At 70.9% G+C, this 185,119-nt stretch carries 180 protein-coding genes and 4 pseudogenes; 78 read left to right on the top strand and 106 right to left on the bottom strand.

Features of this window, described 5'->3' with window-relative positions:
- Positions 1-736: RNA polymerase subunit sigma-70 (locus AB0M83_RS09800; RefSeq protein WP_364515049.1), on the bottom strand; the 736-nt coding region annotated here is incomplete at its 3' end.
- A gap of 235 nt (positions 737-971) precedes the next feature.
- The gene (locus AB0M83_RS09795) at positions 972-1,583 is read right to left on the bottom strand and encodes an HSP18 transcriptional regulator (protein WP_364515046.1); all 612 of its coding nucleotides are present in this window, start codon (positions 1,581-1,583) and stop codon (positions 972-974) included.
- Positions 1,584-1,684: 101 nt separating this feature from the next.
- On the opposite strand from AB0M83_RS09795, the gene AB0M83_RS09790 reads away from it, so the two are divergent.
- The 7 genes from AB0M83_RS09790 (at position 1,685) to AB0M83_RS09760 (ending at position 5,884) form a co-directional block, all read left to right on the top strand.
- Entirely contained in the window at positions 1,685-2,122 is a 438-nt protein-coding gene (locus AB0M83_RS09790) for an Hsp20/alpha crystallin family protein (protein ID WP_364515043.1), read from the top strand.
- 148 nt (positions 2,123-2,270) lie between these two features.
- Positions 2,271-2,699, top strand: coding sequence for a DUF6292 family protein (locus tag AB0M83_RS09785; protein ID WP_364515040.1), 429 nt, complete (start codon positions 2,271-2,273; stop codon positions 2,697-2,699).
- A complete protein-coding gene (locus AB0M83_RS09780) occupies positions 2,696-3,175 on the top strand; it encodes a DivIVA domain-containing protein (protein ID WP_364515037.1) in 480 nt (159 codons plus the stop codon). Before AB0M83_RS09785 ends, AB0M83_RS09780 begins: the two co-directional genes overlap by 4 nt.
- A 26-nt stretch (positions 3,176-3,201) precedes the next feature.
- Positions 3,202-3,486, top strand: coding sequence for a hypothetical protein (locus tag AB0M83_RS09775; RefSeq protein WP_364515031.1), 285 nt, complete (start codon positions 3,202-3,204; stop codon positions 3,484-3,486).
- Positions 3,487-3,585: 99 nt separating this feature from the next.
- The gene (locus tag AB0M83_RS09770; RefSeq protein WP_364515028.1) at positions 3,586-4,323 is read left to right on the top strand and encodes a dihydrofolate reductase family protein; all 738 of its coding nucleotides are present in this window, start codon (positions 3,586-3,588) and stop codon (positions 4,321-4,323) included.
- 5 nt (positions 4,324-4,328) lie between these two features.
- Positions 4,329-4,682: a YciI family protein gene (locus AB0M83_RS09765; protein WP_364515063.1), complete on the top strand. Its 354-nt coding sequence runs from the start codon at positions 4,329-4,331 to the stop codon at positions 4,680-4,682.
- On the top strand, positions 4,679-5,884 hold the full coding sequence (locus AB0M83_RS09760; protein WP_364515026.1) for a DUF6596 domain-containing protein: 1,206 nt from the start codon (positions 4,679-4,681) through the stop codon (positions 5,882-5,884). The genes AB0M83_RS09765 and AB0M83_RS09760 overlap by 4 nt, the downstream gene beginning before the upstream one ends.
- Positions 5,885-5,891: 7 nt before the next feature.
- Here the strand turns inward: AB0M83_RS09760 and AB0M83_RS09755 are convergent, their stop codons facing one another.
- The 8 genes from AB0M83_RS09755 to AB0M83_RS09720 form a co-directional block, all read right to left on the bottom strand.
- On the bottom strand, positions 5,892-7,403 hold the full coding sequence (locus AB0M83_RS09755) for an AbgT family transporter (RefSeq protein ID WP_364515024.1): 1,512 nt from the start codon (positions 7,401-7,403) through the stop codon (positions 5,892-5,894).
- Positions 7,404-7,471: 68 nt separating this feature from the next.
- Complete coding sequence (locus AB0M83_RS09750; RefSeq protein WP_364515022.1) at positions 7,472-8,632, bottom strand: FAD-dependent oxidoreductase; 1,161 nt, start codon at positions 8,630-8,632, stop codon at positions 7,472-7,474.
- A 40-nt stretch (positions 8,633-8,672) separates the two neighbouring features.
- Positions 8,673-9,386: a GntR family transcriptional regulator gene (locus AB0M83_RS09745; protein WP_364515020.1), complete on the bottom strand. Its 714-nt coding sequence runs from the start codon at positions 9,384-9,386 to the stop codon at positions 8,673-8,675.
- 130 nt (positions 9,387-9,516) lie between these two features.
- Positions 9,517-10,413, bottom strand: a complete 897-nt coding sequence (locus AB0M83_RS09740) for an oxidoreductase (protein WP_364515017.1) — start codon at positions 10,411-10,413, stop codon at positions 9,517-9,519.
- Between the two features lie 59 nt (positions 10,414-10,472).
- Positions 10,473-11,615 carry an FAD-binding oxidoreductase gene (locus AB0M83_RS09735; protein WP_364515014.1) on the bottom strand — a complete coding sequence of 381 codons (1,143 nt, stop codon included), beginning with the start codon at positions 11,613-11,615 and terminating at the stop codon, positions 10,473-10,475.
- A 16-nt stretch (positions 11,616-11,631) separates the two neighbouring features.
- On the bottom strand, positions 11,632-12,396 hold the full coding sequence (locus AB0M83_RS09730) for an amino acid ABC transporter ATP-binding protein (RefSeq protein WP_364515011.1): 765 nt from the start codon (positions 12,394-12,396) through the stop codon (positions 11,632-11,634).
- Positions 12,393-13,244 (bottom strand): amino acid ABC transporter permease, encoded by an 852-nt coding sequence (locus AB0M83_RS09725; RefSeq protein WP_364515009.1) that lies wholly within the window; start codon positions 13,242-13,244, stop codon positions 12,393-12,395. The genes AB0M83_RS09730 and AB0M83_RS09725 overlap by 4 nt, the downstream gene beginning before the upstream one ends.
- Positions 13,241-14,137: a transporter substrate-binding domain-containing protein gene (locus tag AB0M83_RS09720; protein ID WP_364515007.1), complete on the bottom strand. Its 897-nt coding sequence runs from the start codon at positions 14,135-14,137 to the stop codon at positions 13,241-13,243. Before AB0M83_RS09720 ends, AB0M83_RS09725 begins: the two co-directional genes overlap by 4 nt.
- A 71-nt stretch (positions 14,138-14,208) precedes the next feature.
- Here AB0M83_RS09720 and AB0M83_RS09715 point away from each other — a divergent pair, with 71 nt between their 5' ends.
- Positions 14,209-15,126 (top strand): MurR/RpiR family transcriptional regulator, encoded by a 918-nt coding sequence (locus tag AB0M83_RS09715; RefSeq protein ID WP_364515004.1) that lies wholly within the window; start codon positions 14,209-14,211, stop codon positions 15,124-15,126.
- A 62-nt stretch (positions 15,127-15,188) separates the two neighbouring features.
- On the opposite strand, the gene AB0M83_RS09710 is transcribed toward AB0M83_RS09715, so the two are convergent.
- Positions 15,189-15,887, bottom strand: a complete 699-nt coding sequence (locus AB0M83_RS09710) for an SDR family NAD(P)-dependent oxidoreductase (RefSeq protein ID WP_364515002.1) — start codon at positions 15,885-15,887, stop codon at positions 15,189-15,191.
- 103 nt (positions 15,888-15,990) lie between these two features.
- Between AB0M83_RS09710 and AB0M83_RS09705 the strand changes: the two genes are divergently transcribed.
- On the top strand, positions 15,991-16,872 hold the full coding sequence (locus AB0M83_RS09705; protein ID WP_364515000.1) for a helix-turn-helix transcriptional regulator: 882 nt from the start codon (positions 15,991-15,993) through the stop codon (positions 16,870-16,872).
- A 24-nt stretch (positions 16,873-16,896) separates the two neighbouring features.
- Here the strand turns inward: AB0M83_RS09705 and AB0M83_RS09700 are convergent, their stop codons facing one another.
- From AB0M83_RS09700 to AB0M83_RS09685, 4 genes are all read right to left on the bottom strand, one after another.
- Positions 16,897-17,658 (bottom strand): alpha/beta hydrolase, encoded by a 762-nt coding sequence (locus tag AB0M83_RS09700; protein WP_364514998.1) that lies wholly within the window; start codon positions 17,656-17,658, stop codon positions 16,897-16,899.
- 73 nt (positions 17,659-17,731) lie between these two features.
- Positions 17,732-18,340 carry a TetR/AcrR family transcriptional regulator gene (locus AB0M83_RS09695; RefSeq protein ID WP_364514995.1) on the bottom strand — a complete coding sequence of 203 codons (609 nt, stop codon included), beginning with the start codon at positions 18,338-18,340 and terminating at the stop codon, positions 17,732-17,734.
- A gap of 72 nt (positions 18,341-18,412) precedes the next feature.
- On the bottom strand, positions 18,413-19,348 hold the full coding sequence (locus tag AB0M83_RS09690; RefSeq protein ID WP_364514992.1) for an SDR family oxidoreductase: 936 nt from the start codon (positions 19,346-19,348) through the stop codon (positions 18,413-18,415).
- A gap of 30 nt (positions 19,349-19,378) precedes the next feature.
- On the bottom strand, positions 19,379-19,999 hold the full coding sequence (locus AB0M83_RS09685; protein WP_364514990.1) for an NAD(P)-binding domain-containing protein: 621 nt from the start codon (positions 19,997-19,999) through the stop codon (positions 19,379-19,381).
- Between the two features lie 191 nt (positions 20,000-20,190).
- On the opposite strand from AB0M83_RS09685, the gene AB0M83_RS09680 reads away from it, so the two are divergent.
- The 3 genes from AB0M83_RS09680 to AB0M83_RS09670 all read left to right on the top strand — a co-directional run bounded on the left by AB0M83_RS09680 (position 20,191) and on the right by AB0M83_RS09670 (position 22,859).
- Positions 20,191-21,090, top strand: a complete 900-nt coding sequence (locus tag AB0M83_RS09680) for a LysR substrate-binding domain-containing protein (RefSeq protein WP_364514987.1) — start codon at positions 20,191-20,193, stop codon at positions 21,088-21,090.
- Between the two features lie 84 nt (positions 21,091-21,174).
- Entirely contained in the window at positions 21,175-21,711 is a 537-nt protein-coding gene (locus AB0M83_RS09675; protein ID WP_364514985.1) for an EF-hand domain-containing protein, read from the top strand.
- Between the two features lie 272 nt (positions 21,712-21,983).
- Positions 21,984-22,859: a fumarylacetoacetate hydrolase family protein gene (locus AB0M83_RS09670; RefSeq protein ID WP_364514983.1), complete on the top strand. Its 876-nt coding sequence runs from the start codon at positions 21,984-21,986 to the stop codon at positions 22,857-22,859.
- A 14-nt stretch (positions 22,860-22,873) separates the two neighbouring features.
- Here AB0M83_RS09670 and AB0M83_RS09665 read toward each other — a convergent pair whose 3' ends face one another.
- Positions 22,874-23,725: a LysR family transcriptional regulator gene (locus tag AB0M83_RS09665; RefSeq protein WP_364514980.1), complete on the bottom strand. Its 852-nt coding sequence runs from the start codon at positions 23,723-23,725 to the stop codon at positions 22,874-22,876.
- 94 nt (positions 23,726-23,819) lie between these two features.
- Here AB0M83_RS09665 and AB0M83_RS09660 point away from each other — a divergent pair, with 94 nt between their 5' ends.
- Positions 23,820-24,710: an aldo/keto reductase family oxidoreductase gene (locus AB0M83_RS09660; RefSeq protein ID WP_364514977.1), complete on the top strand. Its 891-nt coding sequence runs from the start codon at positions 23,820-23,822 to the stop codon at positions 24,708-24,710.
- Between the two features lie 12 nt (positions 24,711-24,722).
- On the opposite strand, the gene AB0M83_RS09655 is transcribed toward AB0M83_RS09660, so the two are convergent.
- A complete protein-coding gene (locus tag AB0M83_RS09655) occupies positions 24,723-25,313 on the bottom strand; it encodes a helix-turn-helix domain-containing protein (RefSeq protein ID WP_364514974.1) in 591 nt (196 codons plus the stop codon).
- Positions 25,314-25,407: 94 nt separating this feature from the next.
- Here AB0M83_RS09655 and AB0M83_RS09650 point away from each other — a divergent pair, with 94 nt between their 5' ends.
- The gene (locus AB0M83_RS09650) at positions 25,408-26,358 is read left to right on the top strand and encodes an NADP-dependent oxidoreductase (RefSeq protein ID WP_364514971.1); all 951 of its coding nucleotides are present in this window, start codon (positions 25,408-25,410) and stop codon (positions 26,356-26,358) included.
- 37 nt (positions 26,359-26,395) lie between these two features.
- Here AB0M83_RS09650 and AB0M83_RS09645 read toward each other — a convergent pair whose 3' ends face one another.
- On the bottom strand, positions 26,396-26,938 hold the full coding sequence (locus AB0M83_RS09645; protein WP_364514969.1) for a hypothetical protein: 543 nt from the start codon (positions 26,936-26,938) through the stop codon (positions 26,396-26,398).
- Between the two features lie 115 nt (positions 26,939-27,053).
- Here AB0M83_RS09645 and AB0M83_RS09640 point away from each other — a divergent pair, with 115 nt between their 5' ends.
- Positions 27,054-30,191, top strand: a complete 3,138-nt coding sequence (locus tag AB0M83_RS09640) for a LamG-like jellyroll fold domain-containing protein (protein WP_364514966.1) — start codon at positions 27,054-27,056, stop codon at positions 30,189-30,191.
- A gap of 106 nt (positions 30,192-30,297) precedes the next feature.
- Here the strand turns inward: AB0M83_RS09640 and AB0M83_RS09635 are convergent, their stop codons facing one another.
- Positions 30,298-31,152, bottom strand: coding sequence for a DeoR/GlpR family DNA-binding transcription regulator (locus AB0M83_RS09635; RefSeq protein ID WP_364514963.1), 855 nt, complete (start codon positions 31,150-31,152; stop codon positions 30,298-30,300).
- Positions 31,153-31,346: 194 nt separating this feature from the next.
- Here AB0M83_RS09635 and AB0M83_RS09630 point away from each other — a divergent pair, with 194 nt between their 5' ends.
- Genes AB0M83_RS09630 through AB0M83_RS09610 form a run of 5 tightly spaced genes read left to right on the top strand, consistent with a single transcriptional unit; the run spans position 31,347 to position 36,224 of the window.
- Positions 31,347-32,486 (top strand): SIS domain-containing protein, encoded by a 1,140-nt coding sequence (locus tag AB0M83_RS09630; protein ID WP_364514961.1) that lies wholly within the window; start codon positions 31,347-31,349, stop codon positions 32,484-32,486.
- Between the two features lie 3 nt (positions 32,487-32,489).
- Positions 32,490-33,461, top strand: coding sequence for a BadF/BadG/BcrA/BcrD ATPase family protein (locus AB0M83_RS09625; RefSeq protein WP_364514958.1), 972 nt, complete (start codon positions 32,490-32,492; stop codon positions 33,459-33,461).
- The gene (locus AB0M83_RS09620; RefSeq protein ID WP_364514955.1) at positions 33,458-34,405 is read left to right on the top strand and encodes a DMT family transporter; all 948 of its coding nucleotides are present in this window, start codon (positions 33,458-33,460) and stop codon (positions 34,403-34,405) included. The genes AB0M83_RS09625 and AB0M83_RS09620 overlap by 4 nt, the downstream gene beginning before the upstream one ends.
- Positions 34,402-35,394, top strand: a complete 993-nt coding sequence (locus AB0M83_RS09615) for a hexose kinase (RefSeq protein ID WP_364514952.1) — start codon at positions 34,402-34,404, stop codon at positions 35,392-35,394. The genes AB0M83_RS09620 and AB0M83_RS09615 overlap by 4 nt, the downstream gene beginning before the upstream one ends.
- Positions 35,391-36,224: a class II fructose-bisphosphate aldolase gene (locus AB0M83_RS09610; RefSeq protein ID WP_364514949.1), complete on the top strand. Its 834-nt coding sequence runs from the start codon at positions 35,391-35,393 to the stop codon at positions 36,222-36,224. Before AB0M83_RS09615 ends, AB0M83_RS09610 begins: the two co-directional genes overlap by 4 nt.
- Before the next feature lie 49 nt (positions 36,225-36,273).
- Here AB0M83_RS09610 and AB0M83_RS09605 read toward each other — a convergent pair whose 3' ends face one another.
- Together AB0M83_RS09605 and AB0M83_RS09600 are read right to left on the bottom strand one after the other, a co-directional pair.
- A complete protein-coding gene (locus tag AB0M83_RS09605; protein WP_364514947.1) occupies positions 36,274-36,489 on the bottom strand; it encodes a hypothetical protein in 216 nt (71 codons plus the stop codon).
- Positions 36,490-36,502: 13 nt separating this feature from the next.
- Positions 36,503-37,549 carry a ferritin-like protein gene (locus tag AB0M83_RS09600; RefSeq protein WP_364514945.1) on the bottom strand — a complete coding sequence of 349 codons (1,047 nt, stop codon included), beginning with the start codon at positions 37,547-37,549 and terminating at the stop codon, positions 36,503-36,505.
- Positions 37,550-37,705: 156 nt separating this feature from the next.
- On the opposite strand from AB0M83_RS09600, the gene AB0M83_RS09595 reads away from it, so the two are divergent.
- Genes AB0M83_RS09595 through AB0M83_RS09585 form a run of 3 tightly spaced genes read left to right on the top strand, consistent with a single transcriptional unit; the run spans position 37,706 to position 39,730 of the window.
- Positions 37,706-38,464 (top strand): SDR family oxidoreductase, encoded by a 759-nt coding sequence (locus AB0M83_RS09595; protein WP_364514942.1) that lies wholly within the window; start codon positions 37,706-37,708, stop codon positions 38,462-38,464.
- Between the two features lie 23 nt (positions 38,465-38,487).
- Positions 38,488-39,381: an RNA polymerase sigma-70 factor gene (locus tag AB0M83_RS09590; RefSeq protein WP_364514941.1), complete on the top strand. Its 894-nt coding sequence runs from the start codon at positions 38,488-38,490 to the stop codon at positions 39,379-39,381.
- Positions 39,365-39,730 carry a hypothetical protein gene (locus tag AB0M83_RS09585; protein ID WP_364514939.1) on the top strand — a complete coding sequence of 122 codons (366 nt, stop codon included), beginning with the start codon at positions 39,365-39,367 and terminating at the stop codon, positions 39,728-39,730. The genes AB0M83_RS09590 and AB0M83_RS09585 overlap by 17 nt, the downstream gene beginning before the upstream one ends.
- Positions 39,731-39,770: 40 nt before the next feature.
- On the opposite strand, the gene AB0M83_RS09580 is transcribed toward AB0M83_RS09585, so the two are convergent.
- Positions 39,771-40,139, bottom strand: a complete 369-nt coding sequence (locus AB0M83_RS09580) for a cupin domain-containing protein (RefSeq protein ID WP_364514936.1) — start codon at positions 40,137-40,139, stop codon at positions 39,771-39,773.
- A gap of 217 nt (positions 40,140-40,356) precedes the next feature.
- Here AB0M83_RS09580 and AB0M83_RS09575 point away from each other — a divergent pair, with 217 nt between their 5' ends.
- Both AB0M83_RS09575 and AB0M83_RS09570 read left to right on the top strand, forming a co-directional pair.
- Positions 40,357-40,863 (top strand): hypothetical protein, encoded by a 507-nt coding sequence (locus tag AB0M83_RS09575; RefSeq protein WP_364514933.1) that lies wholly within the window; start codon positions 40,357-40,359, stop codon positions 40,861-40,863.
- Between the two features lie 15 nt (positions 40,864-40,878).
- Positions 40,879-41,649 (top strand): hypothetical protein, encoded by a 771-nt coding sequence (locus AB0M83_RS09570; RefSeq protein ID WP_364514930.1) that lies wholly within the window; start codon positions 40,879-40,881, stop codon positions 41,647-41,649.
- Here the strand turns inward: AB0M83_RS09570 and AB0M83_RS09565 are convergent.
- A complete protein-coding gene (locus AB0M83_RS09565) occupies positions 41,615-42,094 on the bottom strand; it encodes a MarR family winged helix-turn-helix transcriptional regulator (protein ID WP_364514927.1) in 480 nt (159 codons plus the stop codon). The genes AB0M83_RS09570 and AB0M83_RS09565 overlap by 35 nt on opposite strands.
- 85 nt (positions 42,095-42,179) lie before the next feature.
- On the opposite strand from AB0M83_RS09565, the gene AB0M83_RS09560 reads away from it, so the two are divergent.
- Positions 42,180-43,304, top strand: coding sequence for an FAD-dependent oxidoreductase (locus tag AB0M83_RS09560; RefSeq protein WP_364514924.1), 1,125 nt, complete (start codon positions 42,180-42,182; stop codon positions 43,302-43,304).
- Here AB0M83_RS09560 and AB0M83_RS09555 read toward each other — a convergent pair whose 3' ends face one another.
- The 4 genes from AB0M83_RS09555 to AB0M83_RS09540 form a co-directional block, all read right to left on the bottom strand.
- Positions 43,305-43,970: a response regulator transcription factor gene (locus tag AB0M83_RS09555; protein WP_364514922.1), complete on the bottom strand. Its 666-nt coding sequence runs from the start codon at positions 43,968-43,970 to the stop codon at positions 43,305-43,307. It lies immediately after the preceding gene.
- Entirely contained in the window at positions 43,963-45,216 is a 1,254-nt protein-coding gene (locus AB0M83_RS09550; RefSeq protein ID WP_364514919.1) for a histidine kinase, read from the bottom strand. Before AB0M83_RS09550 ends, AB0M83_RS09555 begins: the two co-directional genes overlap by 8 nt.
- A 65-nt stretch (positions 45,217-45,281) precedes the next feature.
- A complete protein-coding gene (locus AB0M83_RS09545) occupies positions 45,282-46,583 on the bottom strand; it encodes a serine hydrolase domain-containing protein (RefSeq protein ID WP_364514917.1) in 1,302 nt (433 codons plus the stop codon).
- A gap of 230 nt (positions 46,584-46,813) precedes the next feature.
- Positions 46,814-47,977 carry an acyl-CoA dehydrogenase family protein gene (locus AB0M83_RS09540; protein ID WP_364514914.1) on the bottom strand — a complete coding sequence of 388 codons (1,164 nt, stop codon included), beginning with the start codon at positions 47,975-47,977 and terminating at the stop codon, positions 46,814-46,816.
- Positions 47,978-48,160: 183 nt separating this feature from the next.
- Here AB0M83_RS09540 and AB0M83_RS09535 point away from each other — a divergent pair, with 183 nt between their 5' ends.
- Positions 48,161-49,372, top strand: coding sequence for an oxygenase MpaB family protein (locus AB0M83_RS09535; RefSeq protein ID WP_364514911.1), 1,212 nt, complete (start codon positions 48,161-48,163; stop codon positions 49,370-49,372).
- A 35-nt stretch (positions 49,373-49,407) separates the two neighbouring features.
- Here AB0M83_RS09535 and AB0M83_RS09530 read toward each other — a convergent pair whose 3' ends face one another.
- The 6 genes from AB0M83_RS09530 to AB0M83_RS09505 form a co-directional block, all read right to left on the bottom strand.
- Positions 49,408-50,577: a TetR/AcrR family transcriptional regulator gene (locus AB0M83_RS09530; protein ID WP_364514908.1), complete on the bottom strand. Its 1,170-nt coding sequence runs from the start codon at positions 50,575-50,577 to the stop codon at positions 49,408-49,410.
- Positions 50,578-50,910: 333 nt separating this feature from the next.
- The gene (locus AB0M83_RS09525; RefSeq protein WP_364514905.1) at positions 50,911-51,204 is read right to left on the bottom strand and encodes a DUF1330 domain-containing protein; all 294 of its coding nucleotides are present in this window, start codon (positions 51,202-51,204) and stop codon (positions 50,911-50,913) included.
- A gap of 30 nt (positions 51,205-51,234) precedes the next feature.
- On the bottom strand, positions 51,235-52,644 hold the full coding sequence (locus AB0M83_RS09520; RefSeq protein ID WP_364514902.1) for an MFS transporter: 1,410 nt from the start codon (positions 52,642-52,644) through the stop codon (positions 51,235-51,237).
- Complete coding sequence (locus tag AB0M83_RS09515; protein WP_364514899.1) at positions 52,641-53,003, bottom strand: MarR family transcriptional regulator; 363 nt, start codon at positions 53,001-53,003, stop codon at positions 52,641-52,643. The genes AB0M83_RS09520 and AB0M83_RS09515 overlap by 4 nt, the downstream gene beginning before the upstream one ends.
- Before the next feature lie 335 nt (positions 53,004-53,338).
- Positions 53,339-53,974 carry a response regulator transcription factor gene (locus tag AB0M83_RS09510; protein WP_364514896.1) on the bottom strand — a complete coding sequence of 212 codons (636 nt, stop codon included), beginning with the start codon at positions 53,972-53,974 and terminating at the stop codon, positions 53,339-53,341.
- Positions 53,965-55,170, bottom strand: a complete 1,206-nt coding sequence (locus tag AB0M83_RS09505; RefSeq protein ID WP_364514893.1) for a sensor histidine kinase — start codon at positions 55,168-55,170, stop codon at positions 53,965-53,967. The genes AB0M83_RS09510 and AB0M83_RS09505 overlap by 10 nt, the downstream gene beginning before the upstream one ends.
- Before the next feature lie 496 nt (positions 55,171-55,666).
- Between AB0M83_RS09505 and AB0M83_RS09500 the strand changes: the two genes are divergently transcribed.
- Both AB0M83_RS09500 and AB0M83_RS09495 read left to right on the top strand, forming a co-directional pair.
- The gene (locus tag AB0M83_RS09500) at positions 55,667-56,587 is read left to right on the top strand and encodes a CPBP family intramembrane glutamic endopeptidase (RefSeq protein ID WP_364514891.1); all 921 of its coding nucleotides are present in this window, start codon (positions 55,667-55,669) and stop codon (positions 56,585-56,587) included.
- Positions 56,588-56,933: 346 nt separating this feature from the next.
- On the top strand, positions 56,934-57,113 hold the full coding sequence (locus tag AB0M83_RS09495; protein ID WP_364514888.1) for a hypothetical protein: 180 nt from the start codon (positions 56,934-56,936) through the stop codon (positions 57,111-57,113).
- Between the two features lie 234 nt (positions 57,114-57,347).
- Here the strand turns inward: AB0M83_RS09495 and AB0M83_RS09490 are convergent, their stop codons facing one another.
- The 3 genes from AB0M83_RS09490 to AB0M83_RS09480 all read right to left on the bottom strand — a co-directional run bounded on the left by AB0M83_RS09490 (position 57,348) and on the right by AB0M83_RS09480 (position 60,046).
- Positions 57,348-58,112 (bottom strand): hypothetical protein, encoded by a 765-nt coding sequence (locus AB0M83_RS09490; RefSeq protein ID WP_364514886.1) that lies wholly within the window; start codon positions 58,110-58,112, stop codon positions 57,348-57,350.
- A 155-nt stretch (positions 58,113-58,267) separates the two neighbouring features.
- Entirely contained in the window at positions 58,268-58,714 is a 447-nt protein-coding gene (locus AB0M83_RS09485; RefSeq protein WP_364514883.1) for a peptidase inhibitor family I36 protein, read from the bottom strand.
- A 579-nt stretch (positions 58,715-59,293) separates the two neighbouring features.
- Positions 59,294-60,046 carry an alpha/beta hydrolase gene (locus AB0M83_RS09480; RefSeq protein WP_364514880.1) on the bottom strand — a complete coding sequence of 251 codons (753 nt, stop codon included), beginning with the start codon at positions 60,044-60,046 and terminating at the stop codon, positions 59,294-59,296.
- A 91-nt stretch (positions 60,047-60,137) separates the two neighbouring features.
- On the opposite strand from AB0M83_RS09480, the gene AB0M83_RS09475 reads away from it, so the two are divergent.
- Both AB0M83_RS09475 and AB0M83_RS09470 read left to right on the top strand, forming a co-directional pair.
- Positions 60,138-61,037, top strand: a complete 900-nt coding sequence (locus tag AB0M83_RS09475) for a LysR family transcriptional regulator (protein WP_364514878.1) — start codon at positions 60,138-60,140, stop codon at positions 61,035-61,037.
- A 54-nt stretch (positions 61,038-61,091) separates the two neighbouring features.
- Positions 61,092-61,904, top strand: coding sequence for an SDR family oxidoreductase (locus AB0M83_RS09470; protein ID WP_364514875.1), 813 nt, complete (start codon positions 61,092-61,094; stop codon positions 61,902-61,904).
- A gap of 108 nt (positions 61,905-62,012) precedes the next feature.
- Here the strand turns inward: AB0M83_RS09470 and AB0M83_RS09465 are convergent, their stop codons facing one another.
- The 3 genes from AB0M83_RS09465 to AB0M83_RS09455 form a co-directional block, all read right to left on the bottom strand.
- On the bottom strand, positions 62,013-62,276 hold the full coding sequence (locus tag AB0M83_RS09465) for a hypothetical protein (protein ID WP_364514872.1): 264 nt from the start codon (positions 62,274-62,276) through the stop codon (positions 62,013-62,015).
- The gene (locus AB0M83_RS09460; protein WP_364514870.1) at positions 62,273-63,112 is read right to left on the bottom strand and encodes an alpha/beta fold hydrolase; all 840 of its coding nucleotides are present in this window, start codon (positions 63,110-63,112) and stop codon (positions 62,273-62,275) included. Before AB0M83_RS09460 ends, AB0M83_RS09465 begins: the two co-directional genes overlap by 4 nt.
- Before the next feature lie 194 nt (positions 63,113-63,306).
- The gene (locus AB0M83_RS09455) at positions 63,307-64,176 is read right to left on the bottom strand and encodes an NAD(P)H-binding protein (protein WP_364514868.1); all 870 of its coding nucleotides are present in this window, start codon (positions 64,174-64,176) and stop codon (positions 63,307-63,309) included.
- An 82-nt stretch (positions 64,177-64,258) separates the two neighbouring features.
- Between AB0M83_RS09455 and AB0M83_RS09450 the strand changes: the two genes are divergently transcribed.
- Complete coding sequence (locus AB0M83_RS09450; protein ID WP_364514865.1) at positions 64,259-64,765, top strand: MarR family transcriptional regulator; 507 nt, start codon at positions 64,259-64,261, stop codon at positions 64,763-64,765.
- On the opposite strand, the gene AB0M83_RS09445 is transcribed toward AB0M83_RS09450, so the two are convergent.
- Complete coding sequence (locus tag AB0M83_RS09445; RefSeq protein WP_364514863.1) at positions 64,673-65,164, bottom strand: hypothetical protein; 492 nt, start codon at positions 65,162-65,164, stop codon at positions 64,673-64,675. The genes AB0M83_RS09450 and AB0M83_RS09445 overlap by 93 nt on opposite strands.
- Positions 65,165-65,613: 449 nt before the next feature.
- Here AB0M83_RS09445 and AB0M83_RS09440 point away from each other — a divergent pair, with 449 nt between their 5' ends.
- Positions 65,614-65,904 (top strand): hypothetical protein, encoded by a 291-nt coding sequence (locus AB0M83_RS09440; protein WP_364514860.1) that lies wholly within the window; start codon positions 65,614-65,616, stop codon positions 65,902-65,904.
- 180 nt (positions 65,905-66,084) lie between these two features.
- On the opposite strand, the gene AB0M83_RS09435 is transcribed toward AB0M83_RS09440, so the two are convergent.
- From AB0M83_RS09435 to AB0M83_RS09425, 3 genes are all read right to left on the bottom strand, one after another.
- Positions 66,085-66,876 carry a hypothetical protein gene (locus tag AB0M83_RS09435; protein WP_364514858.1) on the bottom strand — a complete coding sequence of 264 codons (792 nt, stop codon included), beginning with the start codon at positions 66,874-66,876 and terminating at the stop codon, positions 66,085-66,087.
- A gap of 182 nt (positions 66,877-67,058) precedes the next feature.
- Entirely contained in the window at positions 67,059-67,385 is a 327-nt protein-coding gene (locus AB0M83_RS09430; protein WP_364514855.1) for a hypothetical protein, read from the bottom strand.
- Positions 67,373-67,840, bottom strand: a complete 468-nt coding sequence (locus tag AB0M83_RS09425; protein ID WP_364514853.1) for a hypothetical protein — start codon at positions 67,838-67,840, stop codon at positions 67,373-67,375. Before AB0M83_RS09425 ends, AB0M83_RS09430 begins: the two co-directional genes overlap by 13 nt.
- A gap of 305 nt (positions 67,841-68,145) precedes the next feature.
- Between AB0M83_RS09425 and AB0M83_RS09420 the strand changes: the two genes are divergently transcribed.
- The gene (locus AB0M83_RS09420; RefSeq protein WP_364514850.1) at positions 68,146-69,405 is read left to right on the top strand and encodes an MFS transporter; all 1,260 of its coding nucleotides are present in this window, start codon (positions 68,146-68,148) and stop codon (positions 69,403-69,405) included.
- 26 nt (positions 69,406-69,431) lie between these two features.
- On the opposite strand, the gene AB0M83_RS09415 is transcribed toward AB0M83_RS09420, so the two are convergent.
- The 14 genes from AB0M83_RS09415 to AB0M83_RS09350 all read right to left on the bottom strand — a co-directional run bounded on the left by AB0M83_RS09415 (position 69,432) and on the right by AB0M83_RS09350 (position 85,164).
- Complete coding sequence (locus AB0M83_RS09415) at positions 69,432-70,010, bottom strand: helix-turn-helix domain-containing protein (RefSeq protein WP_364514847.1); 579 nt, start codon at positions 70,008-70,010, stop codon at positions 69,432-69,434.
- A 14-nt stretch (positions 70,011-70,024) separates the two neighbouring features.
- Complete coding sequence (locus AB0M83_RS09410) at positions 70,025-71,401, bottom strand: chloride channel protein (protein ID WP_364514845.1); 1,377 nt, start codon at positions 71,399-71,401, stop codon at positions 70,025-70,027.
- A gap of 3 nt (positions 71,402-71,404) precedes the next feature.
- Complete coding sequence (locus AB0M83_RS09405) at positions 71,405-71,830, bottom strand: nuclear transport factor 2 family protein (protein ID WP_364514842.1); 426 nt, start codon at positions 71,828-71,830, stop codon at positions 71,405-71,407.
- Between the two features lie 103 nt (positions 71,831-71,933).
- Positions 71,934-73,094 (bottom strand): acyl-CoA dehydrogenase family protein, encoded by a 1,161-nt coding sequence (locus AB0M83_RS09400; RefSeq protein WP_364514839.1) that lies wholly within the window; start codon positions 73,092-73,094, stop codon positions 71,934-71,936.
- Positions 73,095-73,110: 16 nt separating this feature from the next.
- Positions 73,111-73,839, bottom strand: coding sequence for an SDR family oxidoreductase (locus AB0M83_RS09395; protein WP_364514837.1), 729 nt, complete (start codon positions 73,837-73,839; stop codon positions 73,111-73,113).
- Between the two features lie 45 nt (positions 73,840-73,884).
- The gene (locus AB0M83_RS09390; protein WP_364514834.1) at positions 73,885-75,063 is read right to left on the bottom strand and encodes a thiolase family protein; all 1,179 of its coding nucleotides are present in this window, start codon (positions 75,061-75,063) and stop codon (positions 73,885-73,887) included.
- A gap of 16 nt (positions 75,064-75,079) precedes the next feature.
- Positions 75,080-75,862: an SDR family oxidoreductase gene (locus tag AB0M83_RS09385; RefSeq protein WP_364514831.1), complete on the bottom strand. Its 783-nt coding sequence runs from the start codon at positions 75,860-75,862 to the stop codon at positions 75,080-75,082.
- A gap of 167 nt (positions 75,863-76,029) precedes the next feature.
- Positions 76,030-76,608: a TetR/AcrR family transcriptional regulator gene (locus AB0M83_RS09380; RefSeq protein ID WP_364514829.1), complete on the bottom strand. Its 579-nt coding sequence runs from the start codon at positions 76,606-76,608 to the stop codon at positions 76,030-76,032.
- Positions 76,609-76,677: 69 nt separating this feature from the next.
- Positions 76,678-78,204, bottom strand: a complete 1,527-nt coding sequence (locus AB0M83_RS09375) for an AMP-binding protein (RefSeq protein WP_364514827.1) — start codon at positions 78,202-78,204, stop codon at positions 76,678-76,680.
- 11 nt (positions 78,205-78,215) lie between these two features.
- Positions 78,216-79,754 (bottom strand): sugar ABC transporter ATP-binding protein, encoded by a 1,539-nt coding sequence (locus tag AB0M83_RS09370; protein WP_364514824.1) that lies wholly within the window; start codon positions 79,752-79,754, stop codon positions 78,216-78,218.
- Entirely contained in the window at positions 79,751-80,860 is a 1,110-nt protein-coding gene (locus AB0M83_RS09365) for an SMP-30/gluconolactonase/LRE family protein (protein ID WP_364514823.1), read from the bottom strand. Before AB0M83_RS09365 ends, AB0M83_RS09370 begins: the two co-directional genes overlap by 4 nt.
- A gap of 11 nt (positions 80,861-80,871) precedes the next feature.
- Positions 80,872-83,016, bottom strand: coding sequence for an SMP-30/gluconolactonase/LRE family protein (locus AB0M83_RS09360; RefSeq protein ID WP_364514821.1), 2,145 nt, complete (start codon positions 83,014-83,016; stop codon positions 80,872-80,874).
- Positions 83,017-83,044: 28 nt separating this feature from the next.
- Positions 83,045-84,124, bottom strand: coding sequence for a sugar ABC transporter substrate-binding protein (locus tag AB0M83_RS09355; RefSeq protein WP_364514818.1), 1,080 nt, complete (start codon positions 84,122-84,124; stop codon positions 83,045-83,047).
- Positions 84,125-84,165: 41 nt separating this feature from the next.
- Positions 84,166-85,164, bottom strand: a complete 999-nt coding sequence (locus tag AB0M83_RS09350) for an ABC transporter permease (RefSeq protein WP_364514815.1) — start codon at positions 85,162-85,164, stop codon at positions 84,166-84,168.
- 150 nt (positions 85,165-85,314) lie between these two features.
- Here AB0M83_RS09350 and AB0M83_RS09345 point away from each other — a divergent pair, with 150 nt between their 5' ends.
- Positions 85,315-86,508, top strand: coding sequence for a CaiB/BaiF CoA-transferase family protein (locus AB0M83_RS09345; RefSeq protein ID WP_364514813.1), 1,194 nt, complete (start codon positions 85,315-85,317; stop codon positions 86,506-86,508).
- A gap of 43 nt (positions 86,509-86,551) precedes the next feature.
- Positions 86,552-87,166: a TetR/AcrR family transcriptional regulator gene (locus AB0M83_RS09340; RefSeq protein ID WP_364514811.1), complete on the top strand. Its 615-nt coding sequence runs from the start codon at positions 86,552-86,554 to the stop codon at positions 87,164-87,166.
- 43 nt (positions 87,167-87,209) lie between these two features.
- Here AB0M83_RS09340 and AB0M83_RS09335 read toward each other — a convergent pair whose 3' ends face one another.
- Positions 87,210-87,938, bottom strand: coding sequence for a hypothetical protein (locus AB0M83_RS09335; RefSeq protein WP_364514809.1), 729 nt, complete (start codon positions 87,936-87,938; stop codon positions 87,210-87,212).
- Between the two features lie 111 nt (positions 87,939-88,049).
- Between AB0M83_RS09335 and AB0M83_RS09330 the strand changes: the two genes are divergently transcribed.
- Both AB0M83_RS09330 and AB0M83_RS09325 read left to right on the top strand, forming a co-directional pair.
- Positions 88,050-88,829 carry an enoyl-CoA hydratase-related protein gene (locus AB0M83_RS09330; RefSeq protein ID WP_364514806.1) on the top strand — a complete coding sequence of 260 codons (780 nt, stop codon included), beginning with the start codon at positions 88,050-88,052 and terminating at the stop codon, positions 88,827-88,829.
- A gap of 112 nt (positions 88,830-88,941) precedes the next feature.
- Entirely contained in the window at positions 88,942-90,582 is a 1,641-nt protein-coding gene (locus tag AB0M83_RS09325) for an AMP-binding protein (RefSeq protein WP_364514803.1), read from the top strand.
- Positions 90,583-90,649: 67 nt separating this feature from the next.
- Here AB0M83_RS09325 and AB0M83_RS09320 read toward each other — a convergent pair whose 3' ends face one another.
- From AB0M83_RS09320 to AB0M83_RS09310, 3 genes are read right to left on the bottom strand one after another with little or no spacing between them, the layout of a single operon-like run.
- On the bottom strand, positions 90,650-91,927 hold the full coding sequence (locus tag AB0M83_RS09320) for an amidohydrolase family protein (RefSeq protein WP_364514800.1): 1,278 nt from the start codon (positions 91,925-91,927) through the stop codon (positions 90,650-90,652).
- Positions 91,924-92,814, bottom strand: coding sequence for an isocitrate lyase/PEP mutase family protein (locus AB0M83_RS09315; RefSeq protein WP_364514798.1), 891 nt, complete (start codon positions 92,812-92,814; stop codon positions 91,924-91,926). Before AB0M83_RS09315 ends, AB0M83_RS09320 begins: the two co-directional genes overlap by 4 nt.
- A gap of 20 nt (positions 92,815-92,834) precedes the next feature.
- Positions 92,835-93,476 carry a GntR family transcriptional regulator gene (locus AB0M83_RS09310; RefSeq protein WP_364514795.1) on the bottom strand — a complete coding sequence of 214 codons (642 nt, stop codon included), beginning with the start codon at positions 93,474-93,476 and terminating at the stop codon, positions 92,835-92,837.
- 446 nt (positions 93,477-93,922) lie between these two features.
- Between AB0M83_RS09310 and AB0M83_RS09305 the strand changes: the two genes are divergently transcribed.
- From AB0M83_RS09305 to AB0M83_RS09295, 3 genes are read left to right on the top strand one after another with little or no spacing between them, the layout of a single operon-like run.
- Positions 93,923-94,138, top strand: coding sequence for a hypothetical protein (locus tag AB0M83_RS09305; RefSeq protein ID WP_364514792.1), 216 nt, complete (start codon positions 93,923-93,925; stop codon positions 94,136-94,138).
- Entirely contained in the window at positions 94,138-95,166 is a 1,029-nt protein-coding gene (locus tag AB0M83_RS09300; protein WP_364514789.1) for an aldo/keto reductase, read from the top strand. Before AB0M83_RS09305 ends, AB0M83_RS09300 begins: the two co-directional genes overlap by 1 nt.
- Before the next feature lie 57 nt (positions 95,167-95,223).
- A complete protein-coding gene (locus tag AB0M83_RS09295) occupies positions 95,224-96,123 on the top strand; it encodes an AraC family transcriptional regulator (protein ID WP_364514788.1) in 900 nt (299 codons plus the stop codon).
- Positions 96,124-96,158: 35 nt separating this feature from the next.
- Here AB0M83_RS09295 and AB0M83_RS09290 read toward each other — a convergent pair whose 3' ends face one another.
- The 4 genes and pseudogenes from AB0M83_RS09290 to AB0M83_RS09275 all read right to left on the bottom strand — a co-directional run bounded on the left by AB0M83_RS09290 (position 96,159) and on the right by AB0M83_RS09275 (position 102,690).
- Positions 96,159-98,366: a xanthine dehydrogenase family protein molybdopterin-binding subunit gene (locus AB0M83_RS09290; protein WP_364514786.1), complete on the bottom strand. Its 2,208-nt coding sequence runs from the start codon at positions 98,364-98,366 to the stop codon at positions 96,159-96,161.
- Positions 98,363-99,349, bottom strand: coding sequence for a xanthine dehydrogenase family protein subunit M (locus AB0M83_RS09285; protein WP_364514783.1), 987 nt, complete (start codon positions 99,347-99,349; stop codon positions 98,363-98,365). The genes AB0M83_RS09290 and AB0M83_RS09285 overlap by 4 nt, the downstream gene beginning before the upstream one ends.
- Positions 99,336-99,812: pseudogene (locus tag AB0M83_RS09280) on the bottom strand ((2Fe-2S)-binding protein). The gene AB0M83_RS09285 and the pseudogene AB0M83_RS09280 overlap by 14 nt, the downstream one beginning before the upstream one ends.
- Positions 99,813-99,876: 64 nt before the next feature.
- Positions 99,877-102,690, bottom strand: a complete 2,814-nt coding sequence (locus tag AB0M83_RS09275; protein ID WP_364514781.1) for an AAA family ATPase — start codon at positions 102,688-102,690, stop codon at positions 99,877-99,879.
- A gap of 151 nt (positions 102,691-102,841) precedes the next feature.
- Here AB0M83_RS09275 and AB0M83_RS09270 point away from each other — a divergent pair, with 151 nt between their 5' ends.
- Positions 102,842-103,264: a PPOX class F420-dependent oxidoreductase gene (locus tag AB0M83_RS09270; protein ID WP_364514779.1), complete on the top strand. Its 423-nt coding sequence runs from the start codon at positions 102,842-102,844 to the stop codon at positions 103,262-103,264.
- Between the two features lie 77 nt (positions 103,265-103,341).
- On the opposite strand, the gene AB0M83_RS09265 is transcribed toward AB0M83_RS09270, so the two are convergent.
- The gene (locus AB0M83_RS09265) at positions 103,342-104,244 is read right to left on the bottom strand and encodes a LysR substrate-binding domain-containing protein (RefSeq protein ID WP_364514777.1); all 903 of its coding nucleotides are present in this window, start codon (positions 104,242-104,244) and stop codon (positions 103,342-103,344) included.
- Positions 104,245-104,344: 100 nt separating this feature from the next.
- Here AB0M83_RS09265 and AB0M83_RS09260 point away from each other — a divergent pair, with 100 nt between their 5' ends.
- Positions 104,345-105,184 carry an oxidoreductase gene (locus tag AB0M83_RS09260; RefSeq protein ID WP_364514774.1) on the top strand — a complete coding sequence of 280 codons (840 nt, stop codon included), beginning with the start codon at positions 104,345-104,347 and terminating at the stop codon, positions 105,182-105,184.
- Between the two features lie 76 nt (positions 105,185-105,260).
- Positions 105,261-105,587 carry a hypothetical protein gene (locus AB0M83_RS09255; protein ID WP_364514771.1) on the top strand — a complete coding sequence of 109 codons (327 nt, stop codon included), beginning with the start codon at positions 105,261-105,263 and terminating at the stop codon, positions 105,585-105,587.
- 135 nt (positions 105,588-105,722) lie between these two features.
- Here AB0M83_RS09255 and AB0M83_RS09250 read toward each other — a convergent pair whose 3' ends face one another.
- Positions 105,723-105,848 (bottom strand): hypothetical protein, encoded by a 126-nt coding sequence (locus AB0M83_RS09250; protein ID WP_364514769.1) that lies wholly within the window; start codon positions 105,846-105,848, stop codon positions 105,723-105,725.
- A gap of 415 nt (positions 105,849-106,263) precedes the next feature.
- Complete coding sequence (locus tag AB0M83_RS09245) at positions 106,264-109,506, bottom strand: NACHT domain-containing protein (protein ID WP_364514766.1); 3,243 nt, start codon at positions 109,504-109,506, stop codon at positions 106,264-106,266.
- Positions 109,507-110,356: 850 nt separating this feature from the next.
- Between AB0M83_RS09245 and AB0M83_RS09240 the strand changes: the two genes are divergently transcribed.
- The gene (locus AB0M83_RS09240) at positions 110,357-110,548 is read left to right on the top strand and encodes a hypothetical protein (protein ID WP_364514764.1); all 192 of its coding nucleotides are present in this window, start codon (positions 110,357-110,359) and stop codon (positions 110,546-110,548) included.
- Positions 110,549-110,647: 99 nt separating this feature from the next.
- On the opposite strand, the gene AB0M83_RS09235 is transcribed toward AB0M83_RS09240, so the two are convergent.
- The gene (locus tag AB0M83_RS09235) at positions 110,648-111,271 is read right to left on the bottom strand and encodes a TetR/AcrR family transcriptional regulator (protein ID WP_364515060.1); all 624 of its coding nucleotides are present in this window, start codon (positions 111,269-111,271) and stop codon (positions 110,648-110,650) included.
- A gap of 111 nt (positions 111,272-111,382) precedes the next feature.
- Between AB0M83_RS09235 and AB0M83_RS09230 the strand changes: the two genes are divergently transcribed.
- Positions 111,383-112,669, top strand: coding sequence for an alpha/beta fold hydrolase (locus tag AB0M83_RS09230; protein WP_364514761.1), 1,287 nt, complete (start codon positions 111,383-111,385; stop codon positions 112,667-112,669).
- Positions 112,670-112,681: 12 nt separating this feature from the next.
- On the top strand, positions 112,682-114,085 hold the full coding sequence (locus AB0M83_RS09225; protein ID WP_364514758.1) for an MDR family MFS transporter: 1,404 nt from the start codon (positions 112,682-112,684) through the stop codon (positions 114,083-114,085).
- Positions 114,086-114,099: 14 nt separating this feature from the next.
- Here AB0M83_RS09225 and AB0M83_RS09220 read toward each other — a convergent pair whose 3' ends face one another.
- Complete coding sequence (locus AB0M83_RS09220; protein ID WP_364514755.1) at positions 114,100-114,666, bottom strand: TetR/AcrR family transcriptional regulator; 567 nt, start codon at positions 114,664-114,666, stop codon at positions 114,100-114,102.
- 163 nt (positions 114,667-114,829) lie between these two features.
- Between AB0M83_RS09220 and AB0M83_RS09215 the strand changes: the two genes are divergently transcribed.
- Positions 114,830-116,029 (top strand): cytochrome P450, encoded by a 1,200-nt coding sequence (locus AB0M83_RS09215; protein WP_364514752.1) that lies wholly within the window; start codon positions 114,830-114,832, stop codon positions 116,027-116,029.
- Positions 116,030-116,060: 31 nt separating this feature from the next.
- Here AB0M83_RS09215 and AB0M83_RS09210 read toward each other — a convergent pair whose 3' ends face one another.
- The 5 genes from AB0M83_RS09210 to AB0M83_RS09190 form a co-directional block, all read right to left on the bottom strand.
- Entirely contained in the window at positions 116,061-117,122 is a 1,062-nt protein-coding gene (locus AB0M83_RS09210; RefSeq protein WP_364514749.1) for a DUF2855 family protein, read from the bottom strand.
- Positions 117,123-117,139: 17 nt separating this feature from the next.
- Entirely contained in the window at positions 117,140-117,466 is a 327-nt protein-coding gene (locus tag AB0M83_RS09205; protein WP_364514747.1) for a hypothetical protein, read from the bottom strand.
- Positions 117,467-117,556: 90 nt separating this feature from the next.
- Positions 117,557-118,306, bottom strand: a complete 750-nt coding sequence (locus AB0M83_RS09200) for a PRC and DUF2382 domain-containing protein (protein ID WP_364514744.1) — start codon at positions 118,304-118,306, stop codon at positions 117,557-117,559.
- A gap of 51 nt (positions 118,307-118,357) precedes the next feature.
- Positions 118,358-118,897, bottom strand: a complete 540-nt coding sequence (locus AB0M83_RS09195) for a hypothetical protein (protein ID WP_364514741.1) — start codon at positions 118,895-118,897, stop codon at positions 118,358-118,360.
- Between the two features lie 437 nt (positions 118,898-119,334).
- A complete protein-coding gene (locus tag AB0M83_RS09190) occupies positions 119,335-119,823 on the bottom strand; it encodes a hypothetical protein (RefSeq protein ID WP_364514739.1) in 489 nt (162 codons plus the stop codon).
- Between the two features lie 437 nt (positions 119,824-120,260).
- Between AB0M83_RS09190 and AB0M83_RS09185 the strand changes: the two genes are divergently transcribed.
- The 4 genes from AB0M83_RS09185 (at position 120,261) to AB0M83_RS09170 (ending at position 124,376) form a co-directional block, all read left to right on the top strand.
- Complete coding sequence (locus AB0M83_RS09185; RefSeq protein WP_364514736.1) at positions 120,261-121,148, top strand: MurR/RpiR family transcriptional regulator; 888 nt, start codon at positions 120,261-120,263, stop codon at positions 121,146-121,148.
- Positions 121,145-122,335 (top strand): ornithine--oxo-acid transaminase, encoded by a 1,191-nt coding sequence (gene rocD, locus AB0M83_RS09180; protein WP_364514733.1) that lies wholly within the window; start codon positions 121,145-121,147, stop codon positions 122,333-122,335. Before AB0M83_RS09185 ends, rocD begins: the two co-directional genes overlap by 4 nt.
- Positions 122,332-123,249 carry a GDSL-type esterase/lipase family protein gene (locus tag AB0M83_RS09175; protein WP_364514730.1) on the top strand — a complete coding sequence of 306 codons (918 nt, stop codon included), beginning with the start codon at positions 122,332-122,334 and terminating at the stop codon, positions 123,247-123,249. Before rocD ends, AB0M83_RS09175 begins: the two co-directional genes overlap by 4 nt.
- Positions 123,250-123,488: 239 nt before the next feature.
- Positions 123,489-124,376: a MurR/RpiR family transcriptional regulator gene (locus AB0M83_RS09170; protein ID WP_364514727.1), complete on the top strand. Its 888-nt coding sequence runs from the start codon at positions 123,489-123,491 to the stop codon at positions 124,374-124,376.
- A 6-nt stretch (positions 124,377-124,382) separates the two neighbouring features.
- Here AB0M83_RS09170 and proC read toward each other — a convergent pair whose 3' ends face one another.
- From proC to AB0M83_RS09130, 8 genes are all read right to left on the bottom strand, one after another.
- Positions 124,383-125,156: a pyrroline-5-carboxylate reductase gene (gene proC, locus AB0M83_RS09165; RefSeq protein WP_364514724.1), complete on the bottom strand. Its 774-nt coding sequence runs from the start codon at positions 125,154-125,156 to the stop codon at positions 124,383-124,385.
- Positions 125,153-126,127, bottom strand: coding sequence for a proline racemase family protein (locus tag AB0M83_RS09160; protein WP_364514721.1), 975 nt, complete (start codon positions 126,125-126,127; stop codon positions 125,153-125,155). Before AB0M83_RS09160 ends, proC begins: the two co-directional genes overlap by 4 nt.
- On the bottom strand, positions 126,124-127,050 hold the full coding sequence (locus tag AB0M83_RS09155; protein ID WP_364514718.1) for a pyridoxal-phosphate dependent enzyme: 927 nt from the start codon (positions 127,048-127,050) through the stop codon (positions 126,124-126,126). The genes AB0M83_RS09160 and AB0M83_RS09155 overlap by 4 nt, the downstream gene beginning before the upstream one ends.
- Positions 127,043-128,449 (bottom strand): serine hydrolase, encoded by a 1,407-nt coding sequence (locus AB0M83_RS09150; RefSeq protein ID WP_364514715.1) that lies wholly within the window; start codon positions 128,447-128,449, stop codon positions 127,043-127,045. Before AB0M83_RS09150 ends, AB0M83_RS09155 begins: the two co-directional genes overlap by 8 nt.
- A complete protein-coding gene (locus tag AB0M83_RS09145; protein ID WP_364514712.1) occupies positions 128,446-129,279 on the bottom strand; it encodes a PHB depolymerase family esterase in 834 nt (277 codons plus the stop codon). Before AB0M83_RS09145 ends, AB0M83_RS09150 begins: the two co-directional genes overlap by 4 nt.
- Before the next feature lie 28 nt (positions 129,280-129,307).
- The gene (locus AB0M83_RS09140) at positions 129,308-130,507 is read right to left on the bottom strand and encodes a CopD family protein (RefSeq protein ID WP_364515057.1); all 1,200 of its coding nucleotides are present in this window, start codon (positions 130,505-130,507) and stop codon (positions 129,308-129,310) included.
- A 156-nt stretch (positions 130,508-130,663) separates the two neighbouring features.
- Complete coding sequence (locus AB0M83_RS09135) at positions 130,664-131,578, bottom strand: MurR/RpiR family transcriptional regulator (RefSeq protein ID WP_364514709.1); 915 nt, start codon at positions 131,576-131,578, stop codon at positions 130,664-130,666.
- Positions 131,579-131,603: 25 nt separating this feature from the next.
- Positions 131,604-132,434, bottom strand: a complete 831-nt coding sequence (locus AB0M83_RS09130) for a PHB depolymerase family esterase (RefSeq protein ID WP_364514707.1) — start codon at positions 132,432-132,434, stop codon at positions 131,604-131,606.
- 142 nt (positions 132,435-132,576) lie between these two features.
- Between AB0M83_RS09130 and AB0M83_RS09125 the strand changes: the two genes are divergently transcribed.
- From AB0M83_RS09125 to AB0M83_RS09110, 4 genes are read left to right on the top strand one after another with little or no spacing between them, the layout of a single operon-like run.
- Positions 132,577-133,314, top strand: coding sequence for an amino acid ABC transporter ATP-binding protein (locus tag AB0M83_RS09125; protein WP_364514704.1), 738 nt, complete (start codon positions 132,577-132,579; stop codon positions 133,312-133,314).
- 27 nt (positions 133,315-133,341) lie between these two features.
- Positions 133,342-134,274, top strand: a complete 933-nt coding sequence (locus AB0M83_RS09120; protein ID WP_364514701.1) for a transporter substrate-binding domain-containing protein — start codon at positions 133,342-133,344, stop codon at positions 134,272-134,274.
- A 12-nt stretch (positions 134,275-134,286) separates the two neighbouring features.
- The gene (locus AB0M83_RS09115; RefSeq protein ID WP_284742268.1) at positions 134,287-134,931 is read left to right on the top strand and encodes an amino acid ABC transporter permease; all 645 of its coding nucleotides are present in this window, start codon (positions 134,287-134,289) and stop codon (positions 134,929-134,931) included.
- On the top strand, positions 134,928-135,785 hold the full coding sequence (locus AB0M83_RS09110; protein WP_364514698.1) for an amino acid ABC transporter permease: 858 nt from the start codon (positions 134,928-134,930) through the stop codon (positions 135,783-135,785). The genes AB0M83_RS09115 and AB0M83_RS09110 overlap by 4 nt, the downstream gene beginning before the upstream one ends.
- A gap of 311 nt (positions 135,786-136,096) precedes the next feature.
- Here the strand turns inward: AB0M83_RS09110 and AB0M83_RS09105 are convergent, their stop codons facing one another.
- Positions 136,097-136,891: a MurR/RpiR family transcriptional regulator gene (locus AB0M83_RS09105; RefSeq protein WP_364514695.1), complete on the bottom strand. Its 795-nt coding sequence runs from the start codon at positions 136,889-136,891 to the stop codon at positions 136,097-136,099.
- A gap of 22 nt (positions 136,892-136,913) precedes the next feature.
- On the bottom strand, positions 136,914-137,873 hold the full coding sequence (locus tag AB0M83_RS09100) for a threonine/serine dehydratase (protein ID WP_364514692.1): 960 nt from the start codon (positions 137,871-137,873) through the stop codon (positions 136,914-136,916).
- 40 nt (positions 137,874-137,913) lie between these two features.
- Between AB0M83_RS09100 and acnA the strand changes: the two genes are divergently transcribed.
- Genes acnA through AB0M83_RS09080 form a run of 4 tightly spaced genes read left to right on the top strand, consistent with a single transcriptional unit; the run spans position 137,914 to position 143,997 of the window.
- Positions 137,914-140,472, top strand: coding sequence for an aconitate hydratase AcnA (acnA, locus tag AB0M83_RS09095; RefSeq protein WP_364514689.1), 2,559 nt, complete (start codon positions 137,914-137,916; stop codon positions 140,470-140,472).
- On the top strand, positions 140,465-141,103 hold the full coding sequence (locus AB0M83_RS09090) for an MBL fold metallo-hydrolase (protein WP_364514686.1): 639 nt from the start codon (positions 140,465-140,467) through the stop codon (positions 141,101-141,103). The genes acnA and AB0M83_RS09090 overlap by 8 nt, the downstream gene beginning before the upstream one ends.
- Positions 141,100-143,310, top strand: a complete 2,211-nt coding sequence (locus tag AB0M83_RS09085) for an aminotransferase class III-fold pyridoxal phosphate-dependent enzyme (RefSeq protein WP_364514683.1) — start codon at positions 141,100-141,102, stop codon at positions 143,308-143,310. Before AB0M83_RS09090 ends, AB0M83_RS09085 begins: the two co-directional genes overlap by 4 nt.
- 9 nt (positions 143,311-143,319) lie before the next feature.
- A complete protein-coding gene (locus AB0M83_RS09080; protein ID WP_364514681.1) occupies positions 143,320-143,997 on the top strand; it encodes a GntR family transcriptional regulator in 678 nt (225 codons plus the stop codon).
- Between the two features lie 238 nt (positions 143,998-144,235).
- Here the strand turns inward: AB0M83_RS09080 and AB0M83_RS09075 are convergent, their stop codons facing one another.
- The 4 genes from AB0M83_RS09075 to AB0M83_RS09060 all read right to left on the bottom strand — a co-directional run bounded on the left by AB0M83_RS09075 (position 144,236) and on the right by AB0M83_RS09060 (position 147,822).
- Positions 144,236-145,111: an amidohydrolase family protein gene (locus tag AB0M83_RS09075; RefSeq protein ID WP_364514679.1), complete on the bottom strand. Its 876-nt coding sequence runs from the start codon at positions 145,109-145,111 to the stop codon at positions 144,236-144,238.
- 72 nt (positions 145,112-145,183) lie between these two features.
- Positions 145,184-146,074: a GntR family transcriptional regulator gene (locus AB0M83_RS09070; protein ID WP_364514676.1), complete on the bottom strand. Its 891-nt coding sequence runs from the start codon at positions 146,072-146,074 to the stop codon at positions 145,184-145,186.
- A gap of 68 nt (positions 146,075-146,142) precedes the next feature.
- The gene (locus tag AB0M83_RS09065) at positions 146,143-146,439 is read right to left on the bottom strand and encodes an antibiotic biosynthesis monooxygenase family protein (protein ID WP_364514674.1); all 297 of its coding nucleotides are present in this window, start codon (positions 146,437-146,439) and stop codon (positions 146,143-146,145) included.
- 18 nt (positions 146,440-146,457) lie between these two features.
- On the bottom strand, positions 146,458-147,822 hold the full coding sequence (locus AB0M83_RS09060; RefSeq protein WP_364514671.1) for a 2-hydroxycarboxylate transporter family protein: 1,365 nt from the start codon (positions 147,820-147,822) through the stop codon (positions 146,458-146,460).
- Positions 147,823-148,008: 186 nt separating this feature from the next.
- Here AB0M83_RS09060 and AB0M83_RS09055 point away from each other — a divergent pair, with 186 nt between their 5' ends.
- Genes AB0M83_RS09055 through AB0M83_RS09045 form a run of 3 tightly spaced genes read left to right on the top strand, consistent with a single transcriptional unit; the run spans position 148,009 to position 150,856 of the window.
- Positions 148,009-149,088 carry an isocitrate/isopropylmalate family dehydrogenase gene (locus AB0M83_RS09055; RefSeq protein WP_364514669.1) on the top strand — a complete coding sequence of 360 codons (1,080 nt, stop codon included), beginning with the start codon at positions 148,009-148,011 and terminating at the stop codon, positions 149,086-149,088.
- Entirely contained in the window at positions 149,085-150,440 is a 1,356-nt protein-coding gene (locus AB0M83_RS09050) for an NAD-dependent succinate-semialdehyde dehydrogenase (RefSeq protein WP_364514666.1), read from the top strand. The genes AB0M83_RS09055 and AB0M83_RS09050 overlap by 4 nt, the downstream gene beginning before the upstream one ends.
- 2 nt (positions 150,441-150,442) lie before the next feature.
- Positions 150,443-150,856, top strand: a complete 414-nt coding sequence (locus AB0M83_RS09045) for a cupin domain-containing protein (protein ID WP_364514663.1) — start codon at positions 150,443-150,445, stop codon at positions 150,854-150,856.
- A gap of 496 nt (positions 150,857-151,352) precedes the next feature.
- Here the strand turns inward: AB0M83_RS09045 and AB0M83_RS09040 are convergent, their stop codons facing one another.
- The 4 genes from AB0M83_RS09040 to AB0M83_RS09025 form a co-directional block, all read right to left on the bottom strand.
- Entirely contained in the window at positions 151,353-151,769 is a 417-nt protein-coding gene (locus tag AB0M83_RS09040) for a hypothetical protein (protein ID WP_364514661.1), read from the bottom strand.
- Positions 151,770-151,872: 103 nt separating this feature from the next.
- Entirely contained in the window at positions 151,873-153,285 is a 1,413-nt protein-coding gene (locus AB0M83_RS09035; protein ID WP_364514659.1) for an ice-binding family protein, read from the bottom strand.
- A gap of 686 nt (positions 153,286-153,971) precedes the next feature.
- The gene (locus AB0M83_RS09030) at positions 153,972-154,298 is read right to left on the bottom strand and encodes a hypothetical protein (protein WP_364514657.1); all 327 of its coding nucleotides are present in this window, start codon (positions 154,296-154,298) and stop codon (positions 153,972-153,974) included.
- A 226-nt stretch (positions 154,299-154,524) separates the two neighbouring features.
- The gene (locus tag AB0M83_RS09025; RefSeq protein ID WP_364514654.1) at positions 154,525-155,142 is read right to left on the bottom strand and encodes a hypothetical protein; all 618 of its coding nucleotides are present in this window, start codon (positions 155,140-155,142) and stop codon (positions 154,525-154,527) included.
- A 95-nt stretch (positions 155,143-155,237) separates the two neighbouring features.
- On the opposite strand from AB0M83_RS09025, the gene AB0M83_RS09020 reads away from it, so the two are divergent.
- The 3 genes and pseudogenes from AB0M83_RS09020 to AB0M83_RS09010 all read left to right on the top strand — a co-directional run bounded on the left by AB0M83_RS09020 (position 155,238) and on the right by AB0M83_RS09010 (position 158,108).
- Complete coding sequence (locus AB0M83_RS09020) at positions 155,238-155,369, top strand: hypothetical protein (protein WP_364515066.1); 132 nt, start codon at positions 155,238-155,240, stop codon at positions 155,367-155,369.
- A gap of 361 nt (positions 155,370-155,730) precedes the next feature.
- Complete coding sequence (locus AB0M83_RS09015) at positions 155,731-156,780, top strand: acyl-CoA desaturase (protein WP_364514651.1); 1,050 nt, start codon at positions 155,731-155,733, stop codon at positions 156,778-156,780.
- Positions 156,781-156,831: 51 nt separating this feature from the next.
- Positions 156,832-158,108: pseudogene (locus AB0M83_RS09010) on the top strand (IS701 family transposase).
- Between the two features lie 184 nt (positions 158,109-158,292).
- Here AB0M83_RS09010 and AB0M83_RS09005 read toward each other — a convergent pair.
- Entirely contained in the window at positions 158,293-158,958 is a 666-nt protein-coding gene (locus tag AB0M83_RS09005; RefSeq protein WP_364514648.1) for an SGNH/GDSL hydrolase family protein, read from the bottom strand.
- A 100-nt stretch (positions 158,959-159,058) separates the two neighbouring features.
- Between AB0M83_RS09005 and AB0M83_RS09000 the strand changes: the two genes are divergently transcribed.
- Positions 159,059-159,658, top strand: a complete 600-nt coding sequence (locus AB0M83_RS09000) for an enoyl-CoA hydratase/isomerase family protein (RefSeq protein ID WP_364514646.1) — start codon at positions 159,059-159,061, stop codon at positions 159,656-159,658.
- Positions 159,659-159,662: 4 nt separating this feature from the next.
- Here the strand turns inward: AB0M83_RS09000 and AB0M83_RS08995 are convergent, their stop codons facing one another.
- On the bottom strand, positions 159,663-160,151 hold the full coding sequence (locus AB0M83_RS08995; protein ID WP_364514643.1) for a MaoC family dehydratase: 489 nt from the start codon (positions 160,149-160,151) through the stop codon (positions 159,663-159,665).
- A gap of 54 nt (positions 160,152-160,205) precedes the next feature.
- On the bottom strand, positions 160,206-161,075 hold the full coding sequence (locus AB0M83_RS08990) for a cation:proton antiporter (protein WP_364514640.1): 870 nt from the start codon (positions 161,073-161,075) through the stop codon (positions 160,206-160,208).
- On the opposite strand from AB0M83_RS08990, the pseudogene fabG reads away from it, so the two are divergent.
- The 4 genes and pseudogenes from fabG (at position 161,032) to AB0M83_RS08970 (ending at position 164,823) form a co-directional block, all read left to right on the top strand.
- A pseudogene (fabG, locus tag AB0M83_RS08985) lies at positions 161,032-161,981 on the top strand (3-oxoacyl-ACP reductase FabG). The gene AB0M83_RS08990 and the pseudogene fabG sit on opposite strands and share 44 nt — an antisense overlap.
- Positions 161,982-162,305: 324 nt before the next feature.
- Entirely contained in the window at positions 162,306-163,220 is a 915-nt protein-coding gene (locus tag AB0M83_RS08980; protein ID WP_364514637.1) for an ABC transporter ATP-binding protein, read from the top strand.
- Positions 163,217-164,005 carry an ABC transporter permease gene (locus tag AB0M83_RS08975; RefSeq protein WP_364514634.1) on the top strand — a complete coding sequence of 263 codons (789 nt, stop codon included), beginning with the start codon at positions 163,217-163,219 and terminating at the stop codon, positions 164,003-164,005. Before AB0M83_RS08980 ends, AB0M83_RS08975 begins: the two co-directional genes overlap by 4 nt.
- A gap of 659 nt (positions 164,006-164,664) precedes the next feature.
- Positions 164,665-164,823: a hypothetical protein gene (locus AB0M83_RS08970; protein WP_364514631.1), complete on the top strand. Its 159-nt coding sequence runs from the start codon at positions 164,665-164,667 to the stop codon at positions 164,821-164,823.
- A gap of 347 nt (positions 164,824-165,170) precedes the next feature.
- Here the strand turns inward: AB0M83_RS08970 and AB0M83_RS08965 are convergent, their stop codons facing one another.
- On the bottom strand, positions 165,171-166,166 hold the full coding sequence (locus tag AB0M83_RS08965) for a YncE family protein (RefSeq protein WP_364514629.1): 996 nt from the start codon (positions 166,164-166,166) through the stop codon (positions 165,171-165,173).
- Positions 166,167-167,180: 1,014 nt separating this feature from the next.
- On the opposite strand from AB0M83_RS08965, the gene AB0M83_RS08960 reads away from it, so the two are divergent.
- Complete coding sequence (locus tag AB0M83_RS08960; RefSeq protein WP_364514626.1) at positions 167,181-167,933, top strand: ANTAR domain-containing protein; 753 nt, start codon at positions 167,181-167,183, stop codon at positions 167,931-167,933.
- Positions 167,934-168,191: 258 nt separating this feature from the next.
- Here the strand turns inward: AB0M83_RS08960 and AB0M83_RS08955 are convergent, their stop codons facing one another.
- The 4 genes and pseudogenes from AB0M83_RS08955 to AB0M83_RS08940 all read right to left on the bottom strand — a co-directional run bounded on the left by AB0M83_RS08955 (position 168,192) and on the right by AB0M83_RS08940 (position 172,395).
- A complete protein-coding gene (locus AB0M83_RS08955) occupies positions 168,192-168,419 on the bottom strand; it encodes an STAS domain-containing protein (protein WP_364514623.1) in 228 nt (75 codons plus the stop codon).
- Positions 168,420-168,729: 310 nt separating this feature from the next.
- Positions 168,730-169,248: pseudogene (locus AB0M83_RS08950) on the bottom strand (EF-hand domain-containing protein); the annotation flags it as partial.
- Positions 169,249-169,448: 200 nt separating this feature from the next.
- Positions 169,449-170,000, bottom strand: coding sequence for an EF-hand domain-containing protein (locus tag AB0M83_RS08945; protein ID WP_364514620.1), 552 nt, complete (start codon positions 169,998-170,000; stop codon positions 169,449-169,451).
- Positions 170,001-170,064: 64 nt separating this feature from the next.
- A complete protein-coding gene (locus AB0M83_RS08940; RefSeq protein WP_364515055.1) occupies positions 170,065-172,395 on the bottom strand; it encodes a molybdopterin-dependent oxidoreductase in 2,331 nt (776 codons plus the stop codon).
- A 410-nt stretch (positions 172,396-172,805) separates the two neighbouring features.
- On the opposite strand from AB0M83_RS08940, the gene AB0M83_RS08935 reads away from it, so the two are divergent.
- Positions 172,806-174,761: a family 43 glycosylhydrolase gene (locus AB0M83_RS08935; RefSeq protein WP_364514617.1), complete on the top strand. Its 1,956-nt coding sequence runs from the start codon at positions 172,806-172,808 to the stop codon at positions 174,759-174,761.
- Positions 174,762-175,322: 561 nt separating this feature from the next.
- Here AB0M83_RS08935 and AB0M83_RS08930 read toward each other — a convergent pair.
- Positions 175,323-175,628 (bottom strand): helix-turn-helix transcriptional regulator, encoded by a 306-nt coding sequence (locus tag AB0M83_RS08930; protein WP_364515052.1) that lies wholly within the window; start codon positions 175,626-175,628, stop codon positions 175,323-175,325.
- 259 nt (positions 175,629-175,887) lie between these two features.
- Positions 175,888-177,330, bottom strand: a complete 1,443-nt coding sequence (locus AB0M83_RS08925) for an amidase (protein WP_364514614.1) — start codon at positions 177,328-177,330, stop codon at positions 175,888-175,890.
- A 302-nt stretch (positions 177,331-177,632) separates the two neighbouring features.
- On the opposite strand from AB0M83_RS08925, the gene AB0M83_RS08920 reads away from it, so the two are divergent.
- From AB0M83_RS08920 to AB0M83_RS08910, 3 genes are all read left to right on the top strand, one after another.
- Entirely contained in the window at positions 177,633-178,106 is a 474-nt protein-coding gene (locus AB0M83_RS08920; RefSeq protein ID WP_364514611.1) for a hypothetical protein, read from the top strand.
- Between the two features lie 690 nt (positions 178,107-178,796).
- A complete protein-coding gene (locus tag AB0M83_RS08915; protein ID WP_364514609.1) occupies positions 178,797-179,240 on the top strand; it encodes a nuclear transport factor 2 family protein in 444 nt (147 codons plus the stop codon).
- 230 nt (positions 179,241-179,470) lie between these two features.
- Positions 179,471-180,163, top strand: coding sequence for an ANTAR domain-containing protein (locus AB0M83_RS08910; protein WP_364514606.1), 693 nt, complete (start codon positions 179,471-179,473; stop codon positions 180,161-180,163).
- Between the two features lie 884 nt (positions 180,164-181,047).
- On the opposite strand, the gene AB0M83_RS08905 is transcribed toward AB0M83_RS08910, so the two are convergent.
- Positions 181,048-181,185, bottom strand: a complete 138-nt coding sequence (locus tag AB0M83_RS08905) for a hypothetical protein (protein WP_364514604.1) — start codon at positions 181,183-181,185, stop codon at positions 181,048-181,050.
- A gap of 32 nt (positions 181,186-181,217) precedes the next feature.
- Here AB0M83_RS08905 and AB0M83_RS08900 point away from each other — a divergent pair, with 32 nt between their 5' ends.
- A complete protein-coding gene (locus tag AB0M83_RS08900) occupies positions 181,218-181,748 on the top strand; it encodes a dihydropteroate synthase (RefSeq protein WP_364514601.1) in 531 nt (176 codons plus the stop codon).
- 38 nt (positions 181,749-181,786) lie between these two features.
- Here AB0M83_RS08900 and AB0M83_RS08895 read toward each other — a convergent pair whose 3' ends face one another.
- Positions 181,787-182,626 (bottom strand): dioxygenase, encoded by an 840-nt coding sequence (locus AB0M83_RS08895; protein ID WP_364514598.1) that lies wholly within the window; start codon positions 182,624-182,626, stop codon positions 181,787-181,789.
- Between the two features lie 171 nt (positions 182,627-182,797).
- Between AB0M83_RS08895 and AB0M83_RS08890 the strand changes: the two genes are divergently transcribed.
- The gene (locus AB0M83_RS08890; protein WP_364514595.1) at positions 182,798-184,327 is read left to right on the top strand and encodes a 4-hydroxyphenylacetate 3-hydroxylase N-terminal domain-containing protein; all 1,530 of its coding nucleotides are present in this window, start codon (positions 182,798-182,800) and stop codon (positions 184,325-184,327) included.
- Positions 184,328-184,390: 63 nt separating this feature from the next.
- Here the strand turns inward: AB0M83_RS08890 and AB0M83_RS08885 are convergent.
- On the bottom strand, positions 184,391-185,119 hold a 729-nt coding region (locus tag AB0M83_RS08885; protein WP_364514592.1), incomplete at its 5' end, for a helix-turn-helix transcriptional regulator.

The following is a 185,119-nucleotide window of genomic DNA, read 5'->3' as shown; positions in this document are numbered from 1 at the left end:
GTGGGCTTGGTCTTCGCAAACTCAGTCCTACCAGTGGCCCCACGTCTGATCTGGGGATAACACGCACCCCACTCAGCCCTACTGAGAAAACCTCACTGAGGCGCGAGAACGCCCGGTGACCGGCGTCCTCGCGCACCCAGCGCCTCCTGAGCGTCTCCCGGGCGCGCTGCAACGCGCTGTTGACCGACACCACCGTCATGCCCAACGCCGTGGCCGTTTCCTTCGCCGACCACTCCACGACATCCCGCAAGATGAGCACCGCACGCTGCCGCGGCGGCAGGTGCTGGATCGCGGCCATGAACGCCAGCTCGGTCGCCTCCCGGCGCACCAGCATCGCTTCCGGGTCCACCCCGGCCGCCACGACGTTCTCCACCAGAACGTCCGGATACGGCTCCAGCCACGGCAGGTCCGTCGCCGGCCCCGGCCGGGCCAGCGGATCGGCCGGACCGGTCACTTCCGGCGGTGTCACCCGCCGCGCACGACGGCGAAGCGCGTCGAGGCACGCGTTCGTCGCGATGCCGTACAGCCACGCCCGCAACGTCGACCGGCCCTGGAAACTCCCGCGTTTCGCCCACGCGCGCAGGAACGTCTCCTGGACCAGGTCCTCCGCGTCCTGCGTCGCCGCCATGAACCGGTAACAGTGCAGGTGCAGCTCCGCGCGGTGGCGTTCGACCAGCGCGGCGAACGCGGGTTCGTCGAACTTCTCCGGCCGCGGCGGGCTCGTCACGTCGGTCACCAGGACAACACCTTCTTCCCCGCGAACTTCAGCCTCTGCACGTATGACGCACCCGAGGCCCCGAACTCATCGGTGAGCCGGACCGCGGCGTACCGGATCCCCGACGTGCGCAGCTGGCTTCGATGAACTTCCACCCGGTGGAGAACGCCAAGTTCGCCGGTCGCCCGCAGTCCGGCAACCCGCGGATCGTCGGCGCGGTCACCCAGCTCAACGCTTGACCCCCGGGCCGCCGTGGTCAGACGGCGCGCCCGCGGCGGTGCCCGGCGGCGTCGCGGCGCACCAGGTCGACGTGGTCGCCGATGGCGCGGACCCGGTCGGCCAGGCCCGCGTGGGCGCGCTTCAGGTGGCCGCGGACCGCGGCCAGCGGGGGTAGCAGGCTGGTGACGTCGTCGTCGCCGAGGGCCGCGCCGAGCCGGTCGGCGTTCACGCGCGCCTCGCCGTCCAGGTCTTCGAGCGCACTGACCTGACCGGCCAGCTGCCGCAGCACCGCGGAGTTGCGGCGAGCCCAGTCCGCGACCGCGCGATCACCCGCACGGCGGTCCCGCACGGCGTCGACCCGCGCCTCCCCCGTCGTCTTTCCCGACGCCGACGGCCGCAGCCGGAGGAACCGCCGTTCCGCGGCCTGCCTGCTCGCCACGCCCAGTGCCGGCGCGAGGGCCGCCCAGCTGGTACCGCCGGAGCGCGCCGCGGCGATCAGCTCCGGCTCCCACCCGGCCAGCTGCTCCCGCAGCGAACGCAACGAGGCCAGCGTGGCCAGCAGCCGGTCGGCCGGCACTTCCCCGCGAGCCGCCGCCAGCACCACCTCGTGAACGTCCCGCACGGCGCCGATCGGATCCCCGTCCACCATCTGTCATCCCTTCGACGACCAATTACTTGTCATCGTTTCGATGACATGTTAGAACAGTAGTGCGTGTTGACACCAGATCATCGAGCCAGGAGGTGGACCCCATGTTGATGCGCACCGACCCGTTCCGGGAACTGGACCGCTTCGCCCAGCAGGTCTTCGGTGGCCCCGGGACCTGGTCCAAGCCGGCCGCGATGCCGATGGACGCCTATCGCGCCGGCGACGAGTTCGTCGTCTGCTTCGACCTGCCCGGCGTCACGAAGAACGCCATCGAGCTCGACATCGAGCGCAACGTCCTGACCGTCAAGGCCGAACGACGGCCCGCGGCCGGCGGTGACGACGTCCAGATGCAGGTGTCCGAACGCCCGCTCGGCGTCTTCTCCCGCCAGCTGTTCCTCGGCGACACCCTCGACACCGACCACATCACCGCCGACTACGAAGCCGGCGTGCTGACCCTGCGCATCCCGGTCGCCGAGAAGGCCAAGCCACGCCGCATCGACATCACCGGCGCGGCCGGCGACCGCAAGGAGATCCAGGCCTGACGAGCCCGCCCGGCGCAGGACCGGCACCCCGGCCCGGTCCTGCGCCGGCCACGCCCGTCCCCGAAAGGCCGTCTCCGAAAGGCCGTCTCCGAAAGGCACTGTCCTCGAAAGACCCGGAAGACACTGTCCCCGGAAGGCACCCGCACCCGTGACCGCATCGCTGCACATCCCGGCCGGCCACCCCGCCCTCACCGCGCTGTGGACCTACCTCGCCGACGTCACCACCGCACTCGGCATCGGCCCCGAATCCTGCACCGTCGACCACGACACCCCCGTCTCCGCCTACGTCGCGCTCGACGAGCACCTGCCCGGGTACCCCGGCCGGGACGTCGCCCTGCTGTGGGACGAGGTCCGCGGCTGGGCCGCCGCCGTCGAGACCCACTCCGGCGAAGACCTCATCGTCGTGCGCTACCTCGGCGGGCCCACCATCACCCCGGCCCCCGGGAAGATCGCCCGGTTCGTCACCGCACTGCGCGAAGACGACCACCGCGTCGGCCGGCTCGACCCACCGGCGCTGCGCACCGCCACCGGCCTCGCCGGACTCGACGCCGCCCTGCGCGACCGGAGCACGACGTGACGCCCGGTTCCCTGCCGCTGCCGGTGTCCTTCGCCCTCGCGGTCCGCGGCTACGACCGTGAGCAGGTCGACGAGCACCTGGCCGACCTGAACGAAGAGATCCGGCTGCTGACCCTCGACCGCGACGCCGCCGTCGCCGAGGCCGAAACCCTTCTGCGGCACCTGGAATCGGCCCGCGCGGAGGTCGATGACCTGCGTACCCGGCTGAACCGGCTGGCCCGCACGCCGGCCGACCCGGGCGCGCTCGGCGAGCGCGTCCGGCTCATGCTCGAATGCGCCCGGACCGAAGCGGACGCCATCGTCGCGACGGCACACCGCCGCGCCGCGGCCGTGCGGGAGCGGGCCGCCGAAGCCGAACGGCGCACCGCGGCCCGGCTGCGCGCGATCGACGACTTCCTGGCCCGCGCCGAGGACCTCCTGGCCGAAGAACCGCAGCAGCCCGCTCTTCGTCGGCGAGCCGGGCTCGCCGCCGCGTGACCCGGCCCGTCCCCGGGGGAAAGACGATGAACGACCTCGCCCGCGCTGCGGCGGAGAAGATCTTCGCGGCGGCCGCCGAACTCGGCACGACCCGGCAGGAAGCCGTCCTCGTGACCCGCGCGGTCTACGCGGTCAAGAACGGCCGCACCACGGACGTCGCGCTCACCGACACCGAGCAGCACCGGCGACGCAAGCTCGCCCACGTCGTCGGCACCGTCCTGTGGGATCCCGCGCTCGACGCCACCGCCGTGTACACCGCGGTCACCGACACCCGCTCGCCGGCGCGGTCCGAAAACGCATCCGCGGCGTGATCAAAACTTCTCGTCGGCGCATGTCGAGAACGAGCGCTCGGCTCCGACCAGTGGGCACCGGCGGCCGAGCGGGCCGCCCCCACGGCAGGAGCACGCACGATGACCAAGGTGACCGCCCAGATGTCGGTGTCCCTCGACGGCTTCTACACCGGACCGCGGGACGCGCCGGGCGCCACGGACATGAGTGGCTGGATGAAGGGACCCGAAGCGCCCGGGTTCTTCCGGGTCACCCGCTGGGCCGTCGACGCCGCGGCCTGGCGCGAGCGGCAGGGCGGCACCGGCGGCGAGCAGTCGATCGACTCGGACATCATCGCGGAGACGTTCGCCGCGGCCGGCGCCTACGTCATGGGCCGGCGCATGTTCGACGCCGGCGAGGCCCCCTGGGGTGACGAGCCGCCGTTCCACGCCCCGGTGTTCGTCGTCACCCACCGCCCCCGGGATGTGCTCGAACGCCGGGGTGGTACCTCCTTCACCTTCGTCACCGAAGGACCCGAGCGGGCCGTCGAGCTGGCCCGGGACGCCGCCGGCGGCAAGGACGTGGCCGTGGCCGGCGGCGGGGAGCTCCTGCGCCAGGTCCTGCGCGCCGGGTTGCTCGACCAGTTCGAGCTGCACGTCGCGCCGGTGCTGCTGGGTGACGGCCAGCGCCTGTTCGACACCGGCCTCGGCCTCGGCGCGGACGAGGGCATCGAGCTCGTCCCGGACCGCGTCGTCGAGTCGCCGGGGGTCACCCACCTCCGCTATACCGTCACCGGGCGGTCGAAACTGGTGCTGGACGATCGTGGTGCCAGCGGCGAGCTGGTCGGACCGGCCCAGGCGGAGCGGAGGAGCGCACGGTGAAGTACATGCTGCTGATCTACGGCAACGAAGAAGCCTTCGGCTCGATCGGTGCGGAGGCGCTCGCCGAGCTCATCCGCGAGACCGACGCCCTCAACCAGGAGCTGTTCGAGTCCGGTGAGCTGGTCGGCGCCTACGGGATGGCCGACCAGCTGAACTCCAAGATGGTCCGGGTCGCCGGCGGGACGCCGGTGGTGACCGACGGCCCTTTCGCCGAGGCCAAGGAGTACCTGGGCAGCTTCACGATCCTCGACTGCGAGAACCTGGAGCGGGCCCTGGAGATCGCGGCCCGCAACCCCTCGGCGCGCCACTGGGGGGTCGAGGTCCGGCCACTCATGCACGAGGCCACCCTCGAGCCGTGACCGACTGGCGGGCGGTCCGGCGGCTGGTCCCGGAGGTGCTCGGCGCGCTGGTGCGCCGCTACGGCCGGTTCGACGCCTGCGAGGACGCCGTCCAGGAGGCGCTGGTGGCGGCCGCGGCCCAGTGGCCGGTGGAGGGGTGGCCGGAGAGCCCCCGGGCGTGGCTGGTGACGGTGGCGACGCGCCGCCTCGCCGACCACGTGCGCAGCGACGCCGCCCGCCGCCGGCGGGAGGAGGCCGACGCCCTCCGCACGCCGCCCCCTCCCGCCGGTGGCGAGGAGCACGACGACACCCTCACGCTGCTGTTCCTGTGCTGCCACCCGGCGCTGACGCCCCCGTCGCAGATCGCGCTGACGCTGCGGGCCGTCGGCGGCCTGTCGACCGCCGAGATCGCCCGGGCCTTCCTCGTGCCCGAGGCGACCATGGCGCAGCGCATCAGCCGGGCCAAGCAGCGCATCAAGGCGGCCGGAGCCGGCTTCGCCCTGCCGCCGCCGGCCGAGCAGGCGGCGCGGCTCGCGGTCGTGCTCCAGGTGATCTACCTCGTCTTCAACGAGGGCTACACGGCCACGTCGGGAACGCGGCTGGTGCGGGCCGAGCTGACGGCCGAGGCCATCCGGCTGGCCCGCGACCTGCACCGGCTGGTCCCCGGCGACGGTGAGGTGGCCGGGCTCCTGGGCCTGCTGCTGCTGACCGACGCCCGCCGCCGGGCCCGCACGGCGCCGGACGGCTCGCTGGTGCCGCTGAGCGAACAGGACCGGACGCTCTGGGACACCGAAGCCATCGCCGAAGGCGTGGCGCTGGTGACCGCTGCCCTGGCGAGCGGCCCGATCGGCCCGTACCAGCTGCAGGCCGCCATCGCCGCCGTCCACGACGAGGCACCCACCGCCGACGTCACCGACTGGCCGCAGATCCTGGCCCTCTACACGGTGCTCGAGCGCGTGGCCCCCAACCCGGCGGTGACGCTCAACCGGGCGGTCGCGGTGGCCGAGGTCCACGGCCCCGCGGCGGGGCTGGCCCTGCTCGACACCGTCGCGGCCGACGGGCGCATCGCCGTCTCCCACCACCTCGTGTCGGTGCGGGCCCACCTGCTGGAGCTGGCCGGCGACCGCGACGCGGCCCGCGCCGGCTACCGCGAGGCGGCCCGGCGCACCACCAGCGAGCCCGAGCGGCGCCACCTCCTGACCCGGGCGGCGCGGCTGGGATGAGCGGGCCCTACCGGAGGGAAACCCCCGGGCCCAGCGGCAGGCCGAGGCCGTACCAGAGCGCGAACAGCGCCGACCAGGCGATCAGGAAGACGAACGCGATCGGCACGGTGAAGGACATCAGGGTCCCGATCCCCGCGTTCTTCCGGTACTGCTGCACGAAACCCAGCGCCAGCACGAAGTACGGGCTCATCGGGGTCACCGCGTTGGTGACCGAGTCGCCGATCATGAAGGCGCCCATCGCCGCTTCCGGCCGCACCTGCAGGTACATCATCATCGGCACCAGGATCGGCGCGAGGATCGCCCACATCGCCGAACCGCTGGTGACGAGCATGTTCAGCAGGGCGACGGCCAGCACGATGGCGAGCAGCACGACCAGGTGCGGCGCGTTCAGCGAACGCAGGAGGTCCGCGCCCCCGACCGCCACGACCGACCCGATGCCGGTCCACGTGAAGTAGGCCAGGAACTGCGAGACGGCGAAGAAGAGCACGATCACGGGAGCGATCTTGGCCACTCCCCCGGCCATGATCACCGGGACGTCCGACAGCGACGGGATGGTGCCGGTGATCCGGCCGTAGCCGAAACCCAGGACCGCGAACAGCAGGGCGATGAACACGCTGATGTTCACCACGACCGCCGACTGCACGAAACTGCCGCCGGCCCCCATCAGCGGCGAGCCCGGCAGCACCACGAGCACCGCGACCACCGCCACGAACAGCACGAACACCCCGGCGGTCACCTTCATCGCCCGGCGTTCCACGGCGGTCAGCCGGATGGCCGGGGCGGCCACGGCGGGGTCACCATCCTCTTCGGACGGTGCGAACTCGGGCCGCTTGGCCAGGACGAGCTCGACGACCAGGGTGATCAGCCCGGCCAGGACCACCGACGACACCGCGGAGAAGAAGTACGTCGCGACGGGCGTCACCACGTAGCCGGGGTCGACGGTCTTCGCCGCCGCGGCGGTCAGCGACGACCGGATGGCGTCGGACGGCGTGACGAGCGGGCTGGCGTTGAAGCCCGCCGACACCGCGACGTAGGCGACCATCACCCCGAGCACCGGGCTGCGGCCGGCCGCGCGGAAGGCGAGTGCGCCCAACGGGATCATCACGAGGTACGCCGAGTCGCTCATGATGTGCGCGATCATCCCGCTGAACGCGATCGCGAACGTCACCCAGCGCCCGGGCAGGCGGACCACGGTGATCCGCAGGAGGGCTTCGAGGAGGCCGCTCTTCTCGGCGACGCTCACCCCGAGCAGCATGACGAGGATGACCGCCAGCGGCGGGAACTTCGCGAGGTTGTCCAATGCGGACTTCGCGGCGAAGCCGATCCCGTCCAGCGAAAGCAGGTTCTTGACCTCGACGACCTCGCCGGTCTTCGGCAGGGTGACGTGGACGCCGGCCAGCGCCAGCACGAGGCTGGTGACCGCCAGCACCCCGGCCAGGATCCAGAACAGCCAGAAGGGGTGCGGCAGCTTGTTCCCGGCGCGTTCGATCGCGCCGATGACGCGGAAGAGAACGGTCATCCCGGTCCGGGGAGCAGTGGTGCTTCGGTGCGTTTCCGTCATCCCGATCGGCCTTCCGTGGTGGGGACTTATTGCTCACCCAGCCGGGTGGCGTGCTGGTCTGCTGCGAAGTCCGGGCGCCGCCGGCCGGCGAAGCGGGCGGGGCGGAACGCGTCGAGGAGCTCTTGGCCCCGGCCGGTCACGAGCTCGGTCGCGACCAGGCGGCCCAGCAGCGGCCCGAGGGTGACGCCGCTGTGCGATACGAGGCAGTAGACGCGGGAGGAGCCGTACCCGGCGATCGTGTGGCCGTCCGCGGGCAGGGAACGGAACCCGACGCGCAGGTCGATTTCCGGAGCCGGGGCCGGTTCGGGCAGCACAGCCGTGAGCCGCCGGGCGATCTCGCGCGCGATCGGCCCGTCCGGGGACGGCGGGTCGGCCGGGTCGACGGTGGCGTTCAGGTCGAGGGCCTGCACGACGGTGTGCCCGCCGGCCGCGGGACGCAGGTTGAGCCCCGGCGAATGGACCACGCAGCGCAGGTCGATCCCGGGTGTCCGCACGTAGCCGAGCAGCCCGATCGCCGGTGCTCCCCGCTCGACGTCGGTCAGCATCGGCAGGTCGATCCCGGCTTCCGCGGCGAGCCGCTCGCTCCAGCGGCCGGTCGCCAGGACGACCCGGTCGGCCGTGCGGACCTCGCCGCCGGCCAGCGTGGCGGACACTTCGCCGGGGCCGTCGTCGATCGTGACGACCTCGCCGATCGTGAACGTCGCCCCGTGGCGTTCGGCGTCCGCGAGCAGGTTTCCCAGCAGCCGGTCCGGCAGGACGTACCCCTCGCTCGGGAAGTGCGCGAACGACACCGCGTCCGAGGGAATCCGGAGTGCTCCGGCGATCCGCGTCGCTTCGTCGCGCTCGATCCACCGCACCGGATATCCGAGGGCCCGCAACCGGTCGACGTTGTCCGTGAGCCAGGGCGCGCTCGCGGAGTCGGCCCAGTGCAGGGCGCCGCTGGGGAAGTACGACGGCGGGCCGGGCAGCCGCCGGGCGAGGTCCGCGTGCTCGGCCATGCCCGCGACGTTCAGCCGGTGGTAGGCCGGGTCGAGCTTCCGGTTCGCGTTGGTCCACGCGAACGTCGTCGAGCTGGTCCCGCTGCCCGGCCGCCACCGGTCCAGCAGCAGCACCTCCTCGCCGGCGACGGCGAGCGCCCGGGCGACCGCGGTCCCCAGCACACCGGCCCCGGCCACGATGACCTTCATCCGCGAACCTCCCTTTCGAAGTGGACACAGTGGACAGTGCTCAGACGGCCGAAGCGGGCAGCTCGACGAAGAACTCGGCGGTACCCGGGCGGATGAGCGCGGTGACGACTTCGACGACGCTCCCGTCGGTGACGCGCAGCTCCCGGCGTCGCCGCATGGTCGCCGTGCCCGGCTCGCTGTCGAGCAGGCCCGCGTCGTGTTCGTCGAGGTTCACCGGGTCGAGGTAGAGCCGGATCGTGTCGACCGGCACGCCCCGGCGTCGCAGGTAAGCGAGGCTGACGAGGTGTTCGAGGTCCTCGTCCAGCAGGTCGGGAGCCACCGAGAAGAGCAGGACGTGCCGCTCGATCGACTGCGGTCGTTCGCGCAGGTCCAGCTTGCGGCGGACGAGTTCGACCACGGCGGTGTCCGGCTCCGCGCCGGGCAGGGTGAGAACGGCGTCGGCGGCCGTCGTGATCCGCGCGGACACGATCTCGTGGCGGCCCGGAGCACCCTTCTCGGCGGTGCCGGGCACGACGAAGTTGAGCAGGTTGACCTGCCGCACGCCGTCCGCGACGAAGGTGCCGTGCCGCCGCCGCCGGACGGCCAGGCCCGCTTTCGCCAGGTCGTTGAGCACGCGCTGCGCGGTGGCGCGGCTGACGCCGTACTGGTCGCACAGGTCTTTCTCGGTCGGCAGCCGCGCTCCGGCCGGCAGCGCACCGGAGTGGATCTGCTCTTCGATCGCCCGCTTGATCCGCAGGTGCAACGCCTCTGACATGAATTGACCGTACAATTGAGCAAATGTCCGGTCAAGTGCCAGTTCGCGGTCGTCGGCCGACAGCACGAAGGCCGCCTCCCCCGGACGAACCGGAGAAGACGGCCTTCAGCGCCGTGTCAGGACCGCCGCGTCACCCGGGCCCGTCACTGGCGGCGGCGAGCAGCGGAACGACCAGGTCGCTGATCGGTGTCGGGATGCCGTGCCGCTGTCCACATCGCCGCACGACCCCGTTCCGGACCTCCCATTCGAGGGGCCGCCCGGCCTCCCGGTCGGTCAGGATCGACGTACCCAGATCGGCCGGGTAGGCCCGGAAGCCGGCGACGATCTCCCCGGGCACCGCGTCGTCGAGGTCGGCCCCCTCGGCCCGGGCCACGGCGAGGCACTCCCGCAGGTACGCGAGCCCGAGTTCGGCGACGTCGGCGCGGGCGAACATGCCGGCTCGCCTGCCGGTGAGGACCATGAGCCCGGCGAGCGCGTTCTGCAGGAGCTTGCGCCACGCCGGCGAACGGAAGTCGGTCACCGGCTCGACCGTGCACAGGCTCCCGGACAGCGCTTCGGACACCACGCGGCCCGGCTGGGTGTCCGGCACCGTCAGGCGGGCCTCGGCGCGCAGCCACACCGAGCCGTCGGCCTGGGCCTGCGCCGGAAACCACACGACGCTGGGCAGCACCTGGCAACGGGGAGCGTGGGCCGCGACGGCGGCTTCCTGTTCGACCCCGTTCTGGAGGACGCAGACCACCGTGCCGGGCCGGCACAGCGCGGCCAGCCACGGCGCGGCCGCCTCGACCTGCGTCGCCTTGACGGCCAGGAACACGAGATCGGCCGGGACCACGTCCTCGGTCACCTCGACCCGGACGGGGCCCGGCACCACGATCCGATCCTCCGCGGTGCGCAGGACGAGCTGATCACGAGCCGTGCGGCCGTACAGCCTCGGCGTGCGTCCCGCCTGATGCAGCGCCGCCGCGACGGTCGTACCGATCGCCCCCGGACCGACCACGGCGACGTTCGAGATAGCGGGCATCGTCATCCTCCGATTGTCGCCCGGACCACGGCAGCATGATCACCCCGGACGGCGCTTCGCCTTCCCTACCCCACCCCCAGCCGAGCGAAGGTGAAGGGCCGCAGCACTTCCGGACGTTCTCCGTCGAGGGCCCAGTCCGCCAGCGCTTCGCCGACCGCCGGGGCCAACGCGAAGCCGTGGCCGCTCCACCCGGTGGCGGCGAACACCGACGCGTGGCCGGGCACGGTGTCGATGACCGGGATCAGGTCGATGGTGCTCGTGTCGGCGCGGCTGGTGTCGACGGCGACTGCCTCCGCACCGGCCAATGCCGGAATGGTCGCGGCCGCGTCGGCCAGGCTGGCCCGCAGGACTTCCGGATCGGGCGTGCCGACGCCATTCGCCGCGTCCCAGCCACCCGGCCGCCCGCCGGACAGCATCACCTGGCCCTCGTCGGTCAGCTTCACCGAAAGCGAGCGCCGGGTGTGCCCGACCTGGTGGTTCAGGGCGAAGCCCGGCGGTGGCGCGACGAACGTGACTTGCGTGGCCTTCTCCCACACGGGCAGGCTCAGTCCGAACGAGTCCGCGAGCAGCCGCGGCACCGCCCGGTTGGCCGCGAGGACCACCCCGCGGGTGACGCGCAGTTCGTCGCCCTCGGCCACGCGCAGCGTGACCGAGCCGTCGGGGTGCGGAACCAGGCCGGTCACCGCGGTGTGCTCGAGGACGCGTGCGCCCCGTTCGCCGGCGGCCTTGGCGAAGGCCTTCGTCGTCGCCGGGTGGTCGCCCGTGCCGTCTTCGGGCGTGAAGAGCGCGACCCGGATGTCGCCGGCCAGTCCCGGCTGCCTCTCGTCCAGCTCCTCGCGGTCGACGATCGAACACGGGATTCCGGCCGCCTGCTGCGCTTGTGCCCGGGCGGGCAGGCTCTGCCAACCCGAAACCCCGGCGACCTCGACGTCGTAGACGCTGAGGAGGCCGTTGCGCCGGTAGCCGGTCGGCGCGCCGAGGAGCGAGTCCAGCTCCGGCCAGAGTTCCATCGCGCGCCGCGCGAGCGGCAGTTCCCTCAGGTCCCGGCCTCCGGCACGGACCCCTCGGCGGCCGGGGCCGCCCGAAGCGCCGGACGCGAGCTCGTTCCCTTCCAGCAGGACGGTTTCCGCGCCGCGGCGGGCGAGGTTCCACGCGGTGGCGGTGCCCACGACACCACCCCCGATGACGGCGTACTCGACGGATCGCACGTGCGTTTCCTCCCCTTCAGCCGACCCGCTCGAGGAACCGGCGGGTGCGGTCCTCGCGCGGGGCGTCGAGGACCTGGCTCGCCGGTCCGCGTTCGACGATCCGGCCCTGGTCCATGAAGACGATCGTGTCGGCGACCTGGCGGGCGAACCCCATTTCGTGCGTGACGATGACCATGGTCATGGCTTCCCCGGCCAGGTCGCGCAGGACGTCGAGGACCTCGCCGACCAGTTCGGGGTCCAGTGCGCTGGTGGGTTCGTCGAACAGCATGAGCTTCGGTCGCATGCACAGGGCGCGCGCGATGGCGACGCGCTGCTGCTGCCCGCCGGACAGCTGCGCCGGATAGCTCGCGTGCTTCTCGGACAGCCCGACTTTCGCGAGCAGCTCTTCGGCGCGTTCGACGGCCTCGCGGCGCGGCACGCCGAGGACGCGGACCGGCGCTTCGATCAGGTTCTGCAGCACCGTGAAGTGGGAGAACAGGTTGAACTGCTGGAACACCATGCCGATGTCCCGGCGGGCGCGGCGGGCTTGGCGCGGCGTCGTCTCCTGCAGGTCGTCGCCGGCCCACCGGTAGCCGACCAGGCCGCCGTCCACGAGGATCGAGCCCGCCTGGATCTTCTCCAGGTTGTTGATGCAGCGCAGCAGCGTGCTCTTCCCGGACCCCGAAGGACCGATCAGGCAGACGACCTCGCCGGGCCGGACGACCAGGTCGACCTCGTGCAGGACGTGCAGGGAGCCGTACCGCTTGTGCACGCTCCGGATCTCGATCGCCGATGTGGTCACAGGCCCGCCTCCCCGCGGTTGAAGTGCCGTTCGATGTGTCGCTGAGCGACGGTGAGCAGAGCGGTGATGACGAGGTACCAGAACGTCACGACCAGGAGCAGCGGGATGGTCTCGTAGGTCCGCGCGTAGATGATCTGGGCGCTGTAGAGGAGTTCCGGCATCGCGATGACGCTGACGATCGACGTCGTCTTGACCACGTTGACGAACTGGTTCGTCAACGGCGGGACGATCGCCCGCATCGCCTGCGGCAGCACGATGCGGCGCAGGGCCAGCATTCCCGGCATCCCCAGCGCCTCGGCCGCTTCGCGCTGGCCACGCCCGACGGAGATCAGCCCCGCGCGGAAGATCTCCGCGCAGTACGCCGATTCGTGCAGGGTGAGCCCGATGATCGCGGCTCCCGCCACCGTGATGACGGTGTTCGTGTCCACCGAGACCAGGTTCCCGAGCGAAAGCTTCGGGTACAGCGCGGCCAGGTTGTAGAGCAGGAGCAGCAGCACGAGCAGCGGCGTCGCGCGGAAGACCCAGACGTACGCGCCCGCCGCCGTCGTCAGCAACTTGTTCGCCGACTGGCGCATCATGGCCAGGACGACCCCGAGGACGATCGACAGCGCCATCGAGATCACCGCCAGTTCGACGGTGTGTCCCAGCCCGAGCAGGAGCGACGGGCTGAAGAGGTAGTGCCCGAACGCCGACCAGGAGAAGTTCTCGTTCGTGAAGGCGGACACGAGGACCAGCGCGACGACGACCGCGGCGACCGCGCCGGCGATCCACGTGCCGTACTTCTTCCGGCCGAGGATGCGCGCCGGAAGCCGCGTTTCCGTGCCGCGGTCGAGGGAAACCATGCTCATGACCGTCCTTTCAGGATCTCCGTCGTGTCGAGGTGGTTCTCCTGGAGGCCCCACTTGTCCAGGATCGTGCGGTAGGTGCCGTCGGCCATCAGGCGGCGCACGGCTTCGTGGACGGCGCCGGTCAGCGGCGAGTCCCGCTTGAGCCCCAACGCCACGACGGCCCGCTTGTACCGCCCGGCCAGCCGGAACAGGTCCGGCGACCGGCTCGCGACGTACTGCGTCAGCGAGATGGAGAAGTACAGGACGTCGATGCGGCTGCTGCGCAGGGCGAGCACCGCGGCGGTGCCGTTGGGGAACAGGCTGATCCGCCAGGCGGGCCGCCCGGCCTCGGCGCAGGTGCCGGCCGCCTGGTCCAGCTGTCCTTGCTGGACCGACCCGACCACGACGCCGACCTCACGGCCGCACAGGTCGGCGTAGGTGCGCACCGCGAAGGTGGTGGTGTGGCTCGCGAGGAAGCCTTGCCCGCCGTTGTAGTAGGTGACGAAGTCGGCCTTCTTCCGGCGCTCCGCGGTCGGGCTGAGCGAGGCGAGCACCAGGTCGTAGCGCCCGGAGGCGAGCCCGGGCACGACCGCGTCGATGTTGGTGGGGACCGGGTCGGTGCCGACGCAGAACACGTCGGCGATGGCCTGGCTCAGGTCGCGGTCGAAGCCGACGATCGTCGCGTCGTCCTCGGCGTAGTAGGCCATCGGCGGCGTGTCCGGCACCATCGCGACCTGGAACGCGCCGCGCTGGCGGACGGGCGCGGGCAGGGCCGCGGTCATCGCCGGGTCGCAGCGGCCGTGGGGCCGGGTGACCAGTGCGGGGTCGGCGGCGCCGGCCGAGCCGAGCCCGCAGCCGGTCAAGGTCAGGATCGAGACCAGCACGGCCGCGAGCGACCGGGGTGTCCGTGGCATGTCACTACCTCCGCCCATCAGGGTGATGTAGTGTGTACTTCATGAAATCGCGAATGTCTAGTGGGGACTAGATGGAACTCACGCTCACGAAACGCATCGCCCAGGTCCGCGACCAGCTGAGCGCGGGCGGGCTCCGGGTGGTCGACTTCTTCGCCCACCACCCCGCCGAAGCGTCGGTCTTCTCGGCGCAGGAGATCGCCCGGCGCGCGGAGGTCAGCGACGCGACGGTCATCCGGACGGTCAAGCAGCTGGGCTTCAGCGGCCTCGGCGAACTGCGGCGCGCGGCCGCGGCGGTGCTCAACCCGGTCCGAGACCCGGAGCAGACCCTCGCCGACCACCTGACCCGCTCCGACGACGGCGGCCGGCTGCTGGACCGGATCAGCCTGGACGCGGCCGAGCTCGTCCGGGCCCTCCCCCGCTCGGTCCCCCCGGAGACGTTCGAAGCGGCGGCCACCACGCTCGCCGCGGCGGCGAACACGCTGGTCGTCGGCTACGGTTCGGCCCTGCCGGTGGCCGATTCGCTGGCACTGGGCCTGCGCCGCATCGGCCGGATCGCCACGGTGACCGGCCTGACCGGCTACAACTTCGCCGACGAGCTCGGCCAGCTGCGGCCGGACTCCGCGCTGGTGCTGGTGGCACCGCTGCGCCACGTGCGCGAGCACGACGTGGCGATCAGCGAAGCCCTCCGGATCGGCTGCCCGGTCGTGCTGATCACCGAGATGCTGGCCAGCCACTTCGCCGACCGGGTGGACACGGTGCTCGTGACGCCGTCCACGGAGAACTCGCTGCCCAGCGGCCTGGTGTGCCAGCTCCTCCTCGTGGACGCGCTGCTCCTGGCGGTTTCGGCCGCCGACCCGGACCGCGCCCTGGACGGCTGGCGGGCCACGAACCGGCTGCGGACGGAGCTCGTCGAGGGAAGCCTCGACGTGCCGCTGACCCCGTCGATCGCGGCGAAGATCTCTTTGCCGGGCAAGGGAATCACGAGCTGATGCCGGACTCGCTGTCCGGTACTTGAGCACCGCCAGCGACTGCTCGCCGGCCCCGGCCGGGCTCAGGACCAGGCGAGGTCCCCCTCCCGGTCGACGAAGCGCCCGGAGCCGGCGCCGGGCTTCTCGGTCGCGAGGCCGACGATGGCGTCCGTGCCTTCGGTCACGGTCTGCGGACCGCTGTGGCCGTTGAGGTCGGTCGCCGTGTAGCCGGGGTCGACGGCGTTGACGCGGATGTCGGTCAGCGCCTTGGCGTACTGGGTCGTCAGCATCGTCAGCGCCGCCTTCGAGGCGGTGTAGAGCGGCACGATGACCTTCGACTCGATCCGCGCCGGGTCGTGCGTGATGGCCAGCGAGCCCAGCCCGCTGCTGACGTTGATGATGACCGGGTCCGCCGACCGGCGCAGCAGCGGCAGGAACGCGGTGGTCGTCCGGATCGCGCCGACGACGTTGACGTCGAAGACCCCGAAGGCGTCCGCCGCGGTGAGGGCGCTGGGGTCGCCGACGGGGCCGTTGATGCCGGCGTTGTTGATCAGGACGTCGATCGAGCCCTCGTGCTCGGCGACGTTCGCGGCCGCGGCGGCCACGGAAGCGTCATCGGTCACGTCGATGGGGACGAACCGCGCGCCGACCGCGGCGGCGGCTTCGGCGCCCAGTTCGGGGTTGCGGGCTCCGAGCAGGACGGTGTGGCCGAGTGCGACGAGACGGCGGGCGGTCTCACGGCCCAGCCCCTTGTTCGCCCCGGTGATGAAAGTGATCGTCATGGAGTCCACCTTCGTCCCCTCGCGGCGCCCCGGCCAGGGACGCCTCGACGGTAGGAACAGCAGTACCACCTCCAGCGGTGGCGGCTGCGGGATGATGGACGTCATGACCCCGCACTCCCCCACGCAGCTCGGTGCGATGATCCGCACCTGGCGGGATCGGCTGCCGCCGTCGGCCGCGGGACTGCCGGCGGCCCGGTCGCGTCGGGCGGCCGGCCTGCGCCGCGAGGAGCTCGCCGAGCTCGCCGGCATGTCGGTCGACTACGTCGTGCGCCTGGAGCAGGGGCGGGCCACGACGCCCTCCGCGTCGGTCGTGGCGGCCCTGGCGCGCGCCCTGCAACTGTCCACCGCCGAGCGTGACCACCTGTACCGGCTGGCCCGCCTCGCCCCGCCGGCGGACGGCGCGATCTCCGACCACATCCCGCCCGGTGTCCGCCGGGTCCTCACCCGGCTGGGGGACGTCGCGGTCGCCGTCTTCGCGGCGGACTGGCAGCTGATCTGGTGGAACCCCGGGTGGGCCGCGCTGCTCGGCCATCCCGCGTCCGCGCCCCCGCAGCTGCGCAACTTCGCCCGCGACCGGTTCCCGGTCGACGCCGGGCCCGCTCGCCTCGCGCTGTGGCCGGTGTCCGAACTGGACAGTGCGGCGACCGACGCCGCCGTCGTGTCGGACCTGCGCCGCGCCACCGGACGCTTCCCGCACGACAAGCGCCTGGCCGAACTGATCCGCGTCCTGCACAAGGGAAACCGGCGCTTCGCCGAGCTGTGGGCGGCCGGCACCGTGACCGCCCACCGTGAAGACCACAAGACGATCGAGCACCCCGCGGTGGGACCGGTCACGGTGGACTGCGACGTGCTGACCGACGGCGACTCCGAGCTGAAGATCGTGATCATGACCGCGGCTCCGGGCAGCGAGGACGAGACCAAGCTGCGGCTCGCGGCGATCGTCAGCCCGGCGATCACCACGAGCGGCCCGGCCGACGACCGCTGACCGGCACCTGCGACGACCGCCGGCCTAACCGTCCAAACGGGACCAGAACGCGGTCAGGGCGCGCGCCACCGGGTGCGGGTCCGTCACCGGCCACCAGTGCCCGACACCGGCGAGTTCGGCGATCTCGGCGCCGGCGGCCTCGCCCGCGGACCGGTGCTGCGCGGGCGTTCCACTGGCCTGGTCGGCGTCCGCGAGGGCGATCAGGGCCAGGCCGGGCCGCTGTCGCGCCTTCGCGAGACCGCGGCCCGCGTCGGCCATCGCCGGCTGGGCGGCCGACCGCAGCAGCGAAAGCACCGCCCGCCCCATGCCGTCGTCCATCCCGGCGGCGACGCGTTCCGCGACCGGGCCGGTCATCCCGAGCGCGCCGACGACCTCCAGGCGCTGCGCCAGCGTGCCGCCGAAGATCTCCTTCACCGAGGCCTCGCCCGCCCCTTCCTGCTGCCACACCTGGGCCCGCGCGTGCCAGACGTAGCCCGGGTCGAAAAGGCCGAGCGCGTCCGACGCCCAGCTGCGGATCAGATCCGGGCGGGTCATCGCGATCCCGGCGACGTGTGCGCCGCCCCAGTCGTGGCCGACGAGGTCGACGGGTTCCCGGAACTGCTCCAGCCGCGCGGCGAGCCACTCGCGGTAGCCGTCGACGGTGGCGGAGAAGCCGTCCGGCGCGGGCACCCCGAAGCCGGGCGGGGACAGCGCTATCGCGTCGTCGCGGCCGAGTGCGGCGATCAACGGTCCCCACACGCCGGAGCTCTCGGGATTGCCGTGCACCAGTACCAGCGGAACAGCCATCTTCACTCCAAACTTGCGTGCATGTATGCAAGTAACTATAGCAGCGGACGGCGCGGGAGACCATTGCCGGAAGCTACGGCGTGACCGCGAAGGCCGCGCGTACCGCGCGCATCGCCTCCCGGACGAGGGTGGGGACGTTGCGCACCGGAGGCTGGGCGATGAGCTGCAAACCGGTCCCCCGGACCAGGGCGACGACGAGCACGGCGGCCGCGGCCGGGTTCGCGTCGGGCCGGACGGACCCGTCGGCGACGCCCTGGCGGACCACGTCCGCCAGGAGCTGCCGGAAGTCGGCGTCCCGCCGTGCGAACAGCGGAGCCAGCACGGGGTCGGCCGCGATCGCCTCGCCCCACAGCTGCAGGAACGCGCGCGCCGACGGTGTCTGCCGCACGACGTGGCGCAGGTACGCCTCGATGATCCGCACCAGGTGGTCCAGGCTGTTCCCCTGGTAGGCGGGGACGTCGAACCGCTGCGCCTGGTCGAGCACGGCTTCCAGCAGCCGTTCCCGGCTGCCGAAGTGGTGGTAGACGATGCCTCGGCTGTAGCCGGCGGCTTCCCCGACCTCGGCGAGCGTGACGGCCCGCGACCCGCTGCGGGCGATGAGCGCCATCGCGGCGTCCAGCACGCGCCGCTCGGTCTCGGCGCGCCGTTGCTCCTGCGTTCGCCTGGCCGGGCGATCGGTCATGCGTCGTGCTCCTCTGACCGGGCATCGTGGTCCCCGAAGTCTGCCACGGCGTCCTTGCGCAGGTCCCGCCCGTCAGCCGGCGGGGAAGTAATGACCGTTGTCCAGACCGGCGAGCAGGCCGGGCTGAACGGGTTCCCAGCCGAGAGCCCGGCGGGTGCCGACGTTGGACGCCGGGTAGCTCCGGGTGACGATGTTCGCGAGGAACCCGAAGTAGCCCGGCACCATCAGCTCGTCCACGGGAATGCTCACGACGGGCAGGCCCAGCCGGGCGCCGATGGCCTCGGCGATCTCGCGGAACGGGATGCCTCCGTCCCCCACCGCGTGCCAGTACCGGCCGGCCGGTCCCTTCTCCAGCGCCAAGCGGAACACGGCGGCGACATCGCGGATGTGCACGGCGTTCCACAGGTTCGCGCCTTCTCCGGGATAGCCGACGAAGCCCTTCTCCTTCGCCAGCGCGATCAGCCGCACGAGGAAGCCGGCACGATCGGTCGTGCTGTGCGCGATGTTCGCGATCCGCACGACCGAAGACCGCACCCCCCGCTCGGCGAGGCCGACCACGGCGGTTTCCACGACGTTGCGAGCCCGCAGGGTGCCCTTGTGCTCCTCGCCGACGGGAAGGGCCGGGTCCTCCTCGCCGGCCGGCCGGCCCAGGTTCCCGGGCGAGCCGATGCTCCCCGCCGCGACCAGCGGCTTTCCGGTTCCCGCCAATGCTTCGCCGTACGCGAGCATGATCGGGACCTCCGCCGCGGCCACGGCGTCGAGCCCGCCGGACGGAAGCAGGTCCTGCCGGTGCGCGACGTGGATGACGCCGTCGGCATCCGCGGCCGCCTCCTTGAGCCCGTCGAGATCCTCGAGGTCGCCGCGACGCACCTTCGCGCCGAGCGCGGACACCGCCGCCGCGGCCGTGTCCGACCGGGCCAGGCCGGTGACCTCGTGCCCGGCGGCGACGAGCTCGGGAATGATGTACGAACCGGAATGGCCGGTTCCGCCGGTGACGAAAACGCGCACGTTACTGCTCCTTGGAAATGTGGGGTGCACTCAGCCGAAAACGCTGACGCCGAGGGCGAGGTCGAAGCTCCCCACGCCGTGGCGGGCCAGGCCCATCAGCAGCGGCCCCACCCCTTCCAGCCAGCGGGCCATCTCCAGGCCGCCGACATCGAGGGGACGCAGTCCGAGGCTCTCGATGAACGCCGACACACTCGCCTTGGCCCGCGCGTCGTCCCCGGCGAAGAACACGTCCAACGAGTGCCCCTGGGCCAGAACGTGGCCGAAGACGGTGTTGAACGCCTTCACGACGTGCGCGCTCGCCGGGACGGCCTTGGCGATCTCCTGGGCACCGGAAGTGCCCTCAGGAGTGACCACTTCGGTGGCGTCGGCGTTGAAGGTGTTGGAGATGTCGACGATGACCTTGCCGCCCAACACGTCCCCGTACTCGCGGACCACGGCCACCGCGCCGGCGTAGGGCACGGCGAGCACCACGATGTCCCCCGCCGGGGCGGTGCCGGCCGTCCCGACGGTGGCCCCGTCGAGAGTGGCGGCCAATTCCTTGGCCTTCGCCTGGTCGCGGCCGATGATCTCGACGGCGTTGCCGCCGGCGAGCGCCCGGCGGGCGAGAGCGCCGGCCATGGTCCCCACGCCGACGACGCTGATGCTGCTCATGAAGTGCCTGCTTTCCGAAACTGGATGAAAGAGGGTCGATCCGTGCTCATTCCCCGCCATGAATTCCGTTTCCGAATTCTCTTTCGGAATTCGCTCGGACCCCCTTGACGATGCCCTTGGCCCGAGCCGGTGTCCAAGACCTCTTTCGGTCGCGGTGATAACCTGAAGGCATCACCGGACCGGGAGGCGCTGTGGACCTGGACCTGCGCAAGCTGCGGTACTTCGCCGCCGTGGCCGACCGGTTGCACTTCGGCCGCGCCGCCGAAGAGCTGCACATCGCGCAGCCGGCGCTCAGCCGCCAGATCCGCGCGCTGGAGCAGGATCTCGGCGCTTCGCTGTTCACCAGGGATCGCCACGGCGTGGCGTTGACCGACGCGGGCCGGCAGCTGCTGACCGACGCCGGTCCGCTGCTGGCCTCCGCGGACGCGGTCCGCCGCCGGGTGTCCGCGGCGGCTCACGGCAGCCGGCGGCTCGTGGTCGGCTTCCGGACCGGCATCCCGGTCATCCCGGCGGCGCGGGCGTTCGAGGCCCGCCATCCGGACGTGGCCGTGGACGTGCAGCGGATGGAAGGGGACGACCAGGCCTCGATGCTGCTGGACGGCCGCGTCGACGTCGGCTACGTGCGCCTTCCCCTCGACGAGACCGGCCTGCGGGTGACTCCGCTGTACACCGAGCCGCTCATGGTGGTGCTGCCGGTGGGCCACCGGCTGGCCGGCAAGGAGGAGGTCACCGAGGCCGACCTGGCCGGTGAACCGCTGGTCTGGCACGCCGGCCCGGACACGCACCCCACCCGGCGCCCGCACCCCGACTCCGGGCTCCGGGTGCGCGGGGTCGAGGAAAAGCTCGAGCACGTCGCGGCCGGCCGGGGCATCTCGTTCGTGGCGCGCTCGGAGACCGTGTTCTACTCGCGTCCGGACATCAGCTACGTGCCCGTCCCGGAACTCGCGCCGGGCCAGGTGTGCCTCGCGGTGGCGGCAGCACGCACCTCCCCGCTGGCCGACGACTTCGTCGCCGCGGCGCGGGCCACGGCCGAGATCACGGCGGAGTGCGGGAACCACGAGGCTTACGCTGAGGGCCGCGTAGAGGTGTAGGCCGTCAGGCGAGTGAAGCGGGCCGCGGGGTCCACCTTTCGTGCGACTGTCCGACACCGCTTTCCGCTCCTAGGGTGATGAGCCATGACCACCGCCCTGAGGACCGAGCACGAAATCAAGCGATTCGAGAAATGGGACGCCAATGGGGACGGCGTCATCGATCGCACCGATTACGACGCGGAAGCGCGCCGCATCGTCGAGGCCTTCGGCGAAACCACGACCAGCGACCGCGGCCGGGCCGTGCGGGACGCCCTGCTCGCGATGTACCAGCGCCAAGCCGAAGCCGCGGGCGTCGGCCCCAACGGCGCCATGAACCAGGAGCAGTACCTCGCCGCCAACCGGGAACTGATGTACGACCGCGGCGACAGCGGTTTCGCGGACCTGCTCCGCCCGACCATCGCCGCCATCGCCGACCTGTGCGACACCGACCGCGACGGGTACGTGAGCAAGGTGGAGCTGCGCCGCTGGCTCGGCCCGGCGGTGGGACTCAGCGACGCCGACTCCGACGCGACGTTCGACCGCATCGACCTCGACGGCGACGGCCGCCTCACCGTCGACGAACTCGTCGACGCCGTCCGGGAATTCCACTATGGACGGTTGGACATCCCGCTGCTCGGCTGAGCCGACCGTCGAGCCGTTCAACCCCGCCGACCGTCTCGCACACTTCCGCACGTTGCGCGAAATCCGGCCTGACCCACACCGCGTCCGCGAAAGACGTGGAAAAGCGCTTTCCCGGCCTCCTCGACGCCGTACTCGGCCAAGCGGTCCCACCAGCGCGGTGACCAGCGATCGCCGCCATCGCGCCTACCTCGCCGCACCTGCCGGCCTTTCGACACTCGTTGACCGCCACGCTCCGCACTCCGTAGGTTCGGTACCGACCGAGGAGGTCCGGAATGAGCCACCTGGTGCGATTCGCCGACGACACGGGCACCGTCCGTGTCGGCCTGCTCACCGATGAGCGGCTGCGGCCGCTCGCGGTGGCGTCGATGAGTGAGCTGCTGCGCCACTCCGTGGCGGAGATCCGCGAGCTGGCCGAGGCCGCCGGGGAGCCCGTGTCCGCGGCCGGGGCGCGCCTGCTGCCGCCGCTGGACGGCCGGATGGAGGTGTGGGCCGCCGGGGTGACCTACCTGCGGTCCGAGGAGGCCCGCCGCGAGGAGAGTGCCGACGAGGACGTCTACGCGCGGGTGTACCGCGCGGAGCGGCCGGAGCTGTTCTTCAAGTCGGCCGCGTGGCGCGTGGTCACCGACGGTGAGCCCATCGCCATCCGCACCGATTCCGCCAACGACGTGCCGGAGCCGGAGCTCGGCCTGCTGCTGACCGCCGCCGGGGAGATCGCCGGGTACGTGGTGGTCGACGACGTCAGCTCCCGCAGCATCGAAGGCGAGAACCCGCTGTACCTCCCGCAGGCCAAGATCTACACCGGTTCGTGCGCGGTGTCGGCGCGGGTGCGACCGGCGTGGGAGGTGCCGGACCCGCTGGCGCTCGGCCTCCGCATGCGCGTCCTGCGCGACGGTGACGAGGTCTTCGCCGGCGAGGCCAGTACCGCGCAGCTCAACCGCAAACCGGCCGGACTGGTCGAGTACCTGTGGCGGGACAACGACTTCCCCGACGGCGCCGTCCTTTCGACGGGCACGTCCGTGGTGCCGGGGCTCGATCAGGGGCTACGGCCGGGCGACGTGGTCGAGATCGAGATCGCCGAGGTCGGCTCGCTGCGCTCCCCCGTGGTGCTGGGCGCCGACGAGGTACGCCGGGTGCTCGCCACGCGCTGAGGGAACGCGCCGCGTCAGAGGCGCGAGGCTGTCCGGACCAGCCCGGCCAGGGCGCGCGAGCGGCTGTGCGCGGGCCAGACGATGTGGGTGGTGACCGCCGGGGCGTCGCTCAGGGGGACGGCGGCGTGCTCGTCCCACAGCCAGGTGCGGGCGGACTCGGGGAAGACCGTCATGGTGCGGCCGAGGGCGATCAGCTGGGCCAGCTGCGTCTGGTCGTGGACCTCCGGGCCGGGGCCGGGCGGGTAGACGTCGTGGCGGGGCCAGCGGGCCAGCGGAAGATCCGGGACGTCCGCGATTTCGGCCAGCGACAACACCTTGCGCTCGGCCAGGGGGTGCCGCGCGGGCAGGATCGCCACCTGTCCCTCCGTCATCAGCTCGACGCTGTCGAACCCGGCGAGGGAGTTGAACGGCGTGTGCATGAGGGCCACGTCGGCGCGGCCGTCGCGCAGCATCCCGTCCTGTTCGCACATGCCACTGGGCAGGACCTCGATCTCGGCGGCGCCGGGCTCGGCCGCGTAGGCGTCGAGGAGCTTGTTCAGCAGCTCGTGGAACGCGCCGGCCTTCACCGCCAGCACCAGCCGGTCACGGGGGCCGGCATCCCCGGCACGACGGGTGCGGCGGACGGCGGCGGTGGCCGCGTCGAGCGCCGCCCGCCCTTCCTGCAGCAGGATCTCCCCGGCGCCGGTCAGCGAGACGCCGCGGCGGTCGCGCTCCAGCAGGGCGACGCCGAGCCGGCGCTCGAGCTGCTGGATCGCCCGGGACAACGGGGGCTGGGCGATGCCGAGGCGTTCGGCGGCCCGGCCGAAGTGCAGTTCTTCCGCGACGGCGACGAAGTACCGCAGCTCGCGAGTCTCCACAGTGTCCACACCACACCGTACCTCGCTGTGATACCGCCCGAGTATCACAGCGCACCGGATCGGTGTTGGCCGCCGCCCCCGGCCGCGCGTGAAGATCGAATGCATGAGCACGAACACCGTTTCCCTGCCCGGCGGCACCTGGCCCCTGGGCGAACTGACCGTCACCCGGTTCGGCTACGGCGCCATGCAGCTCGCCGGCCCCGGAGTCATGGGGCCGCCCGCCGACCGCGACGGCGCGCTCGCCGTCCTGCGCGCGGCCGTCGACCTCGGCATCACCCACATCGACACCTCCGGCGCCTACGGCCCCCGCGTCACCAACGAGCTGATCCGCGAGGCACTGCATCCCTATCCCGAAGCGCTCCACGTCGTGACCAAGGTCGGCGCGCGCCGCGACGAGCAGGGTGGCTGGCCACCGGCCCGGCGGCCCGCGGACCTGCGCCGTGCCGTCCACGAGGACCTGGACACCCTCGGCCTCGACCGGCTGGACCTGGTGAACCTCCGCCTCGGCGACGCCACCGGACCGCAGCCCGGCTCGCTCGCCGAGGCGTTCGGCACCCTGGTCGAGCTGCAGCAGGAGGGCTTGATCCGGCACCTCGGCGTGTCCAACGCCACCGCCGAGCAGGTCGCCGAAGCCCGGGCGATCGCGCCGATCGTGTGCGTGCAGAACATGTACAACCTCGCGCACCGGCACGACGACCGGCTGATCGACGAGCTCGCCGGCCAGGGCATCGCCTACGTGCCGTTCTTCCCGCTCGGCGGGTTCAGCCCGCTGCAGTCCACGGCGCTGTCGGCGGTCGCCTCGCGGCTGGGCACCACACCGATGTCGGTCGCCCTGGCCTGGCTGCTGCGGCGATCGCCGAACATCCTGCTCATCCCCGGGACCTCGTCGGTGGCGCACCTGACCGAAAACGCCGAGGGCGCGGCGATCCGGCTCTCCGAACAGGATCTGGCCGAGCTGGACGAGATCGGCTCGACGCGACGCGCTGACGGGTGATCCGCCCTGGGGTCACCCTTCGGCCGGGCCGCGAGCGGAAGGGCGGAGCCCGTCCATCAGCAGGTTCAGCAGGCGAGCCGCCATCGCTTCGTGCTCGGGCGCGCCGGCCACGGTGAAGATGCCGATGAGGGCGGCGGCGATGTCTTCGGCGGGGACGTCGGCGCGCAGCTGCCCGCTCGCGCGGCCGGCTTCGAGGATGTGGTCGATGGCCGCGAGCAGCTCGGCCCGGGTGCGGGCATGGGCGATCTCCCCCGATTCGACCATCGCGAGCAGGGTGTCGACCATCCCGTTCTTGGTCGCGATCCAGTCGCCGAACAGGTCCATCCAGCGGCGCAGCGCCGCGGGCGGGTCGAGCTCGGCGAGGAGTTCACGGGCACCGGTGGTGAGCCGCGAGACCTGGTCCTGGTAGACCGCGTCGACCAGCGCCTCCCGGGTCGGGAAGTGCCGGTAGAGGGTGGCGATGCCGACCCCGGCTTCGTGGGCGATCGCCCGCATCGACGGCTCGGCCTCGGCCGAAGCGAACAGGCGGGTCGCCACGTCGAGCAGCTGCTGGCGGTTGCGGGTCGCGTCCGCCCGCGGTCCGCGGGGCTTGGCGGCAGTCAAAACGGATCACGCTCCACTTGTGCTACCTTGAGGTCACTAACCGAAGCGTAGTCCGTTTATGCGCTTCGCGAGCCGTTACAGGAGACAAGTGAGCATGAAAGACACCACTTCGGCGACCACGAGCCGAGCAGTCCGGTTCGAGTCGTTCGGCGGACCCGAGGCCTTTACCATCCGCGAGGTACCCGTACCGCGGGCCGGCTCGGGACAGATCCGCGTGCGGGTCACCGCGGCCGGCCTGAACCCGATGGACTGGTTCATGACCTCCGACGCGGAGACCGCCGCGCGGTTCGGCTTGAGCCTGCCGTGCGGGTTCGGCACCGACTACGCCGGCGTCGTGGATCAGGTCGGTGCCGGCGTGACCGGGTTCGCGGTCGGTGACCGGGTGTTCGGCGGCGCCCTGTCCCGCGCGGTCGCCGACCACGTCGTCGTGGACGTGGCCGGGACCATCGCGGTCGGCGGCGAGGCGCACCCGACCCCGGACGGCGTCGACGACCGCACCGCCGCCACGCTGGCCATCGCGGGCTGCACGGCGGCCGCGGCGGTGGCCGTGGTCGCCCCCGGCCCGGGCGACACGGTGCTCATCGGCGGCGCGGGTGGCGGGGTGGGCGTGTTCGCCGTCCAGCTCGCCCGCCTCGCGGGCGCGCGGGTGATCGGGACGGGGTCGGCGTCCTCGGCCGATGCCCTGCGCGCTCTGGGAGCCGAGCCGGTCACCTACGGCGACGGGCTGGTCGACCGGGTCCGCGCACTGGCTCCGGACGGCGTCACCGCGGCCATGGACCTGCACGCGACCGACACGGTGGAGGCGGCACGCGAACTCGGCGTGCCCGACGAGCGCATCACCACCATCGCCGGACTGGTCGACGGGATCACACCGGCGAACGGCGCCAACGCCCCCCAGAACGCCATCGAGGAGATCGCCGGCCTAGTGGCGGCGGGCCGGCTCCGGGTGCCGATCGCGGCGACCTTCCCGGTCGAAAAGATCCGCGAGGCGGTCGAGCTCCAGGCGGGCCGCCACGTGCACGGCAAGGTCGTCATCGACCTCTGAAAAGCGGCCACCGAACGGCGGTGAACCCCGGCCGGTGTCAGGCCACGCGGCCGACCGGGCCACCGTCCCCGGCCGGGACGAACCGTGGCAGCCGCGCGGGATTGAGGTTGGCCGGTTCGCCGAAAGTGGCCGGCTCGCAGGACTCGGCCCAGGACAGGTCCACATCGGACAGTTCGCCCCGTCGAGCCCGGCGATCAGCCGGGCGCCGTAGCCGGTGTGGTCGTGCGCGGTGAGGATGAGGAGTTCGGGGAAGGAAGGCGCGGCGGAGCCACTGGATCCGGCGTACCGAGTCGACGTACTGCGCCTCGTCACCGGTCTGGATCGCCCGCACGCTCCCGTCGCCGAACAGGTCGGCCGAGCCGGTGAACCCGCCGATGGCGGGGCCGGTGAACGCGATCGGCCGCCAGTCGGTGATCGCCGCGACAAGCCGCGCCGCACCGCCGCGGCCACGGTGCTCACCCGCGCGATCGTCCGCGGCGAGCTCGCCGCGGACGTCTACCTCGAACGGCCTCGAGGCGATCCGACCACCCCCGGTCCGACGGGCCACATTCACCCGGCTGCCGCAGATCGGGCGATCCATTGGGCCATTCGGCCCTCCAGATACCGACGTTCGGCGGTGGCCAGAGGTCCGAGTTGTCTGATTGGATCCCCTCCAGAAACGTTTTACAACGTTGTAAAAATGAAGGGTCTCGCCGATGAGAAGAGCCGCTTCCGTCCTCCTCGCCTTGCTGGTGGCGGTGGGCGTGGCGTCGGGAACGCCGCCCGCAGGTGCCGCCGAGCCGACCGTCCACGGCTTGAAGGCCGAATACTTCACGATGTCGGCGCCCGGGGCGCGGGACTTCGTGAACTCGGCCGGCACCGCGCTGGATGGGGAGGTCGACCATCCGGACCTGACCTCGATCTTCGGGGTGATCGCCGGGCGCACGGAGCACACCACCGCCCGGTGGACCGGGCAGATCGCCGTGCCGCAGACCGCCGCCTACACGTTCTACGCCATCGGTGACAACGGGTTCCGGCTGTTCATCGACGGCGCGCCGGTGATCGACCACTGGGTCGGGGACTGGGACACCGAGCAGACCAGCGCGCCGGTCACGCTGACCGCCGGCAAGCAGTACGACTTCAGGCTGGAGATGTTCCAGGACGTCGGCGGCGCGAACATGTTCCTGCGCTGGTCGAGCGCGGGCATCGCGAAGCAGATCGTGCCGCTGTCGGCGTTCACGCCGCCGGCCGACTACCAGGTCGTGCCGCGCACGGCGGAGGTGTCCCAGGACGGCCGCACGCTCACGGCGGGCTTCGACGGCCGCGTCTCGGGTGCGAACGATTTGAAGGACCACCTGCGGATCGAGGTCGACGCGACGCCGATACCGGTCTCGCTCGTCACGGCGAGCCGCGACCGGGTCACGATCCGGCTGGCCGAGAGGATCCTGAAGGGCCAGCGCGTCAGCGTCTACTACGACGGCGCGGGTGCGCTCGCGGTGAACGGCACGAAGGTCGGCAAGACCATCCGCAGCGTCGCGAACGCGTCGACCGAACGGCTCCGGACGCCGTGGGGCGAGAACGTCGACACGCGGCACCCGTTGCCGGAGTACCCGCGGCCGCAGCTCGAGCGCGAGAAGTGGGTCAACCTCAACGGCCCGTGGGAGTTCTCCGCCGCCAAGGAAGGCCAGCAGCCGGCGTTCGGCAAGAAGCTGCCCGAGAAGGTCGTCGTGCCCTACCCGATCGAGTCGCAGCTTTCCGGGCTCGAGCGGCACGAAGACCACATGTTCTACCGCCGCACGGTCACCGTCCCGCACGACTGGAAGATCGGCGGCGGACAGCGTCTCAAGCTGAACTTCGGCGCGGTCGACTACCAGGCCAAGGTGTGGGTGAACGGCAAGGTCGTCGCCGAGCACACCGGCGGGTACACGGCGTTCAGCGCCGACATCACCGACGCGCTCAAGCGCGGCGGCGAGCAGGAGATCGTCGTCGCCGTCACCGACACGACCGGCCCGTACCAGCCCAAGGGCAAGCAGTCCCCCAACCCCGGCGGGATCTTCTACACCCCTTCGTCGGGCATCTGGCAGACGGTGTGGCTGGAACCGGTGGCGGACAAGGGCATCGACGAGATCAAGACGACTCCCGACCTCAGCACCAATTCGCTGGCGCTGAACGTCAAGTCCGCGGGCAACGCCACCGTCACGGCGGTCGCCAAGGACGCGCGCGGCCGGCAGGTCGCCGCGGTCACCGGACCGGCGAACGCGAACCTGAAGATTCCGGTGCCGAACCCGCACCTGTGGACGCCGGACGACCCGTACCTGTACCAGCTGGAGATCAAGCTGGGCGGCGACAAGGTCAAGAGCTACTTCGGCATGCGGTCCACCGGCATCACGAACGTCGGCGGCGTCCCCAAGCTGACGCTCAACGGCAAGCCGTTCTTCTCCCTGATGCAGCTGGACCAGGGCTTCTACCCGGACGGCCTGAACACCGCGCCGAGCGACGACGCCCTCGTCTTCGACCTGAAGGCGCAGAAGGACCTCGGTTTCAACGCCGTCCGCAAGCACATCAAGGTCGAGCCCGCCCGCTGGTACTACCACGCGGACCAGCTCGGACTGCTGGTCTGGCAGGACTTCGTGTCCCTCGACGACGGCAGCAACCCCGCGGCGCAGCAGGCGTGGCTCAGCCAGGGCCTGGAAGAGATGCACCAGCTGCAGAACTACCCGTCCGTCTACGCCTGGATCGTGTTCAACGAGGGCTGGGGCGAGTGGGACAAGGCCGCCACCGGCCGGATCACCGAGCAGGTCAAGGCCGCCGACCCGAGCCGGATCGTCAACGCCCACAGCGGGGTGAACTGCTGCGCCTCCAAGGGTGACTCGGGCGCCGGCGACGTTCTCGACCACCACGACTACAACAACACCGACCCGGCCCGCTCGGACGGCAAGCGGGTCGTGATGGACGGCGAGCACGGCGGCTTCACGCTGCGCACGCCGGGTCACCAGTGGCCGGGTGCGCCGATCGCGATCTACAGCGGGGTGGCGGACAAGGCGGCGCTGACGGCGAAGTACGTCGACAACACCCGCACGTTCTACCTCGGGCAGGCTCGGGCCGAGCTGTCAGCCTCGGTCTACACGCAGGTCACCGACCTGGAAGGCGAGCTCAACGGGCTCTGGACCTACGACCGCAAACGCCTCAAGGTCGACCCGGGTCCCGTCCGCGAGATCAACCGGCGCGTGATCGAAGCGGGCGCCAACGCGGGCAAGCCCTACCCGTACGCGGGGAAGGGCTCGTGGAACCTCGACGAGCGCGGGGGAACGACCGCGAAGGACTCGAGCGGCGGCAAGAACCCGCTGACGCTCACCCCGACCGGCGCCGCGTTCAAGGACGGCGCGCTGCAGTTCAGCGGCGGCTCCGCCGACACCTACGGGCCGGTCGTCGACACGACCGGTGACTACACCGTGTCCGCGAAGGTGCGGCTCGACGAGCTGCCCGGCAACTACGCGACCGCGGTGAGCCAGGACGGCCGGGAGCGGGAGAGCCCGTTCTACCTGCAGTACGGGCAGGGCGCGTTCGCGTTCAGCACGCCCGGCGGCAACCGGGCCCGGTACGAGGTCGTGCCGGAGGTCGGCCGCTGGTACGAGCTGACGGGTGTCCGGGCGGGCAACGAGATCCGCCTCTACGTGGACGGCGTGAAGGTCGCGACGGCCCCGGCCGGACCGGCGTCGGTCAGCACCGGCGCGTTCACGGTCGGGCGGGCCAAGTACGACGGCCGCAACGTCGACTTCTGGCCCGGCGCGGTCGACGACGTCGGCGTGGTCGGCAAGGCGTTGACGGACGGGGAGGTCGCCGGGCTTTCTTGACGCTCTCCCGTGCCGGGAACCGGCACACCTGCGACGCGGGTGCCGCACTGCGAAGTGCGGCACCCGCCGTCAGTCCACAGTGGATTGCCACCGCGCCGAGCCCGTCTCACGCGATCGATCGGCGGTTCTCCCCCTGCGCGGGCACGTCCACGACCGTCACCCGCACTCCCCCCGCCCGGATCGCCGCCACGCCGGCCGCGTCGGCCGATGAGTCCGTGATCAGCTCGTCGACCTCGGTGATGTCGCCGATCCGCGCCAGTGTTCGCTTGCCGAGCTTGCTGCCGTCCGCGATGACGATCACCCGTTGCGCGCGGCCGAGCATCGCGCGGTTCGTTCTCGCCTCGTTTTCGTCGTGGGTGGTGATGCCGCCCGCCGCGTCGATGCCGTCGACCCCGATGAAGGCCGTGCCGATGTTGATCGACGCCAGCACCTGCTCCGCCCACGGGCCGACGAGCTCGTAGGACCGCGGCCGGGAGACGCCGCCGACCACGACGAGCTTCACCCGGGGCCGCAGCACGATCTCCATGGCCGTGTTCAGCGCGTTGGTCACCACCGTGAGATCCGCGCGGTCCGGCAGCTCCCTCGCCAGCTCGCCCGTGGTCGTCCCGCCGGTCAGCGCGATCACGTGCGGGCCCGTGGGCAGCCTGCGCACCGCCTGCCGGGCGATCGCCCGTTTCGCGTCCCTCGACCGGCCTTCCCGGTACCGGACCGGCAGCTCGTAGGCCACCCCCTGGGCCAGCGCGCCGCCGTGGGTCCGGGTCAGCAGCCGCTGCTCCTCCAACGCGGTCAGGTCCCGGCGCAGCGTGGCCTCGGAGACGCCGAACCGGCGCGCGAGCTCACCGACTCGCAGGCGGCCCGTTTCGCCCAGTTCGCGGACCATCTCCGCCATCCGTTCGGACCGGGACGCGCGCCGCCGGGGCCGCCCTTCTCCCGGCGGATCGACGACATCGGCAAGGCTCATACTTGCACACTATACGACTGTATCGAACACTTTCGTGCATCTATCCGCCAACTCACCAGCGGCGACGCGGCAAACGAACATCCGCGATGCTCGTTTGCGCGACAACTCTTGCTCACCGGACACGGCACGACGTACCAAGAGCGGACCGCATGGCGGAGCCGGCCGAACCGGCCATGACCCGAAAGGTGATGTGGGTGTCAGTGCACCAAGAGCAGCCGGGCGAGAGCCGCACCGCCGGCGAGATCCGGCAGCAACCCGGTACGTGGCCCGAGGTGGCGCGGACCGTCGCCGCCGCGCGGGCCGACATCGACCGCCTGCTCGGCGACGCGCTCGTCGACCCGCGGACCCGGATCGTCCTGACCGGCGCGGGGACCTCCGCCTACATCGGCGAAGTCGTGGCCCCCGACCTCGCCCGGCACCTCGGCCGGCCGATCGAGCCGATCGCGACGACGGACATCGTCGCCGACCCGCACTCCGTGGTCGTCGACGACCGGCCGGTGCTGCTGGTGTCGTTCGCGCGCAGCGGCGACAGCCCCGAGTCGATCGCCGCGGCCGAACTGCTGCAGCGGCTCACTCCCGCGCTGCACCACATCGTCATCACCTGCAACGCCTCCGGCGCGCTCGCCCGCCGCTGGGCCGAGGCCAAGAACGCCGTCGTGCTGACGCTTCCCGAGCAGCTGAACGACCGCGGCTTCGCCATGACGTCGTCGTTCACCGGGATGACCTTGGCCGCCCTGCTCGCCCTGGGCCTCGAGGTCGACGTGGCAGGCGCGGCCCGGGCGGCTTCCGCCGTCCTGGACACCGCGGCGAGCCGCGCGGAAGCAGTCGCCGCCACCGAGCCGGCCCGGCTGGTCTACCTCGGCTCCGGCGCGTTCAAGGGACTGGCCCGCGAAGCCGCGCTGAAGTGCCTCGAACTCACCGCGGGTGCGGTCGTCGCGGTCGCCGACACCCCGCTGGGCTTCCGGCACGGTCCCAAGTCGGTCCTCGACGAACGGACCGTCGCGATCATCTTCCCGTCCGGCGATCCGTACACCCGCCGCTACGACGACGACATCACGCGCGAGCTCGTGGAATCCCTGGGGGCTGGGCGAGTGCTGGTGATCGGCTCGGACGGCGACGCCCCGGCCGGCGCCGGTGAGTGGCCGATCCCGGGGATCGCGCACCTGCCGGGCGCCCTGCGAGCCATCGTGGCCGCCATCCCGGCGCAGTCGATCGCCTTGGCGTGTTCGCTCGCGCAGGGCCTGACCCCCGACAACCCGTTCCCCGGCGGCGAAGTCAACCGCGTGGTCCGCGGCGTCGTCATCCACGAGTTCCCGAACCCGGCGAAGGGCTGAGCCATGTTCCTCGGTGTGGACGGCGGCGGGACGAAGACCGCCTTTTGCCTGATCGACGCGGGGGGACGCATCGTCGCGGAAGCGCGCACGGCCGGCCTCTACTACCTGCAGCAGGGCATCGACATCGTCGAGCCGTTGCTGCGCCAGGGAATCGGCGAAGTCTGCGCCACCGCGGGCATCGACGTCGCCGCACTCTCCTACGCCTTCTTCGGCATTCCTTGCTACGGCGAGGTTTCCGCCGACGTCCCCGTGCTCGACGCGCTCCCCCGCCGCATCCTGGGCGACGTCGGTTACGCGTGCGGCAACGACATGATCTGCGGCTGGGCGGCCTCCCTCGGTGGCGCGGACGGGATCAACGTCGTCGCGGGGACCGGGTCCATCGCCTACGGGGAACACCGGGGCCGGCAGTGGCGGGCCGGCGGCTGGAGCGAGCTGTTCGGCGACGAAGGGTCCGGCTACTGGGTGGCGGTCCAGGGTCTCGGCGCGTTCTCCCGGATGAGCGACGGGCGCCAGCCGCCGAGCGCGCTGGCCGAAGAGATGCGCCGGGCGCTCGGCCTGACCACCGACCTCGACGCCATCGACATCGTCATGAATCGGTGGCACGGGGACCGCGGGAGGATCGCGGACCTCAGCAAGGTCGTCACGCGCGCCGCGGAAGCGGGTGACCCCACCGCGGCCGTCATCCTCGGGCGCGCCGGGCGGGAGCTCGCCCTCCACGTCGAAGCCGGTGCCGCCGCGCTGGGGTTCGAACCGGACCGGACCGTGCCGGTCTCCTACTCCGGCGGCATGTTCGGCTCGGCCCACCTCCTGGGTTCCTTCCGCGAAGCGCTCGAGCACGGCAGCCACGGCTACGAACTGCGAGAGCCCCTGCTGCCTCCGCACGTCGGCGCGGCCGTCTACGCCGCCCGGCTGGCGGGCCACTCCATCCCGCTCGACCGGATTTCCGCCGTCCCCACCTTGGAGGGGTTGTCATGACCGCATCGACGCGCCGCGCCGCCTGGATTCCCTACGCCGGCTTGCTGGTCCTGTTCTGGGGTGTCTGGGGCGCGTTCTCCAGCCTGCCCACCTCCCGCTACGGCTACCCCGACCCGATGGTCTACGTCATCTGGTCGATCACCATGCTCATCCCCGCGTACTTCTCCCTGCGCGGGCAGAAGATCGACCGCCGCCCGATCGCCGCGGTCTACGGCCTGCTGATCGGCCTGACCGGCGCCGGCGGGCAGCTGGTGCTGTTCAAGGCGCTCACCATCGGGCCGGCCTACATCATCTTCCCGATCGTGGCGCTCTCCCCGGCGATCACCGTCTTGATGGCCTTCGCGGCCCTGCGCGAACGGCTCACCGCACTCAGCTGGATCGGCGTCGCCCTCGCCCTGGTCGCCATCGTCCTGTTCTCGGTGTCTTCGGGCGACTCGCAAGAGGCCGGCGGAACCTACCTGTGGCTCGCGATCGGAGTCTGCGTCGCCTGGGGCGTCCAGGCGTACTTCATGCGCAAGGCCGCCGTCGTCGGGGTCAACGACGCGACGACCTTCGGCTGGATGACCGTCAGCGGGCTCCTGCTGATCCCGGTCGCGATCATCATGATGGGCGGTCTTCCCCTGTCGTTCCCGTGGCAGGCTCCCGCCCTGACCGCGATCACGCAGCTGCTCAACGCCGTGGGCGCGCTGTTCCTCGTGATGGCCATGAGCCGGGGCAAGGCCACGATCGTCGCGCCGATCACCAATGCGCTGGCGCCCGTGCTGACCATCGTGCTCTCGCTGATCATCTTCCGGACCCTGCCGACCGGTTTCCAGGTCGCCGGCATCGTGCTCGCCCTCGTGGGCTCGTCGCTCATGGTCTACAGCACGGAGAAGAGCGGCGAAGAGCCGGCCGCGCAGCTGCCCGGAGCCACGCCGGCCGATCGGCGGGAAGCCGCGTCGTGAGCACGCGGATCCGGATCGCCGACAAGATGTCCCCCGGGCACCGGAAGATCCTCACCGTCACCCTCAACCCCGCGATCGACGTCACCTACCGGGTCGCCGGGCTGGCGGTCGGCGAGACCGTCCGCGTGGCGAACGTGCGCAGCCGCGCCGGCGGCAAGGGCGTGAACGTCGCCGCGGTGGCCCGGCACCTGGGCAGCGACAGCCTCGTGCTGGCGTTGACCGGACGGACCGAGCCGGACGAGTTCCGGGCCGGTCTCGACCGGCTCGGCCTCCCCCACCACCTGGTCCCGGCGCTGGACGCGGTCCGCCGGACCGTGGCGGTGGTGGAGGACGACGGCGTCACGACGAGCTTGCAGGAGCGCGGTCCGGCCGTGGCGGCCGGAATCCGGGACGAGGTCATGGCGGCCTTCCGCGCCGAGCTGGTGGCCGGCGTGGGCGCGGTGGTCGTCGCCGGGAGCGTGCCGCCCGGGCTCGGCGACGAGACACCCGCCCGGCTGGCGGTGCTCTGCGCCGAGGCCGGGATCCCGGTGGTGGCCGACGTCTCCGGCGCCGCCCTGCGCGCCGTGGCGAAGACCCCGAGTGTGCTCGTACCCAATCTCGAAGAGCTGTCCGAGCTGGCCGGAAAGCGCCTTCACGATCCCGGCGAGGTCGTCGCGGCCGGCCGGCAGCTGGTCCGGGACGGCGCCGCCGCCGTGGTCGCCACGCTCGGCGAAGAGGGCGTGATCGCGGTGACCGCCGGCCACGAGTTCGGCGTCCGGCCGGTCGAGCGGGTCATCGGCAACCCCACCGGGGCCGGCGACGCGGCCGCCGCCGCGCTCGCCCGCCACCTCGCGGCCGCCGGTGCCGTGTCCGAAGTGGACTGGCCGGCCGCGCTGGCCGACGTCGTCGCGACGTCGGCCGCCGCTGTCCTGCGCCCCGTCGCGGGCGAAGTCGATCTCGAGGCACGAGCCGGCTGGCTCGGTGCCCTCGCCGTGAAGGAGACCGCGTGAACACCGACGCCGAGACCATCTTCGCCGGCCTGCGAGAGAAGGGCGGGGCGGTCGGGGCGTTCAACGCGATCCTCCTGGAGCACGCGGAGGCCATCGTGGCGGGCGCCGAGCAGGCCGGTCTCCCCGTCATCCTGCAGATCTCCCAGAACGCCGTCCGGTACCACGGCTCCCTCGACCCGTTCGCCACGGCGTGCCTCAGCATGGCCGGCGCCGCCGCGGTGCCGGTGCTGGTCCACCTCGACCACATCGAGGACGAAGCCCTGGTCGACCAGGGTCTCGCGCTGGGCATCCGGTCGATCATGTTCGACGCGGCGAGCTCGGCCTACGCGGAGAACGTGACGCGGACCCGGGCGGTCACCGAGCGGTGCCACGCCGCGGGCTGCTGGGTGGAGGCCGAGCTCGGCGAGATCGGCGGCAAGGACGGCGCGCACGCACCGGGCGTCCGGACCGCGCCGGCCGAAGCGGCGGCGTTCGTCGCCGCGACCGGCGTCGACTCGCTCGCGGTGGCCGTCGGGTCGTCGCACGCGATGGCCGGCCGCGACGCGGTACTGGACGACGAGCTCATCAGCCGCCTCGCCGCCGCCGTGCCCGTGCCGCTGGTCCTGCACGGCTCGTCCGGAGTACCCGACGACGGCGTCCGGCGGGCGGTCGAGCGCGGCATCCGCAAGGTCAACGTCGGCACCCGCCTCAACCAGGTCCTGACCGGCGCGGTCCGCGCGACGCTCGCAGAGGGGGAGAGCCTGACCGACCCCCGCCGCTACCTCTCCCCCGGCCGCGACCGGATGCGCGACGAGGTAGCGCGGCTTTTGGGGCTCCTGGCGGGTGTCTGAACTCCGTTCCAGGGCAGCGGGTCCTGAGCGAGTCGGTGTGCTCGCGGAGCTACCGGTTCCCCCTTTCCGTCTCCTCGACCGCTTCGACCGCGTCGAGCAGACCCCGGAGGTTGACCTCGTAGATCTGGGCTTCGGCGGGGTCGAACCGCCATTCCGAAACCGCCGTGCGGGCGGCGTCCTCGGGATGGCTCGACTCGGCGATGTCCAGCTCCGCCGCCACCTCTGCCTCGAGCCCGGGCAGGAACTCGTCGTCCGGCTTGTTCATCGTTCTCCCCGCCTCAGTTGCGACGCTCGGGTGGCACGCACTCGAAGGTCGGACCCGCGGTCGTCGTCCCGTCGCCGGTCGGCATCTTCATCAACGCCATCGCCTGGTTGCGCAACCCGAACATCGTGCCGAGGGCGTCCTGCAGCTGGCCCGGATCGCCGTTGAAGGCCTCTTCCAGCTGGTAGAGCAGCAGGCTGTACGTCTGGTTGAACTCCTCCTGGGCGACGCGGACGGGGCTGCCTTCCGGGTGGTCGGCGGTCCTCGGGTCGGGCCGCATCGGCAGCACGCCGGTGAAGTCGACCGCGATCTCCTCGCCGGTCGGCCCGGAGCTCGGGGTGTCGCCGGTCCGGTAGCGGCGGCCGAGCCGCAGCTCCTGGAACCGGTAGTAGTGCGCGACCTCTTCCCGCTCGGGGTGGAAGACGTCGCGATCGCCGTCCCACACGTCGGTGCGCGCGGCGCCCTCGCCCTGTTCGACGACCTCGTCCAGCGCGGCCAGTGCCGACTTCAGGTCGTGGACCGGCAGCACCTCGCCGCCCCCGCCCCGAAGGTGCAGCTCGCCGATCTGCCGGGCCGGGTCGCCGCTGAACACCCGCTCCTCGCCCAGCTCGTCGCACAGGGTGCGCAAGCCGGCCTCGATGGCGGCGTAGAACTGGCCGATCGTGCGGTACTCGTCGGTCTGCGGCGGCGCGTCCGCCGACGCGGGCTGCTCGATGCGCAGGAACAGCTCGAGGGCTTCGGGGCCGAACGGCACCAGGTGGACGTGCACGGACCGGTCGCCGTGCGGCAGCGGGTGCGGGTACGGCGGCAGCAGCTCCGGCGTGTCGAGCTTGGGCGAGCCGCCGACGGCGTTGAGCAGGTTCGCGGCCAGCGCGAGGTGGATCATCTCCTCGGCGAGGACCGTGCCCACGACCTGGGCGGCTTCGGGGTTGCGGGCCGGGTCGAGGGAGTACAGCGCGCACAGGTACGGGGGAATCGTCGCGTGCTCGAGCTCGATCGCCCACTGCAGGTGGCGACGGAGATCGTCGATCGTGTCGATGGCGTGGGCGCCACTGGTGTCCATGCGTTTCCTCGGTTCGTCGGATCGAGTGTCGTCACCCAGGACCGGACGCCACCGCGGTTTGTGACATCGGGCTTGTCACAAACCGGCGGGCTGTCCTGTCTTGACTGGCGAACGACGTTCCCGGAGCGGCCGGGACGCGGGAGGAGAAGGCACCTCATGAAGATCGTCGTGATCGGTGGCAGCGGGCTGATCGGCTCGAAACTCGTCCGGAACCTGGCCGGGCACGGCCACGAAGCGATCCCCGCCTCACCCGACACGGGCGTGAACACCCTGACCGGCGAAGGGCTGGCCGAGGTCCTGGACGGCGCCGAGGTCCTCGTCGACGTTTCGAACTCACCCTCGTTCGCCGACGACGCCGTGCTGGACTTCTTCCGCACCTCCACCGGAAACCTCCTCGCCGCCGGGAAGGAGGCGGGGGTGGGGCACCACGTGGCGTTGTCGGTCGTCGGCACCGAGCGGCTCACCGAGAGCGGTTACTTCCGCGCGAAGATCGCGCAGGAAAAGCTCATCAGGGAGTCCGGACGGCCCTGCTCGATCGTGCACGCCACGCAGTTCTTCGAGTTCGTGGGCAGCATCGCCCAGGCGGCGACCGAGGGGAACACCGTGCGCCTGCCGGACGCCCGCATCCAGCCCATGGCCGCCGAAGACGTGGCCGCCGCGGTCGGCCGGGCCGCGGTCGGCACACCGCTGAACGGCACCGTCGAGGTGGCCGGTCCCGAGCAGTTCGGGTTCGACGAGCTGATCCGCACCGGGCTGGCCTTCCGCGGTGACCCCCGCGAGGTCGTCACCGACCCGGACGCGCGCTACTTCGGTGCCCTGCTGGACAAGGACATGCTCCTGCCCGGTCCGGACGCGCGGCTGTCCGCCACCCGGTTCGCCGACTGGCTCCCGCTGAACCCGCCGCCGGCGAAGTGACGCCCGAGGTGGCGGAATCCGGGGTGAGTGCCGATCTCGAGGCCGCCACGGCGGCGTTCACGCGGGTGCGGCCGCGCCTGTTCGGGATCGCCTACCGCATGCTCAGCAGCGTCACCGAGGCCGAGGACCTCCTGCAGGACGTCTGGCTGCGGTGGCAGGCGTACGACCGGTCCACAGTGGACAACCCGGAGGCCTTCCTGGCGACCACGACCACCCGGCTGGCCATCAACGTCCTCCAATCGGCGCGCAAGCGGCGGGAGACCTACATCGGGCCGTGGCTGCCCGAACCGGTCGACACCGGCGCGGACCCGTACCTGGGCGCCGAGCGCGGTGAAGCGCTGGAGTTCGCGGCCCTGCTGCTGATGGAGAAGCTCACCCCCGGCGAACGCGCGGCCTACGTGCTGCGGGAAGCCTTCGACTACTCCTACGCACAGATCGCCGAGATCCTGTCTTCGAGCGAACCCGCGGTGCGTCAGCTGGTCAGCCGGGCCCGCAAGCACATCGCGAGCGAACGGCGCGCACCGGTGACCGCGGCCGAGCAGCGGGAGCTGCTGACCGCGTTCCTCGCCGCCGCCCGGTCGGGCGACCTGACCGCGTTGGAACGGCTCTTCACGCCGGACGTGACCAGCCTGTCCGACGGCAACGGCCGGAAGGGGGTCGCCCGCACGCCGGTCGTCGGCGCGGCGCGGGTGGCGAAGTTCCTGAAAGCGATCTCCACCTGGTTCTGGGACGGCGTCGACGTGCGGTGGGCGATCACGAACGGGCAGACGTCCGCGGTGCTGCGCCGGGACGGTGCCCGGTACGGCCTGCTCACGGTCGGCGCCACCACCGAAGGCATCGATCAGGTCCTGTGGCTGGTCAACCCCGGGAAGAACCAGGCGGTGTCCGTGGGGACCGAACGTGCTCGACCGGCATGACCGGGTCGTCCGCAGGTTCGCCGAGGCCTGCCGGCGCGGAGACGTCACCGCACTCGCGGCCGTCCTGGACGCCGAGGCCGTCGCCACGGGTGACGGCGGCGGGCTGGTGCCCGGCCCGGACGGGCCCGCGCACGGTGCGGCGGACGTCGCCCGGATGGTCGTGACGTGGCTGTGCGGCCGAGCGGGTACCGAGCTGACCGTCGAGTCCGTGAACGGCCGCGCCGGACTCGCCCTGCGCCGCGGGTCCCGCGCCGTCGCGGTGGTCGGTGCCGAGACGGCCGGGGCCAAGGTCACCGCGCTCTGGATCGTGCTCAACCCGGCCAAGCTGGGCGGCTGGCACCGCGGTTGACCGGGCCCGCACCGCGCCGGCCGTGCGGGCCCGGTCTCTGTCATTTCCTCGACCAGCCCTTCGCCCGGAGCTCGTCCTCGGCCACGAGGTCGACCATCGGCTTGCCCGGTTCGCAGAGCATGGTGACGGTGAACCGCACCGGGACGTCGTCGCGGTTGTTGCCGTCCTGGTAGTGGATGACGTCGCCGCCCGGCTCCCAGAACGCCTCCCCGGCACGCACCACGCGCGGCGGCTCGCCTTCGAGCTCGAACACCATCTCGCCCTCCAGCACGTAGCCGAAAGCCGGTCCGGGGTGGCGGTGCGGCGGGGTGCCGGGGTCGCCCGGCGGGTACTCGATGACGATGGTCATCGCGTGCGCCCCCTCCGGGATGAAGGGCGGTTTCGCTTCCTGGAGCACGGTCAACGACATGGAAGAACCTCCTCGACGAACGGGTACGCCCGCTAGGACCGGACAGCCGGGCGATTTGTGACTCGCGGGGCTGTCACACACCGCGGGACCGGCTTGTCTTCACTGGCGCCGGGATCGCGAGGATGCCCGGCGGACAGGAGGTTTTGCCGTGACGAGCGTGGTGGCAACCGCTGAGGCGGGGCACCCTTCCCCTACCGCGCCGGGCCGGTACGGGCGCATGTTCCCCGGCCTCGCCCCACTGGTCACCGACCCGGGACTGCCGGCGGACGTGGGCGGCCACGGCGGGATCTGCGACGCGGCGGCACTCGGGCCGGGCGACGACGCGACCGGGTCCGCCGGGTGGCCGTTCTTCGGGCAGCTGATCGCCCACGACATCACCGCGGACCGCTCATCCATCACCAGCGGCTTGCGCCCGGGAGCGCTTCGCAACGCCCGAGAGCCGAAGCTCGACCTGGAGATGCTCTACTCCGATGGTCCGGTCGGTTCGCCGTTCCTCTACGACAGCGGGGATCCGGCGAAGTTCCTGCTCGGCCGCCCCGACGGTGGCGACGTGCCGCGGAACCGGCAGGGCGTGGCGCTGATCGGCGACCCGCGCAACGACTCGCACCTGTTCGCGCTGACCCTGCACGCCGCGATGCTGCGGGCGCACAACCGCATCGTGGATCTGCTGCGGGACGACGGCGTGACCGAGGTTTTCGACCAGGCGCGGCGGGCGCTCACCTGACACCACCAGTGGATCGTGGTCCACGACTTCCTGCCGAGGCTCGTCGGGCCGCCCCTGGTCGAGCAGGTGCTCGCGACGGGCGGCCGGTGGTACGCGCCGCCGCCGGGGCAGGCCCGCATCCCGCTGGAGTTCTCCCACGCGGCCTTCCGCTACGGCCACAGCCAGATCCGCCACACCTACCGGCTCGTCCGCGGCGGCCCCGAACTGCCGCTCTTCCCCGACCTCGTCGGGTTCCGGCCGGTGCCCGCCGGCCGGCGCGTCGATCTCGCGCTGCTCTTCGACCTGCCCGGCCACCCGCCGGCGCAACGGGCGAAACGCATCGACGGCCGGCTCCCCTCGAGCCTCATCGCCCTGCCCGAGCAGATCACCGGAGCCGTCGACCTGCCCGCCCACCGTTCACTCGCGGTCCGCGACCTCCTCCGCGGCGAGCTCACCGGCCTGCCCAGCGGCGAGACCGTCGCCCGCCACCTCGGCGTGCCCCCGTTGCCCACGCACTTCCGGCCGCACGGCACTCCATTGTGGAGCTACATCCTCGCCGAAGCCCGGCACTACGGGGACGGCGACCGCCTCGGCCCGGTCGGCGGCCGCATCGTCGCGGAAGTCCTGATCGGACTGCTGCGCGCCGACCCGGCTGAGCCAGGAACCGGGCTGGCGGCCGACCCTGCCCGCCGCGGGACCGGTCTTCGGGCTGGCCGACCTGCTCTCCCTGGACCGCCACCGCGACTGAAGGCAGCGCGGGAGACGCGGATTCTCAGGATTCGCCGGGCTCGGACGAGGCCGCCGTGAGGTGCTCGATCAGGCCGGTGCTCCAAGCTCCGATCGCCGCGGCCTGCTCGGGGGTGAGCCGATCGAAGGCGAGGCGGCGGATCGTGCGTGCGTGCCCGCGGATCGCGCGCTCGACCGCCTCCTCGCCCGACGGCGTCAGCGCGATGCCGGTCCGGCGGCCGGCCGCGCCCGCTTCGCTTCGCTCGAGCAGCCCGCGGCGCTCCATCCGCGTCAGCTGGTGCGCGACGCGGCTCTTCTCCCAGCCGAGCGAGCCGGCCAGCTCGGTGACCCGCATCCGTCGATCGGGAACTCCTTGCAGGGTCACGAGAATGCTGAACTCGGCCTTGGAGATACCGAAGTCGCGCTGCAAGACCCGGTCGACCTCGCCGGCCAGCAGGCGCTGGGCCCGCATCCACGCGTCCCAGAACGCCCATTCCTCCGGAGACAAGGACGCGGCATCGGCCATGCGGGCATCCTACCAACCGAGTTGACACGGCAACTCTTCTGCTAGAGTTGTCACGTCAACTCTAGTTCGGTGGAAGGTGCAGCACATGAGCTCAGCAGTCGTGGTCGTCGGAGGTGGCTATGCCGGCACCCTCGTCGCGCAGTCCTTGGACGGCGACGCGAAGGTCACCCTGATCGATCCCCGGGACGCGTTCGTCAACTTTTCGGGTTCGCTGCGGGCGTTGGCGCGTCCCGGCTGGGCGCACAACCCGTTCTTCGCCTACCGGACCCTGCTCGAACACGGCGACGTGCTCCGGGACACCGTGACGTCGGCCGACGCGACCGGCGTCACCCTGGCCGCCGGCGGCCGCGTTGCCGCCGACTACCTCGTCCTGGCCACCGGGTCGAGCCACTCCTACCCGGCGCACCCCCGGCACGCCACCACCAGTGCGGCCCAGGCCGTGGCGGATCTGCACGCCACGAACGACCAGCTCGCGCGCGCCGGACGGGTGCTGATCCTGGGGGCGGGCCCGGTCGGGCTCGAGCTGGCGGGCGAGATCCGCGAAGTGTGGCCGGACAAGCACATCGCCATCGTCGATCCGTCGGCCGACCTTCTGCCCGGCTTCCACCCCGAGGTGCGCGACGATCTCCGGCGCCAGCTCGAGGAGCTGAAGGTGGAGCTGCGTCTCGGCACGTCCCTGACCACCCCGCCGCCCGTCGAGCCCGCGACGGAGACGACCTTCACGGTGCGGACGGCCACCGGGGAGCCGATCACCGCCGACATCTGGTTCCGCAGCTTCGGCTCACGGGTCAACACGGGCTACCTGGAGGACGGCGCCCTCGTCGGGCTCACCGAGCGTCGCACGGTTCCGGTCGACGGCCACCTGAACGTGGCCGGCTACCGGACCGTCTACGCGCTCGGCGACATCGCCGACCTGCCCGACGCCAAGATGGCCACCCACGCGCAGACGCAGGCGCCGGTCGTCGTCGAGAACATCCGGGCCCAGCTCCGGGGCGAGCAGCCCGCGGCCGTGTACGAGCCGGGATCGGTTCCGCGGATCCTCCTGCCGTTGGGCACCCGCGCCGGCGTGGGCCAGCTCCCCGGCCCCGAAGGCAGCGCCATCGCGGCCCCGCTGGAAACCGTCATCCAGCGCAAGGGAGCCGACCTCTTCACGTCCCGGTTCGCGGAACGCTTCACCCCGGCCGCCTCCGTCTCGCGATCCGCACCCTGATCAGCTCAACGTCTCTCGGGCCAGCAACGCCGCCTGCGCGCGGCTCTGGCAGCCGGTCTTGGTGAGCATGCGGCTGACGTGCGTCTTCACCGTGTGCAGGCTGACCACGAGCCGGTCGGCGATCTCCGCGTTGCTCAGGCCTTCGCCCACCAGGCGCAGGACGTCGCGTTCTCGCGGGGTGAGGCCGGCCAGGCGGGCCAGCTCGGCGTGGTCCGGGGACCGCCGGGTGGTGAGGTGGCTCGCGATGATCCGCTGGGTGACCGCGGGGCTCAGCGTGCTGTGCCCGGCGGCCGCGGCGCGCACCGCGGCGGTCAGTTCCTCGTAGGAGCTGTTCTTCAGCAGGAAGCCCGTCGCGCCGGCGGCGAGCGCCTGGTCGACGTACTCGTCGACGTCGAACGTGGTCAGCATGAGCGCCCGGGTGCGGCCGGGTCCCAGCAACCGGCGCCGGCCCAGCTCGGCCAGGGCCCACAACCCGTCCCGGCGCGGCATCCGGATGTCCAGCAGCACGACGTCGGGTTTCCGCCGGCCGCACACCTCGACGGCTTCTTCCCCGTCGCCGGCCGTGCCGGTCACAGTGATCCCTTCCTGGCTGCCGAGGATCGCGGCCAGGCCATCGCGGATGATCCGCTCGTCGTCGACGACGAGCACGGTGATCGGCTCAGGCACCGGCGGCGTCCACTGGGTCCATTGTGTCCACCCTGTCCACTGTGGCCGGTGCCACCGCACCCGGCGGCAGCGTGGCCACCACCCGGAAGCCACCGTCGGCGGTGGGCCCGGTGCGCAGCTCGCCGCCCAGGACGTCCACGCGCTCGCGCATGCTGAGCAGCCCGAGCCCGGTGCCCCAGCTCGGCTCGCCGGGCTCGGCCGGTCGCGCGTTGACGATCTCGCAGCGCACCGACCCGGCGTCCTCGGCGATGGTGATGTGCACCGGCGCTCCCGGCGAGTGGCGGCGCGCGTTGGTGAGCGATTCCTGCACGATGCGGTAGACGGCGAGCTGCGCCGGACGCGCAAGTGCGGCCACGTCGGCCTCGATCCGCGCGTCGACGGGCGTGCCGGCGGCTCGGCTGCGCTCCAGCAGGCCGGGCAGCTCACCGGCGCCGGGCACCGGGTTCAGGGGCGCCGGGTCGTCGGGGTCCCGCAGGATCCGCAGCAGGTCGCGCAGTTCGCCGCCGGCCTGCCTGCCCGCGCCGGCGAGGCCGTCGGCCTGGACGCGGGCCCAGTCCGGCAGCTCGTCACGGCGAGCGCGCAGGGTCTCCGCCTGCACCACGAGCAGCGTCAGCGAATGCGCGACCACGTCGTGCATTTCGCCGGCGATCCGCACCCGTTCCCGTTGCGCGGCCTGGTGTTCACGCAACCGCTGCTCCCGCACGACGTCTTCGACGCGCCGCTCGGTGGCGGCGAGGTGCGCACGGTGGTTGCGCGCGGCGAAGCCGGTGGCCCAGGCCAGCGGCATCGGGGCGAGGATGGCTACCACGTCCGCGCCGCCGCGGAAGGCGCCGGCGGTGGTGGTCAGGTGGTTGATCCACACCCCGGCGGCGACCAGCGCGCTGCCGCCGAGCGCGGTCAGCGCCGCGCGCCGCCAGCTCTCGCAGAGGCTGCCGACGCCGTACAGCGCGACCGCGAGCGACAAGCAGACCAGCGGGGTCAGCTTCGTGCCCGCGGCCGCGCCCCCGGTGACCGCGGCCACCAGTGCGCCGGTGAGGACCAGGAACGCGGTCAGCGGCCACCGGCGCCGCACCAGCAGGGCCACCGCCGCCACCACCTCGAAGGCGGCCAGCAACCACCAGGCCCGCGCCGAGCCGTCTGCGCTGGGCTGCAGCAGCAACGGCGGGCACACGGTCAGGACGACGAGCCCGGCGTCGGCGGCACGGAGGCGCCACCCGGTACGCCGGTGGCTCGCGGCTTGCGTCATTCCGCCGACTGTAACGAGGTCCGGTCCGGGCATCGTCACTCCTTCGAACGAGATCGGCTGCCGGGTCAGCGGGAGCCGGCCGGGACGGGCTTGCCCAGCATCGTGCAGATCGCGGCGTCGACCACCTTCTGGTCCGCGGCGCCCGTCGCCGGGGCGTGCAGCCCGAACAGCGTCGTGGTCACCACACTGACCGCGCGCTCGCCGGTCGCGTCGGTGTAGTTCTGGCTGGAGTAGCCCGCCATCCCGCCCGTGTGTCCCCACACCGGTCCGCACGGGCTGCGGTACTCCTCGATGCCGAGCCCGTACCGCGAGCTGTTCGGGTCACCGGGGGTCTCGGCCACGGTCTTCTTCATCTCGGCCAGCTGCGCCGGGGGCAGCAGGGCACCGGAGGCCAGCGCCCGCAGGAACCGCTGTTCGTCGGCCGGGGTCGACACGACGGCCGCGGCGGCCCAGCTCCAGGCCGGGTTGACCGAAGTCACCAGCACGTGCTCGCCCCGGGCCGGGCCGGCGAACGAGGTGCCTTCGGGGGCGCCCGGCGGCAGCAGCGGCGCGAGGTGCTCGGCGTCCGGCTCGTAGGCGGCGGCCAGCTTCGCGCCGTCGCGCGACCGGCCGTCGGCGGCGAAGTAGGTGTCGTGCAGGCGCAGCGGCTCGATGATGCGCTGCTGCAGCAGGGTCGCCAAGTGTTGGTGGGTCGCCTTCTCCAGCACCAGGCCCAGCGCCACGTAGTTCGTGTTGCTGTAGCCGTACCGGGCGCCCGGCGCGGACGCCGGCGGGTACTGCGCCGCGACGGCCAGCAGCTCCCGCGGCGTCACCGGCGACGGATCCGCCCCGATCTCCCGGGCCAGGACGGTGGGGTCGTTGATGTAGTCGAACAGGCCGCTGGTGTGGTTCAGCAGCATCCGCAGCGTGATGCTCCGCCCGCCCGGCACCAGGCCCGGCAGCCACTTCTCCACCGGGTCCGACAGCGACAGCCGGTGCTCGGCGACCAGCTGCAGCACCAGCACCCCGACCATGGTCTTGGTGTTGGACCCCATCCGGAACTGGTCGTCGGCGGAGAGCCGGTGGTCGGCCCGGGTCCACGCGGCCTGCTTCGCGAGGGAAAGCGTCCGTCCGTCACCGGTTCGCACCCGCACCACCACACCCGGCACGCCCGCGTCGAGGTCCTGCTGCATCAGCGCGGCCAGCTGCCGCGTCGCCGGATCACCGCCGAACTCCTGCGGGCTGCTGTCGGCGGCGTTGACGATCCGCGGCGCGGCGTCACCGGGGGCCGCGCAGGCCGTCAGGGCGGCGGCGACGGTGAGCGTGGCCGCCACGGCCACGCCCGCCCGTCGGGTGGGCAGGTGCGGTCCGGCGAATCGGTGACCCATGGTGTCCTCCTGAGCTGGTTCCCGTTGCGGGGCAACGGCTGTACCAGACCCATTCAGTCAGGGACGCCGCCCGGGATCGTCACTCGTTGTCGCCCTGTTCGAGCGTCACCGGTCGCTCTCCCGGAGGAGGAGATCCGCCGGCGGGTCATCCCAAGGAGTGACGCAGCCGGGTCAGAGCTGGGAGTCGCCGCCGTCCACCGGGAACTCGGCACCGGTGGCCGAAGCGGACCTCACAGGCCCAGATCGCGGCCGACGATCTCCTTCATGATCTCCGTGGTGCCGCCGTAGATGGTGGAGATGCGCGAGTCGAGGTAGTCGTGCGCGATGCGGTATTCGAGCATGTAGCCGTAACCGCCGTGCAACTGCAGGCACCGCCCGACGATGTCGACGTACTGCTCCGTGGTCCAGAACTTCGCCGCCGCGGCGTCCACAGCGGACAGTTCGCCGCGGGAATGCCTGGTCAGCAGATCATCGATGTAGCTGCGGCTCACCCGCACGGCGGTGACCATTTCCGCCAGTTCGAAGCGCGTGTTCTGGAACGACCCGATCGGCTTGCCGAACGCCGTGCGCTGCTTGACGTAGTCCAGGGTGCGCTCCAGCACACCCTCCGAGGACGCCACGGCGTTGGCGGCGATCGAGATCCGCTCCTGGGGCAGGTTGCGCATCAGGCCGGGGAAGCCCGCCCCCTCCTCGCCGAGCAGGTTGGCGGCAGGGACCCGGACACCGTCGAAGAAGAGCTCGCTGGTGTCCTGGGCGTGCAGGCCGATCTTCTCGAGGTTGCGGCCGCGGGAGAACCCGGCGCGATCGGCCTCGATGACGAGCAGGCTGAGCCCGCCGTGGCGGTCCTGGCCGGTCCGGACCGCGGTGACGACGAGGTCGGCGTTCTGGCCGTTGGAGATGAAGACCTTGCTGCCGTCGACCACGTAGTCGTCCCCGTCGCGGACGGCGGTGGTGCTGATCCCCGCCAGGTCGCTCCCGGTTCCGGGCTCGGTCATCGCGATCGCGACGACGAGCTCTCCGGCGGCGATCCCGGGCAGCCAGCGGGCCTTCTGCTCGTCGTCGGTCAGATCGGTGAAGTAGGGCACGACGATGTCGTTGGACAGCGCCACGCACGCGAGCCCGTCCGACACCGGGTTGCGCGAGAACTCTTCACCGATCACGGCGTTGAAGCGGTAGTCGGTGATGCCGCCTCCGCCGTACTCCTCGGGGATGGAGAAGCCGAGGATGCCGGCGCGGGCGGCCTCCCGGAAGAGCTCGCGGTCGACTTTGCCCGCCGCCTTCCACCGCTCGGCGTGCGGCGCGGCGTGCTTGTCGACGAAGGCGCGGACCGTGTCCCGCAGGAGCTCGTGGTCCTCGTCGTAGAGCGGCCGCTTGGCCGGGAAGACAGTCGTCACACGAACTCCTCTGACGTTGCGAACCGGTTCAGGCCGGTCAGGGGCCTTGCTGAGGGACGCCCCACTTCGATATGTTAACGAGAAATCGCACGGCTAGACAAGCTCGGGCACGACGACGTGCCACCAAGTCCAGGCCAGACAGCAGAGATGCACGGTTACGCCTCCAAGGAAGCAGGTATGTAAATGAGCAATCTCAGCAGGCGGAGTGTCTTGTCCCTCGGCGCGGCCCTGGGGCTCGCCGGTGTGGCGAGCACGGCCGCCCCCGCGTGGGCCTGGTCATCCACCGGCTCGGTGGCCGGCACCGGCTCGGGAGCCGACCCGTGGCAGGTCTGGGACGACCCAGTCGACGGTCTGGTGGCATCGCTTCTCGACAACGGCCAGGTGCCGGCGGTCAACGCCGCGCTGGCGTCGTGGGCGAACAACAACGACCCGGTGCCCGGCAGCCTGCCGGCCGCGCTCGCCACCCACCTTCAGCAGGCCAAGAACCTGCCCGCCTGGGCCGACCGCGCCAAGCTCCGGCTCGCCGCCGACTTCAACCGGCGCAAGGACACCTACCTGTTCATGCTCTACGGCCTCGGCAGCGGCATCATGAGCACGGTGATCCCGCGGGAGGCCGCGTCGGTCTACTGGTCCGCGGGCGGCGCCAACATGAAGGACCGCGCGGCCAAGACGTTCACCTTCGGCTACGACCTGAGCGAACTGACCGCCTACGAGCCCACCGGCCAGTTCGTCGTCACCGCCAACAAGACGCGGCTGGTGCACGCCGCGGTGCGTCACCTGCTGCCGCAGTCGGCGCACTGGCAGGCCACCACGGACACGCAGATCCCGATCAGCAACGGCGACATCCTCGTCACCTTCCACAGCCTGGGCACCTTCGTGCACCGGAAGCTGCTCGAATGGAAGGTCCCGATGACGGCCGCGGAAGAGGAGGCCTTCCTGCACATGTGGCAGGTCGCCATCCACCTGCTCGGCGTGCGGGACGAGTTCATCCCCAAGACGTGGGCCGACGCGAACGCGCAGTCGGCGTACGCGCTCACGCCGATCCTCGCCCCGACGACCGAGGGCAAGGCACTGGCCAAGGACTTGCTCGGCCTGACCGCGCAGGTCGACCTCGGCGTCACCCGCGGATTCCTCAACGAGTTCGTGCGCTACGTGCTGAACGACAAGATCGGCGACTGGCTCTCCCTGCCCCGCGACTACGCGGCGGCCGCCCTGGTCCGCACCGGGTGGCCCACCTACATCGCGTTCCGCGAGGGGCTGCTGCCCGTGCTGCCCGTCGGGTTCTACATGTTCGACCAGTTCGTGCGCGCGCTGGCGATGCTGTTCCTCAACAACGGGACCTCACCGGCCAGCACCACCATCGTGATCCCGACCGGGAACCGGCCCGGCGCCTGACCCGGGCGTCCGACGGCGTGACGGCCCGCGAGCCGTCACGCCGGGAGACCCAGAGCAGCCACGACCAAAGCGGTGACGGCGCCGCGATGGTCCGGGCTGTCCTGCCACCGCAGTCTCCGGCCGGCCTCGACCACCACGCCGAACCCCGCGTGCACCAGGGTCCGGGTCTGGCGCGGGTCGAGGTCCGGACGAGCCAGCCGCAACTGCTGCTCCCAGATGGCGATGTGCTCGCGCTGAGCGACGGCCAACGGGCGCTGCAAGGCGGCCGGCAGGCCGGCGACCTCGGCGTCGGCGACGCTGGTGAGGGCGGTGTGCTCGAAGCTGTAGGCCACGTACGTCGCCGCCAGGGCGACCACGGCGTCGTGCGGGCCGGCCACCCCGTGCAGGTTCTGCTCCACCGCCTGGGACAGCAGCCCCGCCGCCTGCAGGCACGCCGCCGCCAGGATGTCGGCCTTGCCCGGGAAGTGGCGGTAGATCGTCGACGGGACCAGCCCCGCGGCCTCGGCGATCCGGCCGTTGGTGACATTGGCGAAGCCGTCCCGTTCGAACAGCGGGATGGCGGCGGCGAGGATCTCCGCGCGCCGGGTGCGCGGCACGGGCAGGACGGGCAGCTCGACGGTTCGCGCGCTCCCGACGGGCGCCGCCGGGCTGGTCGCGACCACGCGCAAGGCCGACTCCAGCAGCAGGTCCTCGGCCCGGCGCGGGGCGATCGAAGTGCGGTGCATCGTGACCGACGCGATCGCCCCGAGGGCCGCCGCGGCCCGCAGGTGCTCGTCCGGCAGCGGGTGCTCGCGCCGCACGACCTCGGTCACCCGCTCGACGACGTGCGCGAACTTCCCCTTGAGGACCCGGCGGTCCGCCCGCTCGAGGTACCGCGCCTCCCACCGGTACAGCCCGCCCGAAGCGCGATGAGCGACGGTGACCCGGGTGACGGCGGCGAGCAGGTCCGCCAGGGCCGCCTCGGGTGGCACCTCGTCGACCGCGGCGACGAGCCGGTCGACCATGACGTTCGCGCACTCGGCGAACAGCGCGTACTTGTTCGGGAAGTGCCGGTACAGCGCCGCCGCGGTGATGCCCACGGTGGTGGCGATCTCCTCCATGGACGCGGCGTGGTAGCCGCGCTCGCTGAACACCCGGCCCGCCGCCTCGACGATGAGCTGTCGGCGGTTGCGCGGACGGGTGGCCGCGGGCGACCCGGCGGTCATCGGCGGACCCGGGTGAACGGACGCGGGAGCAGGGCCATGCGTGCCAGTCAATCACGAGCCGGACCGAGGGCCCGAGGTCACGCGGACGACAACGGCCAGGCGCCCACCTGACTTCCGCCTCGACGGCGCTCTGCCGCTGGAACCTAGTCGAACGTACCCCCCGCCGACCTCGAGGCCGACATCCATGCCGCGCCGCCGCCGGGAACCGTCGCCGGCCTGGACAGCACCGCCGATGCCACTGGCCTGACACTGTTCGCGACGGTGCGGCGCGCTGACGAGCCGGGGTGATCCCCGCAGTCGGCGTCGTGTTCGCCGCCGATGCAGCCTCGATCGTCAGTCGAGGCCTTCGATGATGCGGAAGTCGCGCTCGACGCCGTCGGCGAGTGCGGCCAGCGCCTCTTGGTAGGCCGCACTCTCGCGCGCCGCGACCGCCTGCTCGAAGCTGTCGAACTCGATCAGGATGGTGCGCTCGGCGATTCCGGCGTCGTGCGCGACGACCCGGCCGTCCCGGGCGAGCACCCGCCCGCCCGCGGCCTTGACGGCCGGAGCAGCCAGCTTGTTGTAGGCAGCCAGCTTCTCGCGGTCCGAAATGGTGCGGTAGACGCTGACCCAGTAGCCCTTGGGCATGGAACCTCCAGTGTGGGGACGAGTCTGAACTTACGGGTTGGTCCCGGACGAGCGTCGGCGGGCGAGAGCGAGGCTCGTCAGCGTCGTGATCGCCATGGCGCCGATGCCGACCAGCGCCGCGGTGGTGTAGGCGCCCTCGTCGGGGAAGAGGTGGCCGGTGCCCGCGGCGAGGATCAGGCCGCCGATCGCGCTGCCCAGGGAGTACCCGACGCTGCGGACGACGTAGTTGAAACTCATGGCGCTCGACGTCTCGCTCTTGGGGGTGACGGCCAGGATGACGCCGGGCATGGCGGCCGCGAAGCTGCCGACGCCGAAACCCAGCACGCCCATGGCCACGAGCAGCTCGGCCAGGGTGGACCGGGCGGTGGCGAACAGGACGAACCCGCCGCCGACGATGGCCGCGCTGCCGGCCAGGAGCAGCGGGCCGTCGATCCGTTCCCGGACCCGCGGCGTGAGCTTGCCGGCGACGAACCCCAGCACGGAGAACGGGATGAGAACCAGCCCCGCCACGAAGGTGGTCAGCCCGAAACCGTAGCCGGCGCTGTGCGGCGTCTGCGCGTAGCGGGTGATGAGCGTGAGCAGGAGGTACATGCCGCTCCCGCCGACGAACATGGCGACGTTCGCCCCGGCGACCGCCGGGTGCCGGACCGCCCGGACGTCGACCAGGGGCGTCTTGGTTCGCAGTTCGGAAACGGTCCAGACGCAGAGCAGGAGTACGGCGGCGACGGCAAGGGCCACCGCCACGGCGAGGTGCCGGCTCCACAGGCTCCTCTCGCCGGCCAGGAAGAGGACGAGGAACAGTCCACCCGCCAGGACGAGCGCACCGGTCACGTTCACTCGAGCGGAGCGGCCTTCGGGAGCTGCGGGCACGGAGCGCCACGCGGTCACGAAGGCGACGGCGGTGACGAGCAGGCCCAGGCCGTAGGCGGCCCGCAGTCCGCCGAGCTCGGCGAGCAGCGCGGCCAGCGGGTAGCCGACGCCGGCTCCGATGATGGAGACCACCGAAATCAGGGCGATCGTGGCCGCGCTGCGCGCCTCGGGAAGATGGTCGCGGGCCACGCCCATCATCAGCGCCGTGAGACCGAGTCCGACGCCTTGGGCCGCTCTGCCCACGAGCAGCCACGCGAACGGCAGCGGCAGCACGGTGAGCGCGCTGCCGACGACGACGATCGCCAGCGTGACGAGGATCGTGGCCCGCCGGCGCGGACCGGCTCCGAGCCGGCCGAGGACCGGTGTGGCGACGGCACCGCTGAGCAGGGCGATGGTCAGCGTCCACTGCGCGCTGTCGAGGGAGACGGGGAACGTGGTCGCCACGCTGGTGATGAGCGGCGTTCCGAGGCTGGCGACCGCCGCCACGACCAGCGCGATGAACATCAGGGCGGGGACCAGCAGGCGGGCCTCGGAACGGATCAGCTGGTCATGAGCCCGGGCCGCGGTCACCGGTCCGCCCCCTCTCGGGCGTGGCTTTCGAGCTCCGCCAGATGCCGCAGCGCCGGAAGGGCGGCTGCCAACGCCTCGACCTCGTCACCGGGGAGTTCGTCGATCAACCGCGCGTACGCGTCGACGCCCGCCTGGCGTCGCGTCCGGACGTACGACGCGCCGGCCTCCGTCAGGCACACCAGCGTGACCCGCTTGTCGGACGGATCGCCCGTCCGCTCGACCAGCCCGGCTTCCTCCATCACCCGGACCAGGACAGTCATCGCGGGCTGGGTGACGCCCTCGGCCGCCGCCAGCTCGGTGATCCGTCGCGGGCCGGTCTTGTCCAGGGTGGCCAAGGTGGCGGCGGACGTCAGGCTCATGTCGCGGGGAAGGCGTCTCACGGCCCTGGTGGCCAGACCGTAGAGGGCTGACCCGATGGCATCGGCAGCGCCCTGCGCGGCGTCTCGGCGACTCACCCGTGAAGCATAGCAGACTTATATAAATCCCTTATGCATCTCCCGACCCCGGGACCGCGATGGAGCGCTCGCCCACCAACCGGACGTCCTCACGGGTGATCACCCCGTCGACGTCCGCGCCCTTGAACCACTGGCGGTACTCGAGAACCGGCCCGGTCCCTCACTCAGTGGTACGGGTCGCGAGTGGCAGGCCGGGTTCCAAGCCGACTTGCTCTTGCGGCGTCTGTGGCGCTCCGGCCTCAGGCATTGACGTACGCCAGCACCGCCAGCACCCGGCGGTGTCCGCTGTCGCTCGCGGGCAGGCCGAGTTTGCGGAAGATGTTGCCGATGTGCTTGGTCACCGCGCGCTCGGTGACCACCAGCTCGCCGGCGATCGTCAGGTTGTCCAGTCCTTGGGCCATCAGGTGCAGCACCTGCTGTTCCCGCGCGGTGAGGCTCTGCAGCGGGTCGCGCTTGTTCATCAGCTGCGACACCACTTCCGGGTCGAGCGCGGTGCCGCCGGCCGCGACGCGTTCGAGTGCGTCCAGGAACTCCTCGACCCGGCCGACGCGGTCCTTCAGCAGGTAGCCGGTGCCGGCCGCGCCCGTCTCCAGCAGCTCTTTCGCGTAGGCCTGCTCGACGTACTGGGACAGCACCAGCACCGGCAGCCCGGGCAGGTGGTCGCGGGCCTCGATCGCCGCGCGCAGGCCCTCGTCGCGGAAGGTCGGCGGCAGCCGGACGTCGAGCACCGCGATGTCCGGCCGGTGTTCGAGCACTGTCGGCAGGATCTCCGGGCCGCTGGCCGCGATGCCGACGATCTCGTGCCCCGCGCTCTTGACCAGCAGCGAGATCCCCTCCCGCAGGAGGGCGTTGTCCTCGGCGAGCACTATCCGCATGGCAGCAGTACCTCGATCGTCGTTCCCGCGTTCGCCGGGCTGTCGATCCGCGCGGTGCCGTCGAGCGCCGCCACCCGGCGCCGGATGCCGGACAGCCCGCTGCCGCCCCGGACGTCGGCGCCGCCCTGGCCGTCGTCTTGCACCGTGACACGCAGGCTTTGCCCGTCGCCGTCGAGGACGACTTCGGCGTGCGATGCCGTGCTGTGCTTGGTGACGTTGGTCAGCGACTCGGCGATGACGAAGTAGGCCGCCGCCTCGATCGCCGCCGGCGGGCGCGGCAGGTCGTCGGGCACCCGCACGGTCACCGGAATGCGCTGGCCGCCCGCCAGCGCGTGCACGGCGCCGGTGAGCCCGCGGTCGGCGAGGATCGGCGGGTAGATGCCGCGGATGAGGCTGCGCAGGTTGCCCAGGGTGTCTTCGATGCCCGTCCGGGCGTCCTTCACCAGCTCGGCCGCGGGGCTGCCCGGCTCGCCCGCCAAGGCGCGCGCGGCGAGCCCGAGCCGCACCGAGACCGCGACCAGCTGCGCTTGGATGCCGTCGTGCAGGTCGCGCTCGATACGGCGCAGCTCGGCACCGTGCGATTCCAGCGCCTCGGCCCGGGTTTCGGTGAGCCGCTCGACCTGCTGGGCCAGCAGCTCCGCCTCGTTCGGCCCGAGCAGCGACCGCGCGAGCCGCAGCTGGCCGCGCGCGATCAGCGGCACCAGCCACACCACTGCGGCGGTGTAGACCACTGCCTGCAGCGGCGCCAGGGTGAGGGCCTCCGGCCACGTCCGGATGATGACGAACATCCCGGCGAAGCTTTCCGGCGGGAACAGCCACCAGTACAGCGGGATCGTGGCACTCTCGGCGATCGCGGGCCACAGCATGATGCCCAGGAGGCCGAGGAACGTGCCCGCGAACCCGTGCACGACCATCCACACCAGAGCGCGCCAGGTCGCCGGGTCCCGCACCGCGCGCAGCCGGCCACCGCGCTCGGCGTAGGCGGCTTCCGGCAGCGGGTACCCGAGGTGGCGTCCGGCCCGTTCACGCTCCAGCCCGGCCAGGACGCGCACCGGCTTCAGCACCGCCGGCCCGAACGGCAGCAGCAGCACCAGCAACGGCAGGACGATCACGCCGGCCAGCGCGGGCAGCGCCGTTTGCAGGCCCGACGCGAGCACCGCGGTGGCAGCGGTGCTGCGCTTGATCGCCGTCCTCATCGCCGCCCCCTGCCTGGGTAGTGCTGCGACTCTACTGAACCCCCCGCGGGGGTGTAGCTGGCTACACCCCCGGTTCGGGTGTGCGGGGGCGTGTGCCGCGCCTTTTCTGCTCCTAGCGTCGGATCAACGCGGACAGGTGAAGGAAGACGGCGATGGCAGCAGTGGCGAACGAACTCGAATACGCGGTGCGGATGGACTCGGAGTGGACCGGCCGACGTCGGGGCGCATCATGCTCGGCGACGTCGAGTTGACCGGACACCGCGAGGCCGAGCTGACCGCGTTGCGGTGCGAGCGGACCGGGTTCGTGTTCCAGTCCTGCAACGCCGGAACGCATCGCCGAGCGGATCACTTACTTCGGAGAGTGGCGAGGCGGGCTTCCCGCCGCCGCCGTCGGCTGGGCGCCATCGCCGTTTCAACCCCGTTCGTCCTCCGCCCGGCCGCAGTCACGGCCATGTGCGTCGGCGAATGCATGTGCGCGCTCGAGAAAGGGAAAACAATGGCTGAACCTGAAAAAACCGGACTACGCGGCCTGATCGCCCGATACCCGCTCATCAGTTTCTTCACCCTCGCGATGGGGTTGAGCTGGATCGCATGGACACCGTACATCCTGGGCCGCAACGGCCTCGGCGTCGAACCGGAGATCGCGTTCCCGGAGATCATGGGCACGACGCAGCTGTTCGGTGTGCTGCCGGGCGCCTACCTGGGTCCGATCCTGGCGGCTTTCCTCGTCACGGCGGCCGCCGAGGGCCGCCCGGGCCTGCGTCGCTGGGCCGGCCGGCTGCTCAAGTGGAAGGTGAACTGGCGCTGGTACGTGGGCTCGATCTTCGGCGTCCCGGCGGCGCTGATCCTGACCGGCATGGTCCTGAACGGCGGTGAAGCCCACGTACCGGGCGCGGCGGTGTTCGTGGCCCTGGTGCCCGGGCTGGTGTTGCAGATGGTCACCACCGGCCTCGCGGAAGAGCCCGGCTGGCGCGACTTCGCGCTCCCGCACCTGCAGCCGAAGTTCGGTCCCCTGCGGGGAACGCTGATCCTGGGTCCGCTGTGGGGCCTGTGGCACCTGCCGCTGTTCTTCTCGGAGTGGGGCCGCTGGCCGGACGTGACGGTCTGGACGATCGTGGTGTTCGTCGCGACGACCACGTTGTTCAGCATCCTGATGACGTGGGTGTTCAACCGCAGCGGCCAAAGCCTCCCGATCGCGATGCTGGTCCACACGGGCGTGAACAACACCATCTCGGTCGCGTGGGCGGACGTGTTCCCCAACGCGGAAGCCGACGACGTCGCACTGGTGTTCCTGGTCTCGTCGGCCATCGCGGCGGCGGCAGTGCTGATCGCGACCCGTGGCCGATTGGGCTACCGGCCCGAAGCCGTGGCGTCGCCGAGCACGTCGGCGCAGGTGTCCTCGCCTGGAGGCGGGTGACGACCACCCGTGCGGTGAAGCCCCGGCCAAGCCGGGGCTTCGCCGTGTGACGTTCTTCGACTCGCCTTCTTACGGACGCAGATCGGAAGTTTGCGGATTCGGAGGGCCCGCTCGATCCCGATGGTGCGGTGCGAACATCGAGCATGCTGTGCTTCTTTCGCTTCACCCAGCAGATCTCCAGCCGGACGAGAACGCCCCGGCCGGAACGAGATGAAGACCCACGCCCAGCTATCGGACATGGGCATCGCCGCCCTCTTCGAGCCGGACGCCGGTCGCTGGTCAGGCGCGGAGTAGGCGGTGCGGACGAGCATGACCGCTATCTCTCGTCGCCGGGCATGATCGCGCCTTGACAGCCAGACAGCAACGAGCCCGCGCCCACTACGACCGGTTCATCGCACCGTACTTCACCACCGACGGCCAGGCCGACCCTGTCATCGCGACGGCCGGGATCGCCGCGATCGCCGCCGAACTCGGCGTCCCGGAAACCGTTACCGCAGAGGAGTTCTACCGCACCGAGCACCACTGAGCGGGAAAGGGATACCGCCGACGGTGGCGTAGCCTCGCCAAAGTGGCCCCGGGTGAACGGGGTTGGGGATGCATTTGAGCGTCGCCGACCGTCTGGCGATCAATGAGGTGATCGCGCTCCACGGTCACCTCTCTGACGCCGGCAGCTAGTGCGCTCGCCGTGCACAGTCCTGTTGCCCACCATCGACCTCACCGGCTGGTGGTGCACCTCGGCCGGAGCCGGCCTTGACGCTCATCAGCCGTTGATCCCCCGTGCCACCGCGAGCTGCTGCTCCTTGTGCCGCCGCTCGCGGGCCAGGTCGCCGGCGTACTGCGGGATGAGCACGTCCTCCACCGCGCGCTCGACCGCGACCCATGTGGGGACCCACCCGGTCCGTTCCTTGCACCGCACGTCCTGGGTGGCGACGGCGATCTCGTGTGCGGACGCACGGCCCGAGCCGAAAGCGGGGTCGTTCATGGCGGCGTCCGGACCGTCGTAGCGGAAACCCGCCTCGGCCATGCAGTGCGACCACTTCGTGGCGGCCGCGGCCACCGGCGGCGTGGTCCGGGTGATCTCGTAGCCGCGGTTGCTCAACCCGAAGCTCACCGGCTCCTGACCGGGCCTCGCGTCGGACGCGATCGTCCGGTCCGCCTCGCCCGCACAGCCCCCGGGCGGCACGTCGCGGCCGCCGACCTTGCCGGTGCGCGTGCCGGTGATCACCGCGACCACCTCCGGCGGCGGCTGCCGAGCGGGCGCCCCGGAGCGGGCGGCGAACACCGCGGGGTCGCGGTAGCCGTAGGTCGCGGCCTCACCGGCGTCGACGAGACCGTGCCGTCGCAGCTTGGTGGCGTCCCGCACGGGATCGACCGATTCGAGGACGAAGCCGATCCCATGGGCCGTGAGGCACCGCTCGATCAGGGTGGTACGCGCTTTGATGACCTCCAGCTCCTCGACCGGCGTCAGCAGCGACCGGTCGAGGGGGAGGTCGAGGCCGTGCACCGTCGAGACGTCGGCAGGCACCTTCGCGAGCGCCCCGTCTAGATCGGAGCCGGACATAGCGGCGGGCGCCGCCGAGCAGCCGGCGAGAGCGGCCGCCGCCACGGCTGCCGCAAAGGCACCGGCGCGGCGCCGCCATCGGTCGGACGTGCCCACGGGCGGACCCCGGCGCTTCCGGGCTAGTCCTGGTCGCGGTTGCCGCAGTCGCTGAAGAGCCCGCCTACCGAAGGCCATTTGAAGCTCGCGTTGTTGTTCTTCATCGTCGCGGTGAAGTTGTGTCCGCCGTACATACCGAACGACTGCGACGCGACGCTGCCGTTGCAGCCGCTGTTGTAGTAGACCGTCGCGGTCCAGCCCGCGTTGTTGATGACCGAGGCGGCGTTGTTCTTCACCTGGACGCCGCGGCCGTTCGTGCCACCCCAGCGGAACACTTCGTTGTCGAGGTTGCCGTCCGAATAGGCGTAGTTGGCGAGGGCGCCTTCGAAGTTGCTGTTGAAGTAGAAGCACAAATTGAAATCAGGGCAGCCGTAGAGATCCGCCGCGGAGGCTGTCGGAGCTGCGAGGGAGGTTCCGGTGAGCACGGCGACGAAGGCCGCGAGCCCGGTCAATACCCGTTTCGCGCGCATGAATCTCCCATCAACGGCGGCGTCTGGCCAAGCCCGCTGACCACGCCGGCTGGGAGTGACCGGTTGAGTTGCCGGCCGTGACATCACCCGGATGGACCAGCGCACCGGCTTCGACGGCGCCACGCGGCATCGTCATCGCCCAGCAGCTCGGCGGAACCGGCGCGATTGTGGCCCACGCCGGCGGGCAGCATCGCGGCGCGGGCCAGTGCGCAGCCCCTTCGCGCTCCGCGGTCGCCGCGGTGTGCCCGGCGGTGTTCCGCAACCGGACGGAACGTCCGGATCACGTCGTGAGCCGGTCCGGGAAGCCGGACGTCGCGACCAGCGGTGTCCGAAACGCGCCTGTTCGTTCGGCCCGCACGTACCGGACGGCTCGCTGGCCGACGACCCCGACGCACCGGGAAACTGGTGGATGGGCCGCTCATTCGCGTGACTTCCGCCGACCAGCCCGCTGTCGGTGCAGGATCCCGAAATCGATGGCACGGCCCAAAATCTCGGCACTGAGACGGCACCGGTGCCATGACAATGGGAATTGATCGTTCCCCGGTGCCGCTGGGCCGTCCGAGCAGACTCCACGCCGCGTCAGTAGCTGTCCCAGAAGTCGACCAGCATGGCCGCCGCCCGCGCTGGGTCGTCGAGCATCCACCAGTGGCCGAGCCCGTCGAGGTCGGCGGTGCGGGCGGCGGCCCGTTCGGCGGCCCGGCGGCGGATGGCGGGGCTGCCCACAGTGTCGTCCCGCAAGGCGATGGGGACCAACCCGGGCCTCGCTGCCGCCGCGGGCAAATCGCGGCCTCGCTCGATCAGCACCCGCTGGGGCACGGACCGGTACAGCGCGAGAATCGCTCTGCCCATCTCCGCGCCCTGGTGGAGCGCGACCTCACCGGCGGTCGGCTCCGGGATGCCCCAGCCGACCATGCGCGCCGCCCGGTCACCGGCATCCCCCGAGAAGAGTTCCTCGAGGTGGCGTTCCCCCGCGACGGGTGTCTGCCACAGCTTCGCGAGGTCGTGCCAGGTGTAGTCCGGCTCGTACCCGGCGACGGTGTCGCTGACCCAGCTGCGGATCAGGTCGGGACGGCTCATCGCCACCTCCAGCACGTACCCGCCCGCCAAGCTGTGGCCGACGAGGTCGACCGGCGCGTCGAACCGCGAAAGCTCATCGATGAGCCAGTCCCGGTAGTCGTCCACTGTGGCCGCGAAATCCGCCGGGAGGGGTGCGCCGAAGCCCGGCGGCGCGAGCAGGACCGTCTCCCGCCGCCGGGCCTCGGGCAATTCGGTGATCAGGGGCGTCCACACCGCGGGAGTCACGGGAACGCCGTTGACGAAAGCAATGGTCATATCTCCAAGACACCACCGAACCCGGCTGTCCGTCCAAGACCTCATTCGCACGTCGCCATACCGGAACTGCATGACGGAGTAGCCTGCGAGCATGGTGTCCGATCTGGATCTGCGGCTGGTCCGATACTTCCTGGTGGTGGCAGAACACCTGAACTTCGCCCGCGCGGCCAAGCAGCTGCGGGTCGCCCAGCCGTCCCTGAGCCGCCAGATCCAGCGGCTGGAAAGCGCAGTGGGGGTACGCCTCTTGGAACGCACCAGCCAGGGCAGCCGCCTCACCGCCGCCGGCGCGGCGTTCCTGCCTCGAGCGCGGCAACTGGTGCACAGCGCCGAGCAAGCCGTGCTCACCGCGCGCGCCGCGGCGCCGGCCCACACCATCACCGTCGGGTACGCCGACGACCTCCTCATCACACCCGCCGTCCGCGACCTGCAAAACCGCCATCCCGGCGCCCACGTCCGCACGCGCCACCTCAGCTCGCGCGAGGCGGGCGCGCTGCTGGACCGGCAGGTCGACGCACTGGTCATCCGCGCACCGCTGCCGATCCCAGCGGACGACCTCGCCGTCACGACGCTCTACACCGAGCCCCTGGTCGCGCTGGTGTCCACCGCCCACCGCTTCGCGGGCAAAGAGTCCATCGACGTTTCCGACGTCCGGTCCGAACCGCTCGTCGGCTGCACCGGCATGGGCGAAGACTGGGTCGGCTTCTGGCGGCTCGAACCCCGCGACGGCGGCGATCCGGCCACGCTGGGCCCCACCCTCGCCGACACCTACGACGACAAGCTCGAGGCCATCGCCGAGGGCACTGCCATCGCGGTCGTTCCCGCCGATGACCGGCGCTTCACCCTGCGTCCCGACGTGGTCGCCGTGCCCGTCGACGGGGCCGAGCCGAGCCAGGTCGTCGTGGCCGGCCGTGCCGGGGAAACCAACCCGCTCGTGACGGACTTCGTCCGTTCCGCGCAGAAGCTGCTCCTCCGCGATACCGCTCGTGCATGACCAGGTGCGAAACAGGTCTTGGACGCGCGCGCCGCCCACCGGTTCGCTGGTGGCATGACCATCGACTACCGCACCCAAACCGTCCTGCTCACGGGAGCGAGCTCCGGCATCGGAGCCGCGTTCGCCAGGACACTGGCCGCCCGCGGCGCGAACCTCGTGCTCGCCGCCCGCCGCGCCGACCGGCTGGCCTCGCTGGCGGAGGAACTCCGCCGCGCCACCGACGCCCGCATCGACGTGATCCCGACGGACCTCGCCCGACCCGACGCCGCCGATGAACTGCACCAAGCGGTCACCGGGCGGGGCCTCCACGTCACCGGCCTGATCAACAACGCCGCGTCCGGCTCGTTCGCCCCGTTCCTCGAATCAGAACCCGGCCGCCTCTCCGCCGAGATCGCCGTGGGCGCCCTGGCGCCGATGCGGCTGACCGCCGCCTTCCTCCCCCGCATGGTGAACGCCCGCCACGGCTTCGTCATCAACCTCGCCAGCGTGTCCGCCTACCTGCCCGCACCCCGGATGGCGGTCTACGGCGCCACGAAAGCGTTTTCCCTCAGCTTCACGGAATCACTGTGGACCGAGCTGCGCGGCACCGGCGTCACCGTGTTCGCCGTCTGCCCCGGCGCCACCGCCACCGAATTCACGTCGAGCATGGGCCCGGACGCGGCCGTGCTGACCGCCGGAAAACTACGCGGACCCGACAACGTCGTGACCACCGCACTGAACCACCTGGAGAGCCGCGACCCGGGCCCCGTCGTCATCGACGGCCGCGCGAACCGCCTCGGCGTGGCCGCGAGCCGGCTCCTGAGCCGCCGGCAGGCTGCCCGGACGATGGCGCGTGTCTTCGATCCCCGTCGCGTAACCGCCCGGTAGTTCCGTGGTACGAAGGGGCTGAAGCATGATCACCGGGGAACCGGCTGCCGTCAACCAGACGGGATCCGCTTCTGGGGCGAGGAGTGGCTGAGGTCTGACGAGCCAGCGTCACAGGAGCCGGCACTTGAAGCTCGCGTTTTCGTTCTTCATGGTCGCGTCGAAGTTGGCCGAGGCGTAGGCGCCGAACGTCTGCGACGCGAAGCTGCCGTTGCAACCGCTGTTGTAGTAGACCGTTGCGTAGTAGCCGGCATTGCATCCGTGGATCACCGTCGCCGGTTGCGCGGGGGCCGCCTGGGCAGCCGGAGCTGCGGCGGCCATCAGGGTGGTGGCGGCGGCCACGCCGATCGCCATTTTCCGGACCTTCGACATCATGTGCCTTCTCGTTTGCCTGGCGCTCTTGACTGGGTCTGAACCGCTCGCGGGGGATCGAGCAGATGACGGCGCAGGAAGGACAGCTCGGCCTCGGCGGCCTGCGCATGGCCGTCCAGGAACGGCTCGTAGTGCCCGCCGGGCATCCGGACGAGCTCACCGCGCGGCGCCCGCCGCGCCGCGCGGACACCCGGTTCGGCGAACGCCGTCTGATCCTGGTCGCAGACGAGGACCAGCAGCGGGCACCGCACGCGGGGAGCGTCGCGGCCGGGCCGGTAGAAGCCGAACCACGGCGGGGTCCGGGCGGCGATCGCCTGCTGCCATTCCGGGTATCGGTTGCCCGGGTTGAGCGCCCGGTCGCCGTCGAGGCCGTCCGGCGTGGTCAGGAACGCCACCGTGTCGCGTTCCCCGGCGAGCGGCACGAGCAGGGGCTGCCTGCCGAGCAGGCCGCCCACGGCGTCGCGGAGACCTCGGCCGAGGAGCCGCAGCATCGGGAGGGGTTTCCGATGGCGCATCGTCTTGAGCGCGGCCACCCGGCCGTCGGCCAGCGGCGTTTGCGCGATCGCCGCCGCCAGCCGGGGATTGCGCGCCGCGAGGCGGAAGGCGTGGCCGCCGGAGAGGGAGAAGCCCCAGATCGCCAGCTTCGCCGGGTCGACGTTCGGCAAGGTGGGGGCGAAGTCGATCGCTGCCTGCCAGTCGGCCAGTTGCTCCTTGACGCGGATGATCTGGCGCAGCCGGCCGCCGCTCTCCCCGAAGTGCCGGTAGTCGAGGGCGAGGACGGTGAACCCGGCCTCGTGGAACCGCGCGGCGAACGGGTCGGTGCCCGGTTCCTTGGTCACCCCCGCCGCCCGCTGTCATGATCACGCAGGCGCCGTTGGTTCCCGGGTAATGCCAGGCGACGCATTCGGCGTCACCGCTGACGAAGCGGACCTTTTCGCGGTCCTCGGACACGCGCACAACGGCCTCCTGGTTGGTGCGACTCGGTGGTGGCAAAGCCTTTCGCGGGAATGTCCGCGACGGATCGTCGTCGGTGTCACCCGGCTGCTTCGAAGTCGGCGACGTGGTCGGCGGCCCAGTCGGCGAAGGTGCGCGGCGGGCGGCCCAGGATCTTCTCGAGTTCCGGCGTCGGCGGGAACTGGGGACGTGTGTGGTGCGCGGCGTAGCGGGCCATCATCGCGGTGACGAACGGCTCCGGCAGCCCGTTGGCCACCATGCCGCGCGCCGCGGGCTCGGCGGGGACTTCGTGGAACCGCAGCGGACGGCCGAGCGCGACGCCGATCTGGCGGACCATGTCCTCGTGGGACAGCGATTCCGGGCCGGTGAGGTCGATCCGCCGGCCGAGCAGGTCGTCGTCGGTGAGGGCTTTCGCCAGCACCGCGGCCAGGTCGCGTTCGTCCAGCGGCGACTCCTCGAAGCCGGCGTACACGTAGCGGACGTCGTCGCCGGCGCGGATTTGCCCGCCCCAGGCGGTCAGTGCGTTGAGCGCGAACGAGCTGGGCCGGAGGCTGACCCAGTCCAGACCGCTGGTCGCGGCCGCGTCGTCGGCCTCTTTGTTGCGGTCGCCGCGGAAGCGCGACGGCTGCGCGTCGAGCCGGTCGTCCACATTGGCCGCGGCGAGCGCCACGACCCGGCGGACGCCGAGGTCCCTGGCCAGGGCGACGACGTCGTGGGCGGCATCGCCGACGGCGCGTGAGTGGAGGAACAGCGCGTCCGCGCCGCGCAGCGCGTCGGCGAGGGTTCCCGGTCGTTGCGGGTCGCCCTCGACGACCTCGACGCCGGCGGGCAGCCCCGCATGGCGCGGCGACCGCGTGATGGCGCGAACCTCGTGGCCGTCGCCGCTTTCGGCGAGTTCGGCGGCCAGGAGACGTCCGATGAGTCCGGTGGCCCCGGTGAGCACGATCATGGCAGGCCCTTTCCCCCGGGCGGCGGGCCCGTTCCGGGCTACTCTGATGTCTGAGTTTCAGATCATACGAGAAGGATATCATATGAAACTCATAACGAGTGGCGTCTATGCCTCCCTCCGCCGCCGGACGACCGTGGCGCTGAAGGGGTCGCTGCGTGAGCTGCGCAATCAGCTGTCGCTGTTGAACCACCAGGTCAGCGCGCGCCTGTCGCTCAAGGACGTCGATCTCGACTGCCTGGAGCTGATCGCCCGCCACGGCCCGTTGAGCCCGAGCGCCCTCGCCCGCCGAGCCGGCCTGCACCCGGCCACGATGACCGGAATCCTCGACCGGCTCGAGAAGGGCGGCTGGGGGGTCCGAGAGCGCAACCCCGAGTCCTCCGACCGCCGGGCGGTCGCGGTGCGCGCGGTCCGCGGCCGCAACGCAGAGCTGTTCCGGGTGTATTCGGGGATGAACACCGCCATGGATGAGCTCTGCGAGGGCTACAGCGAGGCCGAGTTAGAGCTGATCGGGGAGTTTCTCCGTCGCGTGACAAGAGCGGGCCGGACAGCAGCGACAGACCTGGCCGGCAGCAGGTTCGGAGCTGCCTAGCGTGAGCAAACCGGTGAGCAACCGCGCCACCGGCAACGGAACACCGAAAGAAATCTGCCGCTCGACGAACACCTCGGGCGCGACGTCGACGTACTCGATCTCCCGCCCGGCCGCCCGGGCGATCAGCTCGGCCGCCTCACCGAACCCGACCGCGCGCGGACCGGTCAGCTCATAGACCCGGCCGGCGTGCCGGTCGCCGGTCAGTGCCGCCGCGGCGACGTCGGCGATGTCTTCCGCGTCGATGAAGGGCACCCGCCCGTCTCCGGCCGGCAGCGCCAGGAGGCCCTCGCGGATCCCCGCCGCCCACGGGCCCTCGCTGAAGTTCTGCGCGAACCACTGCGGCCGCAGAATGGTCCAGCCGGCACCGGAATCCCGCACCGCCCGCTCGGCGGCGCGCAACGGATGCCCTCCTCCCCCGCGCGCGGCGCGGACAGCAGGACCAGCCGGACGTGGGTCGGGTTCCTCGAGCCTTCGGATGGCTCACGACCTGCACCTCGACTCGAACGAGAGTCCGCAACACCGCACCTGGCGCCGCCAACCGTCCTGGAAGCTGCCGTCGAAGCCTGCGTACAGCGCGTGCAGACCATCAGCTTCGTCGGGCAACTTGCTCGCGTATTCTCCACCGGGGCCAAGCCTCGGAAAGGAGAACGGCCAGCACGAATCTTCAAGAGGAAGCGCTGCAGCTCGCAGATGAGCTGTTGGCGGACATTGAGCTGTCTCGCGCCCCGACCGGCAAATACGTCATGAAGGCGATGCGCCTCGCTCGACTGGCCAAGAACCACGAGGCGCAGGAGTGACTCGAGTACGAGCTCAACGGCGTGCCGAACTCTCCGGACGGCCGGAGGAGGATGACGACGACGCGGCGGTGGGTCAAGGCGGAAGGGTCCCAGGGCTACTGGTCGATCGCCGCGGCGATCGAGGCCCAAGTACGTGCCGTTGAGGCAACCATGGCTGGTATGGGAACCACTCCCATTTCCCGGGATTACGCGATCCCGGCGAATCGGCAGCGTAATGAGTCGCTCGCCGCCTCCGCTATTCTTCTTACCAAGTTGGGGTCGGCGTTGGCGCAGATCGATGCCCTCGTGCACACGTTCGCCAGCACCTGGTGGCATCCTTGTGCGGCCGTCGAATATCGCTGACTCGAAGATGGACGCTGCACCGGTAAAACGGGCGGACTGACCGACCTCACCTACCCGGACGCCCGCCACGAGATCCTCAACGAAACCACCCGCGCCGAAATCATTACCGCCACGCTCGACTGGCTCCGCACCCACCACCTCACCACCACCTGATCCCGGGCCCGTCCCGGTCCTGCGGGGCTACGCCGGGTTCTCCGCGACAGCAAGGTAGTCCGTGTAGATCTGCGGCGAGCCCGAGAACGACGCCAGCTGCTTCCACTCCTCGTACATCTGCTTGGTGTCGCGGTGAGCCGCCGCGAACTCCGCGGCCTCGCCGGTGGCGATGTCGGGCTCGGGGTAGAAGACGTCCAGCGCGTCCAGGCTCGCGATCTCCATCATCATCACGTACTGGTCGAGGCGGTTGCCCCGCTCGCCCTTGAGCACGTGGAACCGCCAGTCCGGGTAGTCGTCGATCCGGTGGTGGTTCTCGGCGATGAAGCGGTCGAACACCTCCTCGGTCACACCGGCGCGCAACGCCAGGTTGTGGATCCCGACGACCCGGGCGACGGGCTCCTCCCCCGGGCGGTCGCGGTAGCGGGGGCCGGGCGTGACCGTGCTCCGCGGATTGTCGGCCAGCAGCCGGTAGTCGGTGAACAACGTCGGCAGCTCAGCGAACGTGCCCAGCCGCCGCCACCGCGCCAGCACCGCCTCCGCCTCGGGGTGCCGCGCCCAGAACAGCCGGGCCAGCTCGGTCTGCTCACCCCGGGCCGTGACGTAGCGGTCGCGCTGCTCGGCGCTCTCGATCTCGTACAACATCAGGTACTGCCCGGTCCGCTCTCCGCGCAACCCGCGCAGCAGAGTCCACCGCCACCCCGGGTACAAGGGCAGGTGAACGCCTTCACCACGCACGAAGGTCTCGAACTCCTCCGGCGTGACACCAGCCTCCGTGTCGATGGCGATGTACTGGAAAGTGAACACCGACGAGCGTCCCATTGCGTCCAATCCTCGGGCCGGGAAAGGGAACGCGCCTCCGACAAGCACGACTCCCGCACCACATCCTGCCCGCTCCGGAGCAACGGGGCCCGCGCGCCCTCCTCGCTGGACAAGATCCGACGGGTCCCACCGGATCGCGGCCTCCGAGCAACGCCGTGACCCTGAGTTCCGGATCTGAAGCCTCACGCATCGATGCATAGGGCGTTATACGGCCAGCCGGCTCTCCCGGCCCCGCGCAACTGCTGACCTCGATCGCCGCCTCGGAGCCCGCCGTCGATGCGATCGTGGTCGGCGAGTACGAACGCGCCTTCACCGCCAACCGGTTCGCCACCCTCTACACCTGGTGCATCCGACACGGCGTCCAGCTGTGGCTGCCCGAAACCGGCGGACCTGCCGACCTCGGCAATCGCGACCACCGAGCGCTGCTCGCCCTGCTGGCCATCCAGACACAGCGTGAGGTCCTTCGCGCCCGCCACCGCGAGGTCAATAGCGGTACTCAGAACGAACATCCGAGCTGGCACCGAGGCAGCTCGGCTCCTTTCGGCGCGGCCGCCTTCACTGCCCACAAGAGCGTCGACAAGCTGGGCAGCCACCGCGGCGCCGGCCGGGGCGGGACGAGCCAGACCGCCGGACCGTACGGCAAGCCGCTCGGCGGCAGCGTGATGCGGTGCGGCGCCGGTAACAGCCTCGCCCCGTGGCGGGCGAACTCGGCCGGGTCGGCGACGATGTCGCCTTCGGCGATGAAGATGCGGTGCGGCGGCGGGCCGGGCACGCCGACGACCGGGCCTTCCGATTCCGCGGCGCGGAGCCGCTCCAGCACGCGGCCGGCGAGGGATGCCGCCACCTCGACCCCGCAGAAACCGCTGACCGTCGAGAGCCCCACCCGGCCCGGGGTAACGACGATCGGCCAGCCGAGTTCGGCCGGGTGCAGGGAACTTTCGAGGTGGACGTCGGGCAAGGTCATCGGATCTCCTTTCGCCACCACCGAACGCTCCTCGGAACGATCGGTCTGACTTATTATGGGTGTTCCACCTCATCTTGAGCCGCTTGTACCGATCGGTCAATACGCTTATAGTTCTCGGCGTCGGCCCAGGTCACGTTCCCCACCGCGGCTTGGCCCGTCCGCCGCTCGTCCCGGTTCCCGTCCGGGACGGGCGGCCTCCACCTCAGCCCGGCGAGCGGATGCTCCGGCCGGGCTCTCACCCGATGCCGTTGGAGGCAGTTGTGGTTGTCGAGCAACACCGAGCCACGCGGGTCGCTCCCGCCCGCGTGGCATTCGCAAGCTTCGTCGGTACCGCGATCGAGTGGTACGACTTCTTCCTCTTCGGCTCGGCCGCGACCCTGGTATTCAACTCCCGGTTCTTCCCCACCCTGAGCCCTCTGGCCGGGACGCTCGCTGCGTTCGCGACCTTCGGGGTCGCGTTCGTCGCACGACCGCTGGGCGGCATCGTGTTCGGGCACTTCGGCGATCGCCTGGGCCGCAAGCGGATGCTGATGCTGTCCCTGCTCCTCATGGGCGGCGGGACGGTCGCCATCGGCCTCTTGCCCACCTACTCGGCCATCGGTGTCGCCGCGCCGATCCTGCTGGTGCTCGTTCGGCTGGTGCAGGGGTTCGCGGTCGGCGGCGAATGGGGCGGTGCCGTGCTGATGGCGGTCGAGCACGCGCCACCGCACCGGCGCGCCTTCTACGGCAGCTGGCCGCAGGCCGGGGTGCCCGCCGGCCTGGTGCTCTCGGCGTCGGCGTTCCTCGCGGTCCAGCAGCTGCCCAAGGACCAGCTGCTGAGCTGGGGGTGGCGGCTGCCGTTCCTGGCGAGCGCGGTGCTGATCGTCGTCGGCCTCTACGTTCGCAGCCGGCTCGAGGAATCTCCGGAGTTCGAGCAGGTTTCGCGGAGTGAAGGGCTTTCCGCGTTCCCTTTGAAGGAGACCCTGCGGCGCTCGCTGCGCGCCGTCCTGGTCGGGATCTTCGCGCAGGCCGGGACGAACATCCCGTTCTACGTCGCGAGCGTCTTCGTGCTCTCCTACGGGCCGGGCGAGGCGGGTGTCTCCCGCGGCACGGTGCTGACGTGCCTGATCATCGCGTCGCTGGTCGACATCGCCGCGGTTCCGCTGGTGGCGGTGGTCGCCGACCGCGTCGGACGGCGGAAAGTCCTGCTCGGCGGGGCGATCTACTCAGCCGTCGTCGCGTTCCCGTTCTTCTGGCTCATCGACACGGGGACTTCGGCGGCGGTGCTGGTCGCCATGTTCCTGCTGGCCACCTTGGGGCACGCGACCACGTACAGCGCGATGGCCGGCTTCCTGACCGAGCTCTTCGACGCCGACCACCGCTACACCGGCGTGTCGGTCGCCTACCAGGTGGGCGGGCTGATCACGAGCGGCCCGGCGCCCTTCCTGGCGGCGGCGCTTTTCGCGGGCTTCGGCGGGTCATGGGCGATTTCGCTGTACATCGTGCTCGCGTGCGCGATCACGTTCACCGCCCTGCTGCTGGCCCCACGCCGACGCGCCGGTTCGAAGAAGACCGGGCAAGGATGACCGGGGCGGTGCCGGCCGCCGCCTGATCAGGGAGCCATCAGCGAGGTCACCAGGCTGGCCGCGATCTCCCGCAGCTCCGCGGGACCATGCCCGACCCGCTCCATCACCGCGATCCCCCGGGTCGTGGTGACCACCAGCCGCGCCGCAGCGCGCAGATCCACCGCAGGGGTCACGCCGTCGTCGATCGCGGCGAGGGCGTCGTGAACCACGGTTTCCAGCTCGTCGAGCATCGCCCGGACGGCCGCTTCGGTGCGCGGGGACTCGGTTGCCGCCTCGACGGCAGTCCGGGTGGACAAGCAGCCGCGGGCCGGGGAGCCGGCCGCGAACGTGTCGATGCAGTAGTCGAAGAAGGCCAGCAGCGCGGCCCGCTTGCCCGGGCGGTCGAGCACCTCGGCCGCGCCGGCCAGGAACCGGTCGGTGTACTCCTGGAAGGCGCGCAGGAAGATCTCCTCCTTGCCGCCGTAGGCGTGGTAGAGCGAACCACGCTGGACACCGGTGCCGGCCGCCAGGTCGAGCATCGACGTCGCCCGGAACCCGCGCGCTTCGAACACGTCCAGCGCACGGTCGAGCGCGACCCGCTCGTCGAACTGCCGTACTCCCGCCATCGAACCCCTTCCGCCTATCCGCGATCCACCCTAGCTCCCGTCCCGAGGGCGGTGTCCCGCAAGAACAGGCCGCCCACCAGCCGGCCGAGCACGGCGGCCGGCAAGATCGCCGGCAGCAGGTCGAGACCGCCCAGCTCGACGGCCAGCGCGACGGCGGTCACCGGAGCCCGCCCGGCCGCGGCCAGGCAAGCGGCCATCCCCGCGACGGCGCCGCCGGCCACGGGAACGGCGGCCCCGACTGCGGCCCCGACGACCAGCGTCGGGCCGATGGTGCCCCCGACCCCGCCGGCGGCGAAGGTCACGCTCGTCGTGACGATCTTGCCGGCCGCGAGGAGCAGCAGCGTCCCGGAGGCCCCGGACGTGACACCGGCGAACAGGTCGGGCCCGGTGCCTCCGATACCGGGGATCGCGAACACGACCGGTCCGGCGACCAGGCCACCGACCGCGGGCCGCCACCACGGCAGGCCGGGGTGACGCTCGGCGAGCCACCGGTTGCGGGCGACCGACGGTTCCGCGTGCACGACTGGACGCCGCCGACTCACACCCGATCGCCAAGCGCCCGCCGACCCGCCGAATCTGCCGACGCACCACCGACCCCGCACAACCGCCACTCCCCCGCGCACGACCAATAACCACCGCCCCACACCCGGCCGCCGGATCCGCCGGCCGATCACCGACGACAGGCGCCGAGCCCGGCGGGACACGGCCCGGCACCCGCCGGCCGGCCACCGCCCCGCGGCCACCAGCCGCGCGACTTCCAGGCTCCGGGTTAGAACCACGCCCGCCAGGGCGGCCAGCACGCCCGCCAGCACGATCCCGGTTCCCTCCGCCGTTCCGGTGACGCCCGGCAAGCGCACCGGCGCGCCCGGCAACACCTGCGCGGTCAGCGCCCCCGCTGCCGAACCCGCCACCACCGCCGTGAACTCGAGGCCCGCCACCCCGTCCAGCAAGAGTTCCAGGACCAGGACGACCCCCGTCAGCGGCGCCTCGAACGATCCGCTGATCCCGCCCGCGACGGCCGCTGCGGCCACCGGCCGTGCGGGCACCGACGCGAGCCGGGCCAGTGCCGAGCCGAGGGCCGCCGCGAGGTGGATGATCGGGCCCTCGGCGCCGGCCGATCCGCCGGCGCCAAGGGTCAGCCCGGCCGCTGCCGCGTGGCGACCCGCGGCGCGGGCGCCGACCGGCGCGTCACGCGCGAACGCTCGGCGCACCACCGGGATTCCGCCGGCGGCAGCGAGCGGCCCGTACAGCAAGCCGGCCAGCGCGGGTGCGAACAGGAGCACCGGCTCGCCGTGCAGGGAAAAACCGGCCAGCGTCTGTCCGAACGCGACACCGACCACCGCGGCGAGCGCACCCGCGATCGCCGACCACGTCAGCGTCCGCGCCGGCACCGCTCAGGCCGCGGTCAAGCGCCGGAACAGCTCCCACGAGGCCCGCTCGACGTGGTTGTGCAGCAGTTTGCCGTCTTCCCGCACTTCCCAGACCGCCGTGCCGCTGAAGGAAATGGGCTGCCCGTCGGGCTCGGTACCGAGGACGCCGTTGTTGCGGCCGTGCACCTTCCACCGCGACGCGACCCGGCTGCCGTCCTGGTTCTGGAAGGTTTCGACGATCTCCAGTTCGAGGTCGTGGACCTGCTCCAGGAAGGCGGCGACCCAGGCCTTGAAGTTCTCGCGCCCTTCGATGCGCTCACCGGCGTTCGTGATGACGAAGTCGTCGACGACGAACTCGTCGACGGCCTCCGGATTGCGTCCGTTCCACACCGCGTGCCAGAACGATTCGACGATCTCGGCCGAGTTCATGTCCACCTCCATGTTTGACATCTGTGTCAAACATAAGCGCGGATCGTAACCCCGCCAAGGAGATGCGAGCAGCACCACAACGGCCGGGCACCCGCGGGTACCCGGCCGTTCGCTCCGAAGCGGACTACGCGACGCTGAACGCGTCGTCGAAGGTGTAGCCGTTCAGCAGCTCGCGGGCCGCCACCATGTACTGGATGGTCGGCGTGCCCTCCTCCAGCCAGTTGAGGCGCGCGTCGCGGTAGAGCCGCTCGATCGGGTGCTTGCGCGTGTAGCCGATCCCGCCGTGCACCAGCAGCGCGCGGTCGGTGACGCGGCCGACGGCTTCCAGGCCGAACTGCTTGAGCAGCGACGACTCCGCCGGAATGCGCTTTCCGGCGTCCCACTTGGCTGCGGTGTCGGCGAGCATGCCGCGCAGCGCGTAGACGTCGGCCGCCATCTCGGCGAGGTAGCGCTGGATCGCCTGCCGCTGCCCGATCGGCTTGCCGAAGGTGACCCGTTCCTGCGAGTACTTCAGGGAAAGCTCGAGCGCGCGTGACGCCGTGCCGAGCGACGACGCCGCGATGAACACCCGGCTGATCTCCAGCGCCCGTTCCAGATGCGCGCCGCCCTCGCCTTCGGCGCCGACGAGCGCCGAAGCGGGCACGCGGACGTCGGTGAACGTCAGCTCGCCGTGCTCCGCACCCTTGCACCCCATCGTCTCGGGCAGCGGTGCGATCGTGAAGCCCGGCGTGTCCCGCGGCACGATGATCGCCGAGACGTCCTTCGCGGACGTCTTGGCGAACACCAGGAAGTGCGATGCGATGTCGGAGTTGGTGATCAGCCACTTGCGACCGTTGAGGACGTACTCGTCGCCCTCGCGGCGCGCAGTCGTCGACAGGTCCGCGCCGGTGCCGTTGCCGGGCTCGGTGAGCGCGAACGCGAGCGACTTCTCGCCGGTCGCGGCGCCGGGCAGGATTTCGCGCTTCTGCTCGGCGTTCCCGATCTCCGACAGCGCGTGCGCGAAGGAGTTGTGGACGTGCACGATCGCGCGGATGCCGCCCTGGATCCTGGCGAACTCCGCGAGGATCGGCAGGTACTGCGCGATCGACAACCCGGCGCCGCCGTATTCCCGCGGCACGATCAGCCCGAACGCGCCGCACGCGCGCAGCGCGGGCAGGACGACGTCGTAGGGGATCTTTTCGGTGTCCTCGATCTGGTGCTCCAGCGGGTCGAGCTCGTTCCAGATGGTCGCAACGACGCTGTCGCGCACCTTCTCGTACTCGTCGGCGGGCAGGCCTGCGGTCATGACTTCCTCCTTGAGTTCACAGCGTCCAGCCGCCGTCGGCGGCGAGTACCGCGCCCGTGCAGAACGTGGCGTCCTCGGCCAGGAACACCGCGGCCCTGGCGATTTCGTCGACCGTGCCGAATCGGCCGAGCAGCGTGGCGTCGGCGATCTTGCGGCGCGAGGCCTCCGGGATGGCCGACGTCATGTCGGTGTCGACGAACCCGGGCGCGAGCACGTTGACCCGGACCCCTTGCGGAGCCAGCTCCTTCGCCAGCGACCGGGCGAACCCGACGGCTGCCGCCTTCACGCTGGCGTACGCGGTGTCACCCGGGAAACCCACCGAGCCGACCGCGGAGCCGATGATCACCACGCCGGCACCTTGCCCCAGCCACGGGATCGCGGCGCGGACCAGTGCCGCGGTGCTGCGCAGGTTCTCTTCGATCACGCGCCACCAGTCGCCGGGATCGATCCGGGCAAGCTTTCCGCCCTGCCACACGGCCGCGTTGAGCACGAGCGTGTCGAGCCGTCCCCACTGCACGGTGACCCGCTCGACCACCGCCTCGGCCGTTTCCGGCGCCGCGAGGTCGAACGCCACCGGCAGGACGCGGCCGGGGTGCTCCGTCGCGAGCTTCTCGACGAGCTCGCCGCCGGACCGGTAGGTACCGGCCACGCGGACGCCCCGGTCGAGCAGTTGCTGGGCGATGCCGGCGCCGATGCCGCGGGAAGCGCCCGTGACCAGGGCGACCCGGTCTTCATCTGCATCCATGGAATGATTGTACCGATCGGTCTGTACGGACAGTTGTGACATATCTCAGACCCGCTCGACAATCGTGGCGTTGGCCATCCCGCCCCACTCGCACATCGTCTGCAGCCCGAACCGGGCGCCGCGCTGCTCAAGTGCGCCCACGAGCGTCGTCATGATCCGCGCGCCGCTGGCGCCGAGCGGGTGACCGAGGGCGATGGCACCGCCGTGAACGTTGAGCCGCTCGTGCTCCACCTTCAGGTCGCGCTGCCAGGCCAGCGGCACCGGCGCGAAGGCTTCGTTGACCTCGAACAGGTCGATGTCGTCGGTGGTGAACCCGGCCCGCTCCAGCACGGCGCGGGTGGCCGGGACGACGCCCATGAGCATGACGATCGGGTCGTCGCCGACCACGGCGGTCGTGTGGACGCGGGCGCGCGGGGCCAGCCCCAGCCGCTCGGCCTTCTCCGCGCTCATGAGCAGGACGCCGGCCGCACCGTCGGTCAGCGGCGACGAGTTGCCCGGCGTGATCTTCCAGTCGATCTCCGGGAACCGCTTCGCCACCGTCTCATCCACAAAGGAGGGTCGCAGCCCGGCGAGCCCCGCGGCCGTGGTCGACGGCCGGATCGTCTCGTCGGCGACGACGCCGGGTGCTTCGGCCACGGTGATCAGGTCCGGAGTGAAGACCGGCTGCGCCGCGACGGCCCGCGCGTGGGAGGCCGCGGAGTACTCGTCCAGTTCCTCGCGGCTCAGGCCCCAGCGCGCGCAGATCAGTTCCGCCGAGACCCCCTGGCCGACGAGCCCGCCCGGGAAGCGGCCGGAGATCCGGGACCCGAGGTGGTCGGCGCCCTGGGTGTCGGAGTGCATCGGCACCCGGGACATCGACTCGACCCCGCACGCGATGACGACGTCGGCCGCGCCGGCCTGGATCGCGTGCGCGGCGAAGTGCACCGCCTGCTGGCTCGAGCCGCACTGGCGGTCGACCGTGGTCGCCGGGACCGTGAGCGGAAACCCGGCGGCCAGCACGGCACTGCGCGTGGGGTTGACCGCCTGCTCCCCGGCCTTGGTGACGCAGCCGCCGATGACGTCGTCGACGAGCGCGGGGTCGAGGCCGTTGCGCCGGGCGAGCGCGGCGAGGACGTCGGCCAGCAGGTGCACCGGGTGGACGTGCGAGAGGGCGCCGCCCGGCTTGCCCTTGCCGACCGGCGTGCGCAGGACGTCGACGATGACGGCGTCGCGCGGTGATGTCATGTCTCCTCCGAAGGGTTCAGCGCGACCGGCGAGTGCCGATCGGCAGGTGGGACGGCAGAGCGGGCATCGCGCCGGCGCGGCCGCCGGGCACCCCGGCGAAGCGGTACGGCAGCGGCTCGCGGCCGGGCTGCACGACGACAACCTCGGCCGGGTCGGCCCCGACGGCGCACGCGACGAGCGCGCCGGCGACGTCGGGCACCGCGACCAGGGGGAAACCGAGCCGGTCGAGTTCGGGCCGCGCGGCGCCGAGCATCGGCGTGTCGACCAGGCCCGGGCAGACGGCGTGCAGCCCGACGCCGCGCGCGGCCAGCACCGGCGCGTAGCCGCGGACCAAGCCGACCACGGCGTGCTTGGTCATCGCGTAGACGGGGTCGAACGGCACCGCGGTCAGGCCCGCCAGCGACGCGGTGACGACGGCGTGGCTCCCGGGCGCCAGCAGCGGAACGAGCGCTCGGAGCCCGAAGACGACGCCGTCGACGTTCACGGACCAGGCCCGGCGGTAGGCGGTGAGGTCGACGTCGAGCAGGTCGGCCTCACCGAGGGCGACGCCGGCGTTGAGCACCACCGCCGCGAGCGGCAATCCCGTCGTTTCGACGGCGTCGACCGCGGCGGCCCAGGCCGCCGGATCGCCCACGTCGAACACCACCGGACAACCGCCGGAGCCGGCGGCCACCCGGCGCGCGGCTTCGGCGTCGACGTCCGCGACCACCACGCGCAGCCCGCGCTCCGCGAGCTGCCGCACGACCTCCCGGCCGATGCCACCGGCTCCGCCGGTGACGAGGACACACCCCGTGGTCACGCTGCCTCCCGGGTTTCCGACGCTGGAATGCTTGGGACAATACGTGTATAGACCGGTCGGTACAAGAGCATGTGCACTGCTTCACGCGGATTCAGGAGAAGGAGGGAACGCAGCGGACCGCAGCGCGGTCCAGCTCGCGCAGCGGCTCTGGCAGGGCCGTCAGGCCGTCAGGCGCGGATGCCTTCGATCAGCGCGTCGAGGAACATGTCCGCCACCTGGTCGGGCGTCAGCTCGCCGTCCGGCTCGAACCACAGGTAGGTGTAGTTCAGCATCCCGAGGATGCCCTTCACCAGCAGCCGCGGGGTCGACTTCAGCACTTTGGCGCGCACGCCCTGGTCCAGCGCCTGCCGCCAATAGCTCTCGTACCGCTCCCGGGCCGTGATGACGTGGTCGCGCCATTCCCCCGTCAACGCCGTGTACTCGCGGAAGAACACCGCCCACTCCGCGCGGTGCTCGGCGATGTTGCGCAGCAGTCCTCGCGCCATCTGCCGCAGCAGCTCCTCCGCCGGCAGGTTCCGGTCCAGCAGCTCCTCGGCGAAGCCGTTCATCTTGTCGACCTGCTCCTTGCTGATCGCGTAGAGCACGGCCTCCTTGCTGCCGATGTAGTGGTACAGCGCGCCGCGGCCCAGCCCGGCGGCCTTGCCCAGTTCCGCGATTCCGGTGCCGTGGTAGCCGTTCCGGGCGAAGAGCTCGGCCGCGATGCCGATCACGCGAGCCCGGTTGGCCTCGAACCCCGTTACCGTCATCTGCCGACGCCTGCCTTCCTGTGGACCGAACGATCCACAGGATATCCGCCGTCGGCCCCGGAGCCGGTTTCACCCCGGCGCCAGCGTGTCACGGACCAGGAACTTCTGCACCTTGCCCGACGTCGTGCGCGGCAACGGTGCGCGGGTGAAGGCGAACCGGCGAGGGACCTTGAAGCCGGCCAGTTCGCCCTTCAGGAACCGGGTGAGCTCCGCCGCGGAAAGCTCGTCTCGCAGGACCACCAGCGCCACCCCGATTTCGCCCCAGTCGTCGTCGGCGACCCCGACGACCGCCGCCTCCAGGACGGCCGGGTGCTGCGCGATGACCCGCTCCACTTCGGCCGGGTACACGTTGAGGCCGCCGGTGATGATCATGTCCTTCGACCGGCCGGAGACGAACACGAAGCCGTCCTCGTCGACGTGGGCGAGGTCCCCGGTACGCAGCCACCCGCCGGCCAGGGTGTCCGCGGTGGCCGCTGCCTGGCCGTAGTAGCCGAGCATCGTCGCCGGCGAACGGCAGACGATCTCACCCACCTCGCCGGGCGGGGTGTCCCGCCCCTCCTCGTCGACGACGCGGACCTCGGCGGCACTGCACGCGCGCCCGGCCGAGCCGGCCTTCGCATCGGCGTGCTCCGCGTCGAGGTAGAGCATCATGGTCGGGAACTCGCTCATCCCGTAGACCTGGACGAGGTCGCAGCCGGGCAGCCGGCGCCGGGCGTCGGCGATCGCGGTGACCGGCACCGGCTCGCCGCCGCTGCAGATCAAGCGCACCGAGGCGAGGTCGTGGTCGCCGAAACCCGGGTGCGCGAGCACGCGCTTGAGCACGGTCGGCACGAGCAGCACCGACGTCACCCGCTCCCGGGCGACGGTCGCCAGGAACCGCTCCGGGTCGAAGCCCGTGCTCGGCGACAGGACGACCCGGCCGCCCCGCCACAGCGTGGCCAGCGCGAGGTCGTGGAACCCCGCGGCCCAGCACAGCGCCGGGACGACCAGGTACACCTCGTCGGCCGTGACGCCGTGGTCGACGACCTGGTGGAAGGAGTTCCACAGCACGGTCGAGTGGGTGTGCATCGCCCCCTTGGGCACCCCGGTCGTGCCGGAGGTGTACTGCAGCAGGAACAGGTCGTCGCCGGAAACCGGCACTTCGGGCGGCGGCCCCGCCTCCGCGACGAGGTCCTCGTAGGCGAGGGGGCCGCCGCCGATCCCGACGTACCGGGCCGCGTGCCCGCCTGCGCGCAGCTCGTCGGCGGTCGCGCCGAGCGCCTGTTCGTAGACGACCCAGGACGCCTCGCAGTCGTCGAGGATGTACCGCACCTCGGCCGGCTTGAGCAGGTAGTTGAGCGGCACGACGACTCCGCCGAGCTTCGCCACCGCGAAGAACAGCTCCACCCACTCCACGCGGTTGTGCAGCAGGACCCCGACCCGGTCGCCCTTGCGGAAGCCGGCGGCGTGCAGGCCGGCGGCGAGGCGGCCGGAGCGTTCGTCGAGCTCGTCGTAGGTGACGTTGCGTCCCTCGAAAGTGAGCGCGATCCGGCGTTCGTTGACCCGGCCGGCCAGGCGCGGTTTGCGCAGCAGCTCGGCCACCGTGTAGCTGTCCATCGCGCTCCTCCTCAGAAGATGGCCGCGTACATGATCTTTTCCTGCGTCGCCTCGGCACGGCTGAACTCCGCGACGGACCGGCCGAAGCGGGTCACCAGGATCCGGTCGGAGACGGCGAGGACCTCCGGCAGGTACGACGAGATGACGATGACCGCCTTGCCCTCGTCGGCCAGCTGCCGGATCAGCTGGTGGATCTCCTCGATCGCGCCGACGTCGACCCCGCGGGTCGGCTCGTCGAAGATCACCACCTCCGGGTCGGCGACCAGCGACTTGCCGACGACGACCTTCTGCTGGTTGCCGCCGGAAAGCTCGACGATCTTCGCGTCGGCGTTGATCGCCTTGATCCGCAGCCGGTCGCTCCACTCCTTCGCCAGCTTCCGCCTCCCGGACGCCGACAGCCACCAGCCACCGCGGCGCGAGGCGAGCTGGCCGAGATGGAGGTTCTCGGCGATCGTCATCGTCTCGAAGTAGCCGTCGAGCTTGCGGTCCTCGGTGATGTAGACGATGCCGTCGTCGATCGCCTGCTTGGGGACGCGGTAGCGCACCGGCTTGCCGTTGAGCAGCACCCGGCCGCCGTGGATCCGGTTGCGCTTGAGCGCCCCGGCGATGATCTTCGCGGTCTCCGTGCGGCCGCTGCCGATGAGTCCGGCGATACCCAGCACTTCCCCGGCGCAGGCGGAAAACGACATGTTCTTCACCACCGTGCCGAGGATGAGGTTCTCGACCTCCAGCACCCGGCGGCGACGCTCTCCGTTCTCGCCGCGCGGCGCGGTCCGCACGGCGGTGCCGAGGCTCCGGCCCACCATGTGCCGGACGATCTCGTCCCGGGAGGTGCGGTTCGCGTCCAGGCAGGCGACCCGTTCGCCGTCGCGCAGGACGGTGACGCGATCGGCGATCTTGAGCGACTCTTCCAGCGCGTGGGAAACGTAGATGACGCCGAGCCCGGCCGCGCGGAGCTCCTCGATGACGGTGAACAGGTGGAGGGTCTCTTCGGGCGTGAGGCTCGCGGTCGGCTCGTCGAAGACGACGATTCGCGCCCGCGAGCGCAGCGCACGGGCGATCTCGACCATCTGCTTCTTCGCCGCGCCGAGGGTGGACACGTACGCGGTCGGATCGACGTGGAAGTTCATCGACTGCAGCAGCTGCTGGGCGCCGATGTTGAGCGACCGGAAACGCGTCAGGAGCCTTTCGTGGCCGAGCTCGATGTTCTGCGCCGCCGTCATGGTCGGCACCAGGCTCGTCTCCTGGTAGACCATCGCGATGCCGTGCTCGAGCGCGTCGTGGGGACGCCGGAAGGTCACCGGCTCGCCCGCGATCCGCAGCCCGCCCGCGGAGTGCTGGACCGCGCCCGCGAGGATCTTGCACAGCGTCGACTTCCCCGCACCGTTCTCCCCCACCAGCGCGTGCACCTCGCCGGCCCGCAGGTCGAAGTCGACCTCACGGATGGCGTGCACGCCGCGGTAGGTCTTCGTCACCTTCGACATTTCGACGAGCAGTGAGTGCTCCGCCGCCGGCTCGATGTCCAGCTGTTCCACGACGGACCGGCTCATCGCGTCCCACCCGCTTCCGCGGTCAGCACCCGGTCCCCGCCGTGGACGGCGACGAACACGCGGTCGCCGTCCTGCTTGACCGAGGTGACGCCGTGCCGCCGGCCACCGCCGCGGCTGTGCATGCTGCCGATCACGTACCCCTCTTCGTCCAGCCGGGCCACCAGGCCGTACGACCGCGGTGGCGCCCAGGGCTTGATGACGCCGAGCTTGCGGATCTGCCCGCCCTGCAACGGTTCCAGCCCGGAGTCGAGGCCGCGCAACGCCGGGCGGATCCAGTGGTCCGGTTCGACGGTCCGCATCATCTCGGTGACGTAGTCGCGCTGGGTCAGCACGAACTCCACGAGCTGGGTGCGCAGTGCGAAGACGGCCAGCCAGTAGCCGTCCGGGGCGGGGTTGATCCGGCCCGGGTAGCCCGGCAGGTTCTCCCGCACCGGCTTTCCCGGGCCGCTCAGCGGGAACCGGCTGATCCGGTGCGCCCACGCTTCGCTGACGACGAGCGCGTCCTCGTCCGGCGCGAGGCAGACGCCGGCGGCGTAGGCCAGACCGCCGGCGAGCACGGCCGTCCGCCCGGACGCCGGGTCGTACCGCAGGAGCCGGCCGGTGGCGTTCTGCTCCATCAGGTCCCGCACCCAGTCCGGCCCGTGGTGCCGCACGGAACCGTCGGTGAGGTAGACCACACCGTCGGCCGCGACGGCGAGATCGGTCGGGCAGTGGATCGGCACGCCGTGTTCGTCGGTGCCGGCCACGACGGACGTCGTGCCGTCGCGGCCGACCCGCACGAGCCCGGTGCCGGCCACGCAGACGAGCACGGCGCCGTCGGCCGTGAGCGCCAGCGCCCCGGCGAGACCGGGCAGGTCCGCGACCACCTCGGACCGGACGAAGTCCGGCCCGGACCGGCGCACGACCTGCCGCCCGGTGCTGACGAGGAGGCCGCCGCGGAGGTCCGGGCAGGCGTCTTCGGGAGCGGCTACCCCGGCTACGGTCGCCAGCGATTCCAGCGCATCGTTCGGGGTGAGGCCGCCGTCGAGCGGCGGCACGGCGCGGTGCGTGGACCGGCCGGGGAACAGGAACTCCTTGACCAGTTCCCACGCTTCGACTCGGGGCATCGGTCCTCCCTTCAGGTGAGGCGGATCCGGCCGACCCGGTTGTTTTCCAGGCCACCGATGTAGAGGAAGCCGTCGTGCTCGCGCATCGACGTGATCGTGGCGTGCTTCTCGCCGCCCGGGTCCCAGAACGTCTCCAGCACCTCGCCCGCCTCGGACACCTTCGCGACACACCCGTGGTTCATGCTCGGGTACAGCCATTCGTCGCGCGGGATGCGCTTCATCATGCGGCGCCGGAACTTCGGCATCCGCATGGCCAGGTCGTAGGCCGGGGAGCGCATCCCGTTGAGGGCGACCCAGTAGGTGCCGTCGGAGGCGCGGTTGATGTTGTCGAGGTAGCCCGGGAAGTTGTCCATGAAGATCTCCAGCCGCCCCTCGTTCGGCCCGCTGTGCCAGTACCGCAGGATGCGGCACAGCCAGGTCTGGGCGATCAGCAGCGACTCGCCGTCGTGGCAGGCGCAGATCCCGTTGGGGAACACCAGGTCGCGCAGCACCGTCCTGGTCCGGCCGGTCGCCGGGTCGTGGCAGACGAGCCGGCCGTTGGGCCGCCCTTCGACACCGTCGAGGATCCAGTCGGCCATGTCGAACCGGGTGGTCGCCTCGCTGAACCAGATCTTGCCGTCCGGGGTGATGTCGACGTCGTCGGCCATGCGCAGCCGCGAGTCGTCGCGCAGGCGGGTCCACGTGCGGTCGGTTTCGTCGGACAGCTTGCGGTGCTTGCCGTCCGGCGAGACCGCGTAGAGGCCCATGCCGCCGACGCAGACGACGAGGTCGCCGTTCGCGGCGAACGCCATGCCCAGCGGATGCCCGCCGATCCGGGCGAACACCTCGCGGGTCGCGAAGCCCGGCCCGGAAAACCGGAGGATCCAGCCCTGCCGCGTTCCGCAGTAGACGCGGCCCTCCGCGTCCACGATGACGTCTTCGGGACCTTCCACCTCGCCGAGCCCGATCGACTCCGCGTCGCGCAGCCGGTCGTTGATCTCGAACGGGCTCCCCGAACCGGGCCGGATGTCTTCCAGGGGACCGTACTCGAGCAGCGTCGGGTTGACGTAGGACTTCTGGATCGCCTTGCCGCGGTTCTTGCCCCACTTGGTGTCCAGGCCGACCGCGACGATCAGCACCACCGCGAGCACGGTCTGCAGGACCTCACCGCCGACGTCCATCAGCAGCAGTCCCTTGCCCAGCAGGCTGATCGTCGCCGCGCCGATGAACGCGCGCCACACCGTGCCCTTGCCGCCGGCGAGGCTGATCCCGCCGAGGATCACCGCGGTCAGGACGTTCAGCTCGAGCCCTTCGCCGACGCGCGCGCTGGCGCTGCTCAGCCGGGCCGCGTAGAAGACGCCCGCCACCGCGCACAACGCTCCGGCGGCCACGTAGCTGAAGAGCAGCACGCGCTCCACCCGGATGCCGGCGTGCCGCGCCGCGCGGCGGCTGGCGCCGACCGCCGTGACGTGCCAGCCGAACCTCGAGCGGCTCAACAGAACGTGTCCCGCGACGAGCACCACCAGCAGGGTCACGAAACCGAACGGCAGGCCGGCGACCTTGCCGGTACCGAACCATTCCCACACCGGATCGACGACGAACACCGACGCGGTCTTGGCCGAGAAGTACAGGTCGAGCAGGTTCAGCACGCCCCGGAAGATGATCAGGGTGACCAGCGTCGTGAGGAAGGGCCGGGCCTTGAGGTAGGCGACGATGACGCCGTTCACGCCACCCAGCGCCACCCCGGCCACGACGGTCAGCAGGATCGCCGGCACCACGGGCACGCCCGCCACGGTGATCAGGAGGATCGCGACCATGTTGCACAGGCCGAACATCGCGCCGACGGACAAGTCGATCCCGCCCGAGATCATCACCACCGCCATGCCCAGGCAGATCAGCGACATCTCGGCGAGCTCGGCCGCGGTCGACAGCAGGTTCGCCGGGGAAGCGAAGCCCGGGGCCGCGATCGAAAAGAACACGATCACCCCGGCCAGGATGGCCACCGGGATCGCGGGTTCCATCCAGCGCTTCTCGAACAGTTCCGCGAAGACCTGCTGCGGCGAAGCCCGGTAACGCAGGTGCCGCAACCGGCCTCGCAGGGTCTCCTGTTCGGGGACGTTCCGTTCGGCGGGCCGCCGCCGCGGGGGCGCGGGCCGCATCGGAGCGGTTGCCGTCATGGTTCTCCCTTGGGAAGGACGCCGCGGGTCAGCGGACGGTCAGGCCGTCGTTCTTGCCGTCGTAGCAGGTGTTCGGCTGGTTCCAATTCGCTTTGTCGATCTTGACCAGCGGGGTGTAGTCGGCGACCCGGGCCGTTCCCGGCGCCTGTCCCGACTGCACGAGGTACTTGGCGATCGCGACGATGTCCGTGCCCTGCGTCGGCACCGAGTAGCCGTAGGACTCGAAGAACAGGCCGTCGCGGATGCCTTCGCAGGTGATGTTGCTGTGGTCGGAGGTGAACACCTTGACCCGGCCCTGCTTCCCGGCCTCCTTGATCGCCGTCGCCGCGCCGTACTGCATCTGGTCCCAGAAGCCCCAGCTGGCGCACAGGTCCGGGTGCTGCTGGATCACAGTGGCGGTGATGTCGTGCGCCTTGGTGCGGTCCCAGTTCGCGGCCTGGGTCGAGACGACCTTGATCTCCGGGTGCTGGTCGAAGACCTGCTTGGCGCCCGCCATCACGTCGAGGGTGAACCCGGAGGTCGCGTCGCCCTGGACGATCTGGACCTCGTGGGAGGTCGGCGTGTTCGCGCCGCACTGGTCGACGATGTCGGTCGCGATGCGGTGGCCGAGGTCGATCGTGTCCGCGCCGACGAAGGCGTCGGACTTGTAGTTGGACACCATGTTGATCTGGATGACGTAGATCCGGGCCTGCTGCGCCTGCTGGATCAGCTTCGCGAGGATCTGCACGTCGAAGTTGTGCACGACGAGCACGGCCGGCTTGTCGTTGATCAGCGACTGCACCGCTTCCGCCTGCTTCGCGGTGTCCCAGTTCGGGTCGCGCAGCACGTAGTGCATCCCGGCGGCCTCGAACCCGCGCTGCAGCTGCCGGTTCCATTCCGCCATCAGCGGGGTGCCCATGCCGATCGGCACGAACGCGGCCGTCTTGCCCTGCAGGCTCTTCACCGCGTGCTCGCGCAGCTCGCCCGCCGACGCCGTGGCGGGGACCTGGTCCCCGCCACCGCCGCTCGCGGCGCTCGTGCCGCCTCCGGTGGAGCAGCCGGTCACGGCCAGCAGCGCCGCCGCGGCCAGCCCGCCGGCCCGCAGTTTCCGGGCATGGCTCTTTCGCATGGCAGGACCTCCTTGTCCTCGGTGCAACTACGGGGAACTCGTCACTCGCCCTGGCGGACGGTCTCTTCGTCGCGCGGGTGCAGCCGGTTGTCGAGCACGAGGGCGGCGAGCAGGATCAGGCCTTTGACGATGTCCTGCTCGTGGGTGTTCATGTTCAGGATCGTCATGCCGTTGAGCATCACGCCGATCAGCGCGGTGCCGGCGACGACGCTCAGCACGCTTCCCCGGCCGCCGACGAGGCTGATGCCACCGACCACCACGACCAGCAGCACGTCGTAGATCAGCGTGCTGTCGATGACCTGGGTGTTGAGCCCGCCGACGGAACCGGCGACGACCAAGCCGCCGACGAACCCGATCGCCGCGCTCGCCGTGTACTCGAGGACGGTGAGCGGGCGCACCGCGATGCCGGTCAGCGCGGCGGCGCTCGCGTTGTCGCCGTGGGCATAGACGAACCGCCCGGCCTTGGTGCGCGACAGCACGATTTGGGCGAGCACCGCGGTCACGACGAACAGGATGATCGGCACCGGGACGCCGAGGAGGGTGCCCTGGCCGAGCGCCAGGACGAAGTGCCGGTCACCGGGCAGCTCCGCGATCAGTCCGTCGAGGACTGTCGCGCGCGCCAGCCCGTAGACGAGCAGGCCCGAGGCGAGCGTCGCGAACAGCGCCGGGACTTCGATGAACGCGATCAGGAAGCCGTTGAGCAGGCCCATGACCAGGACGATGCCAAGGCCCGCGACCAGGGCGACCGGGGTGCTCACCTGCGTGTGCATGAGCTGGATCGCGACGGCGGTGGCCACCCCCATCGACGCGATGAGCGAGAGGTCCATGCCGCGCGCGATCACGACGACCGCCATCGCCACCCCGAAGATGCCGAGTGACGACACGCTGCGGACGAGATTGACCAGGTTGCTGACGTGGAGGAAACCGTCGAGGGTCACGCCGAACACCACGAACAGGGCGACGACTACGACCAGGACGATCTGCTCCTGCGACACCTTGGCGAACACCCCGGTCCGCCGGCGGAGAAAGGTTGCGCTCATCGCCACTCCGTTGTCCGATGGGCTTTGTACCGATCAGTCGGTACCGTTGTTCCGACCGAACGGTACACTGCCTCCGAAGGCAGTCAATCCCTCGCTGCCGAAGCCCGTCCGGCTTCACCCGGTCGGGTGACGTGAACACCTGGAGGTCCCATGGGCGACGACGCCCCCATCCCCGGCGTCCCGGACCGGCGCGGTCCGCTCCACGGCGTCCGCGTGCTCGAGCTGGCGGGCATCGGGCCGGGCCCCTTCTGCGGCATGCTGCTGGCCGATCTGGGCGCGGAGGTGATCCGCGTGGACCGGCCGGGCGCCCAGGCGGGCAACCCGCTCGCCCCGGAGTTCGACCTGCTCAACCGCGGCCGCCGGTCGCTGGTACTCGATCTCAAGCGCCCCGGCGCCGACTCCGTGGTGCTGCGCCTGGCCCAGACGGCGGACGTGCTCATCGAGGGGTTCCGGCCCGGTGTCGCGGAGCGGCTCGGCGTCGGCCCGGACGCCTGCCTGGAGCGGAACCCGCAGCTCGTCTACGGCCGGATGACCGGCTGGGGCCAGGACGGGCCGCTGGCCGCGCGGGCCGGCCACGACATCAACTACATCGCACTGGCCGGCGCGCTCGGCCTGATGGGCCCGGCGGACCGGCCGCCGACGGTCCCGGTGAACCTCCTCGGAGACTTCGGCGGCGGCGCGATGTTCCTCGCCCTGGGCGTCGTCTGTGCCGTGCTCGAGGCGCGGACCAGCGGGCGGGGACAGGTCGTGGACGCCTCGATCGTCGAGGGCACCGCGCTGCTGACCACGATCGTCCACGGCATGCGGGCACAGGGCCTTTGGGAAGGCGCCCGCGCGGAGAACCTCCTCGACGGTGGCGCGCACTTCTACGGCGTCTACGAGTGCGCGGACGGCCGTCACATCAGCATCGGCGCGGTAGAACCGCAGTTCTACCGGGAACTGCTCGAAGCGCTCGGCCTGGCGGAAGACGACGACTTCCTGCGCGGCCACGCCGACCGGTCCCGCTGGCCGCTCCTGCGGAAGCGGCTCGAGACAGTGTTCCGCGGCCGGACCAGCACCGAATGGACCGATCTGCTCGGCGACCGCGACGTCTGCTTCGCCCCCGTCCTGGCGCTCGACGAGGTCGCCGTGCACCCGCACAACCGGGCGCGGGGGTCCTTCACCGACGCGCACGGACTGCTCCAGCCCGCCCCGGCGCCGCGGTTCAGCCGCACGGTCCCCGACACCCCCGGCCCGCCGGCACTCCCGGGCGCGGACAGCCGCGCGGTCCTGGCCGGAGGTGGGTTCACCGCCGCCGAGATCGACGCGCTTCTCGCCGCCGGAACGGTGCACCAGCGAGCCTGACGGCCGTCTTGGACCGATCGATACAGGCAGACCGGAGGAACAGATGCCACGGGACACGCGCGGCGAGTCGACCCAGGAGCGCATCCTGCGGGTCGCGGCCGAGATCTTCGCCCGCAAGGGGTACCACGCCACGGGCGTCGCCGAGCTCGGCGCGGCCGCCGGTCTCCAGCGCGGCGCGCTCTACTACCACATCAAGTCCAAAGAGGACCTGTTGTACGACCTGTCGAAGCGGCACGTCGAGGAGGCCCTCGAGCGGGGGCGGGCCGTCCTGGCACAGGATCTGTCGCCGGCCGCGAAACTGCGCGCACTGGCCCGGGAACACCTGCGGACCATCGCCGCGCGGTGCGACGAGGTGACCGTCGTGATCCGGGAAATGCACGCCCTGACGGGAATCCGCGCGAAACGGCTGACCGCGTTGCGGGACGAGTACGAGAACCTCTTCGCCGAAGTCCTGCGCGAAGGAGCGGAGCAGGGGGTGTTCGCCGTTGCCGACCGCGTGGTCGTCCTGGGCGTGCTGGGCATGTTCAACTGGACGCACGTCTGGCTCGACGCGCAGCGGGGTCCGCTGTCGCCCGACGACATCGCAGACCGGCTCACCGATCTGGTGATCCACGGTCAGCTGCGGAGCCCGGTTCCGGCGGTCCCGGCCGCGCCGTGACCGGTCGCGGTGGTCCGGCGCGCCGCCGGACCACCGCGACAGCTCACTTCTTCTGCCGGCGGCTTCCGCCGTGCCAGTCCTCCTGCTTGCCCACCTCGCCCGTGGCGACCCCGAACGACGGCAGCTGCGGCTGCTCCCGCAGGCTGCGCTTCAGCTCCGCGAAGCCCGGGAACCGCGACAACGCCACCACGTGCTCCCAGAGTTCGACCGCCTGCTCGTCGTCCGGGAGCCGGCTGATCACCGGGCCGAACAGCGCCGTGCCCCTGGGCGGCTCGAAGTGCAGGATCGGCGTGCCGACGTCCTTCCCGGTCAGGGTCAGCGCCACGTCCGTCTCGGCCTGGATCACCGCGTCCCACGTCGGCTCTTCCAGCGCGTCGGCGTGCTCGACCGGCAGCCCGCTGCGCCTCAGCGCCTCGGTGGCCAAGGCGCGCGTGCCCCGGTGGACCGCGGCCGCCGTGCCACCGGGCACTACCTCGCGCTCGAACGTCTCCTCCCCCAGCGCTTCGTAGAACGCCCCGATCGGAGCCGGGCCGCGCTCGCGGCGGACGCTCGCGGCCACGCGCAGCAGCTTCAGGCCCGCTGTGTGCGACGCCTCGTACTCCGGCGGGAAGTGCGCCGCGTAGTCGATGTGGGCGTTGAGGAGCCGCAACGAGATGAAGCGCCATTCGACGTCGTACCGCTTCCGCCGCGCGACGGTGCGGACCCACTTGCTCGCCATCCACGCGAAGGGGCAGACGGGGTCGAAGTAGAAGTGCAGATCAGCGTCGGCCATCACGTCAGCTTACGCCGCTTGTACCACTCGGTCCAGATATGGAGAACGTCACAGGATGCGCCCCTCGAATCGTCCTACCCTTCGGCGTACCCGACGCAGAGGAGGCACACCATGGCCGAGCACGTCCGGCTCACGGTCGAAGGCGGGATCGGCGTCGTCCGCCTGGACCGGCCACCGGTGAACGCCCTGAACCGTGCCGTGCGGGAGGAACTGCTTCAGGTCGCCGAGGAGGTCACGGCCCGGGACGACATCCGGTCCGTGGTGGTGCACGGCGGGCCGAAGACGTTCGCCGCGGGCGCCGACGTCCGGGAACTGGCCGCGCTGTCCGGTTCGGACATGGCCGCGGAGGCACCGCGGGTCTCCGCCGGGATCGGCGCGCTGGCGTCCGTCCCGAAGCCGACCGTCAGCGCGATCACGGGCTTCGCCCTCGGTGGCGGTCTCGAAATCGCGTTGAGCACGGACCGCCGGATCGCCGCGGACGACGCGAAGCTGGGCCTGCCCGAGATCCTGCTCGGCGTGATCCCGGGTGGCGGCGGGACGCAGCGCCTCGCGCGGCTCATCGGGGAAGCCACGGCGAAGGACCTTGTCTACACCGGACGGTTCGTCGGCGCGGAAGAGGCGCTGACGATCGGCCTCGTCGACGAGGTCGTCCCGACCGGGAACGTGTACGAGCGAGCGTTCGCCTACGCGGCCCAGTTCGCCGAAGGACCTGCCCGCGCCTACGCGGCCGCGAAGAAGGCGATCGGACGAGGCCTGGACACCGACCTCCGTTCGGGACTCGATCTCGAGTCCGCGGTGTTCGCGGAGCTGTTCACGACCAAGGACCGGCAGATCGGCATGACGTCGTTCCTCGAGCACGGTCCGGGCCGGGCGAAGTTCGCCGGCCGGTGAGCGCGACCCGCGGCTTGTTTATACCGATCGGTACAAGCATACTTCGAAGCCACCCAGGCTATTCGGACCCGCCGGTACAGCACCTCGCCGGCGTGAAGGAGGTCGAGCGACGATGCTCAGCGAGACGGCCGTACCGAGCCATGACCGCACCGGCGCAATCGGGCCCAACGGGCTGGACCACCGGCAGCGCCGTACCCGGACCACCGTCGTGGACCTCTACGGACGGGCCTACCGGGAGTTCGGTTCGCGCGTCGCCGTGCGGGACGGGGAAAACGTCCACACCTACCGCGAACTCGGCGACCGGGTGCACCGCATCGCCGGCGGCCTCGCCGCGCTGGGCCTGCGCCGCGGCGACCGCGGGGTCCTGCTGCTGGCCAACCGGCCCGAATTCTTCGAGGCCGAGCACGCGCTGTTCGCCGGCGGGTTCGTCCGGACCGCGCTCAGCGTCCGGCTGCACCTGCGCGAGGTCGTCCACATCCTCGCCGACTGCGCCGCGTCGGTGGTCTTCGCCGAACCGGACTGGGCGGAACGGCTGGCCGCGGTCCGCGACCAGGTGCCCGCGCTGCGCCACGTCGTCACCGTCGCCGGCGGACCCGGTGACACAACGCTGGCGGAACTGCGCGCGGCAGAACCCGGGCCTCCGGTCCGCCCCAGCGCGGACGAGCCGGCCGCGATCCTCTACACCAGCGGCACCACCGGCCTGCCCAAGGGCGCGACGCTCAGCCACGCGAACTGGGCGGCCATGGTGCGCAACGAACTCCTGGAGCTCCCGCCGGCCGCGGACGACGACGTCGTCCTGCACGTCGCGCCGCTGAGTCACCTGAGCGGGTACGTCGCGCCGTCGTACTTCGTGCGCGGCGCGACCCACCTCACGCGGGCCAAGTTCGACGCCACCGAGACCCTGGAGCTGATCGAGCGGCACCGGGTGACCATCCTGCCGATGGTGCCGACGATGCTGAACCTGCTGGTGCAGGCGGCCGAACAGCGGCCGGGTGACTACCGGTCGCTGCACACGGTCGTGTACGCCGGTTCGCCGATCGCGCCCGACCGGCTCGCGCGGGCGCGGGCGCTGTTCGGGGACGTGTTCGTCCAGTTCTACGGGCTCAGCGAACTGCCGATCCCGATCGCCTGCCTGTCCGCCCGCGACCACGCGTTCGACCCGGCGGGCGGCATTCCGCCGCGCCTGGCCTCCGCGGGCCGGGTCAGCCCGTTCGTCGAGGTGAAGCTCGTGGACGAGCGGGGCGCGGAAGTGCCGCGGGGTGAGATCGGCGAGATCGCCGTGCGCGGCGACCAGACGATGATGGGCTATTGGAACCTCCCGGAGGCCACGGCGGCGATGCTGGGCCCGGACGGCTGGGCGGGCACCGGCGACCTCGGCCGCTTCGACGAAGACGGCTACCTGTACATCGTGGACCGCAAGAAGGACATGGTGGTCACCGGCGGATTCAACGTGTACCCGACGGAGATCGAGAACGTCGTCTCGACGCTGCCCGGAGTTTCGGAGGTCGCCGTGGTCGGCGTCCCCGACGAAACGTGGGGCGAAGCGCTGAAGGCGGTCGTCGTGGTGCGGGAAGGCCACGCCGTGACGGCCGACGAGATCGTGCGCGTCTGCGCGGAACACCTCGCCAGCTACAAGAAGCCCCGCTCCGTGGAGTTCGTCACGGAGCTGCCGAAGACGGGCTCCGGCAAGATCATGCGGCGGCAGCTGCGGGATCGGTACTGGGCGGGGCGCGACCGCCGGGTCGGTGGCTGACACCGTCCACGACGGACGAAGGGGCCGGGCCGGCGTCGCACGCCGGCCCGGCCCCTTGGCTCAGGCTTCAGCTGTTCCAGGCTTCCCGCATACCTTCCCGGTTCACCCGCCGGCCCGCGAGGTACACCGAGTCGATGCGCCGGGTGTTCGTGATGTCGTCGCGCGGATCGGCGTCCAGCACCACGAAGTCCGCCCGCTTCCCCACCGCGAGCGTCCCCCGATCGGGCAGTTCGAGCAGCTCCGCCGACACCTCGGTCGCGAGCCGGAGCGCGGCCAGCGGGGACAACCCCGCCGCCACCAGCGCCTCCAGCTCACGGTGCTCGGCGAAGCCCGGCACCTGCGCGAGCAGCCCCGTGTCGGCGGAGAACACCAGCCGGACGCCGGCCCCGACGAGCACCCCGAGCGTCTTTTCCATGCGCCGGTAGGACTCGGCGGTGTCGAACAGCGGTTCCGGCGCGTGCTGCCGGATCGTCGCCCGCAGGCCCTCGATTGCCTCGGCCGGGATCGTCTCGGCCAGCGCCGGGTCGTCCAGCCACGCTTCGCCGGGCGGGCGCTGGATGGCCAGCGAGGTGAACACCGCGACGTTCCGCTCCAGCAGCAGCTCGATGAGCTCGTCGTCGGCACCCGGCGTCCTCGGCAGGTGCGCGATGATGTCCGCGCCCGCCCGCACGACGGCTTTCGCCTCGTCGAGCGTGTAGATGTGGGCCGCCACCTTCAGGCCGTGTGTGTGCGCCTCGTCGATGACGGCCTCGTAGATCTCCGGGCCGAGCTTCGCCTTGGTGCCGTGCCGGTCGTCGAGCCAGAACTTGACCGCGTCGACCTTCTTCGCGGCCAAGCCGCAGACGTACGCGCGGACGTCTTCGGGGCTCGTCGCCTCGTGTACGGCGTCGGCGGCGAAGAACGGGCCGCCGTTCGTCCCACCCGGGGTCGGCGCGACGATGCCCGCGCCCGCGGTGAACAGCGTGGCGGCGTCGGGTTCGGCGAGCTTGCCGGCCCGCTGGTCGTCGCGCACGCGGATCTCGGTGTCATCGCGGTCCGTGCCGAGCGACTGGAACACGCCCACGCCGTAGTAAGCGAGCCGGTGCAAGTGGTCCACGACGTTCTCGCGCGAGTAGTGGTCGGCGTGGGAGGTGGTCCCGCGCATGTAGCCGATGTGGCCGTGCGGGTTCACCAGCGCCGGGAGGACGGTCTTCCCGCGCAGGGAAACCGTGGTGGCGCCGGGCTCTGAGACGACGTCCGCGCCGAGGCGCGTCACCACACCGTCCCGGACTTCGATGACCGCGTCGTCGACGACCGTCGAGCCGTCACCCGTGAGCACGCGTGCCCCTTCGTATACGACAGTCATGACCGGACCTCCTGCGCGTACTGGGCGCTGCGCTTCTCGTAGGCGTCGTAGCCCATGGCGGCCTCGAAGGCGTGCTGGCCGGTGACGAGTTCCTTGACCCCGGCGACTTCGCTGCCGTCGTGAAGCGCTTCCAGCACAGCGGTGACGTTCTTCGAAGCGGCGCCGATCACCGTGTACCACAAGAGGATCACGTCGGCGCCGGCCTCGCCGTACTCGGCGATCGTGCTCGACGGCTCGTCCGAGCCCGGCACGTCCAGCAAGTCACCCGGCACCATCACGGGCACGTTCAGCCGCCCGCGCACGCGGGCCAGGTCGGCCGCGGGGATCGCGGGCGCGAAGACCATGTCGGCCCCGGCGGCCGCATAGGCCTCCAGCCGGCGGACGCAACCTTCGATGTCGTGCTCGACCCATGCCGCGTCGGAGCGGGCGATGACGAGGAAATCCGGATCGGTCCGGGCGTCGACCGCCGCGCGGACCTTGTTCACCATCTGCGCCACGGGCAGCAGGCCGGCCGGTGCGGACGTGTGCTTGCCGCCGAGGTTGTCCTCGATGTGCACGCCGGCGACCCCGGCGTCCTCGAAGGCCTTGACGGCTCGCCACAGGTTGGGTGCGTCGTAGAACCCGTTCTCCGCGTCGGCCAGGACCGGGATCGTGACGGCGTCGACGACGCGGCGGGCCTGCTCGGCGAGGTCGTTCAGCGTGAGCAGTCCGACGTCGGGCAGGCCGAACGCGGACGCGGCCGCGGCGAAGCTGCCCAGGTAGGTGGCCGGGTAACCGGCCCTTTCGACCAGCTTGGCGCTGAAGGCGTCGTACGCGCCGGGCAGCACGAGGGGTCCGGGTCCGGCGAGGAGGGCTTTCAGCGCCGTCCGCCGTGCATGGGAGGACATGAGATTTCCTTTGCGGTGGTTCAGATGAGGAAGTCGCGGTAACGGCGGAGCCGCGTGCGCGCGGTCTGCATGTTGAGCCGCTTCAGCTGTTCGGCCCGTTCGGCGTCGCCCTCGACCAGTGCGTCGATGACGGCCCGGTGCTCGGCCAGGCTCTCCTCCATCCGGCCCGGCGTCATCAGGATCCGGCGCCGCAGCAGGTGCGCCTGGTCCTGGACGGCGGCGAGGGTCTCGGCGAGGAAACTCTGCCCGGCCAACCGGATCACGGTGTCGCGGTAGGTGTCGATCGCCTGGAGGAAGGTCTCGAGATCGCCGCTCGTCGCGGCTTCGTCGAGTGGGCCCGGGCCGAAGAGCTCCCGCAGCTCGGCCCAGTCGCCCGCGGTCGCGTTCCGCGCCGCCAGTCGCGCGGCGAGCCCTTCGAGGACCTCGAGAACGTCGTAGATCTCTTCCAGCCGTTCGGGATCGACCCGCGCGACGACGGTCCCGACGTTGGGAATTCGCTCGACCAGCTTCCGGGCTTCCAGCGCGAGCAGAGCGGACCGGACGGCATTGCGCGTGACACCGAGTTCGGTGGCCAGCTTGACCTCCGGAAGCCGCGACCCCGGGGTGAAGTCCCCGCGCAGCAGGCGGTCCCGGAGGTGGAGTTCGACCTCTTCGCTCTTCATGACGCGCCCCTTCGAACCTGGCCCTGACCGACGAATTCGAGGTTAGGCGTCTTGTCGCATGGATTGTCAACAATGCGAGCGACATCACTGTCACGCGGTCGTCCCAGCGAGATGCCGGTTGCGTCGGGCCGGGCGCTGCCCTCGACGGCGGCCTCCGTCCTCGCGGCGCAGAGGATTGTGCAAGCACGCGAGACGATCTTGCTAGCAGGCGGCCCGTCCGGGCTGTTTCCTGGAGGTACCGATCCATTGCTCCCCGAGGAAACAGATGACCCACACGCCGACGACCGAGATCGTCGTCGATGGCGCCGCGAACCGCGACGACACGAGACGGAGTGGACGGTGAGCCCCGACCCGGCCATCGTCCGCGCCCTGACCATCGGCCCCGAATCCTCCAGAGCCGAACGGACGATCGAGATCACGACGGTGGGCAGGCGCAGCACGGCGTCGTGGCGGACTTGCCCGCGACCGCACGCCCCGTCGACAACGCGACACGACGGCGGGTGATCACCGAGGTGCTCGAGTTGCAGAACCGTCCTGGCCTCGCCTCCCACGCCGGACGCCAGGACCTCCACACATGGCTCGAGCGAAGCCCTCTGGTCGAGGTCGTCTTCGACGACGCGCAGCTTCGGAAGATGTTCGTCGAACACTCACAAGGGAAATGATGAAATACCGCACACTGGGCCGGACCGGGATCAAGGTCAGCCCCTACGCACTGGGCGCGATGATGTTCGGCGCCATGGGCAACAGCGACCACGACGAGTCGATCCGGATCATCCACCGGGCCTTGGACGGCGGCATCAACTTCGTCGACACCGCGGACGTCTACTCCGGTGGCGAATCGGAGGTGATCGTCGGCAAGGCGCTCAAGGGCCGCCGTGACGACATCGTCCTCGCGAGCAAGGCGAACTTCCCGATGGGCGAGGACCCGAACCACCGGGGCAACTCACGCCGGTGGATCATGCGAGCCGTCGAGGACTCCCTGCGCCGCCTCCAGACCGACCACCTTGACCTGTACCAGCTGCACCGTCCAGACCCGACGGTCGACATCGAGGAGACCCTGTCCGCGCTGACCGACCTGGTCCGCAGCGGCAAGGTCCGGGCGATCGGCACGTCGACCTTCCCCGCCTCGGAGATCGTCGAAGCGCACTGGGCCGCCGAACGGCGAGGCCTCGAACGGTTCCGCACCGAGCAGCCGCCCTACTCCATCGTCAACCGGATCATCGAGCGCGAAGTACTGCCGGTGTGCCGGCGCTACGGGATGGGCGTCCTGGTGTGGAGTCCGCTCGCGCAGGGTCTGCTGACCGGACGGATCCGCAAGGGCCAGGACCACACCACCCACCGGTCCGCGGCGATGCCGGTGCACTTCGACCACGAGGGCAAGCTGGACGTGGTCGAGAAGCTGGTGCCGCTGGCCGAGGAGGCCGGCTTGCGGATGACCCACCTGGCGCTGGCCTTCGCCATCGCCCACCCGGGGGTCACGTCCGCCATCATCGGACCACGGACCATGGCCCACCTCGACGACCTGCTCGCCGGCGTCGAGGTCACCCTGGACGACGACCTCCTCGACCGGATCGACGAGATCGCTCCGCCCGGTACCGAGGCCGGCCCCAACGAGGTCGCCTACACCCCACCGGCCATCGCCGATCCGGCCCTGCGCCGTCGGCCTGTCTCCGAGCGCTCGGCGGGCTGACCTTCACCCTCGCGAGCGGTGGCGGCACGGGGCCCGTGCTGCAATGGGGACATGCCGATGGACGAGCTTCGCGACCTGCTGCGGCGGCACGCACGGCCCGATCCGGCCACCGCTCTCGAGGGTGTCCGGATCTGCCGGGCCGACCGGGCCGTCTCGTCCGGTCCGTCGATGTCCGGGCTGGTGCTGGCGGTCGTCGCGCAGGGGAGCAAGCGGCTGGCAACGGGGAACCACGTGCACGAGTACCGCGCCGGTCAGTACCTGGTCGCCTCGGTCGATCTTCCGGTGACGGGGTATTTCGTCGACGCCGCTCCCGGCCGCCCGGCGCTCGGCTTCGGGATGACTCTCGAACCGGCCGTCATCACGGAGCTCCTGCTGCAGGCCGGACCGGGAGATCTGCCGCAGGTGCCCGGCACCGCACGGCCGGGGATCGCGGTCAGTGACGCACCGGACGAGCTGCTCGACGCCATCGTGCGGTTGCTGCGCCTGCTCGACCGGCCGCGGGACCGGGCTGCGCTGGCCCCGTTGATCAAGCGGGAAATCCTGTGGCGGCTGATGACCGGGGAGCAAGGTGACGCCGTTCGCCAGCTCGGTCGCGCGGACAGCAGCCTGAGCCACGTCACACGGGCGGTGCGCTGGATCCGCGGGAACTACGCGCGGCCGTTCCGGGTCGAGGACCTGGCCCGGCTTTCCGGGCTGAGCGTCTCCGCCTTCCACAAGAACTTCCAGGCGGTGACCGGGATGACGCCCATCCGGTTCCAGAAGCACATCCGCCTGCAGGCGGCGAGACTGCTCCTGGCGAACAACCCGAACGATGTCACGGGCGTCGGCCAGCGTGTCGGGTACGGCAGCCCGTCCCAGTTCAGCCGTGAGTACCGCCGCTTCTTCGGAGAGCCACCGAGCCGAGACGCGGCACGGCTGCGAGACGGAACCAGTTCGCCCACTGCCGCCCTGCCGTGAAGGTCCAGCGGGCGTCCTCGACGGCGTCGACCGTGTCAGAGGAGTGCGTCCAGGGTGATCGGCAGCGACCGCACGCGCACTCCGGTCGCGTGGTGCACGGCGTTGGCCACCGCGGCCGCCACGCCCACCAGCCCGACCTCGCCGACGCCCTTGGTCCCGATCGGGTTCATCCGGTCGGGCTCGCCGACGAACGTCACGTCGATGTCGGGGATGTCCGCGTGCACCGGGACCAGGTAGTCGCCGAACGTCGCGTTGGCGATGCGGCCGGTCTCCGGGTCGGTGACCGTTTCCTCGAACAGCGCCATGCCGATTCCCCCGATGACACCGCCGATGATCTGACTGGTCGCGGTCTTCTCGTTGAGGATCCTGCCACCGTCGATCACCGAGACCACGCGCGTCACCCGGATCAGGCCGAGATCCTCGTCCACCCGGACCTCGGCGAAGTGGGCACCGAACGCGCCTGCCGGTGCCATCCCCGACTGCTGGGGATCAGCCGGCGCACTGCTTCCTTCGGCGGTCAGCTCCGCCATCCCGTGGCGAGCCAGCACCGCCACGTAGCTCTCACCACGCCGGGGGTCGTCGCGATGGTGGATCCGCCCCTCCCCCACGACCACGTCCGCGGGAGCGACGCCGCGCAACGGTGATCCTTCGTCGTCGTGCAGGAGATCGAGCACGGCGGCGAGCAGCCGGGCACACGCGTCGTGGACGGCCGAGCCCAATGCGCCGGTCAGACCGGATCCGCCCGCTTGCGGTGCCTTCGGCAACGCGCTGTCCCCGAGGTCGAAGCGCACCTGCTCCGGCGACAAGCCGAGCAGTTCGGCCGACAGCTGGGTCATCACCGTGTACGTCCCGGTGCCGATGTCGATGGCCGCGCTGCCGACGGTGGCCCGTCCGTCGGCCGAGAGCGTCGCGCGTGCCCGGCACGGGGCCTGGTACCAGGGATAGCTCACGCCCGCCATACCGTGGCCGATCAGCCAGTGCCCGTCGTGGGAGGACCGCGGCGCCGCGGCACGCCGGGACCACCCGAACCGCTCGGCGCCCACGGTGTAGCACTCCCGAAGCGACTTCCCGGACCACGGCAGGCCCAGCGCGGGATGCACGTCGGCGTAGTTGCGCAGCCGCAGGTCCAGCGGATCCATGCCGAGCGCCAGCGCCAGTTCGTCCATCGCCGATTCGAGCGCGAAGTTCCCCTGCGCCTGGGCCGGTGCCCGCATCGAGACCGGGGCCGGGATGTTCACCCGCACCTGCTGGTCCCGCGTCACCACGTTCGGGCACGTGTAGGCGGTGGCCGAGCCCTCCGCGAACGGCTCGTAGTCGTCGTCCTCGACGGCCAGCAGCGAGCGGCTGCGGTGGTCCAGCGCCAGCAGCCGACCGTCGGCGCTCGCGCCGAGCCGTACCCGCTGGACGCCCTTCGGCCGGTGGCCGACCGAGGTGAACATCTGCGGCCGGGTCAGCACGAGCTTCACCGGGCGGTGCAGATCACGTGCCGCCACCGCGGCCAGGACCACGTGCGGCCACACTCGCAGACCGGCACCGAAACCGCCCCCGACGAACGGGCTCAACACCCGCACCGACTCCGCGGGCAGGCCGAAGACCACCGCGAGCGTCTCTTGGACCATCGACGGCCACTGCGTCGAGTCGTGCACGGTGAGCCGGTCGCCCTCCCACTTCGCCAGGGTGGCGAACAGGCCCAACGGGTTGTTCGTGTTGTCCGACGTGGTGTATTCGCCTTCTACCGTCACGTGCGCCGCGGCCAGACCCGCCGTGAGGTCACCCCGCTCACTGTCCAGGCCCCACGGGTTGTCGACGGTGACCGCCCGCGGATCGTCCGGGTCGAGGACCGGTTCGGCCGCCGCATACTCGACTCGCACCAGCGCCCCGGCCGCAACGGCCTGTTCGCGGGTCTCCGCGACGACGAGCGCGACGTGCTGCCCGTGGTGCAGCACGCGATCGTCCTGCAGCGGCGCCGGCGGGGAGACGCCCAGCGGGGTCATCGGTCCTCGCACCAGCGAGGGCATGTTCAGGTGGCTGAACACTCGCACGACGCCAGGTGCCGATTCGGCGGCGGCGGAGTCGATCGCGGTGATCCGTCCCGCGGCGACGGTGCTCTGCACGAGCGCGGCGTGCGCCTGGCCCGGCGCGCTGAAGTCCGACGAGTAGGGCGCTTGGCCACCGACCTTGCGGGGACCGTCGACCCGGCTGAGTCCGGTGCCGATGAAGGGCAGTGCCTGGAAGGTGGTCATCGGGCACTCTCCGAAACCGTGAGGAGCTGCCGGACCAGCGCCCGCTGGGCCAGCTCGACCTTGAACGCGGTGCCCGGCACGGTCCACGCCCCGGTGACCGCGGCCGCCGCGGCCTCGCGATAGCTCGCGACGGTCGCCGGCGCGCCGCGCAACACTTCCTCGGCCGCCACGGCGCGCCACGGCTTCGAACCGACACCGCCCAGCCCGATCCGCGCCGTGCGCACGACGCCGTCCTCGATTTCGAGCGCGGCCGCCACCGAAACCAAGGCGAACTCGTACGACACCCGGTCGCGCACCTTCAGGTAGCCCGAGTGCGCGGTCTCCGGCAGCAGCGGGATCTCGACCGCCGTGATCAGCTCATCACGCGCCAGCACGGTTTCGACTTCCGGCGTCGTGCCCGCCTCGGCGTAGAACTCCGTGAGCGGCACGCTCCGCGCTCCTCCAGCGCCCTCGATGTGGACGACGGCGTCCAGGGCCACGAGGGCCACGGCGAGGTCGGACGCGTGCAGCGCGATGCACCGCTCGCTCACGCCGAGGATGGCGTGCATCCGGGCAGGTCCGGTGACGGCGGCGCAGCCGGACCCCGGCGCTCGCTTGTTGCATGCGGTGACCGCCGGATCGCGGAAGTACCGGCAGCGCGTGCGCTGCAGGAGGTTGCCGCCGATCGTGGCCGTGTTGCGCAGCTGCACGGAGGCTCCGAGCAGCAGTGCCTCGCGCACCACGGGCACCCGGCGCGTGATCACCGGGTCCGCTGCGAGCTCCTCCATCGTGGTCAGCGCGCCGACGTGCAGTGCGCTGACGGTGTCGAGGATTCCGCGCAGGGGCAGCCGGGTGATGTCGACCAGCCGCTCGGGAGTCAGGACGCCGTCCTTCATCAGGTCGACCTGGGTGGTGCCGCCGGCGAGGTAGGCGGTGCCGGCGTGCTCGGCGGCCGCCAGTGCTTCGGCGACGTCGGACACCCGGACGTACTCAAACGTGCGCATCGGTGCTCCCGGTGTCCGCCACTTCACGGATCGCGGCCACGATGTTCGGGTACGCGGCGCAGCGGCAGAGGTTCCCGCTCATGAATTCGCGGATGTCCTCGTCGGTCGTCGCGCGGCCCTCGGCCAGCAGTGCCACGGCCGACATGATCTGGCCGGGTGTGCAGTAGCCGCACTGGAACCCGTCGTGCCGGACGAACGCCTCCTGCACCGGGTGCGGCCGCCCGTCGCCGGCGAGGCCTTCGATCGTGGTCACGTCCCGGCCTTCGCACTACGCGAGCAGCAGCAGGCAAGAAAGCACCCGGCGCCCGTCGGCGTGCACGGTGCACGCACCGCAGGCGCCCTGGTCGCAACCCTTTTTGGTGCCGGTGAGGCCCAGCCGGTCGCGCAGGCCGTCGAGCAAGGTGACACGCGGGTCGGCGACCACCACCCGCGGCTCGCCGTTCACGACGAGTGCCGTGGTGATCTCCGCGGCGCGCTGGTCGAGGATTCGCGACGCCGTCCTCAGCTCTGGTGTGGAGGTCATCCCTTCACGGTGCGCCGGGGCCGTCGTTCGCGAACCCGGGACGCACCCCGGTAGGGCCCGGGGGAAGCCCGGGGTTCGGCAGCTTCGGCAGGGTGCGCAGCTGCTTGCGCGACGTGACACCGAGCTTGCCGAACACCCTGCCCAGGTGCCATTCCACCGTGCGCGGGCTGAGGAACAGCCTCGTCCCGATCTCGGCGTTCGACAGGCCTTCGCGGACCAGCCAGGCAACCTGGACCTCCTGGGCGGTGAGCTCAGGACCTCCGTCGGCAACGCGCCTCGGCGGATTGCCACCCGGCAGCAACTCGCGCTCCGCCCGGTGCGCGAACGCCTCCATCCCCATCTCCACGAACAGGTCGTACGCGGTCCGGAGCTGCTCGCGTGCCGCCTGCCGCCGCCGGTTCCGGCGCAACCACTCGCCGTACAGCAGGTGGGCTCTCGCGAGTTCGCCGCGCACGCGCGTCCGGCCGAGCCGTTCGACCGCTTCCCGGTAGTTGTCCTCCGCGACCGAGCCCTCGGTGATCAGCGCCCGGCACCGGGCCTCGATACCGAGCGCCCAGTCGGTGCCACCGACCGCGGTGTGCGCGGACAGGCGCTGGAACGCTTCGGCGGCTTCACGCGGCTGCCCGTTCCGGGCCGTCGCTTCGACCCGTTCGGCCATCATCCACAGACCCGCTCCGACCAGCAGCCGTTCCTCCTCCACGAGCCCGGTCGCGGTCACGGCGTCGGCGTACCGTCCCAAGCTGTTGCCCAGCAGCGCCTCGGCCCAGGCGTAGATCTGCGCCCCGGCTCCTTCACCGCGGGCCAGCACCTCACCACGGCTGGCGGCGATCAGCGCCGACGTCTCCTTCTCACGGCCCTGCCAGGCGGCGAGCATGACCGCGCCGTAGGGCGCGAGGCCGACCCCGATCGCTTCGGCCAGGACGTCGATCTCGCCCACCAGCGCCGCCGCCTCGGCCAGCTCGCCCAGCACCACGTGCACCGCCACCCGTGAAGTCACGGCCAGCGGCAGCGTCGTGAGCGCCCCGGTCGCACGGGCCTGCTCGACGTGGTGCGTCGCGAGCCGCTCCCAGCTCCGGTAGTCCCAGAGGTCGGGTGCGGTGGTGCCGGCCAGCCAGAGCCACCGCAGCTCGTCCGCGCCGGCGTCGGCATCGTCGCAGAAGGCACCGATGGCGCGCTTCAGCCGGTGGCTGCCGGCAGCGAGCTCCCCCGTGTCGCGGGCGGCCAAGCCGTCGAGCAGCAGGTCCGCCGGGGTGGGCGGGCCCGGCGGCGCGGGTGCGAGACGTGCTGCCTCCGCCACCTCCACCACGCTTCCCCCCACCGCGAGGTGGAGCGCGAACCGCGCCGCGGACAAGGCCTGCAGGTAGGTGTCCCTGGCCAGGCGCGCGTCGAACGGCTCCAGCTGCTGGGCGGTCTTGAGCAGCAGCATCGGCGCCTCGGCTCCCCGGCTCACCGCGAAGGCCACCTCTGCGCGGAGCAGGTTGGCCTTCGCATGGCGTAGGTCGTCGAAGTGGTCTGCCTGAGCCACCGCCACCAGGCCGAGCGCCGTTTCGGGCGCCCCCGCGTCGAACGCGGCCCGTGCGGCGGCCAGGGCCCGCTCCGCCCGCCGCACCGGGTCGCGGGTCAGTTCGACCGCCCGGGCCAGGAACGCCGCCGCGGCGGGGAGCCCACCCCGCGCCTGCGCGCGGCCCGCCGAGCGTTCCAGCTCCGCCGCGACCTCGTCGTCCGGCCCGGTGACGCCCCGTGCCCGGTGCCACGCCCTGCGGTCCGGATCGGACGCGGGGTCCGTGCATTCCGCGAGCGCTCGGTGCGCCCGCTGCCGTTGTCCCTCGGTGGCGCCGTCGTAGACCGCCGAACGCACCAGCGGGTGCCGGAACCTCACCCGCGCGCCGAATTGGACGAGGCCCGCCGCCACCGCCGGGCCCGCCGCGTCGACTCCCACCCCCAGTCGCTCGGCGGCGCCCCAGACCAGTACCGCGTCGCCGAGCGGGTCGGCCGCGGCGACCAGCAGCAGCCACCAGGACGCTTCCGGCAGCTGCCTGACCCGCTGCCGGAAACTTCGCTCGAGCCGGCCCGGCAGCACCCGGCCGGCCGGCAGGCCGAACCCGCCGGCCAGTTCCGCGGGCGGCATGCTCCGGGGCAGCTCCAGCAAGGCCAGCGGATTTCCGTCGGTTTCCGCGACGATCTGGTCCACGACGCGTTCGTCGACCGGCCCCGGCAGCGCCGTCCGCAGCAGCGCCCGGGCGTCCTCGGTGGGCAATCCCCGGACCGGCAGCTCGGGGAGGCCGGCCGGCGCGGCGCCCGGTTCCCGGGTTCGTGTCGCGAAGATCAGGCCCACGGGATCCGCGAACAGCCGGCGTGCCGCGATCGCCAGCGCCTGGGTCGAAGCGCGATCCAGCCATTGCAGGTCGTCGACCAGGCACACCAGCGGACGCTCGCCGCCTGCCTCGGCCAAGAGGCTCAGCACGGCGAGCCCGACGAGGAGCCGGTCCGGGGCCGGGCCCGCGGTCAGGCCGAACGCGGTACCCAGAGCCTGGCGCTGCGGAGCCGGGAGCGTGTCCACCCTGTCCAGCAGTGGCACGCACAGCTGGTGCAGCCCGGCGAACGGCAGCTCCATCTCGGCCTGGACCCCGGCGGTGCGCAACACCCGGCACCCCGGCGCGTGCGTGGCGACGTACTGGAGCAGCGCGGTCTTGCCCGCGCCGGGCTCCCCGACCACCAGCAGTGCGCGTCCCTGCCCGGCCCGCACGGCGTCGACCAGTTCTTCGAGCGTTGCGCACTCCCGGCGCCGGCCCAGCAGCACCCGATCGCCTCCGTCCACCAGCTCCCCGGCGGCGCCGGGTCACGCCCGCGGAGAACCAGCTTAAGGCGCTTCCGGCCGCGCGGGGAGATTGTTCCGAGGTGGGTGAGGTGGGTGAGGTGGAGGAGCGGGCTGTATTGCTTCCGTCGCGGCGCGGACGGATGCTGAGGAGATGACCAAAATGGAAGAGAACGAGTGGAAGGCGTTCATCGCGAAAGGTACCCGCACCGGCAAGCTGGCCACCGTGCGAGCGGACGGCGGGCCCCATATCGCGCCCGTGTGGTTTCTCCTCGACGGTGACGACCTCGTCTTCACCACGGAGAACGTGACCGCGAAGGCGCACGACCTCACGCGGGACGGGCGTGCGGCGATGTGCATCGACGACGAGGTGCCCCCGTACTCCCACGCGGTGCTGTGGGGACACACGGACATTTCCGAGGACCCCGGGCAGTTGCGCACCTGGGCGACGAACATCGCCGCCCGGTACATGGGTGCGGACCGCGCTTCCGAATTCGGCGAACGCAACAGCGTTCCCGGCATGCTCCTCGTGCGGATGCACGTCGAGCGCGTCAGCGCCTATGCGGCCATCGCCTGAGGAGGCCCGACAACACGTTCTCGCCGGCGGTACCGCGTTCGCCTGACCGTCCACATCGGCGTCAGCGCGGCGGCCGGTCAGCCGGAGGTGGTCAAGTCGGTCGACGCGGCCAGCTCGGTGACGACGTCCAGCAGGGCACGCAGAGCACCCGAGTCGTTGCCGGCCGACCAGACGAGTTCCGTCGACGCGAATTCCCCGGCGATCGGCACGAACACCACGCCGGTACGCCGGAGGTTACCGGCCGACCGGGCCAGCCGCGTGATCCCGACGCCGGCCGCGACCAGGCCCAGCAACGCCTGGACGCTCGCGTCCCGGTGGACCACGTCGGGGGTGAACCCGGCCGCCCGGAAGGAGTCGTCGAACGCCTGGTGCCACGGTTCCCAGGAACTGCGTGGCGTCAGCACCCAGCGTTCACCGGCCAGCTCGGCGAGGGTCAGTCCGGCGCGATCGGCCAGCGGATGCCCCTCGGGCAGCACGGCGCACACCGGTTCACTGACGAGCGTCCGGGTTCGCAGGTCGTCCACGAGCGGCGGCCGGGTGAACCCGACGTCGTAGCGGCCCTTCCGCAGCCCCTCGACCAGCAGGGCGATCGTCGTTTCCTCCGTGGTCAGCCGGAGTTCCGGGAGCCGTTGCCGGACGGTCCGCACCACCGGCGGCAGCAGGTGGTTCGTCGTGGTCGAGAGGAAGGCGAGGCAGAGGCTGCCGGCTTCGCCGCGGGCGGCCCGGGCCACCACGTCGAACGCTTCGTCGGCCCGGGCGAGCACCGCACGGGCCTCGGGGAGGAACAACGCGCCGATCGCGGTCAGGCTGGTGCCCCTGGTGTCGCGGTCGAAGAGCTTCACGCCGAGCATGCGTTCCAGCAGGGTCATCTGCTGGGACAGCGACTGCTGGCTGATCACGAGCCGTTCGGCGGCGCGGGTGTAGCTGGACTCCTCCGCGACAGCGACGAAATACCTCAGCTGCCGAAGATCAGGGCTCACAGGAAAAGCTTACAACTACGACAGGTAACCGGTGTTGGACGACGCGGCGGTACCGAGACGACCATCGACCTCGGTAAGCACCAACGTGAAAGGCATGGGAATGACGAACGAAACACCGGGCCGCGTCTGGCTGATCTCGGGCTGCTCGAGCGGCTTCGGCCGGGAGCTCGTGCGGGCCGCGCTGGCCGCCGGTGACCGGGTGATGGCCACCGCGCGCCGCCCGGAGACCCTCGCGGACCTCGCGCGGGCGGGAGGTGACCGGATCAGCACGGTGGCGATGGACGTCACCGACCCGGCATCGATCCACGCCGCGGTCGAGGCGACACTGGCCGTGTTCGGCCGCATCGACGTCCTGGTGAACAACGCCGGCGTCAGCGTGATCGGCGCCGTCGAGGAAACCTCGGTCGAGCACTTGCGCAGCATGTTCGACGTGAACTACTTCGGCGCGGTGCAGCTGACTCAGGCCGTCCTGCCCGTGCTGCGCGAGCAGGGAAGCGGGACGATCGTCGTGATGAGCTCCCTCGGCGGCGTGATGACCTTCCCGGGCCTGGGCGGCTACAACGCCACCAAGCACGCACTCGAGGCTCTGGGCGAGGCGCTGTCGCTCGAGCTGGCCCCGCTCGGCATCCGGGTCCTCGTGGTGGAACCGGGTATGTTCCGCACCCAGTTCAGCACCAGTCTGCAGTGGACCCCCGAAAACCCGGCCTACGACGCGACCTCGGGAGAGCTGCGGCGGATGGTCAAGGGCGTCGTGGGCCAGGAGCCCAACGACCCGGCGAAGGGCGCGGCGGCGATCCTCGAGGTGCTCGGCGCCGAGCACCCGCCGCTGCACTTCCTGCTCGGGGAAGACGCGGTCGACGGGCTGCGCGAACACCACGAGGCCCTGCTGGCCGACGTCGCCACGTGGGAGACGCTCAGCCGCTCGACCACGGCTTCCTGACCGGTCCTGGCCCCCGAACGCGACGCCGGCGCGTCCTGTTCCCGTCGTTCTCCGGTACGGCCGAGCAGGAGTGACCGTGGCCGCCGGGGCTGACCCGCGTCACCCCGGCGACCAGGTGTCACCGAACTGGTCGCCGGGGTGCGACGAGGCCGACGGATTTCATTCCGGTCTCTTCTACCCCCTCGACGACGAACCGCGCCTCGAAGCGACGCGCACCGAGACCGTCGTGCGCACCGACAGCGAGCAGGCACGCACTCGGTGGCCCGCGTTCGCCGATGCCGCATCCCCAGCCGGCATCAAGACGTCGCTGTCCTGCCGCGCGCTGCCGGCCTGGGCTCTTGGTCTTCCCGTTCCGCGAGACGACCTCCATCTCGGCGACGCACCACCCGTCCGCGAACACTGACAGCACGGCCCGGCCAGGCGATCGCCAGCTCTGCCGCCGTCGATCCGGCCGGCCGGCCACGGGAACGGCGCGTCCTTGCCCCCCGCACATCCGCTGCGGCGGAACAGGTCATGTCGGCACCGTCGCAGCGACCGTTCAGAAGCCGGCCAGCGCGTCGTCGAGCGTGGGATCGATCGACAGAACGCCGCCCAACCCCGTGATGTCGATGGCTCGCCGGGCGGTACCCGTGGCGACCACGTGCAGTGTCGTGCCGATGCCCATGTCGCGGCGGGTCTTACCCGAAGACCGAGGTCAGCGACGCGCGCGAACGTCATGCTAGACGTTGTTCACCTGAGATTCATTTGTCGATCACGGGGTGCCGGCGTCTCATGCGGACCCGGGTGAACGGTTCAGCCTTCTGCAACCTCAGTCCAAGAAGGCCGGTCACGCAGTGTGTGGCCGGTGATCAGCGACTGGCGCGGTTCGCCATCAGTCGCACGGAAGAACGCGCGGTCGTCGGGCAGGACGTACCATTGCCCGCCGCCCAGCGACGGACGGCCTGCCACCTCGTACACCGTCGTCCCTGTCGAGCGACAGCGCAGGTGGCCGATCACCGTGCCGTGAGCGGCATGAGCGAATCCGGCAGGTTCGCGGCCGGCTGTTGCTGTCGGGCAGGCAGCGGGCATTGATCCAGTCATCAAGCACTGGCGAGCACGATCGTCTCGGTGGCGGGCGTCTGGTTGCTGCGACGGAGTTCCAGCAGGCTGACCCCAGCCGCGACCCGGCGGAACGCGGCGGCGGAATCGCTGTCCGCCAACGCTTCCGCTTCGACCGCCAGGCACAGTGCCGCGGTGCGGATCGCCGTCGCGTTGCCCGGAGTGAGTTCGCTTTTGCGGCCGAAGACGGGCACCGCGAGTTCTTCCAGCCGGACCGTCGCTTCGCCGAGCCGGGCCGCGGCCGGACCGGTCCCGGTTCCGGTCCGGACATTTGTGCAGGCGCGCTGGACCTCCGCCACGAGCGAGCCGGGCGGCACGACGTGGTCGGTGGTGTCGATACCCGCGGCGGCTACGAACGCACGCGCGAAAGCAGCCGAGAACCGGTGCCAGTCCTCGGTTTCCCGGTCCTGAGACTCGTGCAACGATTCGGTGAGGGCACCGGCCAGGGCCGGTCCGGTGAGCCGGGTGAAATGCCCGTCGAACTCGGCGAACGGCGCCGGCGCCCGCTCGGCGTCGCGAGCCAGATCGAGGCCGAGCACAGTGTCCAGTTCCCGTTCCGGTTCCAGTTCGAGAGCCCGGTCGAGAGCTCGGCCGAGGACGTCGGCCAAGCGACGGGCGTACTCGAAATCCCGGGACAGGGCCAGATCGAGGTCGTGCACCAGGTCGCTTTCCTTGTCCGGTCCGCGATTGCGGGCCCGGTCGAACGAGCGCCCCACGGAGAGATCCAGCGCCAGCGTGTCGTTCAGCGTGCGAAGCCGGCCGAGATCACGCAGACGTGCCAGGTCGAGAGCTTGCGCGTGCTCGACCTGCCGGCCGACCGCGCGCACCAGGTCGGAAGCGTGCGCCCTCGCCGAGGTGAGCACCCGGACCAGGGCTGGTTCGCAGGTATGAGCCAGCTCCAACGCACCGGCCAGCCCGCGGACCAGTTCGCCGGTCAGCTTGTAGGCACGGGCGCTCGCTACGCCGTGATCGAGATCGAACGAGACTGCCCGCAGCAGCACGAGAGACCGAATCACCAGCAGCCTGGCCAGTGTCGTCGCCGAGCCCTGGAGATCCTGGGTGACGCGCTGGACGAGGATCCGGGAGGTGATCGTGTGGGGGTGCGGCTCGTCCTCCGCCGTCCACAGCTCCGGCGCCCCCGGCACGTCCGGACGCACCCACACGCTGAGGCTGCCGGACGGCTCGGCGGGCTGACCGAGCGCGCGCCGGACCGCCGGATCCTCGATCTCGGCGCGGCTGGGCAGCCGGTAAACCGACTCGCCACCGGCGATTTCGTTGACCCACTGGATGAAGCCGAGCACATCGGCCGGTCGGACCCCGACCACCGGACCGCCGGCTCCCGGGACGAACGGCCGCGGATCGTCGGGACGTTCGGTGCCGGTGTCGGCGAGGAAGAGCCAGTAGATGCCCACGGTGATCGGCTGGACACAGACCCGCGCGGCGCCGACGGCGGAGGTGAGATTGCGCAGGTGCCGGTTCACCATCACCCGCGCCATCAGCCTGCGGCGACGAGGATCGGTGCCGGCGTCGTAACTCGAGTGCAGCAGCCGGTCCAGCCGGTCCCGCAGGGCGGGATCGATCTCGCGGGCGTGCTGCGCGCAGTCGAACGCCAGCGCGAGCGCGATGACGCTGCCGGACGCGAGGCAGGCCTCGATGATCGGGTCGGCGTCCGCGCGCGCCGAGTAGAGCAGCGTGCATTCCCGCCACCACTCGTCGTCGACCCGCCCCGGGAGCAGGCCGGCCGGCCCCTTGTCCTGGAGGTGCGCGGCAGCGAGATGTTCCTGGAAAGTGTGGTGGGCGAAGGAGTACAGGCCGTTCTCCCGTTCGACCAGCAGCCCGCTGTCGCCGACGCCGCTCAAGAACGCCGCCGCCGTGAGGTCCTTGGAGACCCGGCGCAGCATCGGGTGGAGCGCGGTGAGCACCCCGGAGCGCGGGAGGTCCCGTACCCGGCGCTCCATCATGGTGAACGCGAGCTGGCGCAGCAGCAGTTCCATCTGCTCCCCGCCGAGCCCGATCGGCAGTCGCTTGGCGATGTGCCGCCGCCACAACATCACTTCGCAGATCTCGCTGTAGAGCTCGGCCCGGCTTCCGGGCAGCGCGCCGCGATAGTGGTGCACGTTGGTGATCATGGTCAGCAGCAGCGGGTTCACGGTGAGTTCGCGCAGCACGGCCGAGGTCCTGAGCCGGTCGAGCAGGTCGTCGGCGGCGGAGACGGCGCGTGACTCCAGCTCGCCGGTGTCCACGCCGGCGCTCTGCTGCTGCTCGATCGACCGGTACCACCCGCGCACGAAGCGTGTGACCTGCTCGTCCGTGAACCGCCGCACCTGGAACACCGTGGCGCCGGTGATCGCGGCCGCCCGGTAGCCGTGCGGGCGGGAGGTGATCACGTAGTCGTTCCTGGGGTACTGGCCGATCTGCCGCTCCACCCAGTCCGACACCGAGCGGCGGTCGTCGGGGGTCGGCACCTCGTCGAGCCCGTCGAGGAGGATCACGCACGAACCGTCGCGCAGTTTCTGTTCGAACCAGTCCTGAGGCTCGTCCTTCCGATAGCGCCCGAGCGTCCCGCGCTGGAGGTCGGCCAGAGTCACTTCCGGAGTAGCCAGGATTTCGGCCGCGTGATCGCGCAGGAACAGGAAGATCGGCACCGTGTGCCGCCGCCTCTCCCCAGTGCGGCAGATCCTGCGGGCCGTGTGGCGCAGCAGGGTCGTCTTGCCGCTGCCCGCCGCGCCGACCACCGCCAGCACGCTCGGGGAAGGCCGGTCGAGCAGTTTTGTCAGCGACGAGAGCTGGTTCAGCTCGGCGGGCACGTCGGCCAGCGGGTCGGACATCACCTGGTGCGGGCTTCGCGGCACCAACCAGAGCTCCACGAAGACCTCGTCGAGCTGAGGAGTGTAGGGGCCGATGGTCGCCAGGCCCTTTTGATCGACGAACCGCAGGGATTCGAGGACGAATTCCCGGTACCGGCGATCGAAACGCGCCAGTTTGCGCCCGAGGCTCTGGTCGACCCAGTCGATGAGCTTCGCCTGACGGCGTTTGAGGAGTTCCGATGCGATTTTCTGGACGAACGAGAAGACCGCCAGCACCCCTTCGTAAAAGGCCAGCACGATCACGGCGAGCACGGAATGGTCATGGACCCAGCCGGACCAGAGTCCGGCCGCGGCTCCCGGCATCGCCAAGATCGCCGTCAACCAGCCAAGCTTCCCCATCGTCTTGCCCGCCGGCATACCGCGACTCCCTCCCGTGGCCCGACATTCCAGGATACCCGCAGCCCGCCGCCGTGGTGGGGAAACGGCCTGCAAGAACATTGGAAAGAAAGTTGGTGGCGAGTACCGGGTCCCAGGTCACGGGCTGAATTGAGTAGTCCAGCGTGCGTTGAGGCTCGGTCTCGGACCGGCGAGCCGGCGCACCGCCGAATAAACCCCTCATCGAACCGTGCCAGCAGCGCCGAAGTGCATTCGACGGCCCGGACCGCCCCAGCCGACCTGCGGATCCGTCAGAGTCGTACGTGACTGGCCCTATTTTACTAATTTCCCTGAGCACTGCCGAGGCAGACAATGTACGACAATCAACAAACCAGTTGCCGACAACTGCGGCGAAGAGCGCAAACATATGAGTTGATCAACCGCGGTGATCTTCGACTGGACGATATTCGATCATCTCGGTCTGGTGGGGTCGACACCGAGGAGGCCGGCCGACGCCGGTCAGACGACAGGCGCCAGACGGCTGTCACGATGACGCAGAAAATTACCCGGCATCGCATTCCGCGCCCCCAGCAGAACGGCGATCAACTGAAATCCCGCCCCACGGGACAGACTCCGATCATGGGTTTCCTGCGGCGACGGCGTTGGCGTGCACAGCGAAGTGCGCACTTTTCCGAAGTGGCAGAACAGGTTGGCGCCAGGGACGCAGTGGTCCTCAAAGACCGGTTCTCCGGCGGCAAAGGCCTCAACGGTCCACTCACCCTGGGGGTGATCACCCTCCGAAACGGCTCTGCCGTCGAAGTTGGCCGCCGGAGAGACGGTGCGCGCGTCCAGCCGTGCGCCACGGTCCGGTGAGTTTCCCGAGGGTGTCGAGGTGGTCCGTGCCGACTTGGCCGACCCCGCTCCCTGGCCCGGCGTTCTGGCCGGCGTGCGGAAGGTCGTGGTGGAGCGCGCACTGGACGATGCCGGACGCGTGCTGGCCACCGACGCCGTTGCAGACGTGGTCGGCAGGTCCCCGCTGACGTTCGCCGAATGGGCGCGCGATCACGTGGCCGACTTTCGCTGAGCACATCCCGCCTGTCCCCTCACCGTTGGAGAACAGCTACGGCCCGACGAGAGATGAGGCAGTTCTTGTGGCGTTCCGCAGTGTGCTTTCGCAACGCGGTCAGCGCGCATTGCCAGCGTGTCCTTCGCCCGTCGTCGGCCTCTCGCCGAGAACGGCTTTGGTGAGCGTCACCGCGGTGTGGACGATACTGCGGACGGCTTCTTCGGGCGGCAGGCGATGGAGATCGGTCAGCCCGAACAGCGCCTCGGCACTCATGACGACCGCAAGATCCCGCTTCAGCTGAAGCAACGCGGGCGCGTCGAGGTCGCCTAGGTCGGCCGGCGGCGCGAGTGCCTCGTTGATGAGACCGAAGCGCAGACCGGGACGGCCGGCGGTGTCGGCGGGCCGGGTGATCGTCGCCGCGATCATCGCGCGGACCGCGCTCTCGTGCGTCAGTACGTGACGCAGCAAATGTTCCGTCGCGGCCGCGACGCGGGCGACGGGATCGGTGGAGCCCGCGAGCGGTGCCAGAGCCTCCGCCGGATCGAACAGCGTCCCCGCGACGGCTTCGCGCAGCAGGCTCGCCAGGTCCGGGAAGTAGCGGTAGGCCGTCGCCTCCGACACCTCCGCCGCCTTCGCGACCTCGGGCATCGTCACCGCGCGGCCGCCCCGGACAAGTTCGGTGGCGGCCGCCACGATCGCGTTGCGCGTCCGCCGCTTCTGGTTGACCCGTCCGCCGTCCATCTCGGCCACCTCTCGCACTCGAGTTCACTCTCATCATAAGAGTCCACTTGCATGAAAGCGAGATGAGGGTCTACCTTCCTCATGACAGTTGACTCTCATAAGGAGCGGTACATGACACGCATCGCGATCGTCGGGCCCGAGGCCGGCGAGATCACCCTGACCGGCCCGATCCAGCTGCGGATCCTCGAGGACGGCAGCACCACCGGCCACCGGCTGGGCCTGGGCGAGATCGTCGTCGCCCCGCACACCGCCGGCCCGCCCCAGCACCGCCACGCCCAGCACGACGAGGGTTTCTACGTCGTGCGCGGCACGGCTCGCTTCACCGTGGGCGAGGAAACCCACGATGCGCCCGCCGGGACCCTCGTCATGGTGCCGCCGGGCGCGCCGCACACTTTCGCCAACCCGGGCGACGAGCCGGCGGTCATCCTCAACACCTTCACGCCGGACCTCTACGTCCAGTACTTCCGCGACCTGCGCGCGTTCGCCGAGAAGGCGGGGCGCCCCGCACAAGACGCCGAGATCACGGCAATCATGGCCCGCTACCACACCGAACCGGCCACCACCTACGCCGACGAGACCCCGGTGGCCGAGCCGCGGACCACGGACGTCCGGCTCGACGACGACCTCGTCGTCCGGGTCGAGGACCGCGGCGCCGGACGTCCCGTCCTGCTGGTGCACGGCGGAGCGGGCCCGGCGTCGGTTGCCGGCCTGGCCGCCGTGCTCGCCGCGCGCGGGGCGAGGGTGCTCACGCCGGTCATCCCCGGCTTCGACGGCACGCCGGCCGCCGATCGCGTCGCCGATGTTCCGGGGCTCGCCCGGGTCATGCGCCGGCTGCTCGAGGAGTTCGACCTGACCGACGTCCTCGTGGCCGGCAACTCCGTCGGCGGGTGGATCGCGGCGCAGATGGGCGTCGACGAGCAGGCGGCCCGCGACGCCGGCGACGAGCACCGCGTCAGCCGGCTCGTGCTGCTGGACGCCGTCGGGATCACCGTCGAGGGGCACCCGATCACCGACCTCGCCGCCACGCCGCCGGACAAGCTGGCCGACGTCGTCTTCCACTTCCCCGACCGCTTCCGGATGGACCCCGCCCTGCTGCCGCCGGAGCGCCTCGCCGCCATGCAGGGCAACGCCGCGGCCCTGAACCGCTACGCCGGCGACCCGTACATGCACGACCCGGCCCTGCGTGCCCGGCTCGAATCGGTGCGCTTGCCCGTGCGGGTCGCCTGGGGCGAAAGCGACGGAATCGCCGACCTGTCCTACGGACGCGCGTACGCGGCGGCCTTCGCGGGGGAGAACGACGAAGGCGCCGAGTTCACGGTCGTTCGCGAGGCGGGCCACCAGCCGCAGCTCGAGCAGCCGGACCGGGTCGCCGACCTGATCCTCGGCTCCGTGGCCTGAACGGAGCCGGTCATGGTCGTCTCACCTGCGCGTCCCCAGCCGTCCGCCGCGCCGATGAGCCCAGCGCGGCTGCGGGCGGCGTTCGCCGTGCTGCTGCTCGGCATGCTGCTCGCGATGCTCGACAACACCGTCGTCGGCACGGCGATGCCCACGATCGTCACCCAGCTCGGTGGCCTCGACCGACTGTCCTGGGTCGTCACCGCGTACACGCTCACTACCGCCGCTTCGACGCCGATCTGGGGCAAGCTCGGCGACCTCTACGGGCGCAAACGCGTGCACCTGAGCGCGATCGGCCTCTTCACCGCCGCCTCCGTCGCGTGCGGGTTCGCCCAGGACATGACGCAGCTGATCGCCTTCCGCGCGGTCCAGGGCCTCGGCGGCGGCGGGCTCGCGGTCGGCGCGCTGTCCCTGATCGGCGTCCTGGTCCCGCCGCGCGACCGCGGCCGCTACCAGGGTCTGACCGCGAGCGTCATGGCCGCCGGGCAGATCGGTGGCCCGCTGTTCGGCGGCGTCGTCACGAGCCTGCTCGGGTGGCGCTGGAACTTCTACCTCAACCTCCCACTCGGCCTGATCGTCTTGGCCGCCACCGCGATCGTCCTGGTGGTACCGCCGGCGCCGCGGCGCCGGGTGCACCTGGACGTCGCAGGTGCGCTGCTGCTCACGACCGCTGTCACCGGCCTGCTGCTGCTCACCAACGGCGTAGGCGCGACGGTGGTGCTGGCGCCGCTCACCGTGATCGCCACCGGCGCGTTCGTGTGGGTGGAACGGCGAAGCCGCGAACCCGTCCTGCCGCTGACGTTGTTCGCGCAGCGGAACATCCGGCTGACGACCGTGATCATCTTCGTCGTCGGCGTCATCAGCTTCGGCACCATCACGTTCGTCCCGCTGTTCCAGCAGACCGTCCAGGGCGCATCGGCTTCGGACTCCGGAACGCTCCTCCTGCCGATGACCCTGGCGGTCGTCGTCGCGTCCCAGGTGGCCGGCCGGGTGAGCAGCCGGACCGGCCGGTACCGGCTCTTCCCGATCATCGGCACATCGGCGATGGCCGCGGGGTGCGGCGTGCTCGCCACCGCCCACGCCGGCACGCCGGTCTGGCTCACCAGCGCCGCGCTCGTGCTCATCGGCGCCGGCCTCGGCCTGAGCACGCAGATGATGACGTTGATCGCCCAGAACACGGTCCCGGCCGAAGAGATCGGCGTGGCGACGGCGAACACGACGATGTTCCGCACCATCGGGGGCGCCATCGGCACCTCGGCGTTCGGCGCGCTGCTGGCCGGCGGCACGCTGGTGACGGGGATGTCGCGCATCTTCACCGTCGCCGCCGTGGTGGCGGCGATGGCTGCCGTCGCAGCCTGGCGCATCCGGGAAACACCCTTGCGCAGCACCGGTGCCGTCGAGCCAGGGGCCGGGAGGTGAGCGGCTCCCGCGCTCTAACGGTGCCAGGTCCCGATGCCGTCGAGAAGCCGGTCGATGAGTCCGTCCGGGACCACGTCACGCTGCATCGCGGTGCGATAGACGATCGGCCCGACCAGTATCGACACCAGATCCGCCGGCTCGGCGTCGGTCTCCAGCTCCTGTCCGGCAACAGCCGACCGGATCGCCGCGTGGATCCGCTCTTCGATCGTCTTGGTCGACTCGTCGCGCCGACGTGCCATCTCCGCGTCCCAGAGCGCCGACTGCATCATGGCGAGCGACAGACCGGCCACAGCCGGGGGCATCAGCTCGTCGGCCATCTGCCGCAGCTGCCGGTGCAGCCACGGCCGGACCGGTGTTTCGGGGTCCTTGAACAGCGGCAGATCGGCGCTCTCCATCACGTCGAGCAAAAGCTGCTCGGACCGCGGCCAGTGCCGGTAGACGGTGGCCCGGCCCACGCCGGCCTCCTGGGAGACGCGCTGATGAGTGACCGCGCCGGGTCCCTCGCTCGCCAGCAACTCCCGGGCGGCGACGAGAATCGCCTCCCGGGAACGCGCCGCGCGCGGGTCCGTCGAGTAACTCACCGTCACAGCATACGAGCCAGACTTCTGAGACAGTTGACTCATAGATCCACGCATGACACGGTGGTACTTGCGAGACACATGTCTCACAGTTTGCGCGTGATGCCGGCCAAGTCGCACCGACAGCCAGCGCACCCCCACGACCACCGCCCTTACGGAGCAGACCGTGCCAGATTCCCCGCACCCCAGCGTCTTGATGACCGGCCGCCGAGCAGAACGCTGCCCCTTCGAGCCGGCCGCCGAGCTGACCGCGCTGCGCGAGCAACCCGATCTGCCCACCGTCGCCCGCTACCACCCCTTCTTCGGCCAGTTCGACGCCCGCGCCGTCACCCGCTACGACGACGTGCGCGCCACCTTCGCCCACGAGCACGTCGCCGCGGACATGAACGCCGACCCGGACGCACCCCGCACCCTGTTCAACCAGCCCGGCTTCCTGCTCGGCTACGACGGACCCGAACACGCCCGGCTGCGGCGGATGCTGGCCGGCGCCTTCACCATCCGCCGGCTGCAGGACATGCGGCCCCGCATCGAACAGATCGTCACCGAGCACCTGGACGCACTGCGGGAAGCCGGCCCCGGGACCGATCTCGTCCAGTCCTACGCCCTGCCCATCCCCTCACTCGTGATCTGCGAACTGCTCGGCGTCCCCTACGCCGACCGCGCCGACTTCCAGGACCGCAGCGCGGTTCTGCTCGACGTCACCCGCCCGCAACACGAGCAGTTCGCCAACTACGCCGCGATGCACGCCTACATGGCCGAACTCGTCACCGGATTGCGCTCCGACCCCGGCACCGGCCTTCTCGGCGACGTGATCCGCCGGCACGGCGACGAGATCACCGACGAGGAGCTGATCGGCTTCGGCAACCTGCTGCTCATCGCCGGACACGAAACCACCTCGAACATGATCGCGCTCGGCACGCTGACCCTCCTGCAGAACCCCGATCAGCTGGCCGCCGTCCGCGACGACCAGGACGTAGCGACCCCCGCGATCGAAGAGCTGCTCCGCTACCTGTCGATCGTCACCTACCTCGACCGGCGCGCAACGACGGAACTGGACGTCAACGGCCACCGGATCGCCGACGGCGCATGGCTGTCACTGTCGGTCCTGGCCGCGAACCACGATCCCGCCCTCGTCGGGCGGAACGCCGGGCTCGACGTGCGCCGCAAACCGGTACCCCACCTCGCTTTCGGCTTCGGCGCCCACCAGTGCCTCGGCCAGCAACTGGCCCGGCTCGAGCTCAAGACCGCGCTGCCCGCCCTGCTGCGCCGCTTCCCCGGCCTGCGGCTTGCCGTGCCGTTCGAGGAGCTCGAATTCCGGGCCCTCTCCCCGATCCACGGCGTCGCCTCCCTCCCGGTGACCTGGTGACGCTGCCCTGAGCGGCCGGGCCGCACCGTGCTCAGGACGGAACGATCATCGCGACCGTCAACGGGTCCACGTCACCTCGCCGGACCCGGTGCCAGACGTGACGGACTTGATCGAGCCCCGTGACCTTCTCCACCGCGAGGTGCCCGGCGGCCCAGCCGGCGATCGACTTCTCGGCCGCCTGCTCGAGGGCCGCCATCTTCTCCTCGCCGATCCGGGCGGCGACGTCGATCCGGCGAAGCCCGACGTTGAATCGCTCGACCGGCGGACCCGGCGGGGAGATCGGCGCGGACACGTCGCTCGGATCGTGGGTGGCGCCGACCCGAAGGACGCGGACGAGCGCCGGCCCGAGGGTCCGGGTCACCGCGGCGGTGACCGCGGGCTGCCCGGCTATGTCGACGTAGGCGGTGCCCGGAACGGCCACGACGTCGCCTATCCGGTCGTAGGAGAGGACATCGTCGAAGACTTCGGCGCGAGCAGCCACCTGGGTGCGGACAGCAGCGGTCAGCCCCACGATCCGCACACCCGCCTCCCGCAGCACCACAGCCGTGGTGAGGGCGGTGCGGCTGGTCGCACTGGAGAACACCACCTGGGCCGGAGCCGTCGCCTCGTCGCCGAGGTGCGCCGCGGTCGCTGCCACTTCCCGGCCGGTCGCAAGCCCCACGTCGCCGACCGTGTCGCTCACGCGCACCATGTCGCGATAGATCGGAGGCATTCCCGATCGCTCCGGCGACGTGGCTCGCAACCCGGTGGGCGACGACTCCGCCTCGACAAGGACGTGCGTGGCCATCGGGAGGAGTCCGGCGAACAGCTCGCCGGGCGCCGCCAGCCGTGGGTCGCCGCCGACGACACGGGCGGCGCCCCAGGCGGGCACTCGTCCCCAGCCGTGCTCGCGTGCCGGGAACGGAGTCCAATACCCGAGCCGGTCGCCGTAGCGGGCGTAGGTGATGTTGTTCGAGGTCAGGACGAAGTGCTCGATCCTGAGCAGCACGCTGCCCCGCTTCGGATCAGGCAACGGATCGGGGACGACGCGCATGGTGTGCAGGGGGTCGTCGCGGAGGAACTCGAGGGCCTGGAGATCCCGCTGTGAGGACACCCCGGTCAATATACTTGTTAGTCGACCAACATGTAAGTGCGGGGCGCGGCTTGCCGAGGCAGGCTTCCCTGCCACTCGCGTTGCTCTCGTTCCGTCAGTTCACGGACCCGGGTGATCACGCCGGCGTCCGCGCCGACCGCCCAGCGCCAGGCCAGAGGTGTGCGACACGCACGGCGGAGGTCAAGCTGGTCCCGGACCCACAACCAGCCGTGCTTGAACCGTGCCAAATACAGCGGACGCCTGCCACGACTCACCTCGATGAGGACTCGTACCGCATCCTCCGGCTCGCAGTCGTCGCTCGACCACTGCCGGATGACGCATTCGCTGTCGGTGCGGTTGGCCATGCTCGATGTCCTTCACAACCTCGCCGGATAGGAATGGCGCGTCCGTGCTCGCGCCGCCCCTCAGCGACGCGAGCACGGACATCCCGAATCTCAGGGCCGACGTTTCCGGGCGTCGTCCGTCACCTCGATCTGCTCCTTGCGCACCTCACCCGTCACGGTCTGCTCCTCGGCCACGGTCTGCTTTCCCAGGCGCACCTTCTCGACAGGCACAGCTTCCTTCCGCACGACCGGCTTCTCGGCGTGCAACGTCACCTCCTGCTCCGCTTCTTCCACGCGGTGCTCCCCCGGACGCCCGTCGGTGATCGGCTCCCGTTCGACGCGCACCTCCTCGTGCCGAACAGGGACCCGCACCCGCTGCTCTTCGGTGACCACGTACTTGCGAAGCCGGACACGGCCCGACTCGACCGCTTCGGTACCGACCTTCAGCCGTTCCTCCGAGCGGGTCATCGACTCCTGGCCGTCCCCTCCCGTCCGGCCGGCGTCGTGCTCGCGGCCACGGCCCGGCTCCGTGCCTCGGGCGCCGCCGGCCTCGGAGAGACCGTAATACCGGTACAGTTCCTGGCTTTCCTCAGGCGACAGGTGCCCGTCGGCGTCCAGCCGAGGAGCCCCGGACACCTTGTCCTTGGTCACGGGCGCCACGATGTCGTCCCCACGCAGCCGGGAACCCTGCAGCGGCACGAAGCTTTCCTTGTGGCCGAAGAGACCGGTCTTCACCGTGGCCCACTCGGGGTTGCCGGTGTCGTCGGCCACGTAGACCGAACCGATGCTGCCGATCTTGTCGCCGTCACGATCGATGACGTTGTGCCCGATCAGATTATCGGGCTGCACAGTGCGAGACACGGAGATCCCGTCCTTCCGTTGCTGACTGACCTGTCGATGGCGTGCTGGGCGTTACTTCGTTCCGACGATGGCGGGCTGGTTGTGCGGCAGCTCGATGTGGGCTTTCTGCCGGTCCAGCTGTTCCGCGCCGTTGGCGGCGTCGACGTGTTCGGCGGCGGCGAACGCATCGCCGTTGGCGACGACCGTGCCGTCGAAGTCCAGCAACTGACCGGGTTTGACCGCCACCGGCGAGTTTCCCTGCGGCAGCAGCTTGATCCACACCCGGTCCGTGGTGTTGTCGCCGATCCAGAAACCTTCCGGTCCCGGCACGGACTGGACCGGCACCGCGTGACCGGACACCGGCTTGCCGACGAGGCCGAGGAGGTCACCGCCTTGCGGCAACGGAAACATTTCCTGCCCTCCAGCGTTGAGCTGGCCGGCAGGGACACCCGACGCTGCCGGGCCTGAGGACGGCGTTCCTGGCGCACTCGTCGCACTGGTCGGCGGCATGGCGTTGCTCGGTGCCGCGCCGTTGCCGGCGTTCTGGTCGTCGCCGTTGCAGCGCGCCAGCAGGAAGATGAGGAGGGCGATGGCGATGAGCGCCACCAGCACCAGCCACAGCCAGTTGCGGCTCTTGCGCCGTCCGGTGCCGGTGGTCTCGGTCGCTCCCGCCGTACGCCCAGTACGTGGACGGGACATCTCCTGTGCTGTCGGATGTCCGCGTTCCTGGGCGGTGGACGATCGACGGGGTTCTCCTGGCTGAGCCACGAAACACCTTCTTTCATCGGCGGCAGAGCTCTAGGGGGTTACCCGCGGACACCGATGACATCTGGCTTCGAGCGTCTCTGTACTCAAGGGAGTGACAGCAACCTGGAGGCCAAGCTGGTCCAGGCGCACGGCGATCACTCGGCCAGGTGAATGCCTCATGCGCATACGCCGAAGGCGAATGACTTTCGCACCACCGCGAAGAAACCCGGCCAGCTCGAAGCTCGCCGGGCGCGGGCCGAGTCCGGAGTGACCGGATCTCGCGTTCGCGTGGCCGGATGGGGTCAGGCCGTCTTCGGGCGGCCGGGCGCGGCCTGCTTCCGCCGGACACGCCGGCGATAGCGGATCAAGCTGGAGATGCTCAGGGCGAACAGGACCAGCGCGATGCCACCGATCACGAAGCACGTGATGGCGGTCGTGAGAGTGTCGCCGTTGTGCTCGGGGTCGCCGGGGTCGTAGTTGATCGGAAAGCTGTCACCGACGTGGGCGTCATAGGGGATGGCCCGCTCGGTGTGGTAAGTGCTGGCACCGACGGTGAAAACCGCGTCGCCGGTGCTGCAGGCGTTACCCGGCGTCGCGGTGTAACAGGCGACGACGGTCGCGGTGGCGGACGCGGGTTCGTTCGGCGCCTGCTGCCATTTGTACACGCCGACCGAGAGCAGGGCTGCCGCAACACCGCCACAGAGCACCGCGCCGACGATGAAGCCCGCCCAATTGAAGCGTTCACGCTTGCCCCGAGACTGCTTCGCGCGACTCTTACGACTCTGGTTCACCGACACAGAATCTCACGCTCGTCCGCACCGAGTGCGATAAAGATGGCGGTCACCACAGCCACCGGGTCGGCCGCGAGCGACCGGGCCGGCGGCGGGGAAGACATCAGTCCGTCGCGATCGGACGGCCGCTAGCCGTCTCCTGCCGATCCGCTCCGGCGCCGGCACTCCACACTGCGCCTGCGCCTGCGCCTGCGCCTGCGCCTGCGCCTGCGCCTGCGCCAGGAGTACTTGATGTAGCCCGGCACCGACAGCGGACTGCTGATCGAGGCGGCGTGTGGCCCCACACCCGCGTCGTGTCCTTGGCCCAGAACGTCGCGATGGCGTCACCGGTCGGCACGGGCAGCTCCTCCGACCGGATGTAGTAGCCACTACAGACCTTGCATCTCATGCTTGATGCGTTAGTGTGTAGTCAATTCTACAGGAAGTCGCAGAACGTAATGGATACTACAGAGCTTTCGCTGCAGGACCGGATCACCGGCCGGCTGGCAATGATGTCGAAGGCGGAGCGGAAGGTCGCGGAGTACCTGCGCACCCACAGTCGCGAAGCCATCTTCGCCACCGCCGAGCAGATCGCGGCGGCCGCCGGCACCAGCGACGCGACCGTCGTCCGGACGGCCCGCTCGCTCGGTTACGCGGGCCTGCTGGAACTGCGGCACAGCCTCACCCGGCAGGTCGTGCGAGCGACGAGCCCGGCACCCCCGCCCGGGCGGCCGGACGAGCGGGTCTCGGCCACCGCCGCCCTGCTCGACCGGGTGTTCACCGAAGCGGCGCAGCGCCTCGCGGACACCTGGCGGCTCGCCACCGAAGACGCGTTCGACACGGCGGTCGAAGCCCTGGCCGGCGCCCGCGAAGTGCTCGCCTTCGGGATCGGGCCGTCCGAATCGGTCGCGGCCTACCTGGCCCTGCGGCTGCGCCGCATTGGCCGGCGGGCGCGGGTCAGCGGTGCCACCGGTTTCCGCCTGGCCGACGACCTCCTCGAGCTCGGCCGCGGCGACGTGGTCGTCCTGTACTCCCCCAGTCGGCTGCTCGCCGAGCTGGAGATCGTGCTCGACCACGCCACCGCCGTCGGCGCGCGGACCGTGCTGATCTCCGGCTCCCTGGCTCCCGTGTACGCCGACCGCGTGCACGTCTCGCTGCTCGCCGTGGACAGCGACACCGGCTCCACCGGCGAAGGCCTGCCGTCCCAGGTGCTCACCGACGCCCTCGTGCTCGCGGTGCGCGCCGAGGACGAAACCCGCGCCACCGAGCGCGCCGAACTGCTGACCGGGCTGCGGTCCGAGCTCAGCCAAACCCGTACCCGATCCCGGAAGAAAGAGACCCCGTGAGCGCGACGACCGAAGAAATCAGCCGCGTCGAGGCCGGTACCGCCCGCAACTACCACCCGCTGCCGGTCGTGCTGACCGAAGGGCGGGGCGCCTGGGTCACCGACGTGGAGGGCCGGCGCTACCTCGACCTGCTCGCCGGGTACAGCGCCCTGAACTTCGGCCACGGCGACAAGGAACTCCTGTCGGTGGCCCACGAGCAGCTGGACCGGCTCACGCTGACCAGCCGCGCGTTCCACCACGACCGGCTCGGCACCTTCGGCGAAGAACTGGCCGCGCTGGCCGGTATGGAGATGGTACTGCCGATGAACACCGGCGCCGAAGCCGTCGAGACGGCGATCAAGGTGGCCCGGAAGTGGGGCTACACGGTCAAAGGCGTGCCCGCCGGACGCGCGCGGATCATCGTGGCGGGCGGGAACTTCCACGGCCGCACCACGACCATCGTCAGCTTCTCCGACGACCCGGTCGCCACCGCGGACTTCGGGCCGTTCACGCCGGGGTTCGACATCGTCCCGTTCGGCGACGCCGGGGCACTGCGCGCGGCGATCACCGAGGACACCGTCGCGGTGCTGATCGAGCCGGTGCAAGGGGAAGCGGGCGTGCTCCTGCCTCCGGCCGGCTACCTCGCCGCCGTCCGCGAAACCTGCACCGCGAACGACGTCCTGATGATCGCCGACGAGATCCAGTCCGGGCTCGGCCGCACCGGGCGCACCTTCGCCTGCGAGCACTTCGGCGTCGTGCCGGACGTCTACCTGCTCGGCAAGGCGCTCGGCGGCGGCCTGGTGCCGCTGTCCGCGGTGGTGTCCCGCCGCGACGTCCTCGGTGTCCTGCGCCCGGGCCAGCACGGCAGCACGTTCGGCGGCAACCCGCTGGCTTGCGCCATCGGCACCGCCGTCGTCCGCAAGCTCGCGACCGGGGACCCGCAGCGCCGGGCCGCGGAGCTGGGTGCGGTCTTCGCCGGGCTCCTCGCCGGGCTGCCGAACGTCCGGGAGGTGCGCACGCTCGGCCTCTGGGCCGGGGTCGACGTGCTCGGCCGCAGCGGGCGAGAGGTGTGCGAGGGGCTGCTCCGCCGCGGCGTGCTGGCGAAGGACGCCCACGGCTCGACGATCCGCCTCGCGCCGCCGCTGGTGATCGACGAGGAGGACCTGCGGCACGCCGTCGCGCAGCTCGCCGAGGAGCTCGGCTCGTGAAGGAATTCCTGCGCGGCCACGCCGAACTCGTCGAGGAGGACGGCCGGTTCGTCCCCCGCAGGCTGCCCGCCGGATCGCTGCACCCGCGGCTCGACGACGTCGCGCGGATGCCCGCCGGGGTGCGGCTGGAGTTCGACACCGACGCGCGCGGGTTCGAGTGGGACGTGCGGTCCGGCGGGGTCGTCGACGTCGTGGTCGACGACGAGCTGGTCAGCCGTGCACGCGCGGTCCGCCTCGACGGCCTCCCCGCCGGACGCAAGCGCGTGCGGATCTGGCTGCCGCAGTCGGACCACGCCAGCCTGGGAGAACTCAGCTTGAGCGGCGAGATGACGCCCGTACCGGAAGGTCCGCGCTGGATCGCGTACGGCAGCTCGATCACCCAGTGCCGGCTGGCCGCCGGGCCGTCCGAGACGTGGCCCGCCCTGGTGGCGACCGAGCTCGGCTGGTCCGTGCGCTGCCTCGGGTTCGCGGGCGAGTGCCACCTCGATCCCGTGGTGGCCCGGTACATCCGCGACACCGAAGCGGACGTCATCAGCCTGTGCGTGGGCGTCAACATCCACGGTGCCGCGTCGTTCTCCGCCCGCTCGCTCGGGCCCGCGCTCGAAGGGTTCGTCCGCACGATCCGCGACGGCCACCCGGACACCCCGATCCTGCTCACCACTCCCCTGCACGCGCCCGAACGCGAGCAGCAGCGCAACGCGCTCGGACTCACCCTCGCCGACGTGCGGGCGGAGGTCGCGAACACCGCCCACGGCCTGCCCGTCGTCGACGGCCCGTCGATCCTCGGCCCCGCCGACGCCGGGCTCCTCGCCGACGGCCTGCACCCGGACGCCGAGGGCTACCGCCTCATCGCCGAGCGGCTGCGGCCGCACCTCGCCGCGCTGCTCCCCGCGACCGAAGGGCGCCACCTATGAAGATCCTGGTCCTGCCGGGGACGGCATCGGCCCCGACATCACGACGGCGCCCCTCGACGTCCTCGCCGCCGCCGACCGGCTCCTGGAGCTCGGCTTGGAGTTCGAGAACCGCGCCATCGGGCTTGCGTCGCCAACGGTCCGGAAGGTCGCAAGCCCTCCAAGGCCGGTGAGGCCCCGGCACAGGCTCGCCGCGCCGTGGTAGCGGTGATCGGCGCCGGGTCGTGGGTAGGCTTCCGGGGGTGAGCGGTCGGGAAGAAGGCGAAGACCAGCTGGCCGAGCGGATCGGGCAGCGAATCGGCGAGCTGTCGGCCGCCGAGCGGCGGGTGGCCGAGTACCTGTGGAAGCACCCCGGGATGATCGTCCTGTCGACTGCCGGGGAGCTCGGGGAGCTGAGCGGGACCAGCGACGCCACCGTCATCCGGACGGTCAAGTCCCTCGGCTATTCGGGGCTGCCCGAGCTCAAGCGCACGGTGGGCCGGCACGTCGTGTCGGACACGCCGGCCACCCGGCTGCGGCACCGGGTCGAGGAGGCCGGCGACGACAGCGCCTCCCAGCTCGACCAGCTGCTCGCGGAGTCCGTCGACCGCCTGACCGAGACCCGGCGGCTGCTCACCGAACCGGCGTTCACCCAGGCCGCGGATCTCCTCGCCGGCGCGCGCGAGGTGCTCGGCTACGGCCTCGGCGTCGCGGAGCTCCCGATGCGCTACCTCGCGACACGCCTGCAGCGCCTCGGCCGCCGGGCGCGCAGCACGTCGGCGACGGGGTTCCGGCTCGCCGACGAGCTGCTGACCCTCGAGGCTGGTGACGTGTTCGTGCTGAACGCGCCCGAGCGCTTGCTGCCGGACATGACGACGGCACTTCGCCACGCTCGCACCGCCGGGGCGGGGATCCTGCTGCTGACGGACTCACTGGGGGCCACTTTGGACAGTCAGGTGGACGTGACGCTGCCGGCCGTGCGGTCTTCGACGGGGCTCACCCAGGAGGGGCTCAGCACGACGCTGGTGCTGGATTGCCTGCTGTTGGCGGTGGCGAAGCGGGAGCCGGCTGCGGTGTCGGCGAACACGGAGCTGCTGGCCGATCTGCGGGACCGGTTGGCGCCGCGGGACATGCGGTCGCGGCGCAGCTGAGGCACCTCATCGTCCCATTTCGATCGACCGGTCCCGCGCCGCCACCACCGCGGCCATCACCGCCGCGCGCAACGCCCGGCCTTCCAGCTCCCGCATCGCCGCGATCGTCGTGCCTCCCGGACTGCACACCGCCGCCCGCAGCCCCGCCGGGTCCGCATCCGGAGCCCCCAGCATCCGGCCCGTTCCCTCCGCCGTCGTCAGGACCAGCTCCTCCGCCAGCGACCGCGGCAATCCCGCGAGGACTCCCGCGTCGATCATCGCCTCCGCCAGCAGTGCGAAGTACGCCGGTCCGCCGCCCGACAACGCCGTTACCGTGTCCAACTGGGTTTCCGCCACCTCGATCACGCGTCCCAGCGGTGCGAGCATCGTGCGTACGCGGTCGAGGTCCGCCGCCACCGCGTGCGTGCCACCGGAGATCGCGATCGTGCCCAGGCCCACCGAGACCGGGAGGTTCGGCATCGTCCGCACCACCGCCACGTCCGGCAAGCTCGCCTCCATGCGAGCGATGGGCGTCCCACCCACCGCCGACACGATCAGCTGCCCCGGCCGCACGTGCGGAGCCAGGGAATCCAGCAATGCCGCGAAGTGATACGGCTTGACGACGACGAAAACAGTCGAGGCCGAAGCAACCGCCGATTCCAGCGAAGCCACCTTGACGTTGTAGCGCGACTCCAGATACGAAGCCCGCGAAGGATTCTGCTCCACGACGGTGACGTCCGAGCCGAGCCCCGCCAGCAGGGCCTCGCCCATGTTCCCGCCACCCACGATGGTCGTGCTCATCGCAGCACGAACCCCCTTCCCAGCTCGTCGTCCGGATCGAGGCTGAACGTGCATTCGCCGGTCAGGTAAGCGTTTCCCGAGACTTCGGTCGCGACGGAGGAGCCGCCGGAAAGGACCCGGCCGGTGAACCGGGTCCCGATGATCGAGTCGTGCGTCAGCACCGCTCCGGCGGGCAACCGGCCGTCCGCGGCCAGCAGCGCGAGCCGCGCCGACGTCCCCGATCCGCACGGCGAGCGGTCGACCTGGCCGTCGGCGAAGATCGTGACGCTCCGCTGGTGCGGTCCCGAAGGGGTGTCCCCGAGGTCGTCGTAGAAGATCGTGCCGTAGATGCCGCTCAAGCGGCTGTCCGAGTGCGAGGCCCACGACGTCGTGTTCAGCGCGCCCTTGATTTCGCGCCCGGCCGCGATCAGCTCCGTGTAGTGCGAAGGCGAAACCGTCAACCCCACCGAGGAAGTCGGCACCGACGCGTAGATCGCCCCGCCGTAGCTGACGTCGACGCGCGCCGGGCCCACCGGGATGTCCCGGCCGATCACGTACGCGTCCACGTTCCGGAAAGCCACCTGCCGCACGACGCCGGAAACGCACGTCACCGCCGCCGTGACCCGCCCGGACGGCACGTCCATGACCACCTCGGTGACGCCGTCGCGAACCGCGGCGACCCGGCCGGTGCGCACCGCCCACGCGCCCAGCGCGATCGTGCCGTGCCCGCACGCCGTCGAGTAGCCGTCCTTGTGCCAGAACAGGACGCCGAACTCGGCGCCGTCGTCGTCGGGCGGCACGAGGAAGCAGCCGTACATGTCGGCGTGCCCGCGCGGTTCCCGCACCAGCAGTTGCCGGACGGCGTCGATCGCCGGGGACGCCTCCGCGGCGGCCCGGCGGTCGAGCACGGTCACCCCTGGGATGTCCGGTACGCCCGCTGTGACGATCCGGAAGGGCTCCCCCGCCGTGTGGTAGTCGGTCGTCGTGATCATCGCTCTCCCAGGATCGCGGTCAGCAGGCCCAGGTCGATGTTGCGGCCGGAGACGACCAGTACCACGGGCCGATCGAGCGGCACCAGCCCGTCGCGCAACGCCGCCAGCGACGTCGCCGAAGCACCCTCCGCGACGAGCCCGGCGGTCGTCACGAGCTCGCGGACCGACCGGCGGATCGCCGTCTCGGCCACGGCGACCATGGTCACGCCGCAGTCCCGCACGATGCCGGGTGTCCGGGACGCCGCTTCCAGGTTGCCGGCCAGCCCGTCCGCGATGGTCTCCCCCATCTCCACCGGCACCACGCGTCCCGCCGCGACGGCGGTCGACAACGCGCGGCAGGCCTCGGCTTCCACCCCGATGACGCGGACGTCCTGCGTCGCGCGGCGAGCGCCCAGCGCCACACCGGACAGCAGGCCGCCGGCGCCGGCCGGGACGACGACCGTGAAGTCGTCTTCCAGCACGCGAGCCACCTCGGTGAGGAGGGTGCTCTGCCCCGCGATGACGTGCGGGTCGTCGTAGGCCGAAACGTACTGCCCGGGCAGCCCGAGCGCGTGCCGCTCGGCGCCGTCGAAGTCCTCGCCCGCCAGGACGAGGTCGATCGGGTACCGCCGCAGCGCCTCGACCTTCACCGAAGCGGCCGTCTTCGGCACCACCACGGTCGCGTCGCACGACAACAGCCGGGAACCGTAGGCGATCCCGAGCGCGTGGTTGCCCGCCGACGCCGTGACCACCGGCCGGCCCGCGTACGCCGTGAGAGCCGCCAGCGCACCCCGGATCTTGAAGGCGCCGACCGGCTGGGCGCCGTCGTACTTCAGGTACACCGGGACGTCGAGCCCGGCCTCCGGGTACGGGATCAGCGGGGTCGGCGGCAGGTGCCGGGAAACGACGGCCCAGGCCTGGTCGAGCACGGCGGCGTCAAGCACGGGCGGTCCCCCGTGCGGGCGGCAGCACCGTCGGGCCCGAGTTGCAGTTGACGCGATGCTCGAGGACGACGTCATCGCCCTCGAACCTCAGCGTCAGCCGGTCGATGAACGGGCCTTCCAGGAAGTGCCAGGTCAGCTCCAGGACGTCCGCCTCGGCCCACCGCGCGCCGGCCAGGATCGGCGCCGCGTCCTCCTGGTAGGAGTGGTGCAGCCGCCAGACGCTCACGCCCGTGCGCTGCCGCGCCCATTCCCCCAGGCCGTGCTCGATCTTGTGCATCCCGCGGTCATCTTCGATCCCGAGCCGCACGACGCCGTCATCGACCTCGACGGACAGCGAGCGAACGCCCTGCTCATTGGACTCGAAGTCGAAGACGTGAAAAGAAAGCGGACTGTCGACAGCGGATTCGAGAGGCTCGGGCTCGCGAGCGCGCGTCACCCACTGCGAAAGCGATTCGACGTCGTCGGAAGAAAACGCTTGCCAGAACGCCTCGCGCAGCATGCCCGGCAGGTCGTGGTAGGCCGGATCCGGCATCGCGCCGGTGACCACGACGACGCCGCCGTGCTCCGGGAACACCATGCACTCCTGCCCGAACAGGCCGGACGCGGTGTAGATGCCGCTCTCGCTCACCCAGAACTGGTAGCCGTACCCGGAGCCGGCGACGGCGTCCGGGCCGGGCGGGACCAGCTCGGTGCCGTTCCACTCACCGCTCACCGCCTTCCGGACGTGCAGGCCCGACGCCTTGCGCACCCACCCGGCGGGCAGCACGCGACGCCCTTCCCAGACGCCGTCCTCCAGGTACAGGACGCCGAACGAGAGCAGGTCGCGCGGACGCAGCGACAACCCGTTGCCCCCACTGGACACGCCGGCCGGATCGCGCTCCCACGTGTAGTCCGTGATCCCCAGGGGCTCGAACAGCCGTGGCCGCAGGTATTCGTCGATCGGTTGGCCGGCGACCTCCTGCACGATCGCGGAGAGGACGTGGCTCGTCGTGCTGCTGTAGCGGAACGCGCGGCCGGGCCGGTCGACGACGGGTTCTTCGAGGAACTCGCCGGCCCAGCCGGTCTTGCGCAGCCGGGTCGTGGCACCGGAGAGCCCGCGAGCGTGCCCGGTGCGCATGGTCAGGAGGTCGCGCACGCGCATCCTGGTGTCGAGATCGCTGCCGGGGAAGTAGCCGGCGACCGGGTCTTCGAGATCCAGCAGCCCTTCGGCTTCGGCGAACCCGACGGCGGTGGCGGTGAAGCTTTTCGTGGCCGAGTGCAGCTTGTGCCGCAGCGACGGTTCGTGCGGCCACTGCCACAGGTCGTGCACCAGCTCGCCGCGGTGGTGCACGAGCAGGGAGTGCACCCGCATGCCCCGGGTGGCGAGAGTGTCCAAAAGGGACCCGACGGCCCCGGTCACCGCGGGCTCCGGGCGCCGGCCAGCAGTCCGCCGAAGAAGTCCTGCACCACGGGTACCACGCCGGTGCCGCGGTGCGCGACGCCGGGTACGAGGTCGAACCGCACGGCGATCCCCTGCGAGACGAAGTTGTCGCGCAGGGTCTCCAGCCGCGCGACCCGGGTGTCGCCGGTCGCCTCCACGCCGTCCATCCAGTTGGGGCCGCCGGGGTTCATGATCTCCCAGGTTTCGACGTCTTCGGCGCCGACGACCAGCTGCACCGGCACCCGGCGCAGCGCGTCGAGGTCGATGCGGACGCCGAAGCGCTCCTCGAAACCACCGGTGCCCAGCCACCACGGCAGGCTGTCGTCGAGCTGGGTGATCCGGCCGGGCGCGCCGATCGACACGCCGGCGAGCCGGTCCGGGTGCGCGTAGAAGAAGCGGTGCGCGAACTGGCCGCCGCCGGAGAAGCCGTGGAGGTAGAACCGGTCGCCGCGCGCGTTGAAGGTGGTGGCGGCTTCGTCGACGATGTGCAGCAGCTCTTCGTCGAACCGGATCCCGTGGTACTCCAGGAACTTGAAGCTGTGCAGCTCACCCTTTTCGACCAGCCCCGCCGGGAACAGCGGCGTGAGGATCACGCACCGGTGCTCGATCGCGAACGCCTTCCAGCGGTCCCGGTAGAGCTCGGCCGACCGCCCGGTGCCGTGCTGGATGACCACGAGCGGCAGCGGTTCGGCGTCCGGCGTGTGGTCCTTGGGCACGTACAGCGCGTAGAACAGGCGCTGGTCGTGCTGCGAGGCGAAGAAGGGCGTGCCGCCGACGAAGTGGGCGCGCTCGGAGGCGAGGTCGATCATGGAGAAGTGTCCTCCTAGGACGGTGGGGTCAGTACTCGGGGACCGCTTCGCGAGCGGGAGCGGTGTCGGCCGTCCGGGAGAGCCGTTCGCTCACCTTCGCCGTGGTGACGAAGGAGATCGCGAGCAGCACGGCCAGCAGGACGCCGATGCCCACGATGCCGCCGCTGAGCGTCGGGTCGGGCTCGCCGGTCTCGGCGCGGGCCGAACCGGTCAGGAACGACAGCACGAAGAGCACGCCGATCGCGAGGACCACCTCGACGGTGACCAGGGCGGGGAACACGCGCAGGGCGAGCCGGAACACCGAACCCTCCTCGCCCGCCGCGCGGGCCCGCGCGATCCGCGGCATGAGCAGGAACTCGTTCAGCGCGCCGACGCCGATCATGGTCGCCACCAGGCAGACCTTCACCAGCAGGAAGCGGCCGAAGCTGGTGGTGAGCAGCTCGCCGGGGCTGCCGACGAGGCTCCAGGCCAGGTACAGGCCGCTGATCAGCAGACAGCCGACGGCGCACAGGGCGACGGTGCTGAACCGCGTCCAGATCTGCGCCCACGTGGCCCCGGCGCCCGGGGTGAGCCGGCGGCGGGCCGTCGCGAGGATGACGAGAGCGGCGATCCCGCCGACCCACGTGGACACGGCGAAGACGTGCGTGTGGTCCAGCAGGCCGTCGACGAGGGTGTCGGCCGTCTCTTTCGAGAAGTCGGTCGGCAGCAGGGTGACCTGGTAGGCGACGAAGTTGAGGACGAGCGAGGTCAGCGCGACCGCGGTCAGGTGCGCGCGCACCCGCGGCGACCACAGCAGCACCAGCACGATCGCCGACGCCGCCCAGAGGAGGTACTGGGTGAGCGTCTGCGCGCCGGTCGAGAGCCACTCGCCCTTTTTGGCGGGCACGGTGACGTACTTCCAGATGGCACCCGGCTGCAGCGCGCGGCTGTAGGGGATTTCGACGCCCTTGACGCGGGCGGCCTTGCCCGCGATCTGGAAGTACAGGGCGACGAGGAACCAGGTGCCCGCGACGGCGAGCAGCAGGCTCGTCCGGCGGTGGAGCACCGTGCGGTCCGCTTCGTCGACCGAAGGTCGCTTGAGGACGGGACGCAACACGAGCAGGTGCAGCATCGTGGCGCCGATCGTCCCGATGAGGCCGGCGAAGTAGGCCATCTTCGTGACGATCCGCCACAGCGCGGGCGTGGGATTGGCGACGGCGGCCGGGACTTGCGCGAGCAGGAACGACATCACGGCGGTCTCCTCGGCGGGAACTGGGATGACCCGAGCGTAGCGGAAACTTCCAGAATGTGAAGTACGAAGTTTCCACTACAGAACAACCAGTCCACAATGGACAGCACGAGGTCACCGCTTGGCGATCGCCTCGCGGTGTGGGGGAAACCGGCGTCAGGCCCGCTTCTTGCGTCGCCGCTTGGGGGCGGCCGAGCGCTCGTCGCCCTGCACCAGTTCCGAGCGCAGCGAAGTCAGCAACTCCGAGGCCCGGGTCGCGCGGGTCTCGTCGCCGGAACCCAGCTGCAGCAACAAGGCGTCGGTCAGCACCTCGGCGCTGAGCATCTCCCCGGTGAAGTTGCTCGTCGACTGCGGCGCGGCGAGCGTGACGTCCACGCGGTCGGCGAACTGCGCCCCCAGCGAGCTGGAGACCAGCAGCACCCGGGCGCCCACGGCGTGCGCGTGGTCGAGCACGACCTCGATCTCGGCCAGCAGGCGGGCCGGGGTGTAGAGCACGACGAGGTCGTCGGCGCGCAGGCCGAGCAGGTCGTCGGCGAGCTGGAACCCGGTGGCCCAGCTCGCGCGGGCGCGCCGGCCCATGCGGGTCAGCCGCAGGGCGAGGTAGCGGGCGAGCAGCCCGGACCCGCCGAGCCCGAAGGCGAGCACCTCGCGTGCTTCGTCGAGCAGGGCGACCGCGGCGGCGAACTCGTCGTCCTCGACCAGCCGCCAGGTCGCCGCGAGCCGTTCGGCGGCCTCGGTGAACACCCGGGCGACCGCCGAACCGCCGTTTTCCCCCTCGTCGTGGAACTGCCGCACCGGACTGGTTTCGACGACGACCTCCGCAGCCAGGGAACGCCGCAGGTCGAGCAGCCCGCTGAACCCGAGGGACTTCGCCGTGCGGACGACGGTGGCGTCGCTGGTCTTGGTCACCGTGCCGATCTGCTCGGCGGTCGCGAAGATCGCGCGCCGGCCGTGGTCGCGCAGGTACTCGGCCACGATCCGCTCCGCCCGGGACATCCCGGCCAGGTTGCGGTTGATCCGGGCGCTCAGCGACAGGTCTTCGCCGTCCGTCATCTGCTCTCCCCTCGGCATCGCCGCATCGTAGTGGTCACCCCGGTCACGACCGGCCGTCGAGCACACCCGCGAAGAAGTCCTGGACGACCGGTTGCAGCTGGAGGCCCCGGTGCGCGAGCCCGGGCACGACGTCGAAGCGCACGCCGATGCCGTGCGCTTCGAAGTTGTCCCGCAACGAGGCCAGCCGGGCGACCCGCGTGTCGCCGCCCGCGTCGACGCCCGGCTCGGCGATCTCCCAGGTCTCGGTGTCCTCGGCGCCGACGATCATCTGCACCAGCACCGCCCGCAGCGCGTCGAGGTCGAGGTCGGTGCCGAACCGCTCGCGCAGGCCGGCCGTGCCCGGCCACCACGGCACCCGCGGGTCGATCCGGGTGACGCGGCCCGGCGCCCCGATCGAGAGCGCGGACAGCCGGTGCGCGTGCAGGTAGGCGAAGCGGTGGACGAACTGGCCACCGCCGGAGAAGCCGTGCAGCGCGAACCGCGTCGCGTCGACCCGGTACCGCTGCGCCACCTCGTCGACGATGTCGAGCAGGACGCGGTCGAACCGGACGCCGCGGAAGGCGAGCCGCTTGAAGCCGTGCAGGTCGCCCGGTTCGCCGATGCCGGCCGGGAAGAGCGGGGCGAGCACGACCGTCCCGTTCTCTTCGGCGAAGCCGCGGTAGGCGTCGCGGTAGCGCTCGGCCATCCGCTGCGTCCCGTGGACCACGACGGTCAGCGGGAGCGGCTTCGCCGCCGTGCGGTGCACGCCGGGTACGTAAAGGCAGTACGAGAAGCGCTGGTCCCGCTGGGAAGCGAAGAAGGCGGTCGGGCCCGAGTGGTAGTACTCGACCGGATCCAGGACGCGCGCGTCGGCACTCGGGCGCGGACTCGACATGACTGCTCCTCGGCTGGGCGGCTGCGGATGTAGCGGCTACGACAGGTGTTGACATCTCGGTAGCACGGTCTATCTTATCGGTAGCTGATGCTACAACGACTCGTTAATTGTAGCGAATGCTTCCAAATATCGGAGGAAGCCGATGACCCCGCTGGTGAGCATCCGCGGCCTGTGCAAGAGCTTCGGCGACATCGAAGTCCTGCACGACGTCGATCTCGACATCCACCACGGCGAAGTGGTCGTCGTCGTCGGGCCGTCCGGCTCGGGGAAGTCGACCCTCTGCCGGTGCGTCAACCGCCTCGAACAGATCAACTCGGGAACCATCACCCTCGACGGGGAGCCCCTGCCCGCCGAGGGCCGCCGGCTCGCGCAGCTGCGGGCCGACGTGGGCATGGTCTTCCAGTCGTTCAACCTCTTCGCCCACCGCACGATCCTCGACAACGTCACCCTCGGCCCGATCCAGGTCCGTGGGGTGCCCAGGCGCGAAGCCGAGACCGAAGCGCGGCGCCTGCTCGACCGCGTCGGCGTCGGCGACCAGGCGGGAAAACGGCCCGCCGAGCTCTCCGGCGGGCAGCAGCAGCGCGTCGCGATCGCCCGCGCGCTGGCGATGAACCCCAAGCTCGTGCTGTTCGACGAACCGACCAGCGCACTGGACCCCGAAATGGTGCACGAGGTGCTCGACGTGATGACCTCGCTCGCCGCCGACGGCACCACCATGGTCGTCGTCACCCACGAAATGGGCTTCGCCCGCAAGGCCGCCAACCGCGTCGTGTTCATGAGCGACGGCCGGATCGCCGAGCAGGGCACCCCCGAAGAGTTCTTCGACCGCACCGGCACCGCCCGGGCGCGGGACTTCCTGTCCAAGGTCCTCCAGCACTGACCCCGCCGTACAACCCCGGGAGCACCCATGAGAATCCGCACCACCGCCGTGGTCACCACCGCGCTGCTGGCGACGCTGACCGCGTGCGGCAGCGCCCCGAACCAGGCCCCCGGCGCCGCCGCCAAGCCGGCCGGCGCGGAGATCGCCGGCCGGATCGACCAGACGTCCGTGGTGGACGCCGGCCCGGTCGGGCAGAACCTGCCCAGCACGCCGATGCTGGACAAGATCCGCCAGAAGGGCGAGCTGTCGTTCGCGGGCAGCCGCAACACGATCGGCTTCTCCCAGCTCGACCCCGCGTCCGGCAAGCTGTCCGGCTTCGACGCCGGGATCGCCCAGCTGCTCGCGAAGTACCTGCTCGGCAAGCCGAACGCCAAGCTGCAGAGCGGCGGTTCCGACACGCGGGAAGCGTTGCTGGGCAACCACACCATCGACACGGCCATCCAGACCTACACGATCACGCCCGACCGCGCGAAGCTCGTCAACTTCGCCGGGCCGTACTACATGGCGGCCAGCGGCATCGTCGTGAAGTCGGGCGACACCACCATCAAGCAGGCGAGCGACCTCGCCGGCAAGAAGGTGGCCACCGAGTCCGGTGCGGCGAAGGACGCGCTCCTCAAGGCGGTGCCGACCGCACAGCCCGTCCTGTTCGACACCGCCGCGCAGTGCGTCGCCGCCGTCGAGCAGGGCCGCGCCGAAGCGATGACGCTCAACAACGCGTCGCTGTACGGCGTGGTCGCCACGAAGAGCGACGTCAAGCTGCTGGACTCGACGTTCGGCTCGAACCCGTTCGGCATCGGCCTCCCCAAGGACGACCCGGCGTTCAAGGACGTCGTCAACGGGTTCCTGAAGACGATCGAGGCCGACGGGACGTGGACGAAGCTCTGGCAGGCCACCGTCGGCACGCTCGTCAAGACGCCCGCGCCGCAGCCGCCGCAGATCGGTTCCGTGCCCGGTTCCTGAGAGGCCACCACCATGTCCGTCCTGTTCGATCACATCGGTGAGCTGCTCACCGGTCTGCTGGTGACCCTCGAGCTGGCCGTGCTCGCCTTCCCGCTGGCCTTGCTGATCGGCACCGTGCTCGGTGTCTGCCGGGTCGGCCCGATCGGCCCGCTGCGGGCGGTGGCCGGGTTCTACGTCCAGTGCCTGCGCAACTCGCCGTTGCTGCTCGTCCTGGTCATGGTGGTGTTCGGGCTGCCCTACGTCGGGGCGACCGTGCCGTTGTTCGGCTCGGTCGTCCTCGGCCTGGGGCTGTACTTCGGCGCGTACGTCTGCGAGACGGTCCGCTCGGGTGTCGCGGCCGTCCCCACCGGGCAGATCGAGGCGGCCCGCGCGCTCGGGCTGACCTTCGCCGGCGTCCTGCGGCAGGTCGTGCTGCCGCAGGCGTTCCGGTCCATGGCCCAGCCGCTGGGCTCCATCTTCATCAACGTCTGCCTCGCGTCGGCGCTCGGCGCGGCCGTCGGCGTGCAGGAGCTCACCGGCTCCGCGCGGCAGTTCAACCTCGACCACGCCCAGCCCATCCCGAGCTTCATCGCCGCGGCGATCGGCTACCTGCTGATCACGCTCACCGCGGGCCAGCTGACCGGGGTCATCGAACGGAAGGTGCGGATCCGCCGATGAAGACCACCGTGTTGTTCGACGAGCTCGGCCCGCGCGGCAAGGCCCGGCTCCGGATCGCGACGATCATCGCGATCGTCGTCGTGCTGGGCGCGCTCGTGGGGATCGTCCTGCAGCTCCAGCACGTCGGCCAGCTCTCGGGCCGGCTGTGGTCGCCGCTGGCGTCGTGGCCCAACATCCGCTACCTGCTCGACGGCCTGGGCATGACGCTGCGGATCGGCCTGTCCTGCGCGGCGATGTCCCTGGTGTTCGGCACGGTGTTCGGCCTCGGCCGGCTTTCGCCGCGCCGCTGGCTGTCGCTGCCGGCCGCGGCCGCGATCGAGCTGTTCCGGGCGATCCCGCTGATCCTGCTGGTGTACTTCTTCCTGATCGGCCTGCCGGCGTTCGGCTGGAACCTGCCGCCGTTCTGGGTGCTGTCGATCCCGATCGTGCTGCACGCGGGCTCGGTGTTCGCCGAAATCGTCCGCGCGGGCGTGCATTCCCTGGACCGCGGCCAGTTCGACGCGGCGGCGGCGATCGGCCTCCGGCGCGGCCAGGCCCTGCGCCTGGTGGTGCTGCCCCAGGTGTTCCGCGCGCTGCGGCCGGCGCTGGTGACGCAGGTGATCCGGACGCTCAAGGAGTCGAGCCTCGGGTACGTCGTCAGCTATCCCGAGCTGCTGCGCAACGGGCAGGTGCTCGGCGAGTACAACGCGAACTTCATCCAGGCGTACGCGCTGACGGCGGCCTTCTACATCGTGCTCAACTTCGGCTTGTCGCGGATCGCGGAGCTGCTGGACCGGCCGCCGCGCAAGCGCCGCCGGGCCCGGGTGGCCCGGGTGGATTCGCCGGCGCCCGCACCGCTCGAGAGCGTTTCCTGAATATTCCCAGACCGGCCTCGCCGGGGCGGCTTGCCACCACCGCCCCGGCGAGGCTTTCCATTTCAGAAGTTCAGAGCCGAGAAGACCGCCGCCTCCTCGACCGTCGCGGGGCGGGCCTCCAGGTCCAGGTGCGCGCACAGCCCTCGCACCGCCTCCGGGCGGCGTCCCCACACCCGGACCCGCGACAACGGCCGCAGCGCGTGCAGCCACTCCAGCCTTCGGCGTGGGCGATCAGCGCGTCGCGGACCGCCGCGAACACAGGTCCTGGGAAGCGACCTCGCGGATGCCTGCGAGGTCCACAGTGGGCAAGGTCATTGAAGTTCTTCCCGAAGCCGGGTGAGCAGGGCGTACGTGTCTCCGTCGCCGAGGGTGCCGAGCACCAGGAGGTCGGCGACGAGCATGGCGCACAGCGGTTCGGCGGTGAGGCTGCCGGGCGACCCCGGGTCGCGCAGGACCGCGTCCGCGGCGATCTCGCCGGCGAGGTGCTCCGTGACGAGGACCAGTTCCGCACCGACCCGCTTCGCGTGGGCCACCAGCAGTTCCAGCTCGGGCAGCAGCCGGCCGGGAGCGAAGACGACGACCGCGTGCCGCGGCGAGAGGTCCGCCAGGTCGTCCGCGAACGCCACCCCGGTGGCCCCCGACGCCGAGGCGGCCTTGCCGGCCCGGGTGAGTTTCAGCGCCAGGTACCGCGCGCTCAGCTCGTTGACGCCCCAGCCGTAGCAGAACACCCGCGACGCCGCCCCGATGATCCGCAGCGCCGCCGCCAGTTCGCCGAGGTCGAGCCCGCGGCCGAACGCGCTGATCCGGCCGAGCGCGTCGCGGACCACGTGCGTCGTCGCGCTCGGCAGGTCCCGGGCCACCTGCCGCCGGAAGCCGACCTGCGGCGCGTTTCCGGCCCCGCCGAGGGACGCCTTCAGCGCCGGCAACCCGGCGTAGCCGAGTCGCCGGGCGGTGCGGACGACCGTCTCGTCACTCGTGCCCGTCCGGCGGCCGAGGTCGTCCGCCGTCGCGAGCACCACCTGGCGCGGAGGTGACGTGACGAGGTACTCCGCCACCGCCCGTTCCGGCTCGCTCAACCGGCTCCACGCGTGGTTGACCCGGCTCACCAGCGGTTCCGGCGCGCCCACGTCACACGGCCACGGCGCGCAGGAAGGTCTCCAGCGTGACGTTGCGTCCACAGAGGACGACCGCCACCTTCTTCCCCCGGTACCGCCGCGCGGTCTTGATCAGACCCGCGACGGCGACACCGGCCGCGCCCTCGATCATCCAGCGCTCCCCCTCCGCGATCTTGCGCATCGCCCGCGCGATCTCGTCCTCGGAGACCGTCACGGTCTCGTCGATCACGTCCTGGCAGACCGGGAACGTCACCGAGCCCGGCTCGACCGCGCCGGCCGAACCGTCCGACAACGTCGGCGATTCGGGTGTCTCGACGATGTGGCCCGCCTTCAGCGAATCCAGCAGGCAGGTCGACGCCGCCGGCCAGACGCCGACGACCCGGGTGTGCGGGCTCAGCGCCTTCAGCGCCGTGCCGACCCCGCCGATGAGCCCGCCCCCGCCGACGCAGGCGAACACCGCGTCCAGGTCCGGGGCCTGCCCGGCCAGCTCGACACCCAGCGTGCCCTGCCCCGCCATGGTGTCGACGTCGTTGTACGGTGCCACGTACGGCTTTCCCCGCTGCACGGCTTGCTTGCGAGCTTCCTGTTCGGCGTCGAGCGGGCCGCCCGGGACCACCACGAGTTCCGCGCCGAGCGCCCCGATCGCGGCCATCTTCGCCCGGGTGGTCGTCTGGCCGACGTAGACGGTCACGGCGACGCCGGCCAGCTTCCCGGCGCGCGCGACACCCTGGCCGTGGTTGCCCGTGGACGCCGTGATCACGCCGGTCCGCTTCGCCGCGTCACCGAGCACGCGGATCTTGTTGGCCGAGCCGCGCACCTTGAACGAGCCGGTCGGCATCAGGTGGTCGGTCTTCAACCACACGTCACAGCCCAGCTCGTCCGACAGCAGCCTGCTGCGTTCGAGCGTGCTCACCGGCACTTCGGGGCGGATGCCGCGGTGCGCGTCCATGATCCGGTCCAGAAGGGAGGTCATGCTGATATTATAGCCTATAAGCTATGTGGAGAGGACGACCGTGAAGAGCACCTCGGACAGCTACGCCAGCCTGGCCCGGCTCGACCTGGCCGGCACGCGGTACCAGGTGCACCGCCTGGACGCCGTGCCCGGCGCCGAACGGCTGCCGCTGAGCCACAAGATCCTGCTGGAAAACCTGCTGCGCCACGAAGACGGCCGCACGGTCACCGCCGGGCAGATCGACCGGCTCGTGCGCGGGGAAACCGGCGTCATCGCCTTCTCGCCCTCCCGGGTCTTCCTGCACGACACCAACGGCGTCCCGGTGCTGACCGACCTGGCCGCGCTGCGCGACGCCGTGGCCGAAGCGGGCGGCGACCCGGCGGCGGTGCGCCCGCACATCCCCAGCCACCTGACCGTCGACCACTCCATCGCGACCGAGGTTTCCGGCCGGCCGGACGCCCTGCGCCGCAACGTCGAGATCGAGTACGCGCGCAACACGGAACGGTTCCGCTTCCTCAAGTGGGGCGAACGGCTCGACGGGCTGCGCGTCGTCCCGCCCGGCACCGGGATCATGCACCAGATCAACCTCGAGTACCTGGCGAACGTCGTCGAGCGCCGCGACGGCTGGGCGTTCCCGGACACCTGCGCCGGCACCGACTCCCACACCACGATGGTCAACGCGCTCGGCGTGCTGGCCTGGGGCGTCGGCGGCGTCGAGGCCGAAGTCGCGCTGCTCGGACAGCCGCTGAGCCTGCTCGTCCCGCCCGTCGTCGGCGTCGAACTGACCGGCGGGCTCGGCCCCGGCGTCACCGCGACCGACCTGGTGCTCACCATCGCCGAGACCCTGCGCGCCCACGGCGTCGTCGGGAAGTTCGTCGAGTTCACCGGTTCGGCGGTCGCGCGGATCCCGCTCGCCCACCGCGCGACGATCGCCAACATGTGCCCGGAGTTCGGCGCCACCGCGGCGATGTTCCCGGTCGACGACACCACCCTCGGCTACCTGCGGCTCACCGGACGCGCGCCCGAGCACGTCACCGCCGTCGAGGTGTACGCGAAGGAGCAGGGCCTCTGGCACGCCCCCGGGGCCGACGTGCGGTACGCCGAGCGGGTGCGGATCGACCTCTGCGCCGTCACCCCTTCGCTCGCCGGGCCGCGGCGGCCGCAGGACCGCGTCGCGCTCCCCGGCGTCCCGGCGAACGCGCGCGCGGCCATCGGGTCCGCAACGGACGGTCCGGTGCCGGACGGCGCGGTCGCCATCGCGGCGATCACGTCGTGCACCAACACGTCCAACCCGCACGTGATGGTCGCGGCCGGCCTGCTCGCCCGCAACGCCCGCGCCCGCGGCTTGACGGCCAAGCCATGGGTGAAGACGAGTCTCGCGCCGGGGTCGAAAACCGTCACGGAGTACCTCCGCCGGGCCGGCCTGTCCGAGCCGCTCGACGAGCTCGGCTTCCAGGTCGTCGGCTACGGCTGCATGACGTGCATCGGCAACTCCGGGCCGCTGCTGCCCGAGGTCGCCGCGGCGGTCGCCGACGGCACCGTGGTCGCGTCGGTTCTCTCGGGCAACCGCAACTTCGACGGCCGGATCAACAACGACGTCTCGCTCAACTACCTCGCCTCACCGCCGCTGGTGGTCGCGTACGCGCTCGCCGGATCGATCACCCGCGACCTCACCACCGAACCACTCGGCACCGGCGCGGACGGCGAGCCGGTGTTCCTCGCCGACCTCTGGCCGGACGACGCCGAGGTCGACGCCGTCGTCACCGCCCACTTGACCCCGGAGCTGTTCCGCGACGCCTACGCCGACGTCTTCGACGGCGACGAGCGCTGGGCCGGCGTGCCCGCGGCGGACGGGGCCCGGTTCGAGTGGCCGGCCGGCTCGACGTACCTGCGGCGCCCGCCCTTCCTCGACGACGTCGCGCCGCCGCCGGAGGACCTCCGCGGCGCGCGGGTGCTGCTGCTCCTCGGCGACTCGGTGACCACGGACCACATCAGCCCGGCCGGGCGCATCCCGCCGTCGAGCTGCGCCGGGCGCTACCTGACCGCGCTTGGCGAGACCGACCTGAACACCTACGCGTCCCGCCGCGGCAACTTCGAGGTGATGGTCCGCGGCGGGTTCGCCAACCCACGCCTGAAGAACCGGCTCGGGCCCGGCGGCCTGACCCGGGACGCCGGCGGCGGCGCCGTACCGGTGTACGAAGCGGCCCGGTCGTTCGCCGGCACTCCCCTGCTGGTGATCGCGGGCCGGGAGTACGGCACCGGGTCGTCGCGCGACTGGGCGGCGAAGGCCACCGCGCTGCTGAAGGTGCGGGTCGTGCTGGCCGAGTCGTTCGAGCGGATCCACCGGTCGAACCTGGTGCAGCTGGGCGTGCTGCCACTGCAGTTCGCTGACGGGCAGAGCGCGGGCTCGCTCGGGCTCGACGGCACCGAGGAGTTCGACCTGCTCGGTATCCCCGAGGCCGTCGCCGATCCGGCGCGACCGGTGACCGTGCGGGTCCGGCCGCGCGAGGCACCCGCGTTCGAGTTCGAGGTCCACGCACGGCTCGACACCCCGCAGGAGGCCGTCTACTACGCCCACGGCGGCGTCCTCCCCTACACACTCGGCCGGTTCCGTGCCTGACGTCGATCCCCTGCTCCGGGGTCAGGGGCAAAGCTCGGACCAGGGCAGCATCGGGTTCTGCGGGGTGTACCTGGTCCACGCCGGGGCGCGGCGGATCCTCTTCGACTGCGGCCACGCCGGGCGCCGGCGGGCCCTGCTGCGCGCCCTCGGCGACCGCGGGCCGGCGCCACGCGACATCGACGTCCTGGTGCTGTCCCACGCGCACTGGGACCACGTCCAGAACGCGGATCTGTTCACCGACGTCCTGATCCACCCGGCGGAAGACCTCGCGCCGCACGGCGATCCGGTCACCCCGCCGTGGACCGCGGCCGTGCTCGGCGGCGTCTCCGTGCACCCCGCTTCCGACGGGCTCGAACTCGCCCCCGGCGTCACGGTCACCGCGCTGCCCGGGCACACCGCGGGCTCGATCGGGCTGACCGTCACCACCGCCGCGGGCACCGCGCTGCTGACCGGCGACGCCGTGCCGTCCGCCGGGGCCCTGCGGCGGGGACGCTGCAGCAGCGCCGTCGACGAGGCCGCCGCGGCGGCCTCGATGGCGCTCGTCCGGTCACGCGCCGATCTCGTCTATCCCGGCCACGACCGGCCGTTCACCCTCGAAGCCGGCGCCCCCGGAAAGGACCTCCCCGCATGAGCACCTTCACCGAACCGGCTCCGGCCTTCTCCCCCGGCAGCCTGCGCGCGGCGCTGCGCGAGCACTGGGACCTCGCGGACGCCGCGCTGAAGCCGCTCGACAGCGAACGCGACCTCAACGTCCTCGTCGACAACCGGTTCGTGCTCAAGATCTCCAACCCGGCCGAGCGCGCCGACGTGGTCGACATGGAGGTGCGCGCCCTCGAGCACGTGCACGCCGCGGACCCCGGCCTGCCGGTGCCGGGGGCGGTCGGGGCAGTCGCGCGGCTGACGGACGACAGCGGCCGCACCTGCCTGGCCCGGCTGATCACGCTGCTACCGGGCGCGCCGCTGGAGGGAAGGCCGATCGACGGCGGGACGGCCGCTCAGGTGGGCGTGGTCGCCGCCCGGATTTCCGTTGCGCTGCAGGGGTTCTTCCACCCCGCGGCGGGCCGGGAGCTGCTGTGGGACGTCCGTCGGATGCCCGAAGTGGTGGCTGATTCGGGTCTCGAGCGCTACGGCGAGCTGGTCGCACGCGTCACCCCGGCGCTCGCCGCGACCGCCACCCTCCCGGCCGGGATGCAGCACGCCGACGTCACGCTCACCAACGTGCTGGCCGACGCGGGCGCGGTCACCGGCGTGATCGACTTCGGGGACATGCACCACACCGCCGCTGTCAACGACCTGGCCGCCACGCTGACGTCGGTGCTGCGCCGGGCCGAGGACGTCTGGCGCGCGACCGAAGCGGTGCTGCGCGGCTACCAGCGGCACCGCGAGCTGAGCGCGGCCGAGGTCGCGGTGCTCGGCGAGCTGGTGATCGCCCGGCTGCTCACGACGCTGGCGGTGTCGGCGACGCGGCGTGAGGCCCACAGCGACAACGAGCGGTACATCACGCAGTACGACAACACGAGCGAGCGCGTGCTGCGGCTGCTCGGCGGCCTCACCCCGGCCGAGCTGGGCGACCGGCTGGCGCGCCTGGCCGGAACCCGCGACCTCGCTTCGGCGATCCCGGCGAGCGAGCTGCCATCCCGGCGCGCGGCGGCGATGGGCGGCGGGCTGTCCCCGCTGTTCTACCGCCGGCCCCTCGAACTGGTCCGTGGTGAAGGTGCCTGGCTGTACGCCCGGGACGAACGGCGATACCTGGACGCGTACAACAACGTGGCCGTCATCGGGCACGCCCACCCGGCCGTCACGCGGGCCGTCGGGCGGCAGCTGGCGGAGCTGAACACGCACTCGCGGTACCTGCACGGCGGCATCGTCGGGCTCGCCGAGCGCATCCTGGCCACGATGCCGCCGGAGCTGGACACGTGCCTGTTCACGACGTCGGGCACCGAGGCGAACGAGCTGGCCTGGCGGCTGGCGACCGAGTACACCGGCGGTGACGCGGCGATCATCGCCGAGCACGCGTACCACGGTTCGTCGAAGTGGATGGCGGACCTGAGCTCGAACGAGTGGCCGCCGGGGTACCGGCCCGCTCACGTCGGGACCTTCGCCGCGCCGCGCGAACCTGGTGCCACACCGCGGATCGAGGCCGCGGGCCTGCGTCCGGCACTCGTGCTCGCCGACTCGCAGTTCACCTCGGAAGGCATCCTCGACGTGCCGGACGAGTTCCTGGCCGGGCTGGTCGACGGCGCCCACGCGACCGGCGCGCTGTACCTGGCCGACGAAGTCCAGTCGGGCTACGGACGCAGCGGGCCGCAGCTGTGGCGGTTCGCGCTGGCCGGGATCACCCCCGACCTGGTGACGCTCGGCAAGCCGATGGGTGCCGGCTACCCGATCGGCGCGCTGGTCACCCGCCGCGAAATCGCCGACGTGCTGGCGCGCAAGTACGAATACTTCTCGACGTTCGCCGCGACCCCGGCCGCGGCGGCCGCGGGCCACGCGGTGCTCGACGTCCTCGAGCTGACGGGGCTGCCGGATCAGGCGGTCGAGGTCGGCGAACACCTCCGCGGTGGCCTGCGGGAGCTGGCGGACGGTTCACCGGTGCTGGGTGCGGTGCGGGGCACGGGGTTGCTGGCGGGGGTCGACGTGCTGCCGGCCGCCGGTTCGACGTCCCGCGAGGTGGCGCGCACGCTGCTGGACGACCTGGCCGGTCACGGTGTGCTGGCCGGGCTCACCGGCCCCGGCGGTGACGTGCTGAAGGTGCGCCCGCCCCTGGTCTGGGAGACGGCCCACGCGGACGAGTTCGTCGCCCGCCTCGCAGACGCGACGCGATCTTATGGGCTATAGGCTGACCGGATGACCAGCCCCCGCCCGGCACTCACCAAGAACGCGTACGCCTACGACGAACTGCGCCGCCGCATCCTCGCCGGGGAGCTGGCCGCCGGGCAGACCATCTCCCAGGAGCACCTCGCCGTCGAGCTGGGGCTCAGCACGACTCCCCTGCGCGAGGCACTCCGGCGGCTGGACGCGGAGGGCTTGGTGACGCTGGCGTCGCACCGCGACGCGCGGGTCACCGAGCTCGACGCCGCGGAGGCGCGCAGCCTGTTCGAGATCCGCGAAAACCTCGACCCCCTGGCCACCCGGCTCGCCGCCGGCCGCCGGACGGACGCCGACATCGCCACCATCGAATCGGCGCTGAAGGGCCTCGAACCCCTCAGCGCGTCGACGGGGTTCGAGGCGCTGCTGGCGCACCGGGCGTTCCACCGCAGTGTGTACGCGGCGTCGCACAACCCGCTGCTGTCGTCGCTGCTCGAAGGGCTCTGGGACAAGGCCGACCGCTACCGCCTGGTCGGGCTGCGGTCCACACCGGACTCCGACGAAGACCGCGAGCGCGTCCGGCGTGAGCACGCCGAGATCGCGCAGACGGTCATCGCCGGGGACGCCCGGGCGGCGGAGCGGGCGATGAAGAAGCACGTGCAGGGCAGCCTCGGACGCCGGGCGATCGCGGCGCTGGAAGCCTCGCCCGGCGGCTGACTGCCACGTGATAGCGACCGGATGCACGTCGAGCGGCCCGAACAGCGAGTCGAAGACCGGCTCGGCCATGTGGATCGGCCGACGGCCCAGCTCCGGGTTCCAGCGCGGGTAAGGACGACCACGTCCGAGCGCCTCCGCCGGCCAGGTCTCGTACTTGCACTCGCCACCGGGCCAGCCGCCGCTCCGGGAGCGAGCCCACGGGCGGGGAGCGCCCTCGGCGGCGTGGTTCCGGGCAGGGTCAGCCGACCGGTGCCGTGCAGTCCCATTGGTACAGGCGAGCCGGGTTGAGCACCAGAACCCGCTCCCACGTCCGGTCGTTCCCGGCCCAGCGGTGAAGCATGTCGAGCATGGCGGTGTCGTCGGGCACGAGGACCTCGCCGCGCAACGCCGTGGTGTGGGGCCAGTCGGTGCCCCACACCATCCGCTCCGGAGCCGCGCGCAGGAAGGCGCGCGCGACCGCGGCGCGGTCGGCGTAGGCAGGTGGCCCGTCGGTCGATTCCAGGTACACGCCGGAGAGCTTCACCCAGGTACGGCCGGCGTCGATGAGACGCAGTACCTCGGTGAAAGCGGGGTCGGCGGTGCTCCGGATGCGACCCGCGTGGTCGATGACCAGGTCGGCCGGGAGGTCGCGCAGCCGGTCGAGATTGGCGAGGATGCCGCGGGGAGTCATGTGGATCTGGACGTGCCATCCCAGCGGGGCGATCCGCGCGGCCAGCGGCGCGATCAGCTCTGCGCCGGCACCACCAGGACGGGTGAGGTTGAAGCGGATGCCGCGGACGCCCATGACGTGCATCTCTCGCAAGTCCGTGTCGGCGAAGGATTCGTCGATCACGGCGACACCGCGCGCCTGGCGACCGAGCCGGCCCAGTGCGTCGAGGGTGCTGCGGTTGTCCGTCCCGTAGTTGGACGGTGTCACCACGACGGTCCGGGTCAGCCCGAGACGCGAGCGCACGCGCAGGTATTCATCCACAGTGGACGCGGGCGGCGGGTGGTCGCCCGGTACGCGGTAAGGGAACCGGTCCGGATCGAGGATGTGGATGTGGCAGTCGGTCGCGCCGAAGGGCGGCCTGCGCCGCGGGCGCACGGCGTCGTCGGAAGCCGCGGCGCCGGTCAAGCGAACGTCCGACGGCTGACTGAAAAAGGCATGGTTGTGCTCCTTGAGGTGGCGACAGGACGGGCGAGCCGGTCAGCGCAATGCGCTGTCAGCGATCTTTTCCTCGCCCACGGTGCTGAGGTGTTCGCGCATCCGTTCGGCCGCGTCCGCGCGGCGGCCCGCGAGGAGCAGGCTGGCGATGTCGACGTGCTCGCGGCAGCGGATGATCGCCCGGTCGCGTTCGAGGGCGCGGCGATACTCGATGAGCCGCCGGAGGTTGTCGATCCGGCGCAGGCCGTCGATGAGGAAGGTGTTGCCGCTGCACTCCATGATCGCCTCGTGGAAGGCGCGGTTGAGGGTGAACAGCTCGGCGTTGCCCACCTCGTAGACGGCGCCGTCGGCCAGCTTCTGCTGCTGGGCCTTGACTTCTTCGATGGCTCTGCGGTCGAGGGTGAAGGTGGGCTCGAGCAGGGCGGCGGGTTCGATGATCAGCCGGAACCGGTAGCTGTCCGCGTAGGCCTTCTCGGAGGTCAGGGCCGGCTGGAACTCCCAGCCGTATCCGGGGAGACGCTCGATCCAGCCTTCGCTCGAAATCCTGCGCAGGGTGTGGTTGAGGTCTGCGGCGGTCAGGCCGTACTGCCTGGCCAGCGCGCTTTCGGTGATCCGGTCGGGCAGCTTGCCGTCGAGACGGTCGGCCGCGATCCGCAGGTAGGTGGTCTCGCCGTCGTCGTGACCCGCGTCGGCGAAGGGAACGTCGTCGAGCTGATCTCCGGTGCGCACGACCGTGTAGCCGCCCCGCTCGGCCGGGGCGACCACGCCGCTGTCCTCGAGCAGCCGGAGCGCGCTGCGCACGGGCGAGCGGGAGACGCGCAGGTGCTCGGCGAGGGTGCGTTCGACCAGCCGGGTGCCCGGGCTCGTCTGTTCGTCGCGGATGTAGTCGACGATGCGGGCAGCGACCTGCCGTGCGAGCGGGGTCGGTGCCATGTGCCTCCGTCCGTGTCCGAGTTCCGGGCAGGCGCAGTTTACCGGCAGCGGGGGTGATGCCGGCGCGGTCATGACAGGTCCACGGCGTGAACGTGGTCGACTCGGGGGGCGGCGGCGAAGTAGTCGCCGGTCAGTTCCCGCCAGCGGGCGAACTCCGCGGAGCTGCGGAACCGGATCGTGTGGTGCTCGACGGTCTCCCACTCGACGACCAGCCAGTACCGCCGGGGCTGTTCGACGCCCCGGCGCAACTGGACACTGTGGCAGCCGGGAGCCCCCTCGAACAACGGCACCGCTTCGCCGACTGCCTTTTCGAACGCGGCCTCCGTTCCCGGCCGCACGTCGATCTGCGCGATTTCCCAGACCATGGGTGGTGCTCCTTCTCGTCAGAGCCCGAAGGTGTGGGCAGCCAGCAGCGCCAGCGTGATCGTGATGCCGCCGCCGATGCGCGTGGCGATCTGGGCGAAGGGCATGAGCCGCATCCGGTTGCTCGCGGACAAGATCGCGATGTCGCCGGCGCCGCCCATGCCGCTGTGGGTGGCGGCGACGATCGCGCCCTCCACGGGGTGGATCCGGACCCAGCGCGAGACCACGAACCCGGTGGCGACCATGGCGAGCACCGTCGCGACGATCGTCAGCAGGTGCGCGGGGGTGAACCCGGCGATCAGTGCCTTCCAGGGGACCTGGACGAGGCCGAAGGTGAACAGGACCGGGAAGGCGAGCGCGGTCAGGCAGAAGCTGTAGACGAACGTGGCCCCGTCCTGCAGGCGCGGAGTGACGCCGTGCGCGAGCTTGAGGAGGACGGCCAGGCCCAGCATCACCACGGGCGCCGGGAAGCCGAGGAGGTCGAGGGCGAGCACGCCGCAGAGGTAGAGCACGACCGCGGTGACCCCCGCGGCTGCGATCGACTGGGGCGAGAGGTCCGGTCGCTTGCGCTCGAGCCCGTCGAGGAGGTCGGTTTCCTTGCCCGGTTCCAGACGTCCGTTGCCGGTGAGGTGGGGACGGCGCTTGCCGAGGTGGCCGAGCAGACCCGACAGGAGGATGGCCGCGAGGTTGCCGACGAGCACGGCCGGCAGGACCTTGGCCAGCAGCGGACCCTGCGCGCTGCCGAGGATCGCGGCGTAGCCGATGGTGAGCGGGATGGCGCCTTCGCCGACGCCGCCGGCCATGATCGGGACGACGACGAAGAAGATCGTCTCTTTCCAGCCCAGTCCCAGTGCGGTCCCCACGCCGGTGCCGACGCTGAAGGCCACGACGCTGCCGGCCAGCAGCGGCACGAAGATCTTCGCGAAGCCGCGGACCAGCAGCCTTCGGTCCATGCTGAGGATGCTGCCCACGATCACGAAGGCGATGAACAGGTTCAGCACCTTCGTCGAGGTGAAGAAGTCACCCAGGGCCTTCGCCGCCGGAGCGGGGATCCAGCCGCGGAAGGCCAGGTACGAGGGCACGAAGGTCACCAGAATCGCCGCGCCGCCGATGCTGCGCAGGACGGGCACCCGCTTGCCGATCTCGGCGAGGGTGAAGGCGAACGCGACCATGAGGCCGATGACCACCGCGAGCTCGCCGGTGATGTTGTGCGTGAGCACGAAGGCGACCAGCAGTGCGACGAGGACGACGTAGACCGGGATGGGCACGATTCCGACGTCGCGGTCCATCAGCCGGGACCACCGGCCGGGCCAGGGGCCGTCGCTCGTCGTGGCGGAGCCGGGGATCGGGTCGGCGGCCAGGGCCGCGGGGGCGTGGTTCGACATGGGTTTCCCTTGCTGCTCTGGAAGGGCGGGAAGCGCCGAGGCCGGGGAGCACCGGCGGTTGCGGAGAACCATAGGTCGCGCCCTGGTTTTTCTCAAGACTGTTATACCAGAATCTTGGTATTACTCCCTTGTGAAAAACCAACCTGGTGCGTACGCTGCCGGATGTCCGAGCCGGAAGGAAGTTCAGTGAAGATTCTCGTTCTGCCAGGTGACGGCATCGGCCCCGAGATCACCGACGCCACCTTGAAGGTGCTGCACGCCGCCGAAGCCGCGCTCACCGTCGGCATGGAATTCGAGACGCGCGAGATCGGGCACGCGAGCCTGGCCACGTCGAGCACGACGCTGCCAGGCGACGTGCTCGACCGCATCCCCCAGGTCGACGGCGTGCTGCTCGGCCCGGTCAGCCACTACGACTACCCGCCGCGGTCGGAGGGGGGCATCAATCCCTCCGCGGAGCTGCGCACGGTCTTCAGCCTCTACGCCAACATCCGGCCCTGCCGGTCGCGGCCCGACCTCAGCGTCCTGCGCAAGCCGATGGACCTCGTCCTCGTGCGCGAGAACACCGAGGGCTTCTACGCCGACCGCAACATGCATGCCGGGACCGGCGAGTTCATGCCGGACCCCGACCTCGCACTCTCGATCCGCAAGATCAGCGCCAAGTCCTGCGAGCGCGTGGCGCGCACGGCATTCGCGCTCGCCCGGGGCCGGCGCCGGAAGGTCACCGCTGTGCACAAGGCGAACGTCCTGAAACTGTCGGACGGCCTGTTCCTGCGCGAAGTCCGCAAGGTCGCCGCAGACTTCCCCGACGTGGAGCTGGAAGAGCTGATCGTCGACGCCACCGCCGCGCTGCTCATCCGCGATCCCGAGCGGTTCGACGTCGTCGTGACCACCAACATGTTCGGCGACATCCTCTCCGACGAGGCCTCCGAACTGTCCGGCAGCCTCGGGCTCGGCGGCTCCATCAACGCCGGCGACACGATCTGTGTCGCCCAGGCCCAGCACGGCTCCGCCCCCGACATCGCGGGCCAGGACGTCGCCAACCCGACGTCTTTGATGCTGTCCGCCGCGATGCTGCTCGACTGGCGCGGACGCCGCGACGGCAACCCCGCCCTGCTCAAGGCGGGTTCGCTGATCGCCGAGGCGGTCGAGGCCACGCTGGCCGACCCGGCGACCCGCACCCGCGACATCGGCGGCGACCTCGGTACCGCCGCCTTCGCCGACGCCGTCATCAGCCACCTCACCACGATCGGGGAGAACGCCGCGTGATCGTCTCCACCAACCCGGCCACCGGCGCCGAACTGGCCCGCTTCACCCCGCTGACCGCCGACGAGGTCGAAACCGCCGTCGACGCCGCCGTCAGCGCCCAGCGCCAGTGGCGTAAGCGCCCACCGGCCGAGCGCGCGGCAATGCTGCGCGACATCGCCGCCGTCCTGAGGGAACGCAAGAACCGCTACGCCCGGCTCATCGTCAGTGAGATGGGCAAGCCGCTCGTCGAAGCCGAAGCCGAGATCGAAAAGTGCGCCGTCACGTGCGAGCACTACGCCGACCACGCCGCCGAATACCTCGAGGGCCGCAGCGTGACAGCCGAGGCCGGCGTCGTCTACGACCCGCTCGGCGTGGTCCTGGCCGTCATGCCGTGGAACTACCCGTTCTGGCAGTTCTTCCGCTTCGCCGCACCAGCCTTCGCCGCGGGCAACGGCGCGTTGCTCAAGCACGCCAACAACGTCCCGCAGTGCGCCCTCGCGGTCGAGGAAGTCGTGCGCGACGCCGGATTCCCGGCGGGCCTGTTCCGGACCCTGCTGGTGGACGTCGAGCAGATCGCGCCACTGATCGCCGACGACCGGATCGCCGCCGTCACGCTCACCGGGTCCACCCAGGTCGGCGCGATCGTCGCCGCCCAGGCCGGTGCCTCGCTCAAGAAGCAGGTGCTCGAGCTCGGCGGTTCCGACCCGTTCCTGGTGCTCGCCGACGCCGACATCCAGGCCGCCGCCCGGGCCGCGGTGAAGGCACGGTTCGTCAACGTCGGCCAGAGCTGCGTCAACGCCAAGCGGTTCATCGTCGAAGACGCGGTCGCCGACGAGTTCGTCGCGGCCTTCCGCCGCCACGCCGCCGAGCTGAAGATCGGCGACCCCGCCGACCCGGCGACCGCCATCGGGCCCATGGCGCGCGCGAACCTGCGCGACACCCTGCACGACCAGGTCCAGCGGAGCGTCGCGGCCGGGGCGACAGTCCTGGCCGGCGGTGAACCCGCAGACGGTCCCGGGTTCTTCTACCCGCCGACCATCCTCGACCACGTGCGTCCCGGCATGGCCGCCTTCGACGAGGAGACATTCGGACCGCTCGCCGCGATCATCCGCGTGCCCGACGCCGGCACGGCCGTCGAACTGGCCAACCGCACCGAATTCGGCCTCGGCGCGGCCCTCTGGACGTCCGATGTGGACCGTGCGCGCGAACTGGCCCGCGAGATCGAAGCCGGCGCCGTGTTCGTCAACGGCGTGGTCGCGTCCGACCCCCGCCTGCCCTTCGGTGGCATCAAGAAGTCCGGCTACGGCCGGGAGCTCGGTGCCGAAGGTATCCGCGAATTCTGCAACACCAAGACCGTCTGGATCGGAGCCTGACCTTGACCGGCCACTTTCCCGCTTCCGTGCTGCGTCCCGCCGAGCTGACCGCGTTCTCCCGCGGCGGCGGGGCCAGCACCATCCCGCTGGTGACCAAGCACCGCGGCGCCGAGGTCTTCCTCAACGGCATGACGCAGTTCGAGCCGGGTGCCGGGATCCCGCTGCACACGCACAACTGCCCCGAGAGCGTCGTGATCCTGCAGGGCAACGCGGTGGTGGAGATCGACGGCGAGGAGCACGACCTGTCCACGTGGGACACGACCTACGTCGACGCCGATGTCCCACACCGCTTTCGCAACGCCTCCGACACCGAGCCGATGCGTATCTTCTGGACCTACGGTTCGGTCCAAGCCACCCGGACCATCGTAGCCACGGGCAGGACAACTCGGGTCGACGCCGAACACCCATTGGGATGACCGTCCGGGATGCTCCGTCCTGACGCGAGCAGGTCTTACACCGCCGAACTAAGGTATTCAGGCACCGAGTCCGCTGTGGCCCGCTTGGGCCGGCCGCCCCGGGTTCCACCGGCACACCGCCCGACCTCGCGCGGATGACAGCCCGGGAACCGGCGGACAGGCCCGGTTGCCGAGGTCCGGCGGGCGCTGACCGAGCCCGGCATTCCGTCCCACCGGCTACCGGACCGCGCCCGCGACGGCGTTTGCCGGGCGTTACTGCGCCGGCACTCGGCCGCCGGCACCTGGCGTGTGAGCCATCGCCATCGGTGTCGGCGGCGTTGTCGGTACGCCCTCGCCGACCGCGAGCGCGACGACCCGTCCGGCTGGTCCGGCTGTCCCGCCTCAGCACACTTCGCCGGTCCAGGCGGAAATGGCTCCCTCGTCGGGTAGCCGGTCCGCGGAGGCGAATCCGGCGGAGTCGCCCGGAACGCGGAGTTCCCTGTCGTTGGCCGGCACGTCACCAGTGGTGCTGGACCGCGGGATGGATGTCGCCCATTCCTGCGCCCAGAAGCCCGGCGTAGGGAATGCTGTCGAAGTCGACAGCCACGATGCGGATGGTGAACAACGGTGCGACGGTGCCGCTGATGTCGACGACATTGGCGTGACTGGCCAGCTCGAAAACGGTGCGGATGGCCGACATCGTCTCCATGCGGTCGGGATCGCGCGCCGGTGACAGGCCGTGGACCCGGACGTCGAGGAGGCGGAGGCCTGAGTCCACCTCGACGCCCATGGAAACGTGCTCCGGGAACTGCCCCTGATCCCGCAGCCGCCCTACTTCGGCGACGAGGTTGACCGCGACCGCGGGCAGGGAATGACCGGACTCGAGTTGGTCCACGCCGGTGATGCACCAGACCGGCTGCAGTAAATCAGTCATGTCGCACCTCTCTGCGATGGCGGAAAGGAACTGAATCGGTTCGACCACAAGCCCGAGTGCCCCTGCCCGTGGGCAGGGGCACTGTCAGGGAATCGTCCGGCACTTACCGCTTTGCCCTGCGGAAGCGGCGGGCGAAGACGAGCAGCAATCCGCCGAGGACGACAAACAACGCTCCCAGCCCGACCAGAGCACTCAGCAGGGGGCTGGCCCCGGTACTGGCGAGCTCGGACGTACCGATGGGCCCGTTGTCGTGATCCTGGCCGCCACCGGTGCCGCCGATGCCGGACGAGGTGGTGCCGAGGCCCGCGCCGGGTGAGCTGGTCGTCGTCTCACTGCCGGTGGTGGACGTCGTGCTCGTGCCTGTGGTGGAGGTGGACGGCACCGTGGTAGAGGCGTGCGACGTCGACGGCACCGTCGTGCGAGTGTGCGACGTCGACGGCACCGTGGTGCGAGTGTGCGACGTGGAAGGCGCCGTAGTGTCGGTGTCCGATGTCGAGGACACCGTGGTGCTCGTGTCCGAGGTGGAGGGCACCGTGGTGCTCGTGTCCGAGGTGGAGGGCACCGTGGTGCTCGTGTCCGACGTCGAGGACACCGTAGTGTCGGTGTCCGACGTCGAGGACACCGTCGTGCTCGTGTCCGAGGTGGAGGGCACCGTGGTGCTCGTGTCCGAGGTGGAGGGCACCGTGGTGCTCGTGTCCGACGTCGACGACACCGTCGTGCTCGTGTCCGAGGTGGAGGGCACTGTGGTGCTGGTGCTCGGTGTCGTGGTGGGGGTCGTGGCGCACGTGGGGATGGTGAAGGTGTTGTCGTCGAGGGAGACCTGGCCGTTGCGGGCCAGCGCGCGCCCGGCGACGACCGTGCCGGTCGTCACGGTGATCGAGGTCAACGCCATGATCGTGCCGACGAAGTTCGAGTTCGTCCCCAGCGTCGCCGAGCTACCGACCTGCCAGAACACGTTGCACGCCTGGGCACCGTTGATCAGGTTCACGTTGCTCGCCGAGGCCGTGATCAAAGTGGAGGCGACCTGGAAGATCCAGACGCTGCTGGAGTCTCCCTGGCCGTCCAAAGTCAAGGTCCCGCCGAGCGAGAGCGGGCCGGTGGACTTGTAGACACCACCGACCAGGGTCTGGCCGACGAGATCACCCGCGACGCTCGCGGTCGGCGCGCGGCCGGCGGCGTCGTTGTAGGCGACGACGAGGTCGGACTGGGCCTGGCCGGCCACCGCATCACCTGCGTGCGTCGCACCGGCCGCGGTGCCGGGCGGGAAACCGGTGATCGCGGTACCGGGAGAGACTCCGAGGTCCCCGGCCAGCGTGGTGGGACCGGTATTGGTCACCGTCTGCCCGCCCAGCACCGAATAGGACCCCGCGGTCCCCAGCCCGACAGGTGCTTCCGCGGCAACGGCCTGCGGAACCCCCAGCACCAGCCCCAGAACCAGAGTGCTCAAAGCCGCACACAAACCCACCACCGCACTAGCCCGGCGCCACGTCCACGTTCTGCGACAATCGCTGTTCATGGGTATTTCCTCCCACCGACTCGACTAGAAAGCCGGCGGGAGTCTGGGCCGGAAATGCGTCCACAGGGAAGCGACGATCCGCCACCTGGGTACCGATCCGGGGAACGATATGCACAGGCGACTCGACACGCCAGAAAAGACCACCTGAAGCACACGAAAGTGTGAGAGGAGGGACCACCCACATGAGTGACCATCGCACCCACAACCCGCCACCACGACACCGCGCACCTTTGCGGTGAAATCACGTTTCGCCAGGCCGGGGCGTACTCGGACAGAGCCGCAGCACTCGGTACGGGAAGGTTCAACCGCCCTCCACCCTTTCACTGCTCGATTCTCACTCCACTCTCCGTAGATTTCCGGGCCTGGCCGGGGCCAGGGCGCTCGGCGACGGTGGCAGGGGTCGCCGGCCGTGGTGCCGTCCCAGGATTGCGACAGGAACAACTGACAGTCGGTGACCGCTTGCCCACGGGCCCGGACCTGGCCGGTCCCGGTCTTGCCCCGAAACAACGCAATACATCCGCGCGGCGCCGAGCGACCCGACGCCACCATTCGGAAACCGGTGTCACCGGTGACGTGAGCCTCGAGGGCAATCGATTCATTGCCGGCGAACGAACCGATTACCGTCGAACACCAGCCCACGCAGACGGCGTCTGCCAAACCGGGTGCCGGGTGGAATTGCGCGGCCGTCAGCAGATCGGCACGTTGATCGTGCGAGTGGTCGATCGTGTGACGCCGTACACGGCGGTGATGGTGTAGGTGTAGGCGGTCGCGGCACCGGTGGCGGTGTCGCTGCAGGTGAGGGTGGTCCGGCCGGGGACGGATGTCGCGGGTCCGCCGGTCCGGATGATCTCGTATCCGGTGGCGTAGGTGTCCGGCGTGGCCGTCCAGTTCAGATCGATCTTGGGGTCGACGGTGCCGGCTGCGGCTTTGAGGACAATCGACACGCCGACCGATGCGTTGGCGCTCGTGAGAACTGCCCCGGGCGCCGGTCGCCCCGCTGCTGCGCTCTGCACGTGTGATCAGCTCAGAGGCCAGCAGCCGACGGGTGCGCCCGACAAGGTCACGAGGCCGGACAGAGCACACAGGGAGGGCACGCGCTCTTGCCCCCGCCGGAACCGAGCAGTTCTAGCGGCGGCTGTCGGCGGCTCGGCACTCGTCGTGGGCCGACTTCTGACACTTGCGGGGGCGCTGAGCGTGCGGCCGTTCTGGCGTTACGACAGCCGGGACCCGGGGCGGAACTCAGAACTTGATCTGGCCGAGGAGCGCGCCGGCGACCGTGCGCAAGGCGTCGTCGTGCAGGTCGGGCGCCTCGGAGGACACCAGCAGAGCCGCGTCCCCGCCGGTGGCCGCCAGACCGCCGGCGGCCACCGACCCACCGACCACCTCGACCTCGCCGGGGCCGGGTTTGGTGTCCAGGAAGGCCCGTAGCTCGTCGACCGCCAGGTGCGCGTCCCGCTGCAGCTGCGGCGCGAGCAACGCCATGGCACCCGTGGCCCGCGTGGCGACCAGGCGGACCGTGAGCGCCTTCCCGTCGACCCGGTAGCCGCACTCGATGTAGGCGCCGGCGGCCGCGTCCAGCGCGGACATCCCGTTCTGCTGCGCGGCGACCGGGTCGGCCGCGGGGGTGTCGGTTTCGGACACTTCGACGTCCGTGGCGTCCGGCTGCACCGGGCGATCGACACCGGCGGTCCGCAGGGCACCGGGCAGATCGAAGCCGACGGGGCAGGTCGCGGGCTTGGCGCCGGAAGCGGCTTGGCGGACCGCGTCGACGGCGACCTCGTGCCCGCCGTCCGACGAGCAGCCGGCCAGCGTCGTGGCCCCGGCGAACAGGACCAGGCAGATCAGAGCGCGCACCATGAAGGGAAGTTAGCGCGCCGGATCCGGTTCGTGGGGTGGAACGGAGCAACACGTGCGTTAGCGGAATCTCACCCCCGCGCTCGCGGTGCGCCGCGGTGCTGTCGGAAGCGGAGGCCTACGCCGCGGCGGAACTGCTCGGGCAGTTCGCGCAGCTCGATCCCCCCGCCGCGTTGAACCAACTGGCCGCGTCCCTGGCCGGCCGCATCTACAGTCGTCTCGGCGCTTGAGATCAGCCGGCCGCCGGTGGCGGCCTCGGCGAGGTCGCGGGCGAAGAGGGCGGGCCGGTAGAACGAGGCGGTCGACGAAGTTGCCGATCCGCCGCGGGGCGCGAACGAGGCAATTTCGACCAAGGGGCGGCAGGGGTGCGGTCATGCCGAGGTGGTCGGGGAGCAAGAACACGGAGGCCCGGGCCTCACCGAGTCATCCGTTCTGCTGGGCTTCGCAGATGCGGCCGTCGAGATCGCCGATGATCCGACCAGGCACAGCCGCGCCGCGATCTGGTTTGGCGCTGGGCAGGCCTGGGAACCCGACCGGGTAACGAGTGGTTGCCCCAGTCCCTGGCGCCGCGGACTTTGGGGAAGGACAGACATGACCACGTCTCCGGTGAGCGCCGAGGCCGGCGTTCGCGCGTCATCGCGCAACGATTTCAGCGAACTTGGCCGCCTCGTGCGAGCCGAAGGACTGCTCGACCGGCGTTACGGTTACTACGCGATGAAGATCAGCCTCACGCTGCTCGCCCTGGTCAGCGGTTGCGTGGCGTTCGTGCTGCTGGGCGACTCCTGGTGGCAGCTGGCGACCGCGGTGTTCTTCGCCGTGATGTTCGCCCAGATCGCGTTCCTCGGCCACGACGCCGGCCACAACCAGATCTTCCGCACCGGCCGAGCCAACGACCGCCTCGGCTACGCTCTCGGCGGGGTCATCGGCATGAGCTACGGCTGGTGGATGAGCAAGCACACCCGCCACCACGCCAACCCCAACCACGAGGACGACGACCCCGACATCGACATCCCCCTGCTTGCCTTCTCTCGCAGGCAGACGGATGAGAAGAGCGGGTTCGTGCGCTGGACGTCGAAGCACCAGGCGTTCTTGTTCTTCCCGCTGTTGCTGTTGGAAGGGCTGAGCCTGCACTGGGCCGGCGTCGAAGCGGTGCGGGACGACGAGGTCAAGCACCGCCGGCTCGAAGCGGTGCTGCTGTTCGCCCATATCGGTATCTACCTCGGCGCGGTGTTCGTGGTGCTGTCCCCGCCGGTGGCGCTGGCGTTCATCGCCGTGCATCAGGGGCTGTGGGGCGTGTACATGGGCTGCTCGTTCGCGCCGGGCCACAAGGGCATGCCCACCTACACCGACAAGAGCAAGCTCGACTTCCTGCGCAAGCAGGTTCTCACCAGCCGCAACGTCCGCGGCGGGCCGTGGGTCGACTTCGCCCTCGGCGGTCTGAACTACCAGATCGAGCACCACCTGTTCCCCAGCATGCCTCGCGTCAACCTGCGCCGCACGCAGCCTCTGGTGCAGAAATTCTGCGCCGATCACGGGATCGACTACGCCCAGTGCGGACTGTTCAAGACCTACTACTACGTCCTGCGACACCTGCACGACGTCAGCGCACCGCTGCGCGCCGTGGCCCCACCCGCCCGCTAGTACTCCAGCCGCACTTCGTTATCAGTGGCGTAGCCTGCCGGTCTTGTGATTGTGGACGACGATGTTGAGGCGTGGGCGGCCGGTTTGGATGACCTGTTTGCGCTGGTGGCTGGCCGGTTCTTGCGGACTGAACCGCGTCGGCGTGCGCGGGCGTATGTGCGGGGGCTGTTGGCGCCGCTGGCGGGCAAGAACGGGTGGACGCTGGCCGAGGTGGCCGGCGACGCGACGCCGGATGGGATGCAGCGACTGCTGAACGCGGCCAGCTGGGACGCCGACGGTGTCCGCGATGATGTCCGGGCCTATGCGGCGCGGCACCTGGGCGAGCGGGATGGTGTGTTGATCGTTGACGAGACCGGGTTTCTGAAGAAGGGCACCAAGTCCGCGGGTGTGCAGCGGCAGTATTCCGGCACGGCCGGGCGGGTCGAGAACTGCCAGCTGGGTGTGTTCCTGGCCTATACCTCTGGGCGGGGCAGGACACTGATCGACCGTGAGCTGTATCTTCCGAAGTCCTGGATCGCCGATCGTCCCCGGTGTCACGACGCCGCCGTTGCCGACGAGGTCGAATTCGCCACGAAAGCGGTGCTGGCCACGACCATGCTCGCCCGAGCACTCGATGCCGACGTTCCCGCGTCCTGGGTGGCAGCTGACGAGGCCTACGGTCAGGACTCGAAGTTCCGGGCGTGGCTGGAGCAGCACAGGATCGGTTATGTGTTCGCAGTTCCTCGCAGTCAGACCATCCCGGCTGTTGCCGGTTCCGCTCGCGCCGACCACGCCCCGGAACAAGCCTGGAAACGACGCTCGGCCGGCGACGGCGCGAAAGGACCACGACTCTACGACTGGGCGGTGGCATCGCTGCCCGCCGGCGAACACACCCCGCCCGGCTGGACCCGATGGCTGCTCATCCGACGTCAGATCACCGCTGCCGACAAGGAACCCGAGCTCGCCTACTATCTCTGCTGCGGCCCGGAGGGCACCGACGACGCCGAGCTCGTTCGCGTCGCGGGAGCCCGCTGGGCCATCGAGGAATGCTTCCAGACCGCCAAAAACGAAGTCGGTCTCGACCACTACCAGGTCCGCCGATACGACGCCTGGTATCGGCACGTCGCTCTGGCCATGCTGGCTCACACCTACCTCGCCGTCGCCGCTGCAATCACCCCAAAAGCCTTGGCAGCGGCCTCATCCCACTCACCCTCGCCGAAATCCGCCGTCTCCTGGCACACCTGACCCGACTTCCCGCCCAGGCTCATGTCTGGGCTTGGTCGCGCTGGCGCCGACGCCACCAACACCGCGCCAAAACCAGCCACTACCGACGACGCCACCCAACCTAACGAAGTGCGGCTGGAGTACTAGCCCAGATGACCACCGACGTGAGCGTTCCGGAGCCGCACGGCTCCACGGTCCCCACGTCCCGTGATTCGTGTGTTCTCTATCCGCAGATCGCCCTCGACCGCGATCTGATCGACTACCAGGGCCGGTCCGCCGTCGTTCCGGATCGCCGACGCGAGAAAGCGCTCAATGCGTTACCGGCAGGTTCGCCAGAACGGCCGAAGCGATGATCGCTTCACCGACGTGGTTGGCGTGAATGCCGTCCGCACTGAGTATTCCGCGATCCCGCGCACGTGGATGGTCGGCGATATCGACGAGCGTCACCCGATCGTCGGCAGCGGCCACTTCCCGCACCACCGCGCGTACCACCGGCATCCCGGTGACGATCCGGGTGCGGAGTGGTTCGGGGACGTCCAGCGGCCCGGTGTCGAAGGTCGCCATCAGCACGACGTCGGCGCCTTCGGCTCGCAGGGCTCGGACCATTCCGTCGAGACTCTCCCGGGTGCCCGCCGGACGGAACCCGCGGCGCATGACGTCGTTGCCACCGCAGACGACGAACGCCAGGTCCGGTCCGAACGCCAGCGCCGGGGCCAGCTGCGTCTCGGCCACCTGTGCCGCGGTCAGGTCGCGGACGCCGAGGTTCAGCGAGACCAGATCGGGCTGCTGCCGCCGGAGCGCGCGTACGACCCGGTCGGGCCAGGACAGCCGCTCGTAGCCGGCGACCGGATCGGGCGACTTCGCTTCGACGATGCTGTCGCCGAGGAAGGCGATCCGCCGCCACCGCGCACCCTGCAGCAGTGCGTCCTCCCGGTCCCGGCCGAAGACGTCCGGGTCTTCGCTTTCGCGCGTCATGATTACCTTTGTGCCACAGCGAATCCGACAGCGCCAGCCTTGACGCCGTTGGCGTGGGCCGGATACGGTCGGGTGCACCTTCGGGCCACAGGGAGAGTCCGTGATCTCGTCGGCGGTAACCCTTGCGGTGCAAGAGGGAATCGGCACGATCCGCCTGGATTCCCCGCCCCTGAACGCACTCGACACCCGTGGCCGCGACGAACTCCGGCGGGCGGCGCTGCGGGCAGCGAAGGACCCGGCTGTCACGGCGGTGATCCTTTACGGCGGGCGCAACAAGTTCTCGGCAGGCATCGACGTCCGGGAGATCGCGGCGTTGGGCTACGCCTCGATCGTGCCGTTCGCGCGGCGGATGCAGGAGGCGTTCACGGCGGTGGCGGAGATCCCGAAGCCGGTGGTCGCGGCGATCACCGGCTTCGCCGTCGGTGGCGGCTGCGAACTCGCGTTGACCGCGGACCACCGGATCTGCGCGGCCAACGCGCGGCTCGGGTTGCCGGAGGTGACACTCGGCGTGATGCCCGGAGCCGGGGGAACCCAGCGGCTGACGCGGTTGGTCGGGATTTCGCGGGCCAAGGAACTGATCTACACCGGCGCGGTGGTCTCGGCGGCGCGGGCACACGAGATCGGCTTGGTCGACGAAGTCGTCCCGGCCGCCGAGGTACTCCCGGCGGCCGTCGCGTGGGCGAGCCGGTTCACCGTATGACTTCTCAGGCCCCGGGCTCCCGGCGACGTAGGAAGTTCAGCACCGTCACCCGGAACACCGGCTCACCCGCGTCGTCGACCAGCTCCGCCAGCGTCCGCACCAAACCCCGGTCCGGCTTGGAGTTCGACGCCTTCGTGTCCACCACCGTCACCCGCAGGTGCAGGCGGTCGTCCGGGCGGACCGGCCGCAGCCAGCGCAGCTCGTCCACGCCCGGGCCACCCAGGCTGGCGACGCTCGAAAGGTAGTGCTCGGCGAACAAGCGCATCATCAGCGCCGCCGTCTGCCAGCCGCTCGCGATGATGCCGCCGAAGGGGCCGTCGACCGCCGCGGCCGGGTCCACGTGGAAGGGCTGAGGGTCGTATTCCTTCGCGAACTCGATGATCTGCGCTTCGGTGACCGACACCGTGCCGAATTCGTACGTCGAGCCCGCGACGTAGTCCTCGAAGTAGCGTTGGTCCAACGGGGTGGCGAAAGCCTTTTCAGTCAATGCCATCTCCTCAAGTCGTCAAGGCGGGCCCACCGTAGCACGGAGGGTAACCAGCCGGATTCAGGATCGGTTTGCGCTCACTGGGAGGAACGCGTCGATCGGGGGATGCGTCCGATCGGTGACCTTCAATGCGCTGAGCAACGGGCCCGTCATCGCCGTCGTCACCACGGCCATGACGACCAGCAGCGTGTACAGCGGCCCGTCCAGGAAACCGAGCTGCAGGCCGATCGTGAGGATCACCAGCTCGGTCAGCCCGCGGGTGTTCATCAGCGCGCCCACCGCGAGCGCGGTCCGGTGGTCCAGCCGCGCGGCGCGCGCGCCGAGGTAGCCGCCGCCGAGCTTGCCGCCGATCGCCACCAGCAGGATCAACGCCAGCGTCAGCAGACCGGTGACGCCGAAACCGGACAGGTCGACCTGCAGCCCGGCGATGACGAAGTAGATCGGCAGCAGCAGCCCGCCCAGCCGGGTGGCCTGGCGGACGAGGTCCGCGTGGAGCGTTCCCTTCGCGTCCCGCGGCACCAGCGCGCCGAAGATGAACGCGCCGAAGATGAAGTGCAGGCCCAGGAACTCGGTGATCCCGGCGGACACCAGCATGCCCACGAACAGGAGGACGAACCTGTCCTTCGGCGGCCGGCCGGACGTCGGGCGCACCAGGTGTCGCAGCAGCGGGCGCACCGCCAGGAGGAGAGCGACGTACGGCACGAGCAGCACCAGTCGCCACGGGCTCGTCCCCGCCGGGTTGGCCAAGGCGACCACGCCGACCAGGAGACCCCACACGAGCACGTCGCTGAGCGACGCCGAAGTCAGCGCCAGCACCCCGAGGCGGCTGCGCTGCAGCCCGCGTTCGACCAGCATCCGGGCCAGCACGGGAAACGCGGTGACCGCCATGGACAGGGCGAAGAACAGGACGAACGCCGTGCGGTACGGCACGCGACGAGGCGAGGAGCAGCCCGAGCCCGGCGCCGAGCGCCAGCGGGAGCAAGGTGGACAGGGCGGACACCGCGACGGCCGCCCGGGCCGCGCCGGTGCGGGCCAGGTCGACCTCGAGGCCGACGGCGAACATGAACAGCGCGACGCCCAGGCTCGCGAGCGCGGTCAGCTCAGGCCCGGCTGCGCCTTCGTGACCGGCGTCTCGCGCGGCATCGGCCGCGCCGTCGTGCTCGAACTGGCCGCCGCCGGCCACGACGTCGCCGGCTGCTTCCTGACCGGCGCCGCGGAGGCGGAATCCTTGGCGGACGAAGTCAAACAGCTCGGCAGGCGGACCTTGTTCGCCCCGTGCGACGTCCGGGACAAGCAAGCCGTCGAAGAGCTCGTCGAGCGCGCCGACACCGAAGTCGGCCCGCTCACCGCGCTGGTCGGCAACGCCGGCATCACGCGCAACGCGCCGGTCGCGCTGATGCCGGAAGCGGCCTGGCGCGACGCGCTCGACGTCAACCTCACCGGCGTGTGGAACGTGTGCCAGCCCGTGTTGTTCCGGTTCATGCGCCGCCGTCGGGGGCGGTCGTCACCATTTCCTCCATCGTCGGCATCCGCGGCTTCGTCACCATGGCGAACTACGCGGCCGGAAAGGCCGGGCTGATCGGCATGAGCAAGACACTGGCCCGAGAAGGCGCACCGTACGGAATTCGCGTCAACGTCGTCGCGCCGGGAATCACCGAAACGGCCTTGCTCGACGACATCCCGCTGCCCGCCCGGCCCAAGGCGTTGGAGAACATCCCGCTCGGGCGCTTCGCCCGGCCCGAGGAGATCGCCGGGGTCGTCGCGTTCCTGCTCTCGGACCGCGCGTCGTACGTGACCGGGCAGGTGCTGCAGGTCGACGGCGGCGCGGCGATGTGACCGGCGCGGACCCAGCCCATCGACCTCCAGGAGTGTCTGTGCCCATCGGAATTCTCGGCCTCGGCTCGTACCTGCCGGAGCGCGTCGTGACGAACGCGGAAGTCGCCGGGTGGGCCGGGACGACCGCGGGCTGTACGCCCGGTCGGTCCGGTCGGTCCGGTCGGTCCGGCCGCGCGGCATCCGCAACGTCGCCGCCGAAGCCGAGCACGAAGAGGGAGACTGTCCACTGAGGACAGTTAGGGCACCGGTCGGCGTAGGGTGGGACGCGGAGAGCCGGGAAGCCTGGTCGGCGCCGTTTGTCACGCGCGCGAAACGAGGCTCCCCATGACCGGCATCCAGGCCATCGACGCCACCGGCCTGACCAAGCGCTACGGCGAGGTCGCGGCGGTGGACCAGCTCACCCTCACCGTGGCACCCGGCGAAATCTACGCGCTGCTCGGCCTCAACGGCGCGGGCAAGACCACCACGATCCGGATGCTGCTCGGCATGGTCCGCCCCACCAGTGGCCGGGTGTCCCTGCTGGGCACGCGCGTCGGGCCGGGCGCCCACGCGATGTGGTCCCGCGTCGGCTACCTCGTCGAGACGCCCACGGCGTACCCGGACCTGACCGTCACCGAGAACCTCCGGGTGGCTGCCCGGCTGCGCGGGCTGAGCGGCGGCGAACCGGTGTCCGACGTGATCACCCGGCTCAACCTCGGCACGTACGCCCACCACCGCGCGCGGACGCTCTCGCTCGGCAACGCCCAGCGACTCGGCCTGGCCAAGGCCCTCATCCACCGGCCCGACCTGCTCGTGCTCGACGAACCGGCCAACGGCCTCGACCCCGCCGGCGTCGCCGAAATCCGCGCGCTGCTCGGCGAACTCGCCCGGGACGGCGTGGCCGTGCTGCTGTCCAGCCACATCCTGACCGAGGTCGCCCGCCTGGCCACCCGTATCGGTGTCCTCGACCAGGGAAAGCTCGTCTGGGAAGGCGACACCACCGATCTCGTGGCTCAGGCCCGGCCGCGGCTGAGCGTGCTGGCGCGGGACCGGGACGCCGCCGCGGCGGCGTTGCGCGCCGCGGGCCATCCCGTCTCCCTCAACGGAGATGACGGTCTCGAACTCGAAGACAAGCGCGCGATCGGACGCCCCGACGAGATCGCGACCCTCCTCGTCACAGCCGGCTGCCTGCCGTCCCGGCTCGCGGTGGAGCAGGACGACCTGGAAACCTGCTTCCTGCGCCTGGTGAGCACCTCGTGAACCCTGCAGCCGCCGCCATCCGCGTCGAACTGCTCAAAGCACGCCGCTCCCGGCTGCCCTGGGTCACCGCGGCCGCCTTCACCGTCGCCGGCGCGTTCGGCGGGCTGATCATGTTCATCCTCCAGAACCTCCGGCGCGCCCGGTCCCTCGGCCTACTCGGCACGAAAGCCTCACTGACTGGCGGCACCGCCGACTGGCCCGCCTACTTCGCCCTGCTCGCCCAGACCGCCGCCGCGGGCGGCGCACTGCTGTTCGGCCTCGTCGTCGTGTGGCTCTTCGGCCGGGAATTCAGCCAGGACACGGTGAAAGACCTGCTGGCCCTGCCGACCGCACGCACTACGATCGTCGGCGCGAAGTTCGCCGTCGCCACCGCGTGGTCTCTGCTCCTGTCCTGCTACCTCTTCGTCCTCGGCCTGCTCATCGGCACCGTGATCGGCCTGCCCGGCTGGTCCGCCGAGGTCGCGTTCCACGGGCTGGCCGTACTGCTGATCACGACCGCGCTGACGGTCCTGCTGGTGACCCCGTTCGCGCTGGCCGCCAGCGCCGGCCGCGGCTACCTCGCCGGCGTCGCCGCGATGATCGCCGCCGTCTTCTCCGCGCAAGTGGTCGCCCTGCTCGGCTACGGGCAGTACTTCCCGTGGTCCGTCCCCGCGCTGTACACCCAACTCGCCGGCCCCGACCGCGACCCACCCGGCGCGCTCGGTTTCACCCTCGTCGCGCTGGTCGGCGTCGCAGGGATCGCCGCGACAGCGGCCTGGTGGCGCCACGCCGACCACGACCGCTGACTCATTCTGGCCGAAGGTCTGATACAGGAGTGTCACACTCGTGCGTATGGATGCCGGCCCCCTGCTGTCGGTGGCCGAGCGGTACGACGCCCTCCGCCGCGACACAACCGGTGTCCGATGGGCAGCGGCGAGCATGATCGGTGGGTCGACCGGGATGCTGTCCACCTTGGTCGTCGACGCCTGGCTGGCCGCCGTGGCCGGGCTAGTGATCGGCCTCGGCGCCCTGCGCCGCGACCGGCGCCACGGATGCCTCCCGGAACTGGCCCACCGATCCGGGCCTGTACCAGTTCGTCGCGTCCGTCCGGAACCTCCAACGCAGCGGGGCTGGACGGTCTTCCCCTCACCTCCGGCTACGTGCTCGCCAGCACCCGTGGCGTTTACCTCGCCGAACACCTCGTGGACACGGTCTCCCTTCCCGATCACCCGGTCCGCCGTTTTGCTGCGGTCGCGCTGCGAGGTGGCCTGTCACACGGCCCGCCGACTCACCGGCGAACTGTCGACACGAGCCGAACGGGTCTCCGTGCACACCGTGGTGATCATGAACGCTCCGACGGATGACCCCTATCTGCACCCGGCGGGCAACACGGCACCGGTTGACTTGCTTCCCGCTTGGGTAGGGCATGAGGTAGCAGTCCGCTATCGGAGGTCCGGTGTCCGCGATGAACGACAAGGCCGCCTCTGCGACAAGCATCCCTGGGCCAAGTGGCACTCCCGTCGAGGAAATTACCCTGGCGGAACTGGGTATGGCGGCCACCGACCTGCATCGACGGATTACCGACCATCTCGCCCGGTTGACAGCCACCGGCTCCGCAACCTGAAGGGGCACTGCGGTGGTGCCCAGCCACTCGGGGGGGGCCCATGACCAGCCGCCAGTGACATGGACGACCGCCGCCGCTGCCCAAGCAGTGCCGCGGCGAACACACCGTAGCCACGGATGTCCACGCTGGACATTCGCCCGGCACGCCCGAAGGCCAGAGCCGACTCGAGATCGTGGAAGGACACCCAGCTCTGCGAGATCGGCGCAGCGTAGCGTGAGCACCGGATCGATCTTCACGACAGCCAACGTCCTGTCGAATTACCGCGGCTGCCGGACCGCGCCGCGAGCAGGTGTACTCGCGGCGCGGTTGCTGTCCGGCGGTGTGAGGAGGTCACCGCGTGGCCAGGTTCACGACGTCACGGCGAGCCCCTCCGGTTCGCTGCCGACGGGTACGGTCGCGACCACGGTGTTCGTCACGGTGTCGATGACCGACATCGACCCCGAAGCCGAGTTCGTGACGAAGACGTAGCTGGCGTCGGGGGACGCCGCCAACCCTTCGGGCTCGTCCTGCACCGGGATGGGCGCCGGTGCGTTCCGGCCCAGCAGGGACACCGTGTCGGAACCGGCGTTGGCGACGTAGACCTGGCCGCGCGGGGTGACCGCGATGCCTACCGGCGCCTGCCCGACCGGCTGCGTCGTCATCGGCGTCGGCATCGTGGCGCTGAGGGAGTTCACGCTGTTCGCACCGGTTGCCGCCACGTAGACACGGTCGCCGGACGGGGTGACCGCGATCCCGGCCGGGAACCGGTCCACGGGCAGCGTCGCGACGACCCGGTCCGAGCCGGCGTCGATGACTGAGACAGTGGCCGCGCCGTTGTTGCTCACGTACACCAGGTGCCCGTCCGGGCTGACCGCCGGGCTGTGCGGGAACCGGCCCACCGGGATGTTCCGCACGACCGTGTTCGTCGCAGTGTCGATCACGGTGACGTTGTCGGCGCCGAAGTTGGTGACGTAGGCGTGCGATCCGGTCACGGTGACACCGAACGGGTGGAGGCCCACCGGCACGGTCGCGAGTGTCGCGTAGGTCCGGGCGTCGATCACCGAGACGGTGTTGGAGAGCTCGTTGGTGACGTAGACCCGGTCCCCACCGGGTGCTGCGCCCACACCGACCGGCGACCGTCCAACTCGGACGGTCGCCACCACCTCGTTCATCCGGGTGTCGTACACGGTGACGCTGTCAGAACCGCTGTTCGCAACGAACACCTGAACCCGCGAAGGGTAGGCGTACGCGTCCGGGCAAACGAGACCCAACGACAGGAGCACCGCCGCCAAGAGCCGGCCGCAAATCCTTCCGACGGCCCACTGTGAACGACGAATCGTCGCCGTGTCGTCTCCGAATGACATTGCCTTCTCCCAGGTACAGTGAACATGTCTTGCACAGGAAATGAAGGCCTTTCAGATTTCTGATCGGACGCCTTCCGGGTGGCCGGTTGGCGAGGCGCTTGTGGCGCGCCGATTTCCCCGGCTGGTTCCACGCTAACCGACCACTCGGTGCGCCTGCCACCGGAACAAGATCATGATCGCCTCGACGGGTGAAGACGCCGCCATAGCACGCGGATCACCGCGTCCACCCCCCTACCTTTGTCACAGATGTCGTGCGCGATGCCGGCGAAACATCCCGACCGGGTAAATTTCGGCTGTCACGCATTTTGCGGAAGCCACTACGGCGCCAACCATGGCTGCCGCCGGCAGTGGCGTCGCACAGGATGCGCGCAAGGTCGCCACAGGATATCCAGCTCACCACTCTGGAACGTCGAAGTGTAACGACCAGCGTCTGGTTGCCGCTGTCTACATAGGACACTCAGCCCATGTGCGTCGCGGCCACGGCACCTGGCCGAGCAGGCTCATCCGGTCGAGGACGGCCAGGGACGCGCCGCGGAAGGCGGCCTCGGCGGCGGCGAGCCGCCGACAGGTGACCAAGTCCAGTTCACCCGACGCGGCGACGACGCACGACTCTCGCCATCGTCGCCACCCGAAACAGCGCAGCGGCCTCGGCAGGAAACGGGTTTTGGGGTGGCGGCGGAAACGGTGAAACCCTGATCGGACACTCCTCGAGAAACCGAGAGACCAAACTACTCGCGCACCAATCCAGTCCCACGCCGGCCTCGCACGGAGGCCGCGGGCCGCGGTGCGACGGCGGGCAGGCTGAACCGCTGCAACGCCGACCGTGCAACCGATCACCAACCACTGCAGCATCGATGCAACACCCCTATGGACCGGTTGTCCCGTGGCGAACGGACTCGGCCCGAACGCCTGCACGGAAGGCTGCACCGTCTGGCGCTTCACCCGCGGAAATGACAGGGTTGGCAAGGCGGGCTTTCACCCGTACTCGGGCGATAGCTTGCTGAAAGAGTGAAAATGGATCACGTTCACGATGTTTCAGCGGCGTTGCTGGAACTGACGGAGTCGCTGAGACCCGAGCACCCGCGCGACGAAACGCTGGCGCGGATGGCCGCGCGAGTGGTGCTGCTGGTGCCCGAGGCCGACGCCGCGAGCGTCACCCTGTTCGAGCACGGCGTACCGGCCACGGTCGCGGCGACCGACGAGGACGTCCTTCCCCTCGACAAGGCCCAGTACTCCCTCGACGACGGACCGTGCCTCGAAGCGACGCGCACCGAGACCGTCGTGCGCACCGATAGCGAGCAGGCACGCACTCGGTGGCCCGCGTTCGCCGACGCCGCATCCGCAGCCGGCATCAAGACGTCGCTGTCCTGTCCCCTGTTCGTCCGCGCCGACGACGTCACCGACCGGAGAGGGGTCGGCTGCCGCGGCCGGCACCTGTCGGGTGCGCTGAACGTGTGGAGCCGGCAGGCGGGGACGTTCGAACCGGGGCACGCTGCGTTGATCGCCGTGTTCACCACGGCGATGTCCGGGGTGATACTGACCGCGTCCCGCTGGGCCCTCGCCCAGGACGAAATTCGCGGCCTGATCAGTGCACTGGACACGCGGGACGTGATCGCGACGGCCAAGGGGATCGTGATGGCCCGCCGTCGTCTCACCGTCGACGAGGCGTTCGTCTGGCTCACGCAGATGTCCCAGCGCACCAACCGCAAGGTCCGCGACCTCGCCGCGGTCATCGTGGCCGACCCCAGCCTCGTCGAAGCGCGATAGGACCGGCAGAAGAGCGAGCGGTCGGTGCCGGTGCCGGCGCTGCGAGCCGGCCTGGGCTCTTCTCTTCCTGTTCCGCGAGACGACCTCCGTCTCGGAGACACACCACCAGTCTGCGAACACTGACAGCACGGCCCGCCCAGCCGATCGCCAGCTCTGCTGCCGTCGATCCCGGCCGCCTGGCCTCGGGAACGACGCGTCCTTGCCCCCGCATATCCGCTGCGACGGGACAGGTCACGTCGGCACCGTCGCAGCGACCGTTCAGAAGCCGGCCAGCGCGTCGTCGAGCGTGGGATCGATCGACAGAACGCCACCCAACCCCGTGATGTCGATGACTCGCCGGGCGGTACCCGTGGCCACCACACGCAGTGCCGTGCCGATGCCCATGCCGCGTCGGGTCTTGAGCAGGACAGTCAGCCCCGACGAGGCAAGGAAGTCCACGGCGCTCAAGTCGATGATCAGTTTCGCCGACTGATCCGGAGCGGTCATACGACCAGGTCGTCCGCGTGCACTGTGATCAACGACCGGCGCAAGTACACGTCCGTGTCGATCAGACAACGCCGCACCGACTCCGGAAAATTCTCGGGAATGGGCTGATCGTTGTCCCGGAACTGGGCCAGCACCTCGTTCACCACGCCCGTCCGACCGCCGCCCGATCAAACCTTCCGATATCGGGTCAGCCTCATCGAAAGCCGAATTCGAGTGCTAGCGCCGTTCGGGCACGGCCACGCCTCGATCCGGTGGCACCGTCATCACTGCCCGTGACCCCCACCGGCCGCGCAGGCGAATACTGGATACGTCACCGGTCCAGGGGGCCGAGGAGCCAGCTGCCCGCCGAGCCGGGAGCCTCGTCGAAGTAGTAGGCGCGGATGGCCGCCAGCAGGTCGCCGGTCGTGATGTACCCGTCGCCGTCGCGGTCCAGGTGGTGGAACGCCGCCCGGGCGTCGGCCTCGGGCAAGCCCATCAGCGCACCGGTCCAGCGCACCTCGTCGTCCTCGGTCAACCGGCCGTCGTGGTCGGCGTCGGCGATGTCCATGATGGCGGCGAGGAAGGGCTGGTAGCCGGAGTCGAACGCAGCCGGTGTCTCCAGCATCCCGGCGGCGAACGCGGCCTTGTACTCCGCCTCGCTGATCCGCTGGTCACCGTCGACGTCCGCGACCTTCACCAGGTGCTCCCACACGCCGAGGCACAGCGTGGTCATCCGCTGCTGCACCGGGGAGTCCGGAGCATGCCCGAATTCTGCGCCGAGCTGAGCAGCCGCGGTGACGAAGTCCTCCCGGTCGACGAAGCCGTCACCGTCGCGGTCGTAGGTGCGGAATCGGCGCGACCAGCCTTTCTCTCATCGGGCGGCGCCACGTCACGCGCGGCCGCAACTTCGGGTTCCCTGATTCGGCCAGGTCGGAGTGGCGAGCACGGTGCACGATCCGGGCCTACTGCTGCACCGCCCGGGGCGTGGTCGAACGCAGTCAGCCCGAGGCCCCGGAGTTCGGGCCGGGAGGGGAACGGGTGCCCGGCCGGTCAGCCGGCGATCTTGCCGAACAGGTGCGCAGCGGGGGCGTCCGGGTTGTCGCCATAGAAGAACTCCTCCAGCGCCTGGTGGAACTCGGCGCGATCCAGCCCGCCGGAGCCGTCCACGTCCAACGCGGCGAAGACCGCCGAACAGTCCTCAGTGGACACGTTGCCTGCCAGGCCGAAGATCTCCCCGAACTCCGCCTGGTCGACCCGGTCGTCGCCGTTGAGGTCGATCAGGTCGAAGTAGCAGTCGGCCACCGGCCCGACCTGCTGCGGGTACAGGGCGGGATCGGTTAGCGCCCGCCGGAACCCCTCGGTCATCTCCCGCAGATCGACCTGCCCGTCGCCGTCCTGGTCCATCGGCGCGATCACGTTGGCCCAGAACGCGTCCAGCCCCTCGGTCAGCCGGCGGGCGGTCGCGTCCTCGGGTGCGGCACCCCGGGCGGCGACGTAGCGCTCGCCCATCAACCGGACGTCCTGACGGGTGATCACCCCGTCGCCGTCGACGTCCGCGCCCCTGAACCACTGGCGGTACTTGAGATCCCGAATTTCGGTCATGGGCCCGCAACGTATGCACGCCCTTGCGTGATGTCCAGCAGCGTCCCCCAAGGAGGGAATCGGATCATTCGTTCGGGTGGCTACCGGGCGGCACGAGGCTCGGTGGCGCGAAGGCGAGCACTTCGGGCAGGGGGCCGTCGTAGCGCTCGACGTCGACCAGCGCGCTGAGGGCACTCGGTCCTTGGGACAGGCGCGAGCACGGCCGATCCGCCGTGAGAACGTTCGGATTGCCGTGGCGGTCCACGGTTCCGCTCCGCCCCGGCTGAACCGGATCCCACCACGCTCCCGTCGACAGCTGCACGACGCCCGGCATGACGTCGTCCGACAGGATCGCGCCCGCGAGACAGCTGCCGCGGTCGTTGTGGACACGCACGATCATGCCGCTCTCGATGCCGCGTGCAGCGGCGTCCGACGGGTTGATCGTCACCGGCTCCCGGCCGCGGATCTTCGAGCCGAGGCTGTGGCCGCCGTTGTCGTATTGGCTGTGCAGGCGTGAGGCGGGCTGGTTCGAGATCAGGTGCAGCGGGAACCGGTCCGACAGATCGGCACGCAGCCATTCCGCCGGCTCGAACCACTTCGGGTGCCCGGCGCAGTCGTCGTAACCGAACGAGTCGATCTCCTCGGAGAAGATTTCGATCCGGCCCGACGGCGTCGTCAGGGGGAACCGCTGCGGGTCCGAGCGGAGGGCTGCGAAACTGCCGGGATACGGTCCGGTCGACGCCGGTAGCTCAGCGCCGGAACTCTGCCAGAACTCGTCGAAGGCCGGCAAGGCGGCATCGCCGCCGAGCTTGTCCCGCGTCTGCTCGTAAAGGTGCCGGACCCAGTCGATCTCCGAACGCGACTCCGTGAATTCCCGCTCGAATCCCAGCCGGGAGGCCAGGGCAGCGAAAATCTCGTGATCGGTACGCGATTCACCCGCCGGCTCCCGGACTTTCGGCATCGCGACGAGGTGGGGATCGGAGAATCCGGCGGCGAAGTCGTCCCGCTCCAGGCTGGTGGCGACGGGCAGGACGATGTCGGCGAACTTCGCCGTCGTGTTCCACCAGGCTTCGTGCACCACCACGGTGTCCGGGAGCTGCCAGGCGCGGGTCAGCCGATGGAGATCCTGGTGGTGGTGGAACGGGTTCCCGCCGCACCAGTAGATCAGGCGGAGCTCGGGCAAGGTGAGGCGCCGGCCGTCGTAGTCGATGACCTCCCCCGGACGCAGCAGGGTATCGGCGATCCTCGCGACCGGGATGAAATCCCGCACCGGGTTGGCCACCTCCGGCACCGACGCCACGAAAGCGCGGTCTTCGGCCACGCCCGTCGCGTCCATCGTCGCGTAACCCGCGCCCCAGCCACCCCCGGGCCGCCCCATCGAACCCGCCATGGCGGCCAGCACGACCGACATCCAGATCGGTTGTTCGCCGTGGTCCGCCCGTTGCACCGCGTAGTTGACCATGACGAGGGAACGCCGGCTGATGAGGCGGCGAGCGAGGTCGACGAGAGCGTCGCGGCCGATGCCCGTGATCTTCGCCGCCCAGGCGGCGTCCTTCGGAACGCCGTCGAGCTCGCCGAGCAGGTAGGCGGCGAAGCGGTCGAACCCGGCGCAGCACCGGCGCAGGAAATCCTCGTCGTGCCACCCGTTGACCAGCATCGTGTGGGCGATGCCGAGCATCGCGGCGGTGTCGGTGCCGGGAACGACGGGCAGCCACTCGGCGTCGAGGAAGCCGGCGACGTCGCTGCGGATGGGGCTGATGTTGACGAACCGCACCCCGGCCGCCCGGCACCGGCGTTGCAGCTCCTGCGTCTGGTGCTTGACCAGCCCGCCGGGGTTGATCTGGCTGTTCTTGAGAGCGAGTCCGCCGAATGCCACGACCAGCTCGCAGTGCGCGGCTATTTCGTCCCACATCGGCATCCGGCTCTGGTAGCTCCACGGGTGACCGCCGATCACGTGCGGGAGGACGACCTCCAGAGCCGCGGTGCTGTAGGTGTTGCGGGAGTCGGTGTAGCCCCCGCCCAACGCCAGGAACCGGTGGAGCTGCCCTTGCGCGTTGTGGAACCGGCCCGCACTCGCCCACCCGTAGGACCCGCCGAACACCGCGCTGTCCCCGTGCCGGTCACGAACTCGGCGCAGTTCGTCGCTCACCAGGGTGATCGCCTGGTCCCAGCTCACCTCCACGAAGGCGTCCGTGCCCCTGGCGGCGCCGTGGGTGCGGGGCTCGCCGTTCAGCCAGCCCTTGCGCACGGCGGGGCGCAGCACTCGAGCGCGGTCGTCGGCGGCAGTCACCATTCCGGGTCCGATGGGCGACGGCGCGGGGTCATCGTGCCTCGGCTCGATGCGCACCAACCGGCCGGAATCGACGACGGCGACGAAACTACCCCAGTGCGTCGCCACCGGCACGCGTCGTTCCATCACGCATCAACTCCGCCTCTGAGGTGCCCTGGTGTGACGTAGCTCTCACAGTACCCGGTCGGGACAAGACGGACGTCGACCTTCGCTCCCCGGCACCCGGACCGTGCCGCGATGCAGAACCCTGCATCGCGGCACTCTTCGATCGCCGATTCACGGTCTGTTTCCGGAAAAGTTCGCTGGCATGTCGAGTCGATACTCGTCAGCGCTGACATACGCAATTATCTCGCGGCCCGACCGGACGTTCTCCCCCACCTACGAGCAGTCGAAGCCGGGTGAAACTTACACATCGGACTCTTTGCTTCATGCTTTCCGTTGTGGTTTCATCGATGCACCTCGAACTGAGAGCGCTTCCAAACACCTGGCCGTGCACCGGACAAACCCCTGAGTGAACCGGATCGAGGAGGAACGCCTTGGCACACCGAAGGTTCCGGACCGCCGCACTGGCCGCGCTCGCCGTCACCGGCCTCACCGCCGGGGTGCTCACGGCCACCCCGCCCGCACAGGCCGCGGCCGGCTGCGCGGTCACCTATTCGAAGACCTCGGAATGGCAAGGCGGCTTCGGGGCGTCGGTTTCCGTGACCAACCTGGGCGAGCCGATCACCGGCTGGACGCTCGAGTGGTCCTTCGGTTCGGGCCAGCAGGTCGGCCAGCACTGGAACGCGACGATCACCCAGGCCGGCACCGAGGTGAGCGCGACGAACGTCGCCTACAACGCCACCATTCCCACCGGGAGCAAGGCGGAGTTCGGGTTCACCGGCTCCTTCACCTCGGCCAACCCGGTCCCGCCGTCGTTCCGCCTCAACGGCGTCTCCTGCACCGGCGGCGTGGAACCCACGACCCCGACCACGACGACGACACCGAACCAGCCGTCCACGTTCACGAACCCGGTGCTCTGGCAGGACTTCGCCGACCTCGACATCATCCGCGTCGGCAACGCGTACTACTACTCCGCCTCGACGATGCACTACTCACCGGGCGCGCCGATCCTGCGCTCCTACGATCTGGTGAACTGGGAGTTCGCCGGCCACTCGGTCCCCAAGCTCGACTTCGGCGCGAAGTACGACCTGAACGGCGGACGCGGTTACGTGCGCGGTATCTGGGCATCGTTCTTCAACCACCGGCCGAGCAACGGCACGTTCTACTGGGGCGGCTGCGTCGACTTCGCCAAGACCTACATCTACACCGCCACCGCCGTCGACGGACAATGGGCGAAGCACGCCACGATCGACAAGTGCTACTACGACGCCGGCCTGCTCGTCGACGACGACGACACGATGTACGTCGCCTACGGCAACACCACGCTCAGCGTCGCGCAGCTGTCCGCGGACGGGAAGTCCGAGGTTCGCTCCCAGCAGGTCTTCCAGACGCCGTCGAACATCGGCACCCTGGAAGGTTCCCGGTTCTACAAGCGCAACGGCAGCTACTACATCTTCGTGACCCGCCCGGCCAACGGCCAGTACATCCTCAAGGCGAGCAGCCCGTTCGGCCCCTACACCGTCCAGCAGGTCCTGCTGGACCTCCCGGGACCGATCCAGGGCGGCGGTGTCCCGCACCAGGGCGGCCTGGTGCAGACCCAGAACGGCGACTGGTACTACATGGCTTTCGTCGACGCCTACCCCGGCGGACGCGTCCCCGCGCTGGCGCCCGTCACCTGGACGGCGGACGGCTGGCCCCGCCTGCAGACCGTCAACGGCCGCTGGGGTGCGACCTATCCCAAGCCGGACCTGCCGCCACCACCCCGGCAGGTCGAGCCGATGACCGGCACCGACACCTTCCCGGGCCCGGCGCTGGGACCGCAGTGGGAGTGGAACCACAATCCCGACCCCACCAAGTTCTCCGTCGGCAACGGGCTCAGGTTGGCCGCCGCGACAGTCACCGGCGACTTGTACTCCGCCCGCAACACCCTGACCCGCCGCATCCAGGGCCCCACTTCCACGGCCACGGCCACGCTCGACCTGACCTCGATGCGCGACGGCGACCGAACCGGCCTGGCGATGCTGCGCGACTCCTCGGCGTACATCGGTGTGAAGCGCGAAGGAGGCCGCAACCGGGTCGTCATGGTCAACGGGCTGACCATGGACGGCAACTGGAACACGACGGGAACGGGAACCGAAGTGGCCGCCGCGGCCGTGACCGGTACTCGGATCTGGCTGCGCGCCAACGCCGACATCCGCCCCGGCACCGGACGCCAGGCCAAGTTCTCCTACAGCACCGACGGAGTGACCTTCACCCCGCTCGGCACCCCGTTCACCCTCACCAACGCCTGGCAGTTCTTCATGGGCTACCGATTCGCCGTGTTCAACCACGCCACCCAGGCCCTCGGCGGCGCGGTCACCCTCCAGCGGTTCGACCTGACCAGCCCGTAGCCGGCCATCCTGAACTCCGTAACAGGAACCGGGCCGGCGCGCAGGAACAGTCTTGTGGTCTGCCGGCCGATGGGCAGGTCGAACGTGCGGCCGTGCCACTTGACCCGGTGAAGCCGACCCCGACAGTTGCGGCGGCAGGAAAGGGTCCGCGGTGACCACCCGGTTTTCCCCAGCCCGGCGATACTGGTGCGGCCCCGTCCGGGCGCGCGCGACGACCTCCGCCGCTTCCGGGCCGAGCTGCTGCACCCGGAGCCGAAGCACCTCGGCAGCCTTGCGCGGATGTGGGTACAAGCTGCCGTCGACCACGGCGTAGCCGTAGGGGCACGGCCGCCCTGATACCGACCTTCGCTGCAACCTGCGCGTCCATCGCCGCGCGTACCCGCAGCTGGACGTGCCGACGCGCGGACTCGCTCATCCCTCCGAGCAGACTCATCAGCATCACGTGCGACGGGTTCCGCGCCTCGAACCGACCGCCCAGCTCGGGCACCCACAAGTCAACGCCATACGCCGCCAGTCTGGGCGCAGTCAGGGAGAACTGATTCCCTCTCGATCCACCCCCGCTCAACCGGCGACAAAGCGAGCGTGGTCGGCCACGCCTGCGGGCCTTCGAGCCGACGCCTCGCGCGCCCGCGCGCGGTACCGACCCGGCGCGTTGCCGTGAGCACGGCTGAAAGCCCTGCTGAACGCGGGAAGCGAGGTGTAACCGACTCCGGCGGCGACGCTTTCGACCGTGTCATCGGTGTCGCGCAGCCGGACCGCGGCGAGGTCCATCCGCCACTGCGTCAGGTAGGCCCCGGGACTCTGCCCGATCGCCGCTGGGAACCTGCGGGCGAGCGTCGCGCGGGACACCGAGACCGCCGACGCCAGGGTGGTCGCGGTCCAGGGCCGGGACGGCTCACGATGGATACGTTCCAGCGAGAGAACGTGTTCCAGGTCTGCCGTCCGGAGCGATCATGGCGACAACGACCGGAACGTCCGAAAATGCCGAATTGCGGATGTCCATTCAACGCTGAGGTCGTCTTCGCGGCTACCGGATTTCGCGTCTGTAGCGCGCTTCCCCTTTGATCAAGACGCGGCTGGGAGACCCTGCCGGGGATGGGCGGGCTGGCTAGCTGGGACGGGCACATCAGGGCTGGAGTGGCGGGCGGCGGTCGCGGACCGGGCTGACCGATTCGAGTCGTTCGGCCAGCGCGAGGAGGTCGTGGTCGGCCCACCAGGTGCCGACGAGCTGGACGCCGATGGGCAGGCCGCTCGCGGTCGTCCCGAACGGCAGCGAGACGGCGGGTAGGCCGGTGAGGTTGAAGGGCACCGTCGCCCGCATGACGTTGCGGGCCGGTACTTTCTTCCCGCCAACAACGTAACTGGATTGCGCATGCGGCGGCGCCGGGATCGTCACGACCGGGCAGACGAGCACGTCGTAGTCCTGGAACCAGCCCGCGAACACCGACCTCAGCTGTTCCACCTCGCGCTCGGCGGCGAGGTAGTCGGCGATCGTGACGTCGGGTGCCTGGAGCGTCCGCGCGATCACCGGATGCAACTCCGCCTCCCGGCCGGCTGTGATGTCGCGCAGGTAGGGCAGCATCTCGGCGGTGAACAGCGTCGCCGAAATCCGCGTGCAGTCGTGCTCGGCGAGCCACGGGATGCCGACCTGCTCGACCGGGAAACCGAGGCCCGACAAGGCCGTGGCCGCCGCGGCCACCGTGCCGGCCACCTCGGGGTCGATCGGGCCGAACGCGTCGGTGGTCCAGCCGATCCGGACGGGCCCGCCGGGCCGGGCGGCCCGGGCGGCGGCGGGCAGGGCGACCGCGTAAGGGTCCAGCCTGTCGGGGCCTTCCAGCAGGGACAGCGCCAGGCGCAGGTCGCGCACGCTGCGCGCCATCGGGCCGGTGTGCCACCACCGCCGCAGTACGTGCGGGAAATGACCGGTGCACGGCACCCGGCCGTGGGTGGGTTTGATCGAGGCGATGCCGGTGTCGTGGGCCGGTCCGCGCACGGAGATCGCGACGTCGCTGCCCAGGCCGAGCGGCGACAGACTCGCCGCGATGGCCGCGGACTCGCCACCGCTGGAGCCGCCGGGGGTGCGCTCGGGGTCGTAGGGGTTGAGTGACCGGCCGGCGAGCAGGTTGTCGGTCTCGGTCCAGTACGACATCTCGGGCAGGTTGGTCTTCGCCAACGGGATGCCGCCCGCAGCCCGCAGCCGTGCCACGGCGGTGGCGTCGGCCTCCGGCACATGATCGGCGAACAACGACGATCCCCGGGTGGTCCGCACACCCTCGGTGTCGAACGAGTCCTTGATCGTGAACGGCACGCCACCCAGCGGGCCGGTATGCGGGCGAGCGGCAGCTGCGAGGGCCTGCTCGCCCAGCACAGTGACGAACGCGTTGACCCGCTCGCCCAGCGCCTCGATGCGATCCAGATGCGCCTGCACGACCTCGACCGCGGTAACCTCGCCGACGGCTATCAGGCGCGCCAGCTCTGTCGCGTCGAGCCAGACCAAATCCATGGTGACCATCATCGATGATCGTAATGATGGGAGCCGGCACCCATCATCGGCGCCCGAGCCGCGCAACGCGGCGGCAAGACCGTGACCGCCGGCCGCACCCCCAGTGGCGCACGACCACCACACTCATCTGCCGCGGGTGGCGTGCTCCCCGGCCTTGCGTGTCGCTAACGCATTCGGAGTCAGACCTGCAGATCTTCTTCACCTGGTGCGGCGAACGAGACCTCGCTCCGCTTCTACCGCACCTGCGTCATCGACACCGTACTCGAGCACTCGCCGGCGGAGTACGTCCTGCGCCCGTTGGTGCCCAACGGGCCCTCGGCCTGTCACACCTGCAGTTCGAGGCACTGCTGAGCGCGGCGCGGGAATCGGTGAACCCGTTCGGCTTCGCGCTGGTGGCGATGTTCGGCCTACTCGGCCTCCGGGTGTTCGAGGCCTGCGGCGCAGACATCAGCGACCTCGGCGAAGAACACGGACACCGGGTGCTGCGGGTGGGCGGCAAGGTCGTGCTGGTGCCCTTGCCGCCGGCAGTCGGCCGGGCGATCGACCGAGCCGTTGGCGACCGCGAGCACGGTCCGATCCTGCTCAACCGACGAGGCGTCCGCATGGACCGACACTGCGCCACCCGTCGGCTACGCCGGCTGGCCGAGGCCCGCCATGCCGACCCACGCACGACCATGCGCTACGACCGCGCCCGCAAAACCTCGACCGGCACCCGAACTACATTCTGGCGGCGTACATGGCGTCCGCAACCTGACACCCAACGCACTGTCTTGCCGATGACCGGACGCGTGGTTCTCAAGGTCAGCTCGTCTCCGCGCCCTCCGCTGTGGGGCGCTGACTGATGGCGCGAGGCGAGTGGTCCGGTCGGTGCAGCAGTTGCGCTCCAGCGATGCTCGTCGTCTGAGTGCCGGTGCCGGCCGAACCACCCGACACCTCGAGCACCGTCTGCTCGAGCACTCGTCCTGCGAACGTGACAAAGGGGCGGGATCATGTCGACATGGGGGAAAATGCGGAGATCTGGCGACGCTCAGTGGTCGGTGGGGTCGGCGCTGGGCTGGTGGTCGCGTTGCTTACCGGCACGTTCACCCGGGCGCCTTGGTGGCTGGCCGGGGCTGCGGGTGGCGTGTGCGCGGCCGTGGGGTGCGCAATCCTGGTCCGTGCGTCACACGCTCAGTTACGCGTAGCGCGGCAACTTGCTGGCGAGCTGGTGACGTTCCAGCAACTGCGGCAGGCCTCACGGGCTTCTCAGTTCGGCCCGGTTCCCAAAGAACCCGTCGTGTACGAACTCGCCGTCGGCCTTGCCGAGCGTAATCTGCGGCAGGCACAAAGGAATCGGATCTGGACGGCGGCGGTGTTTGCCTTTGTGGCGGCGATAAACCTCGTCGTTCTGCTATCCGGTGACCTGTGGGCGCTATGGAGGGTGTTCGGCTTCAGTCTAGCCACCGCAGCCTCGCTGATCGGGCCTCGGTTGCAAGCCCGACGCTTGAAGCGGCTAGCCTCGGCCAAGGCGGCACCGAGTGAACGGGGTTGGGATGAGCTTGAGCGTCGGCGACCGCCTGGAGATTCATGAGGTGATCGCGCTCCACGGTCACCTCTGTGACGCCGGCAGCTATGACCGGTTCGACGAGGTGTTCACACCCGATCTCGAGGTTGACGTCAGCGATCTTGGTCTGCGACCGGTACCGGCCGATGATTCATCCCAGTCGAGGCTGGACACGTATATCGCTGTCGCGCATCAACGAGCCCCAGGCAGTGCGCTTGCCGTGCACGTCACGAACGTCGTCGTCGGTGAAGACGGCGACGGCGCGCGGGCATGGTCAAAAGGGATCACCGTGAACCAAGATGGTTCGGTCGCCAGTTTCACCTACGCGGACCAGTTCGTGCGCACGAGTCAGGGCTGGCGGATCAGGCGTCGGAAAGTCTCACCTCGACGCGAGCCTGGAGGCGGGGTCGAGCCACTCGTGCTGCCAGCCTGAACGCCGGTTCCCGGCTCGCCCCTTTCTAGTCGAGGGCGCCGGGGACCGGTCCCCGGTTCACGGCAGCCGCCGGACGAGGACCTCCGCCGGCGAGCGCGCGGTCACGATCGGGTTTGGCACGCCGACTCGCGAGCCGAGCTCTCGAAGACGCTTGTCACCGAACCGATTGAGCTCGTCCGGCAGCGGGTACTTCGATCCGGTTCCCCGCGGCCGAGGCGAAAGGAGTCCACATGTCGTCGACGGCTCTGCTGGACATGATCGGAGCGCGTCCCGCGTTCCAGGCCTCGCGAGCGCCCTACCTCGTGTTGGACCTCGACCTGCGAATCCATGCGGCGAACGCTGCCTACGCCGCGGCGACTCTGACCACCGAAGCGGATCTTTCCGGCACGTACCTCTTCGACGCCTTCCCCGACAACCCGAACGACCCGCGCGCCGATGGGACGGCCAACCTGTCGGCTTCGCTCGAGCAGGTGCTGCGCACCGGCCGCCGTCACCACATGGGCACCCAGCGCTACGACGTGCCCGACATCGATCACCGAGGCCGTTTCGTCAGGAAGGTCTGGTCGCCGCTGAACGTTCCGCTGCGTGACGCGGAAGGTCTTCTCGTCGGAGTGCTGCACCACGTCGAAGACATCACCGATCTCGACGGTCTCCTCGCCGCCGGCACCGGAGGGGTGCCGGATGTGGACGCGGCCGACCAAGCCCACCAGGCCGATCTGGCGGAGAACCGGAACCTGCGGCTGGCTTTGCGCACCCGAGGAGTCATCGAGCAGGCGAAGGGCATCTTGATCGGGCAACGCGGCTGCACGCCGGACGAGGCGTTCGCGCTGCTCGTCGCATTGTCCCAGGACACGAACACCAAGTTGCACCTCGTGGCCCGGACCCTCGTCGACGACACGCTCCGCCGCGCCGACAACACCTGATCCCGGTTTCGCCGCGCAATGGCTCAAACGGACTGAAGCGAGTCAATGAGCAAGGATGTTGCCGAAGTCGTGGCCCTTCTCGCCGAAGAGGTCAGCGGGCACGGCCGATGGCAGTCGCCGGCCGGTGCAGCCGGTCGCACCACTGGCTGGCCGGAACGCCGCCACCGAAGCTCGGCAGAAAGGTGTTGGGGTTTGCGCATCCCCGCCACGATGCTCGGACAAAGCCGCCGCGACGAGCAGACCTAGTCCAAGTTACAAATCTAGCGACCGCCGGTCGACTCTTGACCAGCAGGTCAACCAGGTCCGATGTCGGAACGGATCCGACGATTACACCAAACCAACTGGCCCTTTTCTGAAATCCCCGTGCAAATGGGCCAGCTCACTCGGCTGCCCCGCCACCCACGACAGACCGTCGGCTGCGAGACAGCCACTGAGGAGCAGCTACTAGCAAGGCGGTACAGGGGCCGAAGGCCTCTGGTGGTGCTGCGCTATCGGTTGGATTCTGGTTGCGGCACCGAGGTCTGGATCGTGCAGGCCCGGCGTCATTGGGCGCTGCGGTGGCAGTTGGTCATTAGCCCCCCGAGCGGCTGACCGCCACCCCAGCGTCCGGGCCAATGATAAGAAGCGCGTCTACGCTGGCACAATCTCCGTCAACGAGGTGTCACCTGAGCTGCTTGATGTACCGCGGGGTGCGGGGAGCCGCGGACGTCCCCGCAAACCGTTGACGACGAGCCGACGGCAACGCGGGCCGTGGGACGCTCCACCGGCCTGGCGCTGTCCCTGGTGACCGGCGACGTCAAGTTCATACTGGTGAAGGAATCCTTCGGCACCGAAGCCGAGGCGATCCACCAAGGCCACGTCCCTCCGCTGCCGAGACAGTCCGCTCACTCCTCCTTGGCAACGAACACCCACCGATTGCTCGCCAGCGCGTCACCCGGCACGGGATCCAGGCCCGCGCCGAGCTCCGCCGAGAACTCGAACGGTGTGCGCACGGACGTCGACCAGCCGAGGGAACGGAACACACCCGCGGAGTCCGGGCGGGGCCGAGGCCGCGGTGGCCGCCGGTGCCGTGCTGGTCAACGACGTCAGCGGCGGCCTGGCCGACCCGGACATGGCTCGCTGCGCGGCGGACCTGGGCACGCCGTACGTCGCGATGCACTGGCGCGCGCACAGCGCCCGGATGCGGGAGCACAGCCACTACCGCGATGTCGTCGCCGACGTGCTGGACGAGCTGAGGTGCCGGCTGGACGCACTCGGCGCCGCGGGACTCCGCCCGGACCGGGTGATCGTCGACCCGGTGCTGGGGTTCGCGAAGACCGCCGAGCAAACCTGGCAGCTGGTGCGGCGGCTCGACGAGTTGTCCGCGCTGGAGCGGCACATCCTGGTCGGTGCTTTCCGGAAGTCGTTCCTGACGGCCGTCGTACCCGGGTCCGCAGCCGACGCCGCCTCGCGCGAGGTGGCCACCACGGCGGTGACCGCGGCGGTGGCCGCACGCGGCGCGTTCGCCGTCCGGGTGCACGACGTGCCGGGCTCGGTGGTGGCGGCGAGGGTCGGCCGCCTGCTCCGGCGAACCCCCGGCCGGTGAACCGGGTCAGTCGCCCCGGCGGGGCCGGGGCGGCGGCTTCAGTTCCGGCGATCCAGCACGAAGGTGTGCTCGACGAGGTCGAACGGCCCGTCCGGCCCCTCCCGCAGATCGCGCCGGTAGAGCAGCGACCGCTTGGTGCCGAACACCGGGTCCTGGGCGAGGTACGGGTCGTCGTCGCGGAACAGCATCGTCGTCACGGTCGAGAAGCCCGGTGCCGCGATCCGGACGTGGATGTGCCCGGGCCGCATCACCGGCCGGCCGGTCGCGCGCATCAGCTCGCCGACCGGTCCGTCGTCCGGAATCGGGTACGGGGCCGGCGCGATGCTGCGGATCTCGACCGTGCCGTCCCGGCCCGTGCGGAACAGCCCGCGCATCGCGGCCGCGTCCAGTCCGGGCACGTCGGAGTCGTAGTGGCCGTGGCTGTCGGCGTGCCACACGTCGAAGTCGGCGCCGGCCACCGGAGCGCCGGCGGCGTCGACCACGGTGGCGCGGAACAGCAGCGGCGTACCGGGCAACCCGTTGGAGATATCGGCTCCGTCGGGGAATTCCGGCCGCGCTTCCCGGTAGAAGGGGCCCTGGACGCTGTTCTCCGTCGCGTCGGTGCTGCGCCGGTGGTTGACCGCGTCGACGAGCGTGGTCACCCCGAGCACGTCGGAAAGCAGGATGAACTCCTGCCGGGTGTCGTCGGACTTCCGGCCGGTCCGGGTCAGGAAGTCGATCGCGTGCGCCCATTCGGCCTCGGTGAGGTCCACGTCCCGGACGAAGTCGTGCAGGTGCCGCACCAGAGCGGACAGCACGGTGCGGACGCGCGGGTCCGGCGTGTCCACCATGGTCCGCAGCACCGCTTCGGTGACGCTCTTTTCGTCCGGGTCGAGCATGGTCTGCCTCCTCGCGTTCGTGCCGGAAAGGTAGCCGGGCCGTCGTTAGCCGCGGCGAAATCCGGTGTTAGCGCGGATTCACCCGGTGGCAACGGGGTTTCCTCACCTCGTCGCGCGGCACTGTCGGCACCGGCGCACCGGAAGGCGCCGACGATCGGAAAGGAGCGACCTGTGCTGCGAACCGGTAAGGAATACCTGGACGCACTGGACGATGGCCGGGTGGTGTGGGTGGGGGACGAAAAGGTCGGCAACGTGGCCACCCACCCGAAAACGCGTGACTACGCGAAGCGCCTCGCGGACTTCTACGACCTGCACCACCGGGACGACCTGCGCGACGTCATGACGTTCGTCGACGACGACGGCGAGCGCCGCTCGATGATGTGGTTCCGCCACACGACGAAGGACGAGCTGAGGCGCAAGCGCCGTTATCTGGAGACGGTGATCCGCGAGCTCGACGGCGGCGCTGTGCCGCGGACGCCGGACGTCAACAACTACGTGCTGCTCACCTACGAGGACGACCCCGTGCCGTGGAGCGAGCAGTCGCAGGGCACCGGCGGCCGGGACCTGACCGTGGGCATCCGGGAGTTCTGGGACCTGATGGTCGAGGGCGACCTCAACGCCGCGCCCGCGTTCGTCGACCCGCAGACGGACCGGTCCCGGGAGTCGGCGCAGGCCGAGTCGCCGGCGCTGCGGATCGTGGAAACCCGCGAGGACGGCATCGTCGTGCGCGGCGTCAAGGCCATCGCGACGGGTGCGGCGTTCGCCGACTACATCCACATCGGCGTGTTCTTCCGCCCGGGTATCCCCGGCGAGCAGGTGATCTTCGGCGCGGTCCGCACGAACACCCCCGGGGTCACGCTGGTCTGCCGGGAAAGCACCGTGAAGGAAGGGCAGTACGAAGAGCACCCGCTGGCCGCCAAGGGCGACGAGCTGGACACCACGATCCTCTTCGACGACGTCTTCATCCCGTGGAACCGGGTCTTCCACATCGGCAACCCGAAGCACGCGTCGCTCTACCCGCAGCGGGTGTTCGACTGGCTGCACTACCAGGCGCTGGTGCGCCAGACGATCCGCGCCGAGGTGATGGTCGGCCTGGCCCTGCTGATCACCGAGCACGTGGGCACCTACCAGCTGCCGCCGGTCCAGGCCCGGCTGGCCCAGCTCGTCGGCTTCCACCAGACGCTGCGCGCCCACGTGCTCGCCTGCGAGGAAGACGGCTTCACCACTCCGGGCGGCCTGTACAAGCCGAGTGTGCTGCTGTTCGACTTCGGCCGGGCCTACTACCTGGAAAACGTGCCGCGGATGGTCAACGAACTGATCGACCTGGCCGGGCGCTCGTCGCTGATCTTCCCCACCGAGAAGCAGTGGAACCAGCCGGAACTGCGCCGGTGGCTCGAACCGTTGCAGACGGGACCGATCGGACGGCCGCACGACCGGCTCAAGATCAGCCGCGTGATCCGGGACCTGTACCTCTCGGACTGGGGTGACCGGATCAGCGTGTTCGAGAACTTCAACGGAACCCCGTTGCTGGCGGTGCGGATGCTGACGATGAACCGCGCGGAGATGGCGCCGGCGGGCCCGCTGACCGAGCTCGCGCGGAAGATCGCCGGTATCGGGCCGGCCACCCCGAAGGACGACGGGAAGACGGACTACGCCGGGCAGGCCGCTTACGCGCGCCAGCAGGACGCGCGGGCCCATTGACCCCGAGACCGCGGCTCGGGACGGCCGGTGCCCACCGCCCGGCCGTTCCGAGCCGTCACCACGTCATCGGCCGGGGAGTGCTCCCCGGCTGACGGCGTCGGCGCGGTCGTGCGCGCCCAGCTTGCGGAACACCGACCGGACGTGGGTTTTCACGGTGTTGTGGGAGACGTGCAGTTCGGCGGCGATCTCGCGCAGGGTCAGCGGCCCGGCCAGGGCGCGGAGCACGGCCCGTTCCCGGTCGGACAGCACGGCCGGGCGAAGCTCGGGCACCCCGCACGGCCACCGTTCCTCGAACAGGCCGGCGAGCACCGGGCCGGGCCGCACGCCGGTGAGTGCGGCTCGCGCCCGGGCGCGAGCCTTCCCCCGGTCGCGAGCGTCCCCCGGCGAGGTGGACTGCGCGTGGAGCAGCGCCGCGAACGCCTCCGCGTGCGGAAGGAGCGGTACCGGAGCCGAAATTCCGCCGCTGGCCGCGCCCGCCAGGCACGCCATCGCGACGACGGGCGCCACGCACCGCGTCGGGTCGGGCTCGTGCAGGGCCACCGCTCGCGCCGCCGAGGCCAGTGCCGCCGTGGCGTCGCCGGCGAGCAGCAACCCGGCCGTGCGGGCGTCCAGGGCCCGCACGGCGACATCCCGGTAGCCGAGCTCGTCCGCGTCGCGAGCCGTCACGCCCAGCCGGTCGACGACCTCGGCTGCCCGCCCCTCCCACACCCCGGCGGCGCCCAGCGCGGCGGCGGCCATGAGCAGCCACCAGGACCGGCCGGGCCCCCCCCCGGGGGCGGCGGGCACCCCGGC

The organism is Amycolatopsis sp. NPDC051106, from assembly GCF_040682775.1.
GTDB lineage: Bacteria > Actinomycetota > Actinomycetes > Mycobacteriales > Pseudonocardiaceae > Amycolatopsis.
This window is presented reverse-complemented; position numbering and strand designations above follow the sequence as displayed.

Coding starts and splice junctions, on each gene's coding strand:
- AB0M83_RS09025 (WP_364514654.1), bottom strand. CDS start 155,142: ATGGTGCGCGCTCTGATCTGCCTGGTCCTGTTCGCCGGGGCCACGACG.
- AB0M83_RS09065 (WP_364514674.1), bottom strand. CDS start 146,439: ATGGTCTGGGAAATCGCGCAGATCGACGTGCGGCCGGGAACGGAGGCC.
- AB0M83_RS09485 (WP_364514883.1), bottom strand. CDS start 58,714: ATGCGCGCGAAACGGGTATTGACCGGGCTCGCGGCCTTCGTCGCCGTG.
- AB0M83_RS09465 (WP_364514872.1), bottom strand. CDS start 62,276: ATGATGTCGAAGGTCCGGAAAATGGCGATCGGCGTGGCCGCCGCCACC.
- AB0M83_RS09040 (WP_364514661.1), bottom strand. CDS start 151,769: ATGACTGATTTACTGCAGCCGGTCTGGTGCATCACCGGCGTGGACCAA.
- AB0M83_RS09250 (WP_364514769.1), bottom strand. CDS start 105,848: ATGGGCATCGGCACGACACTGCACGTGGTCGCCACGGGTACCGCCCGG.
- AB0M83_RS09335 (WP_364514809.1), bottom strand. CDS start 87,938: ATGGCCGACGCTGATCTGCACTTCTACTTCGACCCCGTCTGCCCCTTC.
- AB0M83_RS09355 (WP_364514818.1), bottom strand. CDS start 84,124: ATGCGAAAGAGCCATGCCCGGAAACTGCGGGCCGGCGGGCTGGCCGCG.
- AB0M83_RS09070 (WP_364514676.1), bottom strand. CDS start 146,074: ATGGCACCGACCCCGCTCGCACGGCAGGTCGCTGCCCGCATCGTCGAC.
- AB0M83_RS09560 (WP_364514924.1), top strand. CDS start 42,180: ATGAGCTCAGCAGTCGTGGTCGTCGGAGGTGGCTATGCCGGCACCCTC.
- AB0M83_RS09270 (WP_364514779.1), top strand. CDS start 102,842: ATGACCAAAATGGAAGAGAACGAGTGGAAGGCGTTCATCGCGAAAGGT.
- AB0M83_RS08955 (WP_364514623.1), bottom strand. CDS start 168,419: ATGACCGCTCCGGATCAGTCGGCGAAACTGATCATCGACTTGAGCGCC.
- AB0M83_RS09225 (WP_364514758.1), top strand. CDS start 112,682: ATGGTCGTCTCACCTGCGCGTCCCCAGCCGTCCGCCGCGCCGATGAGC.
- AB0M83_RS08980 (WP_364514637.1), top strand. CDS start 162,306: ATGACCGGCATCCAGGCCATCGACGCCACCGGCCTGACCAAGCGCTAC.
- AB0M83_RS09400 (WP_364514839.1), bottom strand. CDS start 73,094: ATGACCGCAGGCCTGCCCGCCGACGAGTACGAGAAGGTGCGCGACAGC.
- AB0M83_RS09435 (WP_364514858.1), bottom strand. CDS start 66,876: ATGGGACGCTCGTCGGTGTTCACTTTCCAGTACATCGCCATCGACACG.
- AB0M83_RS09470 (WP_364514875.1), top strand. CDS start 61,092: ATGACCATCGACTACCGCACCCAAACCGTCCTGCTCACGGGAGCGAGC.
- AB0M83_RS09545 (WP_364514917.1), bottom strand. CDS start 46,583: ATGGGTCACCGATTCGCCGGACCGCACCTGCCCACCCGACGGGCGGGC.
- AB0M83_RS09245 (WP_364514766.1), bottom strand. CDS start 109,506: ATGCCGGCGGGCAAGACGATGGGGAAGCTTGGCTGGTTGACGGCGATC.
- AB0M83_RS09130 (WP_364514707.1), bottom strand. CDS start 132,434: ATGTCGAGTCCGCGCCCGAGTGCCGACGCGCGCGTCCTGGATCCGGTC.
- AB0M83_RS09670 (WP_364514983.1), top strand. CDS start 21,984: ATGAGCCACCTGGTGCGATTCGCCGACGACACGGGCACCGTCCGTGTC.
- AB0M83_RS09370 (WP_364514824.1), bottom strand. CDS start 79,754: ATGAGCCGGTCCGTCGTGGAACAGCTGGACATCGAGCCGGCGGCGGAG.
- AB0M83_RS09750 (WP_364515022.1), bottom strand. CDS start 8,632: ATGAAGGTCATCGTGGCCGGGGCCGGTGTGCTGGGGACCGCGGTCGCC.
- AB0M83_RS09705 (WP_364515000.1), top strand. CDS start 15,991: ATGACCCCGCACTCCCCCACGCAGCTCGGTGCGATGATCCGCACCTGG.
- AB0M83_RS08965 (WP_364514629.1), bottom strand. CDS start 166,166: ATGTCATTCGGAGACGACACGGCGACGATTCGTCGTTCACAGTGGGCC.
- AB0M83_RS08910 (WP_364514606.1), top strand. CDS start 179,471: ATGTCGTCGACGGCTCTGCTGGACATGATCGGAGCGCGTCCCGCGTTC.
- AB0M83_RS09740 (WP_364515017.1), bottom strand. CDS start 10,413: ATGACGATGCCCGCTATCTCGAACGTCGCCGTGGTCGGTCCGGGGGCG.
- AB0M83_RS09640 (WP_364514966.1), top strand. CDS start 27,054: ATGAGAAGAGCCGCTTCCGTCCTCCTCGCCTTGCTGGTGGCGGTGGGC.
- AB0M83_RS09230 (WP_364514761.1), top strand. CDS start 111,383: ATGACACGCATCGCGATCGTCGGGCCCGAGGCCGGCGAGATCACCCTG.
- AB0M83_RS09525 (WP_364514905.1), bottom strand. CDS start 51,204: ATGCCCAAGGGCTACTGGGTCAGCGTCTACCGCACCATTTCGGACCGC.
- AB0M83_RS09405 (WP_364514842.1), bottom strand. CDS start 71,830: ATGTCAAACATGGAGGTGGACATGAACTCGGCCGAGATCGTCGAATCG.
- proC (WP_364514724.1), bottom strand. CDS start 125,156: ATGAGCACGACCATCGTGGGTGGCGGGAACATGGGCGAGGCCCTGCTG.
- AB0M83_RS09550 (WP_364514919.1), bottom strand. CDS start 45,216: ATGACGCAAGCCGCGAGCCACCGGCGTACCGGGTGGCGCCTCCGTGCC.
- AB0M83_RS09685 (WP_364514990.1), bottom strand. CDS start 19,999: ATGAGCAGCATCAGCGTCGTCGGCGTGGGGACCATGGCCGGCGCTCTC.
- AB0M83_RS09145 (WP_364514712.1), bottom strand. CDS start 129,279: ATGATCGACCTCGCCTCCGAGCGCGCCCACTTCGTCGGCGGCACGCCC.
- AB0M83_RS09140 (WP_364515057.1), bottom strand. CDS start 130,507: ATGTCGTTCCTGCTCGCGCAAGTCCCGGCCGCCGTCGCCAATCCCACG.
- AB0M83_RS09185 (WP_364514736.1), top strand. CDS start 120,261: ATGGATACTACAGAGCTTTCGCTGCAGGACCGGATCACCGGCCGGCTG.
- AB0M83_RS08895 (WP_364514598.1), bottom strand. CDS start 182,626: ATGCTCGACCCGGACGAAAAGAGCGTCACCGAAGCGGTGCTGCGGACC.
- AB0M83_RS09375 (WP_364514827.1), bottom strand. CDS start 78,204: ATGGACAGCTACACGGTGGCCGAGCTGCTGCGCAAACCGCGCCTGGCC.
- AB0M83_RS09380 (WP_364514829.1), bottom strand. CDS start 76,608: ATGACGGTAACGGGGTTCGAGGCCAACCGGGCTCGCGTGATCGGCATC.
- AB0M83_RS09120 (WP_364514701.1), top strand. CDS start 133,342: ATGAGAATCCGCACCACCGCCGTGGTCACCACCGCGCTGCTGGCGACG.
- AB0M83_RS09365 (WP_364514823.1), bottom strand. CDS start 80,860: ATGCCCCGAGTCGAAGCGTGGGAACTGGTCAAGGAGTTCCTGTTCCCC.
- AB0M83_RS09320 (WP_364514800.1), bottom strand. CDS start 91,927: ATGACTGTCGTATACGAAGGGGCACGCGTGCTCACGGGTGACGGCTCG.
- AB0M83_RS09475 (WP_364514878.1), top strand. CDS start 60,138: ATGGTGTCCGATCTGGATCTGCGGCTGGTCCGATACTTCCTGGTGGTG.
- AB0M83_RS09715 (WP_364515004.1), top strand. CDS start 14,209: ATGGAACTCACGCTCACGAAACGCATCGCCCAGGTCCGCGACCAGCTG.
- AB0M83_RS09330 (WP_364514806.1), top strand. CDS start 88,050: ATGGCCGAGCACGTCCGGCTCACGGTCGAAGGCGGGATCGGCGTCGTC.
- AB0M83_RS09395 (WP_364514837.1), bottom strand. CDS start 73,839: ATGGATGCAGATGAAGACCGGGTCGCCCTGGTCACGGGCGCTTCCCGC.
- AB0M83_RS09290 (WP_364514786.1), bottom strand. CDS start 98,366: ATGACCACCTTCCAGGCACTGCCCTTCATCGGCACCGGACTCAGCCGG.
- AB0M83_RS09720 (WP_364515007.1), bottom strand. CDS start 14,137: ATGCCACGGACACCCCGGTCGCTCGCGGCCGTGCTGGTCTCGATCCTG.
- AB0M83_RS09605 (WP_364514947.1), bottom strand. CDS start 36,489: ATGAACAAGCCGGACGACGAGTTCCTGCCCGGGCTCGAGGCAGAGGTG.
- AB0M83_RS09325 (WP_364514803.1), top strand. CDS start 88,942: ATGCTCAGCGAGACGGCCGTACCGAGCCATGACCGCACCGGCGCAATC.
- AB0M83_RS09505 (WP_364514893.1), bottom strand. CDS start 55,170: ATGAGGACGGCGATCAAGCGCAGCACCGCTGCCACCGCGGTGCTCGCG.
- AB0M83_RS09285 (WP_364514783.1), bottom strand. CDS start 99,349: ATGCGCACGTTTGAGTACGTCCGGGTGTCCGACGTCGCCGAAGCACTG.
- AB0M83_RS08945 (WP_364514620.1), bottom strand. CDS start 170,000: ATGACCGAAATTCGGGATCTCAAGTACCGCCAGTGGTTCAGGGGCGCG.
- AB0M83_RS09695 (WP_364514995.1), bottom strand. CDS start 18,340: ATGACCGATCGCCCGGCCAGGCGAACGCAGGAGCAACGGCGCGCCGAG.
- AB0M83_RS09115 (WP_284742268.1), top strand. CDS start 134,287: ATGTCCGTCCTGTTCGATCACATCGGTGAGCTGCTCACCGGTCTGCTG.
- AB0M83_RS09015 (WP_364514651.1), top strand. CDS start 155,731: ATGACCACGTCTCCGGTGAGCGCCGAGGCCGGCGTTCGCGCGTCATCG.
- AB0M83_RS09135 (WP_364514709.1), bottom strand. CDS start 131,578: ATGCCGAGGGGAGAGCAGATGACGGACGGCGAAGACCTGTCGCTGAGC.
- AB0M83_RS09645 (WP_364514969.1), bottom strand. CDS start 26,938: ATGGATCGCCCGATCTGCGGCAGCCGGGTGAATGTGGCCCGTCGGACC.
- AB0M83_RS09650 (WP_364514971.1), top strand. CDS start 25,408: ATGAAAGACACCACTTCGGCGACCACGAGCCGAGCAGTCCGGTTCGAG.
- AB0M83_RS08915 (WP_364514609.1), top strand. CDS start 178,797: ATGAGCTTGAGCGTCGGCGACCGCCTGGAGATTCATGAGGTGATCGCG.
- AB0M83_RS09600 (WP_364514945.1), bottom strand. CDS start 37,549: ATGGACACCAGTGGCGCCCACGCCATCGACACGATCGACGATCTCCGT.
- AB0M83_RS09700 (WP_364514998.1), bottom strand. CDS start 17,658: ATGGCTGTTCCGCTGGTACTGGTGCACGGCAATCCCGAGAGCTCCGGC.
- AB0M83_RS09790 (WP_364515043.1), top strand. CDS start 1,685: ATGTTGATGCGCACCGACCCGTTCCGGGAACTGGACCGCTTCGCCCAG.
- AB0M83_RS08995 (WP_364514643.1), bottom strand. CDS start 160,151: ATGGCATTGACTGAAAAGGCTTTCGCCACCCCGTTGGACCAACGCTAC.
- AB0M83_RS09425 (WP_364514853.1), bottom strand. CDS start 67,840: ATGACCTTGCCCGACGTCCACCTCGAAAGTTCCCTGCACCCGGCCGAA.
- AB0M83_RS09310 (WP_364514795.1), bottom strand. CDS start 93,476: ATGAAGAGCGAAGAGGTCGAACTCCACCTCCGGGACCGCCTGCTGCGC.
- AB0M83_RS09620 (WP_364514955.1), top strand. CDS start 33,458: ATGACCGCATCGACGCGCCGCGCCGCCTGGATTCCCTACGCCGGCTTG.
- AB0M83_RS09535 (WP_364514911.1), top strand. CDS start 48,161: ATGAGCAATCTCAGCAGGCGGAGTGTCTTGTCCCTCGGCGCGGCCCTG.
- AB0M83_RS09770 (WP_364515028.1), top strand. CDS start 3,586: ATGACCAAGGTGACCGCCCAGATGTCGGTGTCCCTCGACGGCTTCTAC.
- AB0M83_RS09205 (WP_364514747.1), bottom strand. CDS start 117,466: ATGGCCAACCGCACCGACAGCGAATGCGTCATCCGGCAGTGGTCGAGC.
- AB0M83_RS09100 (WP_364514692.1), bottom strand. CDS start 137,873: ATGACCTCCCTTCTGGACCGGATCATGGACGCGCACCGCGGCATCCGC.
- AB0M83_RS09675 (WP_364514985.1), top strand. CDS start 21,175: ATGACCACCGCCCTGAGGACCGAGCACGAAATCAAGCGATTCGAGAAA.
- AB0M83_RS09125 (WP_364514704.1), top strand. CDS start 132,577: ATGACCCCGCTGGTGAGCATCCGCGGCCTGTGCAAGAGCTTCGGCGAC.
- AB0M83_RS09745 (WP_364515020.1), bottom strand. CDS start 9,386: ATGTCAGAGGCGTTGCACCTGCGGATCAAGCGGGCGATCGAAGAGCAG.
- AB0M83_RS09725 (WP_364515009.1), bottom strand. CDS start 13,244: ATGAGCATGGTTTCCCTCGACCGCGGCACGGAAACGCGGCTTCCGGCG.
- AB0M83_RS09530 (WP_364514908.1), bottom strand. CDS start 50,577: ATGACCGCCGGGTCGCCCGCGGCCACCCGTCCGCGCAACCGCCGACAG.
- AB0M83_RS09430 (WP_364514855.1), bottom strand. CDS start 67,385: ATGTTCGTTCTGAGTACCGCTATTGACCTCGCGGTGGCGGGCGCGAAG.
- AB0M83_RS09450 (WP_364514865.1), top strand. CDS start 64,259: ATGAAACTCATAACGAGTGGCGTCTATGCCTCCCTCCGCCGCCGGACG.
- AB0M83_RS09415 (WP_364514847.1), bottom strand. CDS start 70,010: ATGGCGGGAGTACGGCAGTTCGACGAGCGGGTCGCGCTCGACCGTGCG.
- AB0M83_RS09110 (WP_364514698.1), top strand. CDS start 134,928: ATGAAGACCACCGTGTTGTTCGACGAGCTCGGCCCGCGCGGCAAGGCC.
- AB0M83_RS09515 (WP_364514899.1), bottom strand. CDS start 53,003: ATGAGCCTGACGTCCGCCGCCACCTTGGCCACCCTGGACAAGACCGGC.
- AB0M83_RS08960 (WP_364514626.1), top strand. CDS start 167,181: ATGGATCACGTTCACGATGTTTCAGCGGCGTTGCTGGAACTGACGGAG.
- AB0M83_RS09345 (WP_364514813.1), top strand. CDS start 85,315: ATGGGCGACGACGCCCCCATCCCCGGCGTCCCGGACCGGCGCGGTCCG.
- AB0M83_RS09360 (WP_364514821.1), bottom strand. CDS start 83,016: ATGACGGCAACCGCTCCGATGCGGCCCGCGCCCCCGCGGCGGCGGCCC.
- AB0M83_RS09775 (WP_364515031.1), top strand. CDS start 3,202: ATGAACGACCTCGCCCGCGCTGCGGCGGAGAAGATCTTCGCGGCGGCC.
- AB0M83_RS09350 (WP_364514815.1), bottom strand. CDS start 85,164: ATGAGCGCAACCTTTCTCCGCCGGCGGACCGGGGTGTTCGCCAAGGTG.
- AB0M83_RS09080 (WP_364514681.1), top strand. CDS start 143,320: ATGACCAGCCCCCGCCCGGCACTCACCAAGAACGCGTACGCCTACGAC.
- AB0M83_RS09160 (WP_364514721.1), bottom strand. CDS start 126,127: ATGATCACGACGACCGACTACCACACGGCGGGGGAGCCCTTCCGGATC.
- AB0M83_RS09455 (WP_364514868.1), bottom strand. CDS start 64,176: ATGATCGTGCTCACCGGGGCCACCGGACTCATCGGACGTCTCCTGGCC.
- AB0M83_RS09595 (WP_364514942.1), top strand. CDS start 37,706: ATGAAGATCGTCGTGATCGGTGGCAGCGGGCTGATCGGCTCGAAACTC.
- AB0M83_RS09035 (WP_364514659.1), bottom strand. CDS start 153,285: ATGAACAGCGATTGTCGCAGAACGTGGACGTGGCGCCGGGCTAGTGCG.
- AB0M83_RS09575 (WP_364514933.1), top strand. CDS start 40,357: ATGTTCCCCGGCCTCGCCCCACTGGTCACCGACCCGGGACTGCCGGCG.
- AB0M83_RS09260 (WP_364514774.1), top strand. CDS start 104,345: ATGACGAACGAAACACCGGGCCGCGTCTGGCTGATCTCGGGCTGCTCG.
- AB0M83_RS09315 (WP_364514798.1), bottom strand. CDS start 92,814: ATGTCCTCCCATGCACGGCGGACGGCGCTGAAAGCCCTCCTCGCCGGA.
- AB0M83_RS09510 (WP_364514896.1), bottom strand. CDS start 53,974: ATGCGGATAGTGCTCGCCGAGGACAACGCCCTCCTGCGGGAGGGGATC.
- AB0M83_RS09710 (WP_364515002.1), bottom strand. CDS start 15,887: ATGACGATCACTTTCATCACCGGGGCGAACAAGGGGCTGGGCCGTGAG.
- AB0M83_RS09795 (WP_364515046.1), bottom strand. CDS start 1,583: ATGGTGGACGGGGATCCGATCGGCGCCGTGCGGGACGTTCACGAGGTG.
- AB0M83_RS09235 (WP_364515060.1), bottom strand. CDS start 111,271: ATGGACGGCGGACGGGTCAACCAGAAGCGGCGGACGCGCAACGCGATC.
- AB0M83_RS09060 (WP_364514671.1), bottom strand. CDS start 147,822: ATGTCGAACCACGCCCCCGCGGCCCTGGCCGCCGACCCGATCCCCGGC.
- AB0M83_RS09580 (WP_364514936.1), bottom strand. CDS start 40,139: ATGTCGTTGACCGTGCTCCAGGAAGCGAAACCGCCCTTCATCCCGGAG.
- AB0M83_RS09660 (WP_364514977.1), top strand. CDS start 23,820: ATGAGCACGAACACCGTTTCCCTGCCCGGCGGCACCTGGCCCCTGGGC.
- AB0M83_RS09300 (WP_364514789.1), top strand. CDS start 94,138: ATGAAATACCGCACACTGGGCCGGACCGGGATCAAGGTCAGCCCCTAC.
- AB0M83_RS09500 (WP_364514891.1), top strand. CDS start 55,667: ATGGCTGAACCTGAAAAAACCGGACTACGCGGCCTGATCGCCCGATAC.
- AB0M83_RS09565 (WP_364514927.1), bottom strand. CDS start 42,094: ATGGCCGATGCCGCGTCCTTGTCTCCGGAGGAATGGGCGTTCTGGGAC.
- AB0M83_RS09340 (WP_364514811.1), top strand. CDS start 86,552: ATGCCACGGGACACGCGCGGCGAGTCGACCCAGGAGCGCATCCTGCGG.
- AB0M83_RS09440 (WP_364514860.1), top strand. CDS start 65,614: ATGACGACGACGCGGCGGTGGGTCAAGGCGGAAGGGTCCCAGGGCTAC.
- AB0M83_RS09005 (WP_364514648.1), bottom strand. CDS start 158,958: ATGACGCGCGAAAGCGAAGACCCGGACGTCTTCGGCCGGGACCGGGAG.
- AB0M83_RS09635 (WP_364514963.1), bottom strand. CDS start 31,152: ATGAGCCTTGCCGATGTCGTCGATCCGCCGGGAGAAGGGCGGCCCCGG.
- AB0M83_RS08940 (WP_364515055.1), bottom strand. CDS start 172,395: ATGGAACGACGCGTGCCGGTGGCGACGCACTGGGGTAGTTTCGTCGCC.
- AB0M83_RS09295 (WP_364514788.1), top strand. CDS start 95,224: ATGGACGAGCTTCGCGACCTGCTGCGGCGGCACGCACGGCCCGATCCG.
- AB0M83_RS09480 (WP_364514880.1), bottom strand. CDS start 60,046: ATGACCATTGCTTTCGTCAACGGCGTTCCCGTGACTCCCGCGGTGTGG.
- AB0M83_RS08970 (WP_364514631.1), top strand. CDS start 164,665: ATGAACGACAAGGCCGCCTCTGCGACAAGCATCCCTGGGCCAAGTGGC.
- AB0M83_RS09755 (WP_364515024.1), bottom strand. CDS start 7,403: ATGACCGTTCTCTTCCGCGTCATCGGCGCGATCGAACGCGCCGGGAAC.
- AB0M83_RS09390 (WP_364514834.1), bottom strand. CDS start 75,063: ATGACATCACCGCGCGACGCCGTCATCGTCGACGTCCTGCGCACGCCG.
- AB0M83_RS09085 (WP_364514683.1), top strand. CDS start 141,100: ATGAGCACCTTCACCGAACCGGCTCCGGCCTTCTCCCCCGGCAGCCTG.
- AB0M83_RS09765 (WP_364515063.1), top strand. CDS start 4,329: ATGCTGCTGATCTACGGCAACGAAGAAGCCTTCGGCTCGATCGGTGCG.
- AB0M83_RS09625 (WP_364514958.1), top strand. CDS start 32,490: ATGTTCCTCGGTGTGGACGGCGGCGGGACGAAGACCGCCTTTTGCCTG.